This window comes from Halomonas sp. McH1-25, assembly GCF_022348165.1.
Classification (GTDB): Bacteria; Pseudomonadota; Gammaproteobacteria; order Pseudomonadales; family Halomonadaceae; genus Modicisalibacter.
This window is the reverse complement of sequence record NZ_JAKRFI010000006.1, coordinates 1-226,489: the sequence shown is the minus strand read 5'-3', so window position 1 is coordinate 226,489 and position 226,489 is coordinate 1. Positions and strand designations below refer to the sequence as shown.

At 60.6% G+C, this 226,489-nt stretch carries 212 protein-coding genes, 2 tRNA genes and 6 pseudogenes (1 of these 220 cut by a window edge); 113 read left to right on the top strand and 107 right to left on the bottom strand.

Going from position 1 to position 226,489, the window contains the following annotated elements; all coding sequences use genetic code 11:
* Positions 1 to 41 carry the 3' end of a carbon storage regulator CsrA gene (gene csrA / locus MHM84_RS16075; protein WP_239267371.1) on the top strand. Its footprint begins 184 nt before the window's first position, so only the last 41 of its 225 coding nucleotides appear in the window; its start codon lies beyond the left edge, outside the window; it ends in the stop codon at positions 39 to 41.
* 370 nt (positions 42 to 411) lie between these two features.
* On the top strand, positions 412 to 624 hold the full coding sequence (csrA, locus tag MHM84_RS16070) for a carbon storage regulator CsrA (RefSeq protein ID WP_239267370.1): 213 nt from the start codon (positions 412 to 414) through the stop codon (positions 622 to 624).
* Positions 625 to 700: 76 nt separating this feature from the next.
* Here the strand turns inward: csrA (MHM84_RS16070) and MHM84_RS16065 are convergent, their stop codons facing one another.
* The 9 genes from MHM84_RS16065 to galB all read right to left on the bottom strand — a co-directional run bounded on the left by MHM84_RS16065 (position 701) and on the right by galB (position 9,295).
* Positions 701 to 1,714 carry a TRAP transporter substrate-binding protein gene (locus MHM84_RS16065; RefSeq protein ID WP_343218294.1) on the bottom strand — a complete coding sequence of 338 codons (1,014 nt, stop codon included), beginning with the start codon at positions 1,712 to 1,714 and terminating at the stop codon, positions 701 to 703.
* Between the two features lie 78 nt (positions 1,715 to 1,792).
* On the bottom strand, positions 1,793 to 2,761 hold the full coding sequence (locus MHM84_RS16060) for a PDR/VanB family oxidoreductase (protein WP_239267369.1): 969 nt from the start codon (positions 2,759 to 2,761) through the stop codon (positions 1,793 to 1,795).
* An 84-nt stretch (positions 2,762 to 2,845) separates the two neighbouring features.
* A complete protein-coding gene (locus MHM84_RS16055) occupies positions 2,846 to 3,901 on the bottom strand; it encodes an aromatic ring-hydroxylating dioxygenase subunit alpha (RefSeq protein ID WP_239267368.1) in 1,056 nt (351 codons plus the stop codon).
* A 301-nt stretch (positions 3,902 to 4,202) separates the two neighbouring features.
* The gene (locus MHM84_RS16050; protein ID WP_239267367.1) at positions 4,203 to 5,060 is read right to left on the bottom strand and encodes a class III extradiol dioxygenase family protein; all 858 of its coding nucleotides are present in this window, start codon (positions 5,058 to 5,060) and stop codon (positions 4,203 to 4,205) included.
* Positions 5,060 to 5,419 carry a protocatechuate 3,4-dioxygenase gene (locus tag MHM84_RS16045; protein WP_239267366.1) on the bottom strand — a complete coding sequence of 120 codons (360 nt, stop codon included), beginning with the start codon at positions 5,417 to 5,419 and terminating at the stop codon, positions 5,060 to 5,062. Before MHM84_RS16045 ends, MHM84_RS16050 begins: the two co-directional genes overlap by 1 nt.
* A gap of 127 nt (positions 5,420 to 5,546) precedes the next feature.
* Positions 5,547 to 6,719, bottom strand: coding sequence for an alpha/beta fold hydrolase (locus tag MHM84_RS16040; protein WP_239267365.1), 1,173 nt, complete (start codon positions 6,717 to 6,719; stop codon positions 5,547 to 5,549).
* Positions 6,700 to 7,827: a 4-oxalomesaconate tautomerase gene (locus MHM84_RS16035; protein ID WP_239267364.1), complete on the bottom strand. Its 1,128-nt coding sequence runs from the start codon at positions 7,825 to 7,827 to the stop codon at positions 6,700 to 6,702. Before MHM84_RS16035 ends, MHM84_RS16040 begins: the two co-directional genes overlap by 20 nt.
* The gene (locus MHM84_RS16030) at positions 7,824 to 8,558 is read right to left on the bottom strand and encodes a 4-carboxy-4-hydroxy-2-oxoadipate aldolase/oxaloacetate decarboxylase (RefSeq protein WP_239267363.1); all 735 of its coding nucleotides are present in this window, start codon (positions 8,556 to 8,558) and stop codon (positions 7,824 to 7,826) included. The genes MHM84_RS16035 and MHM84_RS16030 overlap by 4 nt, the downstream gene beginning before the upstream one ends.
* Positions 8,555 to 9,295, bottom strand: a complete 741-nt coding sequence (gene galB, locus MHM84_RS16025) for a 4-oxalmesaconate hydratase (RefSeq protein ID WP_239267362.1) — start codon at positions 9,293 to 9,295, stop codon at positions 8,555 to 8,557. Before galB ends, MHM84_RS16030 begins: the two co-directional genes overlap by 4 nt.
* Positions 9,296 to 9,490: 195 nt before the next feature.
* Here galB and MHM84_RS16020 point away from each other — a divergent pair, with 195 nt between their 5' ends.
* From MHM84_RS16020 to MHM84_RS16000, 5 genes are all read left to right on the top strand, one after another.
* Positions 9,491 to 10,729 carry a LysR family transcriptional regulator gene (locus MHM84_RS16020; RefSeq protein ID WP_239267361.1) on the top strand — a complete coding sequence of 413 codons (1,239 nt, stop codon included), beginning with the start codon at positions 9,491 to 9,493 and terminating at the stop codon, positions 10,727 to 10,729.
* 166 nt (positions 10,730 to 10,895) lie between these two features.
* Positions 10,896 to 11,891 (top strand): TRAP transporter substrate-binding protein, encoded by a 996-nt coding sequence (locus MHM84_RS16015; RefSeq protein WP_239267360.1) that lies wholly within the window; start codon positions 10,896 to 10,898, stop codon positions 11,889 to 11,891.
* Positions 11,892 to 11,916: 25 nt separating this feature from the next.
* Positions 11,917 to 12,438 carry a TRAP transporter small permease gene (locus MHM84_RS16010; protein WP_239267359.1) on the top strand — a complete coding sequence of 174 codons (522 nt, stop codon included), beginning with the start codon at positions 11,917 to 11,919 and terminating at the stop codon, positions 12,436 to 12,438.
* Positions 12,435 to 13,739, top strand: a complete 1,305-nt coding sequence (locus tag MHM84_RS16005; protein WP_239267358.1) for a TRAP transporter large permease — start codon at positions 12,435 to 12,437, stop codon at positions 13,737 to 13,739. The genes MHM84_RS16010 and MHM84_RS16005 overlap by 4 nt, the downstream gene beginning before the upstream one ends.
* 264 nt (positions 13,740 to 14,003) lie before the next feature.
* Positions 14,004 to 14,699: a GntR family transcriptional regulator gene (locus tag MHM84_RS16000; RefSeq protein WP_239267357.1), complete on the top strand. Its 696-nt coding sequence runs from the start codon at positions 14,004 to 14,006 to the stop codon at positions 14,697 to 14,699.
* Between the two features lie 23 nt (positions 14,700 to 14,722).
* Here the strand turns inward: MHM84_RS16000 and MHM84_RS15995 are convergent, their stop codons facing one another.
* Positions 14,723 to 15,601, bottom strand: coding sequence for a helix-turn-helix domain-containing protein (locus tag MHM84_RS15995; RefSeq protein WP_239267356.1), 879 nt, complete (start codon positions 15,599 to 15,601; stop codon positions 14,723 to 14,725).
* 183 nt (positions 15,602 to 15,784) lie between these two features.
* Here MHM84_RS15995 and pobA point away from each other — a divergent pair, with 183 nt between their 5' ends.
* The 3 genes from pobA (at position 15,785) to MHM84_RS15980 (ending at position 18,905) form a co-directional block, all read left to right on the top strand.
* Complete coding sequence (gene pobA / locus MHM84_RS15990; protein ID WP_239267355.1) at positions 15,785 to 16,969, top strand: 4-hydroxybenzoate 3-monooxygenase; 1,185 nt, start codon at positions 15,785 to 15,787, stop codon at positions 16,967 to 16,969.
* A gap of 156 nt (positions 16,970 to 17,125) precedes the next feature.
* On the top strand, positions 17,126 to 18,067 hold the full coding sequence (locus MHM84_RS15985; RefSeq protein ID WP_239267354.1) for a Gfo/Idh/MocA family oxidoreductase: 942 nt from the start codon (positions 17,126 to 17,128) through the stop codon (positions 18,065 to 18,067).
* A gap of 22 nt (positions 18,068 to 18,089) precedes the next feature.
* Positions 18,090 to 18,905 (top strand): ion transporter, encoded by an 816-nt coding sequence (locus tag MHM84_RS15980; protein WP_239267353.1) that lies wholly within the window; start codon positions 18,090 to 18,092, stop codon positions 18,903 to 18,905.
* 217 nt (positions 18,906 to 19,122) lie between these two features.
* On the opposite strand, the gene MHM84_RS15975 is transcribed toward MHM84_RS15980, so the two are convergent.
* Positions 19,123 to 19,479 (bottom strand): hypothetical protein, encoded by a 357-nt coding sequence (locus MHM84_RS15975; protein WP_239267352.1) that lies wholly within the window; start codon positions 19,477 to 19,479, stop codon positions 19,123 to 19,125.
* Positions 19,472 to 19,945, bottom strand: a complete 474-nt coding sequence (locus MHM84_RS15970) for a PepSY domain-containing protein (protein ID WP_239267351.1) — start codon at positions 19,943 to 19,945, stop codon at positions 19,472 to 19,474. Before MHM84_RS15970 ends, MHM84_RS15975 begins: the two co-directional genes overlap by 8 nt.
* A 208-nt stretch (positions 19,946 to 20,153) precedes the next feature.
* Between MHM84_RS15970 and MHM84_RS15965 the strand changes: the two genes are divergently transcribed.
* The 14 genes from MHM84_RS15965 to tal all read left to right on the top strand — a co-directional run bounded on the left by MHM84_RS15965 (position 20,154) and on the right by tal (position 34,326).
* Complete coding sequence (locus MHM84_RS15965) at positions 20,154 to 20,492, top strand: PepSY domain-containing protein (protein ID WP_239267350.1); 339 nt, start codon at positions 20,154 to 20,156, stop codon at positions 20,490 to 20,492.
* Positions 20,492 to 21,163, top strand: a complete 672-nt coding sequence (locus MHM84_RS15960; RefSeq protein WP_239267349.1) for a response regulator transcription factor — start codon at positions 20,492 to 20,494, stop codon at positions 21,161 to 21,163. Before MHM84_RS15965 ends, MHM84_RS15960 begins: the two co-directional genes overlap by 1 nt.
* Positions 21,160 to 22,563: an ATP-binding protein gene (locus tag MHM84_RS15955; protein WP_239267348.1), complete on the top strand. Its 1,404-nt coding sequence runs from the start codon at positions 21,160 to 21,162 to the stop codon at positions 22,561 to 22,563. Before MHM84_RS15960 ends, MHM84_RS15955 begins: the two co-directional genes overlap by 4 nt.
* Before the next feature lie 61 nt (positions 22,564 to 22,624).
* Positions 22,625 to 23,578 (top strand): sugar-binding transcriptional regulator, encoded by a 954-nt coding sequence (locus tag MHM84_RS15950; RefSeq protein ID WP_239267347.1) that lies wholly within the window; start codon positions 22,625 to 22,627, stop codon positions 23,576 to 23,578.
* A 120-nt stretch (positions 23,579 to 23,698) separates the two neighbouring features.
* Positions 23,699 to 25,009, top strand: a complete 1,311-nt coding sequence (locus tag MHM84_RS15945) for a sugar ABC transporter substrate-binding protein (protein WP_239267346.1) — start codon at positions 23,699 to 23,701, stop codon at positions 25,007 to 25,009.
* A gap of 117 nt (positions 25,010 to 25,126) precedes the next feature.
* On the top strand, positions 25,127 to 26,017 hold the full coding sequence (locus tag MHM84_RS15940; RefSeq protein WP_239267345.1) for a sugar ABC transporter permease: 891 nt from the start codon (positions 25,127 to 25,129) through the stop codon (positions 26,015 to 26,017).
* 15 nt (positions 26,018 to 26,032) lie between these two features.
* Entirely contained in the window at positions 26,033 to 26,926 is an 894-nt protein-coding gene (locus MHM84_RS15935; protein ID WP_239267344.1) for a carbohydrate ABC transporter permease, read from the top strand.
* 25 nt (positions 26,927 to 26,951) lie between these two features.
* Positions 26,952 to 28,100: a sn-glycerol-3-phosphate ABC transporter ATP-binding protein UgpC gene (gene ugpC / locus MHM84_RS15930; protein ID WP_239267343.1), complete on the top strand. Its 1,149-nt coding sequence runs from the start codon at positions 26,952 to 26,954 to the stop codon at positions 28,098 to 28,100.
* A 20-nt stretch (positions 28,101 to 28,120) separates the two neighbouring features.
* On the top strand, positions 28,121 to 28,804 hold the full coding sequence (locus tag MHM84_RS15925; protein WP_239267342.1) for an HAD-IA family hydrolase: 684 nt from the start codon (positions 28,121 to 28,123) through the stop codon (positions 28,802 to 28,804).
* 30 nt (positions 28,805 to 28,834) lie between these two features.
* Positions 28,835 to 29,626: an L-iditol 2-dehydrogenase gene (locus tag MHM84_RS15920; protein ID WP_239267341.1), complete on the top strand. Its 792-nt coding sequence runs from the start codon at positions 28,835 to 28,837 to the stop codon at positions 29,624 to 29,626.
* Positions 29,627 to 30,250 carry a nucleoside triphosphate hydrolase gene (locus tag MHM84_RS15915; protein ID WP_239267340.1) on the top strand — a complete coding sequence of 208 codons (624 nt, stop codon included), beginning with the start codon at positions 29,627 to 29,629 and terminating at the stop codon, positions 30,248 to 30,250. It begins immediately after the preceding gene.
* A gap of 42 nt (positions 30,251 to 30,292) precedes the next feature.
* Positions 30,293 to 31,768 carry a mannitol dehydrogenase family protein gene (locus tag MHM84_RS15910; RefSeq protein WP_239267339.1) on the top strand — a complete coding sequence of 492 codons (1,476 nt, stop codon included), beginning with the start codon at positions 30,293 to 30,295 and terminating at the stop codon, positions 31,766 to 31,768.
* A 76-nt stretch (positions 31,769 to 31,844) separates the two neighbouring features.
* The gene (gene xylB / locus MHM84_RS15905; RefSeq protein WP_239267338.1) at positions 31,845 to 33,338 is read left to right on the top strand and encodes a xylulokinase; all 1,494 of its coding nucleotides are present in this window, start codon (positions 31,845 to 31,847) and stop codon (positions 33,336 to 33,338) included.
* A gap of 34 nt (positions 33,339 to 33,372) precedes the next feature.
* A complete protein-coding gene (gene tal, locus MHM84_RS15900; RefSeq protein WP_239267337.1) occupies positions 33,373 to 34,326 on the top strand; it encodes a transaldolase in 954 nt (317 codons plus the stop codon).
* Positions 34,327 to 34,419: 93 nt separating this feature from the next.
* On the opposite strand, the gene yedF is transcribed toward tal, so the two are convergent.
* Together yedF and MHM84_RS15890 are read right to left on the bottom strand one after the other, a co-directional pair.
* Positions 34,420 to 34,659 (bottom strand): sulfurtransferase-like selenium metabolism protein YedF, encoded by a 240-nt coding sequence (gene yedF / locus MHM84_RS15895; protein ID WP_239267336.1) that lies wholly within the window; start codon positions 34,657 to 34,659, stop codon positions 34,420 to 34,422.
* 430 nt (positions 34,660 to 35,089) lie between these two features.
* Complete coding sequence (locus MHM84_RS15890; protein ID WP_239267335.1) at positions 35,090 to 35,998, bottom strand: AraC family transcriptional regulator; 909 nt, start codon at positions 35,996 to 35,998, stop codon at positions 35,090 to 35,092.
* 419 nt (positions 35,999 to 36,417) lie between these two features.
* On the opposite strand from MHM84_RS15890, the gene MHM84_RS15885 reads away from it, so the two are divergent.
* From MHM84_RS15885 to ugpC (MHM84_RS15860), 6 genes are read left to right on the top strand one after another with little or no spacing between them, the layout of a single operon-like run.
* Entirely contained in the window at positions 36,418 to 37,464 is a 1,047-nt protein-coding gene (locus MHM84_RS15885; protein ID WP_239267334.1) for an NAD(P)-dependent alcohol dehydrogenase, read from the top strand.
* A 51-nt stretch (positions 37,465 to 37,515) separates the two neighbouring features.
* On the top strand, positions 37,516 to 38,949 hold the full coding sequence (locus tag MHM84_RS15880; protein ID WP_239267333.1) for a sugar ABC transporter substrate-binding protein: 1,434 nt from the start codon (positions 37,516 to 37,518) through the stop codon (positions 38,947 to 38,949).
* A gap of 3 nt (positions 38,950 to 38,952) precedes the next feature.
* Positions 38,953 to 39,849 (top strand): sugar ABC transporter permease, encoded by an 897-nt coding sequence (locus tag MHM84_RS15875; RefSeq protein ID WP_239267332.1) that lies wholly within the window; start codon positions 38,953 to 38,955, stop codon positions 39,847 to 39,849.
* Complete coding sequence (locus MHM84_RS15870) at positions 39,846 to 40,676, top strand: carbohydrate ABC transporter permease (RefSeq protein ID WP_239267331.1); 831 nt, start codon at positions 39,846 to 39,848, stop codon at positions 40,674 to 40,676. Before MHM84_RS15875 ends, MHM84_RS15870 begins: the two co-directional genes overlap by 4 nt.
* 43 nt (positions 40,677 to 40,719) lie before the next feature.
* Positions 40,720 to 41,484, top strand: a complete 765-nt coding sequence (locus MHM84_RS15865) for an SDR family oxidoreductase (RefSeq protein WP_239267330.1) — start codon at positions 40,720 to 40,722, stop codon at positions 41,482 to 41,484.
* Between the two features lie 45 nt (positions 41,485 to 41,529).
* Positions 41,530 to 42,675, top strand: coding sequence for a sn-glycerol-3-phosphate ABC transporter ATP-binding protein UgpC (gene ugpC, locus MHM84_RS15860; RefSeq protein ID WP_239267329.1), 1,146 nt, complete (start codon positions 41,530 to 41,532; stop codon positions 42,673 to 42,675).
* 59 nt (positions 42,676 to 42,734) lie between these two features.
* On the opposite strand, the gene MHM84_RS15855 is transcribed toward ugpC (MHM84_RS15860), so the two are convergent.
* The 4 genes from MHM84_RS15855 to MHM84_RS15840 all read right to left on the bottom strand — a co-directional run bounded on the left by MHM84_RS15855 (position 42,735) and on the right by MHM84_RS15840 (position 45,557).
* Positions 42,735 to 43,049 (bottom strand): AzlD domain-containing protein, encoded by a 315-nt coding sequence (locus MHM84_RS15855; protein WP_239267328.1) that lies wholly within the window; start codon positions 43,047 to 43,049, stop codon positions 42,735 to 42,737.
* Positions 43,046 to 43,777, bottom strand: coding sequence for an AzlC family ABC transporter permease (locus MHM84_RS15850; protein WP_239267327.1), 732 nt, complete (start codon positions 43,775 to 43,777; stop codon positions 43,046 to 43,048). The genes MHM84_RS15855 and MHM84_RS15850 overlap by 4 nt, the downstream gene beginning before the upstream one ends.
* An 84-nt stretch (positions 43,778 to 43,861) precedes the next feature.
* On the bottom strand, positions 43,862 to 44,857 hold the full coding sequence (locus MHM84_RS15845; RefSeq protein ID WP_239267326.1) for an LLM class flavin-dependent oxidoreductase: 996 nt from the start codon (positions 44,855 to 44,857) through the stop codon (positions 43,862 to 43,864).
* An 88-nt stretch (positions 44,858 to 44,945) separates the two neighbouring features.
* Positions 44,946 to 45,557 (bottom strand): VTT domain-containing protein, encoded by a 612-nt coding sequence (locus tag MHM84_RS15840; RefSeq protein ID WP_239267325.1) that lies wholly within the window; start codon positions 45,555 to 45,557, stop codon positions 44,946 to 44,948.
* A 142-nt stretch (positions 45,558 to 45,699) separates the two neighbouring features.
* Here MHM84_RS15840 and MHM84_RS15835 point away from each other — a divergent pair, with 142 nt between their 5' ends.
* The 3 genes from MHM84_RS15835 (at position 45,700) to MHM84_RS15825 (ending at position 49,106) form a co-directional block, all read left to right on the top strand.
* Positions 45,700 to 47,322 carry a BCCT family transporter gene (locus tag MHM84_RS15835; protein WP_239267324.1) on the top strand — a complete coding sequence of 541 codons (1,623 nt, stop codon included), beginning with the start codon at positions 45,700 to 45,702 and terminating at the stop codon, positions 47,320 to 47,322.
* Positions 47,323 to 47,392: 70 nt separating this feature from the next.
* Positions 47,393 to 47,554: a hypothetical protein gene (locus tag MHM84_RS15830; RefSeq protein ID WP_239267323.1), complete on the top strand. Its 162-nt coding sequence runs from the start codon at positions 47,393 to 47,395 to the stop codon at positions 47,552 to 47,554.
* Positions 47,555 to 47,636: 82 nt separating this feature from the next.
* Positions 47,637 to 49,106, top strand: a complete 1,470-nt coding sequence (locus tag MHM84_RS15825) for a dihydrolipoyl dehydrogenase (protein WP_239267322.1) — start codon at positions 47,637 to 47,639, stop codon at positions 49,104 to 49,106.
* A 4-nt stretch (positions 49,107 to 49,110) separates the two neighbouring features.
* Here the strand turns inward: MHM84_RS15825 and MHM84_RS15820 are convergent, their stop codons facing one another.
* A complete protein-coding gene (locus tag MHM84_RS15820; protein ID WP_239267321.1) occupies positions 49,111 to 49,992 on the bottom strand; it encodes a PhzF family phenazine biosynthesis protein in 882 nt (293 codons plus the stop codon).
* A gap of 22 nt (positions 49,993 to 50,014) precedes the next feature.
* Positions 50,015 to 50,182, bottom strand: coding sequence for a DUF1127 domain-containing protein (locus MHM84_RS15815; protein ID WP_239267320.1), 168 nt, complete (start codon positions 50,180 to 50,182; stop codon positions 50,015 to 50,017).
* A gap of 164 nt (positions 50,183 to 50,346) precedes the next feature.
* Between MHM84_RS15815 and MHM84_RS15810 the strand changes: the two genes are divergently transcribed.
* Positions 50,347 to 51,780, top strand: coding sequence for a PLP-dependent aminotransferase family protein (locus MHM84_RS15810; RefSeq protein WP_239267319.1), 1,434 nt, complete (start codon positions 50,347 to 50,349; stop codon positions 51,778 to 51,780).
* 6 nt (positions 51,781 to 51,786) lie between these two features.
* Here the strand turns inward: MHM84_RS15810 and MHM84_RS15805 are convergent, their stop codons facing one another.
* Positions 51,787 to 53,067 carry an MFS transporter gene (locus MHM84_RS15805; protein WP_239267318.1) on the bottom strand — a complete coding sequence of 427 codons (1,281 nt, stop codon included), beginning with the start codon at positions 53,065 to 53,067 and terminating at the stop codon, positions 51,787 to 51,789.
* Positions 53,068 to 53,227: 160 nt separating this feature from the next.
* Between MHM84_RS15805 and MHM84_RS15800 the strand changes: the two genes are divergently transcribed.
* Positions 53,228 to 53,932 carry an extensin family protein gene (locus MHM84_RS15800; RefSeq protein ID WP_239267317.1) on the top strand — a complete coding sequence of 235 codons (705 nt, stop codon included), beginning with the start codon at positions 53,228 to 53,230 and terminating at the stop codon, positions 53,930 to 53,932.
* Positions 53,933 to 53,939: 7 nt separating this feature from the next.
* Here the strand turns inward: MHM84_RS15800 and MHM84_RS15795 are convergent, their stop codons facing one another.
* Together MHM84_RS15795 and aguA are read right to left on the bottom strand one after the other, a co-directional pair.
* The gene (locus MHM84_RS15795) at positions 53,940 to 54,188 is read right to left on the bottom strand and encodes a hypothetical protein (protein ID WP_239267316.1); all 249 of its coding nucleotides are present in this window, start codon (positions 54,186 to 54,188) and stop codon (positions 53,940 to 53,942) included.
* A gap of 84 nt (positions 54,189 to 54,272) precedes the next feature.
* Positions 54,273 to 55,376: an agmatine deiminase gene (aguA, locus tag MHM84_RS15790; RefSeq protein ID WP_239267315.1), complete on the bottom strand. Its 1,104-nt coding sequence runs from the start codon at positions 55,374 to 55,376 to the stop codon at positions 54,273 to 54,275.
* Positions 55,377 to 55,526: 150 nt separating this feature from the next.
* On the opposite strand from aguA, the gene MHM84_RS15785 reads away from it, so the two are divergent.
* Positions 55,527 to 56,153 carry a YbhB/YbcL family Raf kinase inhibitor-like protein gene (locus MHM84_RS15785; RefSeq protein WP_239267314.1) on the top strand — a complete coding sequence of 209 codons (627 nt, stop codon included), beginning with the start codon at positions 55,527 to 55,529 and terminating at the stop codon, positions 56,151 to 56,153.
* Between the two features lie 55 nt (positions 56,154 to 56,208).
* Positions 56,209 to 56,511 carry a hypothetical protein gene (locus MHM84_RS15780; protein WP_239267313.1) on the top strand — a complete coding sequence of 101 codons (303 nt, stop codon included), beginning with the start codon at positions 56,209 to 56,211 and terminating at the stop codon, positions 56,509 to 56,511.
* A 166-nt stretch (positions 56,512 to 56,677) separates the two neighbouring features.
* On the opposite strand, the pseudogene MHM84_RS21490 reads toward MHM84_RS15780, so the two are convergent.
* The 4 genes and pseudogenes from MHM84_RS21490 to MHM84_RS15755 all read right to left on the bottom strand — a co-directional run.
* Positions 56,678 to 56,816 (bottom strand): annotated as a pseudogene (locus tag MHM84_RS21490) (general stress protein); the annotation flags it as partial.
* A 12-nt stretch (positions 56,817 to 56,828) separates the two neighbouring features.
* A pseudogene (locus MHM84_RS21590) lies at positions 56,829 to 57,014 on the bottom strand (general stress protein); the annotation flags it as partial.
* A 5-nt stretch (positions 57,015 to 57,019) separates the two neighbouring features.
* Positions 57,020 to 57,178: pseudogene (locus MHM84_RS15760) on the bottom strand (general stress protein); the annotation flags it as partial.
* 595 nt (positions 57,179 to 57,773) lie between these two features.
* Positions 57,774 to 58,655: a hypothetical protein gene (locus MHM84_RS15755; protein ID WP_239267312.1), complete on the bottom strand. Its 882-nt coding sequence runs from the start codon at positions 58,653 to 58,655 to the stop codon at positions 57,774 to 57,776.
* Between the two features lie 189 nt (positions 58,656 to 58,844).
* Between MHM84_RS15755 and MHM84_RS15750 the strand changes: the two genes are divergently transcribed.
* The 6 genes from MHM84_RS15750 (at position 58,845) to MHM84_RS15725 (ending at position 66,495) form a co-directional block, all read left to right on the top strand.
* Positions 58,845 to 60,488: a VRR-NUC domain-containing protein gene (locus tag MHM84_RS15750; protein ID WP_239267311.1), complete on the top strand. Its 1,644-nt coding sequence runs from the start codon at positions 58,845 to 58,847 to the stop codon at positions 60,486 to 60,488.
* Positions 60,485 to 62,833, top strand: a complete 2,349-nt coding sequence (locus MHM84_RS15745; RefSeq protein WP_239267310.1) for an ATP-dependent DNA helicase — start codon at positions 60,485 to 60,487, stop codon at positions 62,831 to 62,833. Before MHM84_RS15750 ends, MHM84_RS15745 begins: the two co-directional genes overlap by 4 nt.
* A 73-nt stretch (positions 62,834 to 62,906) precedes the next feature.
* Positions 62,907 to 63,656: a methyltransferase domain-containing protein gene (locus MHM84_RS15740; RefSeq protein WP_239267309.1), complete on the top strand. Its 750-nt coding sequence runs from the start codon at positions 62,907 to 62,909 to the stop codon at positions 63,654 to 63,656.
* Positions 63,647 to 64,807 (top strand): FAD-dependent monooxygenase, encoded by a 1,161-nt coding sequence (locus tag MHM84_RS15735; protein WP_239267308.1) that lies wholly within the window; start codon positions 63,647 to 63,649, stop codon positions 64,805 to 64,807. Before MHM84_RS15740 ends, MHM84_RS15735 begins: the two co-directional genes overlap by 10 nt.
* Positions 64,804 to 65,904: a type III polyketide synthase gene (locus tag MHM84_RS15730; RefSeq protein WP_239267307.1), complete on the top strand. Its 1,101-nt coding sequence runs from the start codon at positions 64,804 to 64,806 to the stop codon at positions 65,902 to 65,904. Before MHM84_RS15735 ends, MHM84_RS15730 begins: the two co-directional genes overlap by 4 nt.
* Positions 65,905 to 65,967: 63 nt before the next feature.
* Positions 65,968 to 66,495: a TIGR02281 family clan AA aspartic protease gene (locus tag MHM84_RS15725; protein ID WP_239267306.1), complete on the top strand. Its 528-nt coding sequence runs from the start codon at positions 65,968 to 65,970 to the stop codon at positions 66,493 to 66,495.
* Between the two features lie 26 nt (positions 66,496 to 66,521).
* Here the strand turns inward: MHM84_RS15725 and MHM84_RS15720 are convergent, their stop codons facing one another.
* From MHM84_RS15720 to MHM84_RS15710, 3 genes are all read right to left on the bottom strand, one after another.
* A complete protein-coding gene (locus tag MHM84_RS15720) occupies positions 66,522 to 67,736 on the bottom strand; it encodes a zinc-dependent alcohol dehydrogenase (protein WP_239267305.1) in 1,215 nt (404 codons plus the stop codon).
* A gap of 175 nt (positions 67,737 to 67,911) precedes the next feature.
* On the bottom strand, positions 67,912 to 68,769 hold the full coding sequence (locus MHM84_RS15715) for a PRC-barrel domain-containing protein (RefSeq protein ID WP_239267304.1): 858 nt from the start codon (positions 68,767 to 68,769) through the stop codon (positions 67,912 to 67,914).
* Positions 68,770 to 68,813: 44 nt separating this feature from the next.
* The gene (locus MHM84_RS15710; protein WP_239267303.1) at positions 68,814 to 69,623 is read right to left on the bottom strand and encodes a PRC-barrel domain-containing protein; all 810 of its coding nucleotides are present in this window, start codon (positions 69,621 to 69,623) and stop codon (positions 68,814 to 68,816) included.
* Between the two features lie 228 nt (positions 69,624 to 69,851).
* Between MHM84_RS15710 and MHM84_RS15705 the strand changes: the two genes are divergently transcribed.
* From MHM84_RS15705 to MHM84_RS15680, 6 genes are all read left to right on the top strand, one after another.
* On the top strand, positions 69,852 to 70,031 hold the full coding sequence (locus MHM84_RS15705; protein WP_239267302.1) for a PLDc N-terminal domain-containing protein: 180 nt from the start codon (positions 69,852 to 69,854) through the stop codon (positions 70,029 to 70,031).
* A gap of 106 nt (positions 70,032 to 70,137) precedes the next feature.
* Positions 70,138 to 72,825, top strand: coding sequence for an HAD-IC family P-type ATPase (locus tag MHM84_RS15700; RefSeq protein ID WP_239267301.1), 2,688 nt, complete (start codon positions 70,138 to 70,140; stop codon positions 72,823 to 72,825).
* A gap of 139 nt (positions 72,826 to 72,964) precedes the next feature.
* Positions 72,965 to 73,741 carry a PRC-barrel domain-containing protein gene (locus MHM84_RS15695; protein ID WP_239267300.1) on the top strand — a complete coding sequence of 259 codons (777 nt, stop codon included), beginning with the start codon at positions 72,965 to 72,967 and terminating at the stop codon, positions 73,739 to 73,741.
* A gap of 146 nt (positions 73,742 to 73,887) precedes the next feature.
* The gene (locus MHM84_RS15690; RefSeq protein ID WP_239267299.1) at positions 73,888 to 74,826 is read left to right on the top strand and encodes a cobyrinic acid a,c-diamide synthase; all 939 of its coding nucleotides are present in this window, start codon (positions 73,888 to 73,890) and stop codon (positions 74,824 to 74,826) included.
* A 50-nt stretch (positions 74,827 to 74,876) separates the two neighbouring features.
* Entirely contained in the window at positions 74,877 to 76,058 is a 1,182-nt protein-coding gene (locus tag MHM84_RS15685) for a toxic anion resistance protein (protein ID WP_239267298.1), read from the top strand.
* A gap of 89 nt (positions 76,059 to 76,147) precedes the next feature.
* The gene (locus MHM84_RS15680; protein ID WP_239267297.1) at positions 76,148 to 76,534 is read left to right on the top strand and encodes a DUF202 domain-containing protein; all 387 of its coding nucleotides are present in this window, start codon (positions 76,148 to 76,150) and stop codon (positions 76,532 to 76,534) included.
* A gap of 49 nt (positions 76,535 to 76,583) precedes the next feature.
* On the opposite strand, the gene gnd is transcribed toward MHM84_RS15680, so the two are convergent.
* Complete coding sequence (gene gnd / locus MHM84_RS15675; RefSeq protein ID WP_239267296.1) at positions 76,584 to 77,561, bottom strand: phosphogluconate dehydrogenase (NAD(+)-dependent, decarboxylating); 978 nt, start codon at positions 77,559 to 77,561, stop codon at positions 76,584 to 76,586.
* 151 nt (positions 77,562 to 77,712) lie between these two features.
* Here gnd and ectA point away from each other — a divergent pair, with 151 nt between their 5' ends.
* Positions 77,713 to 78,240, top strand: a complete 528-nt coding sequence (ectA, locus tag MHM84_RS15670) for a diaminobutyrate acetyltransferase (protein ID WP_239267295.1) — start codon at positions 77,713 to 77,715, stop codon at positions 78,238 to 78,240.
* On the opposite strand, the gene MHM84_RS15665 is transcribed toward ectA, so the two are convergent.
* From MHM84_RS15665 to MHM84_RS15650, 4 genes are all read right to left on the bottom strand, one after another.
* Entirely contained in the window at positions 78,237 to 79,670 is a 1,434-nt protein-coding gene (locus MHM84_RS15665) for an amidase (protein WP_239267294.1), read from the bottom strand. The two genes, ectA and MHM84_RS15665, sit on opposite strands and share 4 nt — an antisense overlap.
* Positions 79,671 to 79,817: 147 nt before the next feature.
* Positions 79,818 to 80,237, bottom strand: coding sequence for an NUDIX domain-containing protein (locus tag MHM84_RS15660; RefSeq protein WP_239267293.1), 420 nt, complete (start codon positions 80,235 to 80,237; stop codon positions 79,818 to 79,820).
* Positions 80,238 to 80,311: 74 nt separating this feature from the next.
* On the bottom strand, positions 80,312 to 81,568 hold the full coding sequence (locus MHM84_RS15655; RefSeq protein WP_239267292.1) for a ribonucleotide-diphosphate reductase subunit beta: 1,257 nt from the start codon (positions 81,566 to 81,568) through the stop codon (positions 80,312 to 80,314).
* Positions 81,569 to 81,635: 67 nt separating this feature from the next.
* Positions 81,636 to 84,554 (bottom strand): ribonucleoside-diphosphate reductase subunit alpha, encoded by a 2,919-nt coding sequence (locus MHM84_RS15650; protein WP_239267291.1) that lies wholly within the window; start codon positions 84,552 to 84,554, stop codon positions 81,636 to 81,638.
* A gap of 455 nt (positions 84,555 to 85,009) precedes the next feature.
* On the opposite strand from MHM84_RS15650, the gene MHM84_RS15645 reads away from it, so the two are divergent.
* From MHM84_RS15645 to MHM84_RS15635, 3 genes are read left to right on the top strand one after another with little or no spacing between them, the layout of a single operon-like run.
* Complete coding sequence (locus tag MHM84_RS15645) at positions 85,010 to 85,726, top strand: response regulator transcription factor (protein ID WP_239267290.1); 717 nt, start codon at positions 85,010 to 85,012, stop codon at positions 85,724 to 85,726.
* 5 nt (positions 85,727 to 85,731) lie between these two features.
* Positions 85,732 to 87,357 carry an ATP-binding protein gene (locus MHM84_RS15640; RefSeq protein WP_239267289.1) on the top strand — a complete coding sequence of 542 codons (1,626 nt, stop codon included), beginning with the start codon at positions 85,732 to 85,734 and terminating at the stop codon, positions 87,355 to 87,357.
* A gap of 32 nt (positions 87,358 to 87,389) precedes the next feature.
* Positions 87,390 to 87,818, top strand: a complete 429-nt coding sequence (locus tag MHM84_RS15635; RefSeq protein WP_239267288.1) for a lipocalin-like domain-containing protein — start codon at positions 87,390 to 87,392, stop codon at positions 87,816 to 87,818.
* On the opposite strand, the gene MHM84_RS15630 is transcribed toward MHM84_RS15635, so the two are convergent.
* A complete protein-coding gene (locus MHM84_RS15630) occupies positions 87,819 to 88,733 on the bottom strand; it encodes a LysR family transcriptional regulator (RefSeq protein WP_239267287.1) in 915 nt (304 codons plus the stop codon).
* Positions 88,734 to 88,864: 131 nt separating this feature from the next.
* Between MHM84_RS15630 and metE the strand changes: the two genes are divergently transcribed.
* The 3 genes from metE (at position 88,865) to MHM84_RS15615 (ending at position 92,781) form a co-directional block, all read left to right on the top strand.
* Positions 88,865 to 91,159: a 5-methyltetrahydropteroyltriglutamate--homocysteine S-methyltransferase gene (metE, locus tag MHM84_RS15625; protein WP_239267286.1), complete on the top strand. Its 2,295-nt coding sequence runs from the start codon at positions 88,865 to 88,867 to the stop codon at positions 91,157 to 91,159.
* A 141-nt stretch (positions 91,160 to 91,300) separates the two neighbouring features.
* The gene (locus MHM84_RS15620; protein ID WP_239267285.1) at positions 91,301 to 92,068 is read left to right on the top strand and encodes an MliC family protein; all 768 of its coding nucleotides are present in this window, start codon (positions 91,301 to 91,303) and stop codon (positions 92,066 to 92,068) included.
* A gap of 104 nt (positions 92,069 to 92,172) precedes the next feature.
* Complete coding sequence (locus tag MHM84_RS15615) at positions 92,173 to 92,781, top strand: NAD(P)H-dependent oxidoreductase (RefSeq protein WP_239267284.1); 609 nt, start codon at positions 92,173 to 92,175, stop codon at positions 92,779 to 92,781.
* Positions 92,782 to 92,833: 52 nt separating this feature from the next.
* Here the strand turns inward: MHM84_RS15615 and MHM84_RS15610 are convergent, their stop codons facing one another.
* Both MHM84_RS15610 and MHM84_RS15605 read right to left on the bottom strand, forming a co-directional pair.
* Positions 92,834 to 93,898 (bottom strand): metal-dependent hydrolase, encoded by a 1,065-nt coding sequence (locus MHM84_RS15610; RefSeq protein ID WP_239267283.1) that lies wholly within the window; start codon positions 93,896 to 93,898, stop codon positions 92,834 to 92,836.
* Complete coding sequence (locus MHM84_RS15605; RefSeq protein ID WP_239267282.1) at positions 93,886 to 94,452, bottom strand: DNA-3-methyladenine glycosylase I; 567 nt, start codon at positions 94,450 to 94,452, stop codon at positions 93,886 to 93,888. Before MHM84_RS15605 ends, MHM84_RS15610 begins: the two co-directional genes overlap by 13 nt.
* A 114-nt stretch (positions 94,453 to 94,566) precedes the next feature.
* Between MHM84_RS15605 and MHM84_RS15600 the strand changes: the two genes are divergently transcribed.
* The 3 genes from MHM84_RS15600 to MHM84_RS15590 all read left to right on the top strand — a co-directional run bounded on the left by MHM84_RS15600 (position 94,567) and on the right by MHM84_RS15590 (position 96,291).
* On the top strand, positions 94,567 to 95,034 hold the full coding sequence (locus MHM84_RS15600; protein WP_239267281.1) for a DUF411 domain-containing protein: 468 nt from the start codon (positions 94,567 to 94,569) through the stop codon (positions 95,032 to 95,034).
* 19 nt (positions 95,035 to 95,053) lie between these two features.
* Complete coding sequence (locus MHM84_RS15595) at positions 95,054 to 95,494, top strand: VOC family protein (RefSeq protein ID WP_239267280.1); 441 nt, start codon at positions 95,054 to 95,056, stop codon at positions 95,492 to 95,494.
* A 101-nt stretch (positions 95,495 to 95,595) separates the two neighbouring features.
* Positions 95,596 to 96,291, top strand: a complete 696-nt coding sequence (locus MHM84_RS15590; protein ID WP_239267279.1) for a uracil-DNA glycosylase family protein — start codon at positions 95,596 to 95,598, stop codon at positions 96,289 to 96,291.
* Here MHM84_RS15590 and MHM84_RS15585 read toward each other — a convergent pair.
* Complete coding sequence (locus tag MHM84_RS15585) at positions 96,288 to 96,692, bottom strand: DoxX family protein (protein ID WP_239267278.1); 405 nt, start codon at positions 96,690 to 96,692, stop codon at positions 96,288 to 96,290. The genes MHM84_RS15590 and MHM84_RS15585 overlap by 4 nt on opposite strands.
* A 372-nt stretch (positions 96,693 to 97,064) precedes the next feature.
* Here MHM84_RS15585 and MHM84_RS15580 point away from each other — a divergent pair, with 372 nt between their 5' ends.
* The 3 genes from MHM84_RS15580 to MHM84_RS15570 all read left to right on the top strand — a co-directional run bounded on the left by MHM84_RS15580 (position 97,065) and on the right by MHM84_RS15570 (position 100,012).
* Positions 97,065 to 98,210, top strand: a complete 1,146-nt coding sequence (locus tag MHM84_RS15580) for a GGDEF domain-containing protein (protein WP_239267277.1) — start codon at positions 97,065 to 97,067, stop codon at positions 98,208 to 98,210.
* A 26-nt stretch (positions 98,211 to 98,236) separates the two neighbouring features.
* Entirely contained in the window at positions 98,237 to 98,716 is a 480-nt protein-coding gene (locus MHM84_RS15575; RefSeq protein WP_239267276.1) for an META domain-containing protein, read from the top strand.
* Between the two features lie 150 nt (positions 98,717 to 98,866).
* The gene (locus MHM84_RS15570; protein ID WP_239267275.1) at positions 98,867 to 100,012 is read left to right on the top strand and encodes a GGDEF domain-containing protein; all 1,146 of its coding nucleotides are present in this window, start codon (positions 98,867 to 98,869) and stop codon (positions 100,010 to 100,012) included.
* 111 nt (positions 100,013 to 100,123) lie between these two features.
* Here the strand turns inward: MHM84_RS15570 and MHM84_RS15565 are convergent, their stop codons facing one another.
* Positions 100,124 to 102,973 (bottom strand): valine--tRNA ligase, encoded by a 2,850-nt coding sequence (locus tag MHM84_RS15565; protein ID WP_239267274.1) that lies wholly within the window; start codon positions 102,971 to 102,973, stop codon positions 100,124 to 100,126.
* A 285-nt stretch (positions 102,974 to 103,258) separates the two neighbouring features.
* Here MHM84_RS15565 and MHM84_RS15560 point away from each other — a divergent pair, with 285 nt between their 5' ends.
* Positions 103,259 to 104,890, top strand: coding sequence for a methyl-accepting chemotaxis protein (locus MHM84_RS15560; protein ID WP_239267273.1), 1,632 nt, complete (start codon positions 103,259 to 103,261; stop codon positions 104,888 to 104,890).
* 255 nt (positions 104,891 to 105,145) lie between these two features.
* Positions 105,146 to 106,861, top strand: coding sequence for a malate dehydrogenase (quinone) (gene mqo / locus MHM84_RS15555; protein WP_239267272.1), 1,716 nt, complete (start codon positions 105,146 to 105,148; stop codon positions 106,859 to 106,861).
* Positions 106,862 to 106,986: 125 nt separating this feature from the next.
* Here the strand turns inward: mqo and MHM84_RS15550 are convergent, their stop codons facing one another.
* A complete protein-coding gene (locus MHM84_RS15550; protein ID WP_239267271.1) occupies positions 106,987 to 107,412 on the bottom strand; it encodes a DNA polymerase III subunit chi in 426 nt (141 codons plus the stop codon).
* 103 nt (positions 107,413 to 107,515) lie between these two features.
* Positions 107,516 to 109,036, bottom strand: coding sequence for a leucyl aminopeptidase (locus tag MHM84_RS15545; RefSeq protein WP_239267270.1), 1,521 nt, complete (start codon positions 109,034 to 109,036; stop codon positions 107,516 to 107,518).
* A gap of 236 nt (positions 109,037 to 109,272) precedes the next feature.
* On the opposite strand from MHM84_RS15545, the gene lptF reads away from it, so the two are divergent.
* From lptF to bfr, 5 genes are all read left to right on the top strand, one after another.
* Entirely contained in the window at positions 109,273 to 110,352 is a 1,080-nt protein-coding gene (lptF, locus tag MHM84_RS15540; RefSeq protein WP_239267269.1) for an LPS export ABC transporter permease LptF, read from the top strand.
* A complete protein-coding gene (gene lptG / locus MHM84_RS15535) occupies positions 110,352 to 111,416 on the top strand; it encodes an LPS export ABC transporter permease LptG (protein ID WP_239267268.1) in 1,065 nt (354 codons plus the stop codon). Before lptF ends, lptG begins: the two co-directional genes overlap by 1 nt.
* Positions 111,417 to 111,474: 58 nt before the next feature.
* Complete coding sequence (locus MHM84_RS15530; protein WP_239267267.1) at positions 111,475 to 111,933, top strand: RDD family protein; 459 nt, start codon at positions 111,475 to 111,477, stop codon at positions 111,931 to 111,933.
* Between the two features lie 127 nt (positions 111,934 to 112,060).
* Positions 112,061 to 112,264, top strand: coding sequence for a (2Fe-2S)-binding protein (locus MHM84_RS15525; protein ID WP_239267266.1), 204 nt, complete (start codon positions 112,061 to 112,063; stop codon positions 112,262 to 112,264).
* A gap of 183 nt (positions 112,265 to 112,447) precedes the next feature.
* The gene (gene bfr / locus MHM84_RS15520; protein ID WP_239267265.1) at positions 112,448 to 112,927 is read left to right on the top strand and encodes a bacterioferritin; all 480 of its coding nucleotides are present in this window, start codon (positions 112,448 to 112,450) and stop codon (positions 112,925 to 112,927) included.
* Between the two features lie 83 nt (positions 112,928 to 113,010).
* On the opposite strand, the gene MHM84_RS15515 is transcribed toward bfr, so the two are convergent.
* The 5 genes from MHM84_RS15515 to MHM84_RS15495 form a co-directional block, all read right to left on the bottom strand.
* Positions 113,011 to 114,102, bottom strand: a complete 1,092-nt coding sequence (locus MHM84_RS15515) for a 5-(carboxyamino)imidazole ribonucleotide synthase (protein ID WP_239267264.1) — start codon at positions 114,100 to 114,102, stop codon at positions 113,011 to 113,013.
* 3 nt (positions 114,103 to 114,105) lie between these two features.
* Positions 114,106 to 114,612 carry a 5-(carboxyamino)imidazole ribonucleotide mutase gene (gene purE / locus MHM84_RS15510; protein WP_239267263.1) on the bottom strand — a complete coding sequence of 169 codons (507 nt, stop codon included), beginning with the start codon at positions 114,610 to 114,612 and terminating at the stop codon, positions 114,106 to 114,108.
* 126 nt (positions 114,613 to 114,738) lie between these two features.
* Complete coding sequence (locus MHM84_RS15505; protein WP_239267262.1) at positions 114,739 to 114,972, bottom strand: DUF1653 domain-containing protein; 234 nt, start codon at positions 114,970 to 114,972, stop codon at positions 114,739 to 114,741.
* Positions 114,962 to 115,816 (bottom strand): tRNA cyclic N6-threonylcarbamoyladenosine(37) synthase TcdA, encoded by an 855-nt coding sequence (gene tcdA / locus MHM84_RS15500; RefSeq protein WP_239267261.1) that lies wholly within the window; start codon positions 115,814 to 115,816, stop codon positions 114,962 to 114,964. Before tcdA ends, MHM84_RS15505 begins: the two co-directional genes overlap by 11 nt.
* Complete coding sequence (locus MHM84_RS15495; RefSeq protein ID WP_239267260.1) at positions 115,803 to 116,615, bottom strand: pseudouridine synthase; 813 nt, start codon at positions 116,613 to 116,615, stop codon at positions 115,803 to 115,805. Before MHM84_RS15495 ends, tcdA begins: the two co-directional genes overlap by 14 nt.
* 119 nt (positions 116,616 to 116,734) lie before the next feature.
* Between MHM84_RS15495 and MHM84_RS15490 the strand changes: the two genes are divergently transcribed.
* The 3 genes from MHM84_RS15490 (at position 116,735) to MHM84_RS15480 (ending at position 119,441) form a co-directional block, all read left to right on the top strand.
* Positions 116,735 to 117,460: an NAD-dependent deacylase gene (locus MHM84_RS15490; protein ID WP_239267259.1), complete on the top strand. Its 726-nt coding sequence runs from the start codon at positions 116,735 to 116,737 to the stop codon at positions 117,458 to 117,460.
* A 135-nt stretch (positions 117,461 to 117,595) separates the two neighbouring features.
* The gene (locus MHM84_RS15485) at positions 117,596 to 118,546 is read left to right on the top strand and encodes a bile acid:sodium symporter family protein (protein WP_275445804.1); all 951 of its coding nucleotides are present in this window, start codon (positions 117,596 to 117,598) and stop codon (positions 118,544 to 118,546) included.
* A gap of 88 nt (positions 118,547 to 118,634) precedes the next feature.
* Positions 118,635 to 119,441, top strand: coding sequence for a DTW domain-containing protein (locus tag MHM84_RS15480; protein WP_239267258.1), 807 nt, complete (start codon positions 118,635 to 118,637; stop codon positions 119,439 to 119,441).
* On the opposite strand, the gene MHM84_RS15475 is transcribed toward MHM84_RS15480, so the two are convergent.
* From MHM84_RS15475 to def, 7 genes are all read right to left on the bottom strand, one after another.
* Positions 119,433 to 120,653, bottom strand: coding sequence for a TraB/GumN family protein (locus MHM84_RS15475; RefSeq protein ID WP_239267257.1), 1,221 nt, complete (start codon positions 120,651 to 120,653; stop codon positions 119,433 to 119,435). The two genes, MHM84_RS15480 and MHM84_RS15475, sit on opposite strands and share 9 nt — an antisense overlap.
* A 67-nt stretch (positions 120,654 to 120,720) precedes the next feature.
* Positions 120,721 to 122,169 carry a TrkH family potassium uptake protein gene (locus tag MHM84_RS15470; protein ID WP_239267256.1) on the bottom strand — a complete coding sequence of 483 codons (1,449 nt, stop codon included), beginning with the start codon at positions 122,167 to 122,169 and terminating at the stop codon, positions 120,721 to 120,723.
* A 52-nt stretch (positions 122,170 to 122,221) separates the two neighbouring features.
* Positions 122,222 to 123,595 carry a Trk system potassium transporter TrkA gene (gene trkA, locus MHM84_RS15465; RefSeq protein ID WP_239267255.1) on the bottom strand — a complete coding sequence of 458 codons (1,374 nt, stop codon included), beginning with the start codon at positions 123,593 to 123,595 and terminating at the stop codon, positions 122,222 to 122,224.
* A 113-nt stretch (positions 123,596 to 123,708) separates the two neighbouring features.
* Positions 123,709 to 123,915: a dodecin gene (locus MHM84_RS15460; protein ID WP_019020010.1), complete on the bottom strand. Its 207-nt coding sequence runs from the start codon at positions 123,913 to 123,915 to the stop codon at positions 123,709 to 123,711.
* Between the two features lie 90 nt (positions 123,916 to 124,005).
* Positions 124,006 to 125,325 (bottom strand): 16S rRNA (cytosine(967)-C(5))-methyltransferase RsmB, encoded by a 1,320-nt coding sequence (rsmB, locus tag MHM84_RS15455; RefSeq protein ID WP_239267254.1) that lies wholly within the window; start codon positions 125,323 to 125,325, stop codon positions 124,006 to 124,008.
* Positions 125,322 to 126,308 (bottom strand): methionyl-tRNA formyltransferase, encoded by a 987-nt coding sequence (gene fmt / locus MHM84_RS15450; RefSeq protein WP_239267253.1) that lies wholly within the window; start codon positions 126,306 to 126,308, stop codon positions 125,322 to 125,324. Before fmt ends, rsmB begins: the two co-directional genes overlap by 4 nt.
* Positions 126,309 to 126,449: 141 nt before the next feature.
* The gene (def, locus tag MHM84_RS15445) at positions 126,450 to 126,962 is read right to left on the bottom strand and encodes a peptide deformylase (protein WP_239267252.1); all 513 of its coding nucleotides are present in this window, start codon (positions 126,960 to 126,962) and stop codon (positions 126,450 to 126,452) included.
* 239 nt (positions 126,963 to 127,201) lie between these two features.
* Between def and MHM84_RS15440 the strand changes: the two genes are divergently transcribed.
* The 5 genes from MHM84_RS15440 to aroE all read left to right on the top strand — a co-directional run bounded on the left by MHM84_RS15440 (position 127,202) and on the right by aroE (position 131,859).
* Positions 127,202 to 128,299, top strand: coding sequence for a LysM domain-containing protein (locus MHM84_RS15440; RefSeq protein ID WP_239267251.1), 1,098 nt, complete (start codon positions 127,202 to 127,204; stop codon positions 128,297 to 128,299).
* Between the two features lie 3 nt (positions 128,300 to 128,302).
* Complete coding sequence (dprA, locus tag MHM84_RS15435; protein ID WP_239267250.1) at positions 128,303 to 129,406, top strand: DNA-processing protein DprA; 1,104 nt, start codon at positions 128,303 to 128,305, stop codon at positions 129,404 to 129,406.
* Between the two features lie 61 nt (positions 129,407 to 129,467).
* The gene (locus MHM84_RS15430) at positions 129,468 to 130,022 is read left to right on the top strand and encodes a Sua5/YciO/YrdC/YwlC family protein (RefSeq protein ID WP_239267249.1); all 555 of its coding nucleotides are present in this window, start codon (positions 129,468 to 129,470) and stop codon (positions 130,020 to 130,022) included.
* Between the two features lie 66 nt (positions 130,023 to 130,088).
* Positions 130,089 to 131,021, top strand: a complete 933-nt coding sequence (gene hemF / locus MHM84_RS15425; RefSeq protein WP_239267248.1) for an oxygen-dependent coproporphyrinogen oxidase — start codon at positions 130,089 to 130,091, stop codon at positions 131,019 to 131,021.
* Between the two features lie 25 nt (positions 131,022 to 131,046).
* The gene (gene aroE / locus MHM84_RS15420; protein WP_239267247.1) at positions 131,047 to 131,859 is read left to right on the top strand and encodes a shikimate dehydrogenase; all 813 of its coding nucleotides are present in this window, start codon (positions 131,047 to 131,049) and stop codon (positions 131,857 to 131,859) included.
* 67 nt (positions 131,860 to 131,926) lie between these two features.
* Here the strand turns inward: aroE and MHM84_RS15415 are convergent, their stop codons facing one another.
* Positions 131,927 to 132,721 (bottom strand): M48 family metallopeptidase, encoded by a 795-nt coding sequence (locus MHM84_RS15415; protein WP_239267246.1) that lies wholly within the window; start codon positions 132,719 to 132,721, stop codon positions 131,927 to 131,929.
* A 104-nt stretch (positions 132,722 to 132,825) separates the two neighbouring features.
* Between MHM84_RS15415 and MHM84_RS15410 the strand changes: the two genes are divergently transcribed.
* Positions 132,826 to 133,689 carry an ATP-binding protein gene (locus MHM84_RS15410; protein WP_239267245.1) on the top strand — a complete coding sequence of 288 codons (864 nt, stop codon included), beginning with the start codon at positions 132,826 to 132,828 and terminating at the stop codon, positions 133,687 to 133,689.
* Between the two features lie 4 nt (positions 133,690 to 133,693).
* On the opposite strand, the gene MHM84_RS15405 is transcribed toward MHM84_RS15410, so the two are convergent.
* The 15 genes from MHM84_RS15405 to trmJ form a co-directional block, all read right to left on the bottom strand.
* Positions 133,694 to 134,323: a hypothetical protein gene (locus tag MHM84_RS15405; protein WP_239267244.1), complete on the bottom strand. Its 630-nt coding sequence runs from the start codon at positions 134,321 to 134,323 to the stop codon at positions 133,694 to 133,696.
* A 117-nt stretch (positions 134,324 to 134,440) separates the two neighbouring features.
* Entirely contained in the window at positions 134,441 to 135,844 is a 1,404-nt protein-coding gene (der, locus tag MHM84_RS15400) for a ribosome biogenesis GTPase Der (RefSeq protein WP_239267243.1), read from the bottom strand.
* A gap of 148 nt (positions 135,845 to 135,992) precedes the next feature.
* The gene (gene bamB / locus MHM84_RS15395; protein ID WP_239267242.1) at positions 135,993 to 137,147 is read right to left on the bottom strand and encodes an outer membrane protein assembly factor BamB; all 1,155 of its coding nucleotides are present in this window, start codon (positions 137,145 to 137,147) and stop codon (positions 135,993 to 135,995) included.
* Positions 137,144 to 137,803, bottom strand: coding sequence for a tetratricopeptide repeat protein (locus tag MHM84_RS15390; protein ID WP_239267241.1), 660 nt, complete (start codon positions 137,801 to 137,803; stop codon positions 137,144 to 137,146). The genes bamB and MHM84_RS15390 overlap by 4 nt, the downstream gene beginning before the upstream one ends.
* Positions 137,804 to 137,883: 80 nt before the next feature.
* A complete protein-coding gene (gene hisS, locus MHM84_RS15385) occupies positions 137,884 to 139,164 on the bottom strand; it encodes a histidine--tRNA ligase (protein WP_239267240.1) in 1,281 nt (426 codons plus the stop codon).
* Between the two features lie 63 nt (positions 139,165 to 139,227).
* Complete coding sequence (ispG, locus tag MHM84_RS15380) at positions 139,228 to 140,340, bottom strand: flavodoxin-dependent (E)-4-hydroxy-3-methylbut-2-enyl-diphosphate synthase (protein ID WP_239267239.1); 1,113 nt, start codon at positions 140,338 to 140,340, stop codon at positions 139,228 to 139,230.
* Between the two features lie 8 nt (positions 140,341 to 140,348).
* A complete protein-coding gene (locus MHM84_RS15375) occupies positions 140,349 to 141,443 on the bottom strand; it encodes a RodZ domain-containing protein (protein ID WP_239267238.1) in 1,095 nt (364 codons plus the stop codon).
* A gap of 28 nt (positions 141,444 to 141,471) precedes the next feature.
* On the bottom strand, positions 141,472 to 142,221 hold the full coding sequence (gene pilW / locus MHM84_RS15370) for a type IV pilus biogenesis/stability protein PilW (RefSeq protein ID WP_239267237.1): 750 nt from the start codon (positions 142,219 to 142,221) through the stop codon (positions 141,472 to 141,474).
* A gap of 120 nt (positions 142,222 to 142,341) precedes the next feature.
* On the bottom strand, positions 142,342 to 143,469 hold the full coding sequence (gene rlmN, locus MHM84_RS15365) for a 23S rRNA (adenine(2503)-C(2))-methyltransferase RlmN (RefSeq protein ID WP_239267236.1): 1,128 nt from the start codon (positions 143,467 to 143,469) through the stop codon (positions 142,342 to 142,344).
* A gap of 85 nt (positions 143,470 to 143,554) precedes the next feature.
* The gene (gene ndk, locus MHM84_RS15360; RefSeq protein WP_239267235.1) at positions 143,555 to 143,980 is read right to left on the bottom strand and encodes a nucleoside-diphosphate kinase; all 426 of its coding nucleotides are present in this window, start codon (positions 143,978 to 143,980) and stop codon (positions 143,555 to 143,557) included.
* 180 nt (positions 143,981 to 144,160) lie between these two features.
* Complete coding sequence (locus MHM84_RS15355) at positions 144,161 to 144,487, bottom strand: iron-sulfur cluster assembly accessory protein (protein WP_239267234.1); 327 nt, start codon at positions 144,485 to 144,487, stop codon at positions 144,161 to 144,163.
* Between the two features lie 30 nt (positions 144,488 to 144,517).
* Positions 144,518 to 145,666: an aminotransferase class V-fold PLP-dependent enzyme gene (locus MHM84_RS15350; protein WP_239267233.1), complete on the bottom strand. Its 1,149-nt coding sequence runs from the start codon at positions 145,664 to 145,666 to the stop codon at positions 144,518 to 144,520.
* A 37-nt stretch (positions 145,667 to 145,703) separates the two neighbouring features.
* The gene (gene iscR, locus MHM84_RS15345; protein WP_239267232.1) at positions 145,704 to 146,174 is read right to left on the bottom strand and encodes a Fe-S cluster assembly transcriptional regulator IscR; all 471 of its coding nucleotides are present in this window, start codon (positions 146,172 to 146,174) and stop codon (positions 145,704 to 145,706) included.
* A 119-nt stretch (positions 146,175 to 146,293) separates the two neighbouring features.
* A complete protein-coding gene (cysE, locus tag MHM84_RS15340) occupies positions 146,294 to 147,220 on the bottom strand; it encodes a serine O-acetyltransferase (RefSeq protein WP_275445811.1) in 927 nt (308 codons plus the stop codon).
* Between the two features lie 84 nt (positions 147,221 to 147,304).
* The gene (gene trmJ, locus MHM84_RS15335; protein WP_239267230.1) at positions 147,305 to 148,084 is read right to left on the bottom strand and encodes a tRNA (cytosine(32)/uridine(32)-2'-O)-methyltransferase TrmJ; all 780 of its coding nucleotides are present in this window, start codon (positions 148,082 to 148,084) and stop codon (positions 147,305 to 147,307) included.
* Between the two features lie 157 nt (positions 148,085 to 148,241).
* On the opposite strand from trmJ, the gene MHM84_RS15330 reads away from it, so the two are divergent.
* On the top strand, positions 148,242 to 149,042 hold the full coding sequence (locus MHM84_RS15330; protein WP_239267229.1) for an inositol monophosphatase family protein: 801 nt from the start codon (positions 148,242 to 148,244) through the stop codon (positions 149,040 to 149,042).
* 109 nt (positions 149,043 to 149,151) lie between these two features.
* Here the strand turns inward: MHM84_RS15330 and MHM84_RS15325 are convergent, their stop codons facing one another.
* From MHM84_RS15325 to speB, 7 genes are all read right to left on the bottom strand, one after another.
* A complete protein-coding gene (locus MHM84_RS15325; protein WP_239267228.1) occupies positions 149,152 to 150,906 on the bottom strand; it encodes a sodium:solute symporter family protein in 1,755 nt (584 codons plus the stop codon).
* 136 nt (positions 150,907 to 151,042) lie between these two features.
* Complete coding sequence (locus tag MHM84_RS15320) at positions 151,043 to 152,491, bottom strand: aldehyde dehydrogenase family protein (protein WP_239267227.1); 1,449 nt, start codon at positions 152,489 to 152,491, stop codon at positions 151,043 to 151,045.
* A 10-nt stretch (positions 152,492 to 152,501) separates the two neighbouring features.
* Entirely contained in the window at positions 152,502 to 153,236 is a 735-nt protein-coding gene (locus tag MHM84_RS15315; protein WP_239267226.1) for an MBL fold metallo-hydrolase, read from the bottom strand.
* Positions 153,233 to 154,555, bottom strand: a complete 1,323-nt coding sequence (locus MHM84_RS15310; RefSeq protein ID WP_239267225.1) for a cytosine permease — start codon at positions 154,553 to 154,555, stop codon at positions 153,233 to 153,235. Before MHM84_RS15310 ends, MHM84_RS15315 begins: the two co-directional genes overlap by 4 nt.
* 30 nt (positions 154,556 to 154,585) lie before the next feature.
* Complete coding sequence (locus MHM84_RS15305) at positions 154,586 to 156,196, bottom strand: 5-guanidino-2-oxopentanoate decarboxylase (RefSeq protein WP_239267224.1); 1,611 nt, start codon at positions 156,194 to 156,196, stop codon at positions 154,586 to 154,588.
* A 7-nt stretch (positions 156,197 to 156,203) separates the two neighbouring features.
* The gene (locus MHM84_RS15300) at positions 156,204 to 157,589 is read right to left on the bottom strand and encodes a YjiH family protein (protein WP_239267223.1); all 1,386 of its coding nucleotides are present in this window, start codon (positions 157,587 to 157,589) and stop codon (positions 156,204 to 156,206) included.
* Between the two features lie 78 nt (positions 157,590 to 157,667).
* Positions 157,668 to 158,630, bottom strand: a complete 963-nt coding sequence (speB, locus tag MHM84_RS15295) for an agmatinase (RefSeq protein WP_239267222.1) — start codon at positions 158,628 to 158,630, stop codon at positions 157,668 to 157,670.
* 190 nt (positions 158,631 to 158,820) lie between these two features.
* Between speB and MHM84_RS15290 the strand changes: the two genes are divergently transcribed.
* Positions 158,821 to 160,221, top strand: coding sequence for a sigma 54-interacting transcriptional regulator (locus MHM84_RS15290; protein WP_239267221.1), 1,401 nt, complete (start codon positions 158,821 to 158,823; stop codon positions 160,219 to 160,221).
* Positions 160,222 to 160,286: 65 nt separating this feature from the next.
* On the opposite strand, the gene secF is transcribed toward MHM84_RS15290, so the two are convergent.
* The 5 genes from secF to queA form a co-directional block, all read right to left on the bottom strand.
* Positions 160,287 to 161,195 carry a protein translocase subunit SecF gene (gene secF, locus MHM84_RS15285; protein ID WP_239267220.1) on the bottom strand — a complete coding sequence of 303 codons (909 nt, stop codon included), beginning with the start codon at positions 161,193 to 161,195 and terminating at the stop codon, positions 160,287 to 160,289.
* A 12-nt stretch (positions 161,196 to 161,207) separates the two neighbouring features.
* The gene (gene secD, locus MHM84_RS15280; protein ID WP_239267219.1) at positions 161,208 to 163,058 is read right to left on the bottom strand and encodes a protein translocase subunit SecD; all 1,851 of its coding nucleotides are present in this window, start codon (positions 163,056 to 163,058) and stop codon (positions 161,208 to 161,210) included.
* 66 nt (positions 163,059 to 163,124) lie between these two features.
* The gene (gene yajC / locus MHM84_RS15275; protein ID WP_239267218.1) at positions 163,125 to 163,454 is read right to left on the bottom strand and encodes a preprotein translocase subunit YajC; all 330 of its coding nucleotides are present in this window, start codon (positions 163,452 to 163,454) and stop codon (positions 163,125 to 163,127) included.
* Positions 163,455 to 163,543: 89 nt separating this feature from the next.
* The gene (gene tgt / locus MHM84_RS15270; RefSeq protein WP_239267217.1) at positions 163,544 to 164,662 is read right to left on the bottom strand and encodes a tRNA guanosine(34) transglycosylase Tgt; all 1,119 of its coding nucleotides are present in this window, start codon (positions 164,660 to 164,662) and stop codon (positions 163,544 to 163,546) included.
* 32 nt (positions 164,663 to 164,694) lie between these two features.
* Positions 164,695 to 165,741 carry a tRNA preQ1(34) S-adenosylmethionine ribosyltransferase-isomerase QueA gene (gene queA, locus MHM84_RS15265; protein WP_239267216.1) on the bottom strand — a complete coding sequence of 349 codons (1,047 nt, stop codon included), beginning with the start codon at positions 165,739 to 165,741 and terminating at the stop codon, positions 164,695 to 164,697.
* Positions 165,742 to 165,892: 151 nt separating this feature from the next.
* Between queA and MHM84_RS15260 the strand changes: the two genes are divergently transcribed.
* Positions 165,893 to 165,979 (top strand) — tRNA-Leu (locus MHM84_RS15260).
* A 199-nt stretch (positions 165,980 to 166,178) separates the two neighbouring features.
* A pseudogene (locus MHM84_RS15255) lies at positions 166,179 to 166,268 on the top strand (GntR family transcriptional regulator); the annotation flags it as partial.
* A 229-nt stretch (positions 166,269 to 166,497) separates the two neighbouring features.
* Here MHM84_RS15255 and MHM84_RS15250 read toward each other — a convergent pair.
* From MHM84_RS15250 to MHM84_RS15170, 16 genes are all read right to left on the bottom strand, one after another.
* A complete protein-coding gene (locus tag MHM84_RS15250) occupies positions 166,498 to 168,258 on the bottom strand; it encodes a methyl-accepting chemotaxis protein (RefSeq protein ID WP_239267215.1) in 1,761 nt (586 codons plus the stop codon).
* A gap of 478 nt (positions 168,259 to 168,736) precedes the next feature.
* Entirely contained in the window at positions 168,737 to 169,084 is a 348-nt protein-coding gene (locus MHM84_RS15240) for a RidA family protein (RefSeq protein ID WP_239267214.1), read from the bottom strand.
* A gap of 95 nt (positions 169,085 to 169,179) precedes the next feature.
* Positions 169,180 to 170,289, bottom strand: a complete 1,110-nt coding sequence (locus MHM84_RS15235; protein ID WP_239267213.1) for an FAD-dependent oxidoreductase — start codon at positions 170,287 to 170,289, stop codon at positions 169,180 to 169,182.
* A complete protein-coding gene (locus MHM84_RS15230; protein ID WP_239267212.1) occupies positions 170,286 to 171,677 on the bottom strand; it encodes an NAD(P)/FAD-dependent oxidoreductase in 1,392 nt (463 codons plus the stop codon). Before MHM84_RS15230 ends, MHM84_RS15235 begins: the two co-directional genes overlap by 4 nt.
* Positions 171,664 to 171,978 (bottom strand): (2Fe-2S)-binding protein, encoded by a 315-nt coding sequence (locus MHM84_RS15225; protein ID WP_239267211.1) that lies wholly within the window; start codon positions 171,976 to 171,978, stop codon positions 171,664 to 171,666. Before MHM84_RS15225 ends, MHM84_RS15230 begins: the two co-directional genes overlap by 14 nt.
* Positions 171,953 to 173,071: an FAD-binding oxidoreductase gene (locus tag MHM84_RS15220; protein WP_239267210.1), complete on the bottom strand. Its 1,119-nt coding sequence runs from the start codon at positions 173,069 to 173,071 to the stop codon at positions 171,953 to 171,955. Before MHM84_RS15220 ends, MHM84_RS15225 begins: the two co-directional genes overlap by 26 nt.
* 9 nt (positions 173,072 to 173,080) lie before the next feature.
* Positions 173,081 to 173,875 carry an ABC transporter permease gene (locus tag MHM84_RS15215; RefSeq protein ID WP_239267209.1) on the bottom strand — a complete coding sequence of 265 codons (795 nt, stop codon included), beginning with the start codon at positions 173,873 to 173,875 and terminating at the stop codon, positions 173,081 to 173,083.
* Positions 173,876 to 173,886: 11 nt separating this feature from the next.
* Positions 173,887 to 174,789, bottom strand: coding sequence for an ABC transporter permease (locus MHM84_RS15210; RefSeq protein WP_239267208.1), 903 nt, complete (start codon positions 174,787 to 174,789; stop codon positions 173,887 to 173,889).
* Positions 174,782 to 175,843: an ABC transporter ATP-binding protein gene (locus MHM84_RS15205; RefSeq protein WP_239267207.1), complete on the bottom strand. Its 1,062-nt coding sequence runs from the start codon at positions 175,841 to 175,843 to the stop codon at positions 174,782 to 174,784. The genes MHM84_RS15210 and MHM84_RS15205 overlap by 8 nt, the downstream gene beginning before the upstream one ends.
* 80 nt (positions 175,844 to 175,923) lie before the next feature.
* Positions 175,924 to 176,958, bottom strand: a complete 1,035-nt coding sequence (locus tag MHM84_RS15200; protein ID WP_239267206.1) for an ABC transporter substrate-binding protein — start codon at positions 176,956 to 176,958, stop codon at positions 175,924 to 175,926.
* Positions 176,959 to 177,106: 148 nt separating this feature from the next.
* Entirely contained in the window at positions 177,107 to 178,012 is a 906-nt protein-coding gene (locus MHM84_RS15195; RefSeq protein ID WP_239267205.1) for a LysR substrate-binding domain-containing protein, read from the bottom strand.
* Between the two features lie 942 nt (positions 178,013 to 178,954).
* On the bottom strand, positions 178,955 to 180,181 hold the full coding sequence (locus MHM84_RS15190) for an amidohydrolase family protein (protein ID WP_239267204.1): 1,227 nt from the start codon (positions 180,179 to 180,181) through the stop codon (positions 178,955 to 178,957).
* 20 nt (positions 180,182 to 180,201) lie between these two features.
* Positions 180,202 to 181,509: a TRAP transporter large permease subunit gene (locus MHM84_RS15185; protein WP_239267203.1), complete on the bottom strand. Its 1,308-nt coding sequence runs from the start codon at positions 181,507 to 181,509 to the stop codon at positions 180,202 to 180,204.
* Between the two features lie 9 nt (positions 181,510 to 181,518).
* Positions 181,519 to 182,025 (bottom strand): TRAP transporter small permease, encoded by a 507-nt coding sequence (locus MHM84_RS15180; protein WP_239267202.1) that lies wholly within the window; start codon positions 182,023 to 182,025, stop codon positions 181,519 to 181,521.
* Positions 182,022 to 182,660: a TetR/AcrR family transcriptional regulator gene (locus MHM84_RS15175; protein ID WP_239267201.1), complete on the bottom strand. Its 639-nt coding sequence runs from the start codon at positions 182,658 to 182,660 to the stop codon at positions 182,022 to 182,024. The genes MHM84_RS15180 and MHM84_RS15175 overlap by 4 nt, the downstream gene beginning before the upstream one ends.
* 59 nt (positions 182,661 to 182,719) lie before the next feature.
* Complete coding sequence (locus tag MHM84_RS15170) at positions 182,720 to 183,823, bottom strand: C4-dicarboxylate TRAP transporter substrate-binding protein (RefSeq protein ID WP_239267393.1); 1,104 nt, start codon at positions 183,821 to 183,823, stop codon at positions 182,720 to 182,722.
* On the opposite strand from MHM84_RS15170, the gene MHM84_RS21480 reads away from it, so the two are divergent.
* The 3 genes from MHM84_RS21480 to MHM84_RS15160 all read left to right on the top strand — a co-directional run bounded on the left by MHM84_RS21480 (position 183,765) and on the right by MHM84_RS15160 (position 185,044).
* Positions 183,765 to 183,899 carry a hypothetical protein gene (locus tag MHM84_RS21480; protein ID WP_275445818.1) on the top strand — a complete coding sequence of 45 codons (135 nt, stop codon included), beginning with the start codon at positions 183,765 to 183,767 and terminating at the stop codon, positions 183,897 to 183,899. The two genes, MHM84_RS15170 and MHM84_RS21480, sit on opposite strands and share 59 nt — an antisense overlap.
* A gap of 114 nt (positions 183,900 to 184,013) precedes the next feature.
* Positions 184,014 to 184,733, top strand: coding sequence for an AzlC family ABC transporter permease (locus MHM84_RS15165; RefSeq protein ID WP_239267200.1), 720 nt, complete (start codon positions 184,014 to 184,016; stop codon positions 184,731 to 184,733).
* Positions 184,733 to 185,044, top strand: a complete 312-nt coding sequence (locus MHM84_RS15160; protein WP_239267199.1) for an AzlD domain-containing protein — start codon at positions 184,733 to 184,735, stop codon at positions 185,042 to 185,044. Before MHM84_RS15165 ends, MHM84_RS15160 begins: the two co-directional genes overlap by 1 nt.
* A 290-nt stretch (positions 185,045 to 185,334) precedes the next feature.
* Here the strand turns inward: MHM84_RS15160 and MHM84_RS15155 are convergent.
* Positions 185,335 to 186,147: pseudogene (locus tag MHM84_RS15155) on the bottom strand (GGDEF domain-containing protein); the annotation flags it as partial.
* 452 nt (positions 186,148 to 186,599) lie between these two features.
* Here MHM84_RS15155 and MHM84_RS15150 point away from each other — a divergent pair.
* The 14 genes from MHM84_RS15150 (at position 186,600) to MHM84_RS15085 (ending at position 204,178) form a co-directional block, all read left to right on the top strand.
* Positions 186,600 to 187,862 (top strand): ATP-binding protein, encoded by a 1,263-nt coding sequence (locus MHM84_RS15150; protein ID WP_239267197.1) that lies wholly within the window; start codon positions 186,600 to 186,602, stop codon positions 187,860 to 187,862.
* The gene (locus MHM84_RS21585) at positions 187,835 to 188,527 is read left to right on the top strand and encodes a response regulator transcription factor (RefSeq protein WP_343218293.1); all 693 of its coding nucleotides are present in this window, start codon (positions 187,835 to 187,837) and stop codon (positions 188,525 to 188,527) included. The genes MHM84_RS15150 and MHM84_RS21585 overlap by 28 nt, the downstream gene beginning before the upstream one ends.
* A 113-nt stretch (positions 188,528 to 188,640) precedes the next feature.
* A complete protein-coding gene (locus MHM84_RS15140; RefSeq protein ID WP_239267195.1) occupies positions 188,641 to 192,261 on the top strand; it encodes an EAL domain-containing protein in 3,621 nt (1,206 codons plus the stop codon).
* A gap of 312 nt (positions 192,262 to 192,573) precedes the next feature.
* Positions 192,574 to 194,484 (top strand): methyl-accepting chemotaxis protein, encoded by a 1,911-nt coding sequence (locus MHM84_RS15135; protein WP_239267194.1) that lies wholly within the window; start codon positions 192,574 to 192,576, stop codon positions 194,482 to 194,484.
* Between the two features lie 23 nt (positions 194,485 to 194,507).
* Entirely contained in the window at positions 194,508 to 196,049 is a 1,542-nt protein-coding gene (locus MHM84_RS15130) for a chemotaxis protein CheW (protein ID WP_239267193.1), read from the top strand.
* 17 nt (positions 196,050 to 196,066) lie between these two features.
* Positions 196,067 to 197,197 (top strand): chemotaxis-specific protein-glutamate methyltransferase CheB, encoded by a 1,131-nt coding sequence (gene cheB / locus MHM84_RS15125; protein ID WP_239267192.1) that lies wholly within the window; start codon positions 196,067 to 196,069, stop codon positions 197,195 to 197,197.
* Complete coding sequence (locus tag MHM84_RS15120; RefSeq protein ID WP_239267191.1) at positions 197,169 to 197,792, top strand: HEAT repeat domain-containing protein; 624 nt, start codon at positions 197,169 to 197,171, stop codon at positions 197,790 to 197,792. The genes cheB and MHM84_RS15120 overlap by 29 nt, the downstream gene beginning before the upstream one ends.
* The gene (locus MHM84_RS15115) at positions 197,789 to 198,649 is read left to right on the top strand and encodes a protein-glutamate O-methyltransferase CheR (RefSeq protein ID WP_239267190.1); all 861 of its coding nucleotides are present in this window, start codon (positions 197,789 to 197,791) and stop codon (positions 198,647 to 198,649) included. Before MHM84_RS15120 ends, MHM84_RS15115 begins: the two co-directional genes overlap by 4 nt.
* Positions 198,646 to 199,017 (top strand): response regulator, encoded by a 372-nt coding sequence (locus MHM84_RS15110; protein ID WP_239267189.1) that lies wholly within the window; start codon positions 198,646 to 198,648, stop codon positions 199,015 to 199,017. The genes MHM84_RS15115 and MHM84_RS15110 overlap by 4 nt, the downstream gene beginning before the upstream one ends.
* A complete protein-coding gene (locus tag MHM84_RS15105; RefSeq protein WP_239267188.1) occupies positions 199,014 to 201,458 on the top strand; it encodes a chemotaxis protein CheA in 2,445 nt (814 codons plus the stop codon). Before MHM84_RS15110 ends, MHM84_RS15105 begins: the two co-directional genes overlap by 4 nt.
* A complete protein-coding gene (locus MHM84_RS15100; protein WP_239267187.1) occupies positions 201,455 to 201,691 on the top strand; it encodes a hypothetical protein in 237 nt (78 codons plus the stop codon). The genes MHM84_RS15105 and MHM84_RS15100 overlap by 4 nt, the downstream gene beginning before the upstream one ends.
* Positions 201,692 to 201,699: 8 nt before the next feature.
* On the top strand, positions 201,700 to 202,074 hold the full coding sequence (locus tag MHM84_RS15095; RefSeq protein ID WP_239267186.1) for a response regulator: 375 nt from the start codon (positions 201,700 to 201,702) through the stop codon (positions 202,072 to 202,074).
* Between the two features lie 239 nt (positions 202,075 to 202,313).
* Positions 202,314 to 203,297 carry a methyl-accepting chemotaxis protein gene (locus MHM84_RS15090; protein WP_239267185.1) on the top strand — a complete coding sequence of 328 codons (984 nt, stop codon included), beginning with the start codon at positions 202,314 to 202,316 and terminating at the stop codon, positions 203,295 to 203,297.
* Positions 203,298 to 204,099: 802 nt separating this feature from the next.
* Positions 204,100 to 204,178 (top strand) — tRNA-OTHER (locus MHM84_RS15085).
* Between the two features lie 330 nt (positions 204,179 to 204,508).
* Here MHM84_RS15085 and MHM84_RS15080 read toward each other — a convergent pair.
* The 5 genes from MHM84_RS15080 to MHM84_RS15060 form a co-directional block, all read right to left on the bottom strand.
* Positions 204,509 to 205,426 (bottom strand): amidohydrolase family protein, encoded by a 918-nt coding sequence (locus MHM84_RS15080; RefSeq protein WP_239267184.1) that lies wholly within the window; start codon positions 205,424 to 205,426, stop codon positions 204,509 to 204,511.
* Positions 205,423 to 206,319 (bottom strand): NAD(P)-dependent oxidoreductase, encoded by an 897-nt coding sequence (locus MHM84_RS15075; RefSeq protein ID WP_239267183.1) that lies wholly within the window; start codon positions 206,317 to 206,319, stop codon positions 205,423 to 205,425. Before MHM84_RS15075 ends, MHM84_RS15080 begins: the two co-directional genes overlap by 4 nt.
* 49 nt (positions 206,320 to 206,368) lie before the next feature.
* Positions 206,369 to 207,643: a TRAP transporter large permease gene (locus tag MHM84_RS15070; RefSeq protein WP_239267182.1), complete on the bottom strand. Its 1,275-nt coding sequence runs from the start codon at positions 207,641 to 207,643 to the stop codon at positions 206,369 to 206,371.
* Between the two features lie 9 nt (positions 207,644 to 207,652).
* Positions 207,653 to 208,120, bottom strand: a complete 468-nt coding sequence (locus tag MHM84_RS15065; protein ID WP_239267181.1) for a TRAP transporter small permease — start codon at positions 208,118 to 208,120, stop codon at positions 207,653 to 207,655.
* A 61-nt stretch (positions 208,121 to 208,181) separates the two neighbouring features.
* A complete protein-coding gene (locus MHM84_RS15060) occupies positions 208,182 to 209,171 on the bottom strand; it encodes a TRAP transporter substrate-binding protein (RefSeq protein ID WP_239267180.1) in 990 nt (329 codons plus the stop codon).
* Between the two features lie 449 nt (positions 209,172 to 209,620).
* Between MHM84_RS15060 and MHM84_RS15055 the strand changes: the two genes are divergently transcribed.
* The 5 genes from MHM84_RS15055 (at position 209,621) to MHM84_RS15035 (ending at position 214,277) form a co-directional block, all read left to right on the top strand.
* Positions 209,621 to 210,625 (top strand): TRAP transporter substrate-binding protein, encoded by a 1,005-nt coding sequence (locus MHM84_RS15055; protein WP_239267179.1) that lies wholly within the window; start codon positions 209,621 to 209,623, stop codon positions 210,623 to 210,625.
* 99 nt (positions 210,626 to 210,724) lie between these two features.
* A complete protein-coding gene (locus tag MHM84_RS15050; protein WP_239267178.1) occupies positions 210,725 to 211,237 on the top strand; it encodes a TRAP transporter small permease in 513 nt (170 codons plus the stop codon).
* Positions 211,234 to 212,514 carry a TRAP transporter large permease subunit gene (locus MHM84_RS15045; protein ID WP_239267177.1) on the top strand — a complete coding sequence of 427 codons (1,281 nt, stop codon included), beginning with the start codon at positions 211,234 to 211,236 and terminating at the stop codon, positions 212,512 to 212,514. Before MHM84_RS15050 ends, MHM84_RS15045 begins: the two co-directional genes overlap by 4 nt.
* Before the next feature lie 31 nt (positions 212,515 to 212,545).
* Complete coding sequence (locus MHM84_RS15040) at positions 212,546 to 213,481, top strand: amidohydrolase family protein (RefSeq protein WP_239267176.1); 936 nt, start codon at positions 212,546 to 212,548, stop codon at positions 213,479 to 213,481.
* Positions 213,482 to 213,599: 118 nt separating this feature from the next.
* Positions 213,600 to 214,277 (top strand): GntR family transcriptional regulator, encoded by a 678-nt coding sequence (locus MHM84_RS15035; protein ID WP_239267175.1) that lies wholly within the window; start codon positions 213,600 to 213,602, stop codon positions 214,275 to 214,277.
* 106 nt (positions 214,278 to 214,383) lie between these two features.
* Here the strand turns inward: MHM84_RS15035 and MHM84_RS15030 are convergent, their stop codons facing one another.
* Together MHM84_RS15030 and MHM84_RS15025 are read right to left on the bottom strand one after the other, a co-directional pair.
* On the bottom strand, positions 214,384 to 215,418 hold the full coding sequence (locus tag MHM84_RS15030) for a 4-hydroxythreonine-4-phosphate dehydrogenase PdxA (protein ID WP_239267174.1): 1,035 nt from the start codon (positions 215,416 to 215,418) through the stop codon (positions 214,384 to 214,386).
* 20 nt (positions 215,419 to 215,438) lie between these two features.
* Positions 215,439 to 215,618: pseudogene (locus MHM84_RS15025) on the bottom strand (fuconate dehydratase); the annotation flags it as partial.
* A 431-nt stretch (positions 215,619 to 216,049) separates the two neighbouring features.
* Between MHM84_RS15025 and MHM84_RS15020 the strand changes: the two are divergent.
* The 6 genes from MHM84_RS15020 (at position 216,050) to MHM84_RS14995 (ending at position 223,045) form a co-directional block, all read left to right on the top strand.
* Positions 216,050 to 217,015 carry a tripartite tricarboxylate transporter substrate binding protein gene (locus tag MHM84_RS15020; RefSeq protein WP_239267173.1) on the top strand — a complete coding sequence of 322 codons (966 nt, stop codon included), beginning with the start codon at positions 216,050 to 216,052 and terminating at the stop codon, positions 217,013 to 217,015.
* Between the two features lie 132 nt (positions 217,016 to 217,147).
* The gene (locus MHM84_RS15015; protein ID WP_239267172.1) at positions 217,148 to 217,618 is read left to right on the top strand and encodes a tripartite tricarboxylate transporter TctB family protein; all 471 of its coding nucleotides are present in this window, start codon (positions 217,148 to 217,150) and stop codon (positions 217,616 to 217,618) included.
* Between the two features lie 9 nt (positions 217,619 to 217,627).
* A complete protein-coding gene (locus MHM84_RS15010) occupies positions 217,628 to 219,133 on the top strand; it encodes a tripartite tricarboxylate transporter permease (protein WP_239267171.1) in 1,506 nt (501 codons plus the stop codon).
* A 51-nt stretch (positions 219,134 to 219,184) separates the two neighbouring features.
* Positions 219,185 to 220,615: an FAD-binding oxidoreductase gene (locus MHM84_RS15005; protein ID WP_239267170.1), complete on the top strand. Its 1,431-nt coding sequence runs from the start codon at positions 219,185 to 219,187 to the stop codon at positions 220,613 to 220,615.
* A gap of 44 nt (positions 220,616 to 220,659) precedes the next feature.
* Positions 220,660 to 222,111 (top strand): NADP-dependent succinate-semialdehyde dehydrogenase, encoded by a 1,452-nt coding sequence (gabD, locus tag MHM84_RS15000; RefSeq protein WP_239267169.1) that lies wholly within the window; start codon positions 220,660 to 220,662, stop codon positions 222,109 to 222,111.
* Positions 222,068 to 223,045: an NAD(P)-dependent oxidoreductase gene (locus MHM84_RS14995; protein WP_275445801.1), complete on the top strand. Its 978-nt coding sequence runs from the start codon at positions 222,068 to 222,070 to the stop codon at positions 223,043 to 223,045. Before gabD ends, MHM84_RS14995 begins: the two co-directional genes overlap by 44 nt.
* A gap of 41 nt (positions 223,046 to 223,086) precedes the next feature.
* On the opposite strand, the gene MHM84_RS14990 is transcribed toward MHM84_RS14995, so the two are convergent.
* Positions 223,087 to 223,623: a gamma carbonic anhydrase family protein gene (locus tag MHM84_RS14990; RefSeq protein ID WP_239267167.1), complete on the bottom strand. Its 537-nt coding sequence runs from the start codon at positions 223,621 to 223,623 to the stop codon at positions 223,087 to 223,089.
* Positions 223,624 to 223,918: 295 nt separating this feature from the next.
* Here MHM84_RS14990 and MHM84_RS14985 point away from each other — a divergent pair, with 295 nt between their 5' ends.
* From MHM84_RS14985 to MHM84_RS14975, 3 genes are all read left to right on the top strand, one after another.
* Positions 223,919 to 224,713, top strand: coding sequence for an enoyl-CoA hydratase/isomerase family protein (locus tag MHM84_RS14985; protein WP_239267166.1), 795 nt, complete (start codon positions 223,919 to 223,921; stop codon positions 224,711 to 224,713).
* Between the two features lie 28 nt (positions 224,714 to 224,741).
* Positions 224,742 to 225,929 (top strand): CoA transferase, encoded by a 1,188-nt coding sequence (locus MHM84_RS14980; protein WP_239267165.1) that lies wholly within the window; start codon positions 224,742 to 224,744, stop codon positions 225,927 to 225,929.
* A 25-nt stretch (positions 225,930 to 225,954) separates the two neighbouring features.
* A partial coding sequence (locus MHM84_RS14975) for an electron transfer flavoprotein subunit beta/FixA family protein (protein ID WP_239267164.1) occupies positions 225,955 to 226,489 on the top strand: 535 nt, incomplete at its 3' end.

Here is a 226,489-nt window from a genome sequence, read left to right as displayed (position 1 = left end):
TGCCTGACGAGCTCGGGCATATGCTGGCTGAGTCTGAGTGATGCGAAGCGGCGCAGCGACTGCGTCCGGCGATAGGCCATGACGGGGTCGCGTCGCCTACCGTGCCAACCAGCCCCATTCGAGGCAGTCAGGCGGTTCAGCCTGGCTAGGTAGGTTCGGGCTCTGGAGCAAAGGCGCGTTCATCTCTTGCCGTATCTTCTGAGTGCCCACTGATGGCCCTATCTGCGCGCCATGCTGGGCTGACTCTTGGCAGGTCAGTGCGCAATTTTTGTAATGAATAGATATCCTAGGTTGTTATCTGATGTAGGTATTACCTATCTTTTCTTGTAGGAAATAGATTACAGGATGAGGCATTGCCAGTTTGGCCATCGGTAAGGCTTGGATATTCATCGTTCATTGACAGGGAACAAGATGCTTATTTTAACGCGTAGGGTTGGGGAAACCCTGATGATTGGCGACGATGTCACCGTGACGGTGCTGGGAGTCAAGGGCAATCAGGTTCGCATCGGTATCAATGCGCCCAAGGATGTCGGTGTGCATCGTGAGGAAATCTATCAGCGTATCCAGCGGGAGCATGAGGAAGGCGAGCTGGTTTTGAACTTGGCCGAGTCCGGAACTGCCTGACAGAGAAGCAAGGCTGGGGGATCGTCCGAAAAGCATGCCGCTGCTCATCGCAGCGGCATATGGAGCGAGCAACACCTCAGGTCGGGCATTCCTTCGTGAGCCGCATGGCTTCATCGTAGATGGGTTGTGCCTGGCCACCGACGTCTTGCAAATAGGTGTCGATGGTCTGCTGCAGGACGGGGCCCCACTGGGGATCTTCCAATGGCGCTTCCACAGCCAGGAATTCGTGGCCGGCATCGACGGCTTCCTGACGACCCTGCTCGATGAGCTTGTCGTAGACGGCGGCGGCCTTCATCGACCATTCCATGCCGCTGTGTTCGTCGATGATCTTTTGCAGGTGTTCAGGCAGTTCTTCGTAACGCTCCTGGTTCATGGTCGCGACCAGTGACAGGTCGTAGAGTGGCACCTCGGTGTGGTAGCGAGTCTGCTCATTGAGACGAAACGTCTTCATGGCTTCCCAGTTGAAGCTCAGGCCATCGAGTACCCCGCGTTGCATCGAGGTGAATACATCCGGTGCCGGCATGCCTACAGCCTGTGCTCCAAGGCGGGTCATCATGTCGCCGACCACTGACGTGGGGCGGCGCATGCGCAAGCCGGCCATATCCTCGGGGGTCTCGATCAGTTTTTGCTTAGTGTGCAGGTAACCCGGTCCGGTGGTGAACATGAACAGCACGTGTGAGTCCTGATATTCCTCGTCCAGCGTGCCCTGGTCATAAAGCGACTGCAGGATACACGAGCCCTGCTTGCTGCTGTGGGAAATGCCGGGAAGCTCGATCACCTGCGTCAGCGGGAAACGTCCCGAGTTGTAGCCTTGGGCCGTCGAGCCGATGTCGGCGATTCCCTCGACGGCGCTCTGGTAGGTCTGGTCGGACTTCGCCAGGGTCTGGCCGGGAAAGACCTGGACCTTGAGTTCGCCATCCGAAGCCTCTTCCACGCTCTTGGCCCACGCCTGGAACAGCTCCTTGTCGATCAGCGACCCACCGGGCCAGACGTGTGCCACACGCAGCACCTCGCTGGCCTGCGATAGAACAGGAGTTGCCGCTACGGTCAGGCCTATCGCCAGGCCGATCGTTGTCTTTCTCATCATCATGTCGTCGTCTCTAGTGTTGTTGTGATGTTGGCGTACTGCAGGGCGGTGTCGTCGAATAGAACCCGACAAACCGATAATTTACAAATCGAGTACCAGAATCTTGCTCTTGGCGCGTGAGCAGCAAGGCGTGAACTGGTCGTTGGCGGCATGCTCCTCATCGTCAAGGTAGAGGTCGCGGTGATCCGGTTCACCCTCGAGAACACGGGTCAGGCAGGTGCCGCAGACGCCTTGTTCGCAGGAGACCATGATCTCGACGCCGTTCTCGCTGAGCACTTCATAGACGGTCTTGTCCTTGGGTACCGTGAAGGAAGCGCCACTACTGGCGATTTTGACCTCGAAACTCTCGTCGTCCTCGCTGTCCTGAACCGCCCCGGTAAAGTACTCGGTGTGCAGTTGGGAGCTCGGCCAACCCTGAGCCTTGCAGGTGGACAGCACGTGATCGATGAAGCCGCTGGGACCGCAGACGTAGATATGCGTATCGTCGTCGGGCTCGGCAGCCAGCGAGGCGACATCCAGCCTGCCGGCGTCGGGCTGGTCGTCGTGATAAAAATGCACATGCTCGGCGTAGGCCCCCTGCTGGATGCGATCGACGAACGCCATGCGATCGCGGGATCGGGCACAGTAGTGCATCTCGAAATGCGCCTGGGTATGCGCCAGTCGCTCGGCCATGCACAGGATCGGCGTGACCCCAATGCCGCCGGCAAACAGCAGAGTGCGCTTGGAAGGCTCGAGAGGGAAGTGGTTCTTGGGTGCACTGATCTGCAGCAGGTCGCCCTCTTGGATCTCGTCGTGCATGGCCGTAGAGCCGCCTCGCGAGGCCGGTTCGCGGAGTACCGCGATTCGGTAACGGTCGCGCTCCTCGGGGTGATTGCACAGCGAGTACTGCCTTATCAGGCCGTCCCTGATACGCACGTCGACATGGGCGCCTGCGCTGAAGGCCGGAAGAGGGCGACCATGCGGATCGGTCAGTTCGAAACTGACGATGTCCTCGGCTTCCTGGGCCTTCTTCGTGACCCGCACAAATAAAGAAAGCGTGCTATTGCTCATCGCTCGAATCCTGTCCGGCGCTCGGCCGGTCCGTGATCTGGCTCGGGCGGCACGCTGGCGCGCCGCCCGTCATCGGTAAGGGTATTAACTAGCCGCTGCAGCGCTGGACGATGGCGTAGCCTCTTCCTTCAGCAGGCGGTCGATGATGCGTCGAGCCTGGACGCCGCCGCCATCGATGTTGAGCTTGAGCAACTGGCGATCGGGATACTTGAGCAGGTTGCGCTGCTGGGATTCGAGCATGTCCAGGTCTTCAGCGAAGATGGTGCCCTGACCTTCGCGAATACGGTCGGTGAGGGCCTGATCCTGCGGATTGAAGTTGCGCGCCATGCCCCAGAAATACCAGATCGAGGTGTCGGTCTCGGGGGTGATGAAGTCGACGACGATGCTCGAGGCCTTGAACTCGGGCGGGGCGTCATAGCCTCCCTTGCCGGCGTGAGCGACGCCTACCTCGATGAGCACATGGCTGGGTGGGGTGAAACGGCACACCTGCCAACGATCCACCGGCACGTCGTCGGCCAGGTTGTTGCCGCGTAGGGCCGCCTGCCAGAAGGGCGGGGCGGGAATGTTTTCCATGTAGCGGCTGGTGATGACCTCATCGCCGTCGACTTTGGTTTCCGGCGCCGCTTCCTCGATCTCGGGCTGGCCGATGCTCGAGGCATGTACGTAGGTCTCGTGGGTCAGGTCCATGAGATTGTCGATCATCAGCCGATAATCGCACTTGATATGATAGAGTCCGCCGCCATAGGCCCAGTCGGGATCGTTGGCCCAATGCAGTTCGGGAATGTCGTTGGGGTCGGCCAGCGCGGCATCACCGGTCCATACCCAGATGAAACCGTGACGCTCGACTACCGGGTAGGCACGAATGCTGGGAAAACCGCGTACGCGTTGGCCGGGCATGCTGGAGCACTTGCCGTCGCAGCCCATCTCCAGGCCATGGTAGCCGCACACTAGCTGACCATCACGTACGAACCCCAATGACAGAGGAGCGCCACGATGGGGGCAGAAATCCTCGACGGCAGCGACTTTTCCTTCTTCCGCGCGGAAGAAGACAATCTGCTCATTGCAGATTGTACGTCCCAGGGGCTTGTCATCGATCTCGTCGGGGGTGCAGGCGACGTACCAGGTATTCTTGGGAAACATAGCGATATCCTCATCATTGGGTCAGGTGTTTTGTCGTTATTGGATCCAAAGTAGAGTATCTGAGGGGCATTTTGGTCAATATATGCTTTAGTTGGATCCCGATTGGTGTCGGTAAGCGCATTCCGAATAACGCTGTAGAAACAAGCGGATAAGCGCAGCAAGGCATCGTCGCGCAGCTGCGACATGCTGAGTTAGCGTTCTGAAGCAAGAGCAAAGGCGGGCACTCGCGAAGGGTAACCCTCAATGGGAGGGTTACCGTCGAGCTAGCGCAGGTAGCTTTCTTTGGAAGGAATCAATGACTTCAGGGTGAGGTATCGCCAGCGTTTTCTAGGGCCAACAAACCAATGCCCGTGGTCATCGGTGCATAGTAGAAACGATGAACCTCATTGACTCGTTCGGTCATGGCGCCCCGCATGACAAACCACATGATGACCTCGCCTCCTTCGGCGCCGGCAGCTGTCATGACTTCCTTGTGGGAGAGGGATGCCAAGGCTTGGGGCTCGGTCTGGATGCGCTGCAGCCATTGGCGATCCCACTCCTCGTTGATGTGGCCGAAGCGTTCGCCATTGAGCTGGTGCGACAGGCCCCCGGTACCGACGACCACGACACGCAGGTCCTCGGGGTACGCTTCCACGGCGCGGCGGATGGCCTCGCCCAGCTTGTAGCAGCGTTTCCCGCTGGGCAGCGGGTGCTGGATGACGTTGACCAGCAGGGGGACGACCTTGACCGGCCATTGCTCCTCATCGTGTGTCCAGAGCAGTGGCATGGCAGTCAGGAAGCCATGGTCGAGCGCCATCTCCTGGCACAGCGTCAGATCGAACTCATCGGCAACGAGATGGTTGGCGAGATGCTCGGAAAACGCCGCGTCACCGGGAAAATCGGGTAGCGGGCGCCTGCCGTAGCCTTCGTCGGCGACCTTGTATGAGTCCGCCACGCCAAGCGCGAAGGTCGGGTAGCGATCGAGAAAGAATTCCGTACCGTGATCGTTGTAGACCAGGATGACCACATCCGCCTTGACCTCCTCGGCCAGCCAGCGCTTGACCGGTTCATAGCCGTCGAAAAGGGGTTGCCAGGCCGGGTCCTGCTGCTTTTTCTGATCGTAGGCGCGACCGATGGAGGGGACGTGGGAAGAGCCGATACCGGCGACGATGCTAGCCATTAGACGGCTCCTGGAACGTTACGGGTGGCCATGAACTGCTCGTAGCTTTCGCCGCGCATCTGGGCGCCGATGGTGTACAGGCCGTAGCCCAGCGTGGCACCCAACTTGAGAAAGAAGAACAGGTTGCCGCCGAGCTGGGTCAGACGTAGCCAATCGCGCTCGCGAATGGCCTGTTTCTGTTCCTCCGAAAGGCCGTAGCGCGCCATATAGGCCTCTTCGTCGGCATTGAACGCCTCACGGTTTTCCGGGTCCTTGAGCGAATTGCACATCTTGTTGATGGGATAACCCTGTCGGGACAGGGACAGGTCGAACACATAAGTGCCGGGAATTTCCCAGCGATCCTGATTATTGGACGTCATGGCGTTGCTCCTCGTTCATATGCGGTTTCGTCAGGGCATCGACCGCTTCCCTCCAGGAGAATGGCGTCAGTTCCCCATACTGAATGGCTCGTTTGGGCATGGTCTCGACGAGTTCGCTGCGTCATTGTCAGTCTCCCCGATGCATGACGAAGCGTGCACGGCGCTCCGCGAAGCGCCATTCGCCTTTGTCGGCGACACACACATCGTCGAACTCGCCAATCATCACGCGACCGTCGAGCGGCAGGCCGAAAGGCCCATCGGCGGGCTGTTCGGTATTGGCCGCGAACACCTGAACGTAGCAGTGCACTCGGGCGTACCCGGCCGACTCCACCGTGACGCGAATATTACTGCAGAAGTGACGCGTGACGCGGTTGCCGGGCCGTTGCCGATAGGCGGCCAGGATAGCCTCGCGTCCTTCGAGTGGCTGCTGCGGTGCCGTCGGCCGGTAGAGTCGGCCATTCTCATGAAACAGCTCGGCCAGACCGGGGTAGTCCTGACGGTCGGTGCGGTCGGCGGCATCCAGTACCAGGCGCGTGCAGGTGCGCTCGATATGCGCGCGCTGCCGATCGGAGAGGACCGGAGTGGCGGTTTCCAGCCAGTCATGGATGGTCGAGGCGACCGCTTCCGGACGCTCCATGGGGCTCATGTGGCCGGCTTCCTCGATGACGGCAAGACGGCTACCCTCGATCGATCGGGCCATTTCCTCGTGGCGAGAGAGTGGGCTCCAGGTGTCCTGGCGGCCGCAGACGAGCAGGGTCGGGCAGCGAATGTCGCTCAGTACGGGCGTGGCATCGGGGCGCTCCAGCAGCGCCTGGATCTGGGCCGCAAAGATCGTGGGCGTCTTGCGCTCGATCATCTGCAGGATCGATTCGGTCAAGGCCGTGTCCGTTAGACGGTCGGGATGCACCATGCCCTGCATCCAGGCCTCGCCCATGGTGCGCATGCCGTGGTCGCGAGCCTGCTTTAGCAGCGCCATGCGCGCCTGTCTTTCACCTTCGCCCGCCTCGCCTGCCGGACGCGCCTGAAACCCCGTATCCAGCAGGATCAGATGGCTGACTCTCTCGGGGGCACGGCGGTAGATCTCGAGGGCCACGCGCCCGCCCATGGAATGACCGGCCAGCACGAAGCGGCTCGGTGCCTGGCGAAGCGCTAGCTCGGCCATGGCGCCGATCGAGTCGGCTTCGCCATAGTCGGGAACGTGGCAGTGCAGCGAAGTGAAGCGCTCGATCTGTCCGGCCCAGATGGCGCCATCGCAGAGCAGGCCTGGCAGAAGCAGCGCGTCAGTGGCGTTCATGGCCATGGGAGCACTCCGTGTCGTGAGGAGAAGGGGCACCGTCCCAGACGGCGCGGGGAATGCAGAGCTGGCCGTCGAAAAGCAGCCGTGCGGTGCGCAGCAGGCCGGCGCGTGCAACGTGGCCTGCAGCGTCGAGTGTCAGCTCGACGGTAAACTCGCCGGTCGGGTGCTCGATCGACAGACGTTTGCCGTCACCCGCCGGGATACGTGCCGTATCGGCGGCCACGGAGCCGGGCAGAACACAGGCGGTTGCAACACTGACGGCTCCCAGGACGCCGATGGCTTCGTGGCAGCGATGGGGAATGAAGGTTCGCGTGGTCAGTGCGCCGCCTGCCTGTGGCTCGGCAATCAGCGACATCTTGGGGACGGTGCGCTGGCTGACGTCCCCCAGGTTCATGCGCGTGCCCGCTTCGAGGCGGATGCGTTCGAGGCGGGACTTGAGCGCCTGGCTGGCATCGAGTTCGGCACAGCTTTCCGTGCCGGTGATGTCCAGGTCCCCGGCGCGCAGCACGACTACAGGCATGCCGTTGTCGATGCAGGTGACCTCGATCCCGTCGATCACGTCACGGGCCTGCCCGGTGGGCAGCAGCGCGCCGCAACTCGACCCCGCCGTGTCCTGAAATTCGATGATCAGTGGGGCGGCGCTTCCCGGCACGCCGGAAATCGTCGCATCACCGGCATAGTCCAGCTTTGCGTGGGGAGTCGGTACGTGAATGACCGCGAGCTGGCCGGTATTCACCATGTGGATGCGCACCGGTGTCGTGCCCTCCCGAGGGGAGACGAGTCCGCGCTCGATGGCGAAGGGGCCGACACCGGCGAGGATATTGCCGCAATTCTGGCCGTAATCGACACGCGGCTGGTCGACGATCACCTGGGCGAACAGATAGTCGAGGTCGGCATCGTCCCGTGTCGGGCGGTCAATGATGGCGACCTTGCTGGTCAGCGATGTCGCCCCGCCGAGCCCGTCGATCTGACGATCGTCGGGCGAGCCCATGGCCGCCAGCAGCACCGCATCGCGCTGCTTCGGATCGCGGGGCAGGTCGGCGGCGAGGAAATAGAGTCCCTTGGAGGTCCCGCCGCGCATCTGCAGGCAGGGAATGCGGGTCTGGCTCATGTCGAGCCCTCCGCTTCGCCCTCCAGGTCCTGCAGGCTGTCGTAATACTTCAGCCCCTTCTCGGCCAGGCGCGGGCGCATGTTATAGATGTCCAGCCCCAGTTCGCCATTGGCCAGACGCACCCGTTTCTGTTCCTCCGCCGCGGCCCGCTTGCGGCTGGCCTCGACGGCGAAGCTGGCTTCCTCCCGGCGCACGACGACCACGCCATCGTCGTCGGCGATGACGATATCCCCGGGATTGATCCACTGGCCGGCACAGATCACCGGCACGTTGACCGAGCCGAGCGTTTCCTTGACCGTGCCCTGGGCATGCACCGCGCGTGACCACACGGCAAAGCCCATCTCACGCAGAGTGCGGGTGTCACGAACACCGGCGTCCATCACCAGGCCACGCACGCCACGTGCCTGCAGGGAGGTGGCGAGCAGGTCGCCGAAATAGCCATCGATGCAGGGGGAGCGCGTCGCGACGACCAGTACGTCACCGGGCCGGCACTGCTCCACGGCGACATGGAACATCCAGTTGTCGCCGGGGGCGACCAGCGCGGTCACCGCCGAGCCGCTGATGCCATGGTCCTGTTGGATGGGCCGAATGGCCGGATCGAGCAGGCCCTTGCGGCCCTGGGCTTCGTGTATCGTTGCGACGCCATGCGTGCCCAGTTCCTCGATCAGTGCGGCATCGGCACGCGGAAAATTGCGTATCACGACCCCGGTTCTGTCCAGTAAGCGGCTCATGAAAGATTCTCCGTCACGCGGGGAAAGAGGCTCTGGTAGCCTTCGGCATACCGGATGTTCTTGCTCGATGCGATGCCGATGTTGCGCTTGGCCTGCACGCCACGTTGCAGCGCGACGCGCGTGTAGTACTCCCAGAGGTGTTCCTGGCCGGCCATGCACTGAATGGCGCGGTACTTGTCTTCCCAGACGTCGGTGATGTCGAGCAGTACGTCGGGGCGCCACTCGCATTGCTCAGGCTGGTGTGGCTCGAAGCAGTAAACGGGGGGCGCGCCGATGATCCGCTCGCCCGGCTGGTGACCTTCGGCCTGGGCGATGATGCGCGCTTCCTGAGCCAGATGCGTGGCCAGAGGGTGATCGTAGTTATAGGGATCTTTCAGCGAATGCGTGAGCACGAAACTCGGCTGTACACGTCGATAGACGTCGGCCAGGCGAAATAGCGTCTCCTTGTCGGCGCGCATGGGATAGTCGCCGATATCGAAGAACTCCACACTGGCGCCCAGGGCTTCTGCGGCCGCCTGAGCCTCGTCACGGCGTGCGGCCTTGACCTTCTCTTCGGTCATGTCGCCCTTGCGCCAGAGTTTCGCGGATTCGCCACGTTCGCCGAAGGATAGGCAGACGATGTGCATGGCATAGCCCTGTCGGGTATGCAGTGCAATGGCGCCACCGGCCCGCCATACGAAATCTGCAGAGTGCGCGCTAACTACCAGGCCTGTGTTTGATTCTTGTGCGGCATTCATTGTGAAACCTGTGCTTGAGTGGCGATGAAGCTATCCTGTCATCCTCCATCAAGCGCGAAAAATGCCTTTCCCCCGGACGGATATGCGTTTTGCTTATGCTTAACCGTCCGTGAACGCCATGCTCCGATATAGGCATATCGGAAGTCGTGCATATCCCGCATGCTAGCGCCTGGTTGTAAAGACTGGGGAAACATCATGTCAGGGGCGCACCCCGAGTACTTCGCTTTCGAACCCAATATGCGTCGCCTGCGTGCCGTGGTGGCAGTCGCCGATGTAGGAAGTGTCATACGTGCGGCCGAGGCGTTGCATCTCTCGCAGCCCGCCGTGACGCGTGCGGTGCGCGACTTGGAGAAAGAGTTGGGGCTGGAACTCTTCGAGCGCCATCGCAGTGGCATGCTATGTACCACGGCAGGTGAAATCGTTTTGCATCGTTTTCGACGAGTGCTGCAGCAACTCGGCGATGCCGAGCGGAGACTGCTGGCATTACAGCCGGAAGGATGTTTCGACCGCCTGGCCCAGCGATTGTCGTATCGACATCTGACGGTGCTCGCCGCCATTGCCAATTTCCATAGTGAACCCTTGGCAGCCAAGGCGCTCGGACTCACACAGCCCGCGATTAGTGGCAATTTGCGCGACCTGGAACGTCAGTTGGGCGTGGCGTTGTTTTTGCGTACACAGCGGGGAATGCTGGCAACGGACTGTGGCGCCGCGTTGATTCGCCATGCCAAGGTGGCATTGCGTGAGGTCCATCTCGTTCGTGACGACCTCTCGGCCTGGCAGGGGCAGGTCAAGGGGCGCATCGTCATCGGCACGCTGCCTCTCTCCAGTTCCCTGCTGGTGCCTCAGGCGGTCGATGCCCTGCTAAAAGAGTTGCCCGGTCTGAATGTCACCATTCTGGACGGGACTTACGATGCTCTTTTCGAGTCTCTGCGTAGCGGGGAAATCGACATCCTCATCGGAGCGCTGCGTCAGACGCACTTGAGCGAGGATACCGTTCAGGAGCGACTCTTCGACGACCGCTTGGCGGTCGTGGCACGTCGCGATCATCCCCTGACCCGCCAATCCTCTCTGGCGCTACATGACTTGCTTGGCGCGCAGTGGGTGGCTCCCCGTCAGGGAACTCCAGCACGGCGGAGCTTCGAGCAGGAGTTTCGCTCCGCGGGGTTGGAGCCGCCCCCAGTCATAGTGGAAGTCGGTAATCTGAGTACCATTCGCACCCTGTTGCTAGATAGCGATCGGGTAACTCTGGTTTCGCCTCATCAGGTGAATTTTGAAATCGAAAGTGGCCAATTGGTGCTGCTTCCCATCCAGTTGAAGGGGACCCTTCGTCCCATCGGCATCACGGCCAGGGCGGACGACTCTCCCACCCAGGCGCTGCAGGTGCTGCGTCGCATTCTGTTCGATATTGGACGGCAACTGGATAGCAAGCGCTAAGTGGCGGATAGCAAAAACGCATACCAAAGCGTCAGTTTTGAATTTGTTGCGGAGAGCGGCGAAAAGATAGGGTGCCTGAAGCGCTGCCATGCTCAGGCATTTTTCGTATGTACGATGGCAGCCCCTCTAAGCGATAGAAAAGAATAAAACGTCAGGAGCCGCCAGAATGAAACACAACATCAACCGCCTCTTTCTTTCTTTTGCTGCCGGTGCAGCTCTTACCTTGCAGTCCGGACTGAGCGCGGCCGAAACGCTCAAGCTTGCGCACTTCGTATCGCCTGCACACGTGGTCAATAGTTCGATTGCCGAACCCTTGAAGAAGGGGGTGGAAGCCGAGACGAACGGCGAACTCGAGATCAAGGTATATCCCGGGGGAGAACTGGGTTCTGGACCCACCGAGCAATATATCCGTGTTCTTCAGGGGGCGGCAGACATCGTGTGGGGGCTGCCCGGCTACACTTCTTCGCAGTTTACCAAGTCGATGGTGGTAGAGCTTCCGGGAGCCATTCCGGAGGGAATGAGTGGCTATGAAATGCTCTGGAATGCCTATGACGGCCATCTGAAAAGCGAGTTTCCTGGCACCAAGCCGTTGGCGCTATGGGCCAGTGAGCCCAACATTTTCATCATGAAGGACAAGGAAATCCGCTCACCCGAAGATCTCGAGGGACTCAAGATTCGTGTGTCTGGGTGGATGACGGCAGAGCTGATCAAAGCTTATGGCGGTACGCCCGTGCAGATGAGTGCCGGTGAAGTCTATAACGCCTTGCAGACCGGTTTGATAGATGGCCTTGTCACCGGGGCCAGTGCCATCGAAGACTTCAAGCTCGACGAGGTGGCGAACTCCTATTCGGTGGGCGCGCCACTGGGCCACATCATGTTCTATCTGGTCATGAACCAGAAGAAATACGATGGCCTTTCCGATGAATATAAAGCCGCAATCGATGCCAATAGCGGTGTCGAACTGTCGCGCAGCGGCGAGCAGGGGTGGAATCAGCGCGCCCAGGAGACTCTGGAGGCTGTGGCCGCCGAGCCGGACAATACCGTGATCGAACTGAGCGATGCCGAGATCGCCAAGTTCGAAGAAGTTTCCAATGCCTTCCGCCAAAGGAAACTCGAAGAGATCGATGCCACTGACGTGTTGAACGCCATGCAAGGTCAATGATAGGCAACCGGGTCAGGTGAAGCGCATGGATTCTTCCAAATACATCTCTGGGGTCATGGACAGGCTGATAGGCCTGTCCAGCATCATTGGCACCCTGTCACTGATTTTTGCGGTCGGCGTCACGCTTGTCGATGTCCTAGGCCGACTCGTCGGTTTTCCCCTGACCGGGGCGCAGGATCTCTCCCAGATGTCGATGGTGATTATCGTGTTCGGCGGTATGGCGCTTTGCGACAAGCTGGGAGGCAATATCGCCGTGGACATATTCGAGGACAAGTTTCCACGAAGGATGAACCGCTGGCTGGATATCATCGGTTGGTTGATAGGAGCGGCGATCTTTTTCGCAATCGCTTACACCATGGTGGAAGCGGCTGCACTCGCCCGATTGCTCAACCTGAGCACGAATACCATCGGCCTGCCCAAGGCGCCTTTCCAGTACATTCTTGCAGGCTTTGCGACGTTGACGGCGCTTTCCATGCTGGTGCGGTCGGTTGCGCATATCCTGTCGCCCGAGACCGAATACAAGAAAGCCCATGAGGAAGAGTTATGAGTACCGAGTGGATCGGCGCCCTGGGCATCCTTGTCCTGTTGGTTCTCCTCGTTCTAAGAATTCCGGTTGCCTTCTCGATTTTTGTCGTGGGTTTGGGAGGGGTGGCCATTCTGGATAGCCCAAGCTCGGCGCTCAGCCTACTGGCCAGCGAGACGTTTACGCTAGCCTCCAATGCCGAGCTGATCGTGATTCCTCTGTTTATTCTGATGGGCAATGTCGCGACGGAAGCAGGCATGAGTCGTAAGCTTTACGATGCCGCCTATGCCCTGATCGGCTCTATCCGTGGCGGGCTGGCGTCAGCTACCGTTGTTGGCTGTGCCGGTTTTGCAGCGCTTTGTGGTTCCTCCGTCGCGTCCGCACTCACGATGGGCCGGGTATCGCTGGATGAAATGAAGCGCTACGACTACAGCGCCAAGCTGTCGACTGGCGCCGTAGCCGCCGGAGGCACGCTGGGAATTCTCATCCCGCCTTCGACGGGTTTCGTCATCTACGCCATCTTGACCCAGCAATCCATCGGAAGACTGTTCCTGGCCGGTGTACTGCCGGGCCTGATGCTATGTCTGCTGTTCGTCATCGCCATCACGCTCATGTCGACCCTGAAGCCCGCGCTCGCCCCCGCCGGACCGAAGACCTCACGGCGGGAGAAGACCGATGGCTTGCTGGGTGCAATGCCGATTCTCTTCGTCATCCTGTTGACCATCGGGGGGATCTACACCGGGATCTTTTCACCGGTAGAGGCGGCGGCGGTAGGGGCCGGGCTCATGGTTCTGTTCGGCGCAGCGATGCGTAAGCTGACGTTGGCCTCATTCTGGCGTGCTGCACAAGGATCGATTTCGACGACCGCGACGGTCATGCTGATTCTCATCGCCGCACACATGCTGAATCCTTTCCTGGCTCTCAGCCATATTCCTCAGGCATTGGGCGATTATCTTACCTCGCTGGATATCGGCCCTTATGGCGTGCTGCTGCTGATTCTGGCCTGCTACCTGGTGCTGGGCTGTTTCCTGGAGGGCTTCGCCATGCTGGTGTTGACCATGCCGATCTTCTTTCCGGTCATCACCGCACTGGGCTTCGATCCTATCTGGTTCGGCGTACTGGTGGTATTGACGCTCGAGATGGGGTTGATCAGCCCACCGGTCGGCGTGAATGTCTTTATCGTCAAGTCGGCGGCGCCGCAGGTGCCGTTAAAGGATATCTTCATCGGGGTCATGCCTTTCTGGCTGGTCATGATCGTTGCCATCCTGCTGATGATCGTTTTCCCCGACATTGTGTTGGTGCTGCCCAACGCCATGATGGGCTAGAGCAGGAAGCCTCACGGAGACAGCTGGAGATACATCACTGGGCACCGCCGCGTAACCTGCCTGGCAGCTCCCGCACCGAGTCCGTTCGTCGTCGACGAGCGGACTTTTTCTTTCCCGCGAGCCGCGCCTGCGAAGGTATTTCCCGTCCGACAAGACAATGCCCTCTACCGAGCGTTCCTGTTTGGGGTGAGCATGGGACGGGGTATGCTGTGATGCGAAACTCTACGGATGGCGGCGAGCAGCGCCGGATAATGGGAAACACAGGTGAGCAAGAGCAATACGAGTGTCGCGGCGAGTCTGCGAAAACTGATCAGCGAAGGGCGTTACCCCCCTGGGGAGCGCATTGCCGAGCTGCATGTCGCCGAGCAGCTCGGCGTGTCACGCACCCCCATACGACTGGCATTTCGCACGCTGGAGCAGGAAGGCTTGCTGCAGCGTGCCGGCAAGCGCGGCTATCGGGTGCGTGAATTCACCGAGACGGATGTACTGTGCGCGCTCGAAGTCAGGGGCGTTCTGGAGGGGCTGGCCGCCCGGCGCCTGGCTGAGCAGGGGATGACGGAGGAGACTGACACGCGCCTGGCGCAGTGCATCGAGGATGGCCGTGAGCTGTTGACCAAGGGTTATCTGGATCGGGATGACGTGACTCGCTGGAGCGAGATCAATGAGGTCTTCCACACCACCATCATCGAGTCCACCGGCAGTCTGGTAATCGCCGATGCCATCGGGCGCAACAACCACCTGCCGTTCGCCTCGGCGGACTCGATCATCCTGGATACCGAGGCACTGGATCGAGAGTATCGCAAGCTCTACTTCGCCCAGATGCAGCACCGGACGGTCTTTCAGGCGCTGCGCCTGGGAGAGGGGGCGCGCGCCGAGATGCTGATGCGTGAACATGCCTACATCGGGATGCGTTATGGCGAACTGCTGGATCTGGATCCCGCAGGCACCCTGCCATCCTGAAGCGACGTTCTGGATCCAGTAAGCTACTGCCGCTGTCGAAACGCCTTGGGTGAATAGCCGGTGTGGCGTTTGAAGAAGCGCGTGAAGTAGGCCGGCTCGGAGAAGCCCAGAGCATCCGAGACCTGGCTGATGGTCATGTTGGTGTAGGTCAACTGGCGCTTGGCCTCGAGCAGCAGACGTTCGTGCAGCAACTGCAGGGCGCTGCGTCCGGCCAGGCGCCGACACAGGGTGTTGAGATGAGTGCTGGTCATGCCCAGGCGCGAGGCCAGCGACTCGATGGTGGGCTGCTCGGCATAATGCGCATCGATCAAGGCCTGGAAGCGCTGCAGGTGGTCCTGCCCTTTGTCGTAGCGGCGAGTGAGGATCGGCCGACGGCGCTCGGCGCGCCGTGTGACCTGCACGGCCAAGGCCTGAATCAATGCATGCAAAAGCGCGGCGCGGCCCTCGGCAGGGTGTCGATATTCGGCATCGAGTTGCATGACCAGAGCGGTGATGGCTTCAGCCTCTGGCTGCCCCGCCAGCGGGTAGTGGGCGGCGCGGCCGAGTACCTGGCCCACCTGTTCCAGTTGCTCGCTCAGATGACCGGCCAGCGGCTGGGCCAGGGTGATGATGTGCCCGTCGATGTCCTTCGAGAAGTGAAACCCATGAATGGTCATGGCGGGCACCACGATGAGCAGCGGGCCAGCCAGATGACGCTCCGCGCCTTCTAGATGCAACGCCACTTCACCGTCGCGGATATGCAGCAGGTGGAGCAGGTCGGCATGACGGTGGGCACGGATGTGCCAGTCGTGCAGGCGGCTGCGCTCGGCGATCGATTCACAGTGCAGCAGATCCGGCGTCGGCCAGTGGTGGGTTTCGCCGTACAGCTTGAAGACGGGAACCGCTGACTGCCGGGTTTCCATGACGATTCTCCGCTAGTGACACGCCCGAGGGGGCGATAGTAGACCAAAGTCGCGCCCCTATCTTGGATATGTCCAAGTTTGCCTGGGAATTTTGCCTTATTTGCGGCGGCTTATCGATGAAAAATACAAGTCATCGATGGGCGCTTGCCTGCAGGCGCTCCAGGCACGATTGAGGACAGGATTATGAAAACCCAAGTGGCCATTATCGGCGCCGGTCCCTCCGGCCTGTTGCTGGGACAGCTTCTGCATCGGCAAGGCATCGACAATGTGATCCTCGAGCGGCGTTCCGGCGAATACGTACTCAGCCGCATCCGTGCCGGCGTGCTGGAGCAGGGCATGGTCGATCTGCTTCGCGAGGCGCGGGTCGACAAGCGCATGGACGAGGAAGGCATGCCGCATGACGGCTTCGAGCTGGCCTTCGACAACCGTCGCGTACACGTCGACCTCAAAGGGCTCACCGGCGGCAAGTCGGTCATGGTCTACGGCCAGACCGAGGTCACCCGCGACCTGATGGAAGCGCGCGAGTCGGTCGGTGCCACGACCATCTACGAGGCCGAGAACGTCCAGCCGCATGACCTCGAGACCGAGCATCCCTACATTACCTACGAGAAGGACGGCGAGACCTGCCGGCTCGACTGCGACTACGTGGCCGGTTGCGACGGCTATCACGGGGTGTCGCGACGCTCGATCCCCGAAGACCGCATCAAGACCTTCGAGCGCGTCTATCCGTTCGGCTGGTTGGGCATTCTCTCCGACACGCCGCCGGTCTCCGACGAGCTGATCTATGCCAACCACGAGCGCGGTTTCGCCCTGTGCAGCATGCGCTCCAAGACCCGTAGCCGCTATTACGTCCAGGTCCCGGAAGGAGAGAAGGTCGAGGATTGGTCCGACGAGCGCTTTTGGGACGAGCTCAAGGCGCGCCTGCCCGATGATGTCGCCGACCAGCTGGTCACCGGCCCATCCATCGAAAAGAGCATAGCGCCGTTGCGTAGCTTCGTCGCCGAGCCCATGCAGTACGGACGCCTGTTTCTGGTTGGCGATGCCGCGCACATCGTGCCGCCGACCGGGGCCAAGGGGCTCAACCTGGCGGCCAGCGACGTCAACACGCTTTACCGCCTGATGGCCAAGGTCTACCAGGAAGGGCGTACCGACCTGATCGCCCGCTATTCCGAGGTGTGCTTGCGTCGCGTCTGGAAGGCCGAACGCTTCTCCTGGTGGATGACCACCAACCTGCACAAATTCTCCGATGGCGAGGACTTCGAGCGGCGCATCCAACAAGCCGAACTCGACTACTACACCAGCTCGCGAGCCGGCCTGACCACCATTGCCGAAAACTACGTGGGTCTGCCCTACGAATCGCTGGAATGAGCCACCGAATACACTGCCTCTGACAGTGCTCTCCTTGACCCGCCCGGCTTTCGGCTTGGCGGGTCTTTCTTTGCGCTGGCTTTGATCGAGCCTGCGAATCGTTCAAGCGCGGCTCGCTCGGGTAAGATGAACGAATCACGCAGCCAAGGAGCCGAGATGACCGCAACCATTCGTATCCTGTTGGCCGGGGAAGGTGCCATCGCCGGGACGCACGCCAAGGTGTTGAGCGAGATGGACGGTGTCGAGATCGTCTGCCTGGCCGGCGGTGTGGAAGCCGACGCCCGGGCATTCGCCGACCAGTGGGGCATCCCCGAGGTGAGCCTGGATTATGCCGATCGAATAACGCGCGACGACATCGATGCCGTCGTCCTGGCCACCCCCAGTCATCAGCATGCCGACCAGGCCGAACAGGCCATCGCCGCCGGCAAGCATGTTCTTGCCGAAATCCCGATGAGCTTGACCCTGGCGGCTGCCGAGCGCATCACGGCGCATGCCGAGACTTCCGACCGGGTGTGCATGGTCGCTCATACACGGCGTTTCAACCCGCCGCATCGCGAGATCAAACGCCGGCTGCAGACGGGCGAGTTCCATCTTCAGCACCTGATCGGTCAGACCGTGTTCTTCCGGCGCGACAACCGCAACATGCACGGCCAGCCGAGAAGCTGGACCGACAATCTGCTGTGGCATCACGCCTGCCATAGTGTCGACCTGTTCGCCTGGCTGCTCGACGATTTCGAGCTGGATGTCTGGGGCGCCGCCGGCCCGTGTCACCCCGAGCTGGGCATCGCCATGGACATGAACATCGGCCTGCGCGCCCGTGACGGCACCTTGGCGACGCTGGCGTTGTCGTTCAACAACCGCGGTCCATTCGGAGGCTTCTATCGCTACATCGGCGAGGAGAACACCTTCAAGGCCTACCGCGATGCTCTGACCGATCACGAAGATACCCCCATCGCCCTGCCGGGCAGCGGTTTCGAGGCGCAGGATGCGGAATTCATCGCGGCGATTCGCGAGACGCGTCGTCCCGAGGCGTCGTTTTCTGGTTGCCTGCCGACCATGCGGCTGTTGGACCGCCTGGAAGCGCTCATGGCGCATTGATCCCGAGAGCCATACCGAAGCCATGAACGATCGCATCACACCGTTTCAGCTGTTCATTCTGGTGCTGTCCATTTACGTGCTTGGCGCGCTGGTTGCCGACACGTTCTTCGATCTGCCCCCTGAAATGTCCGAGCTGCTCTACTACATGGACGTGATCGTCTGTGTGTTCTTTTTCATCGATTTCTGCATTCGTTTTCGGGCCGCCAAGGACAAGTGGCGCTTCATGCGCTGGGGCTGGATCGATCTGCTGGCGAGCATACCCGCAGGACTCTTGCTGGGTGCACGCGCCTTCCGTGTCGTGCAGATCATTCGTCTGTTGCGCGCGCTGAAGTCGATGGAAATGATCTGGCTGATCCTGTTCCGCAACCGTGCCAAGGGCCTGTTCGCGTCGGCGGCGACCATGACCTTGTTGCTGGTGGCCTTTGGCGCAATCACCATGTTGATCGTCGAGAGTCCCAACCCCGAGAGCCCGATCAGCACCGCCGAGGAGGCGCTGTGGTGGGCCATCGTCACGGTCACCACGGTAGGCTACGGGGATTATTATCCGGTCACAACGCAAGGGCGCATCGTGGCGGTCCTGCTGATGATTGGCGGTGTCGGGTTGTTCGGTAGCTTTGCGGCTTATGTCGGCTCACTTTTCGTCGCCGACGAAGGCGAGAGGGAGTCGCGTCAGCACCGTGCCGATCGCGAGATGGTCCGACATCTGAATCGTCAGGTGGCCTTGCTCACCGAGGAGGTGCGCGCGCTACGTGCCGAGATGGTCAGGCAGCAACATGTGCAGAAAGAAGACACGGCGTCTGCCAGCGAGGCGCGCAACGATGCAGCGGACGAACGCTAGATGTCGCGTTAGTAAGAAGCTATTGCCTTCATGTTGACAATACATTGGCTAAATCGGCATGGCGTCACCTACATTAGCAACGTCTGGAGGCCAACCAGACGGGTTATGCTGGCATCTTTCCAGATGCTTCTAGCTCCACCCCTACCTCGACCCGCGTCCTGCGCGGGTTTTTTTTGCCTTCTTGCCGGCTGGCCTCATCGCTCATGCCCGGACACGGTTATTTGCGCTCGTCACGGACTTCGTAATCGCCTTCCAGCACGTGGTGTTGCGAATCGTGTGGTCGTTCATGGCGCTGATAGCTGCCACCGATATCCTGAGCCTGCTGGGCGCGAAAGGCCTCGACTCGCTTCTTCATGCGGTACCGGACGAGTGGCAGCATCAGCCAGCCGACCAGCAAAAAGAACAGACCGAGCAGGGTGCCGACGATCATCATCGCGCCGAACATCAGCCAGGTCAGGAATAGCCGGGGGCCGCTCATCGAGCGAGATGGGCGCGCCTGACGCGCCCGTTCCTGCCATTGCTGAGCCGCCTGCCAGGCGGCGTTGTACTGGCGGTCGTTGCGTTGATCAGTCATGGTCCACTCCAATGACCGAGAAGTCGTTACGATTCATGCGTATCTCGACTTCACGGTTGTGCGTATCGTAGCCCTCGATTTCGAGGTGCCCATTGTCATCGACATCCAACTGGCCGAATCGTTGCAGTCCGGCCTCACGCGCACTGGCCAGGGCCTGACGAAGCTCGTCGCCGCTCAGGCTCCAGCCGGGAATCTGACTCTTGCGCTGCTCCTCGTGAACCAGTTCACCGCTCGTGGCCAGCATGTCCACGTCCAGGTGCCAGCCATCGTCACGCCAGCCCTCGATCTCGACCCGCTCGCCGTCGTCCAGCGAAATCTCCTCATACTGGGCGAAGCCGTACTGACTGGCGCGCTCGAGAATGCGGTCGAGCTGGCTATCGCTCAGGGTGCCATCGTCGGCCATGACGGTGGTTGCCAGGCCGCCACTGAGTGCCGCGGGGATCACGAGCCAATGCAAGCGTTTCATAATCAACCTCCTGTGTCATTCGGTACCGGAGGCAATGTCCGGTGATATCGTTGTACGCCGGGTTACCTTGCCGGAGCCTGAAGGCGTCGTTCATCTTGCATTCATGCTCGGTCTGTCCGACGCAGGGCCAGTCTGCCGCGGCTCACCTGACCCCAAGTTGAATGTGGCGTTCATGGAGCGTTCATGTGGTGTTTGCCAAGCTAGAGGCATGAAACGCATGCTTATGGTTACCTTTGCCCTGGTATCGCTGACCGGCGCGGTTGTCGCCTGGGAATCGCTGGCCCGGGCCGACGATGACGACTGGCGCGACCTGCACGATCAGGTGCAGGCCGGACGGCTGGTCTCGTTGCCCAGCGTGCTCGACTGGCTGGAGGCCCGCTACGAGGGCACGGTATTGGAAACCGAACTCGAACGGGACGATGGCCGGGCGATCTACGAAATCGAGATGCTCGGCCCGCAGGGGCAGATGGTCGAGTTCGAGTTCGATGCCAGCAATGGCGAGCTGCTGGGTATCGAAGGCGTCAACATCGAGGGTATGCGACGGTAATGAAGATCCTGCTTGTGGAAGACGATCAGGCGCTCTCGGCGGCGCTGAGCGAGGCGCTGCGCGATACGGGATTGCTGGTCGAGACGAGCACGAGCGGTAGCGAGGCGGATTTCCTGGTACGCACGGAGCGCTACGACGCCGTGATACTCGATCTGGGCTTGCCCGATGGCGACGGCACCCGCTGGCTGGCGCGGTGGCGTGACGATGCCATCGACGTACCGGTACTGGTACTCACCGCCCGCGAACGCTGGTCGGACAAGGCGGCGGGGTTTTCCGCCGGGGCCGATGACTACGTCACCAAGCCGTTCGAGACCGCCGAAGTGCTGTTCCGCCTACGCGCCCTGGTGCGGCGCAGCCACGGCCATGCGCATCCGGTGCTGGCCTGCGGCGACCTGGCCTACGATACGCATACCGGCAGCGTGACCCTGGCCGGCCGGCCCATTACGCTGACCGCCCAGGAGTCGCGCCTGCTGGCCTATCTCATGCACGCCGCGCCACGCATCGTCAGCCGCACCGAGCTGTCCGAGCACGTCTACGATCGCGACCACGAGCCGGATTCCAATGTCATCGACGTGCAGATCAGTCGGCTGCGCCGCAAGCTGGGCAGCGGGCACATCGAGACGCTGCGCGGCCAGGGCTATCGCGTAACGGCGGCCGAGACGGCCTCGTGAGGGCGCGTTTGCGTGCCCTGGCCGCGCGTCCCGCCGGCTGGGCGCTGGGCAAGCGCCTGCTCGCCGTGGCACTGATGCTGGTGCTGATCGTGTTGCCGCTGGCCGGGGCTGGTCTGGCCTATAACTTCCGCGCCGCGGTGACGGCGTCGTTCGACCAGCGCCTTTCCTCGCTGTTGCATGTCCTGCTGGCCGAGCTGGAGATCGACCCCGCCAGCCATCAGCTGCAATTGCCGCTGTCGCTGGGCGAGGCGCGTTTCGACCGGGTGTTCTCGGGCTGGTACTGGCAGATCACCGATGGGCATGGCACCACGCGGGTATCGCGTTCGCTGTGGGATCAGCGCCTGCCGGTGACCGAGGCCGGCGGGATGACGCTACGCAATCTGATCGGACCGCGCGGCGAGCCGCTGCGTGTGATCGAGCGCGACGTGCGCCTGCCTGGGCATCCGTACCCCCTGCATGTCAGTGTGGCCGCCTCGCGCGAGGAGCTCGAGGCCGAGGTGGCGCATTTCCAGTGGCTGCTGACGTTATCGCTGGTGGCGCTGGCCGGCCTGCTGCTCGGCGGGCTGGCCATCCAGATTCGCTGGGGTCTGGCGCCGCTGCGACGGCTGGTGGCCAACCTCGAAGCGGTCGAGGCGGGGCAGGTCGAGCGCCTGGATACCCGGCTACCGGGCGAGCTGAGCGACCTGGCCGGCGCCATGAACGAAGTGCTCGAACGCGACCGACGCCTGATCGAACGTGGGCGCGCGGCGGCCGGCAATCTGGCGCATGCACTCAAGACGCCGATCAGTGTGCTGCACACCGTCGCCGACCGGCTGCCCGATGCGCAGCGCGAACAGGTCCGCCAGGAAGTGACGCGTCTCGACGAGGCGGTGCGTCACCACCTGGCACGCGCCTCGGCGGCCAGCGGTGCGACTCTTGCCGGACGAGTGAATATCGGCGAGGTCGTCGCCCCGGTGGTCGATGGGCTGGCACGCCTGGCGCAGCGGCGCGGCATCGTGCTGGAACGGCACATTGATGAAGCGGCCAATGTGCGCATGGACCCGCAGGACCTTCAGGAACTGGTCGGCAACCTCCTCGACAATGCCCTGCGCTGGGCCGAGCGCCGTGTGGTGCTGGAGATTGTCGGTGAGTCGGGCGGCGCCGGGCTGCATATCGAGGACGATGGGCCCGGCATGACGCCCGAACAACGCGAGGCGGCGCTGGCACGGGGAGCACGGCTCGACGAGCGGCGCTCGGGCTCGGGTCTGGGGCTGGCCATCGTCGAGGAGCTGGTCACGCTCTATGGCGGCCGGCTGACGCTCGAGCGTGCCCGGCTGGGCGGCCTGGCGGCGCATGTCTGGCTACCGGGCGGGACCCTGGTGTCGCACCCCTTCCGTCAACTGTCCTCGGCGGATGGCTAATTGTGCCGCCATGGCAGGGCTGCGATGATGCCTGCCAAGTGATGATGACAGGTAGTGCTTCATGGACAAGTTCGAGCTCAAGCTGGACCAGGCGGCGCGCGCGGCCTGGCTTTCCTATGTCGGCGGGCGCACCCAGGACGAGATCGCCAGCCAGATGGGCGTTTCGCGGCCCGGGGTGCAGCGCCTGCTGGCGCTGGCCCGTCAGGAGGGGCTGGTCAAAGTGCATATCGACCATCCGCTGGCCAACTGCATGGCCATGGCGGATGCCCTGGTCTCGCGCTTCGGGCTGGACTTCTGCGACGTGGTGCCTTCCGATCCCGAGCGCAGCGACAACAGCTCCGCGTTTCTGGCCCTGGCCGGGGCGGAACGCCTGCTGCGCTACGTCGACCGGGCCGAGCCGTTGACTCTGTCGCTGGGCACGGGGCGGGCGATACGCGCCACGGTGGAGTCGCTGAGCCGCATGGAGCGCCCTCAGCATCGTTTCGTCTCGCTGGTCGGCAACGTCGCCCGCGACGGCTCGGCCAACCGTTATGATGGGGTGATGGTGCTCGCCGACAAGACCGACGCCGAGCGCTTCCTGCTGCCGGCACCCGTGGTCGCCGGGTCGGTGACCGAGAAGCAGGCGCTGCTCGCCCAGCCACTGGTCCAGGCCGTGACCCGCGTCGCCATGGAGGCCGAGGCGGGCTTCATCGGCATCGGGCGCATCGACCCGCAGGCGACGTTGTTTCAGGACCATTTCATCAGCGAGGCGGAACTCAAGGAGCTGCTCGAGGCCGGTGCTGTCGGCGAGTTGCTGGGCTGGCCGCTGAGTGCCGATGGCGAGTTGGTCGATTGCCCCATCACTCAGCGCGTCACCAGCCTGCCGCTGGACATGCTCGAAGGGCAGGTGCTGATTGGACTGGCAGGCGGGCGCGACAAGGGGCCGGCCATCCTTGCGGCGCTGCGCGGCGGCTGGCTGCAGGGGTTGATCACCGACGAACAGGCGGCGCGTTTCATCATCGAGCAGAACGCCTAGCTTAGGCCAAAGTCTAAGCGTGACGGGTTTGCTTTTTTTGGGGTCGTAGCTGATCATTTGAATTGCCATTGAGTAGATTGATCAAAAATAAACCCAACAATCTCCTTCAAGGAGCCAGCCATGCGGTTACGTCACGCCATCCCGCTTGCCGGGGCGACGGCCCTGGTGTCCGTTGCTGCCAGTGCGGAGACCATCACCGTGGCCACGGTCAATAACAACGACATGGTCATCATGCAGAGCCTGACCGACGAGTTCGAGAAGGCGCACCCGGACATTACCCTGGACTGGGTGGTGCTCGAGGAGAATGTATTGCGCCAGCGCATGACCACGGACATCGCCACCCAGGGCGGCCAGTTCGACGTCATGACCATCGGGACCTACGAAGTGCCCATCTGGGCCGAACGCGGCTGGCTGATGCCGCTGGACGATCTGCCTGAAGACTATCGAGTCGATGACCTGCTCAAGCCGGTTCGTGATGGCCTGAGTCATGACGGCACCCTCTACGCGCTGCCGTTCTATGCCGAAAGCTCGATGATGTATTACAACAAGGCGCTGTTCGAGAAGGCCGGCATCGAGATGAGCGAGCAGCCGACCTGGCAGGAAGTGCGCGACTGGGCCAGCCAGATCCACGACCCCCAGAACGAGGTCTATGGCATCTGTCTGCGCGGCAAGCCGGGCTGGGGCGAGAATATGGCCTTCGTCTCGACCCTGGTGAATACCTACGGCGGGCGCTGGTTCGACATGGACTGGAATCCCCAGCTCGATTCCCAGGCCTGGCAGAACGCCGTGTCGTTCTACGTCGACCTGCTCAACGACTACGGACCGCCGGGGGCCAGCTCCAACGGTTTCAATGAAAACCTGGCGCTGTTCGCGCGCGGCAACTGCGGCATGTGGGTCGATGCCACCTCCGCCGCCGGCAAGCTCTACAATCCCGACGAATCCGATGTCGCCGACCAGCTGGGCTTCGCGCCGGCACCGGTCGCCGAAACTCCCAAGGGCTCGCATTGGCTGTGGTCCTGGGCGCTGGCGGTGCCTGCCACGTCCGACGCCAAGGATGCCGCCGAGACCTTCATCACCTGGGCGACCTCGCAGGATTACGTCGAACTCGTCGGTGAAACCAAAGGCTGGACCAGTGTGCCGCCAGGTACGCGTGAATCCACCTACGAAAACGAGAACTACCAACAAGCCGCGCCGTTCGCCGACTTCGTGCTCAATGCCATTCGCGAGGCCGATCCCACCGACTCGACCCAGGAACCCGCTCCATACGTGGGCGTACAGTTCGTGGGTATCCCCGAATTCCAGGCCATTGGCACCCAGGTGGGCCAGATGATCGCCGCGGCCCTGACCGGTGACATGTCGGTCGAGCAGGCACTGAGTTCGGCGCAGCGCTCGACCGAGCGCACCATGCAACGCGCGGGCTATCCCAAGTAACCGGGCCAAGCCGTCCCGTCGCTGCCGGCCCTGGCGAGAGTCTGCACCGGGTCGGCGTTCCACACAGGCCGGGGGCTGCCCCGGCCGGGCGACACTCCAACCTACTGCGTGAACGCCATGAACAAAGTCCGAGCTTCCGGGCGCACCGTCGGGGGAACGCGTCCCCTGTCCCTACAGGCGCCTGCCGTCACTCTGCTGTTTCTGTGGATGGCCGTACCGTTGGCCATGACCGTATGGTTCTCCTTCCAGCGCTATAACCTGCTGATGCCGGGCATGGATGGCTTCGCCGGGCTGGAGAATTACCAATACCTGTTCACCGATCCGGCGCTATGGTCGGCAATGGGCACCACACTGGTTCTGGTGGGCTCGGTGCTGGCGATTACCGTCATCGGCGGCACGCTGTTGGCGGTGCTGTTCCAGCAGGAATTCTTCGGCCGTGGCATTGCGCGGGTGCTGGCCATTTCGCCGTTTTTCGTCATGCCCACCGTCAGCGCGCTGGTGTGGAAGAACATGATGATGCACCCGGCCAACGGCGTACTCTCCTGGGTCGCCGAACTGTTCGGCCTGCCGGCGGTGGACTGGTTCTCGTCGCTGCCGCTGACCTCGATCATCATCATCGTCGCCTGGCAGTGGCTGCCTTTCGCCCTGCTGATCCTGCTCACCGCGCTGCAGTCGCTGGACGACGATCAGGTCGAGGCGGCACGCATGGACGGTGCCGGTCCGCTGGCCGTGTTCTTCTACATCACGCTACCGCACCTCAAGCGTGCGATCAGCGTGGTGATCATGATCGAAATGATCTTTCTGCTTACCGTGTTCGCCGAGATCTTCGTGACGACCTCGGGGGGCCCGGGTTTGGCTACCACCAACCTGGCCTATTACATCTATATCAGCGCTCTGCTCGACTTCGACGTGGGCATGGCCTCTGCCGGCGGGGTAGTCGCGATCATTCTCGCCAATATCGTCGCCATCTTCCTGGTCCGCATGGTGGCCAAGAACCTGGAAAGCTAATCGGGGAGCCGAATCATGACGACCGTAAAGACCGGCCAGGTACCTCTGGCCCATGACAGCAGGACCCGGGCGACGCCACGCAACGCCGCGTTGAGCGGCATCGGCAGTCGCCGGCTATGGCTGACCGTGCTCGGCTGGGGCGTGGCCATCCTGATCTTCTTCCCGATCTTCTGGATGATCGTCACCAGTTTCAAGACGGAAGCCGAGGCCATTGCCGATCCCAGTCTGATCTTCTCGCCGACGATCGAGAACTACGTCGAAGTGCAACTGCGTGCCGACTACTTCAAGTTCGCCATGAACAGTGTCGTGGTGGCTTTCGGGTCGACGCTGATGGCCTTGCTGCTGGCCATTCCAGCGGCCTATTCCATGGCCTTTCTACCCACCAAGCGCACCAAGGGCACGCTGTTGTGGATGCTCTCCACCAAGATGCTGCCGCCGGTGGGCGTGCTGGTGCCGATCTACCTGCTGTTCCGCGATACCGGGCTGCTCGATACGCGTACTGGCCTGATCATCGTCTACACGCTGATGAACCTGCCGATCGTGGTGTGGATGCTCTACACCTTCTTCAAGGACCTACCCAAGGACATCCTCGAGGCGGGCCGTATGGACGGCGCCAGCACTTTTCAGGAAGTCTGGCATCTGCTGCTGCCGTTGACCCTGCCGGGTATCGCTTCCACCGGGCTGCTATCGGTGATCCTGTCCTGGAACGAGGCGTTCTGGAGCCTCAACCTTACCTCGTCGCAGGCCGCGCCACTTACTGCCTACATCGCCTCGTTCTCGAGCCCTGAGGGCCTGTTCTGGGCCAAGCTCTCCGCGGCCTCGACCATGGCCATCGCCCCCATCCTGGTGTTCGGCTGGCTCACGCAGAAACAAATGGTGCGTGGACTGACCTTCGGCGCCGTCAAATAGCGTTCAGTAGAACAAGGAGCTGAACATGGCAACGCTACAACTCAAGCAGGTCGTCAAGCAGTTCGACGACACCCGCGTGATCAAGGGTGTCGACCTGGACGTCAACGACAAGGAATTCGTGGTCTTCGTCGGCCCCTCCGGCTGCGGCAAGTCGACACTGCTGCGCATGATCGCCGGCCTGGAAAGCACCTCGGGCGGCGACATCCTCATCGACGGCCAGCGCATCAACGACGTGGGCCCTGCCGAGCGCGGCCTGGCCATGGTATTCCAGAGCTACGCGCTCTACCCGCACATGACCGTCGAGGACAACATGGGCTTCAGCCTCAAGCTGGCTGGGGTTTCCAAGGAGGAGCGTCGCCAGAAGGTCCTCGAGGCTGCGCGCATCCTGCAGCTCGAGCCGTTGCTCGACCGCAAGCCCAAGGCCCTGTCGGGTGGTCAGCGTCAGCGCGTGGCGATCGGCCGGGCGATCGTGCGCAACCCGAGTATCTTCCTGTTCGACGAGCCACTCTCGAACCTCGACGCGGCACTGCGCGTACAGATGCGCATAGAGCTGGCGCGCCTGCACGATGAACTCGATGCCACCATGATCTACGTCACTCACGACCAGATCGAGGCCATGACCATGGCCGACAAGATCGTCGTGTTACAAGGCGGAGTGGTCGAGCAGGTCGGCTCGCCGATGGAGCTCTATCACCACCCCCGCAACCGCTTCGTGGCCGGTTTCATTGGCTCGCCCAAGATGAACTTTCTCGACGTCGAGGTCGTCGCGGCCAGTGCCGAGGGCGTCGATGTGCGACTACCGGGCGGTGGACAGTGCCATGTGCCCGTGGATGGCAGCGCACTGAATCCAGGCGAGCGTCTCGAGCTCGGGGTACGTCCCGAGCACCTTCTCCTTGACGATCAGGGCCCGCTTGAAGGGAAGGTGCAGGTCATCGAACGCCTGGGCGGGTCGACCTCTTTGTATCTGCAGATGGGCGAGACGCTGGTCATTCTGGTTACTGATGGCGATGTTGCCTCTCAGGTCCGCGACACCGTGCATTTCGGCTTCGAGTCCGGACGCGCCCACCTGTTCGACCACGACGGCCTGGCACTGCCCAGCCTGCATCGGCATCCGCTGGCCGACGTCTGCCGTCAGGACAACCGCTCGGCGCCCAGCGCGGCCGCCAGTCACTGACCACGTCACCGAGGAACGGCATGGAAACCCTGATCTTCGATTGCGACGGCGTGCTGGTGGACAGTGAGGCCATCGCCGAGAAAACGCTGATTCAGCGGCTCGGCGAATGGCTGCCCGATATCCAGCCCGACTCGGCGCTGCGCCAGGCACTGGGCATGACCACAGCGGCGATCCTTGCACAGATCGAACGGGGCAGTATCCACACACTGCCCATTGATGCCCTCGAACGTATCGACACCGATATCGAGGCGCGGCTGGCTCGCGAACTGCTGGCCATCGAGGGTGTCGCCGAGGTCGTGGCGCGTCTCGACATGCCCCTGGCGATCGTCTCCAACAGCCGCCGTCAGCGGGTGGTGGCCTCGCTCAAGGCGACCGGGCTCGATGCCTGGCTGGGCAGCGTACCGCTGTTCACTGCCGATCAGGCGGAACGGCCCAAGCCGGATCCGGCCGTCTACTTGCTGGCGGCCCGCAGTATGGGCTGCGATCCGGCAGAGTGTCTGGTGATCGAGGATAGCGTGTCGGGCGTCAAGGCTGCGCATGCCGCCGGCATGACCGTGATCGGCTTTACCGGCGCCAGCCACATCGAGGCCGGTCACGAGCAACGTCTGCTCGAGGCCGGGGCCTGGCAGATCATGAACGACATGCAGGGGCTCGAGGCGCTGATCGCCCATTGGCGCGACCGGCGTGGACGGAACCTGGCGTAACCCGACTCAAGAACCAAGGACAACAATGCGATGAAACTCGACAGCAAAGTGGCGGTAGTGACCGGCGGCGCGCGTGGCATCGGCCTGGCCATCGTCGAGCGCTACCTGCAGGAGGGCGCGCGCGTCGTCGTGGCGGACATCGACACGCAGGCCATCGAGGCGGCCGTCGGCCAGCTCAAGCAGGCACTCGATCCCAGCGGTGAATGGATCATGGGCCAACGTCTCGACGTCTGCGACCGGGATTCCATCGCCGCCCTGGTACGGGACGTCACCGCGCGCTTCGGTGGCATCGACATCCTCGTCAACAATGCGGCTGTGTTCGACATGGCGCCGGTGCTCGAGGTCACCGAGCAGAGCTACGACCGGCAGTTCAACGTCAACGTCAAAGGCATGTTCTTCACCCTGCAGGCGGTGGCCAAGGCCATGGTTGAGCGCGGGCAGGGCGGCAAGATCATCAACATGGCCAGCCAGGCGGGGCGTCGCGGCGAGCCGCTGGTGAGCATGTACTGCGCCTCCAAGGCCGCCGTGATTAGCCTGACCCAGTCCTGCGGCCTGGACCTGATCAAGCATCGCATCAACGTCAACGGCATCGCCCCCGGCGTGGTCGACACGCCGATGTGGGACGAGGTCGATGCGCTGTTCGCCCGTTACGAGAACCGGCCGCTCGGCGAGAAGAAGCGTCTGGTCGGCGAGGCGGTGCCCTACGGGCGCATGGGCCGGCCCGAGGATCACGCAGGGGCGGCGGTGTTCCTGGCTTCCTCGGACAGCGACTATGTCGTCTCACAAACTTTCAATATAGACGGCGGCAATTGGATGAGTTGAATGGACCCAAGCATTCACGACATGGCGGCACGGCTGATCGCTGCCGCTGTCGACAGAAAGCGCTTCATCGTTGCGTTGGCCGGGCCGCCGGCGGCGGGCAAGTCGTTCCTGTCGGAGTGGCTGGCCCGCGAGATCAACGCTCGCCAGCCGGGCATCGCGGCGGTCGTGCCGATGGATGGTTATCACCTCGATAATGCCGTGCTCGAGCCGCGCGGGCAGGTGCCGATCAAGGGAGCGCCGGAAACCTTCGATCCCGACGGGCTGCTTCACGACCTGCAGCGCATCCGCCGGGCGGACCGCACGGTGGCGGTGCCGGTGTTCGACCGGCCGCTCGACCTGGCCCGCGCCGGCGGTCGGCTGATCACCCTCGAACATCGCATCGTCATCGTCGAGGGCAACTACCTGCTGCTCGACCGGGCGCCGTGGTCGGCCCTGCGCGAATGCTTCGACCTGAGCCTGTTTCTCGAGGTGCCCGACGAGGTGCTGGAAGCGCGTTTGATCCAGCGCTGGCTGGGCATGGGGCAGGAGCAGCAGGGTGCCATCGACAAGGCCCGCCACAAGGACATGCTCAATGCCCGACTCATCAAGACGGCGTCGGTCGAGCCGGATATCCGCTGGTACTGACGCGCCACCCTTTCCATTTTTCCACTGCTGCAAGGAGTGCCCATGACCGCTCTCAGCCGCCAGACTCTCGGCCAGCTCGATTCCCGCGTCGCCGTGCCCCGCTACGATCGCAGCGCGGTCACGCCGGGTATCGTCCATTTCGGCGTGGGCGGCTTTCACCGTGCCCACCAGGCCATGTACCTCGATGCACTGATGAACCGTGGCGAGGCCCTGGATTGGGGCATCGTCGGGGTCGGCGTGATGCCGGGCGACCGGCGCATGCAGGAGGCGCTGGCCACCCAGGATTATCTCTACACTCTGATCACCAAGCATCCCGACGGCCACTACGAACCGCGCGTGATCGGCGCGATCGTCGGTTACCTGTTCGCCCCTGACGATCCCGAGGCGGTGATCGAGCGGATGGCCGACCCGGCCACCCGTATCGTCTCGCTGACCGTGACCGAGGGCGGCTACAACTTTCATCATGTCACCGGAGAGTATGACCTGACCAATGCGCAGGTCAGGCACGACCTGGAGCATCCGCAGGCTCCGCAAACCACCTTCGGGCTGATCGTCGAGGCGCTGCGCCGCCGACGCGAGCGGGGCGTGGCGCCCTTCACGGTGATGTCCTGCGACAACATTCAGGGCAATGGCGAGGTCGCGCATCGCATGTTCACCGCGCATGCCCGGGCGCTGGATACCGAATTGGGCGCCTGGGTCGGGCGCGAGGTGAGCTTCCCCAACTCGATGGTCGACCGCATCACGCCGGTCACCTCGCCGGCGGACATCGAGGAGCTGCAGCGGCGCTTCGATATCGAGGATCGCTGGCCGGTGGTCTGCGAGCCGTTTACCCAATGGGTGCTCGAGGACCATTTCAGCCTCGGCCGGCCGGCCTTCGAGACGGTCGACGTGCAGGTCGTCGACGACGTCATGCCCTACGAACTGATGAAACTGCGCCTGCTCAACGCCAGTCACCAGGCGCTGACCTACTTCGGCTACCTGGCCGGCTACCGTTACGCCCACGAGGTCTGCCAGGACCCGCTGTTCGTCGATTTCCTGCTCGACTACATGAACCTCGAGGCCACGCCGACCCTGCGCCCGGTGCCGGGCGTCGATCTGGATGCCTACAAGCGCACCCTGATCGAACGCTTCGCCAATCCCGAGATCAAGGACACCCTGGCGCGCCTGTGTGCGGAGAGCTCGGACCGCATTCCCAAGTGGCTGCTGCCGGTGATTCGCGAGCAACTCGCCCACGATGGCGATATCCGGCGCAGCGCGGCGGTGGTCGCCAGCTGGGCGCGCTATGCCGAGGGCGCCGACGAGCAGGGCCGACCCATCGAGATCGTCGACCGGCTCAGGGATTCGCTGATCGCCATTGCCCGCGACAATCGCCAGCGGCCGACCGCCTTCATCGAGAATCGTCAGCTGTTCGGCGACCTGGCCGACGACGAGCGCTTTCGCCGGGCCTACCTAGATGCGCTGGAACGCTTGCATGCCCAAGGCGCACGGGCCACGGTAGAGGCCCTGGTGGCGGGGTAGTTCGCGGGCGAAGGTCACGACTATCCTGTACGGTACGGGCAGGCGACAGCGGATGATGGCGAACGAGGAACAGCGCATGTACGCAGGAGTGGACTGCGGAACCCAGAGCACCAAGGTGGTTATCGTCGATACCGCGCAGGGCGTGATCGGCGAGGCCAGTCATGCGCACCGCCTGGACGAAGGCGAGGGCGGTCGGCGCGAACAGCATCCCGAGGAATGGATCGAGGCGCTGCGCAGCGCCTTTGCCGACGCCGTGGAACAGGCCAGGATCGACCCGCGCGCGATCCGTGCCATCGGTGTGTCCGGCCAGCAGCACGGCATGGTCGCGCTCGACGAACGCGGCGAGCCGCTGTATCCGGCCAAGCTGTGGTGCGATACCGAGACGGCCCTGCACAACGAGGCGCTGGTCGAGAAACTGGGTGGTCATCAGACCTGCCTGGAGACACTGGGGCTGATGCTGCAGACCGGCTACACTGCTTCCAAGGTAGCCTGGTTGCGCGACATGCACCCCGAGTCGTATCGGCGCATCGATACACTCTTGCTCCCCCACGATTACCTCAATTTCTGGCTGACCGGCGAGCGCGTCGCCGAATGCGGCGATGCCTCGGGCACCGGTTACTTCGATACCCGCTCGCGTACCTGGCATCATGACGTCTTCCGGGCCATAGCCCCCGAACTCGATCCCGAGCGGGTGCTGCCGCGGCTCATCGATTCCCGCGAGCCGGCAGGAAGGGTGCGCCCCGAAGTGGCCCGTCAGTTGGGGCTCGGCGAGGATGTCCTGGTTGCCAGCGGCGGCGGCGACAACATGATGGCGGCCATCGGGACGGGGAATATTACCCCTGGGCTGGTCACCCTGAGTCTCGGTACCTCGGGTACGGTCTACGCTTATGCCGACCACCCCGTCGTCGAGGCCAGCGGTCTGGTGGCCAATTTCTGTGCCAGCAGTGGCGGCTGGCTGCCACTGGTGTGCACCATGAACGTGACCTCGGCAACCACTCGCGTACGCGAACTGTTCGGTTTCGACATCGCCACCTTCGGCGAGCAGGTCGCGGCCGCACCGGTAGGGGCGGACGGGGTGATGATATTGCCGTTTTTCAACGGCGAGCGGGTACCGGCGCTACCCCATGCCACTGCCAGCTTCGTCGGCCTGACCAGCCGCAACACCACGCCGGCCAACCTGTGTCGGGCGGTCGTGGAAGGCACGACGTTCGGGATGCGCTATGGCCTCGATCTGCTCGGGCCGCTGGCGCAGCGCGCCAGCCAGGTGCGACTGGTCGGCGGCGGCGCCAAGAGCCCGGTATGGCGTCAGATCGTCGCCGACGTGCTGGGTGTCGAGGTGATCTGCCCCAACGTCACCGAGGCGGCGGCACTCGGGGCGGCCATCCAGGCGGCGTGGTGCGACGACCACGAGCGAGGTGCGAACCGCACGCTGGCCGAGCTTTGCGACGGCCTGGTCGGGCTCGATCAGGAGACGCTGACCCGGCCCCAGGCGGAAAACGTACCGCGTTACCAGGCACTTTACCGGACCTACCGGCAGGCGTTGGCCGAACGCTACGATTTACCGGTCTGACGCCCTCATTCATTGCCAGTACAGGACATCTTTCATGACGCAACTCGAATCACTCAAGCAGCTTTCCATGGTGGTCGCCGATACCGGCGATCTGGAAGCCATTCGTCGCTACCAGCCCCATGATGCGACCACCAATCCGTCACTGATCCTCAAGGCCTTTGACCTGCCCGGCCATCAGGAGCTCATCGACCGCACGCTGGCCGAGGTCAAGGGCGAGGTGAGCGACACCGAGGCGCGCATTGAGCAGGCCGTCGATCGGCTATCGGTAGCCATTGGCAGCGAAATTGCGCGTATCGTGCCCGGCCGCGTATCGACCGAGGTGGCGGCAAGGCTCTCGTTCGACCGCGATGCCAGCATCGCCAAGGCACATCAGATCGTCGATTTATACGAGCGTGCCGGCATCGGTCGTGACAAGGTGTTGATCAAATTGGCTTCGACCTGGGAGGGCATTCGTGCCGCCGAGGTGCTGGAGCGCGAGGGAATCCAGTGCAACCTGACGTTGCTGTTCAGCGACGCCCAGGCGCGTGCCTGCTTCGATGCCGGTGTCTACCTGATCTCCCCGTTCGTCGGCCGCGTCACCGACTGGTACAAGAAGGAAACCGGCAAGGACTACGCGCCCGAAGAAGACCCCGGCGTGCAGTTCGTGCGCGGCGTGTGCCGCTATGCCAGCGATTATGCCTACGACACGGTGGTCATGGGAGCGAGCTTCCGCACCACGGGGCAGATCCTCGCGCTGGCCGGCTGCAACCGCCTGACCATCTCACCGCAACTGCTCGAGGAACTGGCCGCGGCACAAGGCGAGGTCGAGCGCAAGATCACTGACGTGGGCGAGGCTTCCGAGCGCCTGCCGGCGATGACCGAAGCCGAGTTCCGCTGGGGGCACAACCAGGATCCCATGGCCAACGACAAGCTGGCCGAAGGCATCCGGCGTTTCGATGCCGATCAGGTGTCTCTCGAAGAAAGGCTTGCCGAGCGCTTGAAAAGATAAGCCGCTGGTTTAGTCCAGTACAGTGCGCTAATCCAGGGGGCAGCGTTATACGCTGCCCCCTGGATTCCAACGTGTCATTCGAACAAGCCAAGGTTAGGCAATGATAAAGAACACGTTTTCCTGGCCTTGCTTAACCGGTTCCTGTGCGAACTGATATCCCCTCCGAGCCACTTCCTCGGGCACGTTCCTGAATGAGCCAGGGCAATCGGTAATGACTTGCAGCAGCTGTCCTTTATCCATCTGCTCCAATGTCTCAAGGGTATAGATTACGGGGTAGGGGCAAGATTCGCCGCGCAGAACCAAGGTGAATTCCGGCATCAGTTCAGTTTGCATACTCTTTCCCTTCGGTGACAGGTAGGTTTCGTCATGGTCGGGTCGCAGTAAGTTGGGCATGCCATTAGCGACAAGCTGTTCAGTAGCCGAAATAGCAATGGTGGGATAACTAGTGCATCAGGTCGCCAGTGAGCAATATCCGCGTTGTCTTGGCCGAGGCCAGTTCGTGCAGAATGCGTCGAGCAGCGCGTATCAATGTATCCTGTGTTTCGGTTCGCTGGCGAATGACAGTGGAAGCTAAACCTTCAAAGCTGAGACTTTCTCGCTAGCGCGCTCAGGGCAGGATCATCAGCCGCTACCGTCGTGATGATGGCGACCAGGACCGAGCCTGACATGGCAGTGGTGAAACGCTCGACGCGTGGGCGATCGACATCCGCGACATGATACTCCACCGCGGCGGATAAGGTAGGCTTTAACGTGGCTAACGGCACTAAGTGCGAGTCAGCATCAGCTCAGCAGTGTTCTGCTGATATTGTCGAGGCGTCATACCTTTTTGTTCGCGGAAGTGCCGATTGAAATTTGAAAGATTATTGTAGCCAACCCGAAAGCATATGTCGGCGATGGATTGTCTGCCTTCAAGCAACAGGCGGCATGCATGATCTATACGGATTCGTCTAAGGAACGCAACGAAGGTGTCGCCAGTAGCGTGCTTGAAAAAGCGGGAAAAAGTGGAGGGAGTCATGCCGTGTTTTTCGGCTAACGCCGACATGCGTAGCTCTTCATGAAAGTGGTCATGTATGTAGCGTAAGATGGAATCTACCTGTTCGGAGGAGGTGCCTTTAATATCTAATACGTAACCTTTTCCAGCCAGTGTTCGATAGTTACACTGCGAAAGACTGCGAAGAATAGCTAGCATGGTCAGCAGCCTTCCAGCATTGTCTTGCTCGCTCATGCTGACCAATAAGTCAGCACAGCGATCCGCTTCTTCTCCTTTGAACTCAATACCCAGGGCTGAGTCCGCTATGAGTTTCGACAGACAGTTGAGCTCGGGGCATAGTTCCATCATGTGCTCCAGCCACTCCCCCTTGAATTGCAGTACGACATCTCGCCCCTTTATCAATGGGCGTACATCATTGAGGTCGCTAAACCAAGCATGTGGTATGTTCGGTCCCACCAGAACCAAGTTACCGGGCTCGAACCGGCCAATGTAATCACCGACAAAATAATGACCTTCTGAGTACCGGGTGAGATGCAACTCGTACTCGGGATGGTAATTCCAGCGGGCGAGCGGTGCGGGGAAATCATGGCAATGCCAGTAGAAACTGAATTTCGGATCTTGACTGACGCTCTCGAAGACAGGCGCACCAAGACGGGTATCGTTGAGCTGCGCAGCAATCATGAGTTATTCAGTGCCTCTTTCAGCTATGCCTTCATGTAAGACTTCAGCACTTGCTGTGTGCTGATCAGGCCGGCTTATCTATCGGCGCTGCGTCAGCCACGACACGACACCCATCATTCGAGTATTCGCGACTTCTCCTATCTTGAAATAAAGCGGACCGGTGTCCTTTTATACTTTGGTCAATACTCGCACTTTTTCCTGCGTAGGGTCGGCGTCCCAATGGCTGTAAATAACCATTTAAAACAGCCAATTACCAGATGTTCAAGCGAAGGCTGCAAAAAAGTATCACTATCGAGAAAAATATAGCCTAGCCGTTTTTTCAGTGTGACGCGTAGCTTCATTACCTAGACCGCTGCGAGCAGACCTCAGTGGATCGAGGCCAGTCTTGTCTATTTTCAATACGACTTGAGAAGAGCGCCATGAAAGCCAAAGCCCTGGTACTGGAGAAGAAACGCGAGCTGTCGTTACGCGAGATCGACCTTCCGGACCAGCTCGGCCCGGACGACGTTCGTGTCCGCGTACACACTGTCGGCATATGCGGCAGTGACGTGCACTACTATACCCACGGCCGGATCGGCCCCTTCGTCGTACAAGAGCCGATGGTCCTCGGTCATGAAGCGTCCGGCGTGGTCACCGAAGTCGGCCAGAACGTCAGCCACCTGCGGGTGGGCGAGCGGGTATGCATGGAGCCAGGCATCCCTGACCCCACCTCGCGCGCCGCCAAGCTGGGTGTCTACAACGTCGACCCCAGCGTCCGCTTCTGGGCCACGCCGCCGGTGCACGGCTGCCTGACCCACGAGGTCATCCACCCGGCGACGTTTACCTTTGCGCTTCCCGATTCGGTGTCCTTCGCCGAGGGGGCGATGATCGAGCCGTTCGCGATCGGCATGCAGGCGGTGGTCAAGGCGCGTATGCAACCGGGCGATGTCTGCGTCGTCACCGGCGCCGGGCCGATCGGCCTGATGGTCGCCTTGGCGGCACTGGCGGGTGGCGCCAGCGAGGTGCTGGTCTCCGATTTGGTCGAGGAGAAACTGGCGATCGCTGGACGCTACGATGGTATCACCCCAATCAACGTCTCGCGGGAATCGCTGCGGGCAGCCGTCGACAAGCGTTGCGGCCAAGGCTGGGGCGCCGACGTGGTGTTCGAGGCCAGCGGCAGCCCCCGGGTCTACGACGACGTGCTGGCCTGTGCCCGGCCAGCCGGCGCGATCGTGCTGGTCGGTATGCCCGTCGAGCCAGTCACCTTCGACATCGTCTCGGCGCAGGCCAAGGAACTGCGCATCGAGACGGTGTTCCGCTACGCCAACGTCTACGACCGGGCGATCGACCTGATCGCCTCGGGCAAGGTAGACCTCAAGCCGTTGATCAGCGAGACCTTCGATTTCGACCAGAGCATCGATGCGTTCGAGCGCGCCGCGAGCGCACGACCCAATGACGTCAAGCTGCAGATCACGCTTGATGCCTGACCCCGTCAGCCCAGAACACACTGGACCTGAACTCATGAGAGGTGAACAACAATGACCCAGTTCAAGCGTCGCGACATATTGAAGGGAATGGGTGGGCTCGCCGGCCTGTCGCTGATGGGCGCGGGCTCGCTGCGCACGGTCCTGGCTCAGGGCATGGCCAGCGACGAGGCCTGGAAGCAGGCCAGCGGCACCACCATCCAATTCATTTCCGAGAACACCCCGCCGACGACGGCGATCGCCGCCAACCTGGCGTCGTTCCAGGAACTCACCGGCATCACTGTCAACATCACCGAAATGCAGCTAGGAGCCCTAGTGCAGAAGGTCGCGCTGGACTTCGGCGCCGGGCGCAGCTCCTTCGACGTGATCTATGCCGACCCCTACCAGGTGCTCGCACCGTACCATCGCGGCCTGGTGGATCTAAATACGTTCATCAACGACGACCAGCAGCCGGTCGTGCCCAAGGGCATCGAGGATTTCATCCCCTCGCAGCTGGCCGCCGCCGGCCGCTTCGAAGACAGGGAAAGCCTGTATACCCTGCCTTACGATTGCCCAACGATGATTTGGATCTACCGCCGCGATCTGTTCGAGAAATACCGCGACCAGATGCAGCAGGATCTCGGCTTCGATCCGATGCCCTCGGACAGTACCACCTGGGAGCAGTACTACCGGATCGCCGAGTGGTTCAGTAACGGCAACGCCAGCGAGGTCAAGTACGGTACCGGCCATCAGGCCCAGCAGTACGACTCGCTGATGTGCGACTTCTCCAATGTGCTGTTCGCCTATGGCGGTGACTATTTCGCCGATGGCCAGCAGATCGGCCTGCTCGGCACCGATTCCCCCGGCGCCTGTCAGCTGACCAGCGAGGCTGCGCTGGAAGCTGCGCGCTTCTACCAGAAGCTGCTAAAGATCGCCCACCCCGGCAGCACCAGCTGGGACTGGACCGGCGTCGCCAACGCCTTCCAGAACGGCGAGTTCGCGATGATGCCCGAGTGGCACGAGTTCGCCGGATCACTGGAGAGCTCGGACCTGCAGGGCAAGATCGGCTACGCCCCGCTGCCCAAGGGCCCGGTGCGCAGTTCCAACCTGTGGGGCGGCACGGGTATCGGCATCAACGCCAACGCCTCGCCCGAGAAGCAGAAAGCGGCATGGCTGTTCCTGGTCTGGGCGACCTCGCCACAGACCCAGTTGATGGGGCTGAAGAGCGAGGTCGGCGGCGGCACCCCGACGCGCCAGTCGGTCTACGACATGCCCGAGGTCAAGGCCGCCAGCACCCCGCCCACCGACATGCCCAACATGCTCACGGCGGACACCATGCTGGTCGCCTGGCAGGACGATCACATCGGTCTGAGGCCCAAGATCGCCCAGTGGAACGAGGTCGACACGGTAATCTTCACCGAGCTCTCCAAGATGCTGGCGGGTCAAATGTCCCCCGAGGAAACCATGCAGAGCGCCAAGCAGCGCATCGATCGCATCGTGGGGGCGTGACGCATGGCGCTGATGACCGGAAAACCTTCGTCGCGGCGACAGGGATTCGAGCTGGCGATGATGTCGCCAGCGCTTTTCCTGCTCGCCCTGATCACGCTGGTCCCGTTCTTCTCGATCATCTGGATGAGCTTCAACGACGTCAGCCTGATGGGCGGGCTGGCCTTCGAGTTCTCGGGCCTAGATAACTGGCAGCGGGTGTTCACGGACCCGGACATCCGTTCCAGCTGGCTGATCAGCCTGGTCTACTTCCTGGCCACAGTAGGCCTGGAGATGGTCATCGGCACGGTGATGGCGCTGCTGGTCTACAGCCTGACGCGGGGCAGCAACATCATCATCTCGCTGCTGTTGATCCCGATGTTCATCGCCCCGGTGATCGTCGGGCTGCTGGGACGTTTCATGCTCGACCCCAGCCATGGCCTGTATGCCTGGATGCTCAATGAAAGCGGGCTGTTCGACGGCAATATCCTGGGCAGCGTCGGCTCCGCGATGGTCGCGGTCATCCTCATGGACGTCTGGGAATGGACGCCGCTGGTCGCGCTGATCGTCCTTGCGGGGCTCACCTCGGTGCCGGAGGACGTTCTCGAGGCGGCCGAGATGGACGGCGCGAGGTACGGCCAGAAGCTGCTCTACATCATCCTGCCGTCGATCTCCAACATCCTGCTGGTGGCGCTGCTGATCCGTGCCATGGATGCGATCCGTTTCTTCGCGATCATCTTCATCACCACCAACGGCGGGCCCGCGGACTCCACCAAGATCATCCCCATCCGGCTCTACGACATCGCCTTCCGGTTCTTCGACCTGGGCTATGCCGCTGCCGTGGGCATTACCATGCTGGTGTTCTCGATCATGGTCGCCACGGCGTTCACGAAACTGCTCAAACGCCAGGAGAAGGCCTCATGACCGCCTCCAAGCGCTGGCTTCCCCTCACGTTCAAGATCGCCCTGCTGACGCTGCTGCTGCTATGGACGCTGATACCGGTCGTCTGGATGGTGCTATCCTCGTTCAAGCCGAACAACATCATCACCGCCGATACGCCACGGATCTTCTTCACTCCGACCCTGGAGCACTACGCCTCGCTGTTCAGCGGTGGCAACAGCCTCTGGCCCTACCTGCTCAACAGCTTGTTCATCGCCGGGGTCTCGACGCTGATCGCCGTGGTGCTCGGCTGCATGGCCGGTTTCGGGCTGTCGCGGATCCGCATCAAGGGCAAGCAGCATCTGGCGTTCTGGATCATCAGCACCCGCATGGCGCCGATCGCCGCGGTGATCGTGCCGCTGTATTTGCTGTTCCGCTACCTCTACCTGCTCGATACCCACGCCGGCCTGATCGTCGCCTACCTGAGTTTCAACCTGCCGTTCGCCATCTGGCTGATGACGGCATTCTTCGACGACCTGCCTCCCGATCTCGAAGAAGCGGCGATGATCGATGGTGCCACCAAGCTTCAGGCGTTCCGCTACGTGGTGCTGCCACTGATGACCCCCGGGCTGGTGACCACCGCCATCCTGTGCTTCATCTTCGCCTGGAACGACTACGCCTTCGCCCAGACATTTTCCGGGCCCAGCACGCAGACCATCCCCATCGCTGCGGCGCAGCTGTTGACCCAGACCGGCATCGACTGGGGCAAGCTGCTGGCGATCGGCACTATCGTGGTCTGCCCGATGGCGATCGCCGGGCTGCTGGTCAAGCGCTGGCTGGTCCAGGGGCTGACCCTGGGCGCCGTGAAATGACCGATCCCACGACAACGCTTCTACAACGGACAGGGAGACAACCATGAACGTGATGTCGCAGTTCGACCTGAGCGGCAAAGTCGCCGTCGTCACCGGCGGCAACGGCGGGCTCGGCGAGGCGTTCGCCCATGCGCTGGCCGAGGCCGGCGCGGCGGTCGCCATTGCCGCCCGCGGGCATGAGCGCAGCCTGGCAGTGGTCAAGGCTCTGCAGGATGCCGGGCACCGCGCCATGGCGGTGGAGATCGACATTACCCAACCCGAGGCGGCGGACGTTCTGCTCGACGAGGTTGAGGCCACCCTCGGCCCGGTCGACATTTTCCTCAACAACGCCGGTGCCTGCCAGCACGCGCCGGCGCTGGAGGTCACCCCCGAGCGCTGGCGCGACATCTTCGACATCAACGTTCACGGACTGTGGTACTGCGCCCAGGCCGCCGGTCGGCGCATGCAGTCGCGCGGCGGGGTGATCATCAACATCGGCTCGATCTCAGCGATGATCGTCAATCGCCCGCAGATGCAGCCCGCCTACAACGCCTCCAAGGCCGCCGTGCACCAGTTGACCAAGTCGCTGGCCGCCGAATGGGCGCCCTACGGCATCCGTGTCAACGCGCTGGCCCCCGGCTACGTCAAGACCAGCATGGCGCCGGTCGACGATCCCAGATTCAAGCCGCGCTGGATCGACGACGCACCCATGCAGCGTGCCGCTACTCCTGAAGAACTCGGCCCCACCATCGTCTACATGGCCAGCAACGCCTCGAGCTTCATGACCGGCTCCATCGTCGTGGTGGATGGCGGCTACACGCTCTGGTAACAGCCGTTCGAATAACCGTCCACACCGAATCACCAGGAACCCGACATGGCAACCTTACAGCTCAACAACATCGTCAAGGACTTCGGTGGCACCCAGGTGATCAAGGGCGTCGACCTTGAGGTCAAGGACCGCGAATTCGTCGTCTTCGTCGGCCCCTCGGGCTGCGGCAAGTCGACCCTGCTACGCATGATCGCCGGTCTGGAAAGCACTTCGGATGGCGATATTCTCATCGACGGCCAGCGCATCAACGATGTCGGGCCCGCCGAGCGCGGCCTGGCCATGGTATTTCAGAGCTACGCGCTCTACCCGCACATGACCGTCGAGGACAACATGGGCTTCAGCCTCAAGCTTGCTGGCGTATCCAAGGAGGAGCGTCGCCAGAAGGTCCTCGAGGCTGCGCGTACTCTACAGCTTGAGCCATTGCTCGACCGCAAGCCCAAAGCCCTTTCGGGTGGCCAGCGCCAGCGCGTGGCGATCGGCCGGGCGATCGTGCGCAACCCGAGCATCTTCCTGTTCGACGAGCCGCTGTCGAACCTGGATGCGGCACTGCGCGTACAGATGCGTATCGAGCTGGCGCGGCTGCACGACGAGCTCGACGCGACGATGATCTATGTTACCCACGACCAGATCGAGGCCATGACCATGGCCGACAAGATCGTCGTGCTGCAGGGCGGTGTGGTCGAGCAGATCGGCTCACCGATGGAGCTCTACCATCATCCGCGCAACCGCTTCGTGGCCGGCTTCATCGGCTCGCCGAAAATGAACTTCATGACGGTGGAAGTCGTCGATCGGCGTGGCGAGGGGGTTACCGTCAGGCTGCCCGGCGGTGGGGTCTGTAACGTGCCGGTGGGCAGCAACCACCTCGATGTCGGCAAGAACCTAGTGCTCGGTATACGTCCCGAGCATTTGGTGCTCGACGACCAAGGCCCGCTGGTAGGGGTGGTTCAGGTCATCGAACGCCTGGGAGGCTCGACCGCGCTCTACGTACAAATGGAAGAGACGGAGGTTATTGCTCTGACCGATGGCAACACCGCTCATCAAGTCCGGGATAAGGCCCGCTTCGGATTCGCCTCCAGTCGCGCCCACTTGTTCGGCGCCGATGGTCTAGCATTACCCAGCCTGCAAAGGCATCCACTGGCCGATATCTACCGTAAGGACAATCGCACCCATACTGAAACCAGCAACTATTAACGGGACATCTATAGAAGCCATGCGCTTGAGGTGAGCGTGTGATCGAACGCCTGCGCTGATCAGGGCACCAGGAAACGCCATAGCGCCGCGCAGAGAATGCCGGCGCCGATGGCGAACAGCGGCTTGCGGGTCGCCAGCATCACTACGAGTGTGGCCAGCAAGGCCAGGCGTGCGCCCCAGTCGCCGGCAACCGCCATCGGCGTGATGACGGCGACCAGTACCGAGCCGGACATGGCATTGATGAAACGCTCGACACGTGGGCCGATCGGAATGCGTGACATGACCAGCACGCCGCCGCTGCGGGTGAGGTAGGTCACCAGCGCCATGATCAGGATTGCCAGCAGCGCGCCGCCCGGACTGGTTGCCAGGCTCATGTCGTCGGCTCCTCGTGCCGCTCCCGGTCGGTAGGCAGCCACAGGCCGGCTAGGCCACCCGCCAGAGCCCCGACGATGACATGCGAATGGGGCGGCAGCCAGTACATGGCGGCGAGGGCCGCCATGGCAGCCACGCTCCAGGGGATGAGCATGGTCAGGCTGCGCACACCGCCGACCAGCATCGATAGCAGAAAGCAGCCCATGATCACGTCGAGCCCGTAGCGCTCGGGCTCGGTGATCCCGCTACCGAACAGCACGCCGAGCAACGTGCCGAGCAGCCACGCCAGCCATAGCGCCAACCCGCCACCCACCAGCATCCCGACGTTACTCACCCCGCGCCGATAGTCGTCCGCCGCCATGGCCCAGTTGGAATCGCTCATCAGGCCCACGGAAAGATAGCGCTGACGTGGCGACAGGCCGCGCAGCCAAGGGTAGAGGGACGCGCCCATCAGCAGGTGACGGGCATTGATGGCGAATGTCGAGGCGATCAACGCGACCAGGGGAATTTCCGGCCCCCACAGCTCGAGGGCCGCAAACTGTGACGCCCCGGCGAACACCAGGGCGCTCATCAGCAGGGTTTCGAGCTCGCTCAGCCCGCGTTGTACGGCAGCGACACCGAAGGCCAGGCCAAAGGCAACCACAAACAGGCACAACGGCGCCATGCGCCGCATGCCGTCCAGAGTACCGGCGCGATCCAGTCTCGCATCGCTGGAACGGGAAAAAGTCATGCGACCCGCCTGTGAAATATTAGCGAAACCGTATCCTGCGCCGCTCAGCGAGCCGACCGCAAGCCCTGCGTTAGTGTATCGCTCCTACCCCTTCCAGACGTCGGCGAGGATCTCGAAGGAGCGCAGCCGGTCGGCCTGCGTATAGACATCGGTAGCGACCATCAGCTCGTCGGCGCCGGTCTGTTCGAGGAAGCGCTCCAGGCCGTCGCGCACGGTCTGCGGCCCACCGATCACCGCCGCGCCGAGATTCTGGTTGACCATGGCCTGTTCCTGCGGCGACCAGTCGAGCTGCTCGACCGGGGGCAGGGCGCGCGTGCTGCGACCGCGAATCAGGTTGAGGAATTTCTGCTGGGCGGTGGTCGCCAGAAAACGCGCCTGCTCGTCGCTGTCGGCGGCGATCAACGGCATGCCGACCATGGCGTAGGGCTTGTCCAATACCGCGGAGGGACGGAACTGGTCGCGATACAGGCGCAGCGCCTCGAACAGATAGCCGGGCGCGAACTGGGCGGCAAAAGCGAAGGGCAGGCCCAGGCGTGCGGCGAGCTGGGCGCTGTAACCGCTCGAACCGAGTAGCCAGATCGGAACGTGAGTCCCCTGGCCGGGCATGGCGCGCACACGCTGGTTGGGCGCTGGGTCGCCCAGGTAGCGGCGCAACTCGTCGAGCTGATCGGGAAAGTCGTTGACGCCGGAACGTGGATCGCGGCGCATCGCCGCCATGGTCACGCCGTCGGAGCCCGGCGCACGGCCCAGGCCCAGGTCGATGCGCCCGGGATAGAGCGTCTCCAAGGTGCCGAACTGTTCGGCAATCACCAGCGGTGGATGGTTGGGGAGCATGATGCCACCGGCGCCGACGCGAATGCGCTGCGTCGCCCCGGCGACATGCCCGATCAGCACCGCAGTGGCGGCGCTGGCGATGCCGTCGATGTTGTGATGCTCGGCCAGCCAGTAGCGCTGAAAACCCAGCGTCTCGACATGCCGGGCAAGCTCGACGGTTTCGGTGAAGGTATCGGAGACGTCGCCGCCCTGGCGAATCGGGGCCAGATCGAGTACGGAAAGGGGGACTGCAGATAGTCGGCTCATGGGGCCTCCCTGAGAATGCGTGGAGCGCTTCGTTAGCGTCCTTAATAACTATCTCCAGGTTGGGCCGGCCTGGAAGAATTGCAAGCCACTAGATAGGTAAAGAGCCTTTGAACTGCCAACCTACCCACACGAAGAAGACCACCACCAGCCCGATGCCGACCGGTTTCGAGTGTCGATTCCAGACCCGCATCGCCGCATTGCCAAAAATCTGCACCAGGATCGCCAGCCCGAAATAGCGAATGCTGCGTGCCATGACTGCCGCAAGAACGAACAAAGGGAACGGATAATCGCTAACGCCGGCGACCAGCATGGCGATCTGGAAGGGGACCGGAACCACGGCGATGGCGGCGATGGCCATGAAGCCATCCCGATTGAACCGGGTCTGGAAATCGGAGTACGCCGCCTGGCCGCCGAACAGCTGGATGAGTGTATCGCCCCACTGATCCATGACCAGATTGCCAAGCCAATAACCGATCGACGCAGCTGCGAGGTTGCCGGCCAGGGCCACGGCAGCGATGCGCCATTTCTTCTCGGGGTGGCACAGCATCCACGGAATCAGAATCACCTCGATGGGAATCGGGACGATCAGGGTTTCCATCATCGAGGCTACGAACAACAGCCAGTACGCATTGCGCGACTCGGAAAGCTTGTTCAGCCAGGCCGTGGTCGAGGTCAGCGAGGTGAAGGAAGGTAACGGCATGAAGGAAAATGTATCCGTATTGCCCAGGATTTGCCTAACGTTTGTAAAGCTCGCATGCTAACAGTAGAAGTACGAACCAATATGAAGTGAAAGTAGATGATACGTTCGCTGGAAGCGACACAAGGACGAAGGATATCTTTCTATGGCCAACCTCGGACGGCACCGTGTTTTTACCATTTCGGCATGCATCATTCTTGCGCTGGTTGCTGTGGGCGCTGCGTTTCCGCAGCAATTTGGCGATGCAGCGGATGCTGCCTTGAGCACCATCGGGCGCTATTTCGGCTGGTTCTACCTGTTCTCGGTGTTCGGGTTCGTGCTGTTTCTGTTCGTCCTGGCGTTCAGCAAGTACGGCAAGATCCGCCTGGGACCACAGGATAGCTCTCCCTCGTACTCTTTTTTCTCGTGGGTGGCCATGTTGCTGGCGGCCGGTTTCGGGGTCGGGCTGGTGTTCTACGGTATGGCCGAACCGATGACCCATTACCTGCATCCCCCGTATGGCGACGTGGAGCCGGAAACCGCTGCATCGGCGCGCTATGCCATCCAATACAGCTTCTTCAACTGGGGCGTGCATCAGTGGGCCGCCTTCTCGATGGTGGGGTTGATCATTGCCTACTTCCAGTTCCGCAAGGGGCAGGCCGGCCTGGTCTCCTCGGTGCTGGCGCCGGTCACCGCCAAGTATCCGAAGTCGCGCCGCTATGCGCCCGCGCTGGACATCTTTGCCGTGGTCGCCACGGTCATGGGGGTGGCCACCTCGATCGGCCTGGCCGTGCTGCAGATCAATGGCGGCCTGAATGCCGTGTTCGGGGTCGAGCAGAACGTGTTCTGGAAGTTCGCCATCATGGGAGCGATGTTCGTCTGCTACATGGCGTCGACCTGGTCGGGCCTCGACAAGGGTATCAAGCGTCTGTCCAACATCAACCTGACATTGTGCTTCGCGCTGATGCTCTACGTCTTGTTCACCGGGCCGACCCTGGCGATCCTGGAAACCATCACGCTGGGCATCGGCGACTATCTGCAGAATTTCATCGGCATGAGCCTGCGTGTCTCTCCTTACAGCGAAAACACCTGGGCCAACGACTGGACGATCTTCTACTGGGCCTGGGTCATCGCCTGGTCGCCGTTCGTGGGAACCTTCGTGGCCCGCGTCTCGCGCGGGCGCACCATCAAGGAATACGTGTTCGGTGTGTTGATCGTACCGCCCTTGCTGGCCTGCCTGTGGATCGGGGTGTTCGGTGGCGCGGCGATCAACATGGAGATGACACAGGACGTGGGCCTGGCCCAGGCCACCGACGAGAACATCACCGTGGCGCTGTTTCGGATGTTCGAACTGATGCCGTTCTCCAACGTGCTGTCGATCGTCGGGCTATTGCTGATCTTCATCTTCCTGGTCACCTCGGCGGACTCGGCGACCTACATCGTGGCGCAGATGACCGATGGCGGCTCGATCAACCCACCGTTGTTCAAGCGCATCGCCTGGGGGTTGTTGATCGCGGCCATCTGCCTGACGCTGATCATCGCGGGGGGGCTAAAAGGCCTGCAATCGGCCGCGGTGCTTTCGGCGTTGCCGTTCACGTTCATCATCTTCGGCATGATGTTCGTGCTGATCAACGAACTGCGTGCCGATCGCAAGGCGATGCTGACCTCGCTCTATCGTCGCCATGGCGAGACGCCGGTCGGGGCGGATGCTTTCGAGGCCGAGTCACTGGCGGATGAGGACCGCTATCGTCGTGCGCCCAATGTGGTCAATCGGCGTATCAACACATGACCGAGATGGTGATAAACGCATGGGCTGACGCATAATAGGGATTTAGCGGAGGAAAGCGCGGAGCGCCGTCATGCGATCATCCATCAAATCCTCGAGTCGGCATCGGCGGGGGGCGACCCGGCGCCATGCGGCCCCTGCCGATCGCTGGCTCAACCGCCTGCTCGATATTGCCGTGCTCACCGCACTGGTGGTGGGCTGCGCGGCGTTGATCATTAACTTGATCGTCGGCTAGCTCACCCGATCGACGATATCGGACTTGGATGAAAGCGCTTGCGAACTGCTACGGTAAGTAGTGGCCGACAGGGAGAGATCCGATGCAGGAGCGCAACGTCGACGTTGTCATCATTGGTGCGGGCAGTGCCGGTCTCAGCGCTTACCGTGCCGCCAAGAAACATACCCCCTCGGTGCTTCTCATCGAAGGGGACGATTACGGTACGACCTGCGCACGTACCGGCTGCATGCCGAGCAAGCTGCTTATCGCCGCGGCCAATGCCGTGCACGATGCCCGGCACGTCGAGCCGTTCGGCGCGCGCATCGACAGTCGCATCACCATCGACCGGCATGCCGTGATGCAGCGGGTACGCGACGAGCGCGACGCTTTCGTTGCCACGATCCTCGACTCGATCGACGGCTTTCCCGCCGGGGACAAGTTGCGCGGTCGGGCCCGCTTCGAGGACGCTTATACCCTGACCGTCGCCGATCAGACCCGGGTGCGTTTCTCACGTGCCATCATCGCCACCGGCTCATCGCCGCACATTCCCGAGCCGCTACGGGCCGCCGGCGAGCGCATCCTGACCAGCGACACGCTGTTCGACCTGGAGGCATTGCCGGAGTCGGTTGCCGTGTTTGGGCCCGGCATCATCGGCTTGGAGCTGGGCCAGGCTTTGGCGCGTCTCGATGTGCGCGTGCGCATGTTCGGGCGCAGCGGTGGGGTGGGTGGCCTGCAGAACGAACAGCTGCGTTCCGCGGCCGTGCGCCTGTTCAACGAAGAGTTCTATCTCGATCCGGAAGCGGAAACCCACGACGTCCAAGGCGGTGACGATGGGGTCAGCGTGACATTCACCGAACGCGACAGCGGCGAACGGTTGACCGAACGCTTCGACTATCTTCTGGCGGCCACCGGGCGGCGTCCCAACCTGGCCGAACTGGGGCTGGATAAGGTAGGCATCGAGACCAACGACAAGGGTACGCCCATTTACGACCGGCATACCCTGCAATGTTACGACGTGCAGGGCAAGGCAAGTCACATCTTCATCGTAGGGGATGCCGATCATGCCGAACCGCTGCTGCACGAGGCCACCGACGAGGGACGCATCGGCGGAGACAACGCCGGGCGCTTTCCCGATCTGCGGGCCGGCTATCGACGCGTCCCCTTGACTATCGTTTTCAGCGAACCGCAGATTGCCAGCGTGGGACGCACGCGCACCGAGATCGAGAAGACCCATGTCTTCGGCCAGGATTACGCCATCGGCGAGCTGAATTTCGCGGACCAGGGGCGGGCCAAGGTGATGCGCCAGAATCGCGGCTGGCTGCATCTGTATGGCGAGTATGGCACCGGCCTGTTCCTGGGCGCTGAGCTCGTCGCGCCTCAGGCCGAGCATCTCGGTCACCTGCTGGCCTGGGCCTGCCAACAGCGCATGACCGTGCGTGAGATGCTCGATATGCCGTTCTATCATCCCACCCTTGAAGAAGGCGTAAGGACAGCCCTACGTGATCTTAGCGCCAAGCTACTGCTCGAGCCGGCGATGGTCGACCAGTGTACCGAGTGCGGGCCCGGTGCCTGAGGGCTCAAAGGAATATCGTCCCCTTGCCGACCAAGACCGCTTCACCTGCGATACGAATCGCTGTAATGGCGTCGCTGTTCCGTTCGACTTCGCCATGAATTCGGCTGGGGCGTCCCATTTCCACCCCCTGCTCAATGCACCATTGCCAGCGTCCACTCCAGGACTTTCCAGCCGTCAGGGCACCTACTAATGCAGCGGCCGCGCTGCCTGTCGCGGCGTCTTCTCGCAGGCTGTTTTCCATTGAAAACATACGGCTGCGCAGCGTGCCGCCCGGCGTGGTGGTGGGTTGGGCAACATACATATAGAGGGCTTCCTGTCCACTGGGCGTCACCCAACGAGACCAGTCACTAGGGTTCGGTATGGCTCTGGCCAAGTCATCCAGTGAACTAAGCTCGACAAGATGAAAAGGCAATCCGCAGGAGGCCAGCACTGGGTTGCCGATAACAGCGGATTCCGGCAGACCTAGCAATGCGGCGGCACGGGTCCTGTTCAGAGAACTTTCAGAGATCGCGACCGGTTGTGCTGTCGTAAAGCGTGCCAAGGAGCCATCGAAACCGACTTCGAGAGGGCCAACTCCCGCCTTGAGGACGAGAGGCTGATCACGCCGTACCAACGCAAGGTGAGCCAGCAGGTGAGCCGTACCCACCGTAGGATGGCCGGCAAAAGGTAGCTCGGCAGTTGGCGTGAATATACGTATGGGAAAGCGGTTGGCACCGGCCATTTCGCCTACGAATACGGTTTCCGAGAGATTGAGTTCATTGGCGATGGCCTGCATTCGGCGCGAGTCCCAGTGAGCGGCAAAGGGAAAAACCGCTAGCGGGTTACCCGCAAAGGCATGCTCGGTAAAGACATCGAGTAGATAGTAGTCATTGCTAGCGTCAGACATGGTCGTTCCTCTCGTATCCATTTCAATCCTTCCAGAATGGTTTGCTGCCTTCACGCAGAGCATCGGTCCGTGATAGTCCAATATCCTTGAGCAGGCGGTCGTCCAAGGTAAGCAGGCAGCGACGGGAATAGTGACGTTGACGATAGAGGCCGAACCGGGCCATGAACCGGGAAAGTCTAGCTAGGCGCATGAGTCGTCTCCTGTGATTGAGTCATTACAGGCTACGGCTGGCACGGAAATCCATACAGATGCAGAATAATGTTCAATAAAGGATACAGATCTAGCACTATGTCGCTCTGTATCGACGTTTGCCAGCGTCACTGTATTGTCGGAAGTAAAAAAAGAGATTCTGTCATGACCCGGTATCAGGAAGTCGCGGCCCTCCTGCGCCAACGTATCGAGCACGGCGTCTATCGTGTCGGCGATCGCCTGCCGTCGATTCGCGCACTCTGTCGCGAGCATGTCATTAGCGTATCCACCGCTCAGGAAGCCTACCGACGACTCGAAGATGCGATGCTGGTCGAGGCGCGCCCCAAATCCGGTTATTTTGTCCTGGCCCGTCAGGTTCCCGCCCAGTTGCCGGCAATGACTCGCCCGGCCCAGCGCCCGCTGGACGTCTCGCAGTGGGATCAGGTGCTGGAACTGGTGGGCATGAATCGCGATCACGACGTACTGATGCTGGGGAGGGGCATCCCCGATCTGGATGCCTCCACGCTCAAGCCCCTACAGCGCATGCTGGCCGGACTGCATCGGCGCGGCGATGCCTTGTCGGCCACCTATGATTCGCTGATCGGTAGTCTCGAATTGCGTCAGCAGATCGCCAAGCTGGCGACTCACTCGGGATGCCTGCTGCATCCCGATGATGTACTGATCACGACCGGTTGTCAGGAAGCCTTGGCCATAGCACTACGCACGTTGACCTCGCCCGGCGACGTGGTCGCCGTCGACTCGCCGAGCTTCTACGGTACCATGCAGATTTTAAAGGCCAACGGCCTCAAGGCGCTCGAGATACCCACCGACCCCAGTACCGGGATCAGCCTCGAAGCGCTGGAACTGGCGCTCGAGCAGTGGCCCGTCCGCGCTATTCAAGTCACCCCGACCTGCAACAATCCGCTGGGCTACACCATGCCGGAAGCCAAGAAGCGTGCCCTGGTGCGCCTGGCTCAACGCTTCGATGTAGCCATCGTCGAGGATGACATCTATGGCGATTTGTCCTTCGCTACACCGCGTCCGCGCACGCTCAAATCCTTCGACGATGATGGCCGGGTGCTGTTGTGCAGTGCTTTTTCAAAGACGCTGATGCCGGGGCTGCGGGTCGGTTGGATGGCTCCAGGGCGCTACCGCGACCAGGCACTGCACATGAAGTACGTATCCACCGGCGCCTCGGCGACCCTACCGCAACTGGCGGTGGCGGAATTCGTTGCCAAGGGGCACTACGAACGTCATGTTCGCGAGATGGTGCACCAGTATCAGCGTCACCGTGACATCCTGCTTGGCTGGGTCGGGCAGCATTTTCCCGAGGGTACCGGCATTAGCTACCCACAAGGGGGCTTCTTGCTATGGCTGGAACTCCCGGAGGCCATCGACTGCGTGCGCCTCAACGAGCGACTGGCCGAAGCCGGGGTGCGCATCGCCCCAGGCTCGCTGTTCTCGGCCTCCGGCAAGTACCGTCATTGCCTGCGTTTGAACTATGCTGCGCCGCTCACTGCGGAAATTGCCATGGCGGTACGGCGAGTCGGAGAAGTAGCCACGGCGATGCTGCGCGAGGAGAGCGAGCTGGCAGGTTAGCTCTTTTCAAGCCGTGGCTTCCCGAGCCGGCAATTCCTGGGTCGCGTCCTCGAAACGACTCACCTGACGCAGCGACGGGAACAGACGCATCCACAGCCCGACCACGGCGAGGGTGCCGACCCCACCAATTACCGCTGCCGGTACGGCACCGAACCAGGCGGCGCTGGTGCCGGCACGGAATTCGCCGAGTTCGTTGCTCGAGCCGATGAATAGCATGTTGACGGCATTGACACGGCCGCGCATCTCGTCGGGCGTGGCGAGCTGGATCAGGGTGATGCGTACGTTGACGCTGATCATGTCGGCGGCCCCGGCCACCAGCAGGGCCAGCCACGACACCCAGAACACCGTCGACAGCGCAAAGACCAGATTGGCGAGACCGAAGATCGCCACCGCCACGAACATGATCCACCCCACGTTGCGCTTGAGTTCGCGTACGCCCAGATAGATGCCCATCAGCAGTGCGCCGATGGCGATGGCGCTACGCAGTGCACCCAACCCTTCGGGGCCGACATGCAGGATCTCCTGGGCATAGATCGGCAGCAGGGCGATCACGCCACCCAGCAGGACGGCGAACAGGTCCAGCGAGATGGCGCCGAGGATGATGGGCTTGTTGCGTATGTAGGCGATACCCGCCGTGAAGCGCTTCCAGGCCGTGGCTTCCTGCGGACGGGCTTCCTTGCGGAAGCGCACCGGGACCGTGGCCAGCAGTAACAGGCCGAGCAGAAAGCAGCCCAGGCACACGGCGTAGGTCAGGCTGCCGCCGTAGGCATAGAGAATACCGCCGAGCAGAGGGCCACCGATGACCGCAATCTTCATGATCGAGCTGTTCAGGGCGATGGCGCGGGAGAGCTGGTCGCGTGGCACGATCTGCGGCAGCAGGCTCTGCAGCGTTGGTCCGGTGAAGGCGCGCGCGCAGCCGAACAGGGCGAGTACGGCATAGAAGCCGCTCACATCGTTGGAGCCCGTATACGACAGCCACAGCAACAGGGCGCTGCACAGCGCCTGCATGGCCCAACTGATGGCGAGGATGTGCTTGCGGTTGAAGCGGTCGACCAGATCTCCCGCCGGTAACAGCAGCACGACCATGGGCAGAAACTGGGCAAGACCGACATAGGCCAGCGACAGCGGGTCGCGGGTGATGTCGTAGACCTGCCAGGCCACGACCACCGCCTGAATCTGCATGGCGAACACCGCGGCCAGGCGCGACAGCAGGAAAGAGTAGAAGGCGAGGGGAATGCGCCGTGCCTGTGACGTCGTGTCGGAGCGGGGCGGTGAATCGCTGGCCATGAAAACTCCCGGTAAGAAGGAACCTGCCGATTCTAAGCTCACCGGGGGGAAAGGGCTAATTGGTAATACGCTAACTAATTCTCGTGTGGAGTTGATGGCCTCATTTTTTCCACCGCCATGACGCGCTACGCTCTGCCTGAACCCACGGAGCGGGAATGCCATGAAGATCCATGCACGCGAAGTGATTGGCCTGGCGCTGATCGTGGTGGGTATCGGTTTCGAAAAGCAGTGGTGGGCAATCCCGCGGGAATGGAATCCCTGGCAGCCGTTGCAGGTTGCCGACCCGATCACGCCAGTCACGCAGTGGAAGCTGCAGCGCCTGGAAGGCGATCCGGAGGCCTGTCTCGCTGCGCTACAGACGACGCCGGAAGAGTCGTTGGTCTACACGCCACTGGTGCCTCATACGCCCGTCGAAGGTTGCCCGCTGGATAACGTGGTACGGATACAGCGAACCGATGTCACTTTCAATCGCAGTTTCGTGGCCAGCTGTCCGCTGGCCGTAGCCTGGGTGCTCTACGAACGGCACCGGTTACAGCCACTGGCCCGCGACATGTTCGGGCAATCGGTGGCGGGTGTGGAGCACTACGGCAGCTTCGCCTGCCGCAATATCTATCATCGGCCCAATGCCCGACGCAGCGAACATGCCACTGCGGACGCGCTGGATGTCGCGGCCTTCCGGCTGGAAAGCGGACAGCGCATAGAACTGCTGCGCGGCTGGGACGACGAAGGGAAGGCTGGCGAGTTTCTGCATCAGGCCCAAGAGGGCGCCTGCGGCCTGTTCGGTACCGTACTCGGCCCCGGATACAACGCCGCGCATGCCGACCACTTCCATCTCGGCATGCGCAGCATCAATGTCTGTCGCTGAGGCGGGTTTAATCGGTGAGCGACAGTTCGTTGAGATTGACCGTATCTTCTTCGGTCAGCGCCCCACCTGCTGCACCAACGGCGGCCCCGATGGCCGTGCCGGTCAGCAGGCCGGTATCGGTGACCGCAGCCGTTCCTGCCCCCACAGCCGCCCCTATGCCGGCACCGCTGGTGGCTCGCTCGGTGGTCGTTGTCCCGCAGGCGGTAAGGCCCAGACCCAATATCGCGAGCACCACGCCTTGTCGCAACGCTTGCATGACTTCCTCCTTCCCTGAGGTTGATATGAAGCATTTCATACCTTAGAAGAGTGGCGGGGTATCAGCCAAGCGAAGCGGGGTGTTTCATGTCCGCGGTTGTTGCTGCGTGATGCAGTGGATGTTGCCTCCGCCGAGCAGAATTTCCCGCGCATCGACGCCGATCACCCGGCGCCCGGGGAAGAGACCTTCCAGAATGGCTTTGGCTTCGTCGTCGTGCGTCGGATCGAGACATGGCATGACCACGACCGTATTGCCAATATAGAAGTTGACGTAAGAGCCGGCCATGCGGTCGCCGGGCTGGCGCGGACGCGAGCTGCTCAGCCGGTCGACGCCGCTGGCCTCGGCCTCGGCAATGGTCAGCGGGCCCGGCATCGGCAGTTTGTGTACGGTGAGCCGACGTCCCTGGGCATCGCTGGTCGCCTCGAGGATCTCCAGCGCCTCGCGGGAAATGGCGTGCTGCGGATCGCTTTCGTCATCGGTCCAGGTCAGGGCCACCTCGCCAGGAGCGACGAAGCAGCATAGGTTATCGATATGGCCGTCGGTCTCGTCGAGGTAGCAACCACGCGGTAACCAAATCACCTTGGTTACGCCCAGAAAGTCGCCGAGGAGTTTTTCCAGGTCGGCCTTGGTCATGTTCGGGTTGCGGTTGGGATTGAGCAGGCACTCTTCGGTGGTGATCAAGGTGCCTTCGCCATCTACATGGATCGAGCCGCCTTCCAGGACCAGCGGCGTGAAGAAGCGCTGGACGCCCAGCATTTCAGCGATTTTCAGGCGAATGCGCCGATCCTTGTCCCAGGGGAAATAGAGCCCGCCGTTGAGGCCGCCCCAGGCATTGAACTCCCAATCGACCATTGCCAGGCGGCCGTCCGGATGGGTCAGGAAAGTGGGCCCGACGTCACGCATCCAGGCATCATTGCTCGACAGCTCTATCACACGCACATGCTCGGGCAGTTGGTGACGAGCATTCTCGTATTGGTCGTCGTTGACGCCGACGAAGACCGTCTCGCTCTCGGCGATGGCCTTGGCCACCGCCACGAAGGCGGCCTGAGCCGGTTTGCCACCGTAACGCCAATTGTCGGGTCGTTGCGGCCAAAGCATCCAGCAGGCATCGTGCGGAGCGAACTCGGCCGGCATGAAGAAGCCAAGTTCAGCGGGTGTGGGAGTTTGCGTAGATGGGGTGACGCTCATGACAAACCTCAAAATAGCCTGCGCTTACAATTAACTGGGTTCGGGGGGGACGGCATTTACTGCTTACGTTAGCCTGCTTCATGCCTGGCTGACATCCGCTGTCGTAAGCTAGTCTGAATCCGATGTCATCCATCGACATAGGAGAAAACGATGAAGCTAACCGTTCAGGGCATCGAAGACCAGCAGCCTATCCCCGAGACGTTCGCCTTCGGTGTGCCCGGTGAAGGTGAACCGATGACGCTGGGGGCCAACCGCAACCCGGCACTGACCTGGTCGGAGGTACCCGATAACACTCGAAGCTTTGCCGTACTCGTGGTCGATCCGGATGTGCCTGGCGATCCCAGCGACGTGAACCAGGAAGGCAAGACGTTGCCACCCAGTATGGCCCGCGTCGATTTCTACCACTGGGTCGTGGTGGATATCCCCGGCGAAACCCGGGCAATCGGCGAAGGCGAGGATTCCGATGGCGTCACGCCCAAAGGCAAGGCGCCGGGGCAGACCTCGATCGGGTTGCGGGGTATCAATACCTTTACCGATTTCCTGGCCGGCGACCCCGACATGGGCGGGACCTACGGTGGCTACGATGGTCCCTGTCCGCCGTGGAACGATGAACAAGTGCATCATTATCATTTTACCGTATATGCACTGGACATCGAGTCGCTGGGTTTGGCTGGCGAGTTCACCGGAGAGGACGCGCGCAAGGCGATGGAAGGCCACATACTCGACCAGGCTACGGTAACGGGCACTTATACGCTGAATCCCGATTTACGCAAGTGAATGCGACGCGGCCGCTCACAGCGGTCGCGCTTGCACATAGGAAAGGAATCATGCCATGGCTGACCTGCAGCGTTTCTTTTTAGAGGTCCAGAATGAAGGTCGACAGAGCGACTCGTTGACCATTCGCCTGGAGCATGATGCCGGAAGCTACAGCGCCCAGGCCGAGCATGGCGGCGCATTGGTGTCGCAATGCGAAGGGCATACCGCTGTAGAAGCCCTGACGTCCTGCCTGCAACAGGTGGGCGTAGTGGACAAGACGCAGCGTGTCCTGGCATTGCACCAGGACGGCGATCGCTTGATCAGTGAAACCGAGTTCGAAAAGACCTGCCGCGACGTAGGCATTGCAATCGCCGACTAGTACAAGGCACGAACGTAGATCCTATGACGCCACTTGGCGTGGCCCTCACTTGCACTTGGTTTCCGACCCGACAAAATAAACCGCCAACAGGGCGTACCTGTTGGCGGTGCCAGGGAAATTCCGTTTTCCTGGTTCACTCATCCTTGAGTCAGCGAATCAGTGCATCTTAGCGATTGCCACCGCCGCTGTGCTGGCCTCCCTTCTTACCGGCTTCCGAGGCCTTCTTCGGGTCATTGGCGAAGTTGCCGCCACTATGCTGACCGCCTTTTTGGCCGGCTTCAGAGGCTTTTTCCGGATCGTTGGCAAAGTTGCCGCCACTGTTCTGGCCACCTTTGTGACCGGCTTCAGAGGCACGTTCCGGGTCGTTGGCGAAGTTGCCGCCGCTATTCTGGCCACCTTTATGGCCGGCTTCAGAAGCGCGCTCGGGATCGTTCTTGAAGTTGCCACCGCTGTTCTGGCCGCCTTTGTGGCCAGCTTCGGAGGCACGTTCCGGATCGTTGGCAAAATTGCCGCCGCTGTTGTGACCACCTTTCTGGCCAGCTTCGGACGCCTTCTGGGGGTCATTGGCGAAGTTGCCACCGCTGTGCTGACCACCTTTCTGACCAGCTTCGGAAGCCTTCTTGCGGTCTTCGGCAAAGTTACCAGAACCACCACGATGTTCTGCCATGACTAACACCTCCTTCGTCCATCAATAGGTACGTAACAATTCCTTCTATTACGCTCAACGGTGATGCCTTTCACTTCCCGTCTTGGCTAAGCCAATATATTGGGGCCGTTAATCAGCGCCGTTATTGAGAAACGTAGGTTTGCTTATGCGAATACGCAAGGATAAACGGTAAGCGGTTTCATTTTTTTTCATTGGTTAATAAAAGCTAACGGACTTGCAGGCGTAACAATACACAAGCGAGGGTCCGCATTATTCGTATGTTTGTTATTATTTTGTTGAAATAAAAGGCTTTTTTCGTGGCAGGGCTGCTGCTGTGGAGCTTGGCTGGAGAAGGAAGGGTAAAAAGAGTTGTATTAATACTTATCGCTTGGGTGTCTGAAGGCTTCAAAGTACATCGCGGTTAAATATACATAACTTATATTGTTATAGAGTCCCTTGAAGCCTTGTCTTGGTTTTCGTGACGTCGCTTGGCGCCATTCGTTGGTAGATGGGCAAGGTGGTTAGCGCCCACCCGGCAAGCACAACGTTTGCCGGGTGGCCGGAACAACGATGTTCACACTTATGCCCAGCCCACCCTGGGTGGTCGGTAACGGGGTTACTGGGTTCCGGTATCCAGGGGAATATGGGCCTCGAAAACCTGTTTCCAAAGAGCGCGGGTGCACCATTGCGAGGTCGGATCGTATTGCGTGCGCAAGCGTACGACGACCGAGCGTGTCACCTTGGCGCCGTGTTCCTGCTTGATTGCAGCCAATGCCTGGCGAAGCCCCATGCCACTCTCCGGAGTAAGTACCTGTCCCTGGAACTGCATCCAGATACGCCGGCACAAGCCGTTGATTCGGTTTTCCTGCATCTTATAGGAGGCAAGGCTGCCGCTACGGCGAGCGTCGTGAGGCTGATGTGCCGGTGGAGGGGTGGCCGAGGCATCGGCTGCCTTTTCTTGCACTTCCCGATGCATTGTCGCTCGGGCGCGTGCCGAGTGTTTGAACAGCAACGCCGACAACGGTATGGCCCCGATGATCCGTTCGCATTCGTCGGCTACGTCGCACCACCAGTCGTACAAGCAGGGGTCGCTGGCCAGTTTTTCCACGATGCGCTTGGGGTCGATCTGAAACTGGGCGGCGACATGCTCGGCCATCGCCAGAGGGAAGCCCAATTGATCGCGAATGGTACGCAGACGAAAGTTGGCAGGATTGCCATCTTCGCTGATTCGACCTTCGGCGAGTGCATCCAGGAAGTCGGCGACATGGCGGTAATCGCCGGGGCGGTGGGGTTGGCCGGTGCTGACCCCCTTGCTGGCGCAGGGGCCGCCATCCTCCGACCGGCCCAGCGCCTGGGGAACGACACGACAGGTGCGGAAGAAGGCTTGGCAGACATGCTGTGCCAAGTAATCGATCAGTGCATCGGACGGGCCGAAGGGCGGACCGCCAATGGCTTGGCGTAACTGGTTTGCGGTGACGCTGTCAGGAATGCGCGACATGACTGCGATGCCCTCCGTGGCAAACGAAACATGCAGATACATAGCGTAACATAGTTCACCTTACCCGGTAGGGCACGCCTACAAAACTTTCGTCGCAAGCCGAGATGCAGAATAGGGGAAGCGGCATAGGGTTCCCGGTGCACGTGGCGGTTGTTATCATGTATGAATAAACAGTATTCGTAATCGCTGATGATAGCAAACTCTCTCGACGATCCGCTTTACTACTTGAAGAACTTCCAGGCCGTATTGTGCTGGGTCAACGAACGCTATCGTGACCTGCTCAATGAAGAAGAGCGGGGGTTCATCGAAGGCTTTTCCGGCATGCCCGAAGCGGCGCGTGCGCTACTGGTGCGCATGATCATGCGCAAAGGCAGCCTGTTTCGGGCCAGCAAGCTGCGCTATGCCGAGATCGGTGATACCCACGAGGTGGCCAGGCCGTTGCTGGATACCGGTTGGGTGGATGCCGACGCCGCTCTCACCTTCGAGGAACTCGGGAGTCTGTTGACCAAGGCGGAACTCGTCGCGACCTTTCGCCACCATCAACCCAACGCGAAGCTGCGCAGGCCCGAGCTGATCGAACAACTGCAATCGGTGGCAGGGGAGCCCCGGCGTTTTGTGCAGTGGTGCCCACACAGCGACGACCGGGTCTATACGTTACGCCTCATGGCGCTGTGCGATCGCTTGCGTCTGATGTTCTTCGGCAATCTGCATCAGGACTGGTCCGAGTTCGTACTCGCCGATCTGGGCATCTACCGCTACGAGACAGTGGCGTTCAGTCCCGAGTCGCGAGCCTTTCGTTGTCGCGACGATATCGAGGCCTATCTGCATCTTCACGCCTGTCGTGAGCGCCTCGATGCTGGCGAGCCCGTGGCCGATATCCTGACCGCGTTGCCGGGGCCATACGACAATGCCTGGCTGGAGTCGCGTCGCGCCAGGTTGATGTTCCGGCTGGGCCAGGCATGCGAACGGCACGGTGAGCTGGATCAGGCGCGCCGGCTTTACTCCGGCTGCATGCATCCGGGGGCTCGTGTGAGACGCTTGCGGGTACTTGAACGTAGCGAGCGGTTCGAGGAGGCTCTGGCCGTGGCGCGTGAGGCGGAGTGCGCTCCGGAAAGCGCTGCCGAGGCGCAGCATCTCGAACGCCTGATGCCCAGGCTGTGCCGCAAGCTGGGGCTGCCCCGTCCGGCGCGTCGGGCACCGGCCGACGTCGAGCGCATCGATCTGGTGCTGGATCGCCTCGCCTGTCGTGCCCCGGTGGAACTCGCGGCGCGCAACGCCTTGCACGAGACGCAGAGCCCAGTCCACTACGTCGAGAATACCCTGATTACGGCATTGTTCGGGCTGCTATGCTGGGAAGCGATCTTCGCACCGTTGCCCGGGGCCTTTTTCCATCCCTTCCACAGTGGGCCGGTGGATCTGGTGCATCCCGGGTTTCGGACGCGACGCCAGGGCCTGTTCGAAACCTGCCTGGCTCAACTGAACTCGGCGGATTATCGCGACACGATTCTTGCCAACTATCAGGCCAAGCAGGGCATCGTGTCCCCTTTCGTGTTCTGGGAAGCGCTCGATAGGGTGTTGATCGAGCGGGCGCTGGCCTGCTTTCCGCCCGAGCATTTACGGCTGTGGTTCGAGCGACTGCTCGAGGATATCGCCGCCAATCGTGCCGGCATGCCCGACCTGATTCAATTCTGGCCGAAGGAGAGGCGCTATCGAATGATCGAAGTGAAAGGCCCCGGGGATCGGCTGCAGGACAATCAGCGCCGCTGGCTGGAGTTCTGTAACCGCCACGCCATGCCGGTCGCGGTCTGCTACGTGCAATGGCAGGACGCATGACCGAGTCGACACGCCAGGCAGGGGAGGTCGACAATACGCCAGCCTATAGTGTGGCGGTGCGCAGCTTGTGCGAGTTCACCGCCAAGGCGGGCGATCTCGATCTGCGTTTCACGCCATCGCCTTCCGCCCTGGAGGGCATCGCCGGGCATGCCGTGGTGGCGGCGCGGCGCAGTGCAGGTTACCAGCGGGAAATCGCCCTGAATGGCGAGTATGGCCAACTGCGCATACGTGGTCGGGCCGACGGCTACGATCCCGAACGCAACCAGCTCGAAGAGATCAAGACCTTTCGCGGCGATCTCGAGCGCATGCCGGCCAACCACCGCGCGCTGCACTGGGCCCAGGCCAAGGTCTATGGCGCACTGCTGTGCCGTGAGCGCGACCTGTCGGAGGTTCGCCTGGCGCTGGTCTACTTCGATATCGTCAGCCAGCGTGAACATGTACTCAGCGAAATGCATGATGCCGCGTCGCTGCAGGCATTCTTCATCGACCAATGTCAGCGATTTCTCGCCTGGGCCGGACAAGAGCGTAGCCATCGCCAGGTACGGGACCAAGCACTCGGCACGTTGCGTTTTCCCTACCCCGACTTTCGCCGCGGTCAGCGATCACTGGCCGAGACGGTCTACAAGGCCGCCAGCACCGGACGCTGCCTGATGGCCCAGGCGCCCACGGGGATCGGCAAGACTTTGGGCACCTTGTTTCCGCTGCTCAAGGCCATGCCAGGGCAGCAGCTTGATCGCATATTCTTTCTGGCTGCCAAGACGCCGGGCCGACAGCTGGCCTTGCAGGCGTTGACGACGCTGACGGCGCCACAGCCGGACCGGGAGGCGTTGCCCCTGCGCGTCCTCGAACTCACCGCCCGCGACAAGGCCTGCGAGCACCCGGACAAGGCCTGCCATGGCGAGTCCTGCCCGCTGGCCAGCGGCTTCTACGACCGCCTGCCCAAGGCACGCCAGGCTGCGGTCGAGAGAGGGACGCTCGACCGAGCGGCATTGCGCGACGTGGCGCTGTCGCACGGCATCTGCCCCTATTATCTGGGCCAGGAGATGGCGCGCTGGAGCGACGTTGTCGTCGGCGACTACCACTACTATTTCGATTTCCACGCCATGCTCTATGCACTGACCGTCGCCAACCAATGGCGGGTCGGCGTGCTGGTGGACGAGGCGCACAATCTCGTCGAGCGGGCACGCGGCATGTATACGGCGCAGCTCGACCAGACAGCGGTCAAGGCGGTTCGCCGGGACGCGCCGTCGGCACTGGGCAAGGCGCTGACCCGGGTCGACCGCCAGTGGCGAACCCTGAATGACGGGCAGTCGATTCAGGATGTCTCGTCACCCAGACCGGGGGATGAAGGCTACCGTGTCTTGGCGGAGCTGCCTGGCAAGCTGGTGACGGCATTGCAGCAGGCCGTCGCTGCGATCACCGATTACCTGACCGAGCAGCCCGATGGGCTCGACGCTGCGCTGCAGACATTCTATTTCGAGGCGATGCAGCTCTGTCGAATCGCTGAGACGTTCGATAGCCATTCGCTGTGCGATCTCACCCTGCGCCCCGGGCGTCGCGGCAGTTGCGTGTCGACGCTGTGTCTGCGCAATGTCGTACCGGCCGGGTTTCTGGCGCCGCGCTTCGACGCCAGCCACACGAGCGTGCTGTTCTCGGCGACGCTCAGTCCCGAACTGTATTATCGCGATCTGCTGGGCCTACCGGCGCAGACCGCTTGGCTGGAAACGCCATCGCCATTCTCTGCCGAGCAGGTGACGCTGCAGATCGTCGACCGGATATCGACGCGTTATTCACACCGTGCCGCCTCGCTCGAGCCCATCGTCGAGATCGTCGCGGAGCAGTACGCGGCGCTGCCCGGCAATTATCTGGTCTTTCTCAGCAGCTTCGAGTATCTGGAGCAGGTTGCCGCGCGTTTTCAGGCCCGACACCCCGACATTCCATGTTGGCAGCAGGCACGGCGCATGGATGAGGCGGCACGCCAGGGATTTCTCGACCGCTTCATCGCGCGAGGTCAGGGGATCGGTTTTGCCGTACTCGGCGGTGCGTTCGGCGAAGGGATCGATCTGCCTGGCGACCGGCTTATCGGCGCGTTCATCGCCACCTTGGGACTGCCGCAGCTCAATCCCGTCAACGAGCAGTTCCGGCAACGCCTGGCCACCCAGTTCGGGGCCGGTTACGAGTACGCCTATCTCTACCCGGGGTTGCAGAAGGTGATCCAGGCGGCGGGGCGGGTGATACGCACCGAGCAGGACCGCGGCGTAATCACGCTGATCGACGATCGATTCGCGCAGCCGCGAATCCGCCGCCTGCTGCCGGGATGGTGGACAGGTCTTAAGTTGCCTTGACCGGGCAGCGTAGGCTCACGATAGTGAAGAGAGCGCGTGGCGCGCTTCACTCATTGACGACGGACATAAGGACATGCTCACGTCGCTGACGCATCGCCAGCTCGAAGGCGAACTCATGGACGACCCTGACATCGACGTTCAGGCGCACCGCACCGCGTTGCGGGGCCTGCGACGGATCAACGTGGCGAGCCGCACGGCTGCGGCACTATGGCCGACGATTCGGTGCATTGCCCGACAGCGCCGTGACGAACCGCTTTCCCTTCTGGACGTCGCCACTGGGGGTGGCGACGTTGCCGTGGCGCTGGCGCGCCTCGCGCAGCGTGACGGCATTACGCTGCGTGTCGAAGCCTGCGACATTAGTCCCACTGCACTGCGCGTCGCCGAGGAGCAGGCCCGGCGTGCCGATGTCGAGGTGCGCTTTTTCGTTCAGGATATCCTCGCCGAGCCGCTGCCGGCCGCTTACGACATCATCGTATCCACGCTGTTTCTGCATCATTTGCACGACGAGCAGATCGTTGGGTTGCTCGAGGCGTGGTCTTCCCAGGCCCGGCATCTGGTCATCAGCGACCTGCTGCGCAACCGTACCGGCTACGGTCTGGCCTACTTGGGGACGCGGTTGCTGTCCCTGTCCCCGATCGTGCATGTCGATGGCCTGAAATCGGTGCGTGCCGCCCTGACCCTGCCCGAAGCCGAAAATTTGGCGAGCAGGGCGGGGCTGACGGGAGCGAGCTTCGAACGTCACTGGCCGAGTCGCTTTCTATTGACGTGGTCGCGCCCCGCGTCGTCGGCCGCAGCGTCGCGAGAAGACCCGTCATGCGCCTGAACGCAGTGGCCCGCGACTGGGACGTCGTCGTCGCTGGTGCCGGCGTGGCCGGCACCGTCATTGCCTATCGTCTGGCCCGTCACGGGGTGCGCGTGTTGCTGGCGGAAAAGGCCGCCTGGCCACGCGACAAGGCGTGCGGTGGCTGTCTCAACGCCGCCACGCTGCGTGCGCTGGATCAGGCGGGGCTGGGGGCGGTCCGCCATCTGGGGCGGCCCTACTCGCAACTGGCGCTGGCCAGCGGTCGCCGCCGGGCGACCCTGCCGTTGCCTGAGGGTCGCGCCATCAGTCGGCGGCAACTGGATGCCTGGCTGGTTCGACAGGCCATACAGGCGGGAGTCGCGTTTCTCGATTCGACGCAGGTCGTGTTACGTCCTGTCGATAGCCAGGCCGGGCGGCGCCGTATCCTGCTTCGCCAAGGACAGACGCAGCGCTCGATAAGCGCCCGCTTGGTCATCGGCGGTGACGGCCTGGGTAGCCGCCTGTTGCGTGAGGAGGCACCCGGCGAACTCCAGGTGGCCGAGGGTTCACGCATCGGTGTCGGCACGACATTCGACGAAGCGCCAGCGTTCTATACCGCAGGCCGCATCCACATGGCCTGTGCCGCGTCCGGCTACGTCGGTCTCGTACGTGTCGAGTCGGATCGCCTCAATATCGGGGCGGCGCTCGATCCTGGCTGGATCAAGCGCTGTGGCGGTCCGGCTGCAGCGGTGCAAGGCGTGCTGCGCCAGACCGGCTTCCCGTGCTGGAATGCACTGGGCGAGGCCGACTGGCACGGTACGCCGCAGCTGACTCGACGGCGTACCCGTCTGGGCAGCGAGCGGGTGCTGATCCTGGGCGATGCCGCCGGTTATGTAGAGCCGTTTACCGGCGAAGGCATGGGCTGGGCGGTGGCGGGCGCGGCGGCCCTCGAGCCATTGGCGCTGGAGGGAATTTCCGCGTGGCGGCCGGCCCTGGTCGAACGCTGGAATGCCCGTCATGCGCGAGTGGTTCGGGCGCGTCAGCGCGGTTGCCATGGCGTGGCGGCCGTGTTGCGCCGGCCGCGCCTGCTGCAGGCGACGCTGCCATGGCTGGATGCCGTGCCGGCGAGTGTCGCGCCATTGACGGCCTGGCTCGATCGCGATTACCCATGCCATCGTCGGGAGGCGCAATGATGCCCGTATCGGTAACGCTTCAGGGCATCGGCGTGGCCGTGCCCCCCGGAAAACTGGATCAGGAAACGGCGACGGCCGTGGCTCAGGCCCGCTGTTGTATTACCGAGCGCGAGCGTGCCTGGCTGCGACGTATCTACCGACATAGCGGCATCCGGCAGCGGGGCAGCGTACTGATCGAGCCAGGGCATCACGCCGAGGGATTCGAGCGTTTTTACCCCCTACCCGCCACGGCCGAGGAGCGCGGACCGACCACAGCGACGCGAATTCAGCGCTTCGTGCAGGAAGCCGCCCCGCTCGGCGAGCGCGCCTGTCGCGCTGCCTTTGAACAGGCCCAGGCTACGGCCGCGAGCATTACGCACCTGGTCACGGTGTCCTGCACCGGCATGGTGTCGCCGGGGTTGGATGCACAACTGATCGAGCGCCTGGGACTGTCGCCGGATGTCGGCCGGCTCAATCTGGGATTCATGGGCTGCCACGGTGCGCTGAATGGCCTGCGTGCGGCGCAAGGGCTGCTACAGGATTCGTCCCCGGGCCGGGTACTGCTGTGCTGCGTCGAACTGTGCAGCTTGCATTTCCAGTATGGCTGGGACATGCAAAAGATCATTGCCAATGGCCTGTTCGCCGATGGCGCGGGGGCCGTAGTGCTCGGAGGAGACGAAGATGGCGATCAGCAGGGCTGGCAGTTGGTGGAGACGCGCAGTCGCCTGGCCGAGGATTCGAGCGAGGCCATGACCTGGCGGGTCGGGGATCACGGTTTCGAGATGACGCTGTCCAGCGAGGTCCCCAGACGCATACGCGGCGCCTTGCGCACGTGGGTCGAACAGTGGTTGGCGGAACATGACCTGCGGCTCGGTGACGTAAGACACTGGGCAATCCATCCGGGAGGGCCGGAAATTCTGCGCGCCGCACGTCAGGCGCTGGCGCTACCGGAGCAGGCCAGCCATGCTTCGGAAACGGTATTGGCCGAACATGGCAACATGTCGTCACCCACGGTGCTGTTCGTTCTCGAGCGGATGCGGCGAGAGGGAGCGGCGGGTCCCTGCGTCGTATTGGGTTTTGGCCCAGGGCTATCGTTCGAGGCCGCTTTGCTGCGCTGACCATCGATAAGGTGCGCTGAACATCATTAGAAAAGGACCGGCAATTTAGCCGATTACGCAGAGATGAATGCGGAAGACAAAGCACTCCGGCGCATCGGGCTGGGCATGATGCTGGTGTTCTGGTTACTGCTCATGGCCTTGGGCGTGTGGTGGTTCGAGCGCCTGATCGAGGCCCGCCAGTATCCCAATGCCAATCTGGCCACCACCAGTGACGAAGCCGACCTGCCGATTACCCTGCAACGCAATGCGGCGGGTCACTTCGTGGCGCCCGGCCATATCAACGGCGAACCGGTCAGTTTCCTGCTGGATACCGGGGCGAGCCTGGTCGCGGTCCCGGGGGATCTGGCCGAACGTCTGGGACTCGAACCGGGTGCCAGCGCCGACTTTTTCACCGCCAACGGCCGAGCCCAAGGCTACCTGACCCGGCTCGACCGGGTCGGGCTGGGCGGCGTGAACGCCCATGACGTGCCCGGCTCGATCAATCCGGGCATGCAGGGCGATATCGTGTTGCTGGGGATGAGCTTTCTGCACCGCTTCGACATCCAGATCCGTGGCGCGCAGATGACGCTGAGTCCGGCACAGTCACTGTAACCCATCAGGCCTGACCGACATGGCTGTCAGGTTCCCGTCTGGGGTAGCAGCTCCACCTTGATCCAACCGTTTTCGCGGCGATCGAACGCCTCGAAGGCGCTCAGTGCGTCGGGCATCTTCTGGCTCTGCGTCAGCAGTTTGGCAGGATCGATCTTGCCCGCGAGGGTCAGTTCGATCAGTTTGGGGATGTACTTGCGATGTGGGCAGTTGCCCATGCGCATCGTCAGGTTGCGGTTCATCGCCATGCCGATCGGAAAGTTACGGAAGTCGGGAGGATATACCCCGATGATCGACAGGGTCCCGGCCTTGGCGAGGCCTTCGACGGCCCATTGCAGCGCCTGACTCGGCCCGTCGCCGGGCTGCCATAGGTCGCCGGAGGGATTGGCCTGTGGGGCGTTCTCCTGCGACTCCTGCTCCTGAGACTGGATCTGCTCTTCCTGGGCCGCGGGGCCATGATGCGCATGCTGGGCATCGACGCCCACTGCATCGATGGCGCGGTCGGCACCGATACCGCCGGTCAGTCGTTGCAGGGTTTCGACCGGGTTCTCACGCTCGAAATTGATGGTTTCGGCACCCAGTTCGCGGGCCTTGGCAAGACGGTCTTCCTTGCCGTCAATGGCGAACACGCGTCCGGCCCCCAGCAGCTTGGCGCTCGCCACGGCAAACAGGCCGACCGGACCACAGCCGTACACGGCCACGGTATCGCCGTCGGAAATCTCGGCTTCCACGGCACCGAAGTAGGCGGTGGGAAAGATGTCCGACATGGCGATGGCCTGATCGTCGCTGATTTCGTCGGGCAACTTGACCAGCCCCGTATTGGCGAACGGAATGCGGGCCTTTTCCGCCTGTAGCCCATGGAACGGGCCGGTGGGCTTGGGGCCGCCGTAGAAGGCCGTACCGGCCTGCTTGCCATTGGGGTTGGCGACATCGCACTGGGAAAAGTAACCGGCCCGGCAGTAGCTGCAGGTGCCGCAGGCAATGGTGGACGGAATCACCACTCTGTCGCCGACGTTCAGGTTGCGGACATCGTCGCCGAGGGCCTCGACGATGCCTACCCCTTCGTGGCCGAGGATGGTGCCTTCCTGCATGTCCGAGAAAGTGCCGCGAATGAAGTGCAGGTCGGTGCCGCAGATGGCGGATGCCGTCAGGCGCACGATGGCGTCGGTAGGTTCCTCTATCTTCGGCTCGGGTACGTCGTCGAGCCGAATGTCACCAATTCCATGGTAGACGATCGCTTTCATGCTGGTCTCCTGCTCGCTGTTTGGGTGTGTCGCTGTTGAGCGTAGATAAGCCTGCCTACCAACGGCAACGGCGATATTGTAAGGGTTCGCTAACGGCAAGTAGGCGGGCGAGACGATGAAAGCCCCGACAAGGCGCGTCGTCGGGGCAATGTGTCGGGTATGACTACGAGCCGGCTCAGTAGCGGGCGTTGCGGGTATCCCAGAACCCCTGGAAGCGTTGGAAATCGAACGGTGGCAGCTGGTTTCTTTCCTGCTGCGAGTAGGGCACTTCCAGCGAGTTGTCGCCAGGATCCCAGCCGGATTCATAGCCATAGAAGGGATAGGCCATGGGCCCAGCGCGCCCCACTATGCCGGAAGGCACCACGATGACTGCCAGCAACTGACCGTCCTTGGCGAACACGGCATCGTTGACGTAGCCGTAACCGGTACCGTTGCTCAGGTTGGCGTAGTCATTGAAGAGTTCGCTCAGCTTCCAGGTGCGCTGGCCGGTTTCAGCATCGTCCTCGATGGCCGCCTTGCGTTGAAAGGCCTGCTTGGCCACCACCGAGTTTTCCCCATAGAGCTGATACTGATCGAGGTTGTCCTGGTTGATCGGCAAGCGTACGCCGTCGCGGGTGAAATGGGCCTGTTCCCAAGGCACGATCACGTGGGTATCGCCGATGTCCCAGAAACCGCCGACCTCGGCGATCAATGCGATGATCTTGTTCTGCTCGTTGAGCACGGCATTACTGATGTCGCCGATATCCTCACCGTTCTGACCGAGAACATCCTGCTCGAGCAGATTCTCGCCGAGAAATTGCCCTTGCTGGTAGACCGCGTTCCGATCCCACTGGTCCAGCGGCTGCATTTGGAAACGTTGCTCGGCCAATTGTCGGTTCTGTTGAGTATTGCCCTGGTTGGCGCGCTGCTGGTTCTGTTGGTTGGTCTGTTGTTGCCATTGCTGGCTCTGGTCGGTATTTTCCTGAGCCTGCACTTGAGTAGTCCCCAGCGCCGAGGCGATCATCAACGCGAGGGTGGAAACACGATAGGTCATGTCAGCTTCCTCCTTGTTCACTGCTCAATGACGCGGGATGACCATTAAGATTCCCAGAGTCCATTGAACTGCTCGAAATCGAAGGCAGTCATCTCGCTGACGTCCTGCTCCGAATAGGGGAGCTGATAGGAACTGAAGCCCGGCTGCCAGCCATAGCTATAACCGTAGAACGGGTAGGCCATGGTGCCCGGCCCGTAATTACCAGAAGACATCACCAAAACAGCCAGTAGCTTGCCATCCTTCGAGAACACGGCATTGTCCACGTAACCGTACCCGGCGCCGCTTTGCAGATTGGAATAATCGTTGATCAGTTCACTGAGCTTCCAGGTGCGTTGGCCAGTTTCAGCGCCTTCTGCGATTGCAGCTTTCTGTTGGAACGCCTGCTTTTTGACGACCGAGTCTTCTCCGTAAAGCTGGTACTGCTCGATATTGTCTTCGTTGACAGGGATTTGTACGCCCTGCTCGGAAAGTTGTACCTGTTCCCAAGGCACGATGACGTGGGTATCGCCGATATCCCAGAAACCTCCGACCTCGGCGATGATCGCGATGATCTTGTCCTGCTCGTTGAGCACGGCATTGGTGATATCGCCAATGTCATCGCCATTTTGGCCGATCGCATCGGTGCCCATCAGACCCGAGGCCAGAAACCTGCCTTTCTGGTAAACCTCGTCGTAATTCCATTCGCTGATCGGCTGTATTTGCTCTTGTGGCTGCTGCGCCTGAGCACTCTGGTCCTGTACGTTGCCGTTAGTGGACTGCGCCTGAACTTGGGATGCGGTCAGTGCGGATGCGATAGCCAGCGTCAACGCGGTGGAGATGTTACGAAATCCGACGGTAGGGTTACTATAAGTCATGTCAGCTACCTCCTTTTCACTGCATGTAGTTACACCCTAGCCAGAAATAGCGCCTCCACAGAACATGAATTGTGTCTCCTTGTTGATCTGAGAGACATTGCATTTCATTTGGTAAGAACGAGTAAGCTATTTGGGATTTACGTCGAACATTGTTGATTTTCGTCGGTTTATGCTAAGCATGAAGGGCACATACAAAGGCGGTAACTGCCAAGCAAAGGAGTCTGACGGATGGATATCGAAGTTGGTGGCATTCTGGGTTTGATCTGGCTGATCATCATTATTTGGGCCATCGTCAAGGTGGCGAAGAGTTCGGCCAGTGGGCTGGCTAAGGTGCTGTGGATTCTGGCGCTGCTGATCTTTCCGCTAATCGGCTTCATTGCCTGGCTGATCTTCGGGCCCAAGGGATAGCGCTGCACTTGCCGTAACGTGATCTGGCACTTTGCAATCGTTAGCGCCCCGTCAAGGATGGCGGGGCGTTTCATGATGGGTCTGGCCTAGTCGGCAGGGAGGCGGTGTGGCGGAGGAAGGACAAACCCAGGAGCAATCCGGCGAAGCGTATCACGCCGAATCGGCGGAGGCGGTCATCGATCGCCTGGAAAGCAGTGCGGAGCGTGGGCTGAGTCACGAGGAGGCGCAGCGTCGTCGTGAACGCCACGGGCCCAACGAACTTCCCGAAGACAAGCGGGCCGGGCTGATACGTATCTTCCTGCGTCAGTTCACCGACCCGCTGATCTACATCCTGCTGATTGCGGCAGGCGTGTCGTTGGCCATTGGCAGTTTCGCCAGTGCGGCATTCATCACCGCGGTACTGTTGCTCAACGCGACCGTGGGCTGTTTCCAGGAGTACCAGTCGGAATCCAGTGCCCAGGCGTTGCAATCCGTGGTGCGCATATGCCCGCGTGTGTTGCGCGACGGCCAGAAAGACAAGGTCGATGCCACCGAACTGGTCCCGGGCGATATCGTGCTGCTCGAGACCGGCGATACGGTACCCGCCGACCTGCGCCTGATCGAGAGTACCAACCTGCAGGCCGACGAATCGTTGATCACCGGCGAATCCACGCCCGTCGACAAGGATGCCGACGCGGAGCTGGAAAAGGACACGCCGCTCGCCGAGCGCCGGACGCTGTTGCATTCGGGCAGCGCGGTGATGGCCGGGCGGGCCATGGGGGTCGTGATCCGTACCGGTCAGAACACCGAAATCGGTCAGATCGCCGCGTCGCTGGCGAAAAATGCAAGCGGCACGCCACCCCTGGTGCAGAAGCTCAAGCGCCTGACACACTTGATTGCACTGTTCACGCTGGCCGCCGTGGCTGGGGTCGCGCTGATCCAGTTTCTCAATGGCAAGTCCTTCGTCGACATCTTCACCCTGGCCGTGGCGCTGTCGGTGGCGGCGATACCGGCCGGTCTGCCGGTGGCCATCACCGTCGCCCTGTCCGTGGCGTCCTCGCGCATGGCCGAGCGTAATGTGATCGTGCGGCGTCTGGCCGCCGTCGAGGGGCTCGGCTCGTGCACGCTGATTGCCAGCGACAAGACCGGGACGTTGACGGCCAACAAGCTGACCGTCCAGCGGGTCTGGCTGGGCCCGCAGCGTCAGGCCGAGATCGGCGGCGAGGCGCGCTCCCTCGAGGGCGAGGTGACTGCCGATGGCGAAACGCCGGATGACGAGACCTGCGAAACCCTGCGCACATTCGCCACGGGCGGCGCCCTGGCCAGCGAGGGCGAGTTGACCATCGAACAGGGCGGCATCCAAGAGGCCGAAGGCGATACGACGGACCTTGCCTTCCTGGTGCTGGCGGCAAAGCTGGGAATCGAGCAGCCTAGCCTGGCGGAAGAGTATCCCGAGAAAGAGCGTATTCCCTTCGAGGCGTCCAAGTTCTTCAGCGCCACGTTCAATACATCGCAGGATCGCTTGGTCGCGCATGCCAAGGGCGCGCCGGAAACGATCGTCGACATGTGTTCACTGGATGACGATACGCGCCAGGCCATCGAGCGACAGCAGAAGGACTGGGCCAACGAAGGCTTTCGAATTCTTGCCGTAGCCGGGGGCGAGGTGGATGACGCCAACGAGGAGAGCCTGCGTAACCTGAGATTCCTCGGTCTGGCGGCATTGATCGATCCGATCCGCGATGAAGTGCCCGAGGCCATCGAGCGCTGTTACGGCGCGGGCGTCGGGGTACGCATGATTACCGGCGATCATCCTGACACGGCGTATGCCATCGGCAGCGGGCTCAAGCTGGCCGACGAGCGCGATCAGGTGATTACGGGCAAGGCGTTGTCCGATGCGCAAGGCGACGCCGACGAACGCATCGGCCGGGCGCGTATCTTTGCGCGTGTCGAGCCGTTGCAGAAGACCGAAATCGTCGAGTCGCTGCAACGTGACGGTCATTACGTGGCGGTCACCGGTGACGGTGTCAACGACGCGCCAGCCCTGGACCGGGCCAATATCGGTATCGCCATGGGCGCGAGCGGCACCGACGTGGCGCGTAGCGCTGGTGACCTGATCCTCACCGATGACAACTTTGCTTCGGTCGTGCCCGGCATCGAATGGGGGCGCACGGCCTATGACAACGTGCGCAAGGTGGTCTGGCTATTGCTGTCGACCGGCGCCGCCGAGGTGCTGCTGTTCTTCCTGGCGTTGGGCTTCGGGCTACCGATTCCGCTGACTGCCGTACAGCTGCTGTGGCTGAACATGGTCACCAACGGGATTCAGGACGTGGCCCTGGGTTTCGAAAAGACCGAGCCCGGCGTGCTGGATCGGCCACCGCGTTCCCCCGACGAGCCGATCTTCGACCGGCGCATGGTCGAGAACGTGCTGGTGTCCGGTCTCTACATCGGCGTGGTGGCGTTCGGGGTCTACTACTATCTGTATTCGGTAATGGGCATGGAAGAAGGCCAGGCCCGCAACCTTACCCTGCTCTTGATGGTGCTGTTCGAAAACATGCACCTGTTGAGCTGCCGTTCCGAGAACCGTTCGCTATTCAAAGTGCCGTTGCGTAACAACCCGCTGTTGCTGCTCTCGATCGTCGCTGCGCATGGCATTCATATCGCCGCAATGTATATTCCCGGACTCAAGGATGTGCTTGGCGTTTCCCCTGTGTCCTGGCAGACCTGGGCCATCCTGCTGATGATTGCCGCCACGTTGCTGATTGTCGACGAGATTGCCAAGTGGCTGCGGTCACGCCGGCATCCTCAGGGCAACTAAAGGCTTGAAGATCGTTAGTCTTTTAATAAGTTACTGAAAGTTAACGATAAAGCCGGTCGGATCGCTTTACAGCTCGGGACGGCTTTTCTAGGTTGCCAAGTGAAGGTCGCGAAAGTGAATGCAGCGAAAAGGAGGTTGTATGCATTTCCAACGCAATGTTTCTCTCATCGCACTGGCCGTCGCCGCTGCCATGGGCGTATCCCAGGCTCAGGCGCAGAACGACGGCAACCAGTCCCAGGCCAACGCCCAAGGTCAGAATAACCAGATTCGCGCCATCAGCGAGTGGAACTACGACGAGCTCTACCAGCAAGGTGGTATCACTGCAGACAATCTGATGGATACCGAAGTGTTCGGTGAGACGGGCGAGGAGATCGGCAGCGTCGAGAATGTGCTCGTCACCGAGCAGAATCAGATCGCCGCGATCATCGCTCAGGTGGGTGGCTTCTGGGATATCGGCGATACTCATGTGCTTGTCCCGTGGGACGAAGTGCAACTGACCGACGATGGGGTGCAGATTCCCATCACCGAAGACAATGCCGACGATTATGGCCTGTTCGACACCGAGTTCATCACCAAGCAGGATCTTTCCCAGACCCAGCAGGTCGATGACGATGTCGCTACCGGCAACCGCGTCTGGAAACTTTCCGACTTGCTGGATGACTATGCCAGTGTGGGCCAAGGCGTCGGCTACGGTTACGTGGATAACGTGCTCTTCTCCCAGGACGGTCAGGTCCAGGCGGTCGTGATCGAGTCCGATAGCGCCTATGGTGGTGGCCCCTATGCCTATCCCTTCTATGGCTACGGCTATGGCTGGGAGCCGGGCTACACCACATATTCGCTGCCGTACGAAGAAAACGAGATCGGCGATATGGACGTGTTCGATTACGAGCAATACAACGGGCCGTGGGATAACTGATCGATTCACCACGCAAGCCTGACAGCAGGGAGGGGCGAAAGCTCCTCCCTTTTTCGTGGACGGACCGGTAGTTGTCTGTCCCCTTATCCTGGCTTCACGGTTTCCTCTACAATCAGGCTTTCCCTAGAACGCAGGCCTCATCGCGTATGCTCGAATTTCTTCAAGGGTTGGCCTACGGGTTGTTTCTCTCCTGCCTGCCCTGGTTCCTGATTGGCATGGTCAGTCCGCGCCATGCCCTGCCTACGGAGTTCCCCTCCCGCCTGCAGGTCGTGGTGCGCTATTGGCTGGCAGTACCGTTCATTGCCTTGTTGCTGTGGCTGACGTCGCTATGGGGCGGCTTCGGCCCATCGCTGTGGGGCTGGTTGGCGGGCCTGGTGGCGGTTGCCGTCGAACTCCCGATCGAAGGTCGGGTACGGCGCTGGTGGAAGGGCTATAAGCAGCGCAGACGTGCATCGCGCATGGCCGCCGAGACGGCACGGCGCCAGGCGGAAGAGCAGCGCAAGGCCCGGGAAGCTGGCCTGGTGACGCTCGATCCTGCGCACCCCCCGACGGATGCCGATCAAGTCGTGCTCGCGCTGTGCCGCGCCAAGCAGCAGTTGCTGGACGCGCACCGTCCGGATATTGCCGCTCAGTCCGATCGGCTGTATAGCCGTTACTTGCGGGTTCAGGAGGTGTTGCAGGCACGCTTCGACAGCAGCGAACTGGCCTATGAGCGTTCGCGGGCGTTGATCGGCGAGGTATGCTTCGGCGCCGTGGACAACCTGACCGCCATGGCGTCGCAGGCCAGCAGCATGGCCGGTGTCGATAGCGACTATGCCCGGCACAGGCTGGCGAAAGGCGTGCCGTTGTCGGAAGAGGAGCGTTCCGCCCTCGAGCGGCGACTGGCCCTGGTCGAGGAAACCGAACGTCACCTGAGCGATCTAACTGCCCGTAACGAGAAAGCGTTGACGGCCTTGGACAATACCGCCATCGCCATGGCACGTATCGATACCGGACGGCCCCAGGCGTCGGTCGATGCCGATCAGGCGCTCTATGACCTCCAGCGTTTCGTCGAGCGGGCAGGTCGCTACGATCGCAATGCCTGATACATGAGCCGGAAAACGCCAATGATATTGGCACACAGGGGAGCGAGCCGATGAGCAATACGCGGGAAAACCGCCCCGACAAACCGCTGGCTCTGCCGCCGGTCGAGCAGATCGAGCGGCAACTCGAACATGACCGCGGCGCCGGCCGCGACGAGACAGCCGATTTGTCAGCCCAGGCCGATGCCTTCGTCGACAGGGTGCTGAGAAATGAGGGGACTGGAACCTCGACTGAGGCGCAGCGCCGGGCCGTGGATGAAATGGGTATCGAGGTGCAGCGCAAGGCCGCCCACCAGAGCGAGATGCTCAAGACGCCCATGCGCAAGCTCGCCCACCAGGGCGACGAGGGCGGTCCAGTCGCTCAGGCCCTGACCAACCTACGCGGGCGCATGCAGAGCCTCGACCCCAACCGCCATTCGCTGTCGCGGGGCGGGCTCGATCGCGTGCTGGCGCGCATTCCCGGTGTCGGCAGCAGCCTGCAGCGCTACTTCCGCAAGTACGAAAGCGCCCAGCAGGCGTTGGATGCCATCATCCAGGATCTCGAGAGCGGGCGTGACATGTTGCGCCGGGACAATCTGACACTCAGCGACGATCAGGACGCTCTGCACGACACGCTCGTGCAGTTGCGTGGTCAGGTCGAACTGGGGCGGCTGATCGACGAGCGCCTTGAGCGACGCATCGCCGCACTCGATGAAAACGATCCGCAGCGCGCTTTCATCGAGGAGGAACTGCTGTTCCCGCTGCGCCAGCGTATCGTCGACCTCCAGCAGCAACTGACCGTCAGTCAGCAGGGCGTACTGGCGCTGGAAGTGGTCATTCGCAACAATCGCGAGTTGATACGCGGCGTCGACCGCGCCATCAACGTTACCGTCTCGGCACTCTCGGTGGCGGTGACGGTAGCCATGGCGCTGGCCAACCAGCGGCTGGTCCTCGACCGGGTCGAGGCGATCAACACCGCAACCTCCGACATGATCGCCGGTACCGCCAAGGCGCTGCGTGGACAGGGCGTGGATATCCAGAACCGCTCGTCTTCGGCGATGCTCGACATGCAGAAGCTCGAGCAGGCGTTCCAGGACGTACTGGCGGCCATCGACGACGTTTCCCGCTATCGCCGCGAGGCACTGCCCAAGCTGGATGCCCAGATCGATCGACTGGACACCCTGGCCCGGCGCGGCGACGAGGCCATCCATCGTATGGACAAGGGCAACGATGCGCAGACGCAGGGGGCCGTGTAGGCTCCCTTGCTTAAATCACGGTTACACTGAGTTCAGCAGGCAGGATGCCTGACGACGGAAAGCGAAGCGATGGAAGGATTGCGAACTTCATGACTCAGGACAAGGAAACCGAAACCGTCAAGGAAGCTTCGAAAACGGTACAACTCGCTTCCGATCAGACCGTGCTGGCCAGCGAGCGTACCTATGCGTCGTGGCTGCGAACCGGTTGCGCCGCGCTGATTGCCGGGCTCGCGGTCATGCGCTTCATGGCCGACGTACTCAACGATTGGGAAACTCGCATCATTACTTTCCTGTTGGTCACGTTCAGCATCTTCTGCTTCGTGATCGCCACCTGGCGGCTGCGGCAGTTGCAAAAGTGGCTGCCACGCTCGGAAATACCCCATCTGCCGTTCCCGATGAGTGCCGGCCTGAGCGTCATGCTTACGCTGGCATCGCTGTTCGCCCTGTTGGCCCTGTGGCAGATGAACGGCCAGTGACGTCGCTTCCGGGCCATGTCTTGTGGCATGGCCCGGAACGTTTGGACTTTTACTTGGGCGGTTCGACGTGGCCGCCAAAGCCGAAGCGCATCGCCGACAACAGACGGTCGGCATAGGTGTTTTCCTGCCGCGAGCGGAAACGCGCGAAAAGTGCGCTGGCGAGCACCGGGGTCGGTACGCCTTGCTCGACGGCTGCGTCGATGGTCCAGCGGCCTTCGCCACTGTCGGCGACTGCTCCGGTGTAGTCGTCCAGGCGGGAGTCGCCGGCCAGCGCCTGGGCGGTCAGGTCCAGCAGCCATGACGAGACGACACTGCCGCGCCGCCACACTTCGGCGATGTCGGCCAGGTTGAGATCGAAGCGTTCGTCTTCCGGCAAATCGGGCGACGACTTGGTCTTCATCAGATCGAAGCCTTCGGCGTAGGCCTGCATCAGCCCGTACTCGATACCGTTGTGAATCATCTTGACGAAGTGCCCGGCACCTACCGGGCCGGCATGGATATAGCCGCGCTCGGCGCGGTCGTCGGGGGCATTGCGACCCTGGGTACGCTCAATGCTGCCGTAGCCCGGTGCCAGTGTCTCGAACAGCGGTTCGAGGCGTGCAAAGGTCTCGTCTTCGGCACCGATCATCATGCAGTAACCGCGCTCCAACCCCCATACGCCGCCGGAGGTACCGACGTCCACATAATGCAGGCCTTGCTGGCGCAGCGTCTTGGCGCGCCGGATGTCGTCTTTATAGAAAGTGTTGCCGCCGTCGATGACGATGTCGTCCGCGTCCATCAGCTCGGCCAGGGCAGCGATGGTGTCCTCGGTCGGGGCGCCGGCGGGCAGCATGACCCACACGGCACGTGGCGCCGCCAGGCTTTCCACCAGCGCTTCGAGACTGGCAGCGTGGGTGGCGCCGTCGTCGGCCAGAGCGACAGCCGTCTCGTGGCTGCGGTCGTAGGCGACGATCTCGTGACCGTCACGCATCAGGCGGCGAGCGATGTTGCCGCCCATGCGACCGAGTCCGATGATACCGAGTTGCATGTATGTACCTTTTACAATCTAGAACAGTGGGATTTGGGATCCAGGCCGGCTGGCGAGTTGCGGCGACACTCTGCGCGAAGCGTCTCGTGAAATCAATGAACGCCTCTGCTATCGTCGCTGGCGAGCCACGACGAACTCAGGGAGGAGTGCAATGGCCTCGCTTCGCCATGCCGGGCATGGGGTGACAATCAGACAGCCGACACTGGAAGATAGCGCATCCTTGCATGATCTGGTGCGTCGCATACCGCCATTGGCCGAGAATTCGGTCTATTGCAACCTGCTGCATTGTACCCACTTCGCCGAGACCTGTGCGGTCGCCGAGACGCAGGGCGAGCTGGTCGCGTTCGTGACCGGATATCTTCATCCGAAGCAGCCCGACACCTACTTTCTCTGGCAGATCGGCGTCCATGAACATGGCCGCGGCCAGAAATTGCCGGTGCGCATGATACAACACATCCTCGCGCGTCCTGTCTGCCATTATGTCGCCACGCTGGAGGCCACGGTCAGCACGACCAACTCGGCGTCCCGGGCCATGTTCGAGTCCCTCGCCAGGGCCGAGGGGGCGCATCTCGACCGTTATCGCGGCTATTATCCACCCGAGGTCTTCGGCGCCGACAATACCCTGGCCGAGGACCTGCTGCGCATTCATCCGCTGTCAACGCCGGCCCTGGCTCGCTAGGCTTGGGGCTGGAGGCCGTCCTCGACCAGTGGCGGCCGTACGTGGGTCAGCGGCAGTACCTGCTGGAACGCCTGCGCGGCACGCAGCACCAACGCATCGTTGTGGCGGGCGCCGATGAGCTGGGCGCCGATTGGCAGTCCGTCCCCGGTGAAGCCGCAGGGCACGCTGATGGCCGGCTGGCCGGCCATGTTCCATGGCCAGGTGAACGGCGCCCAACTGGTCCAACGTGTCTGTGGCCAGCCTTCGGGGACCTCGCGCCCGGCCTCGAAAGGGCGTACCGGGGCAGTGGGGCAGAGAACCAGATCGCAATCCTGATGGAAGAAGCTCATGCGATGCATGAGTTCGACCCGGGCGTTGTCCGCTTCCAGATACTCCAGTGCAGTGAGCCTGGCGTATTGCTCGGCCACCTCACGCATGCCGGGGTCCAGGCTTTCCCGTGCGGCATCGTCGTAGCCCTGGATCATCTGTGCCCCGGTCGTGAAGAACAGCCTTTGGTAGGTCTCGCGAAGCTCGCCGATGTCCGGATCGGCACGCACCACACGCGCACCTAACTGCTCGAGCTTGTCGGCGACGTGCTTTACCGCAGCGGCGATTTCGGGATCGACGTCCACATCCAGCCCCAGGCTGGGGCTGTAGGCGATGCGCAGGCCCCGAACGCCACCGTCCAGCACGTCCCGGTAACGCGGCTGGTTGGCCTGCAGCCGGGGATCGCTGGGGTCGGACTCGGTCATCACATCGAGCAGTAGCGCCGCATCGCGCACGGTACGTGCAATTGGCCCGGGCTGGGAAAGCTTGCCGTAGTGGCTGCCTGGGTGCATCGGGGAGCGGCCATGGGTCGGCTTGAAGCCCACCACGCCGCAGAAGCTGGCGGGAATCCGGGTGGAGCCGCCGGAATCCGCGGCCAGGGCCAGCGGCGCTACTCCCATGGCCACGGCGGCGGCACTGCCGCCGCTGGAGCCGCCCGGCGTCTTGTCCAGGTTCCAGGGGTTGCGTGTGATACCGGTCAACGGCGAGTCGGTGACGGCTTTCCAGCCGAACTCCGGCATGTTGGTCTTGCCGACCGGTACGAAGCCATGACGGCGGCAGGCGGCAACGGTGGGCGCATCGTGGCCGACCGGGCTGTCGTCGGTGAGTCGCGAACCGTCGCGTGTCGCCCAGCCAATCTGGTCGAAGGCATCCTTGACCGCCACCGGGAGCCCGTCGAGCAGGCCCATGGTCTGCCAGGCGCGGTAGCGCTCGTCGGCGGCATGGGCCATTTCCAGCGTCATGTCACGGTCGATCTGCCGAAACGCATTGACCTTGTCGTCCAGTGCCTCGATGCGCTGCAGTGCCGACTCGGCCAGTTCGACCGCCGTGACATCGGAGCGCTGCAGCCGGACGAGGAGCTCGGTAGCGGTGAGGCATTCGTAGGACTCCATCTGCGATTCCATGCACTCTCCTTGGCGTTCATCCGTGGTCATTGCCTGGCCTCGAGGAGGCCGTGATGAAGTATTGATGCAATGCAGGCTAGCATACGCTGGGTGGCGTTCTGCCGAAGGCCGTTTTGCTGAGGCAGGAAAATCCCGTGGACGGTAACGCTAGGTGCAAGATGACGAGGCGATGCGCTGGCCGACCAAGGGCAGCACCACATCCCTGGTCAGCGGCGCCAATCGCAATCGGCCCGCGTCCTCCCGAGAGACCCAGCGGGACTCCTCGATCTCGGCCGCGATGCGGACATTGCCCTCGAGCATGGCCCAGAACAGTTCCGCACACACGACGTGATCGGCTTCGTTTGCCGCAGGCGCTCGATAGGTCCCGATATACTGCACCGAGCGCAACGTCACGCTCAGCTCCTCTCGCAACTCGCGGTGCAAGGCACGCTCCGGTGTCTCGCCTGCATCGATCTTTCCGCCGGGCTGCATGAAATAATCGCTGTCCTGCTTGCGCACCAGCAGCAGTCGGTGCTGGTCGTCAAGGACGATTGCAGCCGAAATGACAATGACGCGCTTCGTATCCATGAGATACCCATCAAGCCAGAAAAGCCCCGCTGAGCGGGGCTTTAGAGTCACCAGAGCGTCGGCTGGCCGGACTATCAGTCCCAGCTCAGCGCGCCACCAACCTGGTATTCGGTGACGCGCGTCTCGAAGAAGTTCTTTTCCTTGCGCAGGTCGATGATCTCGCTCATCCACGGGAAGGGATTCTGTGCGCCGGGGTACTGCTCCTTCAGGCCGATCTGCGCCAGGCGGCGGTTGCAGATGAAGTGCAGGTATTCCTCCATGATCGCGGCGTTCATGCCCAGTACGCCGCGTGGCATGGTGTCGCGTGCGTAGGCGATCTCGAGTTCGGTGCCCTCGATGATCATCTGGGTCACTTCGTCCTGGAATTCCGCCGTCCACAGGTGCGGATTCTCGATCTTGATCTGGTTGATCATGTCGATGCCGAAGTTCAGGTGCATGGACTCGTCGCGCAGGATGTACTGGAACTGCTCGGCGACGCCGGTCATCTTGTTGCGCCGGCCCATGGACAGGATCTGGCTGAAGCCGCAATAGAAGAAGATGCCTTCGGTAACGCAGTAGAACGCCACCAGGTTGCGCAGCAGTTCCTGGTCGGTCTCGGGGGTGCCGGTCTGGAAGTCCGGGCGGGCCAGCGACTGGGTGTGCTTGAGACTCCAGGCGGACTTGGCGGCGACCGAGGGAACTTCGCGGTACATGTTGAAGACTTCGCCCTCGTCCATGCCCAGCGATTCCACGCAGTACTGATAGGCGTGGGTATGGATCGCTTCCTCGAAGGCCTGACGCAGCAGGTACTGGCGACATTCGGGGTTGGTGATCAGGCGGTAGAGTGCCAGCACCAGGTTGTTGGCGACCAGCGAGTCGGCCGTCGAGAAGTAGCCCAGTGAACGCTCGACGATGCGACGCTCGTCCGGGGTCAGGCCGTCCTGGCTTTTCCACAGGGCGATGTCGGCGTTCATGTTCACTTCCTGGGGCATCCAGTGGTTGGCGCTGCCGTCCAGGTACTTCTGCCATGCCCACTCGTACTTGAAGGGCACGAGCTGGTTGAGGTCGGCGCGGGCATTGATCATCTGCTTGTCGTCGACCTCGATACGCGCCGCGCCCATCTCGAGCTCCTCGAGACCGGCGGCAACATCGAGTTCTTCCAGCGACTTGCGGGCCCGCGCCAGGCGGTCGCTGTCGGCGACCTTGTAGGTGCCGGCGCTTTCACGGACTGCCTCGGGCTCAGGTTCAGGCTGAGCGGCCGGCTTGGCGTCGGCCTGTGGGGCCGGCTTCTCCGCGGCCGGGGCGGTCGCGTTCTCGTCTTCGTGGAAATCGTCCCAGTTCAGCATGGGCATCACCTTTATCTGGCTGTGGTCCTGAGCGCTATGCCCGGACCAGAAATTTTTCGTCACACGTATGCGGTTACTGGCAGGCCTCGCAGCCCAGATCATCGATTTCCCCGGCCGAAGGGGCACGTGAGCCGCTGCCGCCTTTGCCGGTCAGGAAGTCGTCGATGCCGCGTGCTTCGCGCGGAGCCTCGGCCTGTGGTGCAGCGTCCGGCTTGGGCACAGGGGGCTGGCTCGGCGCGCTGTCGTTGCTCACGGCGTTGAGCTTGCCGCGGTCGACGGTGGACTTCTCGACCGAAGTCGCGCCCAGGGCGCGCAGGTAGTAGGTGGTCTTCAGGCCGCGGAACCAGGCCATGCGATAGGTGACGTCGAGCTTCTTGCCCGAGACACCGGCGATGTACAGGTTCAGCGACTGGGCCTGGTCGATCCATTTCTGGCGGCGTGCGGCGGCTTCGACCAGCCACTTGGGCTCGACCTCGAAGGCGGTGGCGTAGCGTGCCTTGAGATCCTCCGGGACGCGATCGATGGGCTGCAGGGAACCGTCGTAATACTTGAGGTCGTTGATCATGACCTCGTCCCACAGGCCGCGCTCCTTGAGGTCGTTGACCATGTAGGCGTTGACCACGGTGAACTCGCCGGAGAGGTTCGACTTCACATAGAGGTTCTGGTAGGTCGGCTCGATGGACTGCGACACGCCGCAGATGTTGGAGATCGTCGCGGTGGGCGCGATCGCCATCACGTTGGAGTTGCGCATGCCCTGGCCGGAGACCTTGTCGCGGATGCGGTCCCAGTCGAGGCTGGTGGACGTGTCGACCTCGATGTAGTCGGCGCCACGCTCGGCCTTGAGCTTCTCGATGGAATCGACCGGCAGAATGCCCTGGCTCCACAATGAGCCGTCGTAGCTCTGGTACTTGCCGCGCTCGGCGGCCAAGTCCGAGGAGGCCTCGATGGCATGATAGCTGACCAGCTCCATGGAACGGTCGGCGAAGGTCACGGCGTCCTCGGAGGCGTAGGCGATGCCGTGCTTGTACAGCGCATCCTGGAAGCCCATGATGCCGAGCCCCACCGGCCGGTGCTTGAAGTTGGAGTTCTTGGCCTGCGGCACCGCGTAGTAGTTGATGTCGATGACGTTATCGAGCATGCGCACGGCGGTACGCACGGTCTTCTTCAACTTGTCGGCATCCAGTTCACCGTCGACTACGTGCTGCGCCAGGTTGACCGAGCCCAGGTTGCACACCGCGATCTCGTCGACCGAGGTGTTGAGGGTGATCTCGGTGCACAGATTCGAGCTGTGAACCACACCGGCGTGCTGCTGCGGGCTACGCAGGTTGCACGGATCCTTGAAGGTGATCCATGGGTGGCCGGTCTCGAACAGCATCGACAGCATCTTGCGCCACAGGTCCTTAGCCTTGACGCGCTTGAAGAGCTTGAGCTGACCGGTGTAGGTCATCGCTTCGTACTCTTCGTAGCGCTTCTCGAAGGCCACGCCGTACAGGTCGTGCAGATCCGGACAGGTGGACGGCGAGAACAGCGTCCAGTCCTTGTCGTCGAACACGCGCTTCATGAACAGGTCCGGCACCCAGTTGGCGGTGTTCATGTCGTGGGTACGGCGGCGGTCGTCACCGGTGTTCTTGCGCAGCTCGATGAACTCCTCGACATCCAGGTGCCAGGTCTCGAGGTAGGCGCAGACGGCGCCCTTGCGCTTGCCACCCTGGTTGACGGCCACGGCGGTGTCGTTGACCACCTTGAGGAACGGCACCACGCCCTGGCTCTTGCCGTTGGTGCCCTTGATGTAGGAGCCCAGCGCGCGCACCGGCGTCCAGTCGTTGCCCAGGCCGCCAGCCCACTTGGAGAGCATGGCGTTGTCGCGGATCGCGCTGTAGATGCCGTCGAGCTCGTCGGGCACCGTGGTCAGGTAGCAGCTGGACAGCTGGCTGCGTACGGTACCGGCGTTGAACAGGGTCGGCGTGGAGGCCATGTAGTCGAAGCTGGAGAGCAGCTCGTAGAACTCGATGGCGCGCGCTTCGCGGTCGTCTTCGTTGAGCGCCAGACCCATGGCGACGCGCATGAACATCACCTGCGGCAACTCGTAGCGGACGTCGTCGCGGTGAATGAAGTAGCGGTCATAGAGCGTCTGCAGGCCCAAGTAGGTGAACTGGTTGTCGCGCGTGTGATCGAGGGCGTCGCCCAGGCGCTCGAGGTCGAACTCGGCCAGTGCCGGGTCGAGCTGCTCGAACTCGATGCCCTTGGCGATGTAGGCCTGGAAGGCCGGCTTGTAGAGGCCGGCCATGTCGCCGAAGGTGGCCTCGTCGGCGATACCCAGGAAGGAGAGCGCCTCGCGGCGCAGGTTGTCCTGCAGCAGGCGGGCGGTGACGTAGGTGTAATTGGGATCCTTCTCGACCAGTGTACGCGCAGTCATCATCAGCGCGGTGGCCACGCCGTCCATGGCCACGCCGTCATAGAGGTTCTTCAGCGAGTCGTCGACGATCTTCTGGGGATCGACGTTGCTCAGACCTTCGCAGGCATCGAATACCAGCGTCTCGATACGGCCGAGATCCAGCGGACGAACGGTACCGTCGGCCAGGGTCACGTTGAGCGTAGGGTGCGGCTTGGCGATATCGCCGCCAGCGGCCTGGCGGGCGCGGGCATGCTCCTCACGATAGAGCACGTAGGCGCGGGCGACCTTCTGCTCGCCGGCGCGCATCAGGGCAAGTTCGACCTGATCCTGAATGTCTTCGATATGCAAGGTACCGCCGTCCGGCATGCGGCGCTGAAACGCGTCGGTAATCTGGTCAGTGGCTTGGGCCACGAAGTCGCGAATGCGCGAGGAAGTGCCGGCATTGTCGCCCTCGACCGCGATGAAGGCTTTGGTCATGGCCACGGAAATCTTGCTGGGATCGAACGCGTCTACGTCACCGCCTCGCTTGATGACGCGCAGGCGCTTGGGCGCGGTCACGTTCACAGCCGTCTTGTCGGGAGAAAGAGTGGTTTCCATGGCGCCGAGTGTCCCTCGCTTGCGTTGGATGAATGAGTCGCTGACAGCGACAGTGTCGACTAGCGTTTGTTCGAGCGTTAAACCCGCGTCGTTGGCCCGTTTCAAGGGCGTTGACATACGAGGCGGTAATTGCTAGTTAGCACATCATGTAGTGGTCTGGTATGGATGGGCCACAAGATAGTGTGTCCGGCGGCGCCCAGCAAGTGGACAAGCTGTGAGTAACTTGTGGCTCTTTCAAGGCGGGAAAACGGTAGCTGATGCCGGCCGCATGGCTAGGCCTTTCAGGGCGTCGTCAAGCGAAGAATTTTCGTGGAATGGCACAGAATGGGAAGGATTTCGGGTATCATTCGCGCCCATCCGCTATGGTTGAGAGTGACCATCTCGTAACCCCCTGTAGCGAGGTGTAGCATTGTCAGGAAATCAGTGGCATAGCAATGCCCTTTTTGCCAAATAGGATGGGTAACAGCTTGGACAGTAAAGACAAGGACCACGTACTGATCATCGAGGATGACGAGCGTCTGGCTAATCTGACCCGGGAATATCTCGAGGCCAACGGTTTCCAGGTCACCATCGAGGCAGATGGCGCTCATGGAGTCGAGCGAATCACTGAACTTGTGCCCGACATCGTCATTCTGGACCTGATGCTTCCCGGTGAAGACGGCCTGTCGATCTGCCGTCGTGTCAGGCCGCTGTATGCCGGCCCTATCCTGATGTTGACGGCGCGCACCGACGACATGGATCAGGTGCTGGGACTGGAAATGGGTGCCGACGACTACGTGCCTAAGCCGGTACAGCCGCGTGTATTGCTGGCGCGCATGCGCGCCTTGATGCGTCGCACCGATCCGGCCGAAAGCAATAGCGGCTCGGCCCGGCTGACCTTCGGTGGGCTGGTGATCGATAGCGCTACCCGCGAGGCCTGGCTCGACGAAGAACGCATCGACCTGACCAGCGCCGAGTTCGACCTGCTGTGGCTGCTGGCCGACAACGCCGGGCGTGTGCTGACACGCGAGGAGATTTTCTCGTCGCTACGCGGCATCAAGTATGACGGCCAGGATCGCTCCATCGACGTACGCGTGTCGCGGATCCGTCCCAAGATCGGCGACGACCCCAATCAGCCGCATCGCATCAAGACGGTACGCAGCAAGGGTTATCTTTTCGTTAAGGATGTCTGATCGCAATGCGTCGCACCTTGGCCGACAGCACGTTCTTTCGGGTTTATGCATCCTTGCTGCTGGCGCTGGTGCTGACGTTCGGCCTGGCCATGCTGGGGTATCTGATGGTCGATCAGGTGCGTCGCGAGTATTACCGCGAAAACCTGGCCGATGCGCCCATGGCGCTGTTGACGACACTGGTGTCCGAAGTGTCGTCGGAGCGGCGTGCGTCCTGGCTTATTGACCAGAGCGAGCGTCTCGATATGCGGCTGAGCCTGCATGCCGTCGATGAGCTGGACTTCAATTATTTTCAGCGTGCCCGTCTGGAAGATGGCCGCCCGCTGGTAGAACGGGACAGCCGCGGCGACTGGCATCTGTGGCGCTTGGTGCCGGGCGAGCCGCTGTTGCTCGAGGCGACGCTGACGCACCTGTCCGAGAAGCAGCTGCGCGGTCTGGTCGGCAGCTTGCGCGTCTGGCTGGAAGGCAAATTCTCGCCCGAACTACCATTACAGACACTGATCGATCGCCAGGCCTTGCCGGTCGAGCTGTCGAGCTCGCCACCCGAAGCACTCGACGACAATCAACTCGAGCGCCTCAGTGACGGTGCCGTGGTGCTGCACCTGCTGGCCGAAGAGGGCACGGTATCGGCGTTTGCGCGGCTCAAGCCGATGTTCGGCGACGGCGTCTCGCGCTGGATTCGCGTTGGCCCTCTGCATGCCTTCGATCCCATGCCGCTGTTGCTCACCCTGGGGCTGTTGCTGGTAGCGCTGATCGTACTGGCAGCAGCTATCTATCTGGTCGTGCGGGGGCTCGAAGCCCGCATGGCCCGTCTCGAGAAGGCAGCGACACGCATTGCCGGGGGCTACCTGGATACCCGCGTAAAGGTCGAAAGCAGTGATTTCATGGGACGGTTGGGCATGGCCTTCAATGGTATGGCAGCTCAAGTCCAGTCATTGCTGCGCGCCCAGCAGGAGATGATCCGTGCGGTATCCCACGAGCTGCGTACGCCGGTGGCACGCATCCGTTTCGCGGTGCAGATGGTCGACGACATGACGGATCAGGAGCCGGTACGGCGCCAGTTGAAGGGAATCGACAGCGATATCGAAGAGCTCGATCAATTGATCGACGAAATCCTGACTTATGCCCGGCTGGGCAGCGACAACGCCAGCGGCGTTACGCTGGAAACCGACAGCGTGGACTGCAGGGCCATGGCGGCACGGGTCGTGGATACTCTGGCACCCTTGCATCCACAGATTTCGCTGGCTGTCGAGCCTGGCGACGACATCGAGGTGATCGCCGAGCCCCGCTACCTGCAGCGCGCCTTGCAAAATCTGGTGGCCAACGCCTGTCGGCATGCCGAGTCGCAGGTGGTGATTCGCTTGAGTCAGGACGCCCGTGCCGTACGCCTGGACGTGGAGGATGACGGTCCTGGCGTGCCCGAGGGCGACCGCATGGAGGTTTTCAAGCCCTTCGCCAGACTCGACAATAGCCGAACCCGGCGCTCCGGGGGGTACGGGCTGGGCCTGTCGATCGTGCAAAAGATCATGCTCTGGCACGGTGGCAGTGTGGTGATAGAAGACAGCGAGAGGCTGGGAGGCGCCTGCTTCAGTCTGTTGTTGCCGGGGGCTGTCGCCTCGGCCAAGGTCAGTTAGGGCATATTCAACCCGGCAACGAGGAAAGCCTCATGACGACGACACCCGAAGCGCTCAGTGGCCTGTGGCGGCTGGCACGCTTCGTCTATCGCTGGCCCGATGGCGAGGAGATTGCACCGCTCGGCAACGCCGCCGGCCAGCTAATCTATCTGCTCGACCGGGAGCGCCCCGGGCGCATGTCGGTTCAGGTCATGGCGACTGAACGTCCAGCGCTCGATCCGCATAGCGATGCCAGCCAGGCGCTGCATTTTCGCAGTGGCTTCGCCTACGCTGGCAACTGGTCGCTGGAAGCGGGCCGAGTGCACCACGACGTGGACATTGCCAGCCTGGCGTTCTGGGAGGGCACCCGCCTGAGCCGTGATGTCGTTCTCGAAAGCGACCGTCTGGTGCTATCCACCGACGAGCCGAGCCCGCAGATTCCGCAGGGCGGCTACGTCACTTTGCTGGAATGGGTCCGCTGATCAAGCGGGCTTGATACCCTCGAGTACCGCGAACGAGGTCTCGCGCGCGGTGCGCAGAAAGTCTTCCATCCACGGTAGGTCGCGCTGTTCTTCGCGGATTGCGGCGAACAGCGTACTCCATATGCCGCTTTCCCCCAATGGCAGGGCGCGAACATAGTCGCGTTCCAGATACTCGGTCAACGCCCAGTTGGGTAGGGCGCATACGCCGCGACCGCTGGCTACCAACTGCATCATCATGATCGTGAGTTCGGCGGTGCGGACCTCTCGCGGTACGGCACCGGCCGGATCGAGGAACTGGGTGAAAACGTCCAGACGCTCGTGTTCTACCGGGTAGGTGATCAGCGTCTCCTCTGCCAGATCGCCGGGCGTGACGAACGTCTTGCCGGCCAAACGATGCTGCTTGGCCACGGCCAATAACCCCTCGTAACGGAACAATGGCTCATAGTGCACGCCAGCCAGTGGCTGAGGATCGGCGGTGATCACCAGATCGAGCTGCTCGCGGGCCAGCGCCGGCAACGGATCGAAGTTGTGCCCACTGGGAATGTCGACTTCGACTTCCTGCCAATGGTCGCGAAAGCGATCGATGGTCGGCATCAGCCACTGGAAACAGCTATGGCACTCGATCGCCATGTGCAGGCGGCCCTGTTCGTCACCGGCCAATCTGGCCAGGTCGCGTTCGGCCATACGTACCTGGGGCAGGATCTGCTCGGCCAGTGCCAGTAGCCGCTCTCCGGCCCGGGTGAACTCGACCGGCCGTGTCTTGCGCAGGAACAGCGGGCTGCCGAGACGCTCTTCCAGGTCCTTGATCTGGTGCGACAGGGCCGACTGTGTCAGGTGAACCCGCTCGGCCGCCTCGACCAGCGAGCCGGCATCGCGCAAGGCGATCAGCGTACGTAGATGACGAAGCTCGAGCATGTATGAGTACCATTCACTTTAATGATTAATTAATTTAGTTTGATTCAATTAACGATGCCAGTGAGACTGCCTAGCCATCGCAAGGCGACACGATCGTCAATTCTATCCGTTAGAGACGCCAAGGAATAACGATGACACTGGCACATACACTGGGTTATCCGCGCATTGGCGCGAAACGTGAACTCAAGCGCGCCGTAGAGGCCTACTGGAAAGGCGAGCTGACACAGGATGCTCTGGAAGTCACCGCTGCCGAACTGCGCGCCCGCCACTGGCAGGACCAGCGCGATGCCGGTCTCGATCTGGTGACCGTCGGCGACTTCGCCTTCTACGATCAGGTGCTCAATACCTCCGTGCTGGTTGGTGCCGTGCCGCCGCGCTTCGGCCAGACCGACGGCGAGGTCGATCTCGATACGACGTTCCGTATGGCGCGCGGACGTGCTCCTACCGGTACGCCCGCGGCGGCCTGCGAAATGACCAAGTATTTCGACACCAACTACCACTATCTGGTCCCCGAACTGCATCGTGGCCAGCGCTTTCGGATTGCCAGTTCGCGCCTGTTCGATGAGGTCGCCGAAGCTCGTGCTGCAGGGCATCCGGTCAAGGTCGCTTTGCTTGGTCCGCTGTCGTGGCTGTGGCTGGGCAAGGCCAAGGGAGATGACGGCAAAGCGCTCGAGCGTCTCGACCTGCTCGATGCACTGCTGCCGGTGTACGGCGAAATCCTGACACGCCTGGCCGGCCAAGGGGTGGAATGGGTGCAGCTCGATGAGCCGGCGCTGGTCCAGGATCTGCCCGTCGAATGGCGTCAGGCCTATGAATCGGCCTATAACGCGTTGCAGTCGGCGCCGGTAAAATTGCTGCTGGCCACCTATTTCGGTGACCTTGGCGACAACCTGGCGTTGGCTACCGGCCTGCCGGTCGAGGCATTGCATATCGATACGGTGCGCGCCCCTGCACAGCTCGAGCGGGTACTCGATCGCCTGTCGACCTATAAGATCCTTTCGGTGGGGGCCATCGACGGACGCAACGTATGGCGCGCCGACCTGGCTGCGCTGCGCGAGACATTGGCCACTGCGCGCATGCGCCTCGGCGATCGCCTGTGGCTAGCGCCGAGCTGTTCTCTATTGCATGTGCCGGTGGATCTGGCCGGCGAGACTGCCCTGGACGAGGAGCTCAAGGGCTGGCTGGCCTTCGCCCGCCAGAAGCTCGATGAAGTTGCCACGCTGGCACGCTTGCTGGATGGCCGCGCCACAATGAAAGATGCCGAGCGCCTGGCCGATGCCACGGCCGCGCTCGATGCGCGTCGGCGCTCGTCGCGTATCCACAAGCCGGACGTCGGCGCGCGCATCGCTGGCGTGACGGCGCGTGACAGCCAGCGAACGAGCGAGTATCCGGCACGTGCCCGTGCACAACGAGACCGCTTCGACCTGCCGCTGTTCCCGACCACCACCATCGGCTCCTTCCCCCAGACCGGCGAGATTCGTGCCGCACGGCGCGCCTTCAAGCAGGGCGAGCTGGATCGCGAGGCCTACGAGGCACGCATGCGCGAGGAAATCGCTTTCGCCGTCGAGCGTCAGGAAGCTCTGGGTCTGGACGTGCCCGTGCATGGCGAGCCGGAGCGTAACGACATGGTCGAGTACTTTGGCGAGCAGCTCGAAGGTTTCGCTTTTACCGCCAACGGCTGGGTGCAGAGTTACGGTTCACGTTGCGTCAAGCCGCCGGTGATCTTCGGCGATGTCAGCCGCTCTCAGGCGATGACGGTTGGCTGGAGCGAGTATGCCCAATCGCTTACCGACAAGCCGATGAAAGGCATGCTCACCGGGCCGGTGACCATTCTGCAATGGTCGTTCGTGCGCGATGACCAGTCGCGTGAGGCTACCTGCCGGCAGATCGCTCTGGCATTGCGCGATGAAGTCGCCGATCTCGAGGCGGCGGGCATTGGCATCATTCAGATCGACGAGCCGGCGCTGCGAGAGGGGCTGCCGTTGCGCCAGGCCGAATGGCAGCGCTATCTGGACTGGGCTGTGGACTGCTTCCGGCTCACTGCAGCGGTGGTGCGTGACGAGACGCAGATTCATACCCACATGTGCTATTCGGAGTTCAACGACATCATTGCGGCCATCGCGGCTCTGGATGCCGACGTGATCACCATCGAGACGTCGCGCTCGGACATGGAACTGCTCGATGCCTTTCAAGACTTTGCCTACCCCAACGAGATCGGGCCAGGCGTCTACGACATCCACTCGCCCAACATTCCCGACGTGGATTGGATGGTGGCGCTAATGGAAAAGGCGGCCGAGAAGATTCCCGCCGAACGGCTATGGGTCAACCCGGACTGTGGCCTCAAGACCCGCGGCTGGGCCGAAGTCGAACCGGCCCTGAAGCACATGGTCGAGGCGGCACGCGAGCTGCGTCGCCGGCATGCTTGAGCCGGGCATCGCATATACCGTAGCCAATCAGGCCAAACGGTTGAATTAGCGCGATAAACGTCGTTAGCGGGCGGGAGCGAGGGGAGTGAGCGCTTGATATGCTGAACGCTTGGGGATTGTCAACGTCATACAGGAGTCACTATGCGTCTCATCCCGCTGTACGCTGCCATGCTGATGGTTGCCGGCTGTGCCTCTCAGGCGCCGGCGCCGTCCGCGCCGCCCGACATCCAAGACCTCAACCATGCCTCGACGGAACAGGCCCCGGTGGAACAGGCCGACACGGCCGAAGCCAAGCCGACCTCGCCGTTGCTGCCATCGGCCTTCTTCGCCGATGGAGCGCCGGCGTTCGTGGCTTGGCGCTGCACGCCGGCACAGGATCTGATCGCCGCGTCTCCCGAGGGCGAGCTACGGCTGTGGTCGAGGCAGGGATTCTATCGGCTCGATCCGGCAGTGGTCGCTTCCGGGGCGCGATACGTAAAGGGCGACCTGTCGTTCTGGAACAAGGGCAGCGAAGCCGTTGTCGAGAGCGCCAACGGCCGGCTCGAATGCGAACAGGACGTGAGCCGTGAAACGACCACTCGGGAAACCCGCCCCAATGCGATCTTCTTCGCCAAGGGTAACGAGCCGGGATGGATGATGATCCTCGATCGTCAGACATCGCACCTGAGACTGATTGCCGACTACGGTCAGCAGACATTGACGTTGCCTTACAAGATAGAGCGGCTGGCCAATGGCCAGGAGGCTACCGTGCAGCTCCGCAGCACGCGGGACGATCAGCCTCTTCAGGCCCGTCTGCAGGCCAAGGCGTGTTTCGACTCGATGAGCGGCATGCCCTATCCGGTGCAGGTCACATTGCAGTGGCAGGAGCGAACGCTACGCGGCTGCGGCCAAGGAATCGAGGGGTTATAACCGTTCGTATTTATCGAATTTACGAAGCGGTTTTTTGCGATTTTCATTTGAAAAAGGCCATTTAAAATGGATGTCATCTCAAGGACTCAACGGAGGGCCACGTGATGACATCCAAGCTTCTACTGATCAATAGCTCCATCCTCGGCGACAGTGGGCAGTCGCGTGCCCTGGCCGAGCATTTCAAGGCGCAAGTTGCGACACGCGACGGCCTGACATTGACCGAGCGCGACGTGGGCGCCGAACCATTACCGCACCTGGACGGTCTCGAAGTCGGTAGCTGGATGGTGGCGGAAGACGAGCGTGATGCCACCCAGCGTGAGCTGGCGGCGCGCTCCGAAGCCCTGGTCGATGAGCTACTGGCTCATGACGTGCTGGTCCTGGCCGTGCCGCTCTATAATCTGGGCATTCCTTCGCAGCTCAAGTCCTGGTTCGATCGTGTACTCAGGGCCGGTAAGACCTTCCGTTATACCGAAAACGGTCCCCAGGGGCTGGTGGCAGGTAAGCGGGCCATCATCCTGGCGGCACGTGGCGGCCAGTATGCGGGGACCGAACTCGACTCCCAGACACCGCATTTGCGTCACATGCTGGGGCTGATGGGTATCACCGAGGTCGATTTCGTTTATGCCGAAGGCCTGAATATGGGCGAAGGACGTCGTGGCGCGGCGCTGCGCGAAGCGCAACAGGCAATCGATGCGCTGGTCGAAACGCTCTGACGTTCAGGTCCAGAGAGAACAAGCCTGGCCATTGAGGCCGGGCTTTGTCGTGTCAGGATGAAGGGCAGGTACCCGGTCCCGCCATCTTCTCCGCTTGCAGGAACGCCGATGGGCATAGGCTCATGTCAGGCGTAATGGCGCGATTCAATAGCCTCATCAAGGCAGCGGTGTCGGCAGGCCGGCCGGGAATTTCACGTGTCGTGACCGGTTGCCATTCGCCCTCGTCGCGTCTGGCCAGGCGGAAGTTGAACGGGTGGAAGCCCGGAAAGCCCAGCCGCAGGTCGGTGGCGATCAGCCAAGCGTTGCCATCGTCGTGCTGAATCCGATAGCGCAGGAAGGGCCCGGCGAACCATTGCAGGCGCTGTCCACTGGGCAGCGCCTGAGCGGCATCGGCATGACGGCCGCCGCGTGGAAAGCGTTCCAGCGTCGGAGGTGCCGAATCGAGAAGACCGCTCAGCGCTTCGTAGTAGTGATCGCCCTCGACGACCGTGATTCGCCATAGCAGCGTATTGAAGGGCGTGGGCTGGACCAGACGGGGGGCGTCCTGCAGGCCCTGCGCAGCAAGTACCGGCGCCATGCGCTGATCGATCGTCAATTTGGCGCCAAGCGAGAAAGCGAGATACAGCGTGGATAGCGCCAGTCCCCAATTCAGGGCACGTGGACGGTAACCGCGTGCCAGCACATAGAGAACGCTGACCAGCAGCGGCAGGGTATACAGCGGATCGATGATGAAGATGCTGGCCCAGCTTACCGGCGGCGTGGCCAGCGGCCACCACAGTTGCGTGCCGTAGGTCGTGAACGCGTCGAGCAGCGGGTGGGTGAGCAAGCAGGTGGCGTAGAACGTTACCCAGCGGCGCAATGGGATATCCCAGGCAGGGGCCAGCCGGGCGGTCAGCGTGGCAAGCAGGATCGCCAGCGCAGTGAGTACGATCAACGAATGACTGAAGCCCCGGTGATAGGTGTAGTCCGCTACGGCGTCGCCGTAATCGATGACCACGTCGAGGTCGGGCAGGGTGCCCAGGGCGGCGCCGGCGAGGACGGCCCTGCGCCCTAGCCGGCGGCCGAGTACGGCACCGCCGATGGCGGCGCCCAGGCAGGCTTGGGTCAGGGAATCCATTGCTGCGCTTCCTCAGAACCGGCGTTGGTCCAGGCGGGGCGACAGGCGACGATTCGGGCATGCACTGGACAATCCTCGCGGTGCGCTCCCGGCAGGTAGCCGGTACTCATCAGGAACTCATTGACGATTTCCGGCCCTGTGAAGCGAAAGGTACGTTTGAATAGACGAACCCAGTCATTCAGCGGCAATGGGTGATGATGCTCCAGCCACGCCTTGAAGCTGCCATGCTCGGCCTGTAGCACGCGAATCACACCGGCATTGTGGATGGCGGCATCTACCTTGAGGCGGTTGCGGATGATTCCTGCATCGGTCAGCAGGCGCTCGCGCTCGGTGTCGCCATAGTCGGCCACTCGCGCAATGGAGAAGTCATCGAACGCTTGGCGAAACGCTGCACGCTTGTTGAGTACCGTCAGCCACGACAAACCGGCCTGGTTGATTTCGAGCACCAAGCGCTCGAATAGGCTGTCGTCGTCTGTTACCGGAAACCCGTACTCTTCGTCATGATAGGGTTGGTGAACCGGATGCATGGGCGCCAGGTCGCAGTAATCGGCCATGTGTTTTCTCTAAGGGCTGCCGGGCTGATGGGGATCAAGACCGGCGTGACGCGCCGGTGGATAATGGGTCATGATGCCGTAGTTCCTGGCAATCGCCAAAGCGGGAGACAACCAATGCAAGAATCGACATCGACAATGCAATCATGGCGCCGGGGAATGGCCGGTCTCGTGTTGGGGCTGATGGCCGGGTCGGCCTGGGCCGGCCCCGTGGCCGAGGTATGGAAAGACCCCAATTGCGGCTGTTGTACCGCCTGGGCCGAACATTTGGAGCAGGCCGGTTTCGATGTGCAGCTTCATGCCAGTCGTGAAATGGGGGCGGTCAAGGCCGAGCATGGCGTACCGCAACGACTGGCGTCGTGTCATACGGCCGTGATCGATGGCTATGTGATAGAGGGACACGTGCCGGCGACGGATATCCAGCGCCTGCTGGATAGCGGAGCCGATGTCAGCGGTCTCGCCGTGCCGGGCATGCCGCACGGATCGCCAGGTATGGAGACCGGGCGCGTCGACGACTATACCGTCTATGCCTGGCAGGAAGGCGGCGACATCGATGTCTATCAGCGCTACACACACGAGTCGTAAGCGAAAAGGGAGAACGATCATGCAGTACTTGCACACCATGGTTCGCGTCAGCGACCTCAACGCTTCGCTGCACTTCTATTGCGATCTGCTCGGACTCGCTGAGGTCAGCCGCAAGGAGAACGAGAAGGGACGCTTCACATTGGTGTTCCTGGCTGCCTCCGAGGATTTGCCGCGTGCCAGGGAAGATCGGGCGCCGATGATCGAGCTGACCTACAACTGGGATCCCGAGGAGTATACCGGTGGTCGCAACTTCGGACACCTGGCCTACCGTGTCGATGACATCTATGCGTTGTGTGACCATTTGCAGGCCAACGGTGTAACCATCAACCGTCCGCCCCGCGATGGGCATATGGCGTTCGTGCGTTCGCCGGACGGCATTTCCATCGAGTTGCTGCAGAAGGGCGACTCGCTCGAGCCACGCGAACCTTGGGCTTCGATGGAAAATACCGGCACCTGGTAAACCGGCCAACCGGCCAACCGGCCAACGGAGGCGGCCATGGCGAGGCCGGTGGCAACGAGCCCCGGCCCGTCTGGCCCATCAGAGGCTCAAGGAGCGAGCGTATGCCATTGGACGACAACCTCAAGCAGCAATTTCGCGATGCCGCGCAAACGTTAGAAGGCATCGATCTCGATACCTACCGCGATTTCGATAAGGATCCGTGCGAGCCGATCATCGGCCTGGGCCCGCATGATGCTCCAGTGGGTTTCTTCGGGCGCGATCCGGGGCGGCAGGAAGTCAAGTGGGGCGAGCCGTTCATCGGTAGCGGAGGCCAGAAGGTGCGCCAAGGGCTCTATCAGGCCATCCACGGCGAACCGATGCCCGACTTCGAAGCGTCACGCGACGTTGGAAGGCATGTCTTCTGGGCCAACACCGTGCCCTACAAGCCCACCGGCAACAAGGCCTGGTCGATGTCTGCCAAGAAGCGTTTCCAGCCGTTGATGGCGCGCGTATTGATCGACCATTGGCAGGGCCGGGAAGCGATCACTCTGGGGCGCGAAGCTTTCCTGTGGTTCGGCATCAACCAACCCAAGGCGGTGCGCCAGGCGCTGGAAGACTTCTGGAAGCGCGACGATCGCTTCGAGGAAAGCCACACCACGACGCTGGTCCTGGAGGACGGTCGCGAAGCCGAGTTTCGGCTTTCCCCTTTACCGCATCCTTCGCCCTTGAACCAGGCGTGGTTCAAGCGTTTCCCTGACTTATTGAAGGCGCGGCTCGAGGCCTTGGGGGTAGCTGATCTGCTGCGCCAGGCTGACTAGTCCGGACGCACGGCCAAACGTCCGCTACCCAGAAACACCAGGGCCAGGGCGCCGAACAGGAACATGCCCTGTAGTTCCAGGGCCCAGCCACCGCTGCGGCCCAGCATGAAGAGCTCTCCGGAGTGAGCCAGGAAGATGGCCACGACCATGTTTGCCGCCATGAGCAACCCGGCAATGCGCGTCTGCCAGCCGACAATCGCCATGAGCGGCGCGACGACCTCGCCAATCAGTACGCCATAGGCCAGAAAGACCGGCAGGCCGTGACCGGCGACCTGATCGCCGATCCAGCTCAGGCTGCCTGGGTTGAGAAGCTTGGCAACGCCGTGCAACAGAATCAGCACGCCGACGCTCAGCCGGAGTACGAGTTTGCCGACAGCATCGTTGTGCAGTGCTTGAAGCATGCAAGATCCTCTTCGGTTGATGGCAAGCCGATGGGCGTTTCGAGACTTGGCGATCGGGTTCGCTAATGGGCGACAACGATACCATGCCAACCATGGCGTATAGGTTGATCCAGGGAAGTGCCTACCAACGTAGCGAAGCGTTATGATCGGGGATGGTTCAGGGTGCCATCGGTGTATCCGAATGGGTCAGAGCGGGTGCATTGGATAACGCCGAGACGAATCAATCCATGAGTTTGCCCATGTATGAGCTAGCCTCATGCGGGAGGCGAGCCGACCTACGCAGGGAGCAGACCAGGTGGACATGCATTGTCCCTTGGGCTGCCGTCGCCTCAACCAAAAATGCGCAAGGTGACCGCATACAGGGGTAGTGCTATGTCCAGTGGTGTATGCCAGACGCGCTGGGTACGCTTGACGCACCCGCCTGCCGATCTCGCTCCCGAGCGGCGGCGCAGTTACCAGATTTTTATCCATGTCTATCTCTTCGCCATCGCGACGCATGTATCGTTCATCCCAATATTTGCCGCGCTCGATGTTGCGGTATTGATGCTGCTCAACCTGGCCTGCATCGCGGCCAACATCGTGGCGATAGCGCTGCATCGCCACGGCCGACGCACCCAGGCACTGCTAATCAAGCTTGGCGCTGTAATTATCCTGGTCATCGCTGCGGGGATGATGCTGGGTGACGAGACAGGTTGTGAATATTTCTTCTTCGTCCTTCTCTTCGAGGTGCTGATCAGCGATTTGACGCGACGTCTCAAGCTGCTTCTCAGTGCGCTGGTGATCAGCCTTATTCTCGCCACGGAGCATCTGCTGTTCGGCACCCTGGGTAACTGGCCTTACAGCGACTTGAGCCGTGAGCTGCTGTTTTCCCTGAACGTCGTGGCCACCTTCGTGCTGTTCACGTTCATCGTTCTGCAGGTCTACGCCATTACCGAAACCACCGAGCGGCGGTTCCGCACCGATGCCACGCATGATTCGCTGACCGGCGTGCTGAATCGGCGCGCCGTCTTTGATAAGGTCGAGCGCTACTGGCAGGCAGAGCAGCCTTTCGCGCTGCTGTTGCTGGATGCCGATCACTTCAAGTGTATCAACGACAATCACGGTCACAGTGTCGGCGACGAGGTCCTGCGTCACTTGGCGCAACTGTTGGGTAACACGCTGCGCGAAGACGATTTTATCGGTCGGGTCGGGGGCGAGGAATTCCTGGTGGTATTGCCCGATACCACACTGGAAGACGCGCTGAGCGTAGCGGCACGTCTGCGCAATGAGCTGGCCAGGTCGCCGTGCCGCCTGGAGTCGCTCGATCTGGGGGTGACCCTGTCCATGGGGTTGGCGCTGTCGAGCGAGGCCGACGAGTTGCGTGACGTCGTCGACCTGGCCGATCGCAGGCTCTACCTGGCGAAATCATCGGGACGCAACCAGCTCTTTGCGCAAGGAGGCGAGTCACGGGAAGCGGAAATGGGCGAGGGAGTCACGGCACGCTTGCTACCCGAAATGCCATCGGCGGACAATGCTTGAAACTGACCCGGTTATTGAAGGCAAGTATGAAAGAACAGCTCATGCGTCACGTCAGTAGACGTGGACGTCACTGGTTGGCAGTGTCATCCATGGTAATCATGGCTGGGTGTGGCGCCTCCCGTCCAGCGATGGAAGACGCTCCGGCTTCGTATGTCGCCGATTCTCCCCTGGTAGGGGCGCGGTGGGAATTGACGCTGTTTGGGACGGACGAGTGGTGGCAAGGAGAGCGCAAGGCGTATTTCACCTTGTTACCAAAAGGTAAAATATTGCAGCTTGTGGGCAGTGACGGCTGTAATACTCTACAAGGAGAGGCTACGCTAGGCGATGGACGGAGGTTGGCGGTCTCCGATCTGGCGACAACCCGTATGGCCTGTCCCGGCCTGCCTCAGTCGCCAAAGGTCGCTGAGTTGTTGTCGCAAGCCTACCGTTATCTTCTTGATCATGATCGTCTGGTCCTGATGGGGCGCGACGGGCACGTGTTGGGTGGTTTCAAGCGCCAAGGATAAGGCGTGGCACCGCAACGCACGATTTTCAGAACAAAGCACCTTGGAACTGGATCAATTCATGGGTCGGTGGTGGGGTCGTGAGGTTTCGTCAACGCCATCGATGAGAACGTTCCGCTGCCTGCTCTGGCGACGGAAGGAGAAAGGGAATTCATGGTTGCTTATAACTCTCGAAAGATTTCGGACAAGTGGCGTTCGTTCGCGTTGCCCGCTTGTCCCTTGCCTCCCGAACAGCAGCGCTACTTTCACACACTGTCTCGCCTTTATGTCATCGCTACGGCGACCTACGTATTGGCATTGTTGCCCATGTTCTGGCTGTTGGGCAGCGAGCGGATGGTGGCTATCACCTTGATCGGCCTGAGTAGCGTGCTGGCTGCCCGCGAATTGCATCGTCGGGGGTACATGACGGCAGGCGTCAGTTTGGTGCTGACGAGCATGGCCTGGCACATGCTCGAATCCATCAGTGCCTACGGAGCAGGTGTTGGCTTCGAACTCTATTTCCCTGTCATTTTGCTGATCATCTACATCAGCGCCATGCCTCCGCTGGTCAAGCTCGGTATCAGCCTGCTGATACTGGCCTTGACGGCGCTGCAGGTCATCGACATTGGTGAACGGGCCAGCGATTGGCGCCACGAATCGCTGATCCCCGACATAGTGTTAATGGCCAATATGTTGCTGGTCTGTGTGTTGTTCGCCGTGGTCCTGACGGGGCTGGAAGGGGTGACCGAACGTCTCGAGCGCAGCTATCGTCGCGAAGCCACTCATGACGCATTGACGGGAGTCTACAATCGGCGTGCGGTCTTCAGGGCGGCTGAGCAAATGGCGCAAGGCCAGCAGACTTACGCCATGCTGATGATCGACATCGACTACTTCAAGCGTATCAACGACGAGTATGGACACGATGTGGGCGATCGCGCTCTGTGCCATCTGACCGAATGTCTGCGCCTGGGATTGCGTGAAGAAGACGTGCTGGGGCGTTATGGTGGCGAGGAGTTCATGGTCGTACTCAACGGCATGACGCTGAACGATGCCGTGGGTGTAGCTGAACGTCTCGCTGCACTGGTGCGCGAAAATCCCTACGCCGTGGCCGGGAAAAGTCTTCCCATGAGTGTCAGCGTCGGTGTGGCCGTGTCCAGCCAAGCCAGTGACCTCAATGGCCTTGTGGCGCTTGCCGACCAACGCCTCTACCGGGCCAAGCGCACCGGGCGCGACCGTATCGTGGCCAGAGATCGCCGGGTAACGGTGCCGGCCAAGGAAGACCCGTTGCCGACACCGCAACGGCTGTCACGCTTCGGTTGAGCGACACTTCGTACCCGCTACACGTACCGAAAGCTACATAAGCAACTGTGGAAGGGGCCGGACATGAGCATGTCCGGCCCCTGCTTGTCGTGCACCGTCTCGCTGCAGAAATTACAAGGCAGTGATCTTGTCGCGCTGCTCGGCAAGCACGGCTCGACTGGCTTGGGCGTCGGCCAGCTTGGCGCGCTCCTTGTCCACTACCTCCGCCGGTGCCTTGGCGATAAAGCCTTCGTTGCCCAGCTTCTTCTCGATACCGGCGATGAACTTGTCCTGCTTGTCGAGCTCCTTGGCCAGGCGGGCCAGTTCGGCTTCCTTGTCGATCAGGTCGGCCATGGGGACCAGCACTTCCATCTCGCCGACCAGCTGAGTGGCGGACAGCGGGGCCTCGGCCGGATCGGCGAGCCACTCGGCGCTGCCCAGCTTGGCCAGCTTGGCGAGGAAGGGCCGGTTGCTCTCCAGGCGCTGACGGTCGGCGTCGCTGCCCTTGGTCAACAGCACGTCGAGTGGCTTGCCGGGTGCGATGTTCATCTCGGCACGTACGTTGCGCACGGCGACGATCACGCCCTTGAGCCACTCGATGTCGCGCTCGGCGTGTTCGTCGATCCTGTCAGCCTCCGGCTGCGGCCAGGGCTGGTTCATGATCGAAGCGTTGTCATCGCCACGTATCTTGCCGGCCAGCGGCGCCACACGCTGCCAGATCTCCTCGGTGATATAAGGCATCATCGGGTGGGCCAGGCGCAGGATCGCCTCGAGCACGCGAACCAGCGTGCGGCGTGTGCCGCGCTTGGCGGCCGGCGAGGCGTTGTCGTCCCACAGCACCGGCTTGGAGAGTTCCAGGTACCAGTCGCAGTACTCGTTCCAGACGAACTCGTAGAGCGCCTGTGAGGCGTGATCGAAGCGGTACTCCTCGAGCGCCTTGCTCACCTGGGCCTCGGTCTGCTGCAGCCGCGAGACGATCCAGCGATCGGCCAGCGACAGCTCGACGTCGCCGCTATCGATGCCGACGTCCTCGCCCTCGGTGTTCATCAGCACGTAGCGCGAGGCGTTCCACAGCTTGTTGCAGAAGTTGCGGAAGCCATCCAGGCGGCCCATGTCGAACTTGACGTCGCGTCCGGTCGAGGCCAGCGACAGGAAGGTGTAGCGTAGGGCGTCGGTGCCGTGCGGCTCGATGCCTTCCGGGAATTCGCTGCGCGTGGCCTTGGCGATGGCCTTGGCCTTCTGCGGCTGCATCATGTTGCCGGTGCGCTTGTCGACCAGCGCTTCCAGGTCGATGCCGTCGATCAGGTCGATGGGGTCGAGCACGTTGCCCTTGGACTTGGACATCTTCTGGCCCTGCCCATCGCGAACCAGGCCGTGCACGTAGACGGTCTTGAACGGGACTTCGCCGGTGAACTTCAGGGTCATCATGATCATGCGCGCGACCCAGAAGAAAATGATGTCGAAGCCGGTGACCAGCACGCTCGACGGATGGAAGGTCTTGAGTTCCGACGTGTCTTCCGGCCAGCCCAGGGTACCGAAGGTCCACAGCCCGGAGCTGAACCAGGTATCGAGCACGTCCTCGTCCTGGGTCAGTACGGTATCCGGCTTGAGCGCGTACTTCTCGCGGGCTTCGGCCTCGCTGCGCGCGACGTAGACGTTACCCTGCGGATCGTACCAGGCCGGAATGCGGTGCCCCCACCACAGCTGGCGCGAGATGCACCAGTCCTGCAGGTCGCGCATCCAGGCGAAGTACATGTTCTCGTAGTTCTTGGGAACGAACTGTATAGCGCCGTTCTCGACGGCTTCAATGGCTGGCTTGGCCAGACTCTCCACGGCCACGAACCACTGGTCGGTGAGCAGCGGCTCGATGACATCGCCGGAGCGGTCACCAAACGGCAGGGTGTTGTTGACGGTCTCGACCTTCTCGAGCAGGCCCAGGGCGTCCATGTCGGCGACGATCTTCTCGCGCGCCGCGAAACGGTCCAGCCCGGCGTAGGCTGCCGGCAGGCTGTCGTGCTCGCCGGGCAGCGGCCGGCCCTGCAGGTCGAATATCTCGGCCCGCTCGAGAATCTGCGCGTCACGCGAGAAGACATTGATCAGTACGTGACCCTGACGCTTGCCGACCTCGTAGTCGTTGAAGTCATGCGCCGGGGTGATCTTCACGCAGCCCGAGCCCTTCTCCATGTCGGCATGCTCGTCGGCGACGACGGGGATGCGACGGCCGACAAGCGGCAGTTCGACGAACTTGCCGATCAGCGAGGCGTAGCGCGGGTCCTCGGGGTTGACCGCCACGCCGGTATCGCCGAGCAGGGTCTCGGGACGGGTGGTGGCGACCACCAGATAGTCCTTGCCGTCGTCGGTGGTGACGCCGTCGGCCAGCGGGTAGCGGAAATGCCAGAACTGGCCCTGCTGCTCACGATTCTCCACTTCCAGGTCGGAAATGGCGGTGTGCAGGGTCGGGTCCCAGTTGACCAGACGCTTGCCACGGTAGATCAGCCCTTCGTCGAATAGGCGCACGAAGACTTCCTGAACCGCCTTGTAGAAGCCGTCGTCCATGGTGAAGCGCTCGCGGCTCCAGTCGACGCTGGCACCCATGCGACGCAACTGGCGGGTGATGTGACCGCCGGACTCGGCCTTCCACTCCCAGACCTTGTCGATGAACGCCTCGCGCCCCAGGTCGTGACGCGACTGGCCGGTTTCGGCGGCCAGCTTGCGCTCGACCAGCATCTGCGTGGCGATCCCCGCATGGTCGGTGCCCACCTGCCAGAGCGTATTGCGCTGCTGCATGCGTCGCCAGCGGATCAGCGTATCCATGATGGTGTCCTGGAACGCATGCCCCATGTGCAGGCTGCCGGTGACGTTGGGCGGCGGAATCATGATCGAGAAAGGCTCACCCTGACCGGAAGGCGCGAAGCGATTGTCCGCTTCCCAGCGTTGGTACCAGCGGGTTTCGATCTGTTCGGGTTGATACGTTTTTTCCATGGACTGACTCGGTTTGAACGTGGTGACACTCGCCGCGCGGCGGGCCCGTACGCAGAGGTTTAGCAAATGGCGCCAATTATAGCGTTACACGGCCGGCGACGTCATGGCGACTCGGTATGGCCACTCGCTAAAGAAAGCAGACAAACGGCCGATAAGGGGTCGGCTTTGTCTGCGACTAAAGTTGTAGGTCGAGTGGCGCACGTCGTGCCGCCAAGCCTGCTTCAACGTTGGCTGCCGCGGCCCGTTGAGCCTGGGAAGAATGCTGCCAAGAGAAAAGAGATCGCCATGGAAATGACGCAGGGATATCAGAATCAATTGCCTGTTGAGGCTGTTGCGGCAGTCGGGGCCGGCAAACGTATTGGCAAGCTGTCTGCCTTATCGGTGCGTAAGCAACTGGGGGTCGGTATCGGGGTGCTGTGGGTGATCCTGATTGGCATGTTGTTGATCAATGCCTGGCAGAGTCGCAGCGCGATTTTCGAGGAACGCCAGCAGCGCATGATCACCGCCGTCGACATGGCCAGGACGTTGATGAGCCACTACGACACACTGGCCAAGAGCGGCGAGATAACCGAAGCACAGGCACGCGAGCAGGCGTTCGATGCCATTCGTGACATGCGCTTCGAAGGCGGTAACAATTATGTCTATGCTGTCGACGGTGCACTGCATATTCTTGCCCACCCCAAGCGTCCTGTTGGCCAGGATGTCTCGCAAATCACCGATCCGACCGGAAAGAAGCTGTTTCAGGCACTGATCGAGGCGGCACGTACCGATGGGCGTGGCTTCGCCGAGTACCACTCCAACTTCGCTCGCGGCTCGGAGAAGACGCCCCGTGTACGGGCCTATGTCGCCGAATACAAGCCATGGGATGCTTATGTAGCGAGCGGTGTGTTCATGGGCGATGTCAATGCCACGATCATGGCACAGCTGATCAAGTCCGGGCTGGTGGCGCTGGCCGCCGGTGCATTAGTGGCAGCGGTGTTCTGGTTGCTGATCGGCAACATTCTACGCAGCCTCGGTGGCGAGCCGGCCTATGCGGCTAGTGTTGTCAAACGTATTGCCAGTGGTGATCTGACGGCGTCGGTCGTGCTTCGCGCGGGGGATGGCTACAGCCTGCTGCATGACATCAAGTGCATGCGTGACGGCTTGATGGACTCGGTGCATACCATTCATACCTCCAGCTCGGCAGTCGACCGAGGTGCTGGCGAGATTGCCTCGGGCAGTCAGGAGCTATCGTCGCGCACCGAGCAGCAGGCAGCCGCGCTGCAGCAGACGTCCTCGAGTATGGAGGAAATCACTGCCACGGTACGCCATACGGCCGACAGTGCCGACCAGGCGCGGCAGCTGGCGCGCCTGGCGACGGAGACGTCCCGGAGTGGCCAGGAGGCAATCAATGCGGCGGTTACGGCAATGAACGATATCACGGCCAGCGCCGGCAAGATCACCGACATCATCACGCTCATCGACACTATTGCCTTCCAGACCAATCTGCTCGCACTCAATGCCTCGGTAGAAGCGGCGCGAGCAGGCGAACAGGGCCGGGGCTTCGCTGTGGTCGCCGGCGAGGTGCGTCAGCTGGCCAGCCGTTCGGCTGCCGCCGCACAGGATATCAAGGGGTTGATTGAAGCCTCCAATTCGCAGGTCACCTCCGGCTCGACACGTGTTGGCATGGCTAGCGAGCAAATGCAGGAGATCGACATGCAAATCCAGCGCATGAACGATCTGCTTGGCGAAATCGCTGCGGCAGCCCGTGAGCAGACCAGCGGTATCGAGCAAATCAATGATGCCGTCGCCCAAATGGATCAGACGACCCAGCACAATGCCGCTTTGGTCGAGCAGACCGCTGCAGCGGCGAGCGAGTTGGAACAGCGCTCGCTCGCCCTCAGCGAAGTGGTGAAGCGCTTCAGAATTACACCGTAACCCGCCACGCAAACGCCGGCCTTGAGGCCGGCGTTTCAAGCTGCCGTCAAGGCACTGTGCCCCCCTCTGTTGGAGGCTGGGCCAGGCAACCAAGCACTGCCACTTTTTATATTTACATAAACAGAGCGCTACGCCCCCCCTGCGTTATAGTGCCGCACTTTATTAGAGATTTACGATCCGTCCTCGTGTGATGGGCGCTGCCTACCTATCGCGCAGAAAGGCTCGAGATCAGCAAATCAGCAAGTCGAGACTTCCATGAAAAGACAACTCACCGCAGCGCTATGTCTGAATCTTTCTCTGCTGCCCGGCTATGTCCTGGCCGAGGAGGAAAGCGCCACGCGCAATGACAACGATATCGTCGATGTCGTCCTGATCGGCGGCGGTACCATGAGCGTCACCCTGGGGACCTACCTCAACGAACTCGAGCCTGATTGGAACATCCAACTCTACGAGCGCCTGGATAGCATTGCGCAAGAGAGTTCCGACGGCTGGAACAACGCCGGTACCGGACACTCCGCCTTCTGTGAGATGAACTACACCCCGACGACGGATGACGGTGGTGTCGATATCTCCCGTGCCATCGGCGTCACCGAGCAGTTCGAGATCTCGCGCCAGTTCTGGGCCCATCAGGTCGAGCGGGGCATTCTCTCCGACCCCAATGAGTTCATCTCGTCAGTGCCTCACATGAGTCTGGTGTGGGGACAGGAGAATATCGACTTCCTGCGCGAACGCTACGCGCAGATGTCGCAGAACCCGCTCTACGCCGGCATGCAATACACCGAGGATAACGCCACCATCGCCGAGTGGATGCCGTTGGTGATGGAGGGGCGCGATGATGGCACGCCGATGGCCGCCACCCGCATGGATCTTGGTACCGAGGTCAATTTCGGGGAACTGACGCGCCAGATGGCCGGGAACCTGGCCCGCCAATCGAACGTCTCTCTGACCATGAACAGCGAAGTACGTGGGCTGAAACGCAACGACGATGGTACCTGGCGCGTGACCATCGCTGATCGCGAAAGCGGCGAGACGCACACCGTCAACAGCCGCTACGTCTTCAACGGCGCAGGTGGTGCGGCGCTTTTGCTGCTACAGGAGTCCAGCATCCCTGCGGCCAGCCAGTATGCCGGCTTCCCGGTGGGAGGCTCTTTCCTCTACACCACTAATCCGGACGTGGTGTCGCGCCACACAGCCAAGGTCTACGGCCTGGCTGCCGAGGGCTCGCCGCCGATGTCAGTCCCGCATCTCGATCTACGCTATCTTAATGGGCAGCCAGCCCTCTTCTTTGGCCCCTTTGCCACCTTCTCGACCAAGTTTTTGAAGGAAGGCTCCTGGACCGACCTGTTCGAGTCGATGACCTTCAGCAACACCCTGCCGATGATGAAAGTCGGTTTGGATAACTTCAATCTGGTGCAGTATCTGGTCGGTGAGGTATTGCAGGACCGGGAAGATCGCCTCCAAGCACTGCGCCAGTACTACCCCGAACTGAACCCGGACGACTGGCAGCTGTGGAACGCCGGTCAACGTGTCCAGATCATCAAGAAGACCGGTGAGGGGAGCAAACTGCAGTTTGGCACCGAGGTTGTCGTGTCTGAAGATGGCACCATGTCAGCGCTGATGGGCGCCTCGCCGGGTGCCTCCACTGCGCCGCCCATCATGCTCAACCTGCTGACACGAGCCTTCCCCGAGCGGATCGAGAGCGACGCGTGGCAGACCAAGCTGAAGGAAATCATCCCCTCCCTGGGCGTGAAGCTGGCCGATAATCCTGAGACATTGCGCGAGATTCGCCTCTACACCTCCCGTGTACTGGATCTGGAAGGGCAGGAGGCGTTTATCCAGGCCAACCTGCCAGGTAGAGAGAATCGCGCTGCACAGAGGGCCGACGATGTTACTGCTCCGGTAGGCGGCCCCGTCGGGGATGTGGAGAACGCAGCTCAGGAAGCACGCGCCGAGAGCGTCACTGACGCCTAAGCCCACGTGCTATCCATCCACTGGGTGTCATTAAACGCAACCCGCCAATGTCGGCGGGTTGCGTCGTTTACGGAATTGTCCCAAGCGGCTCACTGGTGAGCGTGCCGCCAAGCTGCTTCAGGGCACTAGCCGATCTGATGGGCCTTGACCGGATAGCCGCGGCGCTTGTAGGTCTGCCAGCATTCGCGCTTGGCGGTCAGCACGTCCTGATTCTGGTTGATGATTTCCGCAACGCGTTCGAAGCGGGAGAACCATTCGGGAATCTCTGGGTGCAGGTTGAGCATCGCCTCGACGCCAGGTTCCGGGGGCTCGCGCCAGTCGATGGTGACCGGAACGGGAACGTCTGCATTGCCGACGATGGCATGCGGCACGTAGCTGTCGGGGCGAAAGCGCCATAAACGGTCATCGAACTGTTTGGCCAGTTCTTCGTCGGCCACATGGACGTGTAACCGATAGCCTTTGCGGAAAATGGTTTCGGTCAGCCGGCAGGCAAAATCGAGACGTGCCTCGATGGAAGTATCGGGAAGGATGTAAAAGTCGATCTGGGTCATCACTCGCTATCCGAAACTGGCTGCGCTTGCCATGCAGCGTTAAAAAAGCAGCGAGAATCGCTCCCGCTGCTTCTGTCTTGTCATATCCGCCCGGACGAGCGGGTCACGCGTCGGTGGTGATGTCCCGCACGTCCTCTTCGCGATCCAGCAAGTACTGCGTCAGCAAGCCCACTGGTCGGCCGCTGGCGCCTTTCTGCTTACCCGATTGCCAGGCCGTGCCGGCAATGTCCAGGTGCGCCCAGGGGTACTTGTCGGCGAAGCGTGACAGGTAACAGGCTGCCGTGATCGCGCCGGCAGGACGACCGCCGATGTTGGCCATGTCGGCGAAATTGGAATCCAACTGACCTTGGTATTCGTCCCACAACGGCATGTGCCAGGCGCGGTCCCAGGCCGTTTCGCCCGCTTCCAGCAGGTCCAGGGCGAGATCGTCGTCATTCGAGAACAGGCCGGTGGCATGTGAGCCGAGAGCGATCACGCAGGCCCCGGTCAAGGTGGCGATATCGACCACGCTGGCCGGCTCGAAGCGCTCGGCATAGGTCAGGGCATCGCACAGCGCCAGACGGCCTTCGGCATCGGTGTTAAGGACCTCGACGGTCAGACCCTTGAGGGTCTTGATGATATCGCCGGGCTTGGTGGCCAGCCCGTCGGGCATGTTTTCGGCTGCAGCAACGATGCCGATCACGTTGAGCTTGGGCTTGATCGCCAGCACGGCCTTCATGGTGCCGAACACGCTGGCCGCCCCACACATGTCGAATTTCATCTCGTCCATGTCGGCGCCGGGCTTGAGCGAGATGCCTCCGGTGTCGAAGGTGATGCCCTTGCCGACCAGAACATGGGGTGCCTCATCGTCGCTCTCGGCACCCTGATAGCGCATGACGATCAGGCGCGATGGCTCGGCACTGCCGCGACCGACCGAGAGCAGGGTGCGGGCGCCCAGCGCCTCGAGAGCCTCTTCGTCGAGGATGTCCACGGACAGGCTGCCTGCGGAATCGCGTCCCAGTTGCACGGCCTGATCGGCCAGATAGCTGGGCGTGCAGACGTTGCCGGGCAGGTTGCCTAGGGTACGTGCATAGTTGATGCCGTGACCGAGGGCATGACCGATGCGTGCACCCAGTTCGCTGGCCGTGGCTTCGGCACTGTCGCTGACCGACAGGCCGACCCGTTCCAGGCGCGGGGCAGGCGCCGGCTCGGACTTGAAGGTATCGAAGCGATAGACGGCGCGCAGAGTGGCTTCGGCGATCATGCGCGATTTCCAGGCGGCATCGCGCTCGGGGACCGGCACGTCGCCGAAGGCGACCACGGCCTCGTCCAATGGCAGACGGGCCAGGGTCGGGAAGGTGGCGTCGAGCGCCTTGCGGAAATTGCCCTCGTTGCATTTCGCGCGGTCGCCGAGACCCACCAGCAGCAGGCGCTCGGCAGCAAGGCCCGGGGCAAAGGGAATCAACTGCACGTTACCGAGAGCCGGGTCGAAGTCGCCACGCTCGATCAATTGACCGATCAGTCGTTCACTGGCGTCATCGAGCTTGGCCGCTGCCGGTAGCAGGTCACCCTCCTTGAACACCGGGACCACGAAGCAGGCCGTCTCGACCTTGGCCGGATTGACGGTGAGAACAGGAAATTCCATGTCGTCTCCACTGGACAAAGGTCTTCTCCACAAGACAGGGGTCTCTTGACGAGACAAGGGTCTGAGGAATCTGGATAATGCCGGCACGAGGCCGAACTTCCCTCAGTGTACGCAAAGGCGAGCGCCATTGCATGGACCGCGACTCGGTACCGAACACGTTCATGGAAGGCATGTCGCACCGATAACGGGCATTGTCGAGGTGCGATGCATGGAGCCAGCCACATCGGGAGACCGTCTTGCTCATCTTTCGTTATCTGACACGTGAAATCCTGGTCACCATGGCCGCCGTTGCCGGCGTGCTGCTGTTGGTGATCATGGGTAGCCGTTTCATCCGCTATTTTTCCAACGCGGCCGAGGGGGACATTCCTGCCAGCATTCTCGGTACCTTGATGCTCTATCATCTACCGGGATTTCTGGAGCTGATTCTGCCACTGGCATTCTTTCTCGGTATTCTGCTGGCCTACGGGCAGCTCTATCTCAACAGCGAAATCACCGTGCTCGTCGCGTGTGGCACGAGCCCCAACCGGCTGTTGCAGGTCACCATGCTGCCGGCGGTGCTGGTAGCAGCCATGGTGGCGTTGTGCAGTTTGTGGCTGACACCGGCCGGGGCGATCCACAACGAGATCCTGCTCGAGGAGCAGCAAAGTCGCTTGGACTTCTCGGCACTCGTGCCGGGGCGCTTCCAGGATATCGGCAGCGGGCGTACGGCCTATACCGAGAGCCTGAACGACGACCAGAGCCGTATGCAGGGCGTATTCATCAGCGAACGCCAGCGGCGCGATGACGGCACGCCGCAGACGGTGGTGACGCGAGCCAGCAGCGGTTACCAGACCGTCGATGCCGAGACCGGCAGCCGCTTTCTGGTCCTGGCCGATGGCGAGCGCTACAGCGTCGACCCCGGACGCGCCGTGGCCGAGCGTCTCGAGTACGACACCTATGCGGTGCGTCTGTCTCGGGCCATGGAGAGCAGTGAACTCGACGATCCCGAGTACGCGACCACGCAGGCGCTGCTCGAGACGGGAACGCCCGAGGCCTTGGCTCAGTTGCAATGGCGAATCAGCCTGCCGTTGATGGTGCCGATCCTGACGCTGCTGGCATTGCCGCTGTCGCGGGTCAACCCGCGTCAGGGCCGTTTCGCCAAGCTGTTGCCGGCGATTTTCCTGCATATCAGTTATCTGAGTCTGCTGTTGGCGGGACTGGATGCTATCGCCGGGGGGACGCTGCCGGTGTCGATCGGCATGTGGCCTATCCATCTCGGTTATCTACTGCTGGGACTGTGGATGACCCGCCGGGCACAGCTGGGAGGGGGCCGCTGATGCTGATTGATCGTCTCGACCGTTATATTGCCCGCAACGTGCTGGCCGCCATCGTGGTGGTGCAACTGGTGCTGCTGGGGCTCGATCTGGTCATTGCCTTCATCAACGATCTCAAGGACGTCGAAGGCGATTACGGCGCGCTCGATGTGCTGCTTTACCTGGGAATGCGTCTGCCCTGGCGTTTCTACCAGTATGCGCCGGTGGCGGTGCTGATCGGGGCGCTGATCGGGCTGGGCGCGATGGCTTCGAGTAACGAGCTCACCGTAATGCGCGCCGCGGGCCGCTCCCTGACCCGCATCCTGTGGGGCGTGATGAAGCCCATCGGCTTGGTCATCGTGGCCGTTCTGCTGATTGCCGAATTCGTCAGCCCGCGTACCGAGCAGTTCGCCGAAGCCTGGCGGCTGGAGCAGATGGCCGGAGAAGGCGCCGTGTTGACCCAGCGCGGCGGGTGGCAGCGTGAGGGCGATGTTTTCTACCGTTTTGGGGCGATCCGTGCCGATGATACCGTCATCGACCTGACTCGCTATCAGTTCGACGGCCAGCAGTTGGTCGAAGCCACGCATGCTGCGCGCGCCGTGTGGATGGAGGATCGGTGGGTGCTCGAGGATGCCGATGTGACGCGTTTCTTCGAGCAGCGCACCGAGGCGGAGCACCGCGAACGCATGACATGGGAGACGCAGCTCACGCCAGCACAGCTCAATCGCCTGTTGCGAGATGTCGATAGCCAGGCGCCCAGCGAACTGTGGGCTTACGCCACCTATCTGCGCGAGCAGGGGCAGGCCGCTACCCAGCCGTTGCTGTACTTCTGGCAGAAGGTATTGATGCCGCTGACCATGGCCTCGCTGGTGCTGGTTGCCGCATCGTTCGTATTCGGTCCGCTGCGTAGCGTGGCGGCGGGGACGCGGGTCTTTTACGGCGTGATCGTGGGACTCTCGTTCAAGTATCTGCAGGATCTGCTGGCGCCGGCCTCGACCGTGTTCGGCTTTTCCCCGGTGTGGGCGGTCCTGGCACCCACGTTGGGCTGCGTGATACTCGGGCTATACCTGTTGCGACGTAGCGGCTAGGACTGAGCCGACATCGCTCGCCTATTGGCGGACATCCATCAAGTTGCGAACATCGACCATGCGCCATTTCTCCGATCTCGATAATGTCTGGCCCGCCGGTCTGCTGCGCCGTCTGATGGCCATGGTCTACGATGCCTTGGTGCTGCTGGCGGTGTGGATGCTGGTGGGATTCATCGCCGTGGCCCTCAACGGGGGAGAGGCGAACGAGTCGCCACTGTTCCACAGCATGCTCTTCGTGGTGACCTTCGCTTTCTTTGCTTACTTCTGGATGCGGGCCGGCATGACCCTTGGCATGCAGGCATGGCGACTACGCGTACAGAGTGACGAGGGCCGCCCCATCACGCTGCAGCAAAGTCTGGTCCGATTCCTCGTTGCCATCGTCTCGTTGGCGGCCCTTGGACTGGGCTACTGGTGGATCCTTTTCGATAGTGAGAAGCGCAGCTGGCCCGATATCGTTTCTCGCTCCCGGGTCGTCGTCGTGCCCAAGCCCGAGCGGCGAAAGCGGACATCCGCGTAACGTCTTCTCATCGATCGCTGTTTCGGTTGTATTTATCTATCGTAGCTATCGAGTTACACAATTCTGCTTGCGGTGCATTATGCGAATCATTTACATTTAACTTCGCGATAGCAAGCGGGGTGATCCAATGTACGTATGTTTATGCAAGGGCGTATCCGATAGGGCAATCCGGCAGGCCGTGGAAGATGGGGCACGCAACTGGCGTGAAGTACGCGAACAGACCGGCTGCGGCACGCAGTGCGGTAAGTGCGCCTGTGTGGGCAAGTCCATCACCCGCGATGCCGTCGCGCGAGAACTCGTTGCCGGGGCGGACCTCGCTTACGCCGTTTGACACCTTGCAAACCTATCCTAGGCGTACTTCAATTGGCATTCGCCAATTTATTGCAAATGCGACTAAGATTCGTAACTTACTGGCGTAATTAGACTTTTTCCTCGTAATGGTCGATACTTTCCTGCACTTGGGTAAGCGGGCGTGACTTCCTGCGCTCAAAAAAGCACTTGTGAGGAGAGCACCATGAAAGGCGACGCCAAGGTCATCGAACATCTCAACATCACACTCGGCAACGAGCTGGTCGCGATCAATCAGTACTTCCTGCATGCCAAGATGTACAAGGACTGGGGCCTGATGAAGCTGGCCAAGTGGGAGTACGACGAGTCCATCGACGAGATGAACCATGCCGACAAGCTGATCGAGCGTATCCTCTTCCTGGAAGGGATTCCCAACCTGCAGGATCTCGGCAAGCTGCACATCGGCGAAAACACGCGCGAAATGCTCGAGGCCGATCTGGCGGCGGAGCACAAGGGGCGTAACGACCTGATCGAGGCCATCACCTATTGCGAGCAGGTGCGCGACTACGTCAGCCGCGATCTGTTCCGTGAAATCCTCGATGACGAGGAAGAGCACATCGATGCGCTGGAGACCGAGCTCAGCCTGATCGACAAGGTGGGTATCGAGAACTATCTGCAGAAGCAGATGCACGCCGACGAGGATTGATCGTCTTCGTTACTGCATCGCTATAACGCCAAGGGTGCCCGATGGGCGCCCTTGGCGTTTATACGTGAGACATGGAAGATTGATCAGCCCAAGTCGTTGGTCAGCAACCGCTCCACGGCAGTCGCACGTTCCTGTAACTGGGCTTCGCTGGCCGCCAGCACGGTGATATGACCGATCTTGCGTCCCGGACGGGGCGCCTTGCCATAGTCATGCCAACGGGTGCCCGGAATTGCCAGTACGGCATCGCGCTCGGGCAGGGCGCCGATGATGTTGAGCATGGCACAGGGTGCCAAACGTGCCGTCGAACCCAGCGGCAGGCCGCAGACGGCACGCAGGTGGTTCTCGAACTGACTGGTTTCGGCACCCTCGATGGTCCAGTGACCGGAGTTGTGCACGCGCGGGGCGATTTCATTGGCCAGCAGGGTCTCGCCCTGGACGAAGAACTCGAAGGCCATCACGCCAACATAATCGAGCTCGGCCAGGACGCGGTTGGCGTAGTCCTCGGCCTGGGTCTGCAGCGGGTGGTCTACCTGAGGCACCGAGCGGTGCAGCATGCCCTGGCGATGTTCGTTGCGCACCAGCGGCCAGACCCGAGTCTCGCCGTCACGGCCACGTACCGCAATCACCGAGACTTCGTGATCGAAGTCGACGAAGCCCTCGAGCACCAGCGGCACGCTGCCCAGCTCGGCGAAGGCTCCAGTCACATCCCCGGTCTGGCGCAGCACCTTCTGGCCCTTGCCATCGTAGCCTAGCGTACGGGTCTTGAGCACGGCCGGCAGGCCGATCTCGGCCACCGCGGCGTCGAGATCGGCCTGACTGTCGACTTTCGCTACCGGTGGAAGAGGGATGCCCAGCGACTGGAACAGGCTCTTTTCCGACCAGCGATCACGCGCGGTTGCCAATGCACGAGCCGGGGGATAGGCGGGGCGCTGTTCGGCGAGCATGGCCACGACGTCCGACGAGACGTTTTCAAACTCGAAGGTGATCACGTCACTGTGGGCGAGCAACTGCTCGAGCGCGGCGGTGTCGTCCCAATCGGCCTGGACATGCCGACCGTGCACGGCGGCACACGCGGAGTCCGACGGGTCGAGGAACACGAAGCGGGCATCGAAACCGGCCCCGGCCTCGGCCAGCATGCGACCGAGCTGGCCGCCACCGATCACTCCGATACGCATGGTTCAGGTCTCCTGATCGTTGGCTTGGCTGGGATCGGGCTGGTCGAGGACCTTGCGGGTCTGCTCGGCACGATAGCGTTCCAGGGCCTGGCGAATGTCGGGATACTTGTTGCCCAGCATGGCGGCGGCCAGCAGGGCGGCATTGATGGCACCGGCGCGGCCGATGGCCAGAGTGCCGGTGGGAATGCCGGCCGGCATTTGCACGATCGACAGCAGCGAGTCCACGCCGCTGAGCATGCTCGACTGGACCGGTACGCCAAGTACCGGCAGGCAGGTCTTGGCAGCGGCCATGCCCGGCAGGTGGGCAGCGCCACCGGCCCCGGCGATGATCACTTCCAGCCCGCGCTCGGCAGCAGTTTCGGCATACTCGAACAGCAGATCGGGCGTACGGTGGGCCGAGACGACCTTGACTTCATGGGCGATGCCCAGTTGCTCCAAGGTATCCACCGTGTGGCACATGGTTGCCCAGTCCGACTTCGACCCCATGATGACGCCTACCCGTGCGCTCATGCTCCCTCCACTCGATTCGCTTACGCCGATGACTGGCCTTATGCAGGCCCGGGTTGTCCCGTCTAAAAGAAGCGCCGGAGTATACCACTCCAGAGGGGAGCTAGCATGCCCGCTGCACCGACGTCGCTAGCGAAAAGGTGTCTCGATCTCGAAGCGTCGCACCGGTTCGCCTTGCACTTCGACGGTTTCGACGAACATATCGAGCGGGCGTACCCACAGCCCATAGTCGCCGTACAAGGCACGATAGACGACCAAAGGCTCATCGGTTTCGCTGTGGTGTGCCACGCCGAGCACCTCATAGGTCTGACCCTTGTAGTGCCGGTAGATACCCGGTACGGGGCGGGGATGGTCATGTGGCATCGCTGGACTCCTCGATAACGTCGGGCTGGGCGCGACGGGCGGCCTCGCGCGCCAGTCGGGCCAATACCCGGGAGGCGGCAACGAAACCGAAACTGCCAGTGACGAATGTCGCGGCGCCGAAGCCGCTGGCACAATCGAGACGGGTGGCTTCGCCCTGGCCGGGCTTCTGCAGACACACTTCGCCGTCACTGCCGGGATAGATCAATTGCTCGTCAGAATAGACGCATTCCACGCTGTAACGGCGCTTGGGGTTGCGCGAAAAGCCGAAATCGCGGCGTAGCCGCGAACGTACCTTGGCAAGTAGCGGGTCGTGCTCGGTACGCGTCAGATCGGCGATTTTGATGCGGGTGGGGTCGGTCTGGCCGCCGGCAGCGCCGGTGACCGTCAGGCCCAGCTTGCGACGCTTGCACCAGGCGATCAGCGCCGCCTTGGCGACCACACTGTCGATGGCATCGATGACATGGTCGGCATCCTCGGGAATGCGCTCGGCCAGATTGCTGGGTGTGACGAAGGCGGTGTCGGCCACGACCTCGATGCCGGGATGGATCGCCCGGCAGCGCTCGGCCAACACGTCGACCTTGGGCCGCCCGATGGTACCGTCAAGGGCGTGGAGTTGGCGGTTGATATTGGAGACGCAGACGTCATCCAGATCGATCAGGGTCAGCTTGCCGATGCCGGCACGCGCCAAGGCCTCGACCGCCCAGCTGCCTACGCCGCCGACACCGACCACGACGACGTGGGCATGGCGGAAGCGGTGAGCGGCACGGGCGCCGTAGAGGCGGCGGATCCCGCCGAAGCGAAACTCGTAGTCGTCAGTCATGGCATCCGATTCAGAGAGGTTCATGGCTGTAGGTGGTTCGTGGATCGTGTTGCGGGGCGTCGACGCAGGGCGAAAGCGCATCGTGCCAATGGATGTCGTCGCAAGGCAGATGCCCGGCCCAGCCAAACGTATCGAATAACCGGTGCATGTCGTCATCCACGGCGGCGGACAGGTGCAACACGGCATCGTAGGCCGGATGGCGAAAGCTCAGCCCTACGGCGGCAAGCAGCAGCCGTCCACACCCCAACTGGTCGCGAAAGAAACGATTGTGGAGTCCCTTGCCGTGCTTGGCATCGCCGATGATCGGGTAGCCGCGCTGCGACAGGTGGCGGCGGATCTGATGGCGTCGACCGGTGGCCGGACGTGCCTCCATCAGCGAGTAGCGTGCCTGTGGATAGCGGTCCACCTGTACCGGCAACTCGACGCTATCGAGTCGGCGTATCTCCGTACGTGCCGGCTGGGCCGGCATCTCCGCCTTGGGGCGACTGCCGTCTTCCTCGCGCAACGGGTTGTCGAGCCACTCATGCTCGGGGCCGACCCCGCGCACCACCGCCAGGTAACGCTTGCGTATCTGCTGGGCGGTGAATGCTTCGCCAAGGGCGGTGGCCATCGACGGCGACAGGGCGAAAAGCAGCAGTCCCGAGGTGGGGCGGTCCAGGCGATGCACCGGATAGACGTGACGGCCCAACTGATCGCGCAGCATCTGCAGGGCGAAGCGCGTCTCTCCGCGTGCCAGGGCACTGCGGTGCACGAGCAGGCCTGACGGCTTGCGGATGGCGACGAGTGTGTCGTCCTGATAGACGATGGGCAATGCCTGACACATGGCAACGTTCAGCAGGTCATGAGTGGGTCGCCATTGTCGCCGTCGGATCGCGCTGTGTCATCCTCGGGGCGGTGTCGGCTATGCTGTGCTGCGTGTTTTTCGTCAACAGGCAATGTGACATGACCCATTCCCAACCGCGTCTGGTGGTGCTCACCGGCGCCGGCATCAGTGCCGAAAGCGGCCTGAAGACGTTTCGCGACGGCGACGGCTTATGGGAGAACCATGCCATCGAGGACGTGGCCACCCCCGAAGCCTGGGTCCGGGATCCCGAACTGGTCCTGCGTTTTTACGACGAGCGCCGCGCCCAGGTGCGCCGGGCCAAACCCAATCCGGCTCACCAGGCGCTGGCCGAGTTGGAACAGGCCGGTTTCGACGTACGTATCGTCACCCAGAATATCGACGATCTACACGAACGCGCCGGCTCGCGCGATGTACTGCACCTGCACGGTGAAGTCCTCATGGCACGTTCGAGCATCGATCCGCGATTGCTCTACCCGTTGCCGCGTGGCGGCATCAAGCTTGGCGATCTATGCGACAAGGGCAGCCAGTTGCGGCCCCACGTGGTCTGGTTCGGCGAGGCGGTGCCCACCTATCCGCATGCCTGCGACATCGTCGCCGAGGCGGATCTGCTACTGGTGGTCGGCACCTCGCTGAGCGTCATGCCGGCAGCGATGTTGGTCGATCAGGCGCCGGTGGATTGCCCGTGTATCCTCGTCGATCCCAAGGCGTCGCAGCTATCGCCCAAGTGGGTCAAGGCGCTCGATGCGCCGGCCAGTGAGGGCGTGCCGACACTGGTCGGGCAGTGGAAGCGCGAGAACCGGCTCTGGGTTCCGGAGTGGCTGTAGAGCGGTGAGGGCGAACGTTGCCTTCACCGAACGGCCGAGATGGGGCAAGATAGCGTGCCCGGCCCGTATGGCCGGCAAACCATAAGCGCCGCATCGAGCGGCCGATCTCCTGTTTCAACGCTATCAGGACACGTCATGTCGATCTTCGAACGCCTCAATCGCCTGTTCCCCGTGTGGGCGATCCTCTTCGCCATTCTGGCCGCCTGGCAACCCGACTGGTTCACCAGCCTGGCGGGGCAGATCAAGCTCCTGCTGGCCATCATCATGTTTGCCATGGGCCTGACCCTGTCGCGTCACGATTTTCTCGGCGTGCTGCGTGCACCTCTGCCGGTAGCGGTGGGGGTGGTGCTGCAGTTCACGGTGATGCCGGTGGCCGCCCTGGCGGTTTCCTGGACGCTGGGTCTGGATGCGGCACTGACCACCGGCATGGTACTGGTCGGCGCCACGGCCGGCGGCACCGCGTCCAACGTCATGACCTGGCTGGCCGGCGGTCACGTCGCCTTGTCGGTGTCGATGACGCTGGTGTCTACACTGATTTCCGTGGTCGCCACGCCCCTGCTGACCTGGCTGTTGGTCGGCCAGAGCGTCGAGGTACCGGTGGCAGGGATGTTCATGAGCATTGCCCAACTGGTCATTGCCCCGATTGCCCTGGGCGTGGTCATCCATCATTTCCTGGGGCAGCAGATCCGTCGAGTCGAGCCGCTGCTGGCGACTGTCGCGATGGCCGCCATCGTGCTGATCATCGCCATCGTGGTGGGGCTCAATGCTGGCCGCCTGGCCACCTTGGGCCCGTTGGTCGCCTTGGCGGTCGTTCTGCATAACGCCATCGGTCTGGCCGGTGGCTATGGCGTGGGTCGTCTGTTGGGCTTCGACCAGAAGGTGGCGCGTACTATCGCCATCGAGGTTGGCATGCAGAACTCGGGCCTGGCCGTGGCCCTGGCCAACCAATTCTTCAGCGCCACGGCAGCCCTGCCGGGTGCGCTATTCTCGGTCTGGCACAACGTGTCGGGATCGCTGCTCGCCGGGTACTGGAAGCGTCGCCCGGTGGCGGATGCCGAAGGCGGGGCACGCCCGGTCGCCGATTGAACCTCGCGGAGACACGGCAAACGGGGCCGGGCATGCTAGAATGCCGGCCCCGTTTTTTTACCCCTTTGGTAAGCCCGGCAGAACGATGATGAGCGATACGCGCGACGATGCGGATACGGCGACCTGCGCCGAGGCCCTCTTACCCGCTGAAAGCGGCTCCGACGATAGCGTTTGGGAGTATGATCCGGCCACCGGTCGTCGACGTCCGCCACGGCGGCCGTTCAAGGCGCGGGGCAGTTTCGTCGAGCGCTGCGACGGGTGTCGTCTGCCCACGCTCAATTGCCTGTGCCCGTACCGGGTAAGCGCTCACAGCCAGGCTCGCTTCTGGCTGTTGACGCATCCGCTGGAGCACAACAAGCCGACCAACACCGGGCGTCTCATTGGCGACATCCTCGACACCACCGAGGTGTTCACCTGGTACCGTACGGCGCCTGACGACGCGTTGCTGGCGCGCCTCGAGGAGGCGCGGTTCGCGCCTTTCATCGTCTTTCCCGACGACCAGCCGGACTATGCCGACCGCGTGGTCGGCATCGAGGCAGTCGACGAGGCGTCGAATGCCGGGCGTGTTCCGGTATTCATCGTCCTCGACGGCACCTGGCGTCAGGCGCGCCGCATGTTCCGCAAGAGCCCCTACCTGGATCGTCTGCCGGTGTTGCCGCTGCACAGTGACCGGTTGACCCGTTATCACTTGCGCAAGCCGGCCTCGGCCGCGCACTTGTGTACCGCCGAAGTCGCCGCCGAGTTGCTGCGCCAGAGCGGGAATACCCAAGCCTCGGCCATCCTCGACGACTATTTCGACGCCTTCAACGACAGTTACGCGGCCAGTCGCAGGCACCACAAGCTCGATGCCCCGACCCCGGCGATGCGCCGCCTGCTGGAGCGGCGTTCAGAGTAGCTGCTCGGCGATGCGCAACCCGGCGATCCAGGTGCCGGCCGCCGAACCGATGGTTGCGAGCAGAAACACCAATAGCGTGCGCGAGACGCGATTGCGCCACCAGCCCTTGAGCGATGAGACGTCATGACGCAGGCGGGAAAAGTCGCGCACCTTGGGGCGACGCAGGCTGAGTTCCACCCCGGCAGCCACGAAGCCGGCCCCGATGGTGGGGTTGAGCGAGGTCAGCGGCGCGGCAAAGAAGGTGGCGATCACCGTCAGCGGATGCGCCAGGGCAATGGCGGCACCGAGGCCCGACAGCACACCGTTGATCAGGAACCATTCGCCAACCAGTTGCCAGCCGAGCTGAGTGTCGCGGGAAAAGCCGATGGCAAAGCCGGCCAACACCAGCGCGGTGATCACCCAGGGCACGGCTTTCCACCAGCGTGCCCGGGTCGGTGTCTCGTCCAGCTCGCGGCGTTCGATGGCCGGGTCATCGGGCAACGGCTGCGATAGATGCTCGGCCAGCCCCTTGAGATGTCCGGCGCCGATCACGACAAGGATGTTACGGTAGCGCCCGGGCGGGCTATCTTCGGCCAGACGCAGTGCCATGTAGCGGTCGCGTTCGGCGATCAGGGGCGTGTAGAGAGACTCCGACTGCTCGGCGAATTCACGGAAGGTGGACTCCAGCACGTCTCCCTGCTTCAGCCGCTCGATTTCCTCGCTGGACACTTTCTGGCGCGACAGCAGGCTGCCGAACAGGCCACTGATCAGGCTGGCCCGCTGCCACCAAGGCACGTTGCCATAGATGCGTTTGAGCGTCACGCCGACATCGCGATCGACCAGCACCAGCGGCAGCGCGGCACGCTGGCTCTCCTTGACCGCCGCGCGCATTTCCGCCCCGGGTTCGATGCCCGACTGCTCGGCGACCCGTTGCTGGAAAGCGCCCAGCGCCAGGCTGGCGGCGACCATCCCGGCCTTGCCCTGGCGGAATACCTCGAACAGGTCCTGATTGGCCAGACTGTCCGGCTCGGTGAGGCTCTTGTAGCGCGATTCGCACAGCTCGATGGCCACGGCATCGTATTCGCCGGAGCGAATCGACTCGCGAACCTCATCGGCGCTAGCGCGAGAGACGTGGGCGGTACCCAGCAGGGTATAACGGGTATCGCCACACACGATCACCCGGCGGGGGCCGTCCTGGGTATCCTCGTGGGGAATGTCCTGGGTTTCGGTCATGGACGCTCGCTTGCAGTGAAATCGAACGCTCGATTATCCACGAAGGGCCAAGGTAGGCCAAACCCTGTCAGCGACGCCAGAAAGCGGGCGTGAACAGAACCAGAACGGTGAAGATCTCCAGGCGTCCCAGGACCATGGCCACTACCATGATCCATTTCGCCGCTGCAGGGATGGCCCCGTAGTGGTTGGCGACCTCGCCGAGGCCGGGGCCGAGATTGTTGAGCGCCGAGCCTACCGCCGACCAGGCAGTGATCTGATCGAGCCCGGTGGCGAGCATGCCGATGAGCATCAGGAAGAACAGCATCACGTACACCGAGAAGAAACCCCACACCGCCTGCGAGACGCTGTCCGGCACACTGGTGCGCCCCACCTTGACGGCGATCACCGCGTTGGGGTGGATCAGGCGCAGCACCTCGCGCATGCCCTGCTTGAGGATCAATAGGATACGGATGACCTTCATACCGCCGCCGGCCGATCCCGAACAGGCACCGACGAACGCCGCAACGAACAGCATGAACGGCAGGGCCCCGGGCCAGGCTGAAAAATCCGCCACACCGAAGCCCGAGGTGGTGGCCACCGACACGGCCTCGAAGATGCCATGCCGGACTCCGGTCATGTCGTTGTAGGTGTTGCTGATCAGCAGGATCAGAACACTGATGGCGCTGAGCAGCATCAGAAACAGGATAAAGAAGCGAAACTCGGGGTCGCGCATGTACTGACCCAGCCGCTTTTCGCGCCAGGCCGCGAAGTGCAGGCCGAAACTGATCGACGACAGCACCATGAAAACGATGCAGATCGTCTCGATCATGGCGCTGTCGAAATAACCGATACTGGCGTCGTAGGTGGAAAAGCCGCCGATGGCCACGGTCGAAAAACTGTGCCCGAGAGCGTCGAACCAGTTCATGCCGGCGGCCCAATAGGCCGCAAAGCAGGCCAACGTCAACGCAGCATAGATGTACCACAGCGCCTTGGCGGTCTCGGTGATACGTGGGGTCAGCTTGGAATCCTTGAGCGGACCGGGTATCTCGGTGCGATAGAGCTGCATGCCGCCGATGCCCAGCGTCGGCAGGATGGCGACCGCCAGTACCACGATCCCCATGCCGCCCAGCCACTGCAACTGCTGGCGATAATAGCGAATCGAATCGGGTAGCAGGTCGATGCCGGTGATCACCGTGGCGCCGGTGGTGGTGAGCCCCGAGAACGATTCGAAGACGGCATCGGTCCACGACAGTGCCGGATCGCTTGCCAGCATCAGCGGTAGCGAGCCGAACAACCCCAGTACACTCCAGAACAGTACGGTGATCAGGAAGCCGTCCCGGGTACGCAACTCCTTGCGGGCGTGTCGGTTGGGCACATAGAGCGCCGCACCGGTGGTCGCAGTAATCGCCATGGCAATGGCGAAGGCATCCCACACGCTATCGTCGAGCAGCCAGGAGATCAGGATCGGAGGCACCAGGGTCAGGCTGAACAGCATCAGCAGTAGCCCCAGAATGCGTAGTGTCACGCGTGGGCTCATGGCGCGGTGTTTTCCGGGTTATGCATGTCTGTCGTTGCTGTGTCCGGTGTCATCAGAAGAAGGTCAGGCCTACCTGGAACAGGCGCTCCACATCACGAATGCGACGCTTGTCGACCACGAACAGGATGACGTGATCGCCGGACTCGACCACCACATCGTCATGGGCGATGAGCACTTCCTGGCCGCGCACGATGGCACCGATGGTGGTGCCGGCCGGCAGGGCGATCTCGTCGATGGTGCGGCCGACGACCTTGGACGAGCGCGAATCGCCGTGGGCGATGGCCTCGATGGCTTCGGCGGCACCGCGGCGCAGCGAGTGTACGTTGACGATATCGCCGCGGCGCACGTGGGTCAGCAATCCACCGATGGTCGCCTGCTGCGGCGAGATCGCGATATCGATCTCGCCACCCTGGACCAGATCGACGTAGGCGGCGTTGTTGATCAGGGTCAGCACTTTCTTGGCGCCCAGTCGCTTGGCCAGCATCGACGACATGATGTTGACCTCGTCGTCGTTGGTCAGCGCGCAGAAGATGTCGCAGTCCTCGATATTCTCCTCGATCAGCAAGCGCTTGCTGGTGGCGCTGCCATGCAGCACCACGGTGCGATCGAGGCGTTCGGAGAGCACCGTGCACCGATCCAGGTCATGCTCGATGATCTTGACCTGATGGCTGTGCTCGAGCTGTTCGGCCAGACGCTGGCCGATATTGCCGCCCCCGGCGATGATCACCCGACGGAAGTCGCGCTCGACCTTGCGCAGCTCGCTCATCACCGCCCGGATGTCCTTGCGAGCGGCGATGAAGAAGACCTCGTCATCGGCCTCGATGACGGTGTCGCCGCGTGGAATGATCGGCCGGTTGCGGCGGTAGATGGCGGCGACACGGGTATCGACGTTGGGCATGTGTCGACGCAAAAAGCCCAGTTCCTGTCCCACCAGCGGGCCGCCGTAGTAGGCCTTGACCGCGACCAACTGGGCCTGACCACTGGCGAATTCGAGGACCTGCAGGGCGCCCGGGTAAACGATCAAGCGGCGGATGTGGTCAGTGACCACCTGCTCGGGGCTGATCAGTACATCGATCGGCACCGCCTCGTTGGAGAATAACCCCTTGCGGGTCAGATAGGCGGCGGCACGCACACGGGCGATCTTGGTCGGGGTGCGAAACAGAGTGTGCGCAACCTGGCAGGCGATCATGTTGACTTCGTCGGAATTGGTCACGGCGATCAACATGTCGGCATCCTCGCCGCCGGCCTGACGCAGCACCATGGGATAAGATGCCGGACCGGTCACGGTGCGGATATCCAGGCGATTGTGCAGCTCGCGCAAGCGTCCCGTGTCGGTATCGACCACGGTGATGTCGTTTTCTTCATGGGCCAGGTGTTCGGCCAGCGTCCCGCCGACCTGACCGGCGCCCAGAATGATGATCTTCATCGATGGAGAATCCGCATACGGGTGGTCCGTTGTGACGCGCTAGCATAAACCAGCGGGGGCGCCGGGGACAGGGTCCGGCCAGTCCGGACCCGAAACGCTCCCGTCAGGTGGATTCAGTTCAATGTGAAGCCGACCTTGACGGTGACCTGCCAGTGCGCGATACGGCCATGTTCGATGTGGCCACGAGTGTCGGTGACTTCGAACCAGCGCATGTCGTGAAGTGTCTCGTTGGCCTTGGCGATGGCCTGCTCGACGGCGTCCTCGATGCCTTTGGGCGAGGAACCTGTGATCTCGATATGCTTGTAGACATGATTGGACATGCAGTCCTCCTAGACCGGTGAAGTATCCCGGCACCGCCCGTGCAGTGCCGAATTCCTTCGCCAGTATAGGTGCACCCTGCCACCTGCTGTCTAACCGGCCTGCTTTTCCAGCAGGGCGTAGAAGAACCCATCGTGGCCATCGATGCGTGGCAGAAGCTGGCGTCCGGCCCTGGCGGGGCGGCCCCATTCGACGTCTACCGGCGTCGAGCTGCGGGCATCCGGCGTGCGGTTCAGGAACGCGTCGATGACATTGGCGTTCTCCTCGGGCATGACCGAGCAGGTGGCATAGAGCAGTGAGCCGCCGGGTGCGAGCGTCTGCCACAGGGTGTCCAGCAGACGTGCCTGCAGCTCGGCGAGGTCGCGAATGTCGCTGGGGCGACGCAGCTGCTTGATGTCCGGGTGGCGCCTGATGACCCCTGTGCCCGAGCAGGGCGCATCCAGAAGGATCGCCGCGTAGGGCTCGCCGTCCCACCAGTCGAGCTCACCGGCGTCGGCATGCTTGAGGTGAGCGGTTTGTTTGAGCCGTGTCAGCGTCGCATTGACCCGCGTGAGGCGGGTCGCGTCGTTGTCGATGGCGGTGAGGTCGATGTCGAACCGTTCCAGCAGGTGAGCGGCTTTGCCTCCCGGGGCGCAGCAGGCGTCCAGCACGCGCGCGCCGGGGCGCCCCTGCAACGCCGGGGCCAGCAACGGAGCGGCCAGTTGGGCAGCTTCGTCCTGAATGCTGACATCGCCATCGGCAAAGCCAGGCAGCTCATTGATATCGCAGGGCGTTTCCAGGGTAATGCCGTCTACGGAATATCGACAGGGCGTGGCCGGTTTGCCAGCCTGCTCGAGTCGCTGCAGGTAAGCATCGCGTGTAGTCAGGCGGCGGTTGACGCGTAGCGTCATCGGGCCGGGCCGGTTGTTGGCTTCGGCAACGTCCTGCCAGTCATCGGGCCAGGCCTGGCGCAGCGAGCGTATCAACCAGACGGGATGCAGCAGGGCCACATGCGTATCGCTATCGACTCGGGCCTGGAGCGCCTCCGACTCGCGCTGCAAACGGCGCAGGCAGCCATTGAGCACCTTGGTGGCCCATTCCTTGTTGAGCAGGCGCGCGGCGCCGGCGGTCTCGCCAACGGCGGCATGCGGCGGTACGCGTAGGTAGAGCAATTGGTGGATACCTAACAGCAACAGCGCTTTGACATCGGTGTCGCGCGTCTTGAACGGGCTACGCAGCAGTTCGGCGGCGAGCGCCTCGAGACGCGGCAAGGTGCGACACACCCCATAGCAGAGTGCACGCAGGAAGGCGCGATCGCGCGCCGCCACAGTGCTGTCGTCGAGCGTGGCTAGCGAGCCCTTGCCGGTCAGGACCGGCACCAGGGCACGTGCGGCGGCGACGCGGACTCCTTGTCCACTGGCCATGTCGTTCATGCCGTGTCCTCCTGATGCGAATGGCCTACACGGCTACCGGGCGCGAAGCGCTCGGCACGTGAATTGAGTAGATCGCGCGCGGCCAAGGGCTTGCCTCCGGGGAGCTGTGCCTGAGTGACGCGCAGCACGCCTTTTCCGTCCGAACCGCAGGCGATGCGCAGCGCATCGTTGGCCGGTTCGAGCAGGGTGCCGGGCGCGGCGGAGTGTGCCGTGGCCTCGCGTTCAGGCTCGGCCAGCCAGATGCGCAACGGTTGGCCGTCGAGCAGTGTCCAGGCCACCGGCCAGGGGTTGAAGGCACGGACCCGGGCAGCTAGTTCCTCGGCCGCCCGGGTGAAGTCGAGCTCGGCCTCGGCCTTGGAGAGCTTGCCGGCATAGGTAACGCCATCGCTGGGTTGCGGCGTTGCCGTCAAACTGCCGGAGGATAGGGCGTCGAGCGCCTCGGCAATGGCATCGCCACCGAGCTGAGCCAACCGATCATGCAACGCACCGCCTGTGGTGGTCGCCTCGATGGGAAGACGGCGGGTCAGCAACATGTCGCCAGTATCGAGCCCGGCATCCATCTGCATGATGGTGACCCCGGTTTCGCTGTCGCCGGCCTCGATGGCTCGCTGGATCGGTGCAGCGCCACGCCAGCGTGGCAGCAGCGAGGCATGCACGTTGAGGCAGCCCAGACGGGGAATGTCGAGCACGGCCTGGGGCAGCAACAGGCCGTAGGCGACGACGACCATCACATCGGCGTCGAGCGCAGCCAGGGTCTGATGGGCCTGGGAATCCTTGAGCGTGGCGGGCTGGTAGACGTCGATACCGCGCTCCTGAGCCAGCGCCTTGACCGGGCTCGGGGTCAGTTTACGGCCGCGTCCGGCGGGACGGTCCGGCTGGGTATAAACGGCAACGATATCGTGCTGGCTGGCAAGTAACGCCTTGAGACTTTCAGCGGCAAACGTCGGCGTGCCGGCAAATACCACGCGCAAGGGTCGGGTCATGAAAGGCATCCGTGATGGAGAAGCATGAGAAGCATGATAGCGAAGGGGAGCGGAAGTCGAAAATGCCGGTACCGAAAACGCCTGGACCGGACATGCGCCCGGTCCAGGTGATGCCAGCCGTTCGGCTGACTGAGAGAGAGCCTACGAGCCCTGCATCTGCCTGTGTCGCTTCTCCATCTTCTTGCGTACCCGGTCGCGTTTGAGAGGAGAGAGGTAATCCACGAACAGCACGCCCTCGAGGTGGTCGTGTTCATGCTGAATGCAATGGGCGAGCAGGCCGTCGGCTTCCAGTTCGTAGGGCTGGCCGTCACGGTCGAGCGCCTTGAGATGGACGCGCAGGGCGCGTGGCACTTCGGCATAGTACTCAGGAATTGACAGGCAGCCTTCCTGCATCGGCTCGCGTTCGTCGCCGAGCGGCGTGTATTGCGGATTGATCAGCACCAGCGGCTGCGATCGATCGTCACTCACGTCCATCACGATGACCCGACGATGGACGTCGATCTGCGTCGCCGCCAGGCCAATCCCGCGGGCCTCGTACATGGTTTCGAACATGTCGTCGACCAGGGTGCGTACCTCATCGTCGACGACATCGACCGGCGCAGCCTTGGTACGCAGGCGTTCGTCGGGAAATTCGAGGATGTCTAGCTTGGCCATGGCGTTTAAATTACCGTTGTGCAAAGTGACGAGAAGATTAGGCATATTGTAGTGCGCGCCGCCGGGTAACGGAACCTTTGCAGCATCATCGATGCAATACGCTTGGCTCAAGCGATGCATCACGAGACGCATCGATAGACTGCCGATATCGCCGGCATGGCCGTGTCGGGGACCGTCGCGTTCAGGTGAAAAAAGAAAAGCCAGCCCCGAGAGGGCAGGCGCTCGATAAGGGTCAGGGGATGAAAAAGAGCTTGGACGCTGCGGGGCGTCGCCCGCATCCAATCGGCTGGTTGGGCGGGGTGTTGGCTGGCGTTCTGCTCACGATGCCCGCCGCAGCGTTTACGGCCGAGCTGCGCCAGGATGCGCCTGCGCGCTATACGGTGGTCAAGGGCGATACGCTGTGGGGAATATCCGGGCGTTTCCTGCAGAGCCCCTGGCAGTGGCCCGAGGTATGGGACGTCAATCCCCAGATTCGTAACCCGCACCTCATCTATCCTGGCGACAGCGTCTATCTCTATTACGCAAACGGTCAGCCACGGCTGGGGCTCGAGCGAGGTCAGGGCGGCACCGTGCGGCTATCGCCCGAGGTGCGTCGGATACCGCGCCGTGAGGCCATTCCCCCACTGCCCCTGAACACCGTGAAGAACTTTCTCGAGGGCAACCGCATCGTCGAGCCGAGTCGCATCGAGAACGTGCCCTATGTGGTGGCCGGCGACAACCGACGACTCATCAGCGGGGCCGGTGACCGCCTCTATGTCCGAGGCGACTTGCCGCACATGCAGCGCTTCGGTCTCTACCGGCCGGGGCAGCGTTACGAGGATCCGGATACGGGGGAGTTTCTCGGATTGGAACTCGAAACCTTGGGCGAAGCGCGTTTCATACGTCAGCAGGGCGATATCGCCATACTCGAAGTGGTGTCCTCGCGGCAGGAAATTCGCGATACCGATCTGGTGCTGCCCCTCGAGTCGCTGCCGGTAACGCCGGAATTTCAGCCACGCGGGCCTGGTCGTCCAAGCGAGGGGCACATCCTGTCGGTTCCCGGCGGAGTCCAGTTCATCGGCAGATTGGACGTGGTGGCTCTGGATCTCGGGGAGCGCGACGGACTCGAGCCCGGCCATGTACTTGCCGTTGAGCAGCAGGGCGAGTTGATCGCCGATCCCGTCACCCAGGAATCGATTCGGTTGCCCGGGGAGGATGCCGGCTGGCTCATGGTGTTCCGCGTCTATGAGCGGATCAGCTATGCCTTGGTCATGCATGCCACACGCAGTCTGGCGGTGGGCGATCGTGTACATGCGCCGCAGGTCGAGAACATGCTGGCCGACAACGGAGGCGAGTGACGCATGATCATAACTGCCAGGGAGTGGCTGGTACTCTCGCGATTACCGGGGCTCGGTGCACGACGGCTCGCCTCCTTCAGGGCTCGTCAGCCCGAATGGCCTCACGGCTGGCTGGCATTACTGCCCGGTCCGGCCCGCGACGCTCTGCAGCTGTGGCTGGAGCATCCCTCCCGCAGTCCGCTCCAGGCGGACGTCGAGCGAGCCTTGGACTGGGAGGCCCGCGAGGCCACGCATCATCTGCTGACTCCGGCGCATGCCGACTGGCCGGCTCTGCTCGACGAATTGCCGGATCCGCCGTCGCTACTCTGGGCGCGAGGCAATCTCAAGGCGCTGAGCGTGCCTGGCCTGGCCATTGTCGGCACGCGTCGGCCTACCCGTGAAGGGCTTGGCAATGCCGGTCGCTTTGCCGGTGACCTCGCCAAGGCGGGAATGGCCGTGGTCAGTGGCATGGCGCTGGGAGTCGATGGCCAGGCTCATCATGCGGCGCTGGCTGCGGGCGGTACCAGCATTGGAGTGCTGGGATGTGGCATCGACGTGATCTATCCCTCACGCCACTCGGGACTTTACCGGCAGATGCTGGAGTGCGACGGGCTGTTGCTTAGCGAGCATGCGCCGGGGACCCGTGCCAATCCGGCGTTCTTCCCGCGCCGCAACCGCATCATTACCGGCCTGTCACTGGGCGTGCTGGTCGTCGAGGCTGCCGAAAAGAGTGGCTCGTTGATCAGCGCGCGACTGGCCATGGAGCAGAACCGCGACGTCTTCACCTTGCCGGGCTCCATCAACAACCCGCAGGCAAGAGGCTGCCTTGCACTGTTGCGCCAGGGGGCGGTGCTGGTCACCTGCGTCGACGATATCCTCGCCGAACTGACACACTGGTCGCTGCCAACGGCCTCGTTGCCTAGCTTGGAAGGAGGCGAGGGCAAGCCAGTCGAACAGACTCCCGAAGACCCGCTACTGGCCCTGCTCAGCGATGCGCCTACGCCACTCGATCTGCTGATCGATCTCTCCGGCCAAGGGTTCGGTCATTGCCAGCAACGGCTGTTGGAGCTCGAGCTCGAAGGCCGGGTGGCTCAGGCGCCGGGCGGTTGGGTCCGACTGCCCGCATAGCTGTTGGCCGGTGGCGGGCATGGTAGAATTTCTTCCCAGTTTTTCAGTCGAGCTGCAAACGATGACCGAACGTCACGCACTGGATGATGCCGTCGCCGCCCTGCGCCAGGGTGGCATCCTCGCCTATCCGACCGAGGCCGTATGGGGGCTGGGCTGCGATCCCGACAATGCCGAGGCATTGGCGGCGCTGATTCGGCTCAAGCAGCGCGATCCTGCCAAGGGACTGATCCTGATCGCCGGGCATATCGCGCAACTGGAGCCCTGGCTGGCGGGATTGGAGGCACATGACCGACAGCGGCTCGCCGCGAGCTGGCCGGGGCCGAATACCTGGCTGGTACCGGACAACGGACGTTCGCATCCGTTGCTGCGGGGCGAGCATCCCAGTGTGGCCCTGCGGGTCAGCGATCATCCGCTGGTCGGTGAGCTATGTGCCGCCTTTGGCGGACCCGTCGTATCGACCTCTGCCAACCGTGCCGGTGAGCCGCCGGCACGCGATGCAGTCAGCGTACGCCGCCAGTTCGGCGAGGCAGTGCATGTCATCGATGGACCGCTCGGTGGTTACTTGCGCCCCAGCACCATCCGCGATCTGCGCAGCGACGCGGTACTGCGCGACTGAACGAATGCGGTCTGCAGCCATGCCCATGTGGGCATGGCTCCACGAATGCAAGCCAAGGAGCAACGTGTGGCACACGCTCATCTCGATGACGTCAAATCTTATCTTCTCGATCTGCAGGATCGCCTCTGCCAGGCCTTGGCCAACGAAGATGGCGAGGGCGACTTTCGAGAAGATGCCTGGGATCGTCCCGAGGGCGGTGGCGGCCGTTCACGTGTCATCGAAAACGGTGCCGTCTTCGAAAAGGGCGGCGTCAACTTCTCGCATGTTTACGGCGAGACACTCCCGCCTTCCGCTACCGCGGCACGCCCGGAGTTGGCAGGGCGCAGTTTCCATGCCGTCGGGGTATCCTGGGTCATGCATCCACGCAACCCTCACGTGCCGACCAGCCACGGTAACGTACGCTTTTTCATCGCCGAGAAAGCTGGAGAAGCGCCGGTCTGGTGGTTTGGCGGCGGCTACGACCTGACGCCGTTCTATCCGGTCGAGGAAGACGTGATCCACTGGCATCGGGTGGCTCGCAATGCCTGCCAGCCGTTCGGCGACGACGTCTATGCGCGCTACAAGGCGTGGTGCGACGAGTATTTCTACCTCAAGCATCGCGATGAGACCCGTGGGGTCGGCGGTTTGTTTTTCGACGACCTGAACGACTGGGACTTTTCCCGCTGCTTCGCCTTCCAGCGCGCCGTGGGCGACAGCTTCCTGGACGCTTACCTGCCTATCGTCCAGCGTCGTCGGCACGACACCTACGGCGAGCGCGAACGTGCCTTTCAGGCCTATCGCCGCGGACGTTACGTCGAGTTCAATCTGGTATGGGATCGCGGTACGTTGTTCGGCCTGCAGAGCGGTGGCCGCACCGAATCGATCCTGATGTCGATGCCGCCGGTCGCCGAATGGCATTACGGCTGGACCCCGCAACCGGGCAGTCGCGAAGAGGTGTTATACCGTGACTATCTGCGTCCGCGCGACTGGCTGAGCGAGGTCGAACACACCTCACCGTGAGCGATGGCAACACAGGAGTCGAGAGATGACAGATCGTTATTGCGTGTTCGGCCATCCGGTCGGTCACTCCAGGTCGCCCCGTATTCATGCAGCGTTTGCCGAGCAGTTCGGTGACGATATTGCCTATGAGGCGATCGAGGCACCCGTGGATGGCTTCGCGGAGGCCTGGCGCGATTTCCTTGCGCATGGCGGCAAGGGGGCCAACGTTACCGTGCCTTTCAAGGAAGACGCCTTTCGCCTGGCCGATGTGCTGAGTCCACGCGCGCAGCGTGCCGGTGCCGTGAATACGCTGGTACTCGGCAAGCAGGGCGATACCTATGGCGACACCACGGATGGCGTTGGCCTGGTGCGTGACCTGCAGGCGCATGCCGCCCCCCTGGAAGGGGCGCGTATCCTGGTATTGGGCGCAGGCGGGGCCGTGCGCGGCGTCATCGAGCCTCTATTGGCTGCCCAGCCGGCAGTGCTGATGATCGCCAACCGTACCTCGGGCAAGGCACATCAGTTGGCCGCAGACTTCGCCGATCTGGGAGAAACCACCGGTGGCGGCTTCGACGAGATCGTCGGGACGTTCGATCTGGTCGTCAATGGCACCAGTGCCAGTCTGGGAGGGGATCTTCCGCCCTTGCCCGACGATCTGTTCGCCGATGCCGCATTGGCCTACGACATGATGTACGGCGTCGAGCCGACGGTCTTTCTACGCTGGGCCGCCGAGCGTGGGGCTCGGACCGTGGATGGCCTCGGCATGCTGATCGAGCAGGCGGCGGAGTCGTACTTCCTGTGGCGAAACCGGCGTCCCGAGACGGCCCCGATCAGGGAACTGCTGCGCGGCGAGATGTGACCCGTCACCCGGCTTCGGCCGGGTGACGTTCGCCTGGCTATCCCGCTGTCAAACCAAACACATGACCTCAGCCCGGTCGCTGGCAATTGGGCGTCTGGCCCGAGGCCTGGGCCTGTCGGTACAGTTCGAGCGCCTCGTCCATCTGGGCCTGAAGCCCTTCGATACGCTGGCCATGGCTGGGGTGGCTCGACATCCACACCGGCGGCTGGCCTTGGCTATTGGCCGACATGCTCTGCCATAGGTCGATGCTCTCGCGCGGGTCGAAGCCGGCCCGTGCCATCAGGTTGAGGCCCACCACGTCGGCTTCGCTTTCGTGCTTGCGCGAATAGGGCATGAGAATGCCGTACTGCGCGCCTGCGCCGAGCAGGCCCATGAGTTGTTGGCCACCGGCTCCCTCCAGGCCGGCGGCGGCCTGAAGAATGGACAGGCCGGTCTGCGTGGCGGCCTGCTGGGAAACGCGCTCGTTGGCATGGTCGGCCAGCACGTGGGCAATCTCGTGACCGATGACCGCCGCCAGCTGATCCTGATTGGTGGCCACGTCGAGCAGGCCGGTATTGACGCCGATGTGGCCGCCGGGCAGGGCGAAGGCGTTGGCCGACTCGTCCCTGAAGACCTTGACCTCCCAGGCACCGCCCGAGTTCAGTTGGCTGGTGATGGCATCCGCCACGCACTGCACGTAGCTGTTTACCTGACCGCCGACGACCGGCAACTGCTGCTCGTACTGGGCGAAGCTCTGCGCGCCCATTTCGCTGAGCTGCTCCTCGGAGAACAGGGTGAGCTGCGAGCGGCCGGTGGGCGACTGACTGCAGGCGGCAAGGGTGACTATCAAGGCGCCGATGGCGCTACGCTTCATCCATTTCATGGGGTGGTCTCCTGGCGTCCGTCCATCTGGACCGTGATCGTGTTGGGCTTCAAGATACCCGGATGCCCTGCGGGGTCAACCATTGACTTAGGAGTCTAGAAACGATGGATGCCGAGCTGTCCCAGCGTCTTTCCCGTCTGCTTGATCGTGTCGAGGCCTGGCTACCCGAGGAGCCGCCCCGGCTGGACTGGTCGCAGGACGTCGCCGCCTTGTGGCAGCGCCACGCCCTGGGTGGCCAACTGCTGCCAGTCGCAGTACGCGATGCCGTGAGGCTGGACGACCTGCTTGGTATAGATCGCCAGAAACGCGCCCTGCTCGACAATACACGGGCCTTTCTGCGCGGCCTGCCGGCCAACCATGCGCTGCTGTGGGGGGCGCGCGGCAGCGGCAAGTCATCGCTGGTACGGGCCTTGCTGAATACCCTTTCGGGAGAGGGATTGCGCCTGATCCAGGTGGACCGGCACGACCTGGTGGGGCTGCCTACGCTGGTCCAGCAACTGCGGAATCAGTCGCAGCGTTTCGTGGTGTACTGCGACGACCTCTCCTTCGAAGGCAACGACGATGCCTACAAGGCGCTCAAGAGCGTACTCGACGGTACCCTGACCGGGCCGCCCGAGAACGTCTTGCTCTATGCCACCTCGAATCGCCGGCATCTGCTCCCCGAGTCGCTCAGCGACAACACCGAGACCCGGCTGGTCGGTGACGAACTGCACCACGGCGATGCCGTGGAAGAGAAAATCTCGTTGTCGGATCGCTTCGGTCTGTGGCTGGCCTTTCATCCCTTCAATCAGGCTACCTATCTCGAGGCCTGCCGCCATTGGGTCGGTCAGCTCGGCGAAGGAATGGACTGGAACGATGCGGCCCGTGAGGAGGCCGTCCGCTTCGCCACGCTGCGCGGTGGGCGCAGCGGAAGGGCCGCCTGGCAGTTCGCCTGTCAGTGGGTCGGGCAGCAGGGTCTCGAGCGCTGATGGGCTACTGCTGAGGCTGCAGGTTGCCCTGGGGGCCGACGGTGAAGCGTAGGGTCGGCATCCACAGGCCGGCAGGCAGCTTGACGCCCAGGCCACTGACATCGCCCGGATCGATGCTCAGTTCGCTGCCTTCCGGTAGTTCACCTCGGCTGGCCAACTGCTTGGCCAACTGGACCATGGGCATCAGTTTCTGGCTATCGCCGAGCAGATCGAAGCTTACCGGCAGGCGCACATCGGCATCGTCTCCCGGCGTCAATGCGACGCTCTCGTCATAGTGGCCGCTGACCGGCTCGGCGCCGGGGACGTCGAGGGTCCAGCCGAAGCCGTCGAGCTGTACGGGCGGTAGACCGCTGGGCAGGCCCAGTCCCATGGCCAGAGTGGCCTGGATCGGCAAGCTGCCGGTACCCAGGCTAGAGGTGAGCAACGAGGCGAGGTCGCTGGTGTCCAGGCCGGCATGGACGTCATATGGTCCGACGCGGACGTTTTCGACACCCAGCGAGGTGAGCGTCAGCCGCATGGCGAACAGGCCGGTCTGCGGCAGGGCCAGGCAGCCGGCGAGTAGCAGTGCCAGGCAGAAGGGCAGAATGCGCAGTCCACGCCAGGACTGGTGACGGTCGGAACGGAAAGAGGGCATGCAGCGCTCCCAGACGACAAGAAAGGTGGGCGCCTGGCGAGTGAGGCCAGGCGCGCGCATTCTAGGGTCACTCACCGGACAGCGACAAGTGAATTCGCAGAGCGCCGGCGTCAGGGATCAGCGACGTTTGCGGCGTGCTTCCTTGGTGCGTGCCAGTTGCCGGGCGCGGGCCTTTTCGCGATCGGTGGCGTCGGCGTTGCTGTCGAAGGGATTCTTGCCCGAACGAAACTCGAAACGCATCGGCGTGCCACGCACCTTGAGTACCTTGCGAAAGGTATTGGTCAGGTAACGCTTGTAGGCTTCCGGCAACGCCTCGGTCTGGTTACCGTGGACGACGATGATCGGCGGGTTGCTGCCGCCCTGGTGGGCCATGCGTAACTTGATGCGTCGGCCATGTACCAGCGGCGGCTGATGCTCGCTCACCGCATCCTGAAGGATGTTGGTGAGACGATTGGTAGACCAGTGCGCGGTCGCCGCCTTGAAGGCACGCTCGATGGACGGGTAGAGATCGCCCACCGCGGTACCGTGCAGCGCCGAGATGAAGTGCAGATCGGCATAGTCGGCAAAGCCGAGGCGGCGCTTGACGTCGGCGCGCATCTTCTCGCGCTGCTCGCTTTCCAGGCCATCCCACTTGTTGACCGCCAGCACCAGGGCGCGCCCGCTACTCAGCACGTAATCGAGCAGATGCAAGTCCTGCTCCACCAGGCCGCTGCGCGCATCGAGCACCATGACGGCGACGTGGCATTCCTTGATCGCTTCCAGCGTCTTGATGATCGAGAACTTCTCGGCGACCAGGCTGACGTTCTTGCGCCGCCGCACCCCGGCGGTATCCACCAATACGTAGCGGCGACCCCGGCGCTCGAAGGGAATCTCGATGGCGTCGCGCGTGGTGCCGGCTTCGTCGAAGACCACCACACGCTCCTCGCCGAGCAGGCGGTTGACCAGCGTCGACTTGCCGACGTTGGGCCGTCCGATCACGCCGATGCGAATGCCTTGTTCGGTGGCGGGTGGCGGGGCGTTCTCCTCGCGCTCGGGGAATGGCGCCAGCACTTCGTCGATCAGCGTAGTGACGTTGCGTCCATGGGCAGCGGCGATGGGGCGAGGGTCGCCCAGGCCGAGGGCCCAGAAGTCGGCCATGGCCGAGTGTTCTTCCAATCCATCGGTCTTGTTGACGACCAGCCAAGTCTTCTTCTGGTTGACGCGCAGATGGTTGGCGATGGCTTCGTCGGCGACGTGCAGACCGGCGCGTGCATCGACCAGGAACAGCACGATATCGGCCTCATCGATAGCCAGCAGGGACTGCTCGGCCATGGCGGCATCGATGCCTTCCTCGTCACCGCTGATACCGCCGGTATCGATGACGGTGTAGGTCTTGTCGCCAAGCTGACCATTGCCGTACTTGCGATCCCGGGTCAGACCGGGAAAGTCGGCGACCAGGGCATCACGCGAACGGGTGAGGCGATTGAAAAGGGTCGACTTGCCGACATTGGGTCGGCCGACCAGGGCGATCACGGGATTCATGGTATTAGCGAGTCGAGTCAGGAGTCGGCAGAAACCGGCACGGTTTCTGTTGGATTGGGCGCGATTCTAGCATTACTGGCCAGGATGCGCCCATCAGCGTAAGCGGTATGTCGGGAAACGTGCAGGCAGGATGCCTGCACACGGGGGTTCAGTTACCAGCGCCAGACACATCGAAGGCGTTGAGTTCACCGTCATTGGTCATCACGTAGAGGCGCTGACCGTTGCCGATGGGCTCCAGGCTGATGCTGTCGCCGACATTGCGCCGTCCCACCAGCTCGCCGCTCTGGGCATCGATCAGGTGGATATAGCCTTCAAAGTCGCCCACGGCGATGCTGCCGTTGACGAAGGTCGGCGAGGTCAGCCAGCGACCCTCCAGGGCATCGGACTCCCAGATGACTCGGCCGGACAGGGCGTCCAATGCCAGGACATGGCTGGCTTCGTTGACCGTGTACAGGGTGTCGCCGACCAGCATGGGACTCAGGTAGCTCGACATCTCGCGCTCCCAGAGCACTTCGCCACTGGTCGCTTCCAGCGCCAGCAGGCGGCCGTTGTAGCTGGTGACGTAGAGGCGGCCGTCACGGGTCAACAGCGGCTGGCCGTCGAGATCGACCAGACGTTCGACTTCGCTGCGGCCTTGCGGCACGGCGACACGCATGTCCCACAGGGGCTGTCCGCTGCGGTTGTCCAGAGTGACCAGACGGCCGTTGGCGAAACCGGCAAACGTCACCTGATCGATGACCTGAGGCGTCCCGGTACCGCGCAGCGTCAGCGCCGGCTCGTTGCTGGTGTAGACCCATTGCTCCTCGCCGGTGGTGCGGTCCAGCGCGGTAATGGCGCCGTCCACGCTCTGCACGATCAGCAACCGGCTGTTGGCCTGGGGCGGTGCGAGAACCTCGCTGGACACGCGGGCGCGCCACTGCTCCTCGCCGCTGGACTGATCCAGGGCCACGACTTCGCCATTGCGGGTCCCCACATAGACGCGGCCGGCAACGGCGCGCAGGCCGCTGGAGAGGGGCGTGCCTAGCTCGACCTGCCAGCGGCGCTCGCCACTGCCGGCATCGATGGCGCGGACCAAACCGGACTGGTCGGCGGCATACAGCACGCCGCCATCGAACGCCGGGGTGATCGGGTAGCGGGCCACGCCCAAACCTTCGCCGATATCCTGGCTCCAATCACGGTCGATATCCACCTGCGATTCGATGGCGGTCAACTCGCGCGGCGCATATTCGGGCTCGACGGAACCGGCGCAACCGGCCAGCAGGGCGACCAGGACCGCAGGAACGAAAAGCGAAGAAGTCTTCATAGCGTGGCATCCTCTGCGCCGAGATTGTCGAGCTTGAATTGGACGCCGGGCACCGGCTGGCCGCCTTCCTGCGCCAGGCGCAGTGCATTGCGGTATGCCTCGCGGGCCTCGTCCTCGCGATCCAGGGCGACGAGGATGTCGCCGCGGGTGTTGGCCTGCTGAGCAGACAGGGCATCGGGAATGCCAGCTTCGAGCGTGGCCAGCGCCGTGTCGGGGTTGCCGTCGGCGAGTTGCACGCGCGCCAGGCGCAGGCGAGCAAGGCCCTGCAGGTAAGGGCGTTGCGTGGTATCGATCAGATTCTGCAGTGCGTCCATGGCCGCCGCATGATCGTCGTCGGCAATCGCCAGGCGAGCCTGGAGCAGGGCGGCCAGGTCGGCGTATAGCGTATCGCCATGCTCGTCCTGGATTTCGCCGACCAGCTGCTGTGCCTGGGCCGTCGCTTCGGCATCGAGTTCGTCCTGCCCGGCCAGCGACAGCAGTTGCTGGTAGCGCATGGAAGCCGCTTCGGCCTGATCGGCCTGGTAGCTTTGCCAGGCTTTCCAGCCGAAGACACCGGCGGCGGCTATCACCACACCGGCGATCAGGGACGTGCCGTTGGCTTTCCACCAGCGCTTGATGGCGTCAAGCTGTTCTTCTTCGGTTTGCAGTTCCGCCACAGGCGGTCTCCTTAAAGTCTGTCTGAAACTGGCTGTGCCTTGCCCAGGGCGCACCGACGCGGCGGTAGGTGCTCGAGCTTTCAGCTCAGCAGGGACGTCAGCGCCTCGGCGATGTCATTGCGCGACAGGCTTTGCTGTTCGCGCTCTTCACGCAGGAACTTGACCCCGACCGTGCCCTGCTCGACCTCGTCTTCGCCGAGAATCAGCGCCACGCGGGCACCGCTCTTGTCGGCCTTCTTGATTTGGCTCTTGAAACCGCCACCCCCACAGTGCAGTTGCAGTGAGAGCGTCGGCATGGCGTCGCGCAGGGCCTCGCCGAGGAGCAGCGCTTCCCGCTCCGCCCGCTCGCCCATGGCCAACAGGTAGGCGTCCGGCCCGCCTTGGCTCTCCGCCGGCACCAGGTCGAGCGTCTCGAGCAACAGGATCAGGCGTTCGACGCCCATGGCAAAGCCGACGGCCGGAATGGGCTTGCCGCCAAGCTGCTCGACCAGCCCGTCGTAACGTCCACCGGCACACACGGTACCCTGGCTGCCCAGTGCGGTAGTGGTCCACTCGAATACGGTCCGCGAGTAGTAGTCGAGGCCACGCACCAGGCGCGGATTGATGCGATAGGCGATGCCCGCCGCATCGAGACGCGAGGTGAGTTGTTCGAAGTGTTCGCGCGACTCGTCATCGAGGTGATCGAGCAATTGCGGCGCGCCGGACAGCATCTCGGCCATGTCGGGGTTCTTCGAGTCGAGAATGCGCAGCGGGTTGCTCGACAGGCGGCGTTGCGAATCCTCGTCGAGGACGTCGCGATGCTGCCCGAAATAGCCGACCAGCATGTCGCGGTAGGCCTGGCGAGCCGCCAGCGAACCCAGCGAGTTGAGTTCGAGGGTGACGTGCTCGTAGAGGCCGAGCTGCTTCCACAGGCGTGCCGACAGCAGAATCACCTCGGCATCGATATCGGGCCCTTCCATGCCGAAGGTCTCGACACCGACCTGATGAAACTGGCGATAGCGGCCCTTTTGGGGGCGCTCGTGACGGAACATGGGGCCCTGATACCACAGGCGCTGGGTCTGGTTGTGTAGCAGGCCGTGTTCCATGGCGGCGCGTACGCACGCTGCAGTGCCTTCCGGGCGTAGCGTCAGGCTGTCGCCATTGCGATCTTCGAAGGTATACATCTCCTTCTCGACGATGTCGGTGACCTCGCCGATGGAGCGGGCGAACAGGGCCGTCTGCTCCAGGATGGGAGTGCGTATCTCACGATAGCCGTAGCGCTGCATCAATGCCTCGACCTGATGCTCGAAGTACTGCCATAGCGGCGACTGTTCGGGCAAAAGGTCGTTCATGCCACGAATGGCCTGGATCTTCTTGCTCAAGGGTAACTCCTGGCATGCCGGACAATGAGCTGGCACGGCTCACTGCCCGGCCGAAAAGAAACCTCAGCTGCGAGCGATCATGTCCTGCTCGGCGGCTTGTTTTTCACGAACCTTCTCGCGGATCAGGCGTTCCAGGTCGTCGACGAGGTGCTCGTTGCGCAACTTCGAAGCCGGTTTGCCGTCGATGTAGACGAGATTGGCAGGGCTGCCGCCGGTCAGGCCGATATCGCTTTCCTTCGCCTCGCCGGGGCCATTGACCACACAGCCGATCACCGACACGTCGAGCGGCGTCATGATGTCCTCGAGACGCTCTTCGAGGGCGTTCATGGTGCCGATCACGTCGAAGTTCTGGCGCGAGCAACTGGGGCAGGCGACGAAATTGATGCCCTTGGCGCGCAGGCGCAGGCTCTTGAGCATGTCGTAGCCGACCTTGATCTCCTCGACGGGATCGGCAGCGAGCGACACGCGAATGGTGTCGCCGATGCCGTCCATCAGCAGCATGCCCAGTCCGATCGATGACTTGACGGTGCCCGAGCGCAGCCCGCCGGCTTCGGTGATCCCCAGATGCAGCGGCTGTTCGATGCGTGTCGCCAGGTCGCGATAGGCGGCGACTGCCATGAACACGTCGGAGGCCTTGACGCTGACCTTGAAGTCGGGAAAGTCGAGACGCTCGAGATGGTCGATGTGGCGCATCGCGGATTCGACCAGCGCGGCGGGGGTGGGCTCGCCGTACTTCTTCTGCAGATCTTTTTCCAGCGAACCGGCATTGACGCCGATGCGGATCGGAATGCCATTGTCGCGTGCCGCCTCGACCACGGCACGGACACGATCTTCACGCCCGATATTGCCGGGGTTGATGCGCAGACAATCGACGCCGAGTTCCGCGACCCGCAGGGCGATCTTGTAATCGAAGTGGATATCGGCGACCAGCGGCACCTGGACCTGGCGCTTGATGCGCCCGAAGGCCTCGGCGGCATCCATGGTCGGGACGGAAACGCGCACGATATCGGCGCCGGCGGCTTCCAGACGCTGGATCTGCGCCACCGTGGCCTCGACATCGTTCGTGTCGGTGTTGGTCATGCTCTGCACGGAGATGGGGGCACCGCCACCCACCGCGACAGAGCCGACATGAATCTGGCGTGATTTGCGCCGCTGGATCGGAGACTGAGCGTGCATAGCCTGAATCATTCTCCCAAGGTGAAGCGAGCGACATTGTTGCCGCCGGCGCGAGCGCGGAGATCGACCGGCTCGCCGCGATAGCGTAGTTCGACACCGCTGGCGTTACCCACGGTCAGGCGGAACGGAGGCTCGCCTTCCACGGTCGCCTCGGTGCCGGGCGATTGCAGGCCGACGAAGATGCGTTGGCCATTGGCATCGTAGATCTCGGTCCATGACTGTTCGTTGAAAGTCAGTGCCAGACGACGATTATCGACGCTCGGCGTCTCGTCCTGTGCGGCCGACTGGGCTTCGGCGGTCTCTGGCTCGGTTGCGGCGTCGTCCGCCGCGTCGCTGGTGGCTGTCGTCTGTGCTGCCTCGCCGGTAGCCTGCGCTTCGCTGGAGGTCGTCTCGACACTCGCTGTGCCAGCGGTGGCGGACGGCGTGGTCGATGCAGGCTCGGAGGCGTTCGTATCGGCCTCGTCCGTGGACGACGCTGATGCTTCGCCGACATTGGCGCTCTGGTCATCCACCAGGCCGAGCTCGCTGTTGTCTTCGGGCAGTGGGGGCAGAGCGTCGTCACTCTCGGCCTCTTCCGCTGCCGGTTCGGGCTGGGGCGGCGTGTCATCCGTCGCCTGCTCGTCCATGGGACTGACCTCGACCGAGTCGCTCAGGCCCAAGCCCTCCATCAGCTCGTTGCCATTGCGACTCTGCCACCATAGCAACGTCAGGCCGATCAGCCCGAGAATGACCAGCAGGGTAACCAGCTTGAAGATCCAGGCGCCGACTTTTGACGGTGGCTTGGTTATGTTGACGGGCGTTACCTTGCGGTCGAGATCGCCACGGCCGTACTGATTGTTGTAGGCATCGACGATCTGGCGTTCATCGATGCCCATCAGGCGGGCATAGGCGCGCAGATATCCGCGCCGATAGGCCGGAATCGGCACCTCGTCGTAACGGTCCCCTTCCAGACCGGCAACCACGGCCGGGCGCAGGTTGAGCTGTACGGCCACTTCCTCGAGCCCCAACCCTTGGCGTTCACGCTCACGTTTGAGCTGCTGACCGGGTGAGGCGTGACCGGTAGGGTCGAAGCTGGCTTCCTGTCGTTCTTGTGCTTCGCTCATGACTGAGCTTTCCTCTTGATGCGTATGGTCAGGGGGCGCCTGCGTATTCGTCGAGCTGGCGTGAATAGAAAGCGGCGGTCACGGCATCTCCGCGGGCATTGGCAATCTGTTGTGCCAGTCGAAGTCCGTCGGGGGTCATGCCGGCCAGCCGGATAAACGTTTGCAGCTGTTCCCAGGCGCGCTGGTCATTGCCCTGTGCGTGGTCGATCTGTGCCAGCGTCAAATAGGGGCGGGCGTTGCGCGGGTCGAGGGCCTGCGCGCGCTCCAGGCTGGCGCGTGCCGCCTGTAGGTTGCCCAGCTGACGCTGACAGATGCCCAGGTTGGTATACAACTGGGCACGGTTGTCGTACTTGAGGTCTTGCGCTGCGCGTTCGAGCTGTTCGCAGGAGGCCTCGATGCGGCCCTGCGCAAACAGGAATGCGGCATAGTTGTTACGGGCACGCGTGAAACCGGGCGCTTCCGCCAGGGCTTGCCGGAAAAAGCGGTCGGCATGTGCCGTCTCGCCCTGGCGCTGGTAGAGCAGGGCCTGGGCCTGGAGTGCCTCGGGATCGTCGGGAGCGATCTCCAAGGCACGGTCGAGCTTGTTCTGGGCACGGCGCAGGTTGCCCTGCTCCATGTACTCGATACCCATGGTGACATTGAGCCTGAGGGCCTGATCCAGGTCGGCCGTATGGGTCGGCTTCTCCAGCGTCGTGGTCGTACAGCCGGACAGCCAGACTACGCCGAGCGTGACGGCACATAGTTTGGTCAGCGATGACGAACGACAGCGTCGGATCATGCACTCCTCGGGTGAATTCTTACGGTTGGCCTTGATGAGCAGACCACCTCGGTCATGGTGAACTTCGAAGCGTACTCATCAAAGCGCCGTGACCAGTTGAAGTCAAGGATGGCCTTCCATTCAGTCGGCATCGAGTTGAATCGATTGAATATAACGCTCGTGACGCTTGGTTCTGTCCTTCACCCGCCCGACCAACTGGCCGCAGGCGGCATCGATGTCATCGCCGCGCGTGGTACGGATCGGCGCGGTGTAGCCCAACTCGTAGAGCCACTGTTGAAAGCGCATCGTCTGGTTGCGCGACGGCTTCGCGTAGCCCGAGTGCGGAAACGGGTTGAAGGGGATCAGGTTGATCTTGCAGGGCAGCTCCTTGAGCAGGGCTGCCAATTGCTCGGCATGCTCTTGCTGATCGTTGACGTCCTTGATCAGGGTGTACTCAATGGTGATCAGACGAGTGTCGTCGCATTTCGCCAGATAGCGCTGGCAGGCGTCGAGCAGTGTGCGGATGTTGTACTTGCGATTGAGCGGTACCAGCTCGTTGCGCAACTCATCGTTGGCGGCATGCAGCGAGATGGCCAGACTCACATCGATCTCGTCGCCGAGTCGGTCGATCATCGGCACGACGCCCGAGGTGGATAACGTGACGCGCCGCTTGGAGAGACCGTAACCGTTGTCGTCGAGCATGAGTTTCATGGCCGGCACGACATTGTCGTAGTTGAGCAGCGGCTCGCCCATGCCCATCATTACCACGTTCGTCACCGGTCGGTTGGCCGTATCGCGGCGTGGCCCGACACTGCGCTGGGCGACCCACACCTGGCCGATGACTTCGGCGGCGGTCAGGTTGCGCTGGAAACCCTGCTTGCCCGTGGAGCAGAAGCTGCAGTCCAGCGAGCAGCCGACCTGGGACGACACGCACAAGGTGCGGCGGGTGCCGTTATCCGAGGGAATCAACACCGTTTCCACATAACTGCCGTCCTCGACCTCGAGCACCCATTTGCGGGTACCGTCGTTGGACGTGCCTTCGTAGACCACGCCGGGACCGCGAATTTCAGCCACCTCGGCCAGGCGCGTACGCAGCGCCTTGGAGAGATTGGTCATGGCCTCGAAGTCGTCGCAGCCTTCATGGTGGATCCACTTCATGACCTGGGCGGCGCGAAACTTCTTTTCGCCGATGGAAACGAAAAAGGCTTCCATCTCTTCACGAGACAGGCCAAGCAGATTGGTGCGCGAGGATTGGGTGGTGGCAGTCATAATCGGCTATCGGTAGGGCACGGAGCGAGAAAAGCTCGAAAGCATGGTACGCATCAGGCGGGGGCGTGCCCCCGCCATCCACGAATCAGCGCGGGCAGATCTCGTCGTTGCTGAAGAAATAGGCGACTTCGCGCTCGGCGGATTCCGGCGAGTCGGAGCCATGGACGGCATTGGCGTCGATGGACTGGGCAAAGTCGGCGCGGATGGTGCCGGGCGCAGCTTCCTTGGGGTTGGTAGCGCCCATCAGTTCGCGGTTCTTGGCGATGGCGTCGTCACCTTCCAGTACTTGAACCATCACCGGGCCGGACGTCATGAAGCCGACCAGATCGCCGAAGAAGCCGCGCTCCTTGTGCTCGGCGTAAAAGCCTTCGGCCTGTTCCTGGGAAAGATGCAGCATCTTGGCGGCAACGATCTTCAGACCGGCTTGCTCGAAGCGGCTGTAGATTTCACCGATGACATTCTTGGCAACGGCGTCGGGCTTGATGATGGAAAGGGTGCGCTGGTTGGCCATGCGAAGACTCCGTGATTGCATTGAGTGAGTATGGTTCAAAGACGGCTGCGCGCCGCTGAAGCGGCGCGCAAGATACGTTTCGGCAAACGGGTTGGCCGGGAACCGAAAATCGCGACATTATAGCGGCTCGGCCGACGTTACGCACCTGCAGTAAGGTGGCCGGGCGGGAGGAGCCCGGGCTCAGACGCTGAAGCTTTCGCCACAGCCACACTGATCCTTGACGTTGGGGTTATTGAATCGGAAGAAGCGGTTGAGACCTTCCGAGACATAATCCACTTCACTGCCGTCGAGCATCGTCAACGCATCCGGTGCCACATAGACCTTGGCGCCATGTTCCTCGAAGGCGACGTCGTCGTTGGCGGCTTCGTCGGCGAAGTCGAGCACGTAACTATAGCCGGAACAGCCGCTGGGCTTGACGCTAACCCGCAGGCCCAAGCCGTGGCCGCGCTCGTCGAGGACCTGGCGGATCTGTTTGGCCGCTGCGGGAGTGATCGATAGTTGAGCCATGTGTTTCCTCCTCGATGATGAAGCGCTGTGTCAATGGTGCAGTGTAGTCAGCGCGTGCCGCAGTTCGGCAATGGCAGCGTCGATGTCTTCCTCGGTGGTGAAGCGTCCGAAGCTGAATCGCAACGATGTTAGGGCGCGCGATCGGGGGACGCCGATACCTTTCAGTACATAGGACGGCTCGACGCTCGCCGAGTTGCAGGCCGAACCGGTGGATACCGCAATGCCACGCAGCGCCATTAGCAGCGACTCGCCGTCCACCCCGTCGAAGGCCAGGTTGACGATGTTGGGTACTGCCACCTCGACTGCCGTGTTGCGATGTACGCCGGGCAGATCGCCCAGGCCGTCGAGGAAGCGATTCGCCAGTTGGGCGATACGTGCCTGATCGTCCGGCCCTTCGCGTTCGGCCAGGGCAAAGGCTTCGCCCATGCCTGCGATCTGGTGGGTCGCCAGCGTTCCCGAGCGCATGCCACGCTCGTGACCGCCACCATGGATCAATGCCTCGACACGGATGTCGGGACTGCGCCGCACGTAGAGCGCGCCAATTCCCTTGGGGCCGTAGACTTTGTGCGCCGATAGCGACATCAGGTCGATCCCCAGTTGGTTGACGTCGAGCGGGATACGGCCTGAGGCCTGGGCGGCATCGACATGCAGAGCGGCGCCACGGGAGTGGACGACCTCGGAAAGGGCCGCCAGGTCATGGATCGTACCGAGTTCGTTGTTTACCGCCATCAACGAGACCAATACGGTGTCGTCACGCATGGCTTCGGCCAGCTGCGTGGGCGATACGCGGCCATCGCTCCCCGGCGTCAGCCAGGTCACCTCGAAGCCTTCCGCTTCCAAGGCGCTGGCGGTATCCACCACGGCCTTGTGCTCGATGGTCGAGGTGATCAGGTGACGGCCGCGCGCCCGGTTGGCGCGCATGAAGCCGATCAGGGCCAGATTGTCGGCCTCGGTGGCTCCGGAGGTCCAGACGATCTCGCGGGGATCGGCGCCGATCAGGTCGGCCACTTGGCGGCGGGCATGCTCAACGGTCTGCTCGGCCTGCCAGCCGAGCATGTGGCTACGCGACGCCGGGTTGGCATAGATGCCGTCCAGGGTCAGGTGTCGGCTCATGAGGTCAGCGACACGGGGGTCGACCGGAGTGGTCGCGGCATAGTCGAGATAAACGGGTCCGTTCATGACGTGTTGTCTACCGTTGAGCGAAATCGGGCCGCGATCAAGGTGAATCCACGGCAATGGTGTCGCCGTCGGCGCGCAGTCGCTGACGAGCAGCAATGGTGCGCACCTCATGACGCTCGATGAGGTCGGCCAGGGTCACGCCATCGAGGAAATCGTGAATCTCTCGCGTGAGCTCACACCATAGATGATGGGTGAGGCAGGTGCTGCCCTGCTGGCAATCCGACAGTCCTTGGCAGCGGGTCGCATCTACCGACTCATTGACAGCATCGATCACGCGGGCCACCGATACGGTATCCGGCGAGACCGCCAGGAGATAGCCTCCACCGGGGCCACGTACGCTACTGACCAGTTTGGCCCGGCGTAGCTTGGCGAAAAGTTGCTCGAGGTACGACAGGGAGATTTCCTGACGGCGCGAAATGTCGGCCAGACAGATGGGTGTCTGGTCGGCATGCAGCGCTAGGTCGAGCATGGCGGTGACGGCGTAGCGTCCCTTGGTGGTCAGGCGCATAAAATGTCACACGGGCGTGTTGATGGCCGAAATGCCACCGGAACGCCGACGCCATTCCGGTGAAGCGCAGCCATTATGGAAAAACCCACTAGAATGGTCAACAATTCTGCCCGCCGACGTCAGCGCTCATTCCCGGAGCGCTTGCGTGACAGAGACGACGGCACTTCCTGCCGTTCGTCGTCCTGCGTCGACAGCTTGTCTTCAGGCGCCGAGCAGCAGCTCTCCACATCGGCGAGGATCTCGGAAAAGTCTTCGTCGCGCAGTTGCGGCCAGTGCCCGGCGCGATAGCCGGCGTCGAGCTTGCGCAACGTCTCGCACATCATGTCCATGCGCTGATCCACGGCGTGCATGTGGTCGAGCATGGCCTGCATGGAGCGAGCTACCGGGTCGGGCATGTCCTGGCTGACACCATAGGCATCGAAGCCGAACTTCTGGCGAATCGCTTCGCGCCGTTCAGGATCGAACGTCGGCGCTTCCTCCACATCGGGGTCGGCGCGCTTGACGATCTTGCCGGGAATCCCGACCACCGTGGCACCGGCCGGCACCGCCTTGGTGATCACGGCATTGGAACCGATCTTGGCGCCGGCCCCGACCGTGAACGGGCCGAGGATCTTGGCGCCAGCCCCGACGATGACGCCGTCTTCGAGCGTGGGGTGCCGCTTGCCCTTGTTCCAGCTGGTGCCGCCCAGCGTCACGCCCTGGTAGAGCGTGACATCGTCGCCGACCTCGGCGGTCTCGCCTATCACTACGCCCATGCCATGATCGATGAAGAAGCGCCGGCCGATACGTGCGCCAGGGTGGATCTCGATACCCGTCAGCCAGCGGAACAGCGTCGATATGCTGCGTGCCAGCCACTTCAGGTTACGCTCCCACAACCAGTGACTCAGGCGGTGGGCGAGCAGGGCGTGCAGCCCCGGGTAATTGGTCAGCACTTCGAGGAAATTGCGCGCCGCGGGATCCCGGGCGAATACGCTGTTTATGTCTTCACGCAGACGGCTGAACATGAAGCGATCCTTGTCACGGGCCAGGCCGATAGTCGACCGCAGCGATGAATCGAGGGGGCAAACATTATTGGGGCGCGACCATCGCCCTGCAAGGTATGTGCAGGGCAAAGGTTACGCCCGGCTCAGTCAGCGCTCGCGGGCGCTCTTTTCCATGGCGGTGAGAATGCCGCGGAGAATGTTGATCTCCATGCGATCGGGGCGTGCACGCAGGTAAAGGCGGCGCAGCCGGGCCATCAACTGGCGAGGATTGTCGGGGTCGTGGAAATCGATGGCGATCAGGGCGCGTTCCATGTGCTCGAAAAAGCGCTCCAGGTCCGCATGGTCGGCCAGCGGACTGTCCCACTCGGTACCGAAGGGAGCGTTCGCCTGGCAGTCGCTCTCCTCCGGAGCCGATGCCAGCCAGGCCTGGCGGCACTCGTAGGCCAGCACCTGCACAGCGGCGGCCAGGTTCAGCGAACTGAACTCGGGATTGGTGGGAATGTGCACGTGACGATGGCAGCGCTGCAGCTCGGCGTTGGTCAGCCCAGTATCCTCGCGGCCGAAGACCAGCGCCACGCGGGCATTTTCATGACCCATTTCCACCCTCAGGCCCTCGCCGAGCTGGCGCGGTGTGAGCATCGGCCAGGGCAGGGTGCGCGAACGGGCGCTGGCGCCCACCGCCAGGGTAGTGTCTCCCAGCGCCGCGTCGAGCGTGTCGTAAACGTGAGCCCTGGCAAGAATCTCATCCGCTCCCGAGGCCCGTGAAATCGACTCGCTGCAATGCACCTCGCAACGTGGCGCCACCAGGGTCAGATCGCTTAGTCCCATGTTCTTCATGGCGCGGGCGGTGCCGCCGATGTTGCCGGGGTGGCTGGTGCCGACGAGTACGATGCGCAGTCGGTCGAGAGAGAAGGCAGAAGCGGGCATTTCTGGAAGCAGTCCGGGGTCGTTGACGATGAACCCGACAGTCTACCATGTGATGTGGCATGACGGCGGGTCAGGGCGATTTTCATGGCCCAGGTGGCGACTTTTTGTTAGCATGCCCGCCGTTCTTTAACAGTGACCGACTCCTCAAGGCCCGATCATGCATCCGATGGTCCAATTTGCGTTGCGCGCCGCGCGCAGCGCCGCTGAACAGTTCGTACGCATTCGTGAGCGCATCGAGACTGCGCATGAAGACCGCAACCTCGACGGCTTGCTGGAAGATACCGCGCGCAATGCCGAAACGCTGATCGTGCGTCAGCTGGCGCGGGGCTACCCCCAGCATGGCGTCTCCGGGCGTTTCACCCCGCATCGCGACGGCGAAGGCGAAGGCCGTGACATCGTTTGGAAGATCGAACCCTTCCATGGCTATTCCAATCTTGGCGTGGCCGGCAATGGGTTCGCCATTTCGCTGGTGTGCCTGGTCAAGGGGCGCCCCGAGCATGCCGTAGTGATCTGTCCGTTCAGCGACGACGAATACCTGGCCAGCCGCGGTCGCGGCGCCCAGCATAACGGCAAGCGCATCCGCGTGAGCAAGGCGACCAACGTCACCGGCATCCGCCTGGCGATGGGTTTGCCCGAAAGCTGGTTGCGCGCTCGCCACTTTCCGACCTACCTGCGTGTGCAGCAGCAGCTCGGTCCGCAGATAGAGACCGTGATCGCCACGGGTTGTCCGTTGCTGGACATCGCCGAAATGGCCGCCGGTCGCGCCGATGCGGTGCTGGTGCTGGGCCTCGAGGAGCAGGACAGCCTGATCGGTTCGCTGTTGCTCAAGGAAGCCGGCGCGCTGGTGGGCGGTCCCGACGGCAGCCCCAATGTCGGCCCCGAGAGCGATCTCATGGCCGCCGGCCCGCGCCTGTTCAAGGCATTGGTGCAGCAACTCAAGCCGCATATCGCAAGCTGAATCACCCCCGCCAGATGCACCACGCCCGCCCGGCAATGCCGGGCGGGCGTGGCGAGTTCGTCCAATATTCACTGTTCTAGTTTTAACGCACAGACTCCTTGCACCCGCGTCAGTCCCTCTGCCAGGTCTCGGCGAAGCGGGAGTCGCACGTTTCGTGGCGTCGCGCCCGCACCAGCCAGAAGCCCACCGCCCCGGCAATCACCAGCATGGCGCCGCAACCCGCCGCCAGCAGGTAGGCGCCGGTAACGGCGCTGTCGGCCACGCCGAAACGCCCGGCCAGCGCCGCCAGTGAGCCGGCGTATTGCCACCACAAAAAGGCCCCCACCGCGACGCCGGTTAGCATGGTGATCACGGCTACCTGACGGGTCACAGTCGCCCAGCTTCGCTCGTTGCGCACTGGAGGGCGGTGCAGGAAGGCGCGATAGTCGCGCTCCGCCTGGCTGACTTGGGTCAGTTGCGAGGCGATTGCAATGGCCACCAGCGCCGCGAGGGTACTCAGCACTACCGGGTGCAGGTAGACCGGCAGCGAGAGCCACTCGGCCTGCACCATCAGCGACAGGATCAGGTTGCCGACGAAGCCGACCGTCAGGCCCCAGCCGGCGCCGGCAGCGGTAATCCGCCGACTCCAGATGCTCAACAGGGCCACCGGCCCCCAGGAGGAGGCGAACAGTGTCGCAGCAAACCACACTACCGCCATCACCGCCGGCGGCTGGAAGAGTGCCAGCAACAGCGCCACCAGCCCGGCCGCCAGCACACCGATACGGCTCGCCCGCATGGCGCTGACCTCGCTGCGCGAGCCGGGCAGGATATCGTTGGCAAGGCTGAAGCCGATGATCGACAGGAAGGTCGAGCAGGAGGAGAGCCCGGCGGCGAACACGCCGGTGAGGATGGTTACCCCGAGCCAGCCCGGCAGCACGTTGAGCGCTGCCCACACCATGGCGCGCTCGCCATCGAGAGTCGGGTCGTAGAGGTTGATCGCCGCTCCGGTCATCATCATCAGCGCGTAGAAGATCGCCAGCACCACGGCAGTAAGCATGGCCGAGCGCATTACCACATGCTCATTGCGTGCCATCAGGTAGCGGCTCGATTGCCAGGGGCTGGCTGCCAGCACCGTGGCCCACACGAGCCCCAGCGTCAGTCCCCAGACGAGCGCTTCGCCAGGAGACGAGAAACTCGCGCCATCGCCCTCGGTCACGCCGTGCCACAGGGCAATGCCGGGCTTGTCGCTCTGCACCAGCAGCCCTTCGATCACCCCGGACCAGCCGCCGAGATCGCCGATGATGTAGAGCGAGCCTCCCACTGCAGCAAGGGAGAAGATCACGAACATCACGGTGTCCGTCAGCACCACGCCCTGTGAGCCGGAGTAGAGAATAAAGCCGGTATAGGTGAGCCACACCAGCACCAGCCCGCTCCAGTAGGGTAGTCCGGTGAGTTCCTCGAACATGATGCCGGCGCCCTGCATGACGCCCAGCAGGTAGGCGCCGAGCCCGAACACGGTGGTAAGCCCGGCGATCATCTGTACGCGCTTCGAGGCAAAGCGCTTGCCGAAGAATTCGGGCACCGTCAGTGCCTCGCTGCGACGTAGGTAGCGACCGAACACCAGCGCGCCGAGCAGGCAGCCGGCGGTGCTGATGGCGGCGAAGATCAGCATGACGAAGGGATAGCCTTGATAGGCAAACCCGGTCTCGCCCAGAAAGGCGCTGGTGCTCAGGTAGCTGGCGACCAGCGTGCCCAGAATCATTAGCGTGGGGGCGTTGCGCCCGGCGACCAGGTAGTCATCGAGATCCTTGACCCGGCGACCGGCCAGGTTGCCGATAATGAAATAGCCAATCAGACTGAGCACGATGGCTGCGGTATAGACCATGGCGGATTCCACCTATTGTTGGAGTTGCCGCCATGGTATGGGAAGAGGCGATAAGGATTGTCCTTATTTCGACGTGAAGTGAAGTTTATGCGACACGGATGGCAAAGCGCTTGGGGCCGCTGATGCCGGCGAGCACTTAGCCAGCCGGACCGATGACGTGCTTCACCTCCTGATAACTTGCCAGTCCCCACGTGCCGAGCTCCCTGCCAATGCCGCTGCGCTTGAAGCCGCCCCAGGCCGTTTGCGGCAAGACTAGCTGCTCACTGTTGTACCAGATGCTGCCGGCCTGCAACTGACGCCCGATGCGCTTGGCGCGAGCCGGGTCGCCGCTGACCACGGTCGCCGCCAGTCCGTAATCGCTGTCGTTGGCCAGGACGATGGCTTCCTGTTCGCTGGCCACGCTGCGCCCGCAGAGTACCGGGCCGAAGATCTCCTCGCGCCACAGGCGACTATCGGCAGGCACGTCACGGTAGAGCGTGGGAGCGACGAAGTAGCCTTGTTGGGGCAGGGGACGGTCACGGGCATCGCGAACCGCGGTCAGGCCCTCCTGTGCGGCGATGCCCAGATAGTGCTCTACCGCCTCCTTCTGGCGGGCACTGGTCAAGGGCCCTTGAGTCGTCGCTTCATCCAGTGGATCGCCTAGCACCAGCGCATCGATACGTCGGCCCAGCGCCTCATAGAGTGCGTCGGCCACGGCCTCGTGAACGATCAGCCGACTGGTGGCCGAACAGATCTGGCCGGCATTGAAGTAAATGCCCGCCATGACATGATCGGCGGCTTCCTCGATCTCGACATCGTCCATGACGATGATCGGCGACTTGCCGCCCAGCTCCAGGGAAATGCTCCGGCTGCCGTCGGCCACGGCCCGCATTACCACTTCGCCGACACGGTTGCTGCCGGTGAACGAGATCTTGTCGATGTGTCGATGGTGGGTCAGCGGTTCGCCGATGCCCTGGCCATCGCCATGCACCAGGTTGAACACACCAACGGGCAAATCGACCTCGACGGCGATCTCGGCCAGCGCCTGCTCGGGTAGCGGCGTCACCTCGGAGGGCTTGAACACCACTGTACAGCCGGCAGCCAGGGCGGGCGCCAGCTTCCAGGCGCTGGTCACCAAGGGGAAGTTCCACGGCGTGATCAGCCCGACCACACCGACCGGGTCGAAATAGCAACGCGCCTCGATGCCCGGCATGTCCACATCCACCGGCTGGCCCTGTCGAGAATCGAGCTGATGGGCCTGCTCGGCATAGTAGCGATAGCAGGCGATGGCATCGTCGAGGTCGATACCGGCCTCGGCGAGTGCCTTGCCATTATTGATCGAGGACAGGCGAATCAGCTCGTCACGACGTGCGTTCAGCGCATCGGCGAAGCCGTCCAGGTAAATGCCCCGCTGGGCTCCTGACAAGGCACGCCAGGCGGGCAGGGCACGACGCGCCGCCGCGACCGCGGCCTCTACATCGGCGCTATCGCCCGCCGTGACCTCGGCGATCACCGCTGCGCTGTAAGGGTTGGTGACCGGCAGGGTCCGGGTCGCCTGCGAAGCGACCCACTGGTTGTCGATGAATTGCTTGTCGAGACGTTGCATGGGCATTCCTTCAAGCGTCATGGTTGCGTAGCCACGCATCGATCATCGTGTGCAGTCGCTCGCCCGAGAAACTCGGGAAGTGACCGCCATGCACGACGCGTGCCGGCAATTGCCGCAGCCGGCGCAGGCTGGTGGCGTAATCGGTCAGATTGCTGTGCCAGGTATCCTCGATGAGCGGCCCGTCGTAGATCACGTCCCCCGAGATGAGCGTGGCGGTGGCAGCTTCCCAAAGGGCGATGCCGCCCGGCGAGTGGCCGGGCGTATGGACGACCTCGAATTGCCGGTCGCCCAGATCGATCGTCTCGCCGTCCTCGAGCGTGACGATCCGGCGCGGCGGCGCAATGCGGTAGGTGTGGTACTCGAACGGCGCCGGCGGCAGCGCCTCGAACATGGCATCGTCGAGAAACCCTTCGGCCAGGGTGCGTTCCCGGTCCGGCGAGGCCAGGATATCTTCTTCGTCGGCATGCACGTGACAGGTGTCGAACTCGCAGGCCGCGCCGATGTGATCGAAATGCGTGTGGCTGGCCACGGCCACCAGATCGCGCTCGGCGACCAGTGGTACATGGCGACGCAGCGGCACGGCGCCGAGACCGAAATCGACCATCAAGTCCCGCTCGCGCCCCCGTACGTGCCATATGTCGCAGCGGTAGAACGGGCGGATCCACGGCTCGTCGATCCGCGTGACGCCATCCGCAAGCGGCGTGGTGCGATACCACTGGTCGGCAGCGATGCGCAGCAGGCTCATGCCACGGCCCTGCCCGCACGGCGTGAGACGTGGCTGGCCACGAAGTAGAGCGCGCCGGTGATCACGAAGACCGGCAGCGAGGCGCCGAAATCGAGCGGCGCCACCCAGTTCCAGTAGTAGGCCAGGGCGGCGCCGACCCCGTAGCTGACGAAGGCGACCGGATTGACCCTGGGCAAGGCGTCGGTATGGCCGAGCAGCTGATCGGCGCTGTAGCGCTCGCGACCGAGCAGGAAGTAGTCGACGATCATCAGCGAGAAGGCGGGGATGAACACGCTGCCGATGATCAGCAGAAAGGTCTGGAACTGATCGAGGATGCCGGGAATCAGGGAACCCACGACCGAGATCACGCCGATCACCAGCGCCGGTTTCCAGAACGGTGTGCGCGGCGCGGTGCTCATGTAGGAGAGCGTGGCGCTATAGACGCACATCACATTGGTGGTCAGTACCGAGAAGAAAATCACCAGCGCCGCCGGCAGACCGAAGCCGAAGCCGCTCAGCAGTTGGGTCGGGTCGTAAGTCTGCGGAAAGCCGATGGCCACCGACAGCGCCGAGACGCCGGCACCCAGGCCCATGGCGATGAGCGTGGCCGTGACATAGCCGCCCCAGGTGCCGACCACCGCTGCTCGCAGGCTCTTGCAGTGGCGGTTGTAGTCCGCCGCCAGGGGAATCCACGAGAATGCGGTGGCGATGACGATATCGAAGGCCACACCGGCGCCCAGCCCCCCGCGCGCCTCCATCTCGACGATGCTCGGCAGGTCGTAGTTGGAGGCCAGTGCAAACACCACGACACCCGACAAGGCCAGCATCAATACCGCAGCGAGCTTCTCGGCGGTCTCGATCCCCAGGTGGCCGCGCAGAGCGATCAATACGACCAGGCCTTCGCAGATCACCGTGAACAGCGCCACGTTGGAGTACCCGGTCAGGCTCTGCACGGCATAATCCAGGCTCATCCCGGCCAGCAGGGCCTGGATCCAGCTCCACGCCACCAGCGCCAGCAGATTGACCCAGGCAGGGAAGGCGGCCCCCAGCCGGCCGAACGTACCGCGTGCCAGCACCATGGTCGTCATGCCGGTCTGCTGACCCATCACGCCGATCAATACCAGCGGCACGATGCCGATGGCCGAGCCCAGCAGCACCAGCGTCATTGCATGCAGGAAAGCCAGGTCCGGCGCCAGGAACATGCCGGTGAGGATCGTCGTGACCACCACGTTGGCGCCCAGCCACAGGGCGAACGTGCCGGGCAACCCCAGGCTGCGCTCATGGGTGACGGCGTCCAGGGTGTCCTGGCCGAAGGCCGAGGGTGTCTTTGCAGTGTCCATTGTTGTTTTCCCTTGTGATTGTAAAAGGAGTCAGGGCGTTGCGCTGAGCGAGGCTTGCCAGGCCGACGCATCGATCTCGATCAGGCAGGGCGCCGAGGCCGGCCGCGAGGCCAGCGCCCGTGCCAGGTCGGCGGGCGTTGCAACACGCTGTGCGGCACAGCCGAAGCCGGCGGCAAGCTGCTGAAAATCCGGGGCCTGGATATCCACACCCAGGCGGGCCACACCGTGAGCATCCATGTAGCGGCGGATCTCCTCGTAACCGGCGTTGTGCCAGAGCGCGATCACCACCGGCAGGCGTTCCTCCACGGCGGTGGCGAGTTCGCTGAGGGTGAACATCACCCCACCGTCGCCGACCAAGGCGACCACAGGCAGGTCGGGCCGAGCGAGTTGCGCCCCGAGGGCCGCCGGCAAGCCATAACCGAGCGTGCCGTAGCCGGTCGAGGCATTGAAATAGCGCCGTGGCTCGGGCTGCGAGGCCAGGTGATTGCCGGCATATACCGGGGCGGTGGAGTCGCCGACGAGGATGGCGTCGGGCAAGTGGTCGGCCAACGTGGCATAGAGCGGCACGAACGGCAGGAAACCCGGGTCGCTCTCCAGTGCCAACGCTTCCCGGACGGCTCGGCTGCGTTGGGCGCCGTCGCGGGATAGCGCGTCGGGGAAGCGCTCGAGCAGCATGGCCAGGGCTCGCCCCGCGTCGCCAACCAGGCCCAGTGCGGTCATCTGGTTGCGCGCCAGTTGCTCGGGATCGATATCGATACGGATCAGCCGGCCCTCGAGGACGAAGCCGTCATCGAACACCACGTCATAGTCGGTCTCGCCGAGTTCGGTGCCCACCGCGAGGATCACATCCGCCTCGCGTGCCAGTTGCCGCACGGCAGGCAGCGAGGTGTTCGAGCCGATGTCCAGCGGATGGTTGCGCCCCAACAACCCTTTGGCGTTGATGGTGGTGGCGCACGGTGCATCCAGCCGCTCGACTAGGACACGGGCCGCATCGGGGGCGTCGACACAGCCGCCACCGAGCAGGACCAGGGGCCGCTCGGCGTCGTGCAGCCACTCGGCGGCCTTGGCGATTCCCTCTGGGTCGGGCGTGGAACGATACAGATGGGGAGCCTGCCAGGACGCAGGCGGTGTCGCCGGAGCATCGAAAAGATCGATGGGAATCTCTATGTGCACCGGGCCCGGTCGCGCCGAGGAGAACACCGCAAAGGCCCGGGCCAGCACTTCCGGCAGGGCATCCGGATCGAGCAGGGTGTGACTGAAGCGCGACACGCCGGCCAGGGTCTGCTGCTGACTGGGCAGCTCGTGCAGCCGGCCCTGGCCACGTCCCAGGGTGTCACGCCGGTTGACGCTGGAGATCACCAGCATCGGTACCGAGTCGGCCAGCGCCTGACCCATGGCGGTAGCGATATTGGTCATGCCCGGTCCGGTAATGATCAGGCACACGCCTGGCTTGCCGCTGGCGCGAGCGTAGCCGTCGGCCATGAAGCCGGCGCCCTGTTCGTGGCGCGGAGTGACATGACGGATGGCCTGACCTTCCAGGCCGCGATAGAGCGCCACGGTATGCACGCCGGGAATCCCGAACACGGTGTCGACGTGGTAGCGCTCGTGCAGCAGACGGATCAGCAGTTCGGCACAGGTCATGGCAGCCTCAGAACACGAAGACATGGGCGATGAAAGCAATGATCGGTAGCGTGATCGCCGTGCGCAGCAGAAAGATCACCACCAGTTCCCAGAGCTTGAGCGGGATCTTGGATTTCAGCAGCAGTGCGCCGATCTCCGACATGTAGATCAACTGGGTCAACGATAGGCAGGCGATCACGAAACGCGTCAGTTCGCTCTCGATGTTGGTGGCCAGTACGGCGGGCAGGAACATGTCGGCAAACCCCACCAGCGTGGCCGGGGCGGCGGCGGACGCCTCGGGGATGCGCAGCCATTCGAGGACCGGCACCATCGGATACGACAACCAGGTGAACAGCGGTGTGAACTCGGCGAGGATCAGCGCCACGGTACCGATGGCGATGACCAGGGGCAGCAGGCCGAGAAAGATGTCGGCAACGTTGAGGGCGGCATGGCGCGCAAGCTGCCGCGGCCCTGGGGCCTGTTCGGCTCGGGCGACGGCCTGGCCGAGACTGAAGCGCAGGATGCCTTGGTTGCCGGTGAACTCTTCCTCGAGCCGGCAACCCACCGGTTCGTAGTAGGTATCCGGCTTGCGCGACAGCGGCGGCAGGCGCGGCACGATCACCGCAGCGATCAGTCCGGCTACCACCACGGTGAGATAGAACGGAATGAACAGATGGTTGATGCCGATGAAACTAGTCACCAGTAGGGCGAAGGCGATCGATACGATGGAAAAGTTGGTGGCGATGACCGAAGCCTCGCGGCGATTGTAGTAACCCTGTTCGTATTGCTGGGTAGTGATCAGCACGCCCACCGTGCCCGATCCCATCCACGATGCCGTGGCGTCGATGGCGCTGCGTCCGGGCAGGCCGAAGATCAGGCGAAACGGCTTGCGCACCAGGCTGCCGATGAACTCCATGAAGCCGAAATCGACCAGGAAGGGCAGCAGCAGAGCGGCAAAGAAGAAGAACGTCAGCAATACCGGAGCGAGGTCGTTGAGCATGACGCCACCGGTGAAATCGGCGATGACGAATTGCGGCCCGACCTGGAAATAGGTCATCAGAGCAAACAATGCGCCCAGGATACGCATGCCGAACCATAGTGGGGCGACGTCGAATAGCTCCTTCATGGCGCGCTGTCGCCCCCAGCGGGGATTGCCGAACTTCACCCAGGCAGTGAGCAGCACGGACAGACACAGCACAACGACCGCGATGGCAGGCAGGGCATCACCAAGCAGTGCCTTGAGCCCATCCGCCAGCAGGCCCATGCCGATATTGATGGTATCGCCTATCGAAAACGGCACCAGAAACATGCCGACGCCGATCAGCGAGGGAATCAGGAACTTGATCAGGCCTTGGCGGCTGAGTTTTCCGCCATTGGCTGCGCGAGGGGGCGTCGCGTCGAGAGGAGAAGACATAAAAACACCATTGTTCTTGTCGAAGCGTAAATGGCCAAAGCGCCGGTCTCTCTTCGACCGGCGCCAACGTCCGGGGCGTTAACTTCTGCGTTGAACTCCCGGCAGGATGCACAGCATTTCGTAGAGCAGGTTGGCGCCGACCACGGCGGTATTGCCGCTGGGGTCGTAGGGCGGGGCCACCTCGACCAGATCGCCGCCGACGATGTCCAGTCCCCAGGCGCCACGAATGATTTCCAGCCCCTGCGGCACGGTTAGCCCGGCAACTTCCGCCGTGCCGGTGCCCGGCGCATAAGCCGGATCGAGCGAATCGATATCGAAACTGATATAGACCGGCCCCTCGCCGAGTTGGGCGCGGACCTCGTCCATCAGCGGCGTCAGCGACTTGTGCCAGCATTCTTCGGCGGGTACCACGCGGAATCCCTGTTCGCGGCTCCAGTCGAAGTCGTCTGCGGCGTATCCCGTGCCGCGCAAACCGATCTGTACCACACGATCGCCATCGAGCAGGCCTTCCTCGACGGCACGGCGGAACGGCGTACCGTGGGCGATGGCTTCACCGAACATATGCTCGTTGATGTCGGCATGAGCATCGACATGGATCAGCCCGACCTTGCCGTACTTGCGCTTCATGGCGCGCAGTATCGGCAGGGCGATGGTGTGATCGCCACCCAGCGTCAGCGGGCGGGTGCCGTGAGAAAGCACCTCGTTGTAGAAGGCTTCGATGATGTCGACGCTTTTCTGCAGATTGAAGGTATTGATCGGTACGTCGCCGATATCCGCCACCTGGATGCTGTCGAAGGGAGCGGCACGTGTCGCCATGTTGTAAGGGCGCAGCATGCGCGATTCATCGCGGATCTGACGCGGGCCGAGGCGAGCGCCGGGACGGTTGGAGGTACCGATGTCCAGCGGCACGCCGATGAAGGCGGCATCCAGGCCTTGAGCGGTCTGCTGGGTGGGCAGTCGCATCATGGTGGCCGGCCCGCCGAAGCGCGGCATCTCGTTGCCGCCAAGCGGTTGGTTGAAGCGGGAGGGGGTGTCGGTCATGGGGGCTCCGGAAGCGGTTGTTATATATCCTGCCTGACTGATTCCAAGCAGGAAGTGTGCCAACTGCTAATGCCCTGATATGTGGGATGTTCCCTGGGCGTTTGATTCAAAGGTGAATCGTTTTAGGCGCATGGATGATGCGCTGACGAATCGTGATACGATTTTGCATCGCCTGATTGCCGGAATGCCCATGGACATCGATGCCGCTATCCTCCGAACTGTCGTCGACACGGCGCACGACCATCTGTTCATTGCCGCCGCCGATGGCCGCATCCTGCATGTCAGTCCGGGGTGTGCGGCTGTCTACGGCTTGAGCCGCGAAGAACTCAGGGCCAGTACCGTCCATGATCTCGTGGCCCAGGGCGTTCTTCGCCCCTCAGTCACCGAAGAGGTGTTGCGTACCCGGCGCCCGGCGCAGTTGATGCAGCAGACGGGAACCGGGCGGCGTGTGATCGCCGAGGCCTACCCGGTGTTCGTCGACGGGGAGTTGGTGCGCGTGGTGTCGCGCTCGATGGACCTGACCGATGTACAACTGCTGCAGGATGAGTACACGCTGCTCCAGCAGCGCTTCAGCGAGCATCTCAAACGTGGCGCTGAAGCCTCACTGGGGGACGAGCTGTCCCTGGACTCGCTACAGGTGCGTAGCGACGTGATGCGCGAGATTGCGCTGCTGCTCAAGCGCGTTGCGCCGAGCGATGCCACGGTGCTGATGCTCGGTGAGTCGGGGGTCGGCAAGACGGCCTTTGCCCGCCAGTTGCACCGCTGGAGCCGGCGCGGCAAGGGGCCGTTCATCGACGTCAATTGCGCAGCGATACCCGAGTCGTTGTTCGAGTCCGAGATGTTCGGCTATCAGCCTGGGGCATTCAGCGGTGCCGCCCGTCAGGGCAAGGCGGGAGTGCTGGAGATGGCCGACGGCGGCACGCTGTTTCTTGACGAGGTCGCCGAGCTGCCGCTGGTCATGCAGACCAAGCTGCTCAAGGTCATCCAGGACGGCTACCTGACCCGCCTGGGCGACACCCAGCCTCGGCGGGTCGACTTCCGGCTGGTCGTGGCCACCAACCAGAACCTGGCGCACCGCGTCGAAAGCGGCGAATTTCGCCTCGACCTTTACTATCGTCTCAATGTCATTCCCGTCACCCTGCCCCCGTTGCGCGAGCGACGCGAGGACATTCCCGCCCTCGTCGAACTGCAACTCGACCGGCTCAATCAGCGCTACGATCAGACCAAGGTGCTGCATCCGTCGTTGTGGGCCGAGTTGATGGGTCGCGATTGGCCGGGCAACGTACGCGAACTCGAGAACTGGCTGGAGCGTGCCTGGCTGGCGGCACCGGGCGGAGTCATCGGCGCACCGGGGGAGGAGGGGCATGCGGCATTGCCGACGCCTCGCGTGAACGTGGATGGCGATGGCGCCGTGCTGAGCGAAGGACAGACCCTGCGACAGGCCATGGACGATTACGAGGCGCGGATCCTGGCCTCGCTGTGCATGACGGCGCGCAGCACCTACGAGATGGCCGTGCGGCTGGGAATCAGCCAGCCCAGCGTCGTGCGCAAGTTGCGCAAGCACGGCTTGCGCTGTGAAGGGCGCAGTTAACCCCCAACGAAAGCACCCCGCCGAGGCGGGGTGCGAGGGTGCGAGAGGGCAGCGCGGTTGCCGTATCAGGGCAGCTCTTCCTCTTCGACATTTTCCTTCTTCGCCGGGATCAGGTCCTCGCGCTGCAGCTTGAGCACGATCAGCAGCGCCGAGGCCACATACACCGAGGAGAACGTCCCGACACCCACCCCGACGATCAGGGCCAGAGCGAAGTTGTGAATCATGTCGCCACCCAGCAGCAGCAGGGCGAGTAGTACCAGCAGCGTGGTGCCCGACGTCGCCAGGGTGCGTGACAGCGTCTGGTTGATGGCGTCGTTGAAGATCGCCGCCATGTCGTCGGTGCGTGACTTGCGAATGTTCTCGCGAATCCGGTCGTAGACGATGATGGTGTCGTTCAGCGAGTAACCGATGACCGCCAGGATCGCCGCCAGGACCGTCAGGTCGAAGTCGATTTGAAACAGCGAGAACACGCCGAGCACGATGATCACGTCGTGGACCAGGGCCAGCAGCGCGCCGAAGGCGAACTTGTACTGAAAGCGAAAGGCCACGTAGAGCATCACCACGCCGAGCGCGACCAGCATGCCCAGGCCGCTCTGGTCGCGCAACTGGCCACCGACTTGGGCGCCGACGAATTCGGCACGCACCAGGTCGACGCTCTCGCCGGTCTGGCTCAACACCTGGGTGACCTGCTGCCCGACGTTGGGGTCGAAGGCCTGCTGTAGGCGCACCAGCACCTCATTGGCGCTGCCAAAGGTCTGCACCGAGACGTCCTGGAAGCCTGCGCTTTCCAGGGCCTGACGCACGGCATCCAGGGCCGGCGCAGCGGCATAGCGGACTTCCACCAGCGTTCCCCCGGTAAAATCCAGACCCAGATTCAACTGCTGGAAGAGCAGTGTGATGATGGAAACGAGCAGCAGCACGCCGGAGCCGATGAAGGCCAGGCGGCGTTTGCCCATGAAATCGAACTGTCGCATCGCGTTGCCCCTTCAGATCCAGAGTTTCTTCACCGGCTTGCCGCCGACAGTCAGGTTGACGATGGCACGCGACACCATGATGGCCGTGAACATCGACGTCAGGATGCCCAGCGACAGCGTCACGGCGAAGCCTTTCACCGGCCCGGTGCCGATCGAGAACAGGATTACCGCAACCAGCAGGGTCGTGATGTTACCGTCGACGATCGAGGTGAATGCGCGTTCGTAGCCGGCATGGATGGCCTGTTGGATCGGCATCTTGGCGCGTATCTCCTCGCGGATGCGTTCGAAGATCAGCACGTTGGCATCCACCGCCATGCCCAACGTCAGTACGATACCGGCAATGCCCGGCAGCGTCAGCGTGGCGCCCAGCATCGACAGGGCGGCAATCAACAGGATCAGGTTGGTCGCCAGCGCCAGGTTGGCCACGACGCCGAATGCCTTGTAGCGCACCAGCATGAACAGCACGACCAGTAGCATGCCGATCTCCACCGACAGGATGCCCTGCTCGATGTTGGCCTTGCCCAGGCTCGGGCCGATGGTGCGTTCGGCGACGAAGTAGATCGGCGCCGCCAGCGAGCCGGAACGCAGCAGCAGAGCCAGTTCCTCGGCCTCGGTGGGCGAGTCCAGCCCGGTGATACGGAAGCTGTTGCCCAGTGCGCTCTGGATGGTCGCCAGGCTGATGATGCCGCGCTCGGTGTAGGGCACGCGCTGCTCGACCATCTCGCCATCTTCCATGACCATCCGCGTGCGCGTCTGGTTGTCGATGTAGATCACCGCCATGCCACGCCCGATGTTGCTGCGCGTGGCGCGGTTCATCAGCGTGCCGCCAGTGCCGTCGAGGTTGATGTTGACCTGCGGGCGGCCGTTCTCGTCGAAGCTGCGGCTGGCGCTGGAGACGCTGTCGCCGGTGATGATGACGTCGCGCATCACCTCGGCGGTGCGGTCCTCATTGTTGCGGAACGCAATGGTCTCGGTCTCGTTTTCCGGGGTGTCGGGGCGCGCGGCGAGACGGAATTCCAGATTGGCGGTGGCGCCTACCACACGCTTGGCCGCGGCAGTGTCCTGCACGCCGGGCAACTCGACGACGATACGGTTGGGCCCCTGGCGCTGGACCAGCGGCTCGGCCACGCCGAGTTCGTTGACGCGATTGCGCAGCGTGGTCAGGTTCTGGTTGATCGCGTAATCCTGGATCTCGTTGACCTGCTGCTCGGTCAGGGTCATCGCCAGCACGGCGCCGCGACCGCCGTCACGGTTCTCGTACTGGAAATTCGGGAATTCGCGGCTGATGATCTCGCGAGCCTGGCTGCGATCTTCCTCGTTGGCCAGGGTAATCGTCAGGGTGCGGCCCTCGACCGTAGTGTCGCGGTAGCGGATGCGCTCGTCGCGCAGGCTCTCGCGGATCGCACTGGCGTTGACCTCGAGGCGCTGGGTGAGGGCGGCTTCCATGTCGACTTCGAGGGCGAAATGTACGCCGCCGCGCAGGTCGAGCCCCAGGTTCATCGGCGAGGCGCCCAGACTCTCCAGCCAGGCCGGGGTCGACTCGGCGAGGTTGAGTGCCACGGTATAATCTTCGCCCAGCACCTGATTGACGATATCGCGGGCGGCGAGCTGCTGGTCGGCGTTCTGCAGGCGAATCAGCGTGCCGCTGGGTTCCTGCTCGATACGCTTGATATCGATGCCGGCCTCGTCGAGTTCGCTGCGCAGGCGTTCGAGCTGTCTTTCGTCCAGGGAGACGTCGCTACGTGCACTGCCGATCTGGACTGCCGGGTCCTCGGGGAAAAGGTTGGGGAGTGCGTAGATCAGACCGACGACGAGAACGATAAGTATCAGCAGATACTTCCACAGGGGATAACGGTTGAGCATGGAAGCCCTGTCCTTGTTGCTGATGCAGAAAATACGCTGCCGGCAGGTGGCCGGCAGCGAGGGGGATCAGATGGACTTCAAGGTGCCTTTGGGCAGGACCGCAGCGACGGCGTTCTTTTGCACGTTGACTTCGGTGCCTTCGGCGATTTCCATGGCGATGAACTCATCGCTCACCTTGGTAACGCGCCCGACCAGGCCGCCACCGATGACGATCTCATCGCCCTTGGACAGGCCGTTGATCAGTTGCTTGTGCTGCTTGGCACGCTTGGACTGCGGGCGCCACAGCAGGAAATAGAAGATCAGCACGAAGCCGACCAGCATGATGATCTGGGCCATGCCGCCGCCCGCAGGCGCGCCACCTTCGGCATGCGCCTGGGAAATGAAGAAATCCAGCATGTGTTGTCGTCTCCTGGACAAGTGAAGAAAGTTGCAGAGATTTGGCTGGGCGCCATGCGTCCAGCCGGTAAACGGGTCTTCCTGACCGTTCAGCGGGGCTCGTCGGGTATCGGCAAGCCGCGTTGCGCATAGAACGTTTCCACGAAGTTCGCCAATGTACCCGCTTCGATAGCACCGCGCAAACCGGCCATGACGCGCTGGTAATAGCGCAGATTATGGATGGTGTTGAGCATCGAACCGAGCATCTCGCCGCAACGGTCGAGGTGATGCAGGTAACTGCGCGAGAAATGCTGGCAGGTATAGCAGTCGCAGCCTTCCTCGAGGGGGCGTGTGTCGTGGCGGTGCTTGGCGTTGCGGATCTTGACCGTGCCCTCGGCAGTGAACAGGTGGCCGTTTCTGGCGTTGCGGGTCGGCATCACGCAGTCGAACATGTCGACGCCACGACGCACGCCTTCGACCAAATCTTCGGGCTTGCCGACACCCATCAGGTAGCGCGGTTTTTCATCCGGCATCCAGGTCGGCAGGTAATCGAGCACCTTGATCATCTCTTCCTTGGGCTCGCCAACCGACAGGCCGCCGATGGCCAGGCCGTCGAAGCCGATCTCCTGCAGGCCTTCCAGCGAACGCTTGCGCAGTTCGGGATACATGCCGCCCTGGATGATGCCGAACAGGGCCGAGGGGGAGTCGCCGTGAGCGATACGCGAGCGCTTGGCCCAGCGCAGCGACAGTTCCATCGACTTGCGCGCCTCGTCCTCGCTGGCCGGGTAGGGCGTGCATTCGTCGAAGATCATCACGATATCGGAGCCCAGCGAGCGCTGCACGGCCATCGATTCCTCGGGGCCCATGAATACCTTGGCGCCATCGACCGGCGAGCGGAAATGCACCCCCTCTTCGGTGATCTTGCGCATCGCGCCCAGCGAAAAGACCTGGAAGCCACCGGAGTCGGTGAGAATCGGCTTGTCCCACTGGGCGAAGTCGTGCAGGTCGCCGTGGGCTTCGATCACTTCCGTGCCGGGACGCAGCCACAGATGAAAGGTGTTGCCGAGAATGATCTCGGCACCAATATCCTTGACGCTCTGTGGCGTCATGCCCTTGACGGTGCCGTAGGTGCCCACCGGCATGAATGCAGGGGTTTCCACCGTGCCGCGGGGGAAGGTCAGCCGGCCTCGACGGGCGCGCCCGTCACTGGCCAGGCGCTCGAACTTCATGAAGCATTCGTTACGCATCGGGGTCTCGAAAATCAGGAAAGCGTGGGCGTGCGTGTCAGGAACATGGCATCGCCGTAACTGAAGAAGCGGTAGCGCTCGTCAACGGCTTCGCGATAGGCGCGCATCAGCGTGTCGTAGCCGGCAAACGACGACACCAACATCATCAACGTCGATTCCGGCAGGTGGAAGTTGGTAATCAGGGCATCGACGCAGCGCCATTCGTAGCCGGGATAGATGAAGATATCGGTCTCGCCGCGAAACGGGGCGATCTCGCCGTCGCCACTCTTCAGACAGGCGCTTTCCAGGCAGCGTACGCTGGTGGTGCCCACTGCGACGACCCGGTTGCCGCGTGCCCGGGCGGTACGCACCTGCTCGCTGACGGTCTCGTCGACTTCGATCCACTCGCTGTGCATGTGATGCTCGCGGATATCGTCGACGCGCACCGGCTGGAAAGTGCCGGCACCGACATGCAGTGTGACGAAGGCCGTTTCGATACCGCGCTCGCGCATGGCATCCATCAGCGGCTCATCGAAGTGCAGGCCGGCGGTGGGAGCGGCCACGGCGCCGTCGCGGCGGGCATAGACGGTCTGGTAGCGGTTGCGGTCGGCCAATTCGTCTTCGCGGGTGATATATGGCGGCAAAGGCATGTGACCATGGCGCTCGAGCAGTTCGATCAGTGGCGTCTCGCCGAGAAAGCGCAGCTCGAAAAGAGCATCCCGCCGGCCTTCGACAACGGCGCGGACATCGCCTTCGAAAATCAGCTCGGTGCCCGGCTTGGGCGACTTGCTGGCGCGAATATGGGCCAAGCCGCGATGCGCGTCCAGGGGCCGCTCGAGCAGCATTTCGATTCGTCCGCCGCTGGCCTTTTGGCCATGTAACCGTGCGGGGATGACCCGTGTATCGTTGAACACCACCAGATCACCGGGCGCAAGCAGGTCCAGCAGGTCGGGAAAACGGCGATGCGCGAGCTCGCCACTTGCGCCGTCCACACACAGCAGGCGACAGTCGCTGCGCTGTTCGCTGGGATAGCGGGCAATCAGCTCGTCGGGAAGGTCGTAGTGAAAATCGGCACGCTGCATGGATGAAGAAAGGCCAGAGCTTATGAATGTTGCATCGACGGTCCGCTCACTGCTGGACCGTTTGGACAGGGCGCCTATGATAGCCGAGCAGGACGATGAAGTCAGTCCGCCATTGACGTTACGATCCAGCTCCGTATAATGCGACTCCGCTGCCGGTGTGGCGGAATTGGTAGACGCAGCGGATTCAAAATCCGCCGCTAGCGATAGCGTGTCGGTTCGAGTCCGACCACCGGCACCACTTCCAAATCAGTTGCTTAGCTTCGTTTTCCTCCCTCTAGTTTCAGCCTCGTTTAGTGCTTGGTCGCAATTTGGTCGCAGAAGGCCGCATTCAGGTTGGGCAACCGAGTCCCGATGTCATCCAGGCCAGCATCGAACATATGCGCGTAGCGACTCGTCACGATCAGGCTCGAGTGGCCCAGTAGATCCTCTTTACTGCTGAATTCCGTCGAACGTTGGTTGCCGCTTACGGTTCGACCTGGTTGCTTAGGTTCATTGCCCGGCTGTATGACCAGTTCGACCGCTATCGAAGCGCGCTTGCGCCAAACGCCCCGATGAACGCCTCGAGGAGAAGCCCTTCCTGCTGAGAGTGCATATCTATCATATCGCTCACAATCGGAACCCGAGACAATCACACCCTCGGTTTAAGCCAAGCATTTTTGCTCGAGCCGTATCGATTGCCTTGAAACTATGAAAAACCCGGTCATGGGATGCCAGACCGGGTGTGTTTATTAAGCTATCATTAGCCGCTTTCCGGCTTCAAAACTCTTCCCATTCCTCAGCTTGGCTCTGGCGCGCGAGGGCTGCCTTAGAAACCGGCAGGTTGGGCATGGCGGCTGGCGCGGTCCGAGACTGTAATGCTGGAACCGGGCCACCTTTCATGTCGGCTACCTCGTCACCCAATACGAACGAGTTGATTAAGCGGCTGAGTCGCTGCGCATGCTCCCGCATCTCGTTGGCCGCAGAAGAGGATTGCTGAACCATGGCTGCATTCTGCTGGGTCATGGTGTCCATTTCTGCCACGGCCGTATTGATCTGACCGATGCCGCTGCTTTGTTCCTTGGCCCCCGCGCTGATCTCGGCGATGACATCGGTAACCCGGGCCACACTCGCAACGATGTCATGCATGGTTTGACCCGCCGACCTGACGAGTTCGGCCCCGGAACGTGTATGGGACGAGGAGGCGTCGATCAGCTCACGGATCTCGCGGGAAGCTTCGCTAGAGCGGCTGGCCAGGGTACGGACCTCCTGAGCAACGACGGCAAAGCCTCGGCCGTGCTCGCCGGCACGCGCCGCTTCGACAGAGGCGTTCAACGCCAGAATGTTGGTCTGGAAAGCGATTGAGTCGATCATGGTGATGATATCGCTGATTTTCGCCGCCGAGGCGTTGATGTCATCCATCGTCTTCTCGACTTGTGTCATGGCCGTTTCGCCCTGGCGGGCCACGTCGGCCGTCGACTGCACTAGCTGATTGGCTTGCTGGGCAGACTCGGCGCTGTGGTTGACCGTCGAGGTGATTTCCTCCATAGACGCCGATGTTTCCTGTAGATTGGCCGCAGCTTGATCGGTACGTGACGCCAGTTCTTCACTGCTCTGGGCAATTTCGCCGGCAGCCCGGTTCACGCTTCGTGTGCTGGTGCGGACTTCACGCAGGGTGTTTTGCATGCGCTCGACGAAGGCGTTGAACTGATTGGCCAGCTCGCCGACCTCGTCCTTGCTGTCGGCATGCAAACGGCGAGTCAGGTCACCCTTACCCCTGGCAATGTCCTTCATAGCCTCGGCAATGCGGCGAATCGGGAGGATGGCACGGCGCACAAGGAAGGCGGCCACGATGGCAACACCGGCAAACATGACGATACCGATCAGTACCGATGACCAGATTGACTGACCAAGTTCCTTGGCGGCCAAGGCTTCGGCATCGGCCATGGCGGCGTCGATATCGGTGACATAAACCCCGGCTCCCATGACCCAGCCCCATTTCTCGATGCCGGCTGCGTACGAGAATTTGGGTTCTACTTGGCCCGTGCCTGGGTGCGGCCAGCCGTACTGGTAAAAACCGCTTCCGTTTTGGGCAATCTGGATCATGTCACGGACCAGGTATTTTCCGTTGGGATCCTGTTTGTCGAGCATGGCGGTGCCTTCCATTTGTGGCTGGTGGGGCAGGACCAGGTTGGTGCCGTCATAGTCATAGACGAAGACGTAGTTGTCACCTTCGAACCGCAGGTTACGCAGCACGTCACGAGCACGTTGTTGGGCAACGGCATCATCGGGGCCGGCTTGCGCCACGATCGGGCTGATCGCTGACATGGCTGTCTCGATCACGTTGCGCACTGAGCCTTTGCGCGCTTCGATCAACATGGCCCGCTGCTCGGCCAGATTGGTCCGGTTGTCTTCCATGCGCTCAAAGAGTGACAAGCTAACGAGGGAGCCGGTCACCAGCAGCAGTGGCACTAATGTCAGCAGCAGAATTTTGGTTTGCAGGTTGAAGGATATTCGTCTTTTGGTGGCCGTCTTCGTCACAGGGGGGAGCTCCAGATTATTATCGTCGGGAGCTAGATATCGGCGGGCCGAGTGGGAGCTATAGCCTCATTGGGCGAGAAAGTTGTCAGACCAGTGCCTAGGCAGCCCAAGCGCTGTAGATAGCGAGCATCTTGCGCTAGCTTAAAAGCTTTAACAAAGTGTAGCGCCTTTTGCGGAATATGATGATTGTATAGCCATAAGCAGCGTTTTATCACCTGTTTTATTTCGTTTCTCGACTCGTATCGCCGAATTGAAAGCACATCGCTAAATGCTGTCATTGAAACGTTCCATCCTTTTCGTCTGAGTCACTCCCGGCTTGATCAGTCGGTGTTCAATGCATGCGACTAAGGCACCCCTGCTCAAGAGGATGGTTGCCACTGGGTTCTACGTAGGTGTCTGAATTAATTCAACCATTACAGCTTTCATGACTATTTATGAAACGAGAATAGGAGGGGAGATATTTATCTCCCCCTTGTATTTATGACTTAACTGCAGTCACTACTAATTCCAGCAAGACATTCTCCCCTAAGTCAGCTACACCGAGCGTGGCTCTAGATGGTAAATTCTCTGGCGCAAACCACCCGGTCCAGACATCATTCATACCTTTCTTTAGACCAAGGTCGGAAACATAAGCGGTTGCCGATACGATATTTTTTTTGTCAGTACCGGATTCGGCTAGGTAAGTTTCCAGTTTATCCAGCACTTGTTTCGTCTGGCCGGCCATGTCTAATGTTAAGTCATCGGCAATGATACCTCCGAAAAATACGAATCCGTTAGCTTCGACGGCACGATGCATAATGGGAGTACGGATATAGCGTTGGATCATGGAGTATCTCCAAATTGCCCGAGAGGGCGTTAGTTGTCCTGTCCGATCTACCGATAATAGGTAGGAGGATACAGGGCTAGCATTCAACTAGGTATTCAGGCGTCTTGAAAACGCGTAATAGAAAATGGTGTGATAGGTAGACTTGGCTCGGCTTGATTCACCAAGTCGGCAACTATTTCTCCTGTGATGGCGCCTAGTTGATATCCATGCGCAGAAAAGCCAAAGACGTGAATAACATTATCGTGTGTATGGCTCCTGCTAAGCACGGGGATCTGATCAGGCATGACTGCCTCCACACCGGCCCAAGTGCGAACGATGCGAGCCTGAGCCATGAAGGGGAACAGACTCACAACGGTATTGGCATTTTCAGCCAAGCCATCCAGGCGCGTTTCGGCAAGGTCTCGCTGAAAATCGACAGCGCCACGCACCCCACCGCCGATAAGCACAGTACCGTTCTCGAATTGCTTGAAAGATAACGGGCGTGACGTGGCACCTACTACGGGCTGCAGGAAAGGGGAAAGACGCTCAGTAATCATCAGCATCGGCGCCTCGGCAGTAAGAGGTACTGGTTCGCCGAGCCGCTCACATAGCGTTCCGGCCCAAGCTCCGGCACAGTTGACAACAATATCTGCTTGAAAGCGCTGTCCACTGGCGGTCACTTCCCAGCCGCCTTTATGACTGTCCAGATTCGTGACCTCGATGCCTTCATGAAAGATAGCCCCATGCTGCTGGGCACGACGGCGCCAGGCGGTGACGGTGCGGTACGGATTGGCATACCCATCACCATCACAAGCCAGCCCACCAGGACAGTGCGAGGCAACACTAGGAATTCGGCGTCGCAGTTCTTCCCTATCTATTAGATATTCATGATCGAATCCTAGCGAGCGGATTTGTGTCTCGCGATCAGCCAGAAGCTGCATGTCAGCATCGTTCTCGGCAACTTTGATTTGTCCAACGGGACGAAAGCCGCAGTCGTCACCGACAAGGTCTGTCATGCGTTGCCAGCGTTGCCAAGCTGCCGTGGCTAAAGGGATTTCTGCAGGATGCCTGCCTAGGCGACGAACACCCCCTGCGTTGACACCGGACGCGTGGCGGCCTGCATAGGCTTTATCGATTACAGTGACCTGATGCCCTTGGGAACTTAAATGGACAGCAGCACTGCAGCCGTGGAAACCGGCCCCTACGATCACGACGCGTGTCGTCACTGATTATCCTCCGCGGCACGAGCGAGTTGGCCTAAGGTAATAGGCTTGAAAGGCGGACGCAGGCGATAGTAGCCTGTTGCCTCAACGCTTTGTTGGTTTGCATCAGCTAGCAATTCACTTACCGTCAGGCCGCACATGCGTCCCTGACAGGGACCCATGCCACAGCGGGAAAATGATTTGGTCTGGTTAGGGCCTCGACAGCCCATACGGGCAATGCGCCGTATTTCTCCTGCGGTGACTTCCTCACAGCGGCAAACTAAAGTGTCATCAGAGGGAAGCCGCCATTGCAGAGCGGGCTGATACATGACATCAAGGAAGGGACGAATAGAGGTTTCACGTGCCAATTTCTGGCGAAGCTGGGCTGCCTGCCGATTGCCTTCGTCAGACTTCACCTTTCCCAACGCTATAGCTGCGCCTAACCCGGCAAGCTGTCCCTGAATCGCCGCGGCTTGTGCACCCACAATCCCACCGCCATCACCTGCAACGGCTATCCCTTCCACATCGGTCATCAACCACTCGTCAAGGCGTGGATGCCAGGCAAGCTGTTGTTCGTTCCAGTCATGCTCACAATGCAGAGCGCGCGTGATCTGGGTATTTGGCACGACTCCTTGATGGAGCAGTAGAGTCGACGTTTCGAGGGACTCCCAGGTATCTTGCCCGTCAGTCTGCCAGCGAATACGCTCCAGCTGGTTGTCACCTTCGGCACGCAAGGCGCTGACGTACTTGATATGACGTACTCCGGCACGACGCAATTCTTGTAACAGCCCAAGTCCTTTGGTCAGGGTTGGTATATTCCGCACTGCCGCCGGGAGATAGGGTAGGGCTTTGCGGTAACGGCCCCGTGGCGTCGTATCAAGAAGCGCAGCGATAGGGACACCGGCGCGCAGGTACTGAGCGGCCAGTAAAAATAGCAGTGGGCCGCTACCTGCCATGACTGCTGGGGCATTCGGTACCACGCCAGAAGATTTAAGTAAGATTTGCGCACTGCCCGCGGTCATGACGCCGGGCAGCGTCCAGCCAGGGATAGGGAAAGGGCGCTCCATGGCCCCGGTCGCAAGAATGACCCGACGGGCCCGGATCATCGAGGCAGCTTCATGATGTAACAACCCAATGTCGCGCTGTCGCGTCAATTGCCAAACACTAGTATTGGGCTGGTAGTCTATATTTTGGTGATGAAGCCCTTTCGCTAAGGTTTCGCCCGACCAATAATCTTGCCCAAGCACGCGCCGATCATTGACTGGCGTGGTTTCGATAGCCCGATAAACCTGGCCACCCGGGGCGGGTTGCTCATCAATTACGATAGGCGAGAGGCCATGCTGAGCCGCTGTCATGGCTGCAGCCATTCCTGCCGGGCCACTACCGAGAATTACCAGGTCATGCGTGATCATGGACTAGCCTCCGCGCACCTTGTTGGGACCGGACCTGCATTCCCTCTCGAACCAGCATTTGGCAGGCCTGAACGTTGGGCACACCATCGACTTCCATCAGGCATTCGAAGCACACCCCCATCATGCAATAGGGTGCACGAGGAGATTCGCTCACCGGTGTCGTTCGGCAGTTGCGCATTCCTGCGGCAAGCAGAGCGGCAGCCACTGTTTCGCCTTCACGTGCGGTCACGGTCAGATCGTCAAAAGTTATCGTCACGTCTCGATTGCAGGTGGTATCAGACAGGGGTAGCCGTTTGAACATGGAACCTCTCCGCGGTGAAAGGGGAAATTTCGGCCGGTGGCGTATCGCCAGCGATCCAGGGCGCTAGGCGCTTGACATGAGCGGCCGCCAAGGTGACGCCGCTATGGCAGCAAGCAACGAATGCGCCTGGGTAAGTTTCAGAAGCCTCATACAAGGGATAGCCATCCGGCGTCATCACCCTTAACGCTCCCCAGGCACGGACTACGCGAGTATTGGCCAGGGCAGGAAGGGCTCTGACAGCACGCTGGGCAATGTGTGATAGCACGTGTGTTTCCGTACCATCATCGAAGCCAACATCCTCATGGGAGTCTCCCATAAGGATCGAACCTTCCCCGGTTTGTCTGAGGTAAGTAGTAGGAAGATTCAATAGGGGCTTCATGCGCTCAGTGACGAGAATCTCGCCTCGGTTGGGCGCGAGCGGCGCCGACAAACCGACTTGTGGTGCTAGGTCTCGGTTGCCTAGGCCGGCGGCAAGCACCACCCGAGCTGCATGCACCTGCTGCCTTTCGCAATCAACAATAAAACTTCCTGCCTCGGGGCGAATACGACGTACAGGTCCGCAGGACTTGTAGGTCCCGCCATGGTGTTGAATGCCAGCATGCAGGGCGCGCAGCAAATACAATGGATTGGCGTGCCCGTCCAGGCGTGACCAGGAAGCCCCCACCACGCTCTCTCCGATCTCGGGAATCAATTGGCGAAGCTGGTCGTGATCCAGCATGTCAAAATCGAAACGTCCCTGTGTGGCACGGGAGAGGGACTCAAGAGCAGATTGACGGCTGGACAACTCATCAGCGCTGTAACACAAATGAACCCCACCCGGTGCCTGATGCTGAGTCCTTATTCCGGTTAGGTCGTACAATTCGTCGGTCAGGCCCGCCCAGAGCGATGCGGAACTCATGCTCCACTCGGAATACAAGGGAATTTCTTGCCCCTTACCTTGGACCCAGACCAAGCCAAAGTTACCGCGTGAGGCTCGGTAGGCGACATCGCCTTCATCCAGCACGCAGACTTGATGGCCGGCTCGGGCCAAGCCATAGGCAATGGCACTACCTACCAACCCGCCACCGATGACGGCAAAATCATAACTCGTCATGAGTTCTCCTTAACCCTTACCGATCAGGACTTTATCCAGGCCGTACAGGCGATCGAGCACCACCATGAAAAGAGCAGTAATCACAATCAGTACCGTGGATACCGAAGCGATGAGGGGGTCGATGGTGTGGGCGATATGGTTATACATCTGCACAGGCAATGTCGTAGTGCTCGGAGAGGCTACGAAGATCGTCATCGAGAGTTCATCGAAGCTGGTCGTAAAAGCGAGTACCCAGCCGCCCGCCACTCCCGGCAGGATCATAGGGAGAGTGACACGTCGGAACACGGTCCATTGAGAGGAACCCAACGATAGGGCAGCCTGTTCGGCACTGCGGTCCATACCAAAGACGGATGCCATGACCAGACGCATGGTATACGGCATGATGATAATGACATGAGCGGCGACCAATGCCGGGAAGCTTCCGTAAATACCGATACGCGAAAAGAAGCTGAGAAAGGCTACCCCCAACACCACATGAGGAATCATCAGGGGCGAAAGAAACAAACTGACCAACCCATCACGACCACGGAATTGGTAGCGCACAATGGCCAAAGCTGCCGGGATGGCGAGTACGGCGGAAATGGTCGCAGCAGCAATGCCTAGATACATACTATTCCAGAATGCTCGAATGAACGCGGGATTATCGAGTATGGCTTTGAACCAGCGCAGGGATAAACCTGAGGTGGGGTAAGAGAGATAGCCATTCGGTGTGAAGGCGACAAGGACAACCACCACCAGCGGAGCCAACAGAAATACGACGAACAGGCTATGAAACAGCAGTGCGAATTTACCGTTACGTTGCATGATGTTTCCTCCTAGCCCAAGGTACGACGGAAGCGGCGTTCCATCATGCGGTTATAAGTCATGACCAGGGCAACGTTGGCGACTAGCAGGATGAAGGCAATCGCTGCCCCCAAGGGCCAGTTCATGGTATTGAGATACTCGTCGTAGGCTGCTGTTGCAGCGACCTTGAGGCGGCGACCTCCGATGATGGCGGGAGTTGCAAAGGCACTGGCGGACAGGGCAAACACGATCAAGCTGCCTGAAAGAATGCCGGGTAAAATCTGCGGAATCACAATGCGACGGAATACAATGCTATGGCTGGCGCCCAGGGAAAGGCTGGCATTCTCCACGGCTGGGTCCAGTTTTTGCAGCGCGGCCCATACGGAAATGACCATGAATGGCACCAATACGTGCACCAAGGCCATGATCACGCCCGTATGGGTATACATCAGATTCCCGGCGCTGGCTTCAGCCAGCCCTAGAGCTTCCAGAGTCTTGCCCAGTAAACCATTGCCACCGATGAGCAACACCCACCCCAGTGTACGGACGACCACAGATATAAGCAGTGGCGCCAGGGTGACGACTAGGAAAAGGGAGCGCCAAGGGCTGCGCATTCTGGAAAGGATGTAGGCTTCAGGAACCCCAATCAATATACATAAAATGACGACGGCTACACTGATACCATAAGTTCGCAGAAATATTTCGTGAAAGTAGCTATCTGTCAGTACTTCCAGATAATTGTTCAGTGTAAAAGTGGAAATGATGCCTTCTGAATAGTCAAAGCTATTGAAGCTTAAGACTAGCGTCATCAGAAGAGGCATACCCAATAGCGTCAAGAAAAATATGGCGCCGGGACCGCTCAATAGCCAAGGGGCTAATCGCTTGGATACGGGTGGATTCGGCGTCTCTGAAAGCGTCGAGGTGAGTTCAGCCATAAGCCTGCTCCTTTAGTATGCGGACAGCGTCTGGCTGCCAACGCACGCCAACATCATCACCAACACCAATGGCCATGAAGCCATGATTGGGAAGTGTGACTAGCAGGTCGCCGGCATTGCTTTCTATCTGATAGAGCCAGTGGTTACCGAGAAACAGTCTAGTGCGGACACGACCGATAAGCTGGCCATGATGGATATCGGTCAGCTCGAGCCTTTCGGGACGAATGGAGAGTTTGATGTCATCCGATTCGAGACCAGCAGTGACGGGGAAATCAAAGATACATTCCCCCAGCCGCAGACATGGCTGCCCATTGCGATTAACAACTTGGGCCGATAATAGGTTGGTTTTGCCAACGAAAGAGGAAACGAACGTATCGTTGGGTTGCTCATAGGCATTGAATGGCTCATCTACCTGTACAACACACCCTTGGTTCATGACCACAACTCGGTCACTCAGGGATAATGCCTCGGACTGATCGTGTGTCACCATTAATGTTGTGGTGCCGACTTGTTGCTGAATATTGCGCAACTCGATTTGCATGTTTTCGCGCAGCTTGGCATCAAGGTTGGACAACGGTTCGTCCAATAGAAGTAGGGGAGGACGAATGACCAGGGCCCGTGCCAGGGCAACACGTTGCCGCTGGCCGCCTGAGAGCTCGCGCGGGTAACGGTCTCCAAGGTGATCCAAACCTACAAGTTCAAGAGTTTCAGAGACTCGTCGATGGCTCTCATCGACAGGTACACGGCGCATTTCTAGGCCGAATCGGGCATTTTCCGCGACTGTCATATGTGGAAACAGCGCATAGCTCTGAAAGACGATGCCAATCCCACGCTGATTGGCTTTTTGGTTTGTAATGTTTACGCCGTCCATCAGGATACGGCCTTGGGTTGGCTCCACGAACCCGGCGATCATCTGCAATGTCGTCGTCTTACCACAACCTGAGGGTCCTAGCAGAGAAACGAATTCCCCCTTGGCGATATCCAAAGTGATATTCTTTGCTGCGGTTGTAGCGCCGTACTGCTTAGTCAACGATTCCAATCGAAGAAAGCTCATGGCAAGGCTCTCCTGCCCTCTCTGCCAATAGACAGAGAGGGTATGCATTAGTGGATGGATAGTTGATAGCCAGAGCGCACTTAGCGTTCGATGCGACGATTCCAGCGGTTAGTCCATTCGAGACGCTTAGGGTTAATAGCATCCCAATCTACGGTTACCAACTGGTCCACTTTGTCGCCATAGGGAAGCGATGCGGCCAAATCATCGGGAAGCTCAGTATGGCGCTGGGCAGGGCCCCAGCCCTGTACATCGGCAAGGACCTGCTGAGATTCAGGAGAGAGCAGATGAGTTATAAATTCTCGCGCCAGCTCTGGGTCATCGCTGCCCTCCGTAGCACAGGCGGCGACCATTAGAGCGACTGCCCCCTCCTCAGGGTAGGCAAAGGCTCCTGGGAAGCCAGTACTGGCTAGCGAGCGAAGCCGACCGCTTCCCCAAACAGACAAAGCGATCTCTTCATTCTGAAAAAGCTCTGACATTTTGCCTGCCGAAGGCTCAAACGTCAGAATATTGGGCGCCACTTCATTTTTGATGTATTCAAAGCCTGGATCAATATTGTTTTCTCCCCCGCCATTGAGACGAGCCGCCATGACAAGGGTATGAAGGCCATAGGTATTGCTGATAGAAGGAACGACAAGTTTTCCTTCAAACTTTTTATCTGCTAAATCCTGCCAGGAGGAAGGCGGCGCCCAGCCATTGCGTTTGAACATTTCGGCATTGTAAGCAAACCCCGTAGCTACCAAGCCAATACCAACAGCATTGTCATTTGAAAAGCGGGCTACATCGTAGACATCGTCAAGCGACTTCATGCCGGATAGCGGTGAGCAAAAACCGAGATTGATGGCCTGGTACATGGGCCCATCATCCATTAAGACCACGTCAAGTTCCTGGTTGCCTGCCTGCGCCTGGAGCTTGGCTAAGGTATCGGTTGAGTTGCCCGGTACATAAATAACTTCGGCATCGTGATTTTCGAGGAAAGCTGGAATGATCTTCTCTTTCATGGCTTTTTCAGTGGAACCGCCATAGGCACCGATATAGAGAGGATCGGCAATGGCTTGGCCCATGCCAAAAGACATCACGCCAGCCACGGTCAGGGTGGGGTACAACAGTCGTTTCATCAGTTTTCACCTGTTTATTTTTGTGGAGCATTTACGAGCTGGAGATAACAGCTCGAGATGAAGCTATGCGCATACGACATACAATGAAGCTAGCATTCGGGCGGGTATGAGTACTAATGCCATTTTGTAGCACATCTATGTGTAAATGTTATGGCTTTGAAGGGCCAAGCAGTGACTCCAGCCGGCACTGTACCTCTCCAAGAAACTCTTCCACTAGACGAGATACTGGCCGGAAAGCTGGCAGTACAGCACTGTATTGAAAGGGAATTTCTGGGTAAAAAGGGCGCGACACTAGCCCGCGCTGGTCGTAAAAACATGCTGTGGCTGGATCAATGAGAGAAACGCCGGCACCCGCGATGACTAGCTCGCATGCAACGCTGGAAAGCTGGGTCTCGACGCGCATGTGCCGTTTTACTTGAGCGTCCTGAAATGCCTTGTCGATTATGGGCCGTACGTCCTGTAACTGGCCTAGCGAGACAAACGGCTCCCCCTCCAAGTCATGAATATGCACTTCGGGCTTGACAGCTAGCGGATGTAAGGGCGGCATGACTAAGCGTAGAGGTCGGTTCAGTAGCGGAACGAGGCTGACCGCAGGATCATTGATGCTCATGCCAATCAAGCCGGCATCACATTGTTGAGTCGCAACCCATTCAAGCACACGTTGCGAGCTATGGGCCTGTAGGGAGATGGTGATGCCTGGGTGACGCGTTGAAAAATCATTAATTAGCTGTGGCAACAAACTCAGTGCCAAGGCAGGCATGCAACTTAAAAACAATCGTCCCGTACGAAACTCACGGATCTCACGTGCCGTATCCGTAATTTTATCCAAGCCAACGAAAGCACGCTCCACATCTTCGTAAAGGGCTAAAGCTTCTGGAGTGGGGATGAGCCTGCCTTTATGACGCTTAAATAACGAGAACCCTACGTAATGTTCAAGATCCGCTATGAGCCGAGAAACAGCAGGCTGGGATACAAAGAGCGTCTGTGCTGCACGGGTAATGGTTTTTTGCACCATGACGGCGCGGAATGCTTCGATTTGGCGCAAATTGATCATAGTGAAACTCAATGTTATTGAATAATTGTACTTGTGGAACAGTAAACTACATTTTCTCGAAAAAATGATGTTAATTGTAACGACGTGATCAAGGCAAGCTTCTGGCCGCGCGTAGTCCTGTCATACTGCCAAGCTTGATGACAAGACGCCCACCGAGTCTCGCCCTTGCGGTGAGATAGCAGCAAGTTTCGTGACCAGGAAAAAGACTTTTAAAGATTCCTCTCCCCACTGCACCTCGCAAGATACGTAAGCATGCCTTCTCTGGCCACAAGTCGGCACTATCTTTCGGTTACATGAGTGATATTAAGCGTAAGTTCCTACGCTAAAACGGCCCCGCTTCATGCAGAGCCGTTTAGCTTAATTTTATAATTTAAATAATTTATTAGGATGTTTCCAGCTCCTGTTGCATAGGGGAGATTTCTTCCTCATTTCTCGATGGCTGTGTCCGCCAAATAGCACCTCCCTCCCGTTTTAGCCTCGCTTAATGCTTGGTCGCAGAAGGCCGTATTCAGTGTTGGCAACTGAACGCTTATGTCGTCTAGTCCAGCATCGAACATATGCACACAGCGGCTCGTCACGATCAGGCTCGAATGGTCCAGTAGATCCCCCTACCGTCGTCATGTTCTCTCCGACTTGAGCCAGCAGGCTCGCATAGCTGTGCCGCAAGTCATGAAGGCGCAGGTCGGGCCGGTCTATATCGCGCCTCGGCATTCTCCCCGGCACGTCGTAGCTTGGCGTGGGTCGTATCGAACGGCAGCGCTTCGAGCCAAGGTCGTGCATCATTAGGCACCGGCAAGACTCAGGCTTTATCCGATTTTGTCTGGTCTGATCGCAGCCGAAATAAATTTTCAACTTTATTCGAATCTAGCCAGGCTAGCTTAAGCCTCTTAGCTATGTTCTCACCTATACAGCTGAGATAACCAACCTGGCAAATGAAATTATTTATAATTCTGTTTTGTAAAATGACCCGAATTTCATGATCGCGAGCAGATAACGCTCAGGCTGCGTCATCACCGTGATGTCTTCCAGAGGGTTCTCACCCAGGACAAGCAGGTCCGCCCTTGCCCCGGGAATTATTTCGCCGAAGTCTCCCGTATAACCATACGCATCGGCTGCATTACAAGTCGCGGCGCGCAGAAGATCGTCAGCCGGTACCACGTCCTTACGCAGGTTAAACTCATTGAGTTGATGGCGCTGCATACTACCAAGCAGATCAGAGCCATACAGCATCTTGACTCCATGACGATAGGCCATTTCCAAGGCCTTACCGCCTGCATCCAGGACGTCATAAACTTTCTGCTGGAGATGGGGAGCCATACCGGCTTCGACGCCTTCCTTGGCCAAGGCATCGTAAGTGGCAAGTGTCGGGGTCAGGTAGGCATCGTACTCGAGGAACAGTCGGCAGCTTTCCTCGTCCATCAGGTTGCCGTGCTCGATCGTTTTCACGCCGCGTGGGATAAGCCGGTTGATGGCACGAGCCGTGTACGCATGGGCCATGGTGTGAATGTTGGCTGCCGTCGCCTCCTCGACAATGGCGTCGATCTCTTCCAGCGAGAACTGGGTGCTGTCGATGCGGTCGGTAGGCGAGGAGACGCCACCCGACGCCATGATCTTGATCTGCGTTGCCCCCTTGCGGATTTCATCGCGGGCCGCACGGCGTACTTCACTAACGCCATCGCATACGCGCCCCAGGCCGGCGCAGCAAAAGCAGCCTTCAAAGGTCTGCTGACCAGGGCCACGCATATCGGCATGTCCGCCAGTCTGGGACAGGGCATTGCCACAATAAAGAATGCGCGGGCCAATCAAGCTATCTTCCTCGATGGCCTTGGCCAGGCCGTAATCCGCACCGCCCGCATCACGTACCGTGGTAAATCCCCTCATCAGCATGCTTTCAAGGAGTTCGTTCGACTTGGCGCCTACGTAGAACGGCGACAGGGTTTCGAGCAGGGCGAAATTCGGCGTGATGGCCGTGACGTGGACATGCGAATCGACAAGGCCGGGCATCAGGTAGCGCCCCTTCAAATCCACGACCTGCTCATCCTGGCCATCCAACGGCTCAGCGCTGACGTCGATGATGCGCCCATCCTTTATGCGCACCTCGTGATCGGCGAGTACCTGACCCTTGCGCGTATCGATAACATTGGCGTTTGTGAAGCGTATCGTTGTCATTGGAGTTCCTTGACGGTCGTTCAGAACATTTGCTGGGGAAGGTACAAAGACAGCGCCGGTATCAGCACAATCAGCAGCAGGGCGACAAGATCCATCGCAATGAACCAGCCTACCCCTCTAAACACTTCGGGAAGGGTAACGCTGCTGCCCAGCGCGCCCTTGATGACATAGACATTAAGTCCGATCGGTGGCGTCACCAGCCCCACTTCAAGCAGCTTGATGACGATAATGCCGAACCACACCAGGTTGAGGTCGGCGCCCTGAACCAGCGGCAGAATCAATGGCAGTGTCAGCAGCAAGAGGCCGATGGAGTCGATGAACATGCCCAGGACCAGATAGATCAGGGTAACGGCGAGAATGATCCACCAGGTCTCGGTACTTACACTCAGGATGAGTTCGGAGAAAGCGGTTGGCACACCGCTCAGCGCCAGAAAGCGCGTGAAGAAAAGCGAGCCGATGAGGATGATGAAAATGCTGGCCGTGCTGACAGCGGTACTGATCAGCGCTTCCTTGATCGCAGCAAGGGTCAGGGTGCGTCTTGCCAGGGCGATCAAAGCCGCAATCGACGTGCCGACGGCGCCGGCCTCCGTGGGAGAAAAAATTCCCAGGAAGATGCCGCCCAGCACGGCCCCGATCAGCATCGGTAGGGGCCAGATATCCTTGAAGGCGTCCCACTTTTCCTGCCAGCTGGACTGGACGGTGGCGTTACCTGCCAAGCTCGGGTTGAGCTTGGCCCTGACCATGATCATCCCGATGTAGAGCAGGGCGGACACCACCCCAGGCAAGAAGCCGGCCATGAAGAGTTGACCGACGGAGACCTGAGCATATACGCCATAGAGCACCAAGAGGACGCTGGGGGGAATCAGTGAGCCCAGTGTGCCCGAGGCAGCTACCGTCCCGGTCGCGAGTCCCTTGTCATAATTGTGCTTGAGCATTTCGGGCACGGCGATGCGCGACATGGCTGCGGAGGTCGCCACACTGGAGCCCGAGGCCGCCGCAAAGAAGGCCGAGGCCATGACACTGGAAACGGCCAGGCCGCCTGGCAGCCGGGCCAAGTAGAGCCGCATGGCCTGGAACAGGCCTTGTGTCATGTTGGTCGTGGTGCACAGATACCCCATGAACAAAAACATGGGGGCCGCCGTCAGCTCCCAGGTGCCGGCGAAATCGAAGGGGGTCGCGGAGATCATGCCCCAGGAAATCGACATGCTGGTCATCTGGCTGATGCCAATGATCGAGACCAGGCCAAGCGTTATGCCGATGGGGACCCGCAGGGCGATCAGGGCCAAGGCAATGACAATGCCTGCCATGCCAATTTCGAGATTGCTCATGACGAACTCCTAAAGCGCTTGGCGAAGTCGAAGGGCCTTGGCAAGGTTGGCGAGAATGGCCAGGCACATGGCGGCGAAACCGACAGGAAGTGCCCAGCGGCTGGGCCACAGGTAGAACGTGAAGTTCGCCATGGCAGTCTCCAGTCGGTTCGTGGCGCGTATGGCGTCCAGCAGGCTTTGGTAACCCAGCAGGCCGAAGTACACCAGGCCGAGCAGGCCGGCAAAAAGGTACAGAGCCAGCTGGATACGTGCCGAGAAGCGTCCGACCAGGACATCCACACTGATATGCTCGCGTTTCAGCTCGACATAGGCGAGGGGCAGGAACACCACACCGACCATGTAGTAGAAGGAGACGATTTCCAGCGTGCCGGGAAAGGAGTTGCCGATGATGAAGCGCAGGACTACATCCACGGTGATATGCAGAGCCATCAGCACGAGAAACACCGCCGCCAGGACGAGAGCCAGCTTGCTGATCCAGGCGCTAATGTTTTCCAGAAAGGAAGGGCGAGAAGTCATGTCACCTGTCTCCCATTGTCCTTTGCCGGTTGGCGGCTGGTGAAGCCAGCCTCGATCAGGGTCCGCTTCCAGAACAGAAGCATGTCTCGGTAAAGTGCGGGATCGTCACGCCAGATGCTCTGCGCGCCCATGCCACGCATCATGCACAACGTGGCATTCAGCGCCACGCGGTTCTCGTGGGTGCTGTGACGGGTGTTGGACTGCAGGTGTTCCCAGATGCTCTCCAGTGACTCGTTGAAGCGTGCGGCTAGCGGTATCAGCACTTCCTTGATCGAATCGTCGGTTCGGGCAGTCGTCAGATACTCCAGTGTGACCATGAACAAATCACCCTTGAAATGTTCATGGAGCGTATCCAGCAGCGTATCGAAGTCCAGCGTGCCGGCACGGACTCGCTCTGCCATGTCGCGAACGCTTTCTACTTCGCGACTCAGCAAGTCTTCCAGGGCTGCACGCATCAAGGATTCTTTGGTCGGGTAATGGTGCAGCAGCGCACCTCGAGACACTTCCGCTCGCTTGGCGACATCGGTCGTGGACGTGGCGCGGATGCCCTTGTTGAGAATGCACGCCAGCGTGCCTTTCATTATCCGTGCCTGTGTCTGGCGGGAGCGCTCTTCTTGTGTCTGACGCTGAGTCATCTGATACCTCATCGGCGCGGGGGCCGCCTTCGGCGGTCCCCAGGGTTAACCAGACGGTGTCAGTAAACGCCGTAGTCTGCCGGCAGCTTGTCATAGATTTCGCGCATCGCCAGTTCGGCGAGGGCTTTCTCATCCGTCCGGTCGACGTTGCCGACCAGTTCGACCCACTTGTCATAGGTCGCAAGGAAGTCATCGATGACCGCTTCAGAATTCGTGAGACCGTACTTATCACGTGCGGTATCGTAGATATTGGTCAGTGCCTTTTCACGGAAGGCCTCGACGGACGCCATGAGATCCTCGCCGGGCTCATAGACGTTATTGCCTTTGGCCTTGGCCTCTTCAAGGGCGGCATCGGCTGTGCCAAGGTACTGAACGATCATGCGAGTCATGGCCTGGGCGGTGGCCTGCTTGAAGACGTCGCGCTGCTCATCGCTCAGCCCCGCCCAGAACTCAGGATTGAATCCCCACTGAGGACCAGACCAGTACATGCCTGTTGGCAGTAACGTGGTATGTTCGGCGACCTCCCAGAGCGATCGGTCAATCAGGTCGTTGGCGGCATTCGAGGCACAGTCCAGCGATCCACGATCCAGGCCACTGTACATCTCGCTGGAAGGCACATTGACGGGGATGCCGCCAGCCTCTTCGACCCATGCCGAGACTGTCGAGCCTGCTGTCCGGATCCGTTTTCCTTGCAGCTCTTCCAAGGTTCGCACCGGCTCACGGCAGAACAGTACATAAGGCGGCGTATTGTAGGCGCCCAGGTACACGACCCCCACGTCTTTCCATTCCTGGAGCTGGGTCGGATTGTTCAGGCTGAAGTCCGTGACTGCCAGAATCCCGATGAGCGGGTCATCGAAGTTAAAGCCAAGCTCTTGCACCGCATTGGCGACGGGCAATTCGGAAGGGGTATAAACGGCGGCATGGTGAGCGACCTGGACGACATTGTCGCGAATCCCTTGCAGGCTGGCCCGAGGAGCCAAGAGGACGGTCCCTGTGTATACATCGGGCTGCAGCTCACCGCCAGACAGTTCTCGGACCTTCTCTGCCCACTCGATATATCCATACTTCGAGTGGGGGTGCTGCTGATCATAGAACGAGTTAGCAATGAAGGAAGTGGCAGCAGACGCGGGGATGGCGAGAATGGGCAAGGCGAGCGCAGCCATTCCCAATGCCAGCTTACTGGGCTTGCAGATCATTATTGTCTCCAGTGCCGTGACGGTCGGCGATTATTGCTGTTAGATACCTGTCACTTAGGGGGCGAACTTGTTCTAAACCCCAATTTCGAGCCTAATGGACAGATAATTAAAAAACAAGCGAGCTTGTTTGTTTTTAGTCTTTCGTAGGGGAAGAATCATGGACCGCAATGCTGAGCCAGCCAGGCTGAATGTTTCTGGTACCTGGAGAGGAATGCGCCAGATGCTGCCACTGGCAGGCTTCACGGTAGTGTTTGGTCTGGCCTTTGGCGTCGCTGCTACCAATAACGGAATGGCAGGCTGGGAGGCGATGCTGATGAGTGCTTTCATGTTCGCGGCTCCATCACAGTTTGCGGCGCTTGAGCTCTGGCAATCACCGCTGCCGCTGCTGGCCATGGCGACCACGACACTCGCTATTCATACCCGGCATATCTTGATGAGCGCTGCCTTGCATCCTTGGTTATATACATTGCCCAAGCGTCAGCGGTTTGCCGTGATCGGATTACTCACCGACTCCAACTGGGCGATGTCGCTCAGTGCCTACCAACATGGTGAGCGCAATGTTGGTGTATTACTGGGCGGAGGACTGGCGCTCTGGGCTGCCTGGGTCATCGGTACCGGCATGGGATTGGTGTGGGGGGAGGGCATTGCCGAACCCCGGCGCTACGGGTTGGATGTCATCATGCTGTGTTTCCTGCTTGTGATGGTCATAGGCGCTGGGCCTCGTAACTCGCTCTATGTACCTTGGTTGGCAGCTGCGGTGAGCGCCATGCTGGCGTACTGGTATTTGCCGCCTTACTTGCATGTGATGGTAGGTGCGCTCACGGGAGGGCTAGTTGCTGTCGTTCAACGGCCGAGTTCTGCTTCAGGAGAACGTTGATGGCTCCAATCACGACGACGCAATCACTAGCTGCCATTGGACTTCTGGTGCTAATTGCTTACTTTTCCAGGGCGGCTGGCTTGCTCATCATGGCCCGTATCCCGGTTGGGCCGCAGGCAAGGCGTTTCGTGGATGCCATGTCGAGCTCGGTACTGATCGCCGTAATTACGCCGTTGGTCATCGAGGGGGACGGAGGTGCCCGTCTCGCTGCAATAGTGGCCGGCCTCGTCATCTTGTGTCTGCGCCGGCCATTACTGGCAATAGGGATGGGCATGGGATCTGCCTCCCTTTGGCGGCTGTGGCTAGCGTAGACGCGTTGCAACAAACTGGGGATTCGTTCTGCCTGGGATCTGCGTAACACCGATCCCAAGCGCATCCGCCGCAAGTTTTTTGTCACACTCGAGCGTGCAGTGCCCGGGCTGCAGTTGATTCCTATATCGAGAAGAACGACGTCGACGAGCCCAGGCAACGCGTCATGGCTAGTCGATCGTTCGGCAGGCTGACCGGCAACAACCGCGAGACTCAGGAAGCCACTTGTCATCATTGTCAGCGCGGTGCCGAGAAGCTCCGTCTCAGCCCTAGGAGTAAAGTCCAGAAACCTTCACACAGAGGTCCCATTATCAACACAGTTGCGTCCGTTTCTTTTGCAGGCATAAAGGCGCTTATCGGCGGAATGATACATGGCCTGCCAATCTTGCCCGTCTCGGCCTAACTCAGCAATCCCGGCGCTTAGCGTTATGTTGAGAGTTGTTTCGCGATGAGTGATTGTTTTTTCCTCTAAAGCTTTTCTGATTTCCTCTGTTTTCCTTTTTGCGACACTAGCATCTGTGTTCTTTAAGATAATGGCGAATTCCTCGCCTCCGAATCGGTAAATTGAGTCCATACCTTGCATATGGTTTTTTAGTAGATTGGAGAGGGAAACAAGTGCTGCGTCGCCAGTATCGTGCCCGTGGTTGTTATTGATAAGCTTGAAATTATCAAGGTCGATGAGTGTTAAAGTTAAGGGCATGCCTGTAATGATTGCCTGGTTTTTTTCTATCTCAAAATCCTGTATTAGTTTCTCTCTGTTCCACAGTCCTGTGAGCGGGTCGAGGAAAACCTTTTCCATCAGAGTCTTGTCGGTTTTGAATTGACTGCGCGTGTAGAAGTGGCAAACAATAAAAATCCCAGCGACAGGAAAGAAGATATGCAGCATTAATATGCTGCCAAGCCGATAGGGCGCGAAGCTGGCTCCTATGTAATAAGCTATTATAGCTCCTATAAGAGCTACAAGGGTTGTTGGGAGTGCAAGGCGAGTGGGCAGGAGTAGATAAGAGCAAACTGGGATGATTGTAATACATGATGTAGTCCCAGGGTGAATGTCTGGCCGTGCCAGAGCAATCAATATATTGATAAATAACAGCGAGAGAAAAACTAGTGCAGCGTTTTCAAAAGAGGATTTTCAGCCCGGCCTTGGGATATCAATTGTAACCTACCTCAACATAGTCTATCTACCGTTCGGCTAAGACGTGTCAGCTATCATCCTTATCGGCAGGAATACCAAAACCTTTAGTGTTTTTTCATCTTTTTTCTGCCTCGCCGATAAAATATGATGGTAAATTACCCTGCGTGTATGATGGTGCACACCACCAACGAGGTAAAAGAGTGAAAAAAGCCCAGGTTCTTTGCCTTACTGAGCCATTGTCTTCTTCGATATGTGAGTAAATGGTTATGCAGTATCGCGTAATCGAGATAACCGCTCCCCCCAGCTCGGTTTATTGTTGTCATTTAGGTAGTATTGCAAAAAAATATAAAAATTCGATGTAAGCCGACGCGTACTGGGGAAATCCCTCTACTCATAAGCTGACCGGGCCTGGCACAGAAGTAATGTTGTCACTTATTAAAGATCATGCAAAAAAAATTGCTGAATCGTGGCATGTTCTGCATGGAGCACAACAAGCATCTACGTCAGGGAAGAGTAAGCAAGGCGATCATGCTTTATATCAGTCTGTCGAGAAGCCCTGTTCCAGCTTTTTTAAAGCTGGTCTGCTTCCGGCTTTTGTAATAAATGATAAATCTGTATATAGCCAACACCATGCCGCATTGCGTCGACAGGAAACTGCATACCAGAGTCTGGTAGATAACTTGCCACAAGGCCTGATTACTTTCTGCAAGTCACGTATTTCGAGTGCTAACCCGTCAGCTTGTTGCATGCTGGGCAACGTATCAGGGCAACAGCTGGCAACCCTTGATCTGTCACGGTTTGTTCCTCCATCTAACCAAGCGCGAGAGTTGGATCGCCTCCATGCGTTACAACAAGGGTTAATCAAGGGACAACAGGCACGTCTTTTAAAACTCAGGCGCCTAGACGGTAGCGAGTTCGACGCGGAGATTACAGAAGTGCTGGTGGAGGGTGACGACGGTCGAGACGTCCAGTGGCTGTTGCGTGATGTAACTCAGGACCAGATGATGCGGCTCGAATTGGAAGAGGCTAACAAACAATTGAAGTATCTCTCTCAGCGTCTCATCGAGATCCAGGAAGTCGAACGGCGACAGATTGCGCGTGATCTCCACGACGATATCGGCCAGCAATTGACAGGACTGAAACTTCACCTGCAACGGCTGATTCGCAAGCTCGACAATCAAGAAGCTATAGCGATCACGGACGGACTGGTTGAAGGAACCGACCAGGCATTGGCGAAAGTCCGTCGCTTGTCTTTATCGTTGCACCCGCTGCAGTTGGAGACCCTGGGCCTGGAAGCAGCACTTCGCTGGCATTTGTCTCACTTTCTTGAGGCGACGCCTACAGTTTGGGAACTTCAGATACAAGGACTTCTTGAAACGATATCACCTGCCAAGGCGGTCGCAGCTTTCAGAATCGTACAAGAAGCAGTGAACAACGCCACAAAACACGCCCAAGCGGACAATCTGCGGATCATGCTAAGTCGCGATGAAGATGGGCTACGGCTTGAAATATTGGATGACGGCTGTGGCTTCGACACCTCAGACGTTGCCCTTGGGACGCAAAGTCTGGGCTTGACCAGCATGCGGGAGCGAGTGGCCTCTCTGGGAGGCCATCTCACTATCAACAGTTTAGAGGGGATAGGGACACGTGTTACTGCGTGGTTGCCTTCCCAACGTGGGGCGTGAGTGAAGTGACTGGAGCAAAGCGGGTTGCGTTAGTTGACGATCACGTACTGGTAAGGGCAGGGCTCAAGGCGCTCGTGGAAGATCAACCAGGCCATGAAGTCGTGGCGGAGGGCAGCGATGGCAGAGAAGTAGAGGCGATCCTGAACGAAGCCAAGCCTGACATTCTGTTGCTGGATATCAACATGAAGCACTTGAGTGGCCTGGATGCCTTGCAGCAGATACGCACCCGATTTCCCGACGTACAAGTACTGATCTTGTCCATGCATGATACGCCCGACTACGTTCTAGCTGCACTCAGGTTGGGCGCACGTGGCTATTTATTGAAGGATGCCGCTGCTCAGGAGCTGGATCTGGCCTTGCAGGCACTAGCCAGAAACGAGTCCTACCTCAGCCCCGGTGTCGCCAAGACTGTCATTCAATCGGCCATTGTCGAGCCCTCGGCCCGCAGCAAGGTCAACACGCCTACGCTGACACCCCGGCAGACGGAAATACTCAGGCTCATTGCGCGAGGTTGCTCCACTAAGGATATCGGCCAGGGTCTGGGTATCAGCATGAAGACTGTGGAAACGCATCGCTCCCAGATCATGGATCGGCTCAACCTGCATGACATTCCGTCTCTGGTGCTTTACGCGGTTCGAGAGGGGCTGGTCAGCCCCGAGGACTGAGATCCTTTTACCGGTTAGGTGGTTCCTGCCCCGTTTCCTAGGGGAATTCCCGATAGATGGCCTTGGCCCGATACCGCAAACTAGGTTACTGGTCAAAAAAAAGTGAGCACTCTATGTCTGCGCCTCATGCCGATGATTTTCTGGAACGCTATCTGGCTCGGCATGCTGCCTTCCACTGCAGGTTTGATTTCATTCCTGCCTGGGTAGTATGGCTTGCGGCATTACTTGCACTGGTCGGGGGCTTGGCAAGTTTGCACCTAGGGCTGGGCATGGTCTCACTTGGCCTGTGCATGGGAGCCTTCGCCCTGGCTGGGGCTGTCGATACTAAGAACAGGGCTATAACCATCAGCCTACTGATGCTCAGCGTGGCTGGCTTGGTATGGCAAATGACTGAACCCCGGTTCGCTGGACTTTTAAGTGGACAACCACTGATGACTGGCCTCGGGATGTTGACCGGTCACCTGATCGGGCGGGTATATGCCTTGCGAAGTGCATTAGCTCGCTCGACAACGCGGAACCGGCTGTTGGCGCAGTTCAGCGACGTGATTCTTCACCTTGAGGATGGTTGCCTAAAGGAGATCGATCTGCAGGGCCGGTTAAAAAGCATGAATGTGGCTGGCCAGGCACTGATGGAGGTTTGTGACTTCGCACCGCTCCATGACAGCAACTGGTTGGAATTCTGGCCGGCTGATAGTCGCCGTGCAGTGAAACATGCTTTCGCTGAAGCCAGAGAGGGGAGGTCGGGGCGCTTCTCGGGGTTCTGTCCAACGCTGGCAGGGACTCCCAAATGGTGGGAGGTTCTGGTTGTACCCATCTTCGACTTGAAGGGCGAGGTCGAGTCGATTCTGGCATTGTCCTGGGACGTGTCAGATCTTCAGAATAGTTTTGAGAAGCTAAAGACAGCTAACCACACGTTCCAAGACCTGCTCGAAAGCCTCAATGACGGTTTTTTCTGCGTCGACAGGAAAGGACGCTTCCTGCAATTGAATAGCAAGGCTGAAGAGCTGCTCGGGCATAAAGCAGATGAACTGCTAGAAATGACTTTCCAGGAGGCGTTTCCGGATGCTTTGGTCGGCGACTTCGCGCTGGCCTCCTGTGATGTACTGGAATTCGGTATACCGCGGCACTTCGAGGCCTATTTCGAACCTTTAAAGAAGTGGTGCCGTGTTGATGCCTATCCCAAGCCGGAAGGTATCTACGTTTTCTTCAGTGATATTACCGCCCAGGTCAAGGCGCTGCAGCAAAGTCAGGCGGCTGAAACGCGGCTGCGCTTGACCCAGAAGGTTGCTGGCTTTGCTGATTGGCAGTTTGATCTGGCAACCAATGAATTGATTCTCTCTCAACAGGCAGCCTCGCTACTAGGCGTGGAGAGCTTAACGGCGGAATTCACGAAAGATAGTTGGCTGCGTCAAATGCATCCCGACGACCGCCTGGCCCTTGTTTCTGCGTTACTGGACTTGAACGAGGGCAAGACGTTCCTCAGCGTGCAAGCCCGTTTCCGCGATACAGCTCATGCCGACACATGGCGTGATTTCCAGCTCTTGGGCGAACTTTTGAAATCTCAGGCACATTCACAAGGCTTGTTAGTAGGTTGCATGCAGGATGTGTCAGTACAAAAGCAGCGCGAGCGTCGCCTCGTCGATGCAGAGGCCTATGCGAAGAGCGTCATTGATGCAGTGCCTCAGCCGTTCTGTGTCCTTGATGAAGCTGGAGACATCCTTTCTACGAACCAGGCATGGATAAACCACTTTCAACTCAACGATGACTTGCAGGCCTGGACAGGCATAGGCAGCAGTTACTTTGAGTTATGCAATAGGGCTTCCCTGCGTGGTGACTCTTCAGGCTCCGAACTCAGCAGTAGGATTGAGGCGTTGCTGAGTGGCACTGGGGACCCCTTCACACTGGAATACGTGGCCAATCTGGCTAAAGGGCAACAGATATTTCAGGTCAACGCACTGCCCATGGCGACCGAGCGCAGGCAATTTCTTGTCATGCATGAAGATATCACCCAGCAGCATGAATTGGTCGCAAAACTGCAAGCCAGCGAAACCCGCTTCCGGGAGATGGTGGAATACCTGCCGCATGTCTACTGGGTCTATGACGTCATCAAGAGCGGATTCAGCTATGTAAGCCCCGCGCTTGAGAAGATTTGGGACATGGCGCCGCATTACCTGTATGAAGATGTCGATGCCTGGCTTTATCTAGTCCATCCCGATGATAAGGCACAGGCGCTCGCGTTCCAGAATAATCTACTGACCCGGCATGAACCCGCTGAGGTTGAGTATCGAGCGCTGGATGCTAGTGGGCGAGTCTACTGGGTACGCAACCGGGCATTTCCTTTCTACGATGTTGATGGAAAGGCTGAGCGTATCGTGGGAATTGCCGAGGACGTTACCGAAGCGCGAACATACCGTGATCGGTTGGTCTCGTTGGAGCAACTTGATGCTATGAGTGGTCTGCCCAACGAGGTCCTGTTTTCCAGCCGGCTGGAAGTGCAGTGTGCCCAGGCGAAGCAGGCAAACCAGGAATTTTTACTGGTGTTGCTCAGTCTGGATCGTCTCAAGTGGGTCCGGCAATGTTTCGGCCAGCAGGTCAAGCAAGACTTGGTCGGCCAGATCACTTTGCGTCTTCAAACTGCCTTGAATGGTCGCGGCTATCTGGCGCGTATTTCCAGTGACGAGTTTGCTATCCTGCTCAGCCGAGAGGAAGACGTTACACACTACCCTGGCGTGGTCCAAGCGTTGCTGGACGAGTTCAAGCAGCACTTTACGCTAGGCGAGGAACTGGTCACATTGACGGCTTGTATCGGTGTGGCACGTTTCCCTGCAGACGGCGATAACGAAGAGGTTTTAATCAAGAGCGCCACGGCAGCGGCCTATACTGTGCAGCAGGCGGGGCTCTCAGGCTATCAATGCTTCACTCCCGGTCTGCTGCAAAGTAATAGGGACGCGTTGCGTTTAGAGACAGAGCTACATCGTGGCTTGGAAAAGCAGGAATTCGTTCTTTACTACCAGCCGAAGCTTGATCTGCATTCACAGCGAATCTGTGGCGCTGAAGCACTGATCCGTTGGAACCATCCGGTTCATGGGCTCGTAAGCCCGCTGCGCTTTGTCCCTCTGCTTGAACAGTCCGGACTGATCGTTCAGGTTGGGCTATGGTGCATTCATCAGGCGCTGTCTCAGCTCGCTCTCTGGCAGAGGCAGCAATCGGATGGTTTCGTCGTGGCAGTCAACCTATCGCTCAAGCAATTACAGCCGGGCCTAGTCGGACAGGTGGAAAGCGCGCTGCAGCGCTATGGCATCGCTGCAGAGTGCCTGGAACTGGAGTTGACCGAGTCGATCATGCATGAAGCTGGCAAGACTGTCGAAATCATTAGTGAACTCAAGGCCTTGGGGGTAAGAATTGCCGTTGACGACTTTGGCACAGGCTACTCTACGTTGAGCTCCATCAGGTCGTTCGTGCCGAATACGGTCAAGATCGACCGCTGTTTCTTACGCGATTTGGAGAGCAGTCCATCGGACGTAACGATCGTGCGCAGCGTGATCGAAATGGCGCATTCGCTGGGCATGGTCGTTGTGGCGGAAGGTGTCGAAACACACGAGCAGAAGCGGTTGCTTGAGGAGCTCAAATGTGACCAGGTCCAAGGCTATCTGCTTAGCCCGCCTATCCCCCCCGATACCTTCCAGGAAGGCTTTCTGACATCGACAGAGCCCACGTTTCAAACGTCAGAATAGTTCGTCTCCCAACGTTCCAGCCTTGGCCAAAAAGACGCTTGGCTAGGCTTGCCCCCAATAGCCAGGCTTTTCGCCTGGCTATTTTGTCACTAGACCCCCTCAGGGTTTCCCCTAGGGGACTTCCTGAGTCGCTATCGGGGTTTGCCTGATAGTTCCGGTTTTCCCTCTCCGCTTAAATGGCTCTGTCGCGGAAGACAGGCGACCCGAAGCGTTTTTTGCCTACTAGACAACCCAGGCGCTTTGGCGTGAGCGCTCCAGCTCTCAGCTGCATCCACCTTTTTCGTCACACCTAGTCCGTCTTGAGGAAACCTTATGGCCCTGGTGAAAAAACCTGCCACGACTTCCGCGTCATCAGATACCGTCGTGTCCCGCTCCGTCGCCCGCGATGCCGAGGTGCAACGCAAGCGCGCCCGCACATTGGCCAAGCAGCAACAGGCTGCCGAGCGGATTGCTGCGGCTTCCGCCCAACTTTCCACTGGCGTGAACGAAGCGGCTGCCGCATCGGAAGAGCTCAAGCGGGCATCCGACCAGATCGCAAGCGGGGCCGAGGAAGCGTCCGGTGCTGCCCAGCAGTCGCTGCGTGCCTTCGATATCGTTGGTAAATCCATCGAGCTTCAGCAGCAGAGTGCCTCCGTGGCTCAGGTGAAGTCCGAGGCCATGCAGAACCTGGCAGCCACCATCAATAATGATGTTTCTGCGCTGATCACCAATATCGGTGTCGCGGCCGAACGTCAGGCGGGATCAGTGGATCGGGTGGCAGAACTCAAGCAGCAGGCTGCCAACATTGGCGAGATCGTCAAGGCCGTGGGTCGTATCGCCGATCAGACTAACCTGCTGGCCCTGAACGCCGCCATCGAGGCCGCGCGTGCGGGCAAACATGGTAAGGGCTTTGCCGTCGTTGCCGATGAAGTGCGCACGCTGGCAGAAACCTCCGAGAAGAGCGCCAAGCAGATCTCCGACATGGTCGGCAAGATTCAGCACGATGTCGAAAACATCGCTCAGGGTATCAACCAATCTGCCGAAACCATCCAGAGCGAAGTGGAGAAAGGATCCACGATCACCGCCCAGCTCGAACAGATCCGCCTGGACTGCATCGAGATCGTCAACGGGGCACAGGATATCGCGGCTGGTGCAGTACAGAGCAGTACCGCTGCCCAGCAGGCCCTGCGCGGTGCAGAAGCGATTGCTTCCGCTGCCGAACAGCAATCCGCTGCCGCCGAAGAATCCGCCAAGACGGTCGAAGAGCAGTCCCAAGCCTTGGCCGAGTGCGAACAAGCGGCACAGAGCCTCTCCGAGTTGGCCGAAGAGTTGAAGACCTCCACCGATATCGGCAAGAGCGCCGAGGAGGTTGCCTCGGCTGCCGAGGAGCTTTCTTCCGCAGTGCAGGAAATCAACCGCGCCTCCAGCCAGATCGCCACAGTCATCGATCAGATCCGCCAGGGTGCCCAGACCCAGGCCGCCGCAACCGAGGAATCGGCGGCTGCCGTCAATCAGATCGAGACAGGCCTGGACGTCGCCCAGTCGCGTGCCAGCGTCAGCCTGGAAAAAGCTACGGCGATCAAGACGTTGATGGAGACCAACAAGGGCAACATTGATGCCCTGGTGCGTGGGGTCACCACATCGATTGAAGCGACCCGGGTCAGCCTTGCCCAGATCAAGGAGCTGGAACTGGTGTCGCGGCGTATCGACAAGATCGTCGATGCCATCACCACCGTTTCCATCCAGACCAACATGCTGGCCGTCAACGGTTCCATCGAAGCAGCGCGTGCCGGCGAGTTCGGTAAGGGCTTCGTGGTCGTCGCTACCGATATCCGCAACCTGGCCCACGACTCTGCCGAGAACGCTGACCGTATCAAGGATCTGGTGAAAGCGGTGCAGGACCAAATCGGTGTGGTGGGTCGGGATCTTGAGGAGATCATCAGCGCTGCTTTGGCCGAAGCGCAGAAGGCGACAGTCATCACCTTGAACCTGGATAGCATGAACGAGGACATCACCAGTGTGGAAACTGGCTCGTCGGACATTCTGAAGTCCGCCGAGGAAATCAGTGCCAGCATTGCCCAGGTCAAGGCCGGCATCGAACAGATTTCTTCCGCTGCCCAAGAGGCCGAGCAGGCCGCTCAGGAAGCCGCCGCTGCTTCCAAGCAACAGTCCCAGGGTGCCGAGGAGCTGTCTACGGCCATAGAAGAGATCGCGTCACTGGCTGACGAGCTGCAGAGTGCATGAGGCCTGAGACAAAGGTGAACGACATGAGCCAAGAAACCGTGCCGAACTCCCCTGTCGTGGGCGACGAGGGAGACGATGACTCCCTCGGGCAGGTGCAGCAGTACGTGACCTTTACGGTCGGCAAGGAAGTGTTCGCCGTCGAGATGCTGCCGGTCCAGGAGATCATTCGGGTGCCCGAGGTCGTGCGTGTGCCGCTGACCCCGCCGGCGCTCAATGGACTGGCCAACCTGCGTGGCAATGTACTGCCGATTATCTGCCTGCGCACGCTGTTCCAACTCGAACCTCGCGAGGCGGACGATGCGACCCGAGCCATTGTCCTCAACCTGGGGCAGCCGCTGGGCTTCGTGGTGGATCGGGTAGCCAGCGTGATCATGGTCGAGGATGAGCAGATCGAGCCGGTCAGCAACGTCCAGACGACGATTGATACTCAGCTTCTCACCGGCCTGCTCAAGCAGGTCGGTGGTCACGAGCTGGTCATGATCATCGATTTCGCATCGCTGATTCGCGACAGCTTCAGCGAGAACAGCCTGCTGCAGCGTATGACCAATAGCGCAGGGCCTATGGCCCTGCTGGGGGATGAAGCCGAAGACGAGGCCAGCGATGAACTGCAACTGGTCAGCTTCAGTGTGGCCGGGCAGGAATATGCCATCGCTATCGAAGACGTGCAGGAAATCGTCCAGGTTCCTGCCGATATCGTCTCCGTACCCAAGTCGGCCTCCCATGTCCGTGGTGTCATGACCCTGCGCCAGCGTCTACTGCCTCTGGTATCGCTGCGCGAGATGTTCCAGTTGCCGGGCCAGGCGACCGATGAGCGCAGTCGCATTCTAGTGGTCAGCCTGTCGGGTGTGTCGGTGGGCATCATTCTCGACAGCGTCAACGAGGTGCTGCGTGTGCCGGCCAACCTGCTTGAGGCGATGCCGCCGATGCTCGCGCGTGACCAGGCCATGGCGGAAATTACCGGCCTGTGCCGGTTGCAGGAAGGCAAACGACTGGTCTCGGTGGTCTCTGCCGAACGCTTGCTGAATCACCAGGCCGTGCAAAAGGCCCTGACGACGACAACAAAGGAGCCCGGCATGGACGAAGAGTTGCTGGACCAGGCTGAAAATGACGATGAAGAACAGCTGGTTGTGTTCCGTCTGGGGAACGAGGAGTACGGCGTTCCGATCGACAGCGTGCAGGAAATCGTTCGAGTCCCCGAAAACCTGACCCATGTGCCCAAAGCGCCACCCTTTGTCGAAGGCGTAATGAACCTGCGTGGTGTCGTGCTGCCGGTGATCGATCAGCGCCGCCGCTTCGGGCTGCCGCGCATCGAGGCCAATGACCGCCAGCGCATCATGGTGTTCGTTATCAAGAACCTGCGCACGGGTTTTATCGTCGACTCGGTGGCCGAGGTCCTCAAAATCTCGCGCACACTGATCGAACCGGCCCCGGTGCTTTCCAGCGAGCAGCAGCGGCTGTTTGGACGTGTCGCCAACCTGCCTGCCCAGAAGCGCATGATTCAGCTGGTCGAGCCACGTCAGATTCTCGCTGACCGGGAGCTGGACGCCCTGTCCAGCGTGGCCTGAGTCTGGGGGCTGCCGTCATGATCCGTCTACTTATTGTCGATGATTCCGCCTTGATGCGCCGTCACTTGCAACAGGTTTTCGAGGCCGAGGGGGACTTCGACCTCGAAGTGGCGCGCAATGGTGTCGAAGCCATTGAGCTGGCAAGAGCATTCGATCCCGACGTCATTACCCTGGACATCAACATGCCAGAGATGGACGGGCTGACCGCCCTGTCCATGCTCATGGCCGAACAGCCACGATCCGTCGTGATGTTCTCGTCCCTCACCGAGCAGGGCGCCATTGCCTCCCTGGAGGCAATGGCGCTCGGGGCGGTCGATTTCTTCCCCAAGCCCGGCGGTACGATCTCGCTGAATATCGACCAGGTGCGTGAGGCGCTAGTTGCCAAAGTGCGCGCTGCGGCAACCGCACACGTAAAAACTAAGAAATCACGGTTAACGAACACCAAGGACTCCCAGCCCAGCCAGGCCTCCCGGTCCGACATGCTGGCCCCAGCCTCGCTTGCCTGTATCGATGAGGCAGGCGAAGGACTGGTGCTGATCGGCTCATCGACCGGTGGCCCGCGAACGCTGGAAGACGTACTGGTGCCGCTGCCGGCCAATTATCCCTATCCGATTGTCGTCGCCCAGCATATGCCGGCCAATTTCACGCGTGCGTTTGCCGAGCGGGTAAACAACCTGGCGGCGTTGGAAGTGGTCGAGGCCAGCCGGCCCATGCCGCTGGAAGCGGGGCGCGTCTACATCGGCATGGGCGGCAGCGACGTGTGCATCAGCCGACGGGCGGGGAAACCCTATGTCCTGCCCAAGCCCGAATCAGCCAGCTATCTGTGGCATCCCTCGGTCAGCCTGTTGGTGGAAACCGCCCTGCAGCATTATCCGGCCAAGCAGTTGACCGGAGTCATGTTGACCGGGATGGGACACGACGGCGCGGAGGAAATGACCGAGCTGAAACGCCGCGGCGGTCGTACGCTGGCTGAGTCGAAGGAATCCGCGGTGGTATTCGGCATGCCTGCGGAGTTGATCCGTCGAGGCGGTGCCAGCGACATCCTGCCCGCTACCGACATCGCCGCGACCCTGATTCAGTGGTGCGCCCATAAATCCCCATACTTGAAAGGGCAACGCCATGGCTCTGCTTCGCAACACGTCCACTGACATCCGGCAAGAAATACCGGCAGAAGATGCCGCCTCGCTACTCGCGAAGCTATGGGACGAAAGTGCCACGACACGTCGCCTGGTGGCTCGTGATCTGGCACGTTTTCCTGAAGCGAGCCACAGATTGGCAGAACGTCTCGAGGAGGAATCCGATAGCTCTGTTCGCGAGGCCATCATCACCAGTCTTGCCGCGCTGGCGGATATCACCGCCGTCACGGCGCTGATCGATTGCCTGCACAGCGAAGATGCTGCCCTGCGTAATGACGCGATTGAAGGACTGAAGACGGCAGGGGGACTGTACCCCTCACTCATTCAGGAAGCCTTGCAGGATGGTGATCCGGACGTGCGGATTCTCGCTATCGGTGTCCTCGAATCGCTCCGTCACCCCGACGTAGAACAGTGGCTGATCGATCTCCTGGACCACGATGCCCACCTTAATGTATGTGCCTGCGCCGTGGACTTGCTGTGTGAAATCGGCAGTGGGCGCGCCATTCCGGCATTGGAGCGTTGCAGTGAGCGATTTCCCAACGAGGAGTACCTGCATTTTGCGGTAGGCCTGGCGATCCAGCGTCTGCAAGGGGAGGGCACGCTGTGACGGTGAATGTGAAAAAAGCGCTCGCCATCAGCCAGGAGGATTTCGTCAAGTTCCGCGAATTCTTCTATCGCAAGACCGGCATTCAGTTCGAGGATTCGAAGCGCTACTTCGTGGACAAGCGGTTGATCGAGCGCATCGAGGCGACTGGCGCGGAGAACTTTCGCGATTACTTCATCAACCTGCGCTTCCAGTCGTCGAGCGACGAGTTGCAGCAGTTGGTCAACGTGATGACGGTAAACGAGACCTACTTCTTCCGTGAAGAGTACCAGCTCAAGTGCCTGGTCAATCACATGCTGGAAGATGTGGTGAGACGCAAGCGCGATACATCGCCGATTCGAATCTGGTCCATGCCGTCCTCTTCGGGAGAAGAACCGTACTCCATTGCCATGTACCTGCTGGAAAATTGGAAGGGCATCAATGAATGGGACGTTGAGCTGATCGCCTCGGATATCGATACGGCTATCCTCGATCGCGCCCGGAGAGGCATCTATAGCCCACGCTCGGTGCACAACCTGCCGTCGGCCCTGCTGGAGAAGCACTTTCGCCCCTTGGCGAGTGGGGATTACCAGATCAGCGACGAGTTGCGCCAGAGCGTGGAGTTTTCCCGGGTCAATCTGATGAGTGCGACCGATGTCAGACAATATCGCGGTTTCGACGTCATCTTCTGCCGCAATTTATTGATCTATTTCGATGATCTGTCGCGTCGTCAGGCTGCCGACACCTTTTTCGATGCTCTGAATCCTGGTGGGATGATTTGCCTTGGCCATTCTGAGTCCATGAGCCGGATCTCCTCGCTATTTGTCGTACGCAAGTTTCCTGATGCGATTGTTTACCAGAAGCCGCTGGAGGGCCGATGAAACGAATTCTGATCGTCGATGATGCGGCCACTGTGCGGCTATTCAATCGGCAAATTCTCGAGAAAGCCGGCTATGAGGTCGATGAAGCCATCAATGGCATCGAAGCTTTGGAGAGGAGCCTGTTAACGACTTACGACCTCTACCTGGTGGATGTCAATATGCCTCTGCAGGACGGTTTCAGCTTCTTGAGCAATCTGCGTGCCCAGGCGATCACCCAGGCGCCGGCCGTGATCATCAGTACCGAAGCCGGTGAACAGGACCGCCTCCAGGCTTGGGAAGCCGGAGCGAATTTTTATCTGATCAAGCCGGTCAAGCCGGATGTCCTGCTGCAACTGGTCGACATGCTGACCGGGGAGGATGACCAGTGAGCCCGCTGCTTCAGCAATTCCTCCAGGAGAGCCGCGAAGCACTGGAGTCGATCGGTAATACCCTACTGACCATGGAGCGCAATCCTGGGGATCTTGCCTCTCTGGATGAGCTTTTCCGCCTGGTCCATACCCTCAAGGGCAACTCGGGGCTGTTTGATTTCCCAGCGCTGACCAGTGTGCTGCATGCTGCCGAAGACGTCATGGACAGCGTGCGTACGGGAGCCCTGACCTTCAATCAGACCCTGGCCGACCAGCTGCTGGACACCGCGGATTACGTCAATGCCTTTCTGGATGAAGTGGAGCGCCGGGAACAGCCGGGCGACGCTTTCCAGATGCCGCCTCAGGAGCTGATCACGGGGCTGCGTCATTGGCTGGCGCCGACGTCGACACCCGAGTCGGATGTTTCGGCTGAAGATATCAGCCCATGGGTTCCCAGCCTGCTGAATGAATTGCCTGAAGAGGTGGCTCAGCAGTTGGACGATGCCCTGCGCGACGGTCAGAGCGTCTACGCCGTTGACTACCGACCGGCCAGTGAATGCTTCTTTCAAGGGACGGATCCACTGCATCTGGTTCGTCAGTTGGATGGCGTGCTGTGGCGACGCGTTACGCCGTGCCAGCCCTGGCCGCCACTGGGAGAGCTGGATGCCTACGAGTGCAGGCTACGCTTCGAATTTTTAGTTTTGAGTAGCGAAAGCCAGCTGAACGAGCACTTCCGCTATGTTTCGGACCAGGTTGCCTATCAAGCGGTCACATCAGCGCCACGCGAGCCTGACGAAAAGCGGTCAGTTCCGCTCCGAACCGCTAATGCATTAACTATCGTTCTGACCGGCATCGAGCCATTGGCCCTGGACATTATCCGCACGCAACAGGCGGCGCTGCTCGCCTGTCTGGGCCAGCCGTGGCTGAGCGGGCAGCAGGCCGCCATTATTCGCACGCTTCGCAGTGTACTGTCGCGTCAGGCAAGTCCCGAGGCGTTTCTTACCCTCAAGCACGTAACGGAACAGGCTCAGGCGCACTCCAGCGCCGAACCGATACTGAACTGGTTGACAGAACAGTTCGACGCTCTTGCAGAGCTGAAGCTTGGATTAGCGCAAGACAAGAACACTTGCGAGACCGAATCCGCGGCGCTGTCAGCAAGCTCGGGGGAAGCCCAGGCCAACGTATCTGTTGCGGCTCCCGCTATGGCAGCAACAGCGGAGCGTCCCAATGCATCAGTGGACCGGACAGCGACCCGGCGTCAGGACGAGGCAGTTACCAGCGCTACGCCAAAGGTGCTCAAGATCGAGCAGGAGAAAATCGATCGGTTGATGAATCTGATCGGCGAGATTGTGGTCGCCAAGAATGGCTTGCCCTACCTGGCGGAGCGCGCTGAGAGTCAGTATGCCCAGCGTGAACTGGCCCGTGAGATCAAGGCCCAGTACGCGGTGGTAAATCGTATCGCCGAAGACCTGCAGGACGCCATCATGCAGGTGCGGATGATGCCCGTGTCCTTTGTACTCCAGCGCTTCCCGCGCCTGGTCAGGGATATTTCCCGCAAGCTGGGCAAGAAGGTCAACCTGGTCCTGGAAGGCGAGGACACGGAAGCCGACAAGTCGATGATCGAAGCCTTGGCCGACCCGCTGGTCCACATTATCCGCAATGCTCTGGATCATGGCCTGGAACTGCCCGATGAGCGAGTCGACGCTGGCAAGCCGGACGTCGGCACCCTGCGTATCCGCGCCAGCCAGAATGCCGACCATGTCATGATCACCATCGAGGACGATGGGCGAGGCATCGACCCGCAGAAGATCAAGTCGAAGGTGGCCAGCAAGGCGCTGGTTGATGTTGCCAGCCTGGAGGCCATGGGTGATCAGGAACTGATCAATCTAGTCTTCCTTCCCGGCTTCTCGACGGCTGAACAGATTTCGGACCTGTCCGGCCGTGGGGTCGGCATGGATGTGGTGCGCTCGGGCATCGAGAAGGTCGGTGGCCAACTACGCCTGGCCAGCCAGCCCGGCAAGGGCACCCAGCTTAGCCTGTCATTGCCGCTGAGCATGGCTGTCACGCAGGTCATGGTCATCGAGTCTGCCGGCCAGCGCTTCGGTATTCCCATGGATCAGGTGATGGAGACCGTGCGGCTTCCCCAGCAGGCCATTCACACCATCAAGCAACAACCGACAGCTCAGTTGCGTGGGCGCACCATCCCGCTGAAAAGCCTCAATCAGCTACTGGCTTGCGACATGGAGCAGCTGGTCAACGATGACGATGAGTATGCGCTGATGGTGCTGCGTAGCCGTGGGGAACTGGTAGGCCTGTTGATAGACGACTTCCATGGCTCCAACGACATCATTCTCAAGCCCATGGTAGGCATTCTTGGCGAACTCTCTGGTTACTCCGGTACTGCCGTCATGGGCGACGGCTCCATCCTGATGATCCTCAACCCCACGGAGCTTTTCGAATGAGCATGACGTTTACCTCAGACGTGGCGGTGATGGCTGGCCAAGTGACGGTGGAGGAGGCCGAGGAGCTGCTTGAATGGCTGGTCAAGCACCCGTCGGCCAGCGTCGATATGCAGGCGCTGGAGCATCTTCACGCTGCCAATCTGCAAGTTCTGATGGCCGCCAGGGCACGTATCGCCCACTGGCCTGAGGATACTGATACCCGACTGTGGCTTCAGGCCGCACTGAATAGCTAGGAGATTCCATGAGCAAGAACATCATGATCGTCGACGATTCCGCCACCATGCTGATGAGCCTGCGCAGCAGCCTGGAAATGTCCGGGTTTCGTGTCGAAGCTGCCACTGACGGCATGCAGGCAATGGACCGGCTTAAGGGCGGCTACAAGCCAGACCTGATCATTACCGATATCAACATGCCGAACATGGGCGGGCTGGAGCTGATCGGCAAGGCGCGCGCCTTGCCCGGTATGCGCTTCACTCCCATTCTTGCGCTGACCACAGAGAGCCAGCAGGAGAAACGTGACGAGGCAAAGCGCAATGGTGCAACAGGCTGGTTGGTAAAGCCGATCAACTCCGCTGATTTATTGGGCGTGATCAAGCAGGTACTGCCTGGCGTCTAGGAGGCGACATGAAACTTCCCACTTTATCGCGCGCAATTGTCCTGCCGCTGACCATTGTGCTTCTAGGGCTCAGCTCACCGGCTTGGACGGCTTGGCTGGCTGGCCTGCCTGTACTCCTCTGTATGGGTCTAATGGGGCTCCTTTCGGCGGGGCCTGCCTGGCTGGTTTGGCGGCGCTTGACGAAGGCCGGGCCTTTCTGGTCCAGGCTAGTCTTGCCTGAACATGACCAAGCCGGATTAATGGAAAAAGTGAACGGCCTGGTTGCTGCCGTCCCTGGGCTCGGCCGAGTCGTTCAACGTAACTTGAGGGAAGTCAGCGAGGAGACGGAGCGAAACGTCCTTGGGGCTATCGAGCATCTCAACCATATTCACCGGACGAGCCAGAGCCTGCGCAATGAGATCGAGCAAGGCGTCAGTTGCGTACAAGACCTCTCGACTGAGGCGCGCGCGCATCAGGCAAGCAATGAGCAGACCTTGGGCATGCTCGAGGCGTTCGAGCATGAGCGCAAGGAGAGCCTGCGCAGTGACATCGAGCGCCTGAAAGGGCTTTACAAGAACTTTGAAGCGACCAAGCCGTTCATCGAAATGATCAGCGGCATTGCCAAACAGATCAATCTGGTGGCGCTCAATGCTGCGATTGAGGCGGCTCGTGCAGGTGAATCGGGCCGGGCGTTCTCGGTAGTCGCTGGCGAAGTGCGTAGTCTTTCCGCCCGTACCGCCGAAGCGGCTCACTCCCTCTCCACTACCATCGAAACGCTGACGTCCCGGTTCGAGGAGGAGTGCCAGGCTGCCCAGGAGCGGCAGAACGACATGCAGGTTCGTAGTAGTCTGGATCAGGTGAGGGCGGAGTTATCATCGATGGTGAACTATCTCGTGAGCGCCTCCGACTCGCTGGGCAACATGGTGGGCAATGTCGAGGGAATCAGCCGGGAAATCAATCAGGACGTGCTTGACGTGCTCGCCAGCATGCAGTTCCAGGATCCCTTGCGTCAGCGCTTGGCCCAGAGTAGTGAAATGCTCGACACGCTCGGGGAGGTCATGCAGGTCTACGAGCAGGAGATAACCACTCGCGAGGGCAAACTCGCTGAGCTACCTGACCTGGACCAGCGTATGCAGATGCATCTGAACAGTTACGTGACCTACTCCCAGCACAAGGGGCACTTGGAAGAGACGGGGCGTGCCCAGGAAGTCAAGGAAGAAGGCCTTAAGATTGAACTGTTTTGAGCGATATGTTTCGACTCTCCCAGTTTGTTAACTCAGCTAAGCCTAGATAGCCTGAAGGCTTCGAGCATCAAGGCCGGCTACATATAGCCGGCCTTGGTTACCTACGTTGCACCCAAGCCTAACTGTACAACCGACTGGCTGCGCAGTATCTGAGGCGAGACCGACCACACCGCGACCGGATAACACGGACCCTGTTATCTCTGCTAGGACTGCTATTTGGCAAGCCATGGCCCTCCATTAATTGGTGCCATTCCTGCTGGCATAGAGAGGGGAGTGAACGATCAGTAAGCGTTTGCCCTGGCTTTCGAGCAATTTACCTAGAGCATGCGCTTCTTTTCCAGCAGACCGCCGAGGCTGAGCCCGATGAATCCCAGCGAAATGATCCACATCATCCCTTGCAAGTCACCCCGGCTAAGCAGGCTATCCACTGGCTCGAATCCTGCCAGTGGATGGTGGTTATGCTGCCCGCTAAGGGGCTGGCTAGGAGAAGACACTGAGCCTGGAGGCCGATACCTAAGTGTATCTGGTTGCGGATTGGTTGCTGATTACACGTAATCAGAGTGACAAGTGCATGATGCGGGAAATAGTAACTTATTGTTTCGCTTATAAAATCGCATTGCAGACGCGATCCTTACATTAGCAAAATTGCACTAATAATCCCCTTGTTTCTGGAGCGAGGTGGAGCTTGGACAGATGGTACGGTTAGCTATTCTGGTCGCAGATCAGGCGCGACCGCTCCGATCTACGCAAATGGGAAAGCTGTAAGAGGATGGTTTAAAAGGGAAGTGCCGTAGCAAGCGCGGCCGTGAATTATCTCGAAAACGGATTCAAAATCCGCCGCTAGCGATAGCGTGTCGGTTCGAGTCCGACCATCGGCACCACTTCCCAATCAGTAAGTTAGCGTCATCCCTTTCTTCGTTCGTTTCTAGCTTCTTCCACTTGTCTGTCTATAAAGTGTCTAGGCACTTTCAGCGCGAATTTGATGACGCCAGTCAAGTGGTCCGGCGACAGGCGCATATAGTGGCTCGTCACGATCAGGCTCGAATGGTCCAGTAGATCCCCTTACCGTCGTCATGTTTTCTCCGACTTGAGCCAGCAGACTCGCATAGCTGTGCCGCAAGTCATGAAGGCGCAGGTCGGGCCGGTTTATATCGCGCTTTCGCAGCGACAAATAGTGAACACTGTACGTCGCTCTGTCCTCTTCCATGGGCTCAGCCGGCTGCAGGGAGATCGATGCGGTAGAAGTGTCGGGCGTTATCATGGAATAGCTTGAGTCTTTCCGCCTCGCTGAAAGAGTCAGTGATGGTCATGAAACCATCGAAGAGGGTGGCGAAAGAAGCGACCAAGCTATCGACTGGGAAATTGCTGGCAAACATACAGCGTTCCACGCCGAAACAGTCGATCGTCTCAAGCACGACGCGTCGATTCAGTTCCACCGTCCAGGGGGAGCCGGGAACGCCGATGCCGGAGATTTTCACCGCCACGTTGGGTTGCTGCGCCACTGCCGACATGGCGTGGCGCCACCCGCGCAGCCCTGCCTCGCTACGATCCGCAGGAAGCCCGGTGTGATTGATGATAATCTGGATGTCGGGATGGCTCGCGGCGAGGTCGGCCGCTTCATGGAAGTGCCACCATGGACACTGCAGGTCGAAAGAGAGGCCATGGGCGGCTAGCCGGGCGAAGCCGCGGCGCCAGGTCGGGTCGCCCATGGATCCCGGGGCGCCGGTCTCTACCTTATTGGGCGATGGCGCGGCGCGGGGCTTATGGCGAATGCCGCGCGTTCGTGAATAGGCGCAGTGAGCCGCCAGTACGTCATCGACATCCGGCTGATCGAGGCGTGCCTGGGCCACCATCACGCTGGGTAGCCCATCTCGTTCGGCCAGTTCATGGACCCAGCGGGTTTCCTGCACTGGCGTTGCAGGGTCCCACTCCGTCTCGATGAAGACCGACCCGACCACTCGATAGCTCCCCGTATCGCGCCGGTAATCCTCGGGCAGGTAGTTGCGCCGGATGGCGCTGTAATCGCCATAGCGAAACGGAATCATCGGCTCGTCACAGAGCCATGGTAGGTAGTTACGCTCCAGGTCCCAGAAGTGCTGGTGCGCATCGATGATGGGCAGTGACGTCATGACGAGCGCTCCGGCGTGACACCTTCCAGAAGTGAGACGATAGCGGCGCCATCCAGCTCTCCCTTACCCTGAGAAACCAGCATGCTATAGAGGGAGTTGGCGGTACTTGCCATTGGCATGGAAACATTCAAGGCATTGGCGGCATCCTGCAGCATATGCAGATCCTTGAGAATTTGCCGGGCGTAGCCACGCGGTTCGAAGTCGTTCTCGACCATGCGGGGCAGAAGGTCGTTGAGCAGATTGCTGCCAGCATAGCCCGAGGAGAGGGCGGCGGGGATCTTGCTGACATCGATACCGAAACGGTTACCGAGGTTACAGGCTTCGGCGATCACGCAGTAGTTGGAGAGTACCAGCGCCTGGTTGATCAGCTTAGTTGCTTGTCCTGCACCGACCTCACCCATTCTGGTAAATTGCCCAAGGGTGGCCATCAGGGGTTGGATAGCGTCGATGGTAGTTTGGTCACCACCGGCCATTATGGCCAGGCGCCCATCGGCAGCCGCGCCGGGACCACCGGATACCGGGGCGTCAACGAATCGTATGCCCCTTCGCTCCAGCAAGGCCTGGGCTATACGCTTGGTGCTCTCGAGCTCTGTCGTAGAGTGGTCGACCACGATCTTGCCTTGGCTTTGGGTGGCCTCGGCAATGCCACCCTCACCAAGGACGACCGCCTCTACGGCAGTCGTGGAGATCACGCACAGTTGGATGATGTCGGCACGCTCGGCGACCTTGGCCGGCGACTCGGCAATGTCGACACCGTTGGCCTTGGCGGCCTGGCAACAGGCGTCGTCGATGTCGTAGCCGATGACCGAATAGCCACTCTCGATGAGGCGTGAGGTGAAGCCGGCTCCCATCTTGCCGAGGCCGATGAAACCGATAATTGGCTTGTTTGTCATTTTTACTTCTCCTTCGTGCAAGGGTAGCCACTGGTCGAGTCCAAGCGGCTTAGCGCAGGAAGCCTGGCAGCCACAGCACTAGATCAGTTGAGAATGTAATGATGGCCAGAGTGGTCAGCAGGGGGATGTAAAAAGGCATCAACGCTTTCAAGAGCTGACGCAGTGAAACTTGGGCGATCGATGATACGAGAAACAAGGACAGACCCATTGGTGGGGTCAGCAACCCGATCATCAGGTTGAAGATGGCAACGATACCCAGATGTACCGGGTCGACGCCCGCAAGTACCATGGGGGGCGCCACGATAGGCACGATCAAAAGGGTCGCAGTGGTCGAATCAAGGAAGATGCCAGCGATAAAGAATATCAGGTTGGCGATGAGCAGCAGCATCAGTGGGTCTTGGGATATCTGCAGTATGAATGCAGCAAACTGCTGGGGAATCTGCTCGACGGACAAAATCCAGCCAAACATCGAGGCTGCAGCCACTATGATCAGTATCGCACTCGTCGTCTTCAATGTGGCCATCATCGAGCTTATCAAGTGTGGCCAAGTCAGTTCTCTGTAGAAAAGTGAACTGACCAACAGCACATAGGCAGCGGTAACAGCTGCGGCTTCCGTCGGGGTGAACAGGCCTAATAGCATGCCCGAGATCATCAGCACGGGGGCCAGAAGCGCCGGCAGGGCGGGTAAGAACGACTGATACAGCTCCCTGGCCGTAGGTAATCTCGGGGCGCGAGGCATGTCATATTTAATAGCCAGAATTGCCGCGGTGATCATGAGCAGTACCGTGCAGATCAAAGCCGGAACGATCCCGGCGAGAAGTAGCTGCACAATGGAGACGCTCGTGACGGATCCATAGACTATCAACGGAATGCTGGGGGGGAATATTGGCCCCACGACGGCCGATGAAGCCGTGACCGCTGCGGAGAAGGGAGCCCCATATCCCTGTTTCTTCATAGCTTCGATTTCTATCTTGCCCAGCCCGCCCACATCGGCAAGGGATGCACCTGACATGCCCGAGAATATCAAGCTCGAAAAAATGTTGACCTGTGCCAGTCCCCCGGGGGCCCTGCCAACCAGTGTATTGGCGAAATGGAAAATTCGGTCGGTGATGCCGGACTGGTTCATCAAGTTCCCGACAAATATAAAGATGGGCACGGCAACCAACGGAAAACTATCGAGAGAATAGGTGATACGCTGACCGAGAAGCCCTACTGGAAACCCTTCGATGAGAACATAGACCACGGAAGGGATCAGGATGGCATAAACGACAGGGAATCCTAATAAAAAAAATACTAAGAAAAATGCCAGTATCATGAAGCCCATTTTCTTTTCCTATATGCCAATGTTGTTTTTAGGGCGAGTAGACTTTAACCCCTGGCGAAGATGTATGAAGGCTGCTCCAGCGAAACCTAGGAACGTGGTGCTGAAGAATAGCCAATAGGGAATCTTTAGCACGGGGGTTGCCTTGTTTAGATTTGCCAGCACCGTGATGGAGGCAGCATAAGCAATAAACAGACATGCAAGGATGGAAAGCAGGGCTATGATTTTGTAGATCGGCATCCTTAATTTTTTGGGTAACGTTTCGCGTAGCTCAGCCATCTCGATGTTTTCACCACTCGATATGGCCAGTGGATAAGAGGAAAAAACCAGACAAATTAGCAAGAAACGAGTTAGCTCACCCGCACCAGGAATGGAAAGTCCGAATGCGGAACGAGTGATTACCTGCATAAAAGGAACAAATATCATTCCTGCCAGCAAGGCTAGGCAGAAAATTTCCAACAGCCTTTTCCCGGTTCTCATGCTTGCGACCCCATTTGGTAGGTAGCGGCAGCAAGACCCGTTGGCCCTTGCTGCCAAACTATTACTCTATTTCCGAGATTTTTTCGATATAGGGGTCGAAGTTGGGGTAGTCTTCGTTGATTTGTGCAAGGACCTGTTCACGGAAGGCGTCCAGATCGAGGCCGTTCTCCTCGGTGATGAAGGTCATGCCCTTTTCCGTCAGCTCTTCAACGAGACGAGCCTCACGCTCTTGTGCCCACTGTAGGGATTCCTGGGCTTTCTCCTCGAGTATTCGTGTAATAATCTCTTGGTGGCCTTCGTCCAGGGACTGCCATGTGTTCTCGTTAATGAACACGGCCAGTATAGAGTGCATGTGCCCAGTCATCGATACGTGCGATTGCACTTCATAAAGACTGTTGGACATAAGCATGGTCAGCGGGTTTTCCTGGCCAACCACTAGCCCGGTCATCAAGGAAGTTGGAAGTTCGGAGACTTCCACGGGAGTCGGGTCAGCACCGAATCCATTGACCATGGAAATCCAAATATCGAGCGGTACAGCGCGGAAGGGTTTACCTTCCAGGTCAGCGGGGGAGTAAACAGGAAAATTGGCGGTAATGTGCCGGGCCCCGCGGTACATCCGGCCAATGATGCGTAAGTCGCCTTCTTCGACCAACTGCTCATTCATCTCGCTGACGACCGGGGACTGGGGATCGGTGGCCTTCAGCGCATGTTCGGCGTCACGATAAATGAAGGGAGCATTGAATACGGCTATATCGGGGACGATCTGGGCGAGCGAGGCAAACTCATGATGTGCTAGCGAGATCGAGCCAAGTGACACACCATCGACCATTTCAGCGACACCGCCAAGCTGGCTTGATGGGAAAAGATCGATCGTTATTTCACCATTGGTGGCCTCCTCGATGGCGGCTGATGCTTCTGACGCATAGCGTGTCTGAGAATCGCCCTCCGAACCGACATGGGCATAGCGCAGTGTTTCGGCTGATACGGAGGTTGCAGTGAAGCTAACAGCTAAAGTAGCAATTGTCAGAGCAATCTTGTTCTTGAGAAACATTTTATACCTCTTTTATTGACGTGCCGTTAAGGCTGATTTTGTTGTAGTTCGTCTCTGTAATTCCTTGGCTCAGAGCGCTATGGATCCATTTCGTCTTGTTCTGCCTGATTGGCTGCATGTCCTTGTTATGGAGAGAGATTCTTGCCTGCACACTTTTCTAGTGTTATGTCATTATGAACTCATAATTCATAATGTACATCTTATGCTTTCGTCGAAGTCAAGGGCGCCATCTATCTGTGATCTAGAGCTGTTGGCTTTGGTCCTTTGCATAGGCGGAAAATTCCTTTTATATCATTGCGCTACCGATGATCTTGTCGTTGAAAGTTTAATTTGAACGAATAGACAAAAGTCTTGCTTGCGAAACTTAATTATGAGTTCAGAATTAAAGGACTCCATTGGTTGGCTGCAAGTCCGCCAGGGAAGACGACAATGACAACAAGGTGACAAAAATGGGTATAAGTTCCCAAGCGATACTGGCGTTTCGTCCGGTAGTCTTCACTGTACTAGGGGTAGCAGTTGCGGGGTTGAGTCAGGCGGCGCATGCTGACTGGACGCTAAAATTTGCGCATACCGCTCCGAGCGCTGACACGACCAACCTGGCTGCTGAGCAGTTCGCCAAAAATGTGGAGGAGCGCACGCAAGGTGAGATAAGCGTGCGCGTATTTCCGAATGGCCAGTTGGGTAGCGATCAAGCGATTGTCTCCGGTGTGCGGGCGGGGATGATCGATTTGGCGGTTATCGGCAATCCGTATTTCACGGGCCTTATTGAAGACCTGAATGTTTTGGACCTACCTTTTCTATTTGACTCTCGAGAGCAGGCCTACACGATTCTTGATGGAGAAGTTGGGCGTCAACTGCTCGATAAAATGGAGCCGCAGCAACTGAAGGGCCTAGCCTTCTGGGAAATCGGCTTTCGTAACATTACCAATTCCCGCCGCCCAGTGGAGTCGGCAGAGGATATCGCTGGACTAAAGCTACGCACTACACCAAATCCCGCGCATTTGGAGGCCTTTGCCTCGCTGGGGGCAAATCCTGTGCCCATGCCTTTTACAGAGCTGTTCACTGCGTTAGAGACCGGCACTGTAGATGGCCAAGAAAATCCTGTCACTTTGATTCGTTCATCGAACCTATATGAAGTGCAGGATCATTTGTCGCTGACGGAACATGCCTATACGGCGGAGCCCTTCGTCATGAACTTGGGAACATTCAATGAGTTGCCTGCTGAGTACCAGCAGATTGTTGTAGACGAGGCAAAAAAGGCGGCGGCATACGAGCGCCAGCTAAATAATGAGCGACAGGCAGAGGACCTGGCTTATCTCAAAGAACAAGGCATGGCGGTTGTCAGCGATCCCGATCGTGAAAGCATGCGCCGCATGGTCGGGAAGCCCGTACGTGACTGGTTCATCGAGAAACATGGCAGCCAGTGGCTGAATGCCATCGAACAGGCCAAATGACCTGGCATACGACTCCGCTAGCCATCCTGCCATGATCACGGCGGGATGGCAGTAAGATACGCGCTGGGTCCAACCGAAGCTTATGTTGCGGAGAAAGCTATGCGACACCTGACAGCTCTTGGCCTGCAACTGCAGAGGTTACTTGACGGCCTGTTGGTCTTGGGGCTGTTAATGATGATAGTACTTGTATTCGTCAATGTCGTTTTGCGGTACGGCTTTAATAGTGGTATTTCCGTAACTGTAGAATTATCCCGCTATCTTTTTGTCTGGACGATATTTATTGGCGCGGTCATCGCGCTACAGCATAACCAACATCTTGCAGTTACCACTTTTATCGATAAGCTGCCTTTAATTCCTCAGACAGCGCTACGTATGATCGGTTTGCTGATGATGCTCGGCTGCACTCTGATGCTAGCCGTGGGAGGATATAAGCAGACGGTATTGAATTGGGACAACTTATCACCTATCAGTGAGATTCCGCGTGGCATTTCCTACTTGGCAGGTTTCGTTGCAGGCGTACTGATGAGTTTGCAACTGATATGTCGCCTGCTAGCCCCATTCTTCGTAGCTGATGGTAATGCGCATGAACGACACAAGGAAACTCAGCCATGACCATCGCTCTTTTCCTAGGGGCACTTCTCGGTGCCATCGGCATGGGATTGCCTATTGCCTTCGCACTGCTGGTCAGCGGTGTCGTGCTCATGATGTATCTGGGTATGTTCGATACCCAGATACTGGCGCAAAACTTGGTTGATGGCGCTGACAGTTTCACACTGCTGGCCATTCCCTTCTTTTTGGTTGCTGGAGAGGTCATGGCCCAAGGAGGGCTATCCAAGCGAATCGTCAACCTAGCCATGACTTTTGTTGGTCATCGTAAAGGAGGCCTAGGATTGGTGGCAATTTTCGCCGCAATGATTATGGCCAGCCTGTCGGGCTCCGCTGTTGCTGATACTGCAGCTTTGGCAAGCATGTTATTGCCGATGATGCGCAACGCCAATTATCCGCTGGGCCGTTCCGCGGGGTTGTTAGCCGCGGGCGGCATCATCGCACCAATTATCCCTCCATCCATACCTCTAATTATAATCGGTGTGGCCGGAGGCATCTCGATAACTAAGTTGTTCTTGGCCGGAATCGTGCCGGGCCTGATTATGGGCCTGACTCTGGTGGGCATTTGGCTGCTGCTAACCCGTAATGAAGATATTGCTGTAAGTGTCCGGGCCGATACCGGCCAGCGGGTGAAAGCGATAAAAGAGAGTTTTTGGGCATTATTGTTGCCGGCCATTATCATCGGCGGTATCAAAACGGGGGTCTTTACTCCTACCGAAGCTGCCGTAGTAGCTGCAGTCTATGCCATTTTGGTCTCGGTCGTAGTGTATCGGGAGCTGTCAATCAGCGAGCTTTACGCTGTACTGGCTAAGGCTGCACGCAACACGGCCATCGTCATGTTTCTGGTTGCCGCTGCGATGATGGTGTCTTGGATGATCAGTGTGGCGCAGTTGCCGATGATGGTGGTGGACCTGCTTAGCCCCCTGACGGATAGCCCGCGTCTGCTAATGCTCGGCATTATGGTAGTGGTACTTCTTATCGGCATGGTGATGGACCTTACCCCAACCATCTTGGTGTTGACGCCGATCTTGCTACCGCTGGTAAAAATGGCGGGTATCGATCCGGTCTACTTCGGCATTATGGTGGTGTTAAATTGCGCCATCGGGTTGATCACTCCCCCCGTCGGCAATGTGCTGAATGTGATTTGCAGTGTCGGCAAGATTCGTTTCGAGTACGCAGTGCGCGGTGTGACCCCGTATCTGCTGGCCTACGGCGCTATCTTACTACTATTTGTTGCTGTGCCCGAACTGATTATTGTCCCGGCTCGTTGGTTAGCTGGGTGAAAAGCATTAGCTTTCATTAAAGGAAACCGCAATGGACCATGCGACGCAATCCCACGCAGATCAGGCCTTGATCGATAGTCATCACCATTTCTGGAATCTGAACGGTGATGTCTACTATCCATGGCTAACCGACCAACCGGTTGAGTTTTTTCTCGGCGACTACCGTGCTATCTGTCGCACGCTATTGCCTGAGGAGTTACGAGCCAAGGTGCCCAAAGGATACCGGCTGCTGGGCTCTGTGCACTGCGAGGCTGAGGCGGAGCGAACCCAGTGTGTGGTTGAGACTGAGTGGATTACAGAACTGTCTCGGCACAGTGGGCTCCCCAGCGCACATGTGGGCTGGGCGCCATTCGGTAAGAGAGAATGTGCGGCGGTGCTTGATGCACAATGTAAATCCCCACTGTTTCGCGGTGTTCGCGCCAAACCAGTAACAGCGCCTCGGCCGGAGCAGGCCAAAGCGATGTATGGTCAGCCCCGCACGCTGCAAGATAAACGTTGGCTGGAGGGGCTGGCTCTGTTGGAGGAGCGCAGGCTTTCCTGGGATTTACGCGTGCCAGCCTGGCATTTGAAGGATGCGGCCATAGCGCTAGAAGCCGTACCGGAGCTGCGCGTAGTCCTTAATCATACAGGCTTACCATGGGATCGCTCTAAGGCAGGGCTACAAACATGGCGCGAAGGTATGCACAGGCTGGCTGACAATCCCAATGTATGCGTCAAACTCTCAGAATTGGGTTCGCCGTGGTATCCATGGCGGCGTGAGGACAATCTGCCATTACTGTGTGAGGCACTGACTATTTTTGGCCCCGAGCGCTGCCTATACGCTAGCAATTTCCCCGTGTCGGGATTGCAAGTGAGTTATGCAGATTGGCTGGCACTTGTGGAGGAAGCTATCGCCCAGACTTATCCCCAAGCGCGGGATGCGGTCCTGTTCCGTAACGCCTGTTACTGGTACCGGCTTAATGTATGAGCTAAATGGCCTAACCAGTTTCTTGTGTATTTCGTATGCAAAATATAGAATAAATAGTTATGCTTTTTGTACTGCGCCTTGGCGCCTTGTCCAGTAAGTCGTCATCTGAGAAAGCTTCATGGAAAAAATCAAGCAAAACACTCTGCACGGTGAGGTCGCGACCCGTATTCGAAGCATGATAGATGAGGGTACGCTGACGCCGGGTAGCCGGGTTCCGGAAAAGCAGCTATGCGAGCAATTCGGCGTATCGCGCACCCCGTTGCGGGAAGCCTTGAAGGTTCTGGCCTCGGAGGGTTTCGTGGAGCTACTTCCCAACCGTGGCGCGCGCGTTGCCAAGCTGACCCGCGACACGTTGCAGAATACCTTCGAGGTGATGAGTTCACTCGAAGGGCTGTCCGGCGAGCTGGCATGTGAGCGCATTACTGAAACTGAACTCGACGATATCGAAGCCCTACACCGCCAAATGGTGACGCACTATAAGAATGGTGACATGCGAGAGTACCTGCTTGTTAACCAGCAGATTCACGAAGCGCTAGTGGTTGCATCCAATAACGCGGTGCTGATCGAAGTCTACAAGAACCTTAATCAGCGGGTGCGGCGGGTACGCTTTACCGCTGAGCTTAGCAAGGAGTACTGGGCACAGGCGATCCAAGACCACGAAGATATGGTCGTGGCCCTGCGTCAACGCGATTCCGAGGCTCTTGGACGTGTACTGCGCCGGCATCTACGGGACAAGATTGAGGTTTCCTCGTTTGCCGACATGGCCGAATACAAAGCGGAGTCGGTCGATTCGTAAGGTAGGCCGGACCAGACATGACAGGCTGGTCGCAGCTCCTCGAGAAAACACACCATAAGCCGCAGCCATTGCTGCGGCCTTTTTAATCTGTATGGGGCTCGCCATGTCACTCGCGGGCCATTGGCCTACCTTGATGATGAGCCAGGTGGCTAGTGCCCATGCGGCAGGCGATATCGAAGGCATGGCGCATTGCACCGACGTTTGCCTTGCCCTGGCCGGCGATATCATAGGCGGTACCATGGGCAGGGGTGGTAATCGGGATCGGTAACCCGCCCTGGACGGTGACGCCACGCGCAAAGCCGAGCAGCTTGACGGCAATCTGGCCTTGGTCGTGATACATGGTCACTACGCCGTCGAATTCGCCATCCCGCGCGCGTAAAAAGATAGTGTCGGCAGGAAACGGCCCTTGGGCGGGATAACCGGCCTCTACGCATTCCTGAATGGCCGGAGCGATAACATCGATCTCTTCTCGGCCGCAGGTACCACCTTCGCCAGCGTGGGGGTTGAGGGCGGCCACGGCGATGCGTGGCGCGGAGATTCCAGCGGCCTGCAACGAATCGTAAATCAGGCGTGTGGCGCTCTTGATGCGCTCCCGAGTTACAAAGCGAGGTGCATCCTTAAAAGGAACATGAGATGAGATGCGCGATGTCCATAAATTGCCTAACGTATTAAATTCGCATACATTTTCTTCAATCCCAAGGTGGTCGGCGAAAAAGTGAAGTTCGTCCTCTTGGGTGAGTCCTGCCTGCTTCATTGCCAACTTGTTAAGCGGAGCAAAGCATATGGAGTCTATATGACCTGCTTGCGCCGCCGTTAAACAAAGTTTAAGTACGTTTAATACTGAAGCGCCTCCGGCTGGGCTGACCTTGGCGTAGGTAACCGCGTCGGCAGACACACTCTCGACGGGTAGCAGTACAGGACGGTCTGTACCGCGTACCTGAGCGAAATCGGTTATCTCTGATAGGGCGTGGTGCGTACCGGCTACACGCTGTCCTTCCTGCCATAGCCAAGGATCACCCACCACTACAATGCGAGCACTGTCTGCGACAGCAGGGTCATCGAGTAGGCGTGCTACCAGTTCGGCGCCGATTCCTGCTGGGTCGCCCAAGGTAAGGGCTATGCTAGGTTGCTGGTCGGTCATGGTGTGCTCCTTCCTCAAGAGTTGCCTCGCCCGATAGTGAACGTTAGTCCGTGATCCTGTAACTCGGGACCGCCATCTGCATGCAGGGGGGCGTAGGTGGCGGAATAAACCGCAGCTGCGTTCATTGCGTCCGGACCATCGAGCAAACGTGATGTAGGGAAGCTTATGTCCTGCTCTCCAAGGTGGGAAATAAGAGTCATGGCGTAATCTGCTTGTCCGTATTGTTATCTACTTGTCTAGCCTACGATGCCTTCCTGATAACCTGCTAATAGAAATTTGTGTTCTAACGATTCGAATAAGTTATTGCTGGTGCCTCAGGCTCAAAGATACCGAAGTCGAAGTCCCGCTCAATGGCATGGGTGTCTAGAGGCGGAGACGAAATCCTTTTCACATGGCTTGGAAAAATGTGGAAAGTGGCTGGGTGCGAATCGACCAAGGTCTATGTTGTTATAATGAATTATGTGTTCATACTTGCCCTTGTAGCTCCGCTGCGCAGCGCCAAAGCTGAGCTGTCGGGCCGTAAGGTGCGGCTGCGTTGGCTTCGATAGCACTCATGCGGATCTCCAAGCATGCCAATCACAACCGCGTTGGCTTACGGACAAACACGATATAAATACAATCGGGTGAAAGTATGACGATGACGAAATGGATAGGCCGGGCTGCCTGGTCGAGCGCCTTGTGTATGGCTCTGGTGGGCAGCAATGCGAACGCGTGGGAGCCGCAGCGCAACATTGAGTTTGTGGTCCCCTACAGTGCGGGTGGAGGTAGCGATCTCAATGCCCGTATGGTCGTGGAAGCGATGCGCCAGAACGACTTAGTCGACCGCCCCGTCCTGGTCAATAATCGTCCCGGCGGCTCAGGTGCGGTAGGCAACAGCTATGTCTACAACAAAGGTGGCGATAGCCACACTCTGATGACTTTCAATGCTGGTCAGATGATGAGTACAGTCACCAACGACGCGCCGGTGCAGCTCGAAGACCTGACTCCGCTCGCTACCTTGGCAGAAGACACTCTGCTGCTCGGCGTCAAGGCGGACGGAGATATCCAGAGTTTGGAGGATTTGATCGACCAAGCCAATTCTGGGGGCGTCACCATAGGCGGGGCGGGCCGCGGTGGTGAGGATCATCTCGGCTTCGCCATGCTCAATTCCGAACTGGATGCAGACCTTCAATACGTGCCCTTTGGCGGTACCGGTGAGGTGACTTCGGCGCTGCTGGGCGGACATATCGATGCCGCTGTGTTCAAGCTTGGTTCTCAGGTCGACCCCTCACTAGTGCGCAGCGTAGCAGCATTTTCTGACGAGCGTCTCGAGGCGCCTTTAGATGAAGTTCCGACATTCGCCGAGCTCGGTTATCCTGAAGTGCAGTTGATGATTTTCCGTGGCTATGCCGGACCGCCCGACATGCCGGCCGAGGCAGTCGCTTACTGGGAAGAGGTGTTTAAGCAAGTTTCCGAATCCGATAAATGGCAGAACGATTATATTGAGAAGAATAATCTGATCGGCACCTTTATGGGCGCCGAGGAGAGTGCTGAGCATTATAGAAAGGAGCTGGAGCGCTATAAGCAGAAGTTAGCGGAAGTTGGCTTCGTGGAATAAGTAGGAGCATAGGCGGCGCGGAGCAGGGCAGAGACGCGCCGCCTTTTTGTATCCGCTACTTGGACACGGCTTTAGCACAAGACATGGGCGGCTGGTCAAGTAAGTTTAAACGAAAAATAGGAAGCGTCGGCCATGAACAATGAAAGTGCATATGCACAACAGAAACGGCCTTGGTTACCGGTAATAGTAACGCTACTCATCGTGGCAATAGGTGTGACATGGGCCGCGTTCGGGCTGTTTAAATATGGCGTCTGGCAAAACCGCGGACCGGGAGCTGGGTTCTTCCCAGTGGTGGCGGGAAGTGGTGCCTTCTTTCTGGGCCTTATTGAACTGTTCCGCAAGCAAGAGCGGGCCGAAAGTGGCGGCATTAAAAGCATCTGGCCGGCACTTGGCATGGCGCTGGCCATCGCCAGTATCCCACTGTTCGGCATGGTCATCGCGATGTCGATCTTCGTCATGGTATGGATGGCTTTAATCGAAAGCCAGCGATGGTGGAAATCTCTGCTGACCGGCCTTGGCACCGGCATTGCGCTCTATCTGCTGTTCGGGCTCTGGCTGAGGGTTGCCTTTCCCCAGGGCATTATTATCCAGCTATTACAATAAGCGGTGCTTATGGATATTTTGCAATCACTCTTACAAGGCTTTGCCACTTCCCTTAGCTTTTCGAATATTCTCGCTGCCTTGATCGGTGCAGGTTTAGGCATCGTAATTGGTGCCATTCCTGGTCTTGGCTCCGTGACAGGTGTGGCCCTTCTGCTGCCGCTGACTTTTCAGATGGACCCTATTACCGGGATTATCATGCTGGGCGCCCTGTACTACGGCTGTATGTATGGTGGTTCTTACAGCGCGATTTTGCTCAATATTCCGGGCGACGCACCGGCGGTGGTAACCGCATTGGATGGTTATCCTCTGTCGCAAAAGGGATTAGCCGGTAAGGCGTTATTTACCGCCAACCTCTCATCATTCATTGGCGGTACCGTGGGCATTATTATGCTCACCTTTTTGGGACCAGTGTTGGCCAAAGTAGGACTGCTATTTGGCCCCGCTGAGATTGCCGCGCTGATTCTGTTGGCACTGTGCTCTATTGGTTGGCTTCTTGGCGATAATCCCGGCAAGGGTTTGATCTCCACTTTTTTGGGTATTCTGCTCTCGACTATCGGGCTCGGCCTGGCATTCGGCCAACCGCGCTTTACTTTCGACTCGATGTATCTACTCAACGGCATCTCCTTCATTCCATTGGTTATCGGCATGTTCGGCTTCAGCCAGGTGCTGGATATGATGGTTAACCGCATTAACACCTCTGGATTGACCGATAAACTGGGGTTGCGAGACAGTCTGCTTGACCGTAAGGAAGTGCTCCGCGTTCTTCCTGTTTCACTGCGTTCGGGCGTGTTAGGCAATCTCGTAGGGATTCTGCCTGGCGCTGGTGCCACCACAGGCTCGTTTCTGGCGTACGTAATGGAGAAAAAAGTTGGGCGCCGGGGGCAGGACCTTGGTAAAGGAGAGATTGAGGGGGTTGCTGCCTCCGAGGCTGGCAATAACGCCGCGGCGGCGGGTTCCTTCGCACCGCTGCTGTCGCTGGGTATTCCCGGGTCCGGAACGTCTGCCGTCCTCTTGGGTGGGCTGATGATGTGGGGGCTTCAGCCGGGGCCGCTACTGTTTCAGCAGAACGCCGATTTCGTGTGGGGGCTAATCTCTTCAATGTACCTGGGTAATGTCATGGCGGTACTCGCTGCACTTGCCATCATTCCGTTCTTGGTGAAATTGCTGCGCGTGCCTCATGCCATTCTGATCCCAGTCATTGCAGTCGTCTGCGTTGTCGGTTCTTACAGCGTAAATAACAGCATGTTCGATGTCTGGTTCATGCTCGGCTCTGGTGTCGTCGCTTATTTCATGAGCGTCGCCAAGTATCCTGTTGCGCCGCTACTGTTGGCATTTGTGCTGACGCCACGTCTCGAAACCAGCCTGCGACAAGCGCTCGACATTTCACGTGGCGATCCAATGATTTTCTTTAATAGTCCGATCGCGGTCACGTTGTTGTCGCTGATCCTGTTGTTCGTGCTTTACCCGCTTGCGAAGTCTCTATTCCTGCGCTCACGCAAGAAGAGTGATGCTTAAAGAAAAACAAATGGACCTATGAAGCGCAACTGTCTATCGCACAGGTGATTAATGACTATCAACGATGCAGAGATCATTGTACAGCTAACGGCCATGTTAGGCACAAATGCTGTCCTGCATGAGGATGAGGATATCGGGCGTTACATACGTGACTGGGCGGGCAATCAACTGGGTAGGCCGTTGGCGATTGTCAGGCCTAGGAGCACCGAAGAAGTATCACAGGTGGTGCGCTTCTGCCACGAACATGGTATTGCCTCGGTGCCGCAAGGGGGGCATACCGGACTGGTTGGTGGTGCACTACCGGATGATGTACGCTCTGAATTGGTGATCAGCCTGGAGCGCATGAATCGGATCCGCAGTATCGATCCGCTCAGTTTCACCATGGCCGTGGATAGTGGCTGCGTGCTCGAGGAGGCCAAACAGGCGGCAGCGGAGCAGTCATGCTTTTTTCCGCTCTCCCTGGGCGCGCAGGGTAGCTGCCAAATTGGGGGCAACATTGCCACTAATGCGGGAGGCGTCAATGTGCTGCGCTACGGAATGATGCGCCAACTGGTCCTAGGCCTTGAGGTAGTGCTTCCCGATGGCCGTATATGGAATGGTATGAAGGGGCTCCATAAGGACAACCGAGGCTACAACCTGACGCAGCTTTTTATCGGTAGTGAGGGCACTTTAGGGGTCGTGACCGGAGCGGTGCTCAAGCTATTCCCGCTTCCCGAGCAATCACAGACCGCGTTGCTAGCGGTACCTTCGGTAGAAGCTGCGGTCAAACTCTATACTTTGGCACGGCGCGCTTGCAGCGATCTGCTGTCCGCCTTCGAGTTGATTCCTCGCCAATGTATGGAGCTGGCCTTTGAGGCCTCTTCACAACTCAGTGATCCGCTTGATAACGAATATTCCTATTATGTGCTGATGGAGCTCGCGGCGGCCGGCCCGGTAGACCTAACTACGATGCTGGAACACTTGCTTGAACGCGGCATGGAAGAAGAAATGGTCCTCGATGGCGTGCTGGCTTCCAGCAGTGCTCAAGCTGCTCAGTTGTGGCAGATCCGGGAGAGCATGGTCGAAGGGCAACTGATGCGTGGGAAGCATTTACGTACCGACGTCTCGGTGCCCATCGCTTCTATTGCCGCGTGTGTCGCCGAGGCTAGCGAGGCCATGGCCGCCATTTCCACCGAAGCTATAGTCATCGCCTACGGCCATATCGGAGACGGCAACCTGCATATCAACGTGCTACCGCCCACAGACCAGAGTGATGCTGCGCTCTCTGAGCTATTTCACCGTCTCGAGGAGGCACTCTTCGAAGTCGTCGACCGCTTCGATGGCAGTATCAGTGCCGAGCACGGTATCGGCCGCACTAAGCAAGCGGCTTATCTAGTCCGCAGCACTGACACCGAGCAGCAATTATTCGCTGGCATCAAGCACGTCTTCGATCCGCAAGGGCTGATGAGCGCCGGACGTATCTTGCCTCCCGACCAAACCTAAGCCCTGCACCATCATCCGAACAACTCCAACCCGAGGACACCTGAATGAACCTCCAGGACAAGACGCTTTTCAAACAGCAGTGCTACATTGGTGGACGATGGACCGATGCCTCCAGTGGTGCGACTCTCGAAGTCTCCAACCCCTCTAGTGGAGATTCGTTGGGTAGCGTGCCCAGCCTATCCCAGGATGAGGTGGCCGCTGCCATTGACGCCGCCAACGCCAGCCTGCCGGCATGGCGAGCAAAGACTGCCAAGCAGCGCGCTGCAATCCTGCGTGACTGGTACGATCTGTGCATGCAGCATCAGGACGACCTGGCAACCATTCTGACCCTTGAGCAGGGCAAGCCCCTACAAGAAGCTAAGGGCGAAATCGCCTATGGCTCGGCCTTCATCGAGTGGTTCGGCGAAGAGGCTAAGCGCATTTACGGTGACGTAATTCCTTCCCATGCCAGCGATCGCCGCATTGTGGTCACCAAGGAACCGATCGGTGTGGTCGCGGCCATTACGCCGTGGAATTTCCCTAATGCTATGATCACTCGCAAGGCTGCCGCCGCCATGGCTGCCGGTTGTACCGTAGTAGTCAAGCCGGCCTCCAGTACCCCTTACTCCGCACTGGCGTTGGCCGAGTTGGCCGAGCGTGCAGGTGTGCCGGCGGGTGTGCTCAATGTAGTGACCGGTTCGGCAAGGGTCGTAGGTGGCGAGTTGACTGCCAATCCTATTGTCCGGAAGCTCTCTTTCACTGGCTCTACCGAAGTGGGCAAGGTACTGCTCAGCCAATGCGCCAACACCGTCAAGAAGGTGTCAATGGAGCTTGGCGGTAACGCTCCGTTCATCATCTTCGACGATGCTGACCTCGATCAGGCGGTGGCTGGCGTGATGGCGTCGAAGTTCCGTAATGCTGGGCAGACCTGCGTTTGTGCCAACCGTATCTTCGTTCATGACAAAGTCTACGATGCCTTTGCCGATAAACTGGCTCAAGCCGTCAATGCCCTGCACATCGGTGACGGGTTGGAATCGGGTGTAACTATCGGGCCACTGATTGACCTGGCCGCGGTAGAGAAAGCCGAACAGCACATAGCCGATGCTAAGGCCAAGGGTGCCTCGGTATACCTGGGTGGTGAGCGACATGCTCTAGGTGGCAACTTTTTCTCGCCCACCATTCTCACTGAAGTCTCCAGCGATGCTCTGCTCATGAATGAGGAGACCTTCGGTCCGGTGGCACCCTTGCTTCGCTTCAACGACGAGGCCGAGGTGATTCGCCAAGCCAACGATACTGAATTCGGACTGGCCTGCTACTTCTATAGCCGCGACATTGGGCGTGTGTGGCGTGTTGCCGAAGCTCTCGAGTACGGCATCGTCGGTATCAATGAAGGGATCATCTCCTCAGAGCTAGCACCTTTCGGTGGCGTTAAGGAGTCTGGCATCGGCCGGGAGGGCTCCAAGTACGGCATCGATGACTATATCGAGATCAAGTATATGTGTATGGGTGGGCTCTGAACCCGGGCAGCATTTCGCTAAGGATAACGTAATGAACGATAATCGAGCGAACGTACAGGTTGGCGTGATCGGCATCGGCCTGATGGGGCATGGGATTGCCAGCAACATCCAGAAGAATGGTTGGGCGCTGGGCTTTTTAGATCATCCTGGCAACCAGCCAGTGGATAATCTGGTGGCCAAAGGTGCTAAAGCGTATACCAGTGGCCGTGAGCTGGCTGCCCATTGTAATGTGGTTATTATTTGTGTGACTGGCTCGCCGCAGGTTGAAGATGTGTTGTTCCGCGAAGACGGTGTGCTCAAAGGGCTCAGACCGGATGGAGTGATTATCGATTGCTCGACGGCGGTACCCAGCTCCACCGAAAGCATCGCTAAGGCAGTGAACGAGGCCGGCGGGCGCTTTCTGGATGCGCCTATGACGCGCACGCCGAAAGAAGCTGCGGAGGGTCGACTTAATCTCATTGTCGGGGGAGAGCGCAGTCTTTATGAGGCCCAGCAGCCACTCTTAGAAAGTTTTTCTGAAAATATCACGTATGCCGGACCGGTAGGCTCGGGGCATAAGCTTAAGTTATTACATAACTTTGTCTCGCTGGGGTTTTCTACTGTATTGGCGGAAGCTGCGGCCTGTGCTCAGCGCGGTGGTGTTTCTGCAGAGGCGCTAGTTGAAGTGCTCGCAAAGGGAGGTGGCGCCGGTGCCATCCTGCAACGCCTGCAGCCCTATATCCTCGAGCGCGATAACTCTGGCTTTAAATTCAGCATCTCAAATGCGCACAAGGACTTAGGGTACTACCTGGAGATGACCAACGACCTTAACGCGCGGCAGTCGGCAGCGGAAGGAATTTATGCGGTGCTTGAGGCTGCCAAAGCCTCTGGACATGAGCAGGATACTATTCCTGAACTGATTAGCCTGCTTGCAGAAGAGGATAGCCGCGTTTAAAAGTAACGGTGGGCGGATTATCTATCCGCCCACCGTATCCGTTAGACAGAAGCGTCGTCGAGACGCCTAAGCTCGTTATTGTAACGCTCCTTACGTGCCACATAGCTCTCGCTGCTTTGTACCAATCCAGCGATCTCCTCCTCGCTCAGAGTACGCACGACTTTGGCCGGGGCGCCCAAGATAAGCGAGTTGGGCGGAAATTCCTTATTGGCTGTTATTACTGCGCCGGCTCCGATTAGACAATTTTCGCCAATGGTTGCGCCGTTGAGTACAGTGGCATGCATACCGACCAGACTTCCATTGCCGATAGTGCAGCCATGCAACATCACTAAGTGGCCTACTGTGACATTGTCACCGATGTGAATAGGAAAACCGGGATCTGTGTGAAGTACACAATTCTCTTGGATATTACTGCCCTTGCCGACCTTGATGGGTTCGTTATCGCCGCGCAATACGGCACCGGGCCAGACGCTGGCGTTTTCCTCTAGCTTCACATCCCCGATGAGCACGGCCTCGGGGGCGGTATATGCGCCTGGCAGAAGTTCAGGAGAGAGCTCTCCCAATGCATAGAGTGCCATAGGCTTGTCCTCGTCTTATCGGTTGTTGTTTCCATGTCCGGTGCAGCCTTAGGCCCGTCACAGACCCATAGTAGTTTACGGTAAGCACAACCAAATAATGAGTCAATAATACAAAATTCATTTATTAAAAAGGATTTATTTCTTAAGTTGCTGAATAGAAAGGTCTATTAGGGTGAGCATGGTTGTGCGTAGACCAAGGTCTATATTGTTAAAATGAATTATGAGTTCATAATTCCACCATTATAGGTTGAGTGGTTTCTGGCCTCGGTCGGCCACTCCTCATAGTGGAGGGATTATGGAACCCAAGACATCTGTTGAGCTGGAGTGCATTCGGGAAGGGCGTATCGCCTGGGTGATCTTCAACCGTCCAGAAGTCAGAAATGCCATGACCTGGGGCATGTACGATGAGCTTGAGCGATTGTGCGACGAGCTAGAACAGGATGAGGGCGTTGATGTCGTAATCCTTCGCGGTAGCGGCGGTGAGGCCTTTATCGCAGGCACTGATATCAAGCAATTCGAGACCTTTAACAGTCCGACTGATGCGATCGATTACGAACAGCGTATCGACCGTGTCATTGAGCGTCTGGAGACGCTCCAGAAACCGACCATTGCCATGCTTGAGGGCTTCTGCGTCGGCGGCGGAGCTGCGATCGCTATGGTTTGTGATTTCCGCTACGCCACGCCAGACCTTAAGTTCGGAATCCCAATTGCTCGCACCCTAGGTAATTGTGTATCGCTTAACAATATGGCCCGCATCGTCGATTTGGTAGGTGGCGCCCGTGCTAAGGAAGTATTAATGCTGGCCCGCCTGCTCAAGGCAGATGAAAGCCTCAGTGCGGGGTTAATCACCCAGGTTAGCCAACCAGAATCCATCGAGGACGAAGTGCGCGCTGTCGCTGCCAAGCTAAGTAGTTTTGCACCGCTAACTCTTAGGGCGTGTAAGGAAGGGATTCGGCGAGTCCAGGCCAGTCGACGGCCTGAGCCGGGCATGGACAAAGACCTGATTGAACTCTGCTATACCAGTCAGGACTTTCATAACGCTGTGGATGCCTTCATCAACAAAAAACCGCACTCATGGTTAGGCAAATAATGACAAATAAGCTTTAGGAGATTGAGAAATGCTTGCGTTGTCGAAAATGAAGGTGCTGGATATCTCACAAATAATGGCGGGGCCATACTGCACCATGGTACTGGCCGATTTGGGCGCAGAGGTGACCAAGGTAGAGAAGGTCAATGGCGGCGATGACAGCCGGCAGATGGGTCCCTATGTTAATGATGAATCTACTTGCTTTGCTCAGATCAATCGCAACAAGAAGAGTATCTCTCTTAACCTCAAGGAGGATGCAGGTAGAGAAATATTCTATCAGCTGGCTAAGGATGCTGATGTCATCGTCGAAAATTACCGTACGGGCGTAGCCAAAACTCTCAAGGTCGACTACGAGACGATCAAAGAGATCAATCCGGGCATAATCTATTGCTCTATCTCAGGTTATGGGCAGACTGGACCGTACAGTCATAAAGGCGGATTCGACCTGGTGGCTCAGGGCATGACTGGGCTAATGTCGATGACCGGCGAACCGGGGCGTAGGCCATTAAAGACAGGCATTGCTGTGTATGATATTGGTGCGGGTATCACCGCTGCCTATTCCATCCTTGCGGCCTACATTCATAAAATGAATACCGGTGAAGGGCAACTGGTCGACGTTGCTATTGCCGAGTGCGGCCTGCCTTGGTTCTCTTGGGAGGCGGCGGCCTACTTTACCAATGGCACTGTTCCACAACCTACTGGTTGGCGTCACCGTGTATCGGCGCCCTATCAAGCGATTAAAGTACGGGATGGCTACATCATGCTCGGATGCGCCAATCAGCGCACCTGGGAGCGTCTGTGCCTTGAAGTGATCGCGCGTCCTGACCTGCTCGAAGATCCTCGCTTCGAAACCAACCATCTACGTGGTCAGAATGTAGAGACCCTTGAGTCAGTACTGGAAGAGATTTTCGTTGAAGACGATATGTCATACTGGCTGGAAAAGTGCGACCAAGCGGGAGTGCCGGCTGGGCCGATCAATAACTTCGCCCAAGCTTTGCAAGATCCACACTACCTGGAGCGGGGTATGGTGCAGGAGGTGGAACATCCAGTGATCGGCAAGATGAAGATGATTGGTTTTCCCAGCAAGTTATCATTGACTCCTCCGACGATCCGTAGCCCTGCTCCTGTCTATGCCCAACACACTGATGAAGTAATGGATAGCTTAGGCATCTCTGCCGAACGTTTAGCAGCGCTGCGTGAGCAAGGTGTCGTTAAGTAACTCGGCAGGGAAGCAGGTGAAGACCATGAAAGTACTCGTCGCGGTCAAACGCGTCATCGACTACAACGTCAAGATCCGCGTCAAGGCGGATCACTCCGACGTCGACCTTACCAACGTCAAGATGGCCATGAATCCGTTTTGCGAGATCGCCGTGGAAGAGGCGGTACGACTCAAGGAGAAAGGCATCGCCACGGAGGTCGTCGCAGTAACCGTCGGACCCAAGGCTGCCCAGGAACAGCTGCGCACCGCGCTGGCGCTGGGCGCCGACCGCGCCATCCATGTTGCCAGCGACGAGCGCGTCGAGTCGCTGGCGGTGGCCAAGCTGCTCAAGAAGGTGATCGATGACGAGCAGCCGCAACTGGTCATTCTCGGCAAGCAGGCCATCGACACCGACAACAACCAGACCGGGCAGATGCTCGCTGCGCTGACCGGTTGGGGGCAGGGCACCTTCGCCTCGAAAGTCGACGTTCAGGAGGGCACGGTCAACGTCACTCGCGAGATCGACGGCGGCCTGCAGACCGTCGCGCTCAAGCTGCCCGCCGTGGTCACCACCGACCTGC

Bases quoted from the DNA above. Each gene is read 5' to 3' on its own strand.
- MHM84_RS15635 (WP_239267288.1), top strand. From the start codon at position 87,390: ATGACGACGACACCCGAAGCGCTCAGTGGCCTGTGGCGGCTGGCACGC.
- MHM84_RS15560 (WP_239267273.1), top strand. From the start codon at position 103,259: ATGGAAATGACGCAGGGATATCAGAATCAATTGCCTGTTGAGGCTGTT.
- MHM84_RS15180 (WP_239267202.1), bottom strand. From the start codon at position 182,025: ATGACTTCTCGCCCTTCCTTTCTGGAAAACATTAGCGCCTGGATCAGC.
- MHM84_RS15490 (WP_239267259.1), top strand. From the start codon at position 116,735: ATGACCCATTCCCAACCGCGTCTGGTGGTGCTCACCGGCGCCGGCATC.
- MHM84_RS15610 (WP_239267283.1), bottom strand. From the start codon at position 93,898: ATGGATTCCCTGACCCAAGCCTGCCTGGGCGCCGCCATCGGCGGTGCC.
- MHM84_RS15130 (WP_239267193.1), top strand. From the start codon at position 194,508: ATGAGCCAAGAAACCGTGCCGAACTCCCCTGTCGTGGGCGACGAGGGA.
- ispG (WP_239267239.1), bottom strand. From the start codon at position 140,340: ATGCACGCTCAGTCTCCGATCCAGCGGCGCAAATCACGCCAGATTCAT.
- fmt (WP_239267253.1), bottom strand. From the start codon at position 126,308: ATGACCCGACCCTTGCGCGTGGTATTTGCCGGCACGCCGACGTTTGCC.
- MHM84_RS15230 (WP_239267212.1), bottom strand. From the start codon at position 171,677: ATGATCACGCATGACCTGGTAATTCTCGGTAGTGGCCCGGCAGGAATG.
- MHM84_RS15015 (WP_239267172.1), top strand. From the start codon at position 217,148: ATGAACAATGAAAGTGCATATGCACAACAGAAACGGCCTTGGTTACCG.
- MHM84_RS16030 (WP_239267363.1), bottom strand. From the start codon at position 8,558: ATGAGCCGCTTACTGGACAGAACCGGGGTCGTGATACGCAATTTTCCG.
- MHM84_RS15240 (WP_239267214.1), bottom strand. From the start codon at position 169,084: ATGATCCAACGCTATATCCGTACTCCCATTATGCATCGTGCCGTCGAA.
- MHM84_RS15640 (WP_239267289.1), top strand. From the start codon at position 85,732: ATGCGTCGCACCTTGGCCGACAGCACGTTCTTTCGGGTTTATGCATCC.
- MHM84_RS15630 (WP_239267287.1), bottom strand. From the start codon at position 88,733: ATGCTCGAGCTTCGTCATCTACGTACGCTGATCGCCTTGCGCGATGCC.
- MHM84_RS15650 (WP_239267291.1), bottom strand. From the start codon at position 84,554: ATGGAAACCACTCTTTCTCCCGACAAGACGGCTGTGAACGTGACCGCG.
- secD (WP_239267219.1), bottom strand. From the start codon at position 163,058: ATGCTCAACCGTTATCCCCTGTGGAAGTATCTGCTGATACTTATCGTT.
- MHM84_RS15065 (WP_239267181.1), bottom strand. From the start codon at position 208,120: ATGAGAACCGGGAAAAGGCTGTTGGAAATTTTCTGCCTAGCCTTGCTG.
- MHM84_RS15910 (WP_239267339.1), top strand. From the start codon at position 30,293: ATGACCGCTCTCAGCCGCCAGACTCTCGGCCAGCTCGATTCCCGCGTC.
- MHM84_RS15410 (WP_239267245.1), top strand. From the start codon at position 132,826: ATGGATGCCGAGCTGTCCCAGCGTCTTTCCCGTCTGCTTGATCGTGTC.
- MHM84_RS15320 (WP_239267227.1), bottom strand. From the start codon at position 152,491: ATGCAACGTCTCGACAAGCAATTCATCGACAACCAGTGGGTCGCTTCG.
- MHM84_RS15730 (WP_239267307.1), top strand. From the start codon at position 64,804: ATGATGCCCGTATCGGTAACGCTTCAGGGCATCGGCGTGGCCGTGCCC.
- MHM84_RS15920 (WP_239267341.1), top strand. From the start codon at position 28,835: ATGAAACTCGACAGCAAAGTGGCGGTAGTGACCGGCGGCGCGCGTGGC.
- MHM84_RS15685 (WP_239267298.1), top strand. From the start codon at position 74,877: ATGAGCAATACGCGGGAAAACCGCCCCGACAAACCGCTGGCTCTGCCG.
- MHM84_RS15010 (WP_239267171.1), top strand. From the start codon at position 217,628: ATGGATATTTTGCAATCACTCTTACAAGGCTTTGCCACTTCCCTTAGC.
- MHM84_RS15545 (WP_239267270.1), bottom strand. From the start codon at position 109,036: ATGGAATTTCCTGTTCTCACCGTCAATCCGGCCAAGGTCGAGACGGCC.
- MHM84_RS15480 (WP_239267258.1), top strand. From the start codon at position 118,635: ATGAGCGATACGCGCGACGATGCGGATACGGCGACCTGCGCCGAGGCC.
- MHM84_RS15170 (WP_239267393.1), bottom strand. From the start codon at position 183,823: ATGGCTGCGCTCGCCTTGCCCATTCTCGCCATCCCCGCGTCTGCTGCC.
- MHM84_RS16065 (WP_343218294.1), bottom strand. From the start codon at position 1,714: ATGATGATGAGAAAGACAACGATCGGCCTGGCGATAGGCCTGACCGTA.
- MHM84_RS15995 (WP_239267356.1), bottom strand. From the start codon at position 15,601: ATGGAAACCCGGCAGTCAGCGGTTCCCGTCTTCAAGCTGTACGGCGAA.
- MHM84_RS16015 (WP_239267360.1), top strand. From the start codon at position 10,896: ATGAAACACAACATCAACCGCCTCTTTCTTTCTTTTGCTGCCGGTGCA.
- MHM84_RS15850 (WP_239267327.1), bottom strand. From the start codon at position 43,777: ATGACTTTTTCCCGTTCCAGCGATGCGAGACTGGATCGCGCCGGTACT.
- MHM84_RS15835 (WP_239267324.1), top strand. From the start codon at position 45,700: ATGGCCAACCTCGGACGGCACCGTGTTTTTACCATTTCGGCATGCATC.
- MHM84_RS15150 (WP_239267197.1), top strand. From the start codon at position 186,600: ATGTTGTCACTTATTAAAGATCATGCAAAAAAAATTGCTGAATCGTGG.
- MHM84_RS15725 (WP_239267306.1), top strand. From the start codon at position 65,968: ATGAATGCGGAAGACAAAGCACTCCGGCGCATCGGGCTGGGCATGATG.
- bfr (WP_239267265.1), top strand. From the start codon at position 112,448: ATGAAAGGCGACGCCAAGGTCATCGAACATCTCAACATCACACTCGGC.
- MHM84_RS21480 (WP_275445818.1), top strand. From the start codon at position 183,765: ATGAAGGAAGTGGCAGCAGACGCGGGGATGGCGAGAATGGGCAAGGCG.
- MHM84_RS15185 (WP_239267203.1), bottom strand. From the start codon at position 181,509: ATGAGCAATCTCGAAATTGGCATGGCAGGCATTGTCATTGCCTTGGCC.
- MHM84_RS15460 (WP_019020010.1), bottom strand. From the start codon at position 123,915: ATGTCCAATCATGTCTACAAGCATATCGAGATCACAGGTTCCTCGCCC.
- MHM84_RS15655 (WP_239267292.1), bottom strand. From the start codon at position 81,568: ATGCCCATGCTGAACTGGGACGATTTCCACGAAGACGAGAACGCGACC.
- MHM84_RS16045 (WP_239267366.1), bottom strand. From the start codon at position 5,419: ATGACGTCCAATAATCAGGATCGCTGGGAAATTCCCGGCACTTATGTG.
- MHM84_RS15870 (WP_239267331.1), top strand. From the start codon at position 39,846: ATGACCGCCTCCAAGCGCTGGCTTCCCCTCACGTTCAAGATCGCCCTG.
- MHM84_RS15495 (WP_239267260.1), bottom strand. From the start codon at position 116,615: ATGTGTCAGGCATTGCCCATCGTCTATCAGGACGACACACTCGTCGCC.
- der (WP_239267243.1), bottom strand. From the start codon at position 135,844: ATGAATCCCGTGATCGCCCTGGTCGGCCGACCCAATGTCGGCAAGTCG.
- MHM84_RS15645 (WP_239267290.1), top strand. From the start codon at position 85,010: ATGGGTAACAGCTTGGACAGTAAAGACAAGGACCACGTACTGATCATC.
- tal (WP_239267337.1), top strand. From the start codon at position 33,373: ATGACGCAACTCGAATCACTCAAGCAGCTTTCCATGGTGGTCGCCGAT.
- MHM84_RS15005 (WP_239267170.1), top strand. From the start codon at position 219,185: ATGACTATCAACGATGCAGAGATCATTGTACAGCTAACGGCCATGTTA.
- MHM84_RS15140 (WP_239267195.1), top strand. From the start codon at position 188,641: ATGTCTGCGCCTCATGCCGATGATTTTCTGGAACGCTATCTGGCTCGG.
- MHM84_RS15605 (WP_239267282.1), bottom strand. From the start codon at position 94,452: ATGGCCGATTACTGCGACCTGGCGCCCATGCATCCGGTTCACCAACCC.
- MHM84_RS15980 (WP_239267353.1), top strand. From the start codon at position 18,090: ATGAACGATCGCATCACACCGTTTCAGCTGTTCATTCTGGTGCTGTCC.
- MHM84_RS15800 (WP_239267317.1), top strand. From the start codon at position 53,228: ATGAAGATCCATGCACGCGAAGTGATTGGCCTGGCGCTGATCGTGGTG.
- MHM84_RS15195 (WP_239267205.1), bottom strand. From the start codon at position 178,012: ATGATCAATTTGCGCCAAATCGAAGCATTCCGCGCCGTCATGGTGCAA.
- MHM84_RS15680 (WP_239267297.1), top strand. From the start codon at position 76,148: ATGACTCAGGACAAGGAAACCGAAACCGTCAAGGAAGCTTCGAAAACG.
- MHM84_RS16060 (WP_239267369.1), bottom strand. From the start codon at position 2,761: ATGAGCAATAGCACGCTTTCTTTATTTGTGCGGGTCACGAAGAAGGCC.
- MHM84_RS15715 (WP_239267304.1), bottom strand. From the start codon at position 68,769: ATGACCTATCGTGTTTCCACCCTCGCGTTGATGATCGCCTCGGCGCTG.
- speB (WP_239267222.1), bottom strand. From the start codon at position 158,630: ATGACCGACACCCCCTCCCGCTTCAACCAACCGCTTGGCGGCAACGAG.
- MHM84_RS15600 (WP_239267281.1), top strand. From the start codon at position 94,567: ATGCAAGAATCGACATCGACAATGCAATCATGGCGCCGGGGAATGGCC.
- MHM84_RS15960 (WP_239267349.1), top strand. From the start codon at position 20,492: ATGAAGATCCTGCTTGTGGAAGACGATCAGGCGCTCTCGGCGGCGCTG.
- MHM84_RS15220 (WP_239267210.1), bottom strand. From the start codon at position 173,071: ATGACGAGTTATGATTTTGCCGTCATCGGTGGCGGGTTGGTAGGTAGT.
- MHM84_RS16035 (WP_239267364.1), bottom strand. From the start codon at position 7,827: ATGAGCCAGACCCGCATTCCCTGCCTGCAGATGCGCGGCGGGACCTCC.
- MHM84_RS15875 (WP_239267332.1), top strand. From the start codon at position 38,953: ATGGCGCTGATGACCGGAAAACCTTCGTCGCGGCGACAGGGATTCGAG.
- MHM84_RS15485 (WP_275445804.1), top strand. From the start codon at position 117,596: ATGTCGATCTTCGAACGCCTCAATCGCCTGTTCCCCGTGTGGGCGATC.
- purE (WP_239267263.1), bottom strand. From the start codon at position 114,612: ATGAGCGCACGGGTAGGCGTCATCATGGGGTCGAAGTCGGACTGGGCA.
- MHM84_RS15780 (WP_239267313.1), top strand. From the start codon at position 56,209: ATGGCTGACCTGCAGCGTTTCTTTTTAGAGGTCCAGAATGAAGGTCGA.
- lptG (WP_239267268.1), top strand. From the start codon at position 110,352: ATGCTGATTGATCGTCTCGACCGTTATATTGCCCGCAACGTGCTGGCC.
- MHM84_RS15045 (WP_239267177.1), top strand. From the start codon at position 211,234: ATGACCATCGCTCTTTTCCTAGGGGCACTTCTCGGTGCCATCGGCATG.
- MHM84_RS14990 (WP_239267167.1), bottom strand. From the start codon at position 223,623: ATGGCACTCTATGCATTGGGAGAGCTCTCTCCTGAACTTCTGCCAGGC.
- galB (WP_239267362.1), bottom strand. From the start codon at position 9,295: ATGAATGCCGCACAAGAATCAAACACAGGCCTGGTAGTTAGCGCGCAC.
- MHM84_RS15515 (WP_239267264.1), bottom strand. From the start codon at position 114,102: ATGCGTATCGGAGTGATCGGTGGCGGCCAGCTCGGTCGCATGCTGGCC.
- MHM84_RS15505 (WP_239267262.1), bottom strand. From the start codon at position 114,972: ATGCCACATGACCATCCCCGCCCCGTACCGGGTATCTACCGGCACTAC.
- MHM84_RS15805 (WP_239267318.1), bottom strand. From the start codon at position 53,067: ATGGCCAGCGATTCACCGCCCCGCTCCGACACGACGTCACAGGCACGG.
- MHM84_RS15165 (WP_239267200.1), top strand. From the start codon at position 184,014: ATGGACCGCAATGCTGAGCCAGCCAGGCTGAATGTTTCTGGTACCTGG.
- MHM84_RS15525 (WP_239267266.1), top strand. From the start codon at position 112,061: ATGTACGTATGTTTATGCAAGGGCGTATCCGATAGGGCAATCCGGCAG.
- xylB (WP_239267338.1), top strand. From the start codon at position 31,845: ATGTACGCAGGAGTGGACTGCGGAACCCAGAGCACCAAGGTGGTTATC.
- MHM84_RS15300 (WP_239267223.1), bottom strand. From the start codon at position 157,589: ATGTCTTCTCCTCTCGACGCGACGCCCCCTCGCGCAGCCAATGGCGGA.
- MHM84_RS15985 (WP_239267354.1), top strand. From the start codon at position 17,126: ATGACCGCAACCATTCGTATCCTGTTGGCCGGGGAAGGTGCCATCGCC.
- MHM84_RS15055 (WP_239267179.1), top strand. From the start codon at position 209,621: ATGGGTATAAGTTCCCAAGCGATACTGGCGTTTCGTCCGGTAGTCTTC.
- ugpC (WP_239267343.1), top strand. From the start codon at position 26,952: ATGGCAACGCTACAACTCAAGCAGGTCGTCAAGCAGTTCGACGACACC.
- trkA (WP_239267255.1), bottom strand. From the start codon at position 123,595: ATGAAGATCATCATTCTGGGCGCCGGTCAGGTCGGCGGGACGCTGGCC.
- MHM84_RS15200 (WP_239267206.1), bottom strand. From the start codon at position 176,958: ATGAAACGACTGTTGTACCCCACCCTGACCGTGGCTGGCGTGATGTCT.
- MHM84_RS15815 (WP_239267320.1), bottom strand. From the start codon at position 50,182: ATGCGCCTAGCTAGACTTTCCCGGTTCATGGCCCGGTTCGGCCTCTAT.
- MHM84_RS15590 (WP_239267279.1), top strand. From the start codon at position 95,596: ATGCCATTGGACGACAACCTCAAGCAGCAATTTCGCGATGCCGCGCAA.
- MHM84_RS15710 (WP_239267303.1), bottom strand. From the start codon at position 69,623: ATGACTTATAGTAACCCTACCGTCGGATTTCGTAACATCTCCACCGCG.
- MHM84_RS15190 (WP_239267204.1), bottom strand. From the start codon at position 180,181: ATGACAACGATACGCTTCACAAACGCCAATGTTATCGATACGCGCAAG.
- MHM84_RS15855 (WP_239267328.1), bottom strand. From the start codon at position 43,049: ATGAGCCTGGCAACCAGTCCGGGCGGCGCGCTGCTGGCAATCCTGATC.
- MHM84_RS15290 (WP_239267221.1), top strand. From the start codon at position 158,821: ATGGACATCGATGCCGCTATCCTCCGAACTGTCGTCGACACGGCGCAC.
- MHM84_RS14995 (WP_275445801.1), top strand. From the start codon at position 222,068: ATGACTATATCGAGATCAAGTATATGTGTATGGGTGGGCTCTGAACCC.
- iscR (WP_239267232.1), bottom strand. From the start codon at position 146,174: ATGCGCCTGACCACCAAGGGACGCTACGCCGTCACCGCCATGCTCGAC.
- MHM84_RS15310 (WP_239267225.1), bottom strand. From the start codon at position 154,555: ATGGACACTGCAAAGACACCCTCGGCCTTCGGCCAGGACACCCTGGAC.
- MHM84_RS15315 (WP_239267226.1), bottom strand. From the start codon at position 153,236: ATGAGCCTGCTGCGCATCGCTGCCGACCAGTGGTATCGCACCACGCCG.
- MHM84_RS15665 (WP_239267294.1), bottom strand. From the start codon at position 79,670: ATGGAATCGCAGATGGAGTCCTACGAATGCCTCACCGCTACCGAGCTC.
- metE (WP_239267286.1), top strand. From the start codon at position 88,865: ATGACACTGGCACATACACTGGGTTATCCGCGCATTGGCGCGAAACGT.
- MHM84_RS15550 (WP_239267271.1), bottom strand. From the start codon at position 107,412: ATGACCCAGATCGACTTTTACATCCTTCCCGATACTTCCATCGAGGCA.
- MHM84_RS15030 (WP_239267174.1), bottom strand. From the start codon at position 215,418: ATGACCGACCAGCAACCTAGCATAGCCCTTACCTTGGGCGACCCAGCA.
- MHM84_RS15890 (WP_239267335.1), bottom strand. From the start codon at position 35,998: ATGATTGCTGCGCAGCTCAACGATACCCGTCTTGGTGCGCCTGTCTTC.
- MHM84_RS15615 (WP_239267284.1), top strand. From the start codon at position 92,173: ATGACATCCAAGCTTCTACTGATCAATAGCTCCATCCTCGGCGACAGT.
- rlmN (WP_239267236.1), bottom strand. From the start codon at position 143,469: ATGACTGCCACCACCCAATCCTCGCGCACCAATCTGCTTGGCCTGTCT.
- rsmB (WP_239267254.1), bottom strand. From the start codon at position 125,325: ATGAACGACATGGCCAGTGGACAAGGAGTCCGCGTCGCCGCCGCACGT.
- MHM84_RS15060 (WP_239267180.1), bottom strand. From the start codon at position 209,171: ATGTTTCTCAAGAACAAGATTGCTCTGACAATTGCTACTTTAGCTGTT.
- MHM84_RS15885 (WP_239267334.1), top strand. From the start codon at position 36,418: ATGAAAGCCAAAGCCCTGGTACTGGAGAAGAAACGCGAGCTGTCGTTA.
- MHM84_RS15585 (WP_239267278.1), bottom strand. From the start codon at position 96,692: ATGCTTCAAGCACTGCACAACGATGCTGTCGGCAAACTCGTACTCCGG.
- MHM84_RS14985 (WP_239267166.1), top strand. From the start codon at position 223,919: ATGGAACCCAAGACATCTGTTGAGCTGGAGTGCATTCGGGAAGGGCGT.
- gabD (WP_239267169.1), top strand. From the start codon at position 220,660: ATGAACCTCCAGGACAAGACGCTTTTCAAACAGCAGTGCTACATTGGT.
- gnd (WP_239267296.1), bottom strand. From the start codon at position 77,561: ATGCAACTCGGTATCATCGGACTCGGTCGCATGGGCGGCAACATCGCT.
- MHM84_RS15975 (WP_239267352.1), bottom strand. From the start codon at position 19,479: ATGACTGATCAACGCAACGACCGCCAGTACAACGCCGCCTGGCAGGCG.
- aroE (WP_239267247.1), top strand. From the start codon at position 131,047: ATGACAGATCGTTATTGCGTGTTCGGCCATCCGGTCGGTCACTCCAGG.
- MHM84_RS15810 (WP_239267319.1), top strand. From the start codon at position 50,347: ATGACCCGGTATCAGGAAGTCGCGGCCCTCCTGCGCCAACGTATCGAG.
- MHM84_RS15530 (WP_239267267.1), top strand. From the start codon at position 111,475: ATGCGCCATTTCTCCGATCTCGATAATGTCTGGCCCGCCGGTCTGCTG.
- MHM84_RS15745 (WP_239267310.1), top strand. From the start codon at position 60,485: ATGACCGAGTCGACACGCCAGGCAGGGGAGGTCGACAATACGCCAGCC.
- MHM84_RS15820 (WP_239267321.1), bottom strand. From the start codon at position 49,992: ATGTCTGACGCTAGCAATGACTACTATCTACTCGATGTCTTTACCGAG.
- MHM84_RS15095 (WP_239267186.1), top strand. From the start codon at position 201,700: ATGAGCAAGAACATCATGATCGTCGACGATTCCGCCACCATGCTGATG.
- MHM84_RS16010 (WP_239267359.1), top strand. From the start codon at position 11,917: ATGGATTCTTCCAAATACATCTCTGGGGTCATGGACAGGCTGATAGGC.
- MHM84_RS15375 (WP_239267238.1), bottom strand. From the start codon at position 141,443: ATGAGCGAAGCACAAGAACGACAGGAAGCCAGCTTCGACCCTACCGGT.
- MHM84_RS15845 (WP_239267326.1), bottom strand. From the start codon at position 44,857: ATGAGCCGACTATCTGCAGTCCCCCTTTCCGTACTCGATCTGGCCCCG.
- MHM84_RS15690 (WP_239267299.1), top strand. From the start codon at position 73,888: ATGCTCGAATTTCTTCAAGGGTTGGCCTACGGGTTGTTTCTCTCCTGC.
- MHM84_RS16055 (WP_239267368.1), bottom strand. From the start codon at position 3,901: ATGTTTCCCAAGAATACCTGGTACGTCGCCTGCACCCCCGACGAGATC.
- MHM84_RS15040 (WP_239267176.1), top strand. From the start codon at position 212,546: ATGGACCATGCGACGCAATCCCACGCAGATCAGGCCTTGATCGATAGT.
- mqo (WP_239267272.1), top strand. From the start codon at position 105,146: ATGAAAAGACAACTCACCGCAGCGCTATGTCTGAATCTTTCTCTGCTG.
- yedF (WP_239267336.1), bottom strand. From the start codon at position 34,659: ATGCAAACTGAACTGATGCCGGAATTCACCTTGGTTCTGCGCGGCGAA.
- MHM84_RS15215 (WP_239267209.1), bottom strand. From the start codon at position 173,875: ATGCAACGTAACGGTAAATTCGCACTGCTGTTTCATAGCCTGTTCGTC.
- bamB (WP_239267242.1), bottom strand. From the start codon at position 137,147: ATGAAGACTTCTTCGCTTTTCGTTCCTGCGGTCCTGGTCGCCCTGCTG.
- MHM84_RS15795 (WP_239267316.1), bottom strand. From the start codon at position 54,188: ATGCAAGCGTTGCGACAAGGCGTGGTGCTCGCGATATTGGGTCTGGGC.
- MHM84_RS16040 (WP_239267365.1), bottom strand. From the start codon at position 6,719: ATGGCCATGAACGCCACTGACGCGCTGCTTCTGCCAGGCCTGCTCTGC.
- aguA (WP_239267315.1), bottom strand. From the start codon at position 55,376: ATGAGCGTCACCCCATCTACGCAAACTCCCACACCCGCTGAACTTGGC.
- MHM84_RS15575 (WP_239267276.1), top strand. From the start codon at position 98,237: ATGAAAGAACAGCTCATGCGTCACGTCAGTAGACGTGGACGTCACTGG.
- MHM84_RS15110 (WP_239267189.1), top strand. From the start codon at position 198,646: ATGAAACGAATTCTGATCGTCGATGATGCGGCCACTGTGCGGCTATTC.
- MHM84_RS15825 (WP_239267322.1), top strand. From the start codon at position 47,637: ATGCAGGAGCGCAACGTCGACGTTGTCATCATTGGTGCGGGCAGTGCC.
- MHM84_RS15595 (WP_239267280.1), top strand. From the start codon at position 95,054: ATGCAGTACTTGCACACCATGGTTCGCGTCAGCGACCTCAACGCTTCG.
- MHM84_RS15935 (WP_239267344.1), top strand. From the start codon at position 26,033: ATGACGACCGTAAAGACCGGCCAGGTACCTCTGGCCCATGACAGCAGG.
- MHM84_RS15915 (WP_239267340.1), top strand. From the start codon at position 29,627: ATGGACCCAAGCATTCACGACATGGCGGCACGGCTGATCGCTGCCGCT.
- MHM84_RS15440 (WP_239267251.1), top strand. From the start codon at position 127,202: ATGAAAAAGAGCTTGGACGCTGCGGGGCGTCGCCCGCATCCAATCGGC.
- pobA (WP_239267355.1), top strand. From the start codon at position 15,785: ATGAAAACCCAAGTGGCCATTATCGGCGCCGGTCCCTCCGGCCTGTTG.
- MHM84_RS15330 (WP_239267229.1), top strand. From the start codon at position 148,242: ATGCATCCGATGGTCCAATTTGCGTTGCGCGCCGCGCGCAGCGCCGCT.
- MHM84_RS15830 (WP_239267323.1), top strand. From the start codon at position 47,393: ATGCGATCATCCATCAAATCCTCGAGTCGGCATCGGCGGGGGGCGACC.
- MHM84_RS15565 (WP_239267274.1), bottom strand. From the start codon at position 102,973: ATGGAAAAAACGTATCAACCCGAACAGATCGAAACCCGCTGGTACCAA.
- dprA (WP_239267250.1), top strand. From the start codon at position 128,303: ATGATCATAACTGCCAGGGAGTGGCTGGTACTCTCGCGATTACCGGGG.
- MHM84_RS15740 (WP_239267309.1), top strand. From the start codon at position 62,907: ATGCTCACGTCGCTGACGCATCGCCAGCTCGAAGGCGAACTCATGGAC.
- tcdA (WP_239267261.1), bottom strand. From the start codon at position 115,816: ATGAACCTCTCTGAATCGGATGCCATGACTGACGACTACGAGTTTCGC.
- MHM84_RS15035 (WP_239267175.1), top strand. From the start codon at position 213,600: ATGGAAAAAATCAAGCAAAACACTCTGCACGGTGAGGTCGCGACCCGT.
- MHM84_RS16050 (WP_239267367.1), bottom strand. From the start codon at position 5,060: ATGGCTAGCATCGTCGCCGGTATCGGCTCTTCCCACGTCCCCTCCATC.
- MHM84_RS14980 (WP_239267165.1), top strand. From the start codon at position 224,742: ATGCTTGCGTTGTCGAAAATGAAGGTGCTGGATATCTCACAAATAATG.
- MHM84_RS15945 (WP_239267346.1), top strand. From the start codon at position 23,699: ATGCGGTTACGTCACGCCATCCCGCTTGCCGGGGCGACGGCCCTGGTG.
- MHM84_RS15785 (WP_239267314.1), top strand. From the start codon at position 55,527: ATGAAGCTAACCGTTCAGGGCATCGAAGACCAGCAGCCTATCCCCGAG.
- MHM84_RS15880 (WP_239267333.1), top strand. From the start codon at position 37,516: ATGACCCAGTTCAAGCGTCGCGACATATTGAAGGGAATGGGTGGGCTC.
- csrA (WP_239267370.1), top strand. From the start codon at position 412: ATGCTTATTTTAACGCGTAGGGTTGGGGAAACCCTGATGATTGGCGAC.
- MHM84_RS15965 (WP_239267350.1), top strand. From the start codon at position 20,154: ATGAAACGCATGCTTATGGTTACCTTTGCCCTGGTATCGCTGACCGGC.
- MHM84_RS15305 (WP_239267224.1), bottom strand. From the start codon at position 156,196: ATGACCTGTGCCGAACTGCTGATCCGTCTGCTGCACGAGCGCTACCAC.
- ectA (WP_239267295.1), top strand. From the start codon at position 77,713: ATGGCCTCGCTTCGCCATGCCGGGCATGGGGTGACAATCAGACAGCCG.
- MHM84_RS15355 (WP_239267234.1), bottom strand. From the start codon at position 144,487: ATGGCTCAACTATCGATCACTCCCGCAGCGGCCAAACAGATCCGCCAG.
- MHM84_RS15100 (WP_239267187.1), top strand. From the start codon at position 201,455: ATGAGCATGACGTTTACCTCAGACGTGGCGGTGATGGCTGGCCAAGTG.
- MHM84_RS15160 (WP_239267199.1), top strand. From the start codon at position 184,733: ATGGCTCCAATCACGACGACGCAATCACTAGCTGCCATTGGACTTCTG.
- ndk (WP_239267235.1), bottom strand. From the start codon at position 143,980: ATGGCCAACCAGCGCACCCTTTCCATCATCAAGCCCGACGCCGTTGCC.
- MHM84_RS15205 (WP_239267207.1), bottom strand. From the start codon at position 175,843: ATGAGCTTTCTTCGATTGGAATCGTTGACTAAGCAGTACGGCGCTACA.
- MHM84_RS15925 (WP_239267342.1), top strand. From the start codon at position 28,121: ATGGAAACCCTGATCTTCGATTGCGACGGCGTGCTGGTGGACAGTGAG.
- MHM84_RS15570 (WP_239267275.1), top strand. From the start codon at position 98,867: ATGGTTGCTTATAACTCTCGAAAGATTTCGGACAAGTGGCGTTCGTTC.
- MHM84_RS15755 (WP_239267312.1), bottom strand. From the start codon at position 58,655: ATGTCGCGCATTCCTGACAGCGTCACCGCAAACCAGTTACGCCAAGCC.
- MHM84_RS15050 (WP_239267178.1), top strand. From the start codon at position 210,725: ATGCGACACCTGACAGCTCTTGGCCTGCAACTGCAGAGGTTACTTGAC.
- MHM84_RS15660 (WP_239267293.1), bottom strand. From the start codon at position 80,237: ATGGATACGAAGCGCGTCATTGTCATTTCGGCTGCAATCGTCCTTGAC.
- MHM84_RS15470 (WP_239267256.1), bottom strand. From the start codon at position 122,169: ATGAGCCCACGCGTGACACTACGCATTCTGGGGCTACTGCTGATGCTG.
- MHM84_RS15695 (WP_239267300.1), top strand. From the start codon at position 72,965: ATGCATTTCCAACGCAATGTTTCTCTCATCGCACTGGCCGTCGCCGCT.
- queA (WP_239267216.1), bottom strand. From the start codon at position 165,741: ATGCAGCGTGCCGATTTTCACTACGACCTTCCCGACGAGCTGATTGCC.
- MHM84_RS15430 (WP_239267249.1), top strand. From the start codon at position 129,468: ATGACCGAACGTCACGCACTGGATGATGCCGTCGCCGCCCTGCGCCAG.
- MHM84_RS15070 (WP_239267182.1), bottom strand. From the start codon at position 207,643: ATGGGCTTCATGATACTGGCATTTTTCTTAGTATTTTTTTTATTAGGA.
- MHM84_RS15940 (WP_239267345.1), top strand. From the start codon at position 25,127: ATGAACAAAGTCCGAGCTTCCGGGCGCACCGTCGGGGGAACGCGTCCC.
- MHM84_RS15735 (WP_239267308.1), top strand. From the start codon at position 63,647: ATGCGCCTGAACGCAGTGGCCCGCGACTGGGACGTCGTCGTCGCTGGT.
- MHM84_RS15865 (WP_239267330.1), top strand. From the start codon at position 40,720: ATGAACGTGATGTCGCAGTTCGACCTGAGCGGCAAAGTCGCCGTCGTC.
- trmJ (WP_239267230.1), bottom strand. From the start codon at position 148,084: ATGCCCGCTTCTGCCTTCTCTCTCGACCGACTGCGCATCGTACTCGTC.
- MHM84_RS15705 (WP_239267302.1), top strand. From the start codon at position 69,852: ATGGATATCGAAGTTGGTGGCATTCTGGGTTTGATCTGGCTGATCATC.
- MHM84_RS15080 (WP_239267184.1), bottom strand. From the start codon at position 205,426: ATGACGTCACTGCCCATCATCGATGCGCACCAGCACTTCTGGGACCTG.
- MHM84_RS15325 (WP_239267228.1), bottom strand. From the start codon at position 150,906: ATGGTCTATACCGCAGCCATCGTGCTCAGTCTGATTGGCTATTTCATT.
- MHM84_RS15620 (WP_239267285.1), top strand. From the start codon at position 91,301: ATGCGTCTCATCCCGCTGTACGCTGCCATGCTGATGGTTGCCGGCTGT.
- MHM84_RS15580 (WP_239267277.1), top strand. From the start codon at position 97,065: ATGTCCAGTGGTGTATGCCAGACGCGCTGGGTACGCTTGACGCACCCG.
- MHM84_RS16005 (WP_239267358.1), top strand. From the start codon at position 12,435: ATGAGTACCGAGTGGATCGGCGCCCTGGGCATCCTTGTCCTGTTGGTT.
- secF (WP_239267220.1), bottom strand. From the start codon at position 161,195: ATGCGACAGTTCGATTTCATGGGCAAACGCCGCCTGGCCTTCATCGGC.
- MHM84_RS15950 (WP_239267347.1), top strand. From the start codon at position 22,625: ATGGACAAGTTCGAGCTCAAGCTGGACCAGGCGGCGCGCGCGGCCTGG.
- MHM84_RS15840 (WP_239267325.1), bottom strand. From the start codon at position 45,557: ATGCCGTTACCTTCCTTCACCTCGCTGACCTCGACCACGGCCTGGCTG.
- tgt (WP_239267217.1), bottom strand. From the start codon at position 164,662: ATGAAGTTCGAGCGCCTGGCCAGTGACGGGCGCGCCCGTCGAGGCCGG.
- MHM84_RS15175 (WP_239267201.1), bottom strand. From the start codon at position 182,660: ATGACTCAGCGTCAGACACAAGAAGAGCGCTCCCGCCAGACACAGGCA.
- MHM84_RS15475 (WP_239267257.1), bottom strand. From the start codon at position 120,653: ATGACCGAAACCCAGGACATTCCCCACGAGGATACCCAGGACGGCCCC.
- MHM84_RS15020 (WP_239267173.1), top strand. From the start codon at position 216,050: ATGACGATGACGAAATGGATAGGCCGGGCTGCCTGGTCGAGCGCCTTG.
- MHM84_RS15120 (WP_239267191.1), top strand. From the start codon at position 197,169: ATGGCTCTGCTTCGCAACACGTCCACTGACATCCGGCAAGAAATACCG.
- yajC (WP_239267218.1), bottom strand. From the start codon at position 163,454: ATGCTGGATTTCTTCATTTCCCAGGCGCATGCCGAAGGTGGCGCGCCT.
- ugpC (WP_239267329.1), top strand. From the start codon at position 41,530: ATGGCAACCTTACAGCTCAACAACATCGTCAAGGACTTCGGTGGCACC.
- MHM84_RS15090 (WP_239267185.1), top strand. From the start codon at position 202,314: ATGGAAAAAGTGAACGGCCTGGTTGCTGCCGTCCCTGGGCTCGGCCGA.
- MHM84_RS15210 (WP_239267208.1), bottom strand. From the start codon at position 174,789: ATGGCTGAACTCACCTCGACGCTTTCAGAGACGCCGAATCCACCCGTA.
- MHM84_RS15415 (WP_239267246.1), bottom strand. From the start codon at position 132,721: ATGAAATGGATGAAGCGTAGCGCCATCGGCGCCTTGATAGTCACCCTT.
- MHM84_RS15135 (WP_239267194.1), top strand. From the start codon at position 192,574: ATGGCCCTGGTGAAAAAACCTGCCACGACTTCCGCGTCATCAGATACC.
- MHM84_RS15750 (WP_239267311.1), top strand. From the start codon at position 58,845: ATGATAGCAAACTCTCTCGACGATCCGCTTTACTACTTGAAGAACTTC.
- MHM84_RS15405 (WP_239267244.1), bottom strand. From the start codon at position 134,323: ATGCCCTCTTTCCGTTCCGACCGTCACCAGTCCTGGCGTGGACTGCGC.
- MHM84_RS15720 (WP_239267305.1), bottom strand. From the start codon at position 67,736: ATGAAAGCGATCGTCTACCATGGAATTGGTGACATTCGGCTCGACGAC.
- MHM84_RS16020 (WP_239267361.1), top strand. From the start codon at position 9,491: ATGTCAGGGGCGCACCCCGAGTACTTCGCTTTCGAACCCAATATGCGT.
- MHM84_RS15970 (WP_239267351.1), bottom strand. From the start codon at position 19,945: ATGAAACGCTTGCATTGGCTCGTGATCCCCGCGGCACTCAGTGGCGGC.
- cheB (WP_239267192.1), top strand. From the start codon at position 196,067: ATGATCCGTCTACTTATTGTCGATGATTCCGCCTTGATGCGCCGTCAC.
- pilW (WP_239267237.1), bottom strand. From the start codon at position 142,221: ATGATCCGACGCTGTCGTTCGTCATCGCTGACCAAACTATGTGCCGTC.
- MHM84_RS15075 (WP_239267183.1), bottom strand. From the start codon at position 206,319: ATGACAAACAAGCCAATTATCGGTTTCATCGGCCTCGGCAAGATGGGA.
- MHM84_RS15225 (WP_239267211.1), bottom strand. From the start codon at position 171,978: ATGTTCAAACGGCTACCCCTGTCTGATACCACCTGCAATCGAGACGTG.
- def (WP_239267252.1), bottom strand. From the start codon at position 126,962: ATGGCCAAGCTAGACATCCTCGAATTTCCCGACGAACGCCTGCGTACC.
- MHM84_RS15350 (WP_239267233.1), bottom strand. From the start codon at position 145,666: ATGAACGGACCCGTTTATCTCGACTATGCCGCGACCACTCCGGTCGAC.